Annotated in this window: 208 protein-coding genes and 3 riboswitches (1 of these 211 only partly in view); of the genes, 75 read left to right on the top strand and 133 right to left on the bottom strand. The window is 58.9% G+C overall.

Features of this window, described 5'->3' with window-relative positions; translation table 11 throughout:
• Positions 1-47 precede the first annotated feature (47 nt).
• Entirely contained in the window at positions 48-2,264 is a 2,217-nt protein-coding gene (locus tag EXN68_RS18830; protein WP_142842306.1) for a primosomal protein N', read from the bottom strand.
• Positions 2,265-2,385: 121 nt separating this feature from the next.
• Between EXN68_RS18830 and EXN68_RS18825 the strand changes: the two genes are divergently transcribed.
• Both EXN68_RS18825 and EXN68_RS18820 read left to right on the top strand, forming a co-directional pair.
• Entirely contained in the window at positions 2,386-3,333 is a 948-nt protein-coding gene (locus EXN68_RS18825) for a tyrosine recombinase XerC (protein ID WP_142842305.1), read from the top strand.
• An 80-nt stretch (positions 3,334-3,413) separates the two neighbouring features.
• Positions 3,414-4,511: a TraB/GumN family protein gene (locus tag EXN68_RS18820; RefSeq protein WP_142842304.1), complete on the top strand. Its 1,098-nt coding sequence runs from the start codon at positions 3,414-3,416 to the stop codon at positions 4,509-4,511.
• Here the strand turns inward: EXN68_RS18820 and EXN68_RS18815 are convergent.
• From EXN68_RS18815 to sdhC, 17 genes are all read right to left on the bottom strand, one after another.
• Entirely contained in the window at positions 4,495-4,983 is a 489-nt protein-coding gene (locus tag EXN68_RS18815; RefSeq protein ID WP_142842303.1) for a DUF2867 domain-containing protein, read from the bottom strand. The two genes, EXN68_RS18820 and EXN68_RS18815, sit on opposite strands and share 17 nt — an antisense overlap.
• A 112-nt stretch (positions 4,984-5,095) precedes the next feature.
• Positions 5,096-5,596 carry a cytochrome b gene (locus EXN68_RS18810; protein ID WP_142842302.1) on the bottom strand — a complete coding sequence of 167 codons (501 nt, stop codon included), beginning with the start codon at positions 5,594-5,596 and terminating at the stop codon, positions 5,096-5,098.
• Positions 5,597-5,723: 127 nt separating this feature from the next.
• The gene (gene lpdA, locus EXN68_RS18805) at positions 5,724-7,130 is read right to left on the bottom strand and encodes a dihydrolipoyl dehydrogenase (RefSeq protein ID WP_142842301.1); all 1,407 of its coding nucleotides are present in this window, start codon (positions 7,128-7,130) and stop codon (positions 5,724-5,726) included.
• 67 nt (positions 7,131-7,197) lie between these two features.
• Positions 7,198-7,842, bottom strand: coding sequence for a LysE family translocator (locus tag EXN68_RS18800; RefSeq protein WP_161991389.1), 645 nt, complete (start codon positions 7,840-7,842; stop codon positions 7,198-7,200).
• A gap of 13 nt (positions 7,843-7,855) precedes the next feature.
• A complete protein-coding gene (locus tag EXN68_RS18795) occupies positions 7,856-8,269 on the bottom strand; it encodes an MAPEG family protein (protein ID WP_142842300.1) in 414 nt (137 codons plus the stop codon).
• Between the two features lie 69 nt (positions 8,270-8,338).
• Positions 8,339-9,568: a 2-oxoglutarate dehydrogenase complex dihydrolipoyllysine-residue succinyltransferase gene (gene odhB / locus EXN68_RS18790; RefSeq protein WP_142842299.1), complete on the bottom strand. Its 1,230-nt coding sequence runs from the start codon at positions 9,566-9,568 to the stop codon at positions 8,339-8,341.
• Between the two features lie 53 nt (positions 9,569-9,621).
• Entirely contained in the window at positions 9,622-12,618 is a 2,997-nt protein-coding gene (locus EXN68_RS18785; protein WP_142842298.1) for a 2-oxoglutarate dehydrogenase E1 component, read from the bottom strand.
• A gap of 177 nt (positions 12,619-12,795) precedes the next feature.
• Positions 12,796-13,698, bottom strand: a complete 903-nt coding sequence (sucD, locus tag EXN68_RS18780) for a succinate--CoA ligase subunit alpha (RefSeq protein ID WP_046799538.1) — start codon at positions 13,696-13,698, stop codon at positions 12,796-12,798.
• A gap of 17 nt (positions 13,699-13,715) precedes the next feature.
• Complete coding sequence (gene sucC, locus EXN68_RS18775; RefSeq protein ID WP_142842297.1) at positions 13,716-14,909, bottom strand: ADP-forming succinate--CoA ligase subunit beta; 1,194 nt, start codon at positions 14,907-14,909, stop codon at positions 13,716-13,718.
• Between the two features lie 32 nt (positions 14,910-14,941).
• Positions 14,942-15,904, bottom strand: a complete 963-nt coding sequence (gene mdh / locus EXN68_RS18770; RefSeq protein WP_003504984.1) for a malate dehydrogenase — start codon at positions 15,902-15,904, stop codon at positions 14,942-14,944.
• Between the two features lie 178 nt (positions 15,905-16,082).
• A complete protein-coding gene (gene zapE / locus EXN68_RS18765) occupies positions 16,083-17,246 on the bottom strand; it encodes a cell division protein ZapE (RefSeq protein ID WP_142842296.1) in 1,164 nt (387 codons plus the stop codon).
• A gap of 92 nt (positions 17,247-17,338) precedes the next feature.
• Positions 17,339-17,881: a protease inhibitor Inh/omp19 family protein gene (locus EXN68_RS18760; protein ID WP_142842295.1), complete on the bottom strand. Its 543-nt coding sequence runs from the start codon at positions 17,879-17,881 to the stop codon at positions 17,339-17,341.
• A 205-nt stretch (positions 17,882-18,086) separates the two neighbouring features.
• Positions 18,087-18,866, bottom strand: a complete 780-nt coding sequence (locus EXN68_RS18755; protein ID WP_052818754.1) for a succinate dehydrogenase iron-sulfur subunit — start codon at positions 18,864-18,866, stop codon at positions 18,087-18,089.
• Between the two features lie 9 nt (positions 18,867-18,875).
• Complete coding sequence (locus EXN68_RS18750; protein ID WP_065114272.1) at positions 18,876-19,211, bottom strand: succinate dehydrogenase; 336 nt, start codon at positions 19,209-19,211, stop codon at positions 18,876-18,878.
• A gap of 2 nt (positions 19,212-19,213) precedes the next feature.
• Positions 19,214-21,055, bottom strand: a complete 1,842-nt coding sequence (gene sdhA, locus EXN68_RS18745) for a succinate dehydrogenase flavoprotein subunit (protein ID WP_142842294.1) — start codon at positions 21,053-21,055, stop codon at positions 19,214-19,216.
• A 6-nt stretch (positions 21,056-21,061) separates the two neighbouring features.
• The gene (gene sdhD / locus EXN68_RS18740; protein WP_142842293.1) at positions 21,062-21,442 is read right to left on the bottom strand and encodes a succinate dehydrogenase, hydrophobic membrane anchor protein; all 381 of its coding nucleotides are present in this window, start codon (positions 21,440-21,442) and stop codon (positions 21,062-21,064) included.
• 13 nt (positions 21,443-21,455) lie between these two features.
• Positions 21,456-21,848 carry a succinate dehydrogenase, cytochrome b556 subunit gene (gene sdhC, locus EXN68_RS18735; protein WP_142842292.1) on the bottom strand — a complete coding sequence of 131 codons (393 nt, stop codon included), beginning with the start codon at positions 21,846-21,848 and terminating at the stop codon, positions 21,456-21,458.
• 305 nt (positions 21,849-22,153) lie between these two features.
• On the opposite strand from sdhC, the gene EXN68_RS18730 reads away from it, so the two are divergent.
• Entirely contained in the window at positions 22,154-22,522 is a 369-nt protein-coding gene (locus EXN68_RS18730; RefSeq protein WP_142842291.1) for a hypothetical protein, read from the top strand.
• Positions 22,523-22,531: 9 nt separating this feature from the next.
• On the opposite strand, the gene EXN68_RS18725 is transcribed toward EXN68_RS18730, so the two are convergent.
• The 5 genes from EXN68_RS18725 to tsaD are packed head-to-tail and all read right to left on the bottom strand — an operon-like array spanning position 22,532 to position 26,034.
• On the bottom strand, positions 22,532-23,176 hold the full coding sequence (locus tag EXN68_RS18725; protein ID WP_142842290.1) for a class I SAM-dependent methyltransferase: 645 nt from the start codon (positions 23,174-23,176) through the stop codon (positions 22,532-22,534).
• A 7-nt stretch (positions 23,177-23,183) separates the two neighbouring features.
• On the bottom strand, positions 23,184-23,627 hold the full coding sequence (locus tag EXN68_RS18720) for an EVE domain-containing protein (protein WP_003504993.1): 444 nt from the start codon (positions 23,625-23,627) through the stop codon (positions 23,184-23,186).
• A gap of 6 nt (positions 23,628-23,633) precedes the next feature.
• Positions 23,634-23,927, bottom strand: coding sequence for a YciI-like protein (locus EXN68_RS18715; protein ID WP_142842289.1), 294 nt, complete (start codon positions 23,925-23,927; stop codon positions 23,634-23,636).
• A 26-nt stretch (positions 23,928-23,953) separates the two neighbouring features.
• Positions 23,954-24,937 (bottom strand): NAD(P)H-dependent glycerol-3-phosphate dehydrogenase, encoded by a 984-nt coding sequence (locus EXN68_RS18710; protein WP_142842288.1) that lies wholly within the window; start codon positions 24,935-24,937, stop codon positions 23,954-23,956.
• Positions 24,937-26,034, bottom strand: coding sequence for a tRNA (adenosine(37)-N6)-threonylcarbamoyltransferase complex transferase subunit TsaD (gene tsaD, locus EXN68_RS18705; protein WP_142842287.1), 1,098 nt, complete (start codon positions 26,032-26,034; stop codon positions 24,937-24,939). Before tsaD ends, EXN68_RS18710 begins: the two co-directional genes overlap by 1 nt.
• A gap of 73 nt (positions 26,035-26,107) precedes the next feature.
• On the opposite strand from tsaD, the gene hemC reads away from it, so the two are divergent.
• The 6 genes from hemC (at position 26,108) to EXN68_RS18675 (ending at position 32,074) form a co-directional block, all read left to right on the top strand.
• A complete protein-coding gene (hemC, locus tag EXN68_RS18700) occupies positions 26,108-27,037 on the top strand; it encodes a hydroxymethylbilane synthase (protein WP_142842286.1) in 930 nt (309 codons plus the stop codon).
• A 4-nt stretch (positions 27,038-27,041) separates the two neighbouring features.
• A complete protein-coding gene (locus tag EXN68_RS18695) occupies positions 27,042-27,782 on the top strand; it encodes a uroporphyrinogen-III synthase (RefSeq protein ID WP_142842285.1) in 741 nt (246 codons plus the stop codon).
• 73 nt (positions 27,783-27,855) lie between these two features.
• Positions 27,856-29,223, top strand: a complete 1,368-nt coding sequence (locus EXN68_RS18690) for a COG4223 family protein (RefSeq protein WP_142842284.1) — start codon at positions 27,856-27,858, stop codon at positions 29,221-29,223.
• A 4-nt stretch (positions 29,224-29,227) separates the two neighbouring features.
• On the top strand, positions 29,228-30,850 hold the full coding sequence (locus EXN68_RS18685; RefSeq protein ID WP_142842283.1) for a heme biosynthesis protein HemY: 1,623 nt from the start codon (positions 29,228-29,230) through the stop codon (positions 30,848-30,850).
• 14 nt (positions 30,851-30,864) lie between these two features.
• Positions 30,865-31,353 carry a tellurite resistance TerB family protein gene (locus EXN68_RS18680; RefSeq protein WP_142842282.1) on the top strand — a complete coding sequence of 163 codons (489 nt, stop codon included), beginning with the start codon at positions 30,865-30,867 and terminating at the stop codon, positions 31,351-31,353.
• A complete protein-coding gene (locus tag EXN68_RS18675) occupies positions 31,343-32,074 on the top strand; it encodes a glutamine amidotransferase (protein ID WP_142842281.1) in 732 nt (243 codons plus the stop codon). The genes EXN68_RS18680 and EXN68_RS18675 overlap by 11 nt, the downstream gene beginning before the upstream one ends.
• Before the next feature lie 12 nt (positions 32,075-32,086).
• On the opposite strand, the gene EXN68_RS18670 is transcribed toward EXN68_RS18675, so the two are convergent.
• Positions 32,087-33,319, bottom strand: coding sequence for an MFS transporter (locus tag EXN68_RS18670; protein WP_142842280.1), 1,233 nt, complete (start codon positions 33,317-33,319; stop codon positions 32,087-32,089).
• Positions 33,320-33,456: 137 nt separating this feature from the next.
• Between EXN68_RS18670 and EXN68_RS27455 the strand changes: the two genes are divergently transcribed.
• On the top strand, positions 33,457-33,747 hold the full coding sequence (locus EXN68_RS27455) for a YggT family protein (RefSeq protein WP_003492418.1): 291 nt from the start codon (positions 33,457-33,459) through the stop codon (positions 33,745-33,747).
• On the top strand, positions 33,744-34,055 hold the full coding sequence (locus tag EXN68_RS27450; RefSeq protein ID WP_161991388.1) for a DUF167 domain-containing protein: 312 nt from the start codon (positions 33,744-33,746) through the stop codon (positions 34,053-34,055). Before EXN68_RS27455 ends, EXN68_RS27450 begins: the two co-directional genes overlap by 4 nt.
• A gap of 6 nt (positions 34,056-34,061) precedes the next feature.
• On the opposite strand, the gene ppa is transcribed toward EXN68_RS27450, so the two are convergent.
• The 4 genes from ppa to EXN68_RS18640 all read right to left on the bottom strand — a co-directional run bounded on the left by ppa (position 34,062) and on the right by EXN68_RS18640 (position 39,520).
• A complete protein-coding gene (ppa, locus tag EXN68_RS18660) occupies positions 34,062-34,595 on the bottom strand; it encodes an inorganic diphosphatase (RefSeq protein WP_003492422.1) in 534 nt (177 codons plus the stop codon).
• A 169-nt stretch (positions 34,596-34,764) separates the two neighbouring features.
• Complete coding sequence (locus EXN68_RS18650; RefSeq protein WP_006310825.1) at positions 34,765-35,271, bottom strand: GNAT family N-acetyltransferase; 507 nt, start codon at positions 35,269-35,271, stop codon at positions 34,765-34,767.
• Between the two features lie 217 nt (positions 35,272-35,488).
• Positions 35,489-37,309: a translational GTPase TypA gene (gene typA / locus EXN68_RS18645; protein WP_046799559.1), complete on the bottom strand. Its 1,821-nt coding sequence runs from the start codon at positions 37,307-37,309 to the stop codon at positions 35,489-35,491.
• Between the two features lie 150 nt (positions 37,310-37,459).
• Positions 37,460-39,520 carry a M3 family metallopeptidase gene (locus EXN68_RS18640; RefSeq protein WP_142842277.1) on the bottom strand — a complete coding sequence of 687 codons (2,061 nt, stop codon included), beginning with the start codon at positions 39,518-39,520 and terminating at the stop codon, positions 37,460-37,462.
• A gap of 244 nt (positions 39,521-39,764) precedes the next feature.
• Here EXN68_RS18640 and EXN68_RS18635 point away from each other — a divergent pair, with 244 nt between their 5' ends.
• From EXN68_RS18635 to EXN68_RS18625, 3 genes are all read left to right on the top strand, one after another.
• The gene (locus EXN68_RS18635; protein WP_237681431.1) at positions 39,765-40,121 is read left to right on the top strand and encodes a hypothetical protein; all 357 of its coding nucleotides are present in this window, start codon (positions 39,765-39,767) and stop codon (positions 40,119-40,121) included.
• Between the two features lie 133 nt (positions 40,122-40,254).
• Entirely contained in the window at positions 40,255-40,713 is a 459-nt protein-coding gene (locus tag EXN68_RS18630) for a MarR family winged helix-turn-helix transcriptional regulator (protein WP_142842275.1), read from the top strand.
• A gap of 5 nt (positions 40,714-40,718) precedes the next feature.
• On the top strand, positions 40,719-41,915 hold the full coding sequence (locus EXN68_RS18625) for a multidrug effflux MFS transporter (protein ID WP_193559536.1): 1,197 nt from the start codon (positions 40,719-40,721) through the stop codon (positions 41,913-41,915).
• A gap of 54 nt (positions 41,916-41,969) precedes the next feature.
• Here the strand turns inward: EXN68_RS18625 and EXN68_RS18620 are convergent, their stop codons facing one another.
• Entirely contained in the window at positions 41,970-43,193 is a 1,224-nt protein-coding gene (locus tag EXN68_RS18620; protein WP_142842273.1) for an argininosuccinate synthase, read from the bottom strand.
• Positions 43,194-43,506: 313 nt separating this feature from the next.
• Between EXN68_RS18620 and EXN68_RS18615 the strand changes: the two genes are divergently transcribed.
• Together EXN68_RS18615 and EXN68_RS18610 are read left to right on the top strand one after the other, a co-directional pair.
• A complete protein-coding gene (locus EXN68_RS18615; protein ID WP_142842272.1) occupies positions 43,507-44,361 on the top strand; it encodes an SDR family NAD(P)-dependent oxidoreductase in 855 nt (284 codons plus the stop codon).
• A 134-nt stretch (positions 44,362-44,495) separates the two neighbouring features.
• Entirely contained in the window at positions 44,496-45,143 is a 648-nt protein-coding gene (locus EXN68_RS18610) for a LysE family translocator (RefSeq protein ID WP_142842271.1), read from the top strand.
• Between the two features lie 40 nt (positions 45,144-45,183).
• Here EXN68_RS18610 and EXN68_RS18605 read toward each other — a convergent pair whose 3' ends face one another.
• The 7 genes from EXN68_RS18605 to EXN68_RS18575 all read right to left on the bottom strand — a co-directional run bounded on the left by EXN68_RS18605 (position 45,184) and on the right by EXN68_RS18575 (position 51,001).
• The gene (locus tag EXN68_RS18605) at positions 45,184-45,978 is read right to left on the bottom strand and encodes an ABC transporter ATP-binding protein (RefSeq protein ID WP_142842270.1); all 795 of its coding nucleotides are present in this window, start codon (positions 45,976-45,978) and stop codon (positions 45,184-45,186) included.
• On the bottom strand, positions 45,975-46,856 hold the full coding sequence (locus tag EXN68_RS18600; protein WP_080827112.1) for an ABC transporter permease: 882 nt from the start codon (positions 46,854-46,856) through the stop codon (positions 45,975-45,977). Before EXN68_RS18600 ends, EXN68_RS18605 begins: the two co-directional genes overlap by 4 nt.
• A 106-nt stretch (positions 46,857-46,962) precedes the next feature.
• On the bottom strand, positions 46,963-47,916 hold the full coding sequence (locus tag EXN68_RS18595; RefSeq protein ID WP_142842269.1) for an ABC transporter substrate-binding protein: 954 nt from the start codon (positions 47,914-47,916) through the stop codon (positions 46,963-46,965).
• 108 nt (positions 47,917-48,024) lie between these two features.
• Positions 48,025-49,197 carry a dual-specificity RNA methyltransferase RlmN gene (gene rlmN, locus EXN68_RS18590; RefSeq protein ID WP_077998729.1) on the bottom strand — a complete coding sequence of 391 codons (1,173 nt, stop codon included), beginning with the start codon at positions 49,195-49,197 and terminating at the stop codon, positions 48,025-48,027.
• Between the two features lie 266 nt (positions 49,198-49,463).
• Positions 49,464-49,967 (bottom strand): invasion associated locus B family protein, encoded by a 504-nt coding sequence (locus tag EXN68_RS18585; protein WP_003523183.1) that lies wholly within the window; start codon positions 49,965-49,967, stop codon positions 49,464-49,466.
• 296 nt (positions 49,968-50,263) lie between these two features.
• Complete coding sequence (locus EXN68_RS18580; protein ID WP_142842268.1) at positions 50,264-50,644, bottom strand: YkvA family protein; 381 nt, start codon at positions 50,642-50,644, stop codon at positions 50,264-50,266.
• Between the two features lie 51 nt (positions 50,645-50,695).
• Positions 50,696-51,001 carry a 4a-hydroxytetrahydrobiopterin dehydratase gene (locus EXN68_RS18575; protein ID WP_046799568.1) on the bottom strand — a complete coding sequence of 102 codons (306 nt, stop codon included), beginning with the start codon at positions 50,999-51,001 and terminating at the stop codon, positions 50,696-50,698.
• A gap of 59 nt (positions 51,002-51,060) precedes the next feature.
• Between EXN68_RS18575 and EXN68_RS18570 the strand changes: the two genes are divergently transcribed.
• Positions 51,061-51,540: a low molecular weight protein-tyrosine-phosphatase gene (locus tag EXN68_RS18570; RefSeq protein WP_142842267.1), complete on the top strand. Its 480-nt coding sequence runs from the start codon at positions 51,061-51,063 to the stop codon at positions 51,538-51,540.
• Here the strand turns inward: EXN68_RS18570 and thpR are convergent.
• Positions 51,474-52,067, bottom strand: a complete 594-nt coding sequence (gene thpR, locus EXN68_RS18565; RefSeq protein WP_142842266.1) for an RNA 2',3'-cyclic phosphodiesterase — start codon at positions 52,065-52,067, stop codon at positions 51,474-51,476. The genes EXN68_RS18570 and thpR overlap by 67 nt on opposite strands.
• Positions 52,068-52,135: 68 nt before the next feature.
• Entirely contained in the window at positions 52,136-52,786 is a 651-nt protein-coding gene (locus tag EXN68_RS18560; RefSeq protein WP_142842265.1) for an arylesterase, read from the bottom strand.
• 103 nt (positions 52,787-52,889) lie between these two features.
• Between EXN68_RS18560 and EXN68_RS18555 the strand changes: the two genes are divergently transcribed.
• The 3 genes from EXN68_RS18555 to EXN68_RS18545 all read left to right on the top strand — a co-directional run bounded on the left by EXN68_RS18555 (position 52,890) and on the right by EXN68_RS18545 (position 57,114).
• A complete protein-coding gene (locus EXN68_RS18555; protein WP_142842264.1) occupies positions 52,890-53,600 on the top strand; it encodes an ABC transporter ATP-binding protein in 711 nt (236 codons plus the stop codon).
• Positions 53,597-56,158, top strand: coding sequence for an ABC transporter permease (locus EXN68_RS18550; RefSeq protein WP_142842263.1), 2,562 nt, complete (start codon positions 53,597-53,599; stop codon positions 56,156-56,158). The genes EXN68_RS18555 and EXN68_RS18550 overlap by 4 nt, the downstream gene beginning before the upstream one ends.
• 218 nt (positions 56,159-56,376) lie before the next feature.
• The gene (locus tag EXN68_RS18545) at positions 56,377-57,114 is read left to right on the top strand and encodes a Bax inhibitor-1/YccA family protein (RefSeq protein ID WP_046799573.1); all 738 of its coding nucleotides are present in this window, start codon (positions 56,377-56,379) and stop codon (positions 57,112-57,114) included.
• 128 nt (positions 57,115-57,242) lie between these two features.
• On the opposite strand, the gene EXN68_RS18540 is transcribed toward EXN68_RS18545, so the two are convergent.
• The 3 genes from EXN68_RS18540 to acnA form a co-directional block, all read right to left on the bottom strand.
• Entirely contained in the window at positions 57,243-57,635 is a 393-nt protein-coding gene (locus EXN68_RS18540) for a DUF2794 domain-containing protein (protein WP_142842262.1), read from the bottom strand.
• Positions 57,636-58,035: 400 nt separating this feature from the next.
• A complete protein-coding gene (locus tag EXN68_RS18535) occupies positions 58,036-58,776 on the bottom strand; it encodes a DUF1223 domain-containing protein (RefSeq protein WP_046799575.1) in 741 nt (246 codons plus the stop codon).
• Between the two features lie 196 nt (positions 58,777-58,972).
• A complete protein-coding gene (acnA, locus tag EXN68_RS18530; RefSeq protein ID WP_142842261.1) occupies positions 58,973-61,666 on the bottom strand; it encodes an aconitate hydratase AcnA in 2,694 nt (897 codons plus the stop codon).
• Between the two features lie 270 nt (positions 61,667-61,936).
• On the opposite strand from acnA, the gene ccmA reads away from it, so the two are divergent.
• The 5 genes from ccmA (at position 61,937) to EXN68_RS18500 (ending at position 65,053) form a co-directional block, all read left to right on the top strand.
• The gene (gene ccmA, locus EXN68_RS18525) at positions 61,937-62,578 is read left to right on the top strand and encodes a heme ABC exporter ATP-binding protein CcmA (RefSeq protein WP_142842260.1); all 642 of its coding nucleotides are present in this window, start codon (positions 61,937-61,939) and stop codon (positions 62,576-62,578) included.
• A gap of 202 nt (positions 62,579-62,780) precedes the next feature.
• Positions 62,781-63,440, top strand: a complete 660-nt coding sequence (gene ccmB, locus EXN68_RS18515) for a heme exporter protein CcmB (RefSeq protein ID WP_142842258.1) — start codon at positions 62,781-62,783, stop codon at positions 63,438-63,440.
• A 74-nt stretch (positions 63,441-63,514) separates the two neighbouring features.
• Positions 63,515-64,276, top strand: a complete 762-nt coding sequence (locus tag EXN68_RS18510) for a heme ABC transporter permease (RefSeq protein ID WP_142842257.1) — start codon at positions 63,515-63,517, stop codon at positions 64,274-64,276.
• A gap of 4 nt (positions 64,277-64,280) precedes the next feature.
• Positions 64,281-64,454, top strand: a complete 174-nt coding sequence (gene ccmD, locus EXN68_RS18505; protein WP_142842256.1) for a heme exporter protein CcmD — start codon at positions 64,281-64,283, stop codon at positions 64,452-64,454.
• Complete coding sequence (locus EXN68_RS18500) at positions 64,451-65,053, top strand: DsbE family thiol:disulfide interchange protein (protein ID WP_142842255.1); 603 nt, start codon at positions 64,451-64,453, stop codon at positions 65,051-65,053. Before ccmD ends, EXN68_RS18500 begins: the two co-directional genes overlap by 4 nt.
• A 17-nt stretch (positions 65,054-65,070) precedes the next feature.
• Here EXN68_RS18500 and EXN68_RS18495 read toward each other — a convergent pair whose 3' ends face one another.
• The 7 genes from EXN68_RS18495 to EXN68_RS18465 form a co-directional block, all read right to left on the bottom strand.
• On the bottom strand, positions 65,071-66,252 hold the full coding sequence (locus tag EXN68_RS18495) for a GGDEF domain-containing protein (RefSeq protein ID WP_161991387.1): 1,182 nt from the start codon (positions 66,250-66,252) through the stop codon (positions 65,071-65,073).
• 92 nt (positions 66,253-66,344) lie between these two features.
• The gene (locus tag EXN68_RS18490; RefSeq protein ID WP_142842254.1) at positions 66,345-66,941 is read right to left on the bottom strand and encodes a DUF2585 domain-containing protein; all 597 of its coding nucleotides are present in this window, start codon (positions 66,939-66,941) and stop codon (positions 66,345-66,347) included.
• The gene (locus EXN68_RS18485; RefSeq protein ID WP_046799584.1) at positions 66,938-67,588 is read right to left on the bottom strand and encodes a septation protein A; all 651 of its coding nucleotides are present in this window, start codon (positions 67,586-67,588) and stop codon (positions 66,938-66,940) included. The genes EXN68_RS18490 and EXN68_RS18485 overlap by 4 nt, the downstream gene beginning before the upstream one ends.
• A 2-nt stretch (positions 67,589-67,590) precedes the next feature.
• A complete protein-coding gene (gene ftsY, locus EXN68_RS18480; RefSeq protein ID WP_142842253.1) occupies positions 67,591-69,024 on the bottom strand; it encodes a signal recognition particle-docking protein FtsY in 1,434 nt (477 codons plus the stop codon).
• 31 nt (positions 69,025-69,055) lie between these two features.
• On the bottom strand, positions 69,056-70,330 hold the full coding sequence (gene mtaB, locus EXN68_RS18475; RefSeq protein ID WP_142842252.1) for a tRNA (N(6)-L-threonylcarbamoyladenosine(37)-C(2))-methylthiotransferase MtaB: 1,275 nt from the start codon (positions 70,328-70,330) through the stop codon (positions 69,056-69,058).
• The gene (gene dapF / locus EXN68_RS18470) at positions 70,327-71,229 is read right to left on the bottom strand and encodes a diaminopimelate epimerase (protein WP_142842251.1); all 903 of its coding nucleotides are present in this window, start codon (positions 71,227-71,229) and stop codon (positions 70,327-70,329) included. The genes mtaB and dapF overlap by 4 nt, the downstream gene beginning before the upstream one ends.
• 121 nt (positions 71,230-71,350) lie before the next feature.
• Positions 71,351-72,424 (bottom strand): MBL fold metallo-hydrolase, encoded by a 1,074-nt coding sequence (locus tag EXN68_RS18465; RefSeq protein ID WP_142842250.1) that lies wholly within the window; start codon positions 72,422-72,424, stop codon positions 71,351-71,353.
• A gap of 327 nt (positions 72,425-72,751) precedes the next feature.
• On the opposite strand from EXN68_RS18465, the gene ffh reads away from it, so the two are divergent.
• The 5 genes from ffh (at position 72,752) to trmD (ending at position 76,453) form a co-directional block, all read left to right on the top strand.
• The gene (gene ffh, locus EXN68_RS18455; protein WP_142842249.1) at positions 72,752-74,323 is read left to right on the top strand and encodes a signal recognition particle protein; all 1,572 of its coding nucleotides are present in this window, start codon (positions 72,752-72,754) and stop codon (positions 74,321-74,323) included.
• A gap of 11 nt (positions 74,324-74,334) precedes the next feature.
• Positions 74,335-74,652, top strand: coding sequence for a chorismate mutase (locus EXN68_RS18450; protein WP_142842248.1), 318 nt, complete (start codon positions 74,335-74,337; stop codon positions 74,650-74,652).
• 33 nt (positions 74,653-74,685) lie between these two features.
• Positions 74,686-75,063: a 30S ribosomal protein S16 gene (gene rpsP, locus EXN68_RS18445; protein ID WP_035221728.1), complete on the top strand. Its 378-nt coding sequence runs from the start codon at positions 74,686-74,688 to the stop codon at positions 75,061-75,063.
• A gap of 120 nt (positions 75,064-75,183) precedes the next feature.
• On the top strand, positions 75,184-75,750 hold the full coding sequence (gene rimM, locus EXN68_RS18440; protein ID WP_142842247.1) for a ribosome maturation factor RimM: 567 nt from the start codon (positions 75,184-75,186) through the stop codon (positions 75,748-75,750).
• Positions 75,751-75,754: 4 nt separating this feature from the next.
• Entirely contained in the window at positions 75,755-76,453 is a 699-nt protein-coding gene (gene trmD, locus EXN68_RS18435) for a tRNA (guanosine(37)-N1)-methyltransferase TrmD (RefSeq protein ID WP_142842246.1), read from the top strand.
• On the opposite strand, the gene EXN68_RS18430 is transcribed toward trmD, so the two are convergent.
• Positions 76,435-77,181: a sulfite exporter TauE/SafE family protein gene (locus tag EXN68_RS18430; protein ID WP_142842245.1), complete on the bottom strand. Its 747-nt coding sequence runs from the start codon at positions 77,179-77,181 to the stop codon at positions 76,435-76,437. The genes trmD and EXN68_RS18430 overlap by 19 nt on opposite strands.
• Before the next feature lie 267 nt (positions 77,182-77,448).
• Between EXN68_RS18430 and rplS the strand changes: the two genes are divergently transcribed.
• Positions 77,449-77,988, top strand: coding sequence for a 50S ribosomal protein L19 (gene rplS / locus EXN68_RS18425; RefSeq protein WP_046799594.1), 540 nt, complete (start codon positions 77,449-77,451; stop codon positions 77,986-77,988).
• A gap of 604 nt (positions 77,989-78,592) precedes the next feature.
• Complete coding sequence (locus EXN68_RS18420) at positions 78,593-79,540, top strand: calcium-binding protein (RefSeq protein ID WP_142842244.1); 948 nt, start codon at positions 78,593-78,595, stop codon at positions 79,538-79,540.
• A 255-nt stretch (positions 79,541-79,795) separates the two neighbouring features.
• Here the strand turns inward: EXN68_RS18420 and EXN68_RS18415 are convergent, their stop codons facing one another.
• Positions 79,796-81,073, bottom strand: a complete 1,278-nt coding sequence (locus EXN68_RS18415) for an MFS transporter (protein WP_142842243.1) — start codon at positions 81,071-81,073, stop codon at positions 79,796-79,798.
• A gap of 415 nt (positions 81,074-81,488) precedes the next feature.
• Between EXN68_RS18415 and leuC the strand changes: the two genes are divergently transcribed.
• Positions 81,489-82,898: a 3-isopropylmalate dehydratase large subunit gene (gene leuC, locus EXN68_RS18405; protein WP_142842242.1), complete on the top strand. Its 1,410-nt coding sequence runs from the start codon at positions 81,489-81,491 to the stop codon at positions 82,896-82,898.
• A 57-nt stretch (positions 82,899-82,955) separates the two neighbouring features.
• Here leuC and EXN68_RS18400 read toward each other — a convergent pair whose 3' ends face one another.
• Positions 82,956-83,465 (bottom strand): DinB family protein, encoded by a 510-nt coding sequence (locus tag EXN68_RS18400; RefSeq protein ID WP_142842241.1) that lies wholly within the window; start codon positions 83,463-83,465, stop codon positions 82,956-82,958.
• 97 nt (positions 83,466-83,562) lie between these two features.
• On the opposite strand from EXN68_RS18400, the gene EXN68_RS18395 reads away from it, so the two are divergent.
• Positions 83,563-84,159 (top strand): TetR/AcrR family transcriptional regulator, encoded by a 597-nt coding sequence (locus tag EXN68_RS18395; RefSeq protein WP_142842240.1) that lies wholly within the window; start codon positions 83,563-83,565, stop codon positions 84,157-84,159.
• Positions 84,160-84,163: 4 nt separating this feature from the next.
• On the opposite strand, the gene EXN68_RS18390 is transcribed toward EXN68_RS18395, so the two are convergent.
• The 7 genes from EXN68_RS18390 to EXN68_RS18355 form a co-directional block, all read right to left on the bottom strand.
• Positions 84,164-85,678: a M48 family metalloprotease gene (locus EXN68_RS18390; protein WP_193559535.1), complete on the bottom strand. Its 1,515-nt coding sequence runs from the start codon at positions 85,676-85,678 to the stop codon at positions 84,164-84,166.
• Between the two features lie 253 nt (positions 85,679-85,931).
• Complete coding sequence (locus EXN68_RS18380; RefSeq protein WP_142842236.1) at positions 85,932-86,648, bottom strand: thiamine ABC transporter ATP-binding protein; 717 nt, start codon at positions 86,646-86,648, stop codon at positions 85,932-85,934.
• A complete protein-coding gene (gene thiP, locus EXN68_RS18375) occupies positions 86,645-88,285 on the bottom strand; it encodes a thiamine/thiamine pyrophosphate ABC transporter permease ThiP (protein ID WP_142842234.1) in 1,641 nt (546 codons plus the stop codon). Before thiP ends, EXN68_RS18380 begins: the two co-directional genes overlap by 4 nt.
• A 19-nt stretch (positions 88,286-88,304) precedes the next feature.
• Entirely contained in the window at positions 88,305-89,318 is a 1,014-nt protein-coding gene (thiB, locus tag EXN68_RS18370) for a thiamine ABC transporter substrate binding subunit (RefSeq protein WP_142842232.1), read from the bottom strand.
• 37 nt (positions 89,319-89,355) lie between these two features.
• Positions 89,356-89,466, bottom strand: a riboswitch (TPP riboswitch).
• A gap of 45 nt (positions 89,467-89,511) precedes the next feature.
• The gene (locus tag EXN68_RS18365) at positions 89,512-89,904 is read right to left on the bottom strand and encodes a VOC family protein (protein WP_142842230.1); all 393 of its coding nucleotides are present in this window, start codon (positions 89,902-89,904) and stop codon (positions 89,512-89,514) included.
• A 91-nt stretch (positions 89,905-89,995) separates the two neighbouring features.
• A complete protein-coding gene (locus tag EXN68_RS18360) occupies positions 89,996-91,822 on the bottom strand; it encodes an ABC-F family ATP-binding cassette domain-containing protein (protein ID WP_142842228.1) in 1,827 nt (608 codons plus the stop codon).
• A 4-nt stretch (positions 91,823-91,826) separates the two neighbouring features.
• Positions 91,827-92,480 carry a thiamine diphosphokinase gene (locus EXN68_RS18355; RefSeq protein WP_142842226.1) on the bottom strand — a complete coding sequence of 218 codons (654 nt, stop codon included), beginning with the start codon at positions 92,478-92,480 and terminating at the stop codon, positions 91,827-91,829.
• 89 nt (positions 92,481-92,569) lie between these two features.
• Positions 92,570-92,646, top strand: a riboswitch (SAM riboswitch).
• 82 nt (positions 92,647-92,728) lie between these two features.
• Here EXN68_RS18355 and metA point away from each other — a divergent pair.
• The gene (gene metA, locus EXN68_RS18350; protein WP_142842224.1) at positions 92,729-93,655 is read left to right on the top strand and encodes a homoserine O-acetyltransferase MetA; all 927 of its coding nucleotides are present in this window, start codon (positions 92,729-92,731) and stop codon (positions 93,653-93,655) included.
• Between the two features lie 74 nt (positions 93,656-93,729).
• Complete coding sequence (locus EXN68_RS18345; protein ID WP_142842222.1) at positions 93,730-94,749, top strand: aldose epimerase family protein; 1,020 nt, start codon at positions 93,730-93,732, stop codon at positions 94,747-94,749.
• Between the two features lie 14 nt (positions 94,750-94,763).
• On the opposite strand, the gene mtgA is transcribed toward EXN68_RS18345, so the two are convergent.
• Positions 94,764-95,411 (bottom strand): monofunctional biosynthetic peptidoglycan transglycosylase, encoded by a 648-nt coding sequence (gene mtgA, locus EXN68_RS18340; RefSeq protein WP_237681433.1) that lies wholly within the window; start codon positions 95,409-95,411, stop codon positions 94,764-94,766.
• Positions 95,412-95,645: 234 nt separating this feature from the next.
• Between mtgA and EXN68_RS18335 the strand changes: the two genes are divergently transcribed.
• A complete protein-coding gene (locus tag EXN68_RS18335) occupies positions 95,646-96,560 on the top strand; it encodes a polyprenyl synthetase family protein (protein WP_142842218.1) in 915 nt (304 codons plus the stop codon).
• A 31-nt stretch (positions 96,561-96,591) separates the two neighbouring features.
• Here the strand turns inward: EXN68_RS18335 and EXN68_RS18330 are convergent, their stop codons facing one another.
• The 6 genes from EXN68_RS18330 to EXN68_RS18305 form a co-directional block, all read right to left on the bottom strand.
• On the bottom strand, positions 96,592-97,254 hold the full coding sequence (locus tag EXN68_RS18330; protein ID WP_065114337.1) for a YiaD family glycine zipper/OmpA-like lipoprotein: 663 nt from the start codon (positions 97,252-97,254) through the stop codon (positions 96,592-96,594).
• A gap of 66 nt (positions 97,255-97,320) precedes the next feature.
• Positions 97,321-98,571 carry a flavodoxin-dependent (E)-4-hydroxy-3-methylbut-2-enyl-diphosphate synthase gene (ispG, locus tag EXN68_RS18325; protein WP_142842216.1) on the bottom strand — a complete coding sequence of 417 codons (1,251 nt, stop codon included), beginning with the start codon at positions 98,569-98,571 and terminating at the stop codon, positions 97,321-97,323.
• Positions 98,572-98,691: 120 nt separating this feature from the next.
• Complete coding sequence (locus EXN68_RS18320; RefSeq protein ID WP_142842214.1) at positions 98,692-99,882, bottom strand: MFS transporter; 1,191 nt, start codon at positions 99,880-99,882, stop codon at positions 98,692-98,694.
• A gap of 12 nt (positions 99,883-99,894) precedes the next feature.
• Positions 99,895-100,695: a DeoR/GlpR family DNA-binding transcription regulator gene (locus EXN68_RS18315; RefSeq protein ID WP_142842212.1), complete on the bottom strand. Its 801-nt coding sequence runs from the start codon at positions 100,693-100,695 to the stop codon at positions 99,895-99,897.
• Between the two features lie 126 nt (positions 100,696-100,821).
• A complete protein-coding gene (pyc, locus tag EXN68_RS18310) occupies positions 100,822-104,283 on the bottom strand; it encodes a pyruvate carboxylase (protein ID WP_142842210.1) in 3,462 nt (1,153 codons plus the stop codon).
• Between the two features lie 106 nt (positions 104,284-104,389).
• Complete coding sequence (locus EXN68_RS18305; RefSeq protein ID WP_142842209.1) at positions 104,390-105,127, bottom strand: helix-turn-helix transcriptional regulator; 738 nt, start codon at positions 105,125-105,127, stop codon at positions 104,390-104,392.
• A gap of 338 nt (positions 105,128-105,465) precedes the next feature.
• Here EXN68_RS18305 and EXN68_RS18300 point away from each other — a divergent pair, with 338 nt between their 5' ends.
• Entirely contained in the window at positions 105,466-107,229 is a 1,764-nt protein-coding gene (locus tag EXN68_RS18300) for a glucan ABC transporter ATP-binding protein/ permease (protein ID WP_142842208.1), read from the top strand.
• 80 nt (positions 107,230-107,309) lie between these two features.
• Here EXN68_RS18300 and EXN68_RS18295 read toward each other — a convergent pair whose 3' ends face one another.
• A complete protein-coding gene (locus tag EXN68_RS18295; protein ID WP_142842207.1) occupies positions 107,310-107,555 on the bottom strand; it encodes a hypothetical protein in 246 nt (81 codons plus the stop codon).
• A gap of 369 nt (positions 107,556-107,924) precedes the next feature.
• The gene (locus EXN68_RS18290; RefSeq protein ID WP_142842206.1) at positions 107,925-116,420 is read right to left on the bottom strand and encodes a glycoside hydrolase family 94 protein; all 8,496 of its coding nucleotides are present in this window, start codon (positions 116,418-116,420) and stop codon (positions 107,925-107,927) included.
• 575 nt (positions 116,421-116,995) lie between these two features.
• Between EXN68_RS18290 and EXN68_RS18285 the strand changes: the two genes are divergently transcribed.
• Positions 116,996-118,174 carry a M20 aminoacylase family protein gene (locus EXN68_RS18285; RefSeq protein ID WP_161991386.1) on the top strand — a complete coding sequence of 393 codons (1,179 nt, stop codon included), beginning with the start codon at positions 116,996-116,998 and terminating at the stop codon, positions 118,172-118,174.
• Positions 118,175-118,250: 76 nt separating this feature from the next.
• On the opposite strand, the gene EXN68_RS27685 is transcribed toward EXN68_RS18285, so the two are convergent.
• A complete protein-coding gene (locus EXN68_RS27685) occupies positions 118,251-118,394 on the bottom strand; it encodes a hypothetical protein (protein ID WP_142842205.1) in 144 nt (47 codons plus the stop codon).
• A 228-nt stretch (positions 118,395-118,622) separates the two neighbouring features.
• Between EXN68_RS27685 and EXN68_RS18275 the strand changes: the two genes are divergently transcribed.
• A complete protein-coding gene (locus tag EXN68_RS18275) occupies positions 118,623-119,726 on the top strand; it encodes an NAD(P)/FAD-dependent oxidoreductase (RefSeq protein WP_142842204.1) in 1,104 nt (367 codons plus the stop codon).
• 15 nt (positions 119,727-119,741) lie between these two features.
• Here EXN68_RS18275 and EXN68_RS18270 read toward each other — a convergent pair whose 3' ends face one another.
• The 4 genes from EXN68_RS18270 to denD form a co-directional block, all read right to left on the bottom strand.
• Complete coding sequence (locus EXN68_RS18270; RefSeq protein ID WP_142842203.1) at positions 119,742-120,716, bottom strand: threonine ammonia-lyase; 975 nt, start codon at positions 120,714-120,716, stop codon at positions 119,742-119,744.
• A gap of 123 nt (positions 120,717-120,839) precedes the next feature.
• Positions 120,840-122,624 (bottom strand): IlvD/Edd family dehydratase, encoded by a 1,785-nt coding sequence (locus tag EXN68_RS18265; RefSeq protein WP_142842202.1) that lies wholly within the window; start codon positions 122,622-122,624, stop codon positions 120,840-120,842.
• A gap of 9 nt (positions 122,625-122,633) precedes the next feature.
• The gene (locus EXN68_RS18260) at positions 122,634-123,536 is read right to left on the bottom strand and encodes an NAD(P)-dependent oxidoreductase (protein WP_142842201.1); all 903 of its coding nucleotides are present in this window, start codon (positions 123,534-123,536) and stop codon (positions 122,634-122,636) included.
• Positions 123,533-124,519: a D-erythronate dehydrogenase gene (denD, locus tag EXN68_RS18255; protein ID WP_142842200.1), complete on the bottom strand. Its 987-nt coding sequence runs from the start codon at positions 124,517-124,519 to the stop codon at positions 123,533-123,535. The genes EXN68_RS18260 and denD overlap by 4 nt, the downstream gene beginning before the upstream one ends.
• A 217-nt stretch (positions 124,520-124,736) precedes the next feature.
• Between denD and EXN68_RS18250 the strand changes: the two genes are divergently transcribed.
• The 6 genes from EXN68_RS18250 to EXN68_RS18225 all read left to right on the top strand — a co-directional run bounded on the left by EXN68_RS18250 (position 124,737) and on the right by EXN68_RS18225 (position 131,353).
• A complete protein-coding gene (locus EXN68_RS18250) occupies positions 124,737-126,182 on the top strand; it encodes an FAD-binding oxidoreductase (RefSeq protein WP_142842199.1) in 1,446 nt (481 codons plus the stop codon).
• 117 nt (positions 126,183-126,299) lie between these two features.
• Positions 126,300-127,016 (top strand): FadR/GntR family transcriptional regulator, encoded by a 717-nt coding sequence (locus tag EXN68_RS18245; protein WP_142842197.1) that lies wholly within the window; start codon positions 126,300-126,302, stop codon positions 127,014-127,016.
• Between the two features lie 209 nt (positions 127,017-127,225).
• Entirely contained in the window at positions 127,226-128,386 is a 1,161-nt protein-coding gene (locus tag EXN68_RS18240) for a fumarylacetoacetate hydrolase family protein (protein WP_142842196.1), read from the top strand.
• 116 nt (positions 128,387-128,502) lie between these two features.
• Positions 128,503-129,033, top strand: coding sequence for a TRAP transporter small permease (locus tag EXN68_RS18235; protein ID WP_142842195.1), 531 nt, complete (start codon positions 128,503-128,505; stop codon positions 129,031-129,033).
• Between the two features lie 4 nt (positions 129,034-129,037).
• Positions 129,038-130,315, top strand: coding sequence for a TRAP transporter large permease (locus tag EXN68_RS18230; protein WP_142842194.1), 1,278 nt, complete (start codon positions 129,038-129,040; stop codon positions 130,313-130,315).
• Positions 130,316-130,345: 30 nt separating this feature from the next.
• The gene (locus EXN68_RS18225) at positions 130,346-131,353 is read left to right on the top strand and encodes a TRAP transporter substrate-binding protein (protein WP_046799626.1); all 1,008 of its coding nucleotides are present in this window, start codon (positions 130,346-130,348) and stop codon (positions 131,351-131,353) included.
• A 96-nt stretch (positions 131,354-131,449) separates the two neighbouring features.
• Here EXN68_RS18225 and acs read toward each other — a convergent pair whose 3' ends face one another.
• A complete protein-coding gene (acs, locus tag EXN68_RS18220) occupies positions 131,450-133,405 on the bottom strand; it encodes an acetate--CoA ligase (protein WP_142842193.1) in 1,956 nt (651 codons plus the stop codon).
• 235 nt (positions 133,406-133,640) lie between these two features.
• Here acs and EXN68_RS18215 point away from each other — a divergent pair, with 235 nt between their 5' ends.
• A complete protein-coding gene (locus EXN68_RS18215) occupies positions 133,641-134,342 on the top strand; it encodes a DUF1013 domain-containing protein (protein WP_046799628.1) in 702 nt (233 codons plus the stop codon).
• A 61-nt stretch (positions 134,343-134,403) separates the two neighbouring features.
• Here the strand turns inward: EXN68_RS18215 and EXN68_RS18210 are convergent, their stop codons facing one another.
• Positions 134,404-135,063, bottom strand: a complete 660-nt coding sequence (locus EXN68_RS18210) for a YggS family pyridoxal phosphate-dependent enzyme (RefSeq protein ID WP_161991385.1) — start codon at positions 135,061-135,063, stop codon at positions 134,404-134,406.
• Positions 135,064-135,254: 191 nt separating this feature from the next.
• Here EXN68_RS18210 and leuS point away from each other — a divergent pair, with 191 nt between their 5' ends.
• Genes leuS through holA form a run of 3 tightly spaced genes read left to right on the top strand, consistent with a single transcriptional unit; the run spans position 135,255 to position 139,472 of the window.
• Entirely contained in the window at positions 135,255-137,885 is a 2,631-nt protein-coding gene (leuS, locus tag EXN68_RS18205) for a leucine--tRNA ligase (RefSeq protein ID WP_142842191.1), read from the top strand.
• Complete coding sequence (locus tag EXN68_RS18200) at positions 137,878-138,423, top strand: LPS assembly lipoprotein LptE (protein ID WP_161991384.1); 546 nt, start codon at positions 137,878-137,880, stop codon at positions 138,421-138,423. Before leuS ends, EXN68_RS18200 begins: the two co-directional genes overlap by 8 nt.
• 11 nt (positions 138,424-138,434) lie before the next feature.
• The gene (holA, locus tag EXN68_RS18195; RefSeq protein ID WP_142842190.1) at positions 138,435-139,472 is read left to right on the top strand and encodes a DNA polymerase III subunit delta; all 1,038 of its coding nucleotides are present in this window, start codon (positions 138,435-138,437) and stop codon (positions 139,470-139,472) included.
• 87 nt (positions 139,473-139,559) lie between these two features.
• Here the strand turns inward: holA and fdxA are convergent, their stop codons facing one another.
• The 4 genes from fdxA to EXN68_RS18170 form a co-directional block, all read right to left on the bottom strand.
• Positions 139,560-139,898 (bottom strand): ferredoxin FdxA, encoded by a 339-nt coding sequence (gene fdxA / locus EXN68_RS18190; protein WP_142842189.1) that lies wholly within the window; start codon positions 139,896-139,898, stop codon positions 139,560-139,562.
• Between the two features lie 158 nt (positions 139,899-140,056).
• The gene (locus EXN68_RS18185) at positions 140,057-140,473 is read right to left on the bottom strand and encodes an RNA-binding S4 domain-containing protein (RefSeq protein WP_142842188.1); all 417 of its coding nucleotides are present in this window, start codon (positions 140,471-140,473) and stop codon (positions 140,057-140,059) included.
• Between the two features lie 4 nt (positions 140,474-140,477).
• Positions 140,478-143,573 (bottom strand): helicase-related protein, encoded by a 3,096-nt coding sequence (locus EXN68_RS18180; RefSeq protein WP_142842187.1) that lies wholly within the window; start codon positions 143,571-143,573, stop codon positions 140,478-140,480.
• A 457-nt stretch (positions 143,574-144,030) separates the two neighbouring features.
• Positions 144,031-145,275, bottom strand: coding sequence for a ubiquinone biosynthesis hydroxylase (locus EXN68_RS18170; protein ID WP_142842379.1), 1,245 nt, complete (start codon positions 145,273-145,275; stop codon positions 144,031-144,033).
• 56 nt (positions 145,276-145,331) lie between these two features.
• On the opposite strand from EXN68_RS18170, the gene tesB reads away from it, so the two are divergent.
• The 6 genes from tesB to EXN68_RS18140 all read left to right on the top strand — a co-directional run bounded on the left by tesB (position 145,332) and on the right by EXN68_RS18140 (position 152,859).
• Complete coding sequence (gene tesB, locus EXN68_RS18165; protein WP_142842186.1) at positions 145,332-146,216, top strand: acyl-CoA thioesterase II; 885 nt, start codon at positions 145,332-145,334, stop codon at positions 146,214-146,216.
• Positions 146,217-146,429: 213 nt separating this feature from the next.
• Entirely contained in the window at positions 146,430-146,780 is a 351-nt protein-coding gene (locus EXN68_RS18160; RefSeq protein ID WP_019565993.1) for a P-II family nitrogen regulator, read from the top strand.
• 29 nt (positions 146,781-146,809) lie between these two features.
• Entirely contained in the window at positions 146,810-148,156 is a 1,347-nt protein-coding gene (locus EXN68_RS18155; RefSeq protein ID WP_142842185.1) for an ammonium transporter, read from the top strand.
• Positions 148,157-148,373: 217 nt separating this feature from the next.
• Positions 148,374-151,049: a DNA translocase FtsK gene (locus EXN68_RS18150; protein WP_161991383.1), complete on the top strand. Its 2,676-nt coding sequence runs from the start codon at positions 148,374-148,376 to the stop codon at positions 151,047-151,049.
• A gap of 118 nt (positions 151,050-151,167) precedes the next feature.
• Entirely contained in the window at positions 151,168-151,893 is a 726-nt protein-coding gene (locus EXN68_RS18145) for an outer membrane lipoprotein carrier protein LolA (protein WP_161991382.1), read from the top strand.
• Positions 151,894-152,055: 162 nt separating this feature from the next.
• Positions 152,056-152,859: an exodeoxyribonuclease III gene (locus tag EXN68_RS18140; RefSeq protein ID WP_052818693.1), complete on the top strand. Its 804-nt coding sequence runs from the start codon at positions 152,056-152,058 to the stop codon at positions 152,857-152,859.
• A 21-nt stretch (positions 152,860-152,880) separates the two neighbouring features.
• Here EXN68_RS18140 and EXN68_RS18135 read toward each other — a convergent pair whose 3' ends face one another.
• Together EXN68_RS18135 and EXN68_RS18130 are read right to left on the bottom strand one after the other, a co-directional pair.
• Entirely contained in the window at positions 152,881-153,336 is a 456-nt protein-coding gene (locus EXN68_RS18135; RefSeq protein WP_046799641.1) for a cyclic nucleotide-binding domain-containing protein, read from the bottom strand.
• 153 nt (positions 153,337-153,489) lie between these two features.
• A complete protein-coding gene (locus EXN68_RS18130) occupies positions 153,490-154,173 on the bottom strand; it encodes a response regulator transcription factor (RefSeq protein ID WP_003492637.1) in 684 nt (227 codons plus the stop codon).
• A 242-nt stretch (positions 154,174-154,415) separates the two neighbouring features.
• Between EXN68_RS18130 and EXN68_RS18125 the strand changes: the two genes are divergently transcribed.
• Complete coding sequence (locus tag EXN68_RS18125) at positions 154,416-154,964, top strand: L,D-transpeptidase family protein (protein WP_193559534.1); 549 nt, start codon at positions 154,416-154,418, stop codon at positions 154,962-154,964.
• Positions 154,965-155,035: 71 nt separating this feature from the next.
• Here EXN68_RS18125 and EXN68_RS18120 read toward each other — a convergent pair whose 3' ends face one another.
• Complete coding sequence (locus EXN68_RS18120) at positions 155,036-155,605, bottom strand: CarD family transcriptional regulator (protein ID WP_004444078.1); 570 nt, start codon at positions 155,603-155,605, stop codon at positions 155,036-155,038.
• 541 nt (positions 155,606-156,146) lie between these two features.
• Here EXN68_RS18120 and EXN68_RS18115 point away from each other — a divergent pair.
• Together EXN68_RS18115 and EXN68_RS18110 are read left to right on the top strand one after the other, a co-directional pair.
• Positions 156,147-160,907, top strand: coding sequence for an NAD-glutamate dehydrogenase (locus tag EXN68_RS18115; RefSeq protein WP_142842182.1), 4,761 nt, complete (start codon positions 156,147-156,149; stop codon positions 160,905-160,907).
• Positions 160,908-161,014: 107 nt separating this feature from the next.
• Positions 161,015-162,391, top strand: coding sequence for an MFS transporter (locus EXN68_RS18110; protein ID WP_142842181.1), 1,377 nt, complete (start codon positions 161,015-161,017; stop codon positions 162,389-162,391).
• 61 nt (positions 162,392-162,452) lie between these two features.
• Here EXN68_RS18110 and phaR read toward each other — a convergent pair whose 3' ends face one another.
• On the bottom strand, positions 162,453-163,028 hold the full coding sequence (gene phaR / locus EXN68_RS18105) for a polyhydroxyalkanoate synthesis repressor PhaR (RefSeq protein ID WP_003520279.1): 576 nt from the start codon (positions 163,026-163,028) through the stop codon (positions 162,453-162,455).
• 242 nt (positions 163,029-163,270) lie between these two features.
• Between phaR and EXN68_RS18100 the strand changes: the two genes are divergently transcribed.
• The 4 genes from EXN68_RS18100 to bfr all read left to right on the top strand — a co-directional run bounded on the left by EXN68_RS18100 (position 163,271) and on the right by bfr (position 166,334).
• Positions 163,271-164,452, top strand: coding sequence for an acetyl-CoA C-acetyltransferase (locus tag EXN68_RS18100; RefSeq protein ID WP_142842180.1), 1,182 nt, complete (start codon positions 163,271-163,273; stop codon positions 164,450-164,452).
• A gap of 127 nt (positions 164,453-164,579) precedes the next feature.
• Positions 164,580-165,305 (top strand): acetoacetyl-CoA reductase, encoded by a 726-nt coding sequence (phbB, locus tag EXN68_RS18095; protein ID WP_142842179.1) that lies wholly within the window; start codon positions 164,580-164,582, stop codon positions 165,303-165,305.
• A 266-nt stretch (positions 165,306-165,571) separates the two neighbouring features.
• Positions 165,572-165,883: a (2Fe-2S)-binding protein gene (locus EXN68_RS18090; RefSeq protein WP_080600126.1), complete on the top strand. Its 312-nt coding sequence runs from the start codon at positions 165,572-165,574 to the stop codon at positions 165,881-165,883.
• Positions 165,849-166,334: a bacterioferritin gene (gene bfr, locus EXN68_RS18085; protein WP_046799648.1), complete on the top strand. Its 486-nt coding sequence runs from the start codon at positions 165,849-165,851 to the stop codon at positions 166,332-166,334. Before EXN68_RS18090 ends, bfr begins: the two co-directional genes overlap by 35 nt.
• A gap of 48 nt (positions 166,335-166,382) precedes the next feature.
• Here bfr and EXN68_RS18080 read toward each other — a convergent pair whose 3' ends face one another.
• From EXN68_RS18080 to rplU, 14 genes are all read right to left on the bottom strand, one after another.
• Positions 166,383-166,895 carry an RNA pyrophosphohydrolase gene (locus EXN68_RS18080; RefSeq protein WP_142842178.1) on the bottom strand — a complete coding sequence of 171 codons (513 nt, stop codon included), beginning with the start codon at positions 166,893-166,895 and terminating at the stop codon, positions 166,383-166,385.
• Positions 166,896-166,951: 56 nt separating this feature from the next.
• The gene (locus EXN68_RS18075) at positions 166,952-168,151 is read right to left on the bottom strand and encodes a divergent polysaccharide deacetylase family protein (protein WP_142842177.1); all 1,200 of its coding nucleotides are present in this window, start codon (positions 168,149-168,151) and stop codon (positions 166,952-166,954) included.
• A gap of 167 nt (positions 168,152-168,318) precedes the next feature.
• Positions 168,319-169,647, bottom strand: coding sequence for a S41 family peptidase (locus tag EXN68_RS18070; RefSeq protein ID WP_142842176.1), 1,329 nt, complete (start codon positions 169,645-169,647; stop codon positions 168,319-168,321).
• Positions 169,637-171,034, bottom strand: a complete 1,398-nt coding sequence (locus tag EXN68_RS18065) for a murein hydrolase activator EnvC family protein (RefSeq protein WP_142842175.1) — start codon at positions 171,032-171,034, stop codon at positions 169,637-169,639. Before EXN68_RS18065 ends, EXN68_RS18070 begins: the two co-directional genes overlap by 11 nt.
• Before the next feature lie 159 nt (positions 171,035-171,193).
• Positions 171,194-171,676 carry a 23S rRNA (pseudouridine(1915)-N(3))-methyltransferase RlmH gene (gene rlmH, locus EXN68_RS18060; RefSeq protein ID WP_142842174.1) on the bottom strand — a complete coding sequence of 161 codons (483 nt, stop codon included), beginning with the start codon at positions 171,674-171,676 and terminating at the stop codon, positions 171,194-171,196.
• A 157-nt stretch (positions 171,677-171,833) separates the two neighbouring features.
• The gene (gene rsfS / locus EXN68_RS18055; protein WP_237681429.1) at positions 171,834-172,307 is read right to left on the bottom strand and encodes a ribosome silencing factor; all 474 of its coding nucleotides are present in this window, start codon (positions 172,305-172,307) and stop codon (positions 171,834-171,836) included.
• A gap of 66 nt (positions 172,308-172,373) precedes the next feature.
• Positions 172,374-172,997 (bottom strand): nicotinate-nucleotide adenylyltransferase, encoded by a 624-nt coding sequence (locus EXN68_RS18050; RefSeq protein WP_161991381.1) that lies wholly within the window; start codon positions 172,995-172,997, stop codon positions 172,374-172,376.
• A 3-nt stretch (positions 172,998-173,000) separates the two neighbouring features.
• Positions 173,001-174,287 (bottom strand): glutamate-5-semialdehyde dehydrogenase, encoded by a 1,287-nt coding sequence (locus EXN68_RS18045; RefSeq protein ID WP_161991380.1) that lies wholly within the window; start codon positions 174,285-174,287, stop codon positions 173,001-173,003.
• On the bottom strand, positions 174,280-175,449 hold the full coding sequence (gene proB / locus EXN68_RS18040) for a glutamate 5-kinase (RefSeq protein WP_142842173.1): 1,170 nt from the start codon (positions 175,447-175,449) through the stop codon (positions 174,280-174,282). Before proB ends, EXN68_RS18045 begins: the two co-directional genes overlap by 8 nt.
• Positions 175,446-176,513, bottom strand: a complete 1,068-nt coding sequence (gene obgE / locus EXN68_RS18035; RefSeq protein ID WP_006310970.1) for a GTPase ObgE — start codon at positions 176,511-176,513, stop codon at positions 175,446-175,448. The genes proB and obgE overlap by 4 nt, the downstream gene beginning before the upstream one ends.
• A 168-nt stretch (positions 176,514-176,681) precedes the next feature.
• Entirely contained in the window at positions 176,682-177,272 is a 591-nt protein-coding gene (locus EXN68_RS18030; protein WP_142842172.1) for a GNAT family N-acetyltransferase, read from the bottom strand.
• Positions 177,269-177,901 (bottom strand): GNAT family N-acetyltransferase, encoded by a 633-nt coding sequence (locus EXN68_RS18025; protein ID WP_003505256.1) that lies wholly within the window; start codon positions 177,899-177,901, stop codon positions 177,269-177,271. Before EXN68_RS18025 ends, EXN68_RS18030 begins: the two co-directional genes overlap by 4 nt.
• 131 nt (positions 177,902-178,032) lie before the next feature.
• The gene (rpmA, locus tag EXN68_RS18020) at positions 178,033-178,302 is read right to left on the bottom strand and encodes a 50S ribosomal protein L27 (protein ID WP_003492686.1); all 270 of its coding nucleotides are present in this window, start codon (positions 178,300-178,302) and stop codon (positions 178,033-178,035) included.
• Positions 178,303-178,342: 40 nt separating this feature from the next.
• Entirely contained in the window at positions 178,343-178,657 is a 315-nt protein-coding gene (gene rplU, locus EXN68_RS18015; protein ID WP_003492690.1) for a 50S ribosomal protein L21, read from the bottom strand.
• A gap of 330 nt (positions 178,658-178,987) precedes the next feature.
• Here rplU and EXN68_RS18010 point away from each other — a divergent pair, with 330 nt between their 5' ends.
• Positions 178,988-179,428, top strand: a complete 441-nt coding sequence (locus EXN68_RS18010; protein ID WP_046799659.1) for a metallopeptidase family protein — start codon at positions 178,988-178,990, stop codon at positions 179,426-179,428.
• Positions 179,429-179,444: 16 nt separating this feature from the next.
• On the opposite strand, the gene EXN68_RS18005 is transcribed toward EXN68_RS18010, so the two are convergent.
• Both EXN68_RS18005 and EXN68_RS18000 read right to left on the bottom strand, forming a co-directional pair.
• On the bottom strand, positions 179,445-179,651 hold the full coding sequence (locus EXN68_RS18005) for a DUF1737 domain-containing protein (RefSeq protein WP_003492695.1): 207 nt from the start codon (positions 179,649-179,651) through the stop codon (positions 179,445-179,447).
• Positions 179,648-180,559 (bottom strand): HpcH/HpaI aldolase/citrate lyase family protein, encoded by a 912-nt coding sequence (locus tag EXN68_RS18000; protein WP_161991379.1) that lies wholly within the window; start codon positions 180,557-180,559, stop codon positions 179,648-179,650. Before EXN68_RS18000 ends, EXN68_RS18005 begins: the two co-directional genes overlap by 4 nt.
• 109 nt (positions 180,560-180,668) lie before the next feature.
• Here EXN68_RS18000 and EXN68_RS17995 point away from each other — a divergent pair, with 109 nt between their 5' ends.
• The 3 genes from EXN68_RS17995 (at position 180,669) to leuB (ending at position 183,002) form a co-directional block, all read left to right on the top strand.
• Positions 180,669-180,899, top strand: a complete 231-nt coding sequence (locus tag EXN68_RS17995) for a hypothetical protein (protein WP_046799661.1) — start codon at positions 180,669-180,671, stop codon at positions 180,897-180,899.
• A 163-nt stretch (positions 180,900-181,062) separates the two neighbouring features.
• Entirely contained in the window at positions 181,063-181,668 is a 606-nt protein-coding gene (gene leuD / locus EXN68_RS17990; protein ID WP_142842171.1) for a 3-isopropylmalate dehydratase small subunit, read from the top strand.
• 221 nt (positions 181,669-181,889) lie between these two features.
• Complete coding sequence (gene leuB, locus EXN68_RS17985; RefSeq protein ID WP_142842170.1) at positions 181,890-183,002, top strand: 3-isopropylmalate dehydrogenase; 1,113 nt, start codon at positions 181,890-181,892, stop codon at positions 183,000-183,002.
• On the opposite strand, the gene EXN68_RS17980 is transcribed toward leuB, so the two are convergent.
• The 3 genes from EXN68_RS17980 to cobA form a co-directional block, all read right to left on the bottom strand.
• Positions 182,983-184,233, bottom strand: coding sequence for a cytochrome-c peroxidase (locus tag EXN68_RS17980; protein WP_142842169.1), 1,251 nt, complete (start codon positions 184,231-184,233; stop codon positions 182,983-182,985). The two genes, leuB and EXN68_RS17980, sit on opposite strands and share 20 nt — an antisense overlap.
• A 228-nt stretch (positions 184,234-184,461) precedes the next feature.
• Positions 184,462-185,778, bottom strand: coding sequence for a cobyrinic acid a,c-diamide synthase CobB (locus tag EXN68_RS17975; protein WP_142842168.1), 1,317 nt, complete (start codon positions 185,776-185,778; stop codon positions 184,462-184,464).
• A complete protein-coding gene (cobA, locus tag EXN68_RS17970; protein ID WP_142842167.1) occupies positions 185,775-186,563 on the bottom strand; it encodes a uroporphyrinogen-III C-methyltransferase in 789 nt (262 codons plus the stop codon). Before cobA ends, EXN68_RS17975 begins: the two co-directional genes overlap by 4 nt.
• A 58-nt stretch (positions 186,564-186,621) precedes the next feature.
• On the opposite strand from cobA, the gene EXN68_RS17965 reads away from it, so the two are divergent.
• Positions 186,622-187,752: a cobalt-precorrin-5B (C(1))-methyltransferase gene (locus EXN68_RS17965; RefSeq protein ID WP_161991378.1), complete on the top strand. Its 1,131-nt coding sequence runs from the start codon at positions 186,622-186,624 to the stop codon at positions 187,750-187,752.
• Here the strand turns inward: EXN68_RS17965 and cobM are convergent.
• The 3 genes from cobM to cbiE are packed head-to-tail and all read right to left on the bottom strand — an operon-like array spanning position 187,707 to position 190,167.
• The gene (gene cobM, locus EXN68_RS17960) at positions 187,707-188,480 is read right to left on the bottom strand and encodes a precorrin-4 C(11)-methyltransferase (protein ID WP_142842166.1); all 774 of its coding nucleotides are present in this window, start codon (positions 188,478-188,480) and stop codon (positions 187,707-187,709) included. The genes EXN68_RS17965 and cobM overlap by 46 nt on opposite strands.
• Positions 188,477-188,896 carry a cobalamin biosynthesis protein gene (locus tag EXN68_RS17955; protein WP_161991396.1) on the bottom strand — a complete coding sequence of 140 codons (420 nt, stop codon included), beginning with the start codon at positions 188,894-188,896 and terminating at the stop codon, positions 188,477-188,479. The genes cobM and EXN68_RS17955 overlap by 4 nt, the downstream gene beginning before the upstream one ends.
• Positions 188,890-190,167: a precorrin-6y C5,15-methyltransferase (decarboxylating) subunit CbiE gene (cbiE, locus tag EXN68_RS17950; protein ID WP_142842164.1), complete on the bottom strand. Its 1,278-nt coding sequence runs from the start codon at positions 190,165-190,167 to the stop codon at positions 188,890-188,892. The genes EXN68_RS17955 and cbiE overlap by 7 nt, the downstream gene beginning before the upstream one ends.
• On the opposite strand from cbiE, the gene EXN68_RS17945 reads away from it, so the two are divergent.
• Positions 190,166-190,948, top strand: coding sequence for a cobalt-precorrin-6A reductase (locus tag EXN68_RS17945; protein WP_142842163.1), 783 nt, complete (start codon positions 190,166-190,168; stop codon positions 190,946-190,948). The two genes, cbiE and EXN68_RS17945, sit on opposite strands and share 2 nt — an antisense overlap.
• Here the strand turns inward: EXN68_RS17945 and EXN68_RS17940 are convergent.
• Genes EXN68_RS17940 through EXN68_RS17910 form a run of 7 tightly spaced genes read right to left on the bottom strand, consistent with a single transcriptional unit; the run spans position 190,915 to position 199,265 of the window.
• Positions 190,915-191,676, bottom strand: a complete 762-nt coding sequence (locus tag EXN68_RS17940; RefSeq protein WP_142842162.1) for a precorrin-3B C(17)-methyltransferase — start codon at positions 191,674-191,676, stop codon at positions 190,915-190,917. The genes EXN68_RS17945 and EXN68_RS17940 overlap by 34 nt on opposite strands.
• The gene (locus EXN68_RS17935) at positions 191,673-192,440 is read right to left on the bottom strand and encodes a precorrin-2 C(20)-methyltransferase (RefSeq protein WP_142842161.1); all 768 of its coding nucleotides are present in this window, start codon (positions 192,438-192,440) and stop codon (positions 191,673-191,675) included. Before EXN68_RS17935 ends, EXN68_RS17940 begins: the two co-directional genes overlap by 4 nt.
• On the bottom strand, positions 192,437-193,069 hold the full coding sequence (locus tag EXN68_RS17930; protein ID WP_142842160.1) for a precorrin-8X methylmutase: 633 nt from the start codon (positions 193,067-193,069) through the stop codon (positions 192,437-192,439). The genes EXN68_RS17935 and EXN68_RS17930 overlap by 4 nt, the downstream gene beginning before the upstream one ends.
• On the bottom strand, positions 193,066-194,424 hold the full coding sequence (cobG, locus tag EXN68_RS17925) for a precorrin-3B synthase (protein WP_142842372.1): 1,359 nt from the start codon (positions 194,422-194,424) through the stop codon (positions 193,066-193,068). The genes EXN68_RS17930 and cobG overlap by 4 nt, the downstream gene beginning before the upstream one ends.
• Positions 194,424-197,774 carry a cobaltochelatase subunit CobN gene (gene cobN / locus EXN68_RS17920; RefSeq protein WP_142842159.1) on the bottom strand — a complete coding sequence of 1,117 codons (3,351 nt, stop codon included), beginning with the start codon at positions 197,772-197,774 and terminating at the stop codon, positions 194,424-194,426. The genes cobG and cobN overlap by 1 nt, the downstream gene beginning before the upstream one ends.
• 31 nt (positions 197,775-197,805) lie before the next feature.
• On the bottom strand, positions 197,806-198,843 hold the full coding sequence (cobW, locus tag EXN68_RS17915) for a cobalamin biosynthesis protein CobW (protein ID WP_065114404.1): 1,038 nt from the start codon (positions 198,841-198,843) through the stop codon (positions 197,806-197,808).
• Positions 198,840-199,265: a DUF1636 family protein gene (locus EXN68_RS17910; RefSeq protein ID WP_142842158.1), complete on the bottom strand. Its 426-nt coding sequence runs from the start codon at positions 199,263-199,265 to the stop codon at positions 198,840-198,842. The genes cobW and EXN68_RS17910 overlap by 4 nt, the downstream gene beginning before the upstream one ends.
• Positions 199,266-199,384: 119 nt before the next feature.
• Positions 199,385-199,603: riboswitch (cobalamin riboswitch) on the bottom strand.
• Between the two features lie 132 nt (positions 199,604-199,735).
• On the opposite strand from EXN68_RS17910, the gene cobO reads away from it, so the two are divergent.
• Both cobO and EXN68_RS17900 read left to right on the top strand, forming a co-directional pair.
• On the top strand, positions 199,736-200,353 hold the full coding sequence (cobO, locus tag EXN68_RS17905) for a cob(I)yrinic acid a,c-diamide adenosyltransferase (protein ID WP_142842371.1): 618 nt from the start codon (positions 199,736-199,738) through the stop codon (positions 200,351-200,353).
• Position 200,354: 1 nt separating this feature from the next.
• Entirely contained in the window at positions 200,355-201,812 is a 1,458-nt protein-coding gene (locus EXN68_RS17900) for a cobyric acid synthase (protein WP_142842157.1), read from the top strand.
• Here EXN68_RS17900 and cbiB read toward each other — a convergent pair.
• Entirely contained in the window at positions 201,799-202,764 is a 966-nt protein-coding gene (cbiB, locus tag EXN68_RS17895; protein ID WP_142842156.1) for an adenosylcobinamide-phosphate synthase CbiB, read from the bottom strand. The genes EXN68_RS17900 and cbiB overlap by 14 nt on opposite strands.
• Here cbiB and cobD point away from each other — a divergent pair.
• On the top strand, positions 202,763-203,809 hold the full coding sequence (gene cobD / locus EXN68_RS17890) for a threonine-phosphate decarboxylase CobD (protein ID WP_142842155.1): 1,047 nt from the start codon (positions 202,763-202,765) through the stop codon (positions 203,807-203,809). The genes cbiB and cobD overlap by 2 nt on opposite strands.
• Here the strand turns inward: cobD and EXN68_RS17885 are convergent.
• The 9 genes from EXN68_RS17885 to EXN68_RS17845 all read right to left on the bottom strand — a co-directional run bounded on the left by EXN68_RS17885 (position 203,791) and on the right by EXN68_RS17845 (position 213,106).
• A complete protein-coding gene (locus EXN68_RS17885) occupies positions 203,791-205,068 on the bottom strand; it encodes an L-fuconate dehydratase (RefSeq protein WP_142842154.1) in 1,278 nt (425 codons plus the stop codon). The genes cobD and EXN68_RS17885 overlap by 19 nt on opposite strands.
• A gap of 36 nt (positions 205,069-205,104) precedes the next feature.
• A complete protein-coding gene (locus EXN68_RS17880) occupies positions 205,105-205,434 on the bottom strand; it encodes an L-rhamnose mutarotase (protein WP_142842153.1) in 330 nt (109 codons plus the stop codon).
• An 11-nt stretch (positions 205,435-205,445) separates the two neighbouring features.
• Positions 205,446-206,579, bottom strand: coding sequence for a mannitol dehydrogenase family protein (locus tag EXN68_RS17875; RefSeq protein WP_142842152.1), 1,134 nt, complete (start codon positions 206,577-206,579; stop codon positions 205,446-205,448).
• The gene (locus EXN68_RS17870) at positions 206,576-207,586 is read right to left on the bottom strand and encodes a zinc-binding alcohol dehydrogenase family protein (protein WP_142842151.1); all 1,011 of its coding nucleotides are present in this window, start codon (positions 207,584-207,586) and stop codon (positions 206,576-206,578) included. Before EXN68_RS17870 ends, EXN68_RS17875 begins: the two co-directional genes overlap by 4 nt.
• A 3-nt stretch (positions 207,587-207,589) precedes the next feature.
• Positions 207,590-208,411, bottom strand: coding sequence for an amidohydrolase family protein (locus EXN68_RS17865; protein ID WP_142842150.1), 822 nt, complete (start codon positions 208,409-208,411; stop codon positions 207,590-207,592).
• Between the two features lie 5 nt (positions 208,412-208,416).
• Positions 208,417-209,430, bottom strand: a complete 1,014-nt coding sequence (locus tag EXN68_RS17860; RefSeq protein ID WP_142842149.1) for an aldo/keto reductase — start codon at positions 209,428-209,430, stop codon at positions 208,417-208,419.
• A gap of 64 nt (positions 209,431-209,494) precedes the next feature.
• On the bottom strand, positions 209,495-210,436 hold the full coding sequence (locus EXN68_RS17855) for an ABC transporter substrate-binding protein (RefSeq protein ID WP_046799686.1): 942 nt from the start codon (positions 210,434-210,436) through the stop codon (positions 209,495-209,497).
• A gap of 76 nt (positions 210,437-210,512) precedes the next feature.
• Complete coding sequence (locus tag EXN68_RS17850; protein ID WP_142842148.1) at positions 210,513-211,535, bottom strand: ABC transporter permease; 1,023 nt, start codon at positions 211,533-211,535, stop codon at positions 210,513-210,515.
• Positions 211,536-211,543: 8 nt separating this feature from the next.
• Positions 211,544-213,106, bottom strand: a complete 1,563-nt coding sequence (locus EXN68_RS17845) for a sugar ABC transporter ATP-binding protein (RefSeq protein ID WP_142842147.1) — start codon at positions 213,104-213,106, stop codon at positions 211,544-211,546.
• Positions 213,107-213,362: 256 nt separating this feature from the next.
• On the opposite strand from EXN68_RS17845, the gene EXN68_RS17840 reads away from it, so the two are divergent.
• Positions 213,363-214,055, top strand: a complete 693-nt coding sequence (locus tag EXN68_RS17840) for a FadR/GntR family transcriptional regulator (RefSeq protein ID WP_142842146.1) — start codon at positions 213,363-213,365, stop codon at positions 214,053-214,055.
• Between the two features lie 42 nt (positions 214,056-214,097).
• Entirely contained in the window at positions 214,098-215,630 is a 1,533-nt protein-coding gene (locus EXN68_RS17835; protein ID WP_142842145.1) for a UxaA family hydrolase, read from the top strand.
• A gap of 87 nt (positions 215,631-215,717) precedes the next feature.
• Here the strand turns inward: EXN68_RS17835 and purH are convergent, their stop codons facing one another.
• From purH to htpX, 4 genes are all read right to left on the bottom strand, one after another.
• Entirely contained in the window at positions 215,718-217,334 is a 1,617-nt protein-coding gene (gene purH / locus EXN68_RS17830; RefSeq protein WP_142842144.1) for a bifunctional phosphoribosylaminoimidazolecarboxamide formyltransferase/IMP cyclohydrolase, read from the bottom strand.
• A 167-nt stretch (positions 217,335-217,501) separates the two neighbouring features.
• Complete coding sequence (locus tag EXN68_RS17825) at positions 217,502-219,169, bottom strand: heparinase II/III family protein (RefSeq protein ID WP_161991395.1); 1,668 nt, start codon at positions 219,167-219,169, stop codon at positions 217,502-217,504.
• A 124-nt stretch (positions 219,170-219,293) separates the two neighbouring features.
• On the bottom strand, positions 219,294-220,694 hold the full coding sequence (locus EXN68_RS17820) for an RsmB/NOP family class I SAM-dependent RNA methyltransferase (protein ID WP_142842143.1): 1,401 nt from the start codon (positions 220,692-220,694) through the stop codon (positions 219,294-219,296).
• Complete coding sequence (gene htpX / locus EXN68_RS17815) at positions 220,691-221,650, bottom strand: zinc metalloprotease HtpX (protein ID WP_142842142.1); 960 nt, start codon at positions 221,648-221,650, stop codon at positions 220,691-220,693. The genes EXN68_RS17820 and htpX overlap by 4 nt, the downstream gene beginning before the upstream one ends.
• Before the next feature lie 119 nt (positions 221,651-221,769).
• Between htpX and EXN68_RS17810 the strand changes: the two genes are divergently transcribed.
• Positions 221,770-221,970, top strand: a complete 201-nt coding sequence (locus EXN68_RS17810; RefSeq protein ID WP_142842141.1) for a DUF1674 domain-containing protein — start codon at positions 221,770-221,772, stop codon at positions 221,968-221,970.
• Between the two features lie 62 nt (positions 221,971-222,032).
• On the opposite strand, the gene EXN68_RS17805 is transcribed toward EXN68_RS17810, so the two are convergent.
• From EXN68_RS17805 to hemE, 8 genes are all read right to left on the bottom strand, one after another.
• Positions 222,033-222,914: a ParB/RepB/Spo0J family partition protein gene (locus EXN68_RS17805; RefSeq protein ID WP_142842140.1), complete on the bottom strand. Its 882-nt coding sequence runs from the start codon at positions 222,912-222,914 to the stop codon at positions 222,033-222,035.
• 30 nt (positions 222,915-222,944) lie between these two features.
• Positions 222,945-223,739, bottom strand: coding sequence for a ParA family protein (locus EXN68_RS17800; RefSeq protein ID WP_142842139.1), 795 nt, complete (start codon positions 223,737-223,739; stop codon positions 222,945-222,947).
• 19 nt (positions 223,740-223,758) lie between these two features.
• A complete protein-coding gene (rsmG, locus tag EXN68_RS17795) occupies positions 223,759-224,376 on the bottom strand; it encodes a 16S rRNA (guanine(527)-N(7))-methyltransferase RsmG (RefSeq protein WP_142842138.1) in 618 nt (205 codons plus the stop codon).
• An 11-nt stretch (positions 224,377-224,387) separates the two neighbouring features.
• Complete coding sequence (gene mnmG / locus EXN68_RS17790) at positions 224,388-226,271, bottom strand: tRNA uridine-5-carboxymethylaminomethyl(34) synthesis enzyme MnmG (RefSeq protein WP_142842137.1); 1,884 nt, start codon at positions 226,269-226,271, stop codon at positions 224,388-224,390.
• 62 nt (positions 226,272-226,333) lie between these two features.
• Positions 226,334-227,662, bottom strand: coding sequence for a tRNA uridine-5-carboxymethylaminomethyl(34) synthesis GTPase MnmE (mnmE, locus tag EXN68_RS17785; RefSeq protein WP_142842136.1), 1,329 nt, complete (start codon positions 227,660-227,662; stop codon positions 226,334-226,336).
• Positions 227,663-227,750: 88 nt separating this feature from the next.
• Entirely contained in the window at positions 227,751-229,016 is a 1,266-nt protein-coding gene (rho, locus tag EXN68_RS17780) for a transcription termination factor Rho (RefSeq protein WP_004444236.1), read from the bottom strand.
• A 186-nt stretch (positions 229,017-229,202) separates the two neighbouring features.
• Positions 229,203-229,748 carry a protoporphyrinogen oxidase HemJ gene (hemJ, locus tag EXN68_RS17775; RefSeq protein WP_161991377.1) on the bottom strand — a complete coding sequence of 182 codons (546 nt, stop codon included), beginning with the start codon at positions 229,746-229,748 and terminating at the stop codon, positions 229,203-229,205.
• A protein-coding gene (hemE, locus tag EXN68_RS17770; RefSeq protein ID WP_142842135.1) for a uroporphyrinogen decarboxylase crosses the window boundary here: on the bottom strand, positions 229,745-230,074 show its end. The gene runs 705 nt beyond the window's last position; only the last 330 of its 1,035 coding nucleotides appear in the window; its start codon lies beyond the right edge, outside the window; its stop codon occupies positions 229,745-229,747. The genes hemJ and hemE overlap by 4 nt, the downstream gene beginning before the upstream one ends.

Below are 230,074 nucleotides of genomic sequence, written 5' to 3'. Positions count from 1 at the left end.
GTTATGACACGGTCATGACAGCGGGAAAACGCCTTGATTGGCAAAGTTCAAAGGAAACTTTGCGGATCGATATCAAGCTGCACATGCACGCTGCCCCGTTCCTTGGGGCCATTGGCCAGCAGTGTTCGAAGAAAGGACTGCATGTCGGAATTGCGTCGCCCGTGCACCAGCAGACGGAAACGATGGCGGCCACGGATCAGCGCCAGCGGCGCTTCCGCCGGGCCAAGCAGCATGATGCCAGTAACCTGCGGGGCAGCCGCCCTCAAACCCCGCGCATGGGTTTCGGCCTCTCCGCGCGTATCGGCGGAAACGATGATCGAGGCAAGACGTCCAAAGGGCGGCAGAACGGCCTTTTCCCGCTCAACGATCTCTCTTTCATAAAAGGCGGAGGCATCACCCGAAACGATTGCCTGCATGACGGGATGCTGTGGCTGGTAGGTCTGCAGCAGGCCATGGCTCTTCAACCCTGTGCGCCCGGCGCGCCCCGTCACCTGCGAGAGCAGCTGGAACGTTCGCTCCGCCGCGCGTGGGTCACCATTGGCAAGGCCGAGATCGGCATCAACGATGCCGACTAGCGTCATCAGCGGAAAATTATGCCCCTTGGCGACGAGCTGCGTGCCGATGACGATGTCCGCCTCACCCTTGACGATCGCCTCCAGCTCCAGCCGCAGGCGCTTGACGCCCATGAGATCGGAGGAGAGCACGATGGTGCGGGCCTCGGGGAAATGTTTCTCCACCTCTTCGGCAATGCGCTCTACGCCCGGCCCGCAAGCAACGAGATGATCGAAGGTACCGCACTCCGGGCAATGGTCCGGCGTCGGCTCATTGTGGCCGCACTGGTGGCACTGCAATTGATTGCGGAAACGGTGCTCCACCAGCCAGCTGGAACATTGCGGGCACTGGAAACGGTGGCCGCAGACCCGGCAAAGCGTCAGCGGCGCATAACCGCGGCGATTGAGGAACAGCAGCGCCTGCTCGCCCTTCTCTATGGTCTTGCCGATGCCACGCAGCAGGACGGGTGAGAGAAACCCTCCCCGCTCCGGCGGATGGCGGCGCATATCAACGAGATGCAGGTCTGGCATCGCCGCATCGCCGAAGCGCGTGTGCAGGTGGATGGTATTGTAACGCCCCGAACTGCCATTGACCTGGCTTTCCACCGACGGCGTTGCCGACACCAGCACGACAGGAAATTCTGCGATCCGCGCCCTGACGACGGCCATGTCACGGGCATTATAAAAGACGCGGTCTTCCTGCTTGTAGGCGGGGTCGTGCTCTTCATCGACAATGATGAGACCGAGATTGTCGAAGGGCAGGAAAAGCGCCGAGCGCGCGCCGGCCACCACCTTCACCTCGCCCGTCACCGCCTGCCGCCAGACCTTCTCGCGCATGCGCGGCGACAGGTCCGAATGCCATTCCGCCGGTTTCGCGCCGAAACGATCCTGAAAACGCTCAAGAAAGGCCGCCGTCAGGGCGATTTCAGGCAGCAGGATGAGAACCTGCTTGCCCTGACGGAGCGTCTCGGCCACCGCCTCGAAATACACCTCGGTTTTGCCCGAACCGGTCACGCCATCGATCAGCGAAACATGAAAGCCGCCCTTGCGCACATCTTCAAGGATTTCCGAAGCGGCCTGTTTCTGCGGGCCTTCCAGCCGCGGCTCGACATAATCGGGATCAGGCTCGGCCACGACAGGCGGCGCCGGCAGAAAAACCGTCTCGAACACTCCCTGCTTGACGAGACCGTCGATGACGCTGGTGGAAACGCCGGCGGCATGGGCGAGCCCGCTCTTCGTCCAGCCATGCCCTTCCGCCGCCAGTTCCATGACCCGTTCGCGGGCGGGGGTCAGGCGTTCTGGCCGGCCTTCGGTCAGCCGAAGCCCCTCGATCATCGGTTCTGGATCGAAAGCGGCAGGCGCTCTGAGCGCCATACGCGCCACGAGACCGGGCGGAGAAAGCGTATAGGCGGCAACCCAGTCAACGAAACGGCGCATCTCCGCCTTCAGTGGCGGGCATTCGAAACTCTTGGTAATGGGCCGCAGCTTCTTGGGGTCAACGCCCTTGTCGCCGGCATCGTCCCACACCACGCCGAAGACCTGCCGGGGCCCGAGCGGCACCTGAACGACGGAACCGGTCTCAACCACCATATCTTCAGGCACGGCATAACTATAAGGCCCGGGCGCCGGCATGGGCACAAGAACGGGCACCGTGCGCACAGGCGCCGGCGGGTCAAACAGAGCTCCAAACAGATTGGACGAATCTTTTGCCATGATGTGGCGACCATGCCCCGGCGAAATGAAAAAGGAAACCGCCCGCATGTAGTGGGCGGGCTTTGCAAAGTCCACCTCTTAACCAAATGCTGACCATAAGAGCATAGCGTTGGGACACGGAATGGAGCGCTGCGTGACTGAAATCCTGACATTTGCCGAACCCGATCTGTTGAATGAACGCCAGTCCTGGCTTGCCGCACTTGCCGGTGAACGCCGTCTTTCCGACAATACCGTGGAGGCCTATGAGCGCGACACCCGCCAGTTCCTGACGTTCCTTACCGGTTACATCGGCAAACCCGCCGCCATTGGCGATATAGCCGATCTGCGCCCGGTCGATCTTCGCGCCTTTCTGGCCAACCGGCGAAAGGAAGGTGCCGGCGCGCGTTCACTCGGTCGGCATCTGGCGGGGCTGCGCTCCCTTCTTCACCACCTGCAAAAAAAAGGCCTCGTCAATGCGGCCGGCGCCACCGCCATGCGCGCACCAAAACAGCCGAAATCGCTGCCGAAGCCGCTGACCGATCGACAGGCCCTGAAGATCACCACGGCCGAGGCACAGTTGAACGAGGAACCGTGGATCGCCGCCCGCAATGCGGCAGTCCTGTCGCTGCTTTATGGCTGCGGCCTCCGTATTTCCGAGGCGCTCGGCCTGACGCCGGCCGATTTTCCGCCGGGCGCCCGCAGCTTGCGCATCACCGGCAAGGGCAACAAGACGCGCATCGTGCCGCTGCTGGCAGTGGTGACGGAAGCGGTCGATGCCTACAGGAAGCTCTGCCCCTATGCTCTGGCGGCGAATGAACCGATGTTCCTTGGCGCACGCGGGGGGAAACTCCAGCCCGCCATCATCCAGCGGGAAATGCAGAAGCTGCGCGGCGCTTTCGGCCTGCCGGAAAACGCCACGCCACATGCGCTGCGCCATTCTTTCGCCACGCATCTTCTGGCCGGCGGCGGCGATCTGCGTACAATTCAGGAACTGCTCGGCCATGCCAGCCTTTCCACCACCCAGGTCTATACCGGTGTCGACACCGCAAGACTGCTGGAAATCTACGACAATGCCCACCCGCGCGCATGAGGCAGGAAATGGTTAACCATAAAGATTAACCAGACATCCAAACCGCCGTTCTATAAGCAAGCAAGAACCGGATTGGACCCATGCACAGCCTGATAAAGCCACAAAACTTCACCGCCACCCTGATGGGTAAAACCGGCGACGCCCTGCTCTGGCTGCTGGCGGCCCTGCATGTAACTGCCATCGCCATCCTGCTCATGACGTTGCTTTCGCTGGGTGAGGCGGAAGCCGCAGAGCAACAGATCACCTGCACCGGCAGTGATATTCTCGTGGACATGCGCAAGACCGATCCGCAGGCCTTCGCAAAGATCGAACAGGAAGCGGCCGCCATCCCCAATGGCAAAGGCAATTTCTGGCGCATTGAAAAGGCCGGAACTGAGCCGTCCTATCTCCTCGGTACGATGCATGTCACCGACCCACGCGTTCTGGAAATGCCTGTCGCCGCCAGCCCCGCCTTCGAAAAAGCCGCAACTGTCATCGTGGAATCGGACGAAATCGTCGACGACAAGAAGGTCGCGACCTCGCTTCTGAGCAAACCCGAACTCACCATGTTTCTGGATGGCAAATCGATCACCGATATTTTGTCACCCGAAAATGTTGCACGTTTGGAAAAGGGTCTGAAGGAGCGTGGCATTCCGCTGAATGCCGTATCGCGCATGAAGCCATGGATGCTCTCAAGCTTCGTCGCCCTTCCGGCCTGCGAGTTCGCCCGCAAGGCAACCGGCCTTTCCTTTCTCGACAAGAAACTGGCCGAAGATGCGCTCGCAGACGGAAAACGTCTCGTCGGGCTGGAAACGATGGTCGAACAGTTGACGGCCATGTCAGAACTGCCGATGGAATTTCATCTTCAGGCTTTGATCGAAACGCTGGAACTCGGCGATCGCATGGATGACGTGATGAAGACCATGACCGATCTCTACGTCGCCGGTGATATCGGCATGACCATGCCCATGCTGAAAAGCCTGGATCCCAAGAAGGCAGTGGCAGAAAGCGAACAGGGTTACGCTGCCTTCGAGCAACGCATCATCACCGATCGCAATCACGTCATGGCGGATCGGGCGACCCCCGAGCTTGCCAAGGGCAATGTCTTCATGGCCGTCGGCGCGCTACACCTGCCGGGTGAGGAAGGCGTGATCGAATTGCTGCGCGCAAAGGGCTTTACGCTCACGCGGGTCGACTGACGGTCTCATCCCCAATCTTGACGGGCCGAACATTGGTGCAAAACGGGCGCATCGTCGCTGGCACGATGCGCCGATGAAACGGCCCCACCACGAGAATGTAAAGCCGCCCAAAGACATTCTTGCGCCTGACGATGGTGGTGACATTCACCAACTTGCGGTTAGGGCCCCCTTCGAGATCGACAACGATCCGGAAATCGAGATGGTGATCATCGAAGCCGAGAACTGTCCGCTGCGGCGTGGATGACAGGACCGGAAAACCGCCCGCCGAGGTGCCTGCCGCCAGCTCGACCGTTTTCAAGCCGAAAAGCAAGACGATGCGGTTTCGAAGCGCCATCAGGCTGCTGATCCATGCCGGGGGATGATCGAGAAGAAGCCTGCTCACATCCAGTGACGACGCTTCCGGCATCACCATCTCGCCTTCAAAACAATCCCGCCAGTCAGCGCCCGGCAATATGTCTTCGCTATATTGCATTCCTGAACCCCCAGCCGCACGATGCGCCGGAGTTCACCATCTGCTTTTTCAGCCGGACAGAAAACGCGACAAACCGCCGCTTGGTGTTTTCGGCAAAACTACGAAGCCTGTCCTAGCCGTGCGTCATTCGTTTCAGAACATTGGTGCGCCAGTAGAACTGGTGAACCAGAACAGCTGCAACGTGACCGACGATCAACACCCACATCAGCGCCTTGAAGGGGCCGGAATGTAACTGCCCCGCCGGCTGAGCACCGAAGTAATAGGCGGCTATACCGGAAAGCGGCAGCACAAAGAAAAGGGCGTAAAAGGTGAAATGCGCCACTTTGGCAGCGATCTGGAATGGCCGGGGCTCCTCGGCGGGATGCGGTGGCACACCCTGAAAGAAGCGCAGACAGAGACGCAGAACCGCAAGCAGCAGGACTGCAAAACCGACATAGGCGTGAATATTGGCCGAAGAGATTTGATCCGGCGTCAATGTCTCACCCTGCCGCATCAGCCGATAGGCATGAGCCATGGCGTCGGGAAACAGCAGGTTGAAGAAGATCAGAAGCGCCATCACCCAGTGAAGGACGCGCTGCGGAACGGAGAAAGAAACTTGACCGGAATACGCCATTTTATTGCCTTTTATCAAAAGGTTAGACAGGCTATGGCGCAAGTATGAAAAACCCCGGCCTGCATGGCAAGCCGGGGTTCAGCAGATGACTGAAATTTAATATTTGAGCGTCAGGCTCAAACACCAATCACATGTGGATCGGCTTGAAGAACGTCGCAAGCGCTGCTTCCTTCACGGCTTCCGACATTGTCGGATGCGCATGGCAGGTGCGGCCAAGATCTTCCGAAGAACCGCCGAATTCCATCAGCACGGTGATCTCGTGGATCATTTCGCCAGCACCGAAGCCGACGATGTGGCCGCCGAGAACCCGGTCGGTTTCCTTGTCGGCAAGAATCTTCACGAAACCATCCGTCACCTGCATGGCGCGGGCGCGGCCATTGGCGGTGAAGGGGAACTTGCCGACCTTGTAAGCGACGCCAGCGGCCTTCAGTTCTTCCTCGGTCTTGCCGACGGACGCGATTTCCGGCTGGGTATAGACGACTGCCGGAATGACGTCGTAGTTCACATGGCCGCGCTGGCCGGCGAGGATTTCCGCAAGCGCAACGCCCTCGTCTTCCGCCTTGTGCGCCAGCATCGGGCCCTTCACCACGTCGCCGATCGCGTAGATGCCATCGACATTGGTCTTGTAGTGGCCGTCGATTTCGACGCGACCGCGGCTATCGAGCACAACACCGGCTTCCGCAAGGCCGAGGCCTTCGGTGTAGGGCTTGCGACCGGTCGAGATCAGCACAACATTCGCTTCGAGCGTTTCGGCAGCACCACCCTTGACCGGCTCGAACACCACCTTTGCGCCGGTGGCGGTCTTTTCAACGGCCGTTACCTTGGCACCGAGCTTGAAATCAAGGCCCTGCTTGGCCAGCAGACGCTGCGACTGCTTGGAAACTTCGCCATCCATGCCACCGAGAATATTGTCGAGATATTCGACGACGGTCACCTTCGCGCCAAGACGCGACCAGACCGAACCAAGCTCGAGGCCGATGACGCCGCCGCCGACAACAATCAGCTTTTCCGGAACCTTGGAAAGAGCGATCGCACCGGTTGAGGAGACGATGACGCTTTCATCGATATCAACCTGAACACCCGGAATGCCGGCAACATCAGAACCGGTGGCGATGACGATGTTCTTGGCTTCGATTTCCTGGCTCTCGCCCTTGTCGTTGGTTACGGAAACCTTGCCGGCGGAAACCACCTTGCCAGTACCCTGGAAGGCATCGATCTTGTTCTTCTTGAACAGGAAGGCGACGCCATCGACATTGGCCTTCACCACGCCATCCTTGTGGCCCATCATCTTTTCAAGGTTCAGCTTCGGTGCGGCGACTTCGATACCGAGCGAATCGACGCCATGGGCAACATGGGCAAAGGTTTCGGACGCGTGCAGCAGCGCCTTCGACGGAATGCAGCCGACATTGAGGCAGGTGCCGCCATAGGTCGCACGCTTCTCGATGACAGCGACCTTCAGGCCCAGTTGTGCCGCCTTGACCGCGCAAACATAACCGCCGGGGCCCGTGCCGATTACAACTACATCATATGCCATGTTCGTTTTCCTGATTGATGTCGGGCAAGATACCGGATCATTGCCCTGCTTGCGTTTGACCTGAAATTCAGGCCGCTTTTTCCGTTGCGAGTTTTATACCGAGTGCAATGAAGACCACGCCGCTGGTGCGGTCGATCCATTGGCTGGCGCGCTGAAATGCGGCGCGCATGCGTGGCGTCGTCATGAACAGGCTGACGCCGACGAACCACAGGATAAGGCAGCTCGCCATGACGAGACCATATCCGAATTTGATGGCGACCGGCGTATGGGCATGAACCACCGTCGAAAAGATCGACAGGAAGAAAAACACCGGCTTGGGATTGAGCGCATTGGCGGCAAAACCAAGCGTGAATGCCTTCAGTGCCGTCTGGCTGTTTTTGACCTGAACATCACCCTCGCCTTCAGCCGACGGTAATTCCGTCTTGCCGGCGCGCAGCGCCTTGACGCCGATATAGATCAGATAGGCGACGCCAAGCCATTTGACGATGTTGAAGAGATAAATCGACTGGGAGATGATGAGGCCAAGTCCGAGGATCGTATAGGTGACGTGGAACATCAGCGACGTTCCCACACCGAAGCTGGTGACGATGGCTTGCCTGCGCCCATGCACCATGGCCTGGCGCATGACCATCGCAAGATCAGCGCCTGGGGACACGATCGCGAAAGCGAAGATCGCCATCAGGGATGCAAGTTCGATCAAATACTGATGCATCTGAAACAAGCCTCTAGAACATCAAAACGAAAAGCATCAGGGCGAGGCCGAGCATGGAGCCGAGCCAGACCAATGAGCGGATATAAGGCACGCCGGCCAGATAAAGCGGTATGTAAATCACCCGGCAGATCAGCCATATCCAGGCGCCGGTCAGTGCCAGTCCGGACGGATCGCCGGCCATGATGACGCCGAAGGCAAGTGCTATGAAAGCGGGATAAGTTTCCCGGAAATTTTCAGACGCGCGGGCTGCACGGCCGGTAAGCCTGCCTTCCGGTTTCTTCTCCGCATCCCGCGGGCCGGCATTCCAGTCCAGCCCAAGTTCCCGCGTCGCCGTCATGGCTTGCAGCATGATGTGCACAGCAAGCAACAGGACGCTGAGACCGATCAGCGGTAAAAAGGGGGAAGCGGCAAGAAATGTCGGCTGCACTTTCGCTCTCCTGATGCGATTTCAGCGGGACCTCAGTTGAAATCCCGCTGAAAGGAAAAGCAAGACCGATTAGAGATCGAGAACCAGACGTTCCGGATCTTCCAGGCTTTCCTTGACGCGAACGAGGAAGGTCACGGCTTCCTTGCCGTCAACGATACGGTGATCGTAGGAGAGTGCCAGATACATCATCGGGCGGATGACGACCTGACCGCCGATGGCGACCGGACGCTCCTGGATCTTGTGCATGCCGAGAATACCCGACTGCGGCGCATTGAGGATCGGCGAAGACATCAGCGAACCGTAGACACCACCATTGGTGATGGTGAAGGTGCCGCCCTGCATGTCGGCCATGCCGAGCGAACCGTCACGCGCTGCCTTGGCGAGGCGGCCGAGTTCCTTTTCGACGCCGGCGATGGAGAGCTGGTCGGCATCACGGATGACAGGAACAACGAGACCCTTGTCGGTGCCGACAGCCATGCCGACGTGACAATAGTTCTTGTAGATGATGTCCGTGCCGTCGATTTCAGCGTTGACAGCAGGCAGTTCCTTCAGCGCGTGGGTCACGGCCTTGGTGAAGAAGCCCATGAAGCCGAGCTTGACGCCGTGCTTCTTCTCGAACACGTCCTTGTAACGGTTGCGCAGGTCCATAACCGCGCTCATGTCCACCTCGTTATAGGTGGTGAGCATGGCGGCGGTGTTCTGTGCGTCCTTCAGGCGACGGGCGATCGTCTGGCGCAGGCGGGTCATCTTCACGCGCTCTTCGCGAACCTGATCCTGCTCGGCGGAAACCGGACGGGGAGCTGCAGCAACCGGAGCCGGAGCGGCGGCAGGTGCCGAAACGCCCTTGGCGACAGCGGCTAGAACATCACCCTTCAGAACCTGACCGCGCTTGCCCGAACCGTCGACCTGATCGGCAGACAGGTTGTTTTCAGCAAGCAGCTTGCCGGCGGCAGGTGCCGGCGGCATGCCGCTGGCGGCGGGCACAGCAGCGGTTGCTGCGGGTGCCGGTGCGGCAGCGGCGGCAGGCTTTGCAGCCGGTGCGGCGGTCGCAGCGCCGGCAGCACCTTCGGCGATCTGGCCGAGAAGCGCGTCAAGACCAACGGTCTCGCCGTTCTGTGCAACGATTTCGGTCAGCACGCCGGAAGCGGGCGCCGGGACTTCGACGGTAACCTTGTCGGTTTCCAGTTCAACGAGAGGTTCGTCGGCCTTGACGGTATCGCCGACCTTCTTGAACCAGGTGCCGACGGTCGCTTCGCTGACGGATTCGCCGAGGGTTGGTACGCGGATTTCAGTGGCCATGATCTAGTTCCGTTATTCAGGTGTCTTTTTTGCGGGGCGATGCGGGAGAGTTCTCACTCTCCCAGCGCGTCTTCCAGGAACGCAGCAAGCTGCGCCAGGTGCTTGGACATCAGGCCGGTCGCCGGAGAGGCGGCAGCCGGACGGCCCGTGTAACGGACCTTCTGGTACTTGGCGTCGATATGCGCCAGAACCCATTCCAGGTAAGGATCGATGAACGACCACGAACCCATGTTCTTCGGCTCTTCCTGGCACCAGACCATTTCCGCGTGGCGGAAACGGGAAAGCTCGTTGATGAGCGCCTTTGCCGGGAACGGATAAAGCTGTTCGACGCGCAGCAGGTAGATGTCGTCGATACCGCGCTTTTCACGCTCTTCGAGAAGATCGTAATAGACCTTGCCCGTGCACATGACGACACGGCGGATCTTCGAATCCTTCTGCAGCTTGATCGGACCATCCTTGATGACTTCAGCATCATCCCACAGGAGACGGTGGAAGGAGGACTCGCCGGCCAGCTCCGCCAGCGAAGAAGTGGCGCGCTTGTGACGCAGCAGCGACTTCGGCGTCATCAGGATCAGCGGCTTGCGGAAGTCACGCTTCATCTGGCGGCGCAGGATGTGGAAGTAGTTGGCAGGCGTCGTCACATTGGCGACCTGCATGTTGTCTTCCGCACACATCTGCAGCCAGCGCTCCAGACGGGCAGACGAATGTTCCGGACCCTGACCTTCATAACCATGCGGCAGAAGGCAGACGAGACCGGACATGCGCAGCCACTTGCGTTCACCCGACGAGATGAACTGGTCGAACACCACCTGCGCGCCGTTGGCGAAGTCACCAAACTGGGCTTCCCACAGTGTCAGCGCATTCGGGCGGGCAAGCGAGTAGCCATATTCGAAGCCGAGAACGGCTTCTTCCGACAGCATCGAGTTGATGACTTCGTAACGGGCCTGCGTCGGGGCGAGATTGGCGAGCGGGATGTAACGCTCTTCGGTCTCCTGATCGTAAAGAACCGAGTGGCGCTGCGAGAAGGTGCCACGTTCGCAATCCTGGCCGGAAAGACGGATTTTGTGGCCGTCAACGACAAGCGAACCGAAAGCCAGAGCTTCCGCCATCGCCCAGTCGATGCCTTCGCCCGTCTCGATCATCTGCGAGCGGTTTTCCATGAAACGCTGGATCGTGCGATGCGCGGTGAAACCTTCAGGAATGGTCGACAGCTTCTTGCCGATTTCCTTCAGCTGCTTCATCGGCACGCCGGTCTTGCCACGACGCTGCTCATCGGCATTGTCGGCAGCGCGCAGGCCCGACCACTGACCATCCAGCCAGTCGGCCTTGTTCGGCTTGTAGGACTGACCTGCCTCGAACTCCTGCTCGAGATGGGCGCGCCAGTCAGCCTTGACCTTCTCGAAATCACCTTCGGTGATCAGGCCTTCCGCGATCAGGCGGTCGGCATAGATGCGGGCGACGGTCTTGTGGCCACGGATGACCTTGTACATCTTCGGCTGCGTGAACGCCGGCTCATCGCCTTCGTTATGACCGAAGCGGCGGTAACAGAACATGTCGATGACGACAGGCTTGTGGAACTTCATGCGGTATTCGGTCGCAACCTTCGCCGCATAGACAACCGCTTCCGGATCGTCACCGTTGACGTGGAAGATCGGTGCTTCAATCATCTTGGCGACGTCGGACGGGTAAGGCGACGAGCGCGAGAAGGCCGGGTTCGTCGTGAAACCGATCTGGTTGTTGATGATGAAATGCATGGTGCCGGCAACGCGGTGACCGCGCAGGCCGGACAGGCCGAGAATTTCAGCAACAACGCCCTGACCCGCAAAAGCGGCATCACCGTGCAGCAGCAGCGGCAGCACCTTGGCGCGTTCGGAAAGCGGAATGATGTCGCCGTCCCACTGCTTGGCCAGCTGGTCCTGCTTGGCGCGCGCCTTGCCCATGACGACAGGGTTGACGATTTCAAGGTGCGACGGGTTGGCCGTCAGCGACAGGTGAACCTTGTTGCCGTCGAATTCGCGGTCGGAGGAGGCACCCAGATGGTACTTCACGTCGCCCGAACCCTCGACATCGTCAGGCTTGAACGAACCGCCCTTGAATTCGTGGAACACGGCGCGGTGCGGCTTGCCCATGACGTTGGTCAGGACGTTCAGGCGGCCACGGTGGGCCATGCCGAGAACGACTTCTTCCAGGCCTTCCTGGCCGCCGCGCTTGATGATCTGTTCGAGCGCCGGGATCAGCGATTCACCGCCATCAAGGCCAAAACGCTTGGTGCCCTTGAAACGCACGTCGAGGAACTGCTCGTAACCTTCGGCCTCGACCAGCTTGGACAGAATGGCCTTCTTGCCCTCAGGCGTGAAGTCCACACCCTTGTCCGGGCCTTCGATGCGTTCCTGAATCCAGCCCTTTTCTTCCGGGTTGGACATGTGCATGAATTCGACGCCGAGCGTCGAGCAATAGGTGCGCTCGAGAATCTCGACCATCTCGCGCACGCTCGCATATTCGAGGCCGAGCACGTTATCGATGAAAATCTTGCGGTCGTAATCGCTTTCCTCGAAGCCGTAGGACTTCGGCGAAAGCTCATTGTAATCTTCGACGGCGCTGGCGATGCCGAGCGGATCGAGCTTGGCATGCAGGTGGCCGCGCATGCGGTAGGCGCGGATCATCATGATGGCGCGAACGCTGTCACGGGTCGCCTGCAGCACTTCCGCTTCGCTGACGGGCTTGCCGGTCGCGGCGCTCTTCGTCTCGGCCTTCGCCTGAACCTTTTTCTCGATGGCCTTCTCGACCGTGGCCCAGTTTCCGTCGAGTGCGGATACCAGTTCGCCATTTGCCGGGATCGGCCAGTTGGCGCGCTTCCAGGAGGCGCCTTGTGCGGCCTTCTTCACGTCTTCCGGATTATCGGACAACGCCTTGAAGAAGCTCTGCCACTCCGGCGACACGGAAGAGGGATCCTCTTCGTACCGGGCATAGAGCTGCTCGATATAGGCTGCATTCGCGCCGTCCAGAAACGACGTGATCTGAAACTGCTCGTTCGCTTCTTGCCTTGCCATTGTGTTCCTGCGGACTTGTCCGTCCGCCTCCTCGATGCCGTTAGGGCCGTTTCACCGGCCTGCCGCTTTGATTATTGCTGTCTGCCGCCGGGGCGGTATGCCGTCTGTCTATCGTCTTTGCGGCATCGGGCAGCGCAGCGATAAAGCCGCGCCGCCCGTTACCGGTCTCATGTGGTCTCAGCCCTTGAGGACTTCAACCAGCGTCTTGCCGAGGCGCGCCGGGGAAGGCGATACCTTGATGCCGGCTGCTTCCATGGCAGCGATCTTGGACTCTGCATCGCCCTTGCCGCCGGAAACGACAGCGCCGGCGTGGCCCATGGTGCGGCCCTTCGGAGCCGTACGGCCCGCGATGAAGCCGGCCATCGGCTTCTTGCGGCCCTTCTTGGCTTCGTCGATCAGGAACTGCGCCGCATCTTCTTCAGCCGAGCCGCCGATTTCGCCGATCATGATGATCGACTGCGTGGCTTCGTCGGCGAGGAACATTTCCAGGATGTCGATGAACTCGGTGCCCTTGACCGGGTCGCCGCCGATGCCGACAGCCGTCGTCTGGCCGAGGCCTTCATTGGATGTCTGGAAAACGGCTTCATAGGTGAGCGTGCCGGAGCGCGAAACGATACCGACCGAACCCTTGCGGAAGATGGAGCCCGGCATGATGCCGATCTTGCATTCTTCCGGCGTCATGATGCCGGGGCAGTTCGGGCCGAGCAGGCGCGACTTCGAACGGTCGAGTCGGGCCTTGACGCGCACCATGTCCATCACCGGAATACCTTCGGTGATGCAGGTGATGAACGGGATTTCCGCTTCGATGGCTTCGATGATGGCGTCAGCGGCACCTGCCGGCGGAACGTAGATCACGGATGCGTCTGCACCGGTCTTTTCCTTGGCTTCAGCAACCGTTGCGAAGATCGGCAGGCTTTCGCCCTTGGAGCCGGTCCAGGTTTCGCCACCCTTCTTCGGGTGAATACCGCCGACCATCTGCGTGCCGTAATAGGCAAGCGCCTGTTCGGTGTGGAAGGTACCGGTCTTGCCGGTCAGACCCTGAACAAGGATCTTCGTGTCTTTATTAACGAGAATAGACATTATTTCCGGTCCCTCAATTAGCCGTTGATCGCCGCGACGATCTTCTTGGCTGCGTCGTCCAGATCGTCAGCAGCCGTAATCGCAAGGCCAGATTCGTTCAGGAGCTTCTTGCCAAGTTCGACGTTGGTGCCTTCGAGGCGAACAACGAGCGGAACTTGCAAACCGACTTCCTTCACCGCGGCAATCACGCCTTCGGCGATGACGTCGCACTTCATGATGCCGCCGAAGATGTTGACGAGGATACCCTCGACCTTCGGGTCAGCCGTAATGATCTTGAAGGCTGCCGCAACCTTCTCCTTGCCGGCGCCACCGCCGACGTCGCAGAAGTTAGCCGGCTCTTTGCCGTAAAGCTTGATGATGTCCATCGTCGCCATGGCAAGACCTGCACCATTGACCATGCAGCCGATGTTGCCGTCGAGCGCCACGTATGCGAGGTCCCACTTGGAGGCTTCGATTTCCTTGGCGTCTTCTTCGGTCTCGTCGCGCAGCGCCTTGACATCGTCATGGCGGAACAGCGCGTTGCCGTCGAAGGACATCTTGGCGTCGAGAACGCGCAGATGGCCATTTTCCATGACGATCAGCGGGTTAACCTCGAGGAGAGCCATGTCCTTCTCGTTGAAGGCCTTGTAGAGGATCGGGAACAGCGACTTTGCGTCTTCGGCTGCAGCACCCTCAAGCTCGAGAGCCTTGGAGATCGCCGCAACGTCAGCGTCGCTCACACCCTTTTCCGGGTTGATGGCGATGGTATGGATCTTTTCCGGCGTGTCGTGGGCGACAGCTTCGATGTCCATGCCGCCTTCGGTGGAAACCACGAAGGCAACCTGACCGACGGAGCGGTCAACCAGCAGCGAGCAGTAGAGTTCGCGTGCAATGTCGGCGCCGTCTTCGATGTAGAGGCGGTTGACCTGCTTGCCGGCGTCACCCGTCTGGGCCGTCACCAGCGTGTTGCCGAGCATGTCCTTGGAATGGGAGACGACTTCCTCGATCGACTTCGCCAGACGAACGCCGCCCTTGGCGTCGGGGCCGAGTTCCTTGAACTTGCCCTTGCCGCGGCCGCCAGCATGGATCTGGCTCTTGACGACGTAAAGCGGGCCAGGAAGCTGCTTTGCGGCAGCTTCGGCTTCTTCGACCTTGAGAATGGCGACGCCTTCAGCAACCGGCGCACCGTAGCCCTTCAGAAGAGCCTTGGCCTGATATTCGTGAATATTCATGGAATAATCCCTGTTTGGAGCCGCTTGGAATATTACTTCAGCGACGGAGCGATGTTGACGCAGGCTTCGCAAAGACCAGCGACAGCGCCGACGGACTTCTGGAAGGCGGCTTCTTCTTCCTTGTTCAGTTCGATCTCGATGATGCGCTCGATACCGCCGGCACCGATGATGGTGGGCACGCCGACATACATGTCGTCAACGCCATACTGGCCCGAGAGGTGGGCAGCGGCGGGCAGAACGCGCTTCTTGTCCTTGAGGTAGGATTCAGCCATTTCGATCGCCGAAGCGGCCGGCGCATAATAGGCCGAACCGGTCTTCAGCAGGCCGACGATTTCAGCACCACCGTCGCGGGTGCGCTGGATGATCTGCTCAAGGCGCTCGGCGGTCAGCCAACCCATCTTGACGAGATCGGTCAGGGGAATGCCGCCAACGGTGGAATAACGTGCGAGCGGCACCATGGTGTCGCCGTGACCGCCAAGAACGAAGGCAGTGACGTCCTGAACCGAAACGTTGAATTCTTCAGCCAGGAACAGGCGGAAACGCGCGCTGTCGAGAACGCCGGCCATGCCGACGACCTTGTTCTTCGGCAGGCCGGAGAACTTCTGCAGCGCCCACACCATGGCGTCGAGCGGGTTGGTGATGCAGATCACAAAAGCGTTCGGGGCATATTTCTTGATGCCGGCGCCGACCTGTTCCATGACCTTGAGGTTGATGCCGAGAAGATCGTCGCGGCTCATGCCGGGCTTGCGGGCAACGCCAGCGGTGACGATGCAAACGTCTGCGCCTTCGATGGCGGCATAATCGGAAGCGCCGGTGAGCTTCGCATTGAAACCTTCAACCGGGCCGGACTGGGCAATATCCAGACCCTTGCCCTGCGGAATGCCGTCGGCGATGTCGAAGAGGACGATATCGCCCAGTTCCTTCAGGCTGGCGAGGTGTGCCAGCGTGCCGCCGATCATGCCAGAACCAATAAGTGCAATTTTTTTGCGAGCCATCGAATGCTTCCTCTTGAGCTTCAATTCAATTTCACCGCGCCAAACCGGCAGCCAAATTGTCGCACTTCGATTAGCCCCATTGGCCAAAATTGGCAACAGATTCTTTTGTGATGAATATTTTCAATCGTTTAGATCATTATTTTCTTACGTAAACGTAAGAAAATGCGTCACGAAAGTGTCAAACTTTCTGCCGTTTTTCGTGGTGCAGCGCGAGATAATCGGCACTGCGCATCTCAAACAACCGCGAGGCCGTGCGATCGAACTCAAAACCTTCCGTCCCCTTGCGCTTGCCGAGCAGGTCCTCCGGCATAGCCGCGGCGGAGGCAAAAAGCCTGACACTGTGGTCATAAAGCGCATCGATAAGGATGATGAAACGTTTGGTCTCGTTCCGCTTATCCACGTTGAGCAGCGGGATATGATCGATGAAGACCGTATCGAACCGGTTGGCGATGGCGAGAAAATCGGACGCCCCGAGCGGCTTTTCGCAAAGGTCGGAAAACGAAAAACGGGCGACCCGGCCGCTGGCTCGCGGCACCAGAATGGAACGGCCCTTCATTGGTATTTCCGTCGGCGCAACGAGATGGCCGGCAGTCATGTGCCGCCAGGCCATATCCATTGCCTGATCCGCCGTACCATCAAGCGGCGTGACATAGACCGGCAGGCTTTCCAGCTTTTCCATCCGGTAATCGGTCGGGCTGTCCAGCGTCACCACATCCACATATGTCTTCAGCAGATCAACGAAAGGCAGGAACAGGCCGCGATTAAGGCCGTCCTTATAAAGATTGTCGGGCACGACGTTGGAGGTCGTCACCAATGTGCAGCCATTGGCAAACAGCTCGCTGAACAGCCGGGCAAGGATCATCGCATCGGCAATATCCGTGACGGTAAACTCGTCAAAGCACAGGAGTTCGGCTTCCGCCAGCAGCTGGGCGGCAACGGGCGGAATGGGATCAGCCTGTTTGGTTTCGCCATTTTTCAGCTTCTGCCGGTGCGCGTGCACACGATTATGCACGTCGGCCATAAATTCATGAAAGTGGCAGCGGCGCTTGGAGGAAACCGGCGCCATTTCATAAAACATGTCCATCAGCATCGTCTTGCCGCGGCCGACGCTGCCATAGACATATAATCCCTTGACGGGGGCGGCAGGCCCGGCCTTGCGCGCGAACATCCAGCCGAGCGCACTTTTTTTCTTGGCCGGCTTGCGCGCCTTCAGATCAGCAAGAATACGATCGAGATGCGTCGCCACGCCAAGCTGGGCGGCATCGGCCTGCAAAGTGCCAGCTGCCGTCAATGCGTTGAGCTGCTCAACGACACTATGATTGTAATCAGGCAATGGCTTCATGGAAAAGCGCCCCGGTCGCGGAAGCAGCACAGCACCCGCGACGAATGGAATGGCTCAAAACGAGGAAAGCAATCCGGATGCACCGGAAATGCTCATCGGCTGAGGCTGAGCGGCTGGCCGCTATTGGTCGTTCCGTCAAAGCGCGCATCGGCGCTCTTGTAGACGCGGCCGATCGTATCACCTGCACGGTTCTTGAAGAGAACCATCTTGCCGGACACTTCCCAGGACCCCATCGCCGTCAGCTCGCCGGAGCAGCCACGGGTGCCGCCGCGCGAACCGCTGCCGAGATTGGTGAGCGTCAGGAACATGTCGCAATTGGCGCCGCCATTGGAAACGCGCCAGTTGCCGACCATGGATTCCTTGGTGACGTCGAGCGCCGTCGTCGGCGGAGCCGCAGAAGCCACATCGGTGCCGCCAGGCGTTGCCGAAGCGGGTGCCGACGGGAACTGGCTGCCCGAAGCGCCACCGGGCGGCGGCAGGGCGCCGGACTGAACGGAGGGAACCGGCTGCGCCTGCAGCGGCGGCGTATAACCGGGATTATTGCTGCCGTTGTTGTTGTAATCGTAGGAGGTACGTTGGCAACCGGCAAGGCTCATCACAACCGCAAGGCCCGTCACCACATATCTGAATTGCATATCAAGCTCCCGATTCTCTCGCTTCCGGAAAGACCATGATCGAACAAGAAGGCTGAATTATTACTAAAGCCTTACCTTGCGCAAGCGATGGCCGGGATAATTACCATTTCGGTCAATTTTTACCGAAATTTCCCAAGCCCGGTTGTAAAAAGAGCCGCGGTGGATACCGCGGCCCGGATAAATTGCCGTCGCCAGCGAATCGCCTTTAGACGCGGCGTTCGACCATCATCTTCTTGATTTCCGCGATCGCCTTGGCCGGGTTCAAGCCCTTCGGGCAGGCCTGCGCGCAGTTCATGATGGTGTGGCAGCGATAAAGGCGGAAAGGATCCTCGAGATTGTCGAGACGCTCACCGGTTGCCTCATCGCGGCTGTCGATCAGCCAGCGATAGGCCTGCAGCAGAACGGCGGGACCGAGATAACGATCGCCATTCCACCAGTAGCTGGGACAGGAGGTCGAGCAGCAGGCGCACAGAATGCACTCATAAAGACCATCCAGCTTCAGGCGGTCTTCATGGCTCTGCTTCCATTCCTTGGCTGGCGTCGGCGAAACCGTCTTCAGCCAGGGCTCGATGGAACGATGCTGGGCGTAGAAGTTCGACAGGTCAGGAACGAGGTCCTTCACGACGGGCATATGCGGCAGCGGATAAACCTTCACCGTGCCATTGATCTCTTCCATGCCCTTGGTGCAGGCAAGCGTATTGGTGCCGTCGATATTCATGGCGCAGGAGCCGCAAATGCCTTCGCGGCAGGAGCGGCGCAGCGTCAGCGTCGGGTCGATGTTGTTCTTGATGTAGAGAAGCGCATCGAGAACCATCGGTCCGCAATCGTCGACATCGATATAATAGGTATCGATGCGCGGGTTCTGGCCGTCATCCGGGTTCCAGCGATAGATGCGGTATTCGCGCACATTCTTGGCACCATCAGGCTTCGGCCAGACCTTACCTTCGTTGATCTGGGAATTCTTGGGGAGAGCGAGTTCAACCATGATAAAATCCTAGTATGCCGACAGGAATTCGGACTTCACATAACCCTTGCAACCACCGAACAGCGCGTCGCTGGCTCGCACATAAGCGACCGAGCCTTCGCGCTTTATGACCTCGGCTTTAGTGCCAGGTCTGGCGACGCATTCCAAATTCTGCGCCGTAACCGGATTACCAACCGAGATACGGGCATTCATCGCTGCTTTGGCGGTTTTCCATACGCCGACGTCGTTGAAAACCGCAGCAGTATTCCCACCGGGAGCACGCAACTTGTAGCGCTCAGCAGCTACCGCAGGTGCGGCAGTCGCTAGAACACCAATCAAAAAAACAAGACCGATGCGCTTTCCCATGATCAATATACTCGCGCCTTCGGCTCGATCTTTTTGGGATCGATGCCGTCGGCGATCAGGTCGGTGTGAACCGGGCGATAGTCGAGTTTGACGTCGCCTTCGGGACTGACCCAGGCAAGCGTGTGCTTGCGCCAGTTCACATCGTCGCGACCGGCGAACGGACCATCGACGAAATCCTCACGGGCGTGCGAGCCGCGGCTTTCCTTGCGCGCTTCCGCGCCATAGACCGTGGTGATCGCGTTGGCCATCAGATTGTGCAGCTCAAGCGTTTCGACCAGATCGGAGTTCCAGACCATCGAACGGTCGGTAACCTTGACGTCAGGCAGTTCCTTCCAGATGGCGGAAAGACGCTGGCAACCGCTTTCCAACGATTCCTGCGTGCGGAACACCGCCGCATCGTCCTGCATGGCGCGCTGCATCTTGTCACGCAGCACCGCCGTCGGCGTCGAGCCATTGGCGAAACGCAGGCTGTCGAAGCGTTCCATGATCTTGTCGCAGGCCGCGATGTCGAGCGCCGGAACCGGCGCATCACGGTCGATGACCTGGGCAGCGCGGATGGCGGCGGCACGGCCGAAGACCACAAGGTCGATCAGCGAGTTGGAGCCGAGGCGGTTGGCACCGTGAACCGAGGCGCAACCGGCTTCGCCGACAGCCATCAGGCCGGGCGCGATACGTTCCGGATTGTTGGCATCGGCATTCAGCACCTCACCCCAATAGTTGGTCGGAATGCCGCCCATATTGTAGTGAACCGTCGGCAGGACCGGGATCGGCTCGCGCGTCACGTCGACGCCGGCGAAAATCTTGGCGCTTTCGGAAATGCCCGGAAGACGCTCATGCAGGATCGCCGGATCGAGGTGATCGAGATGCAGGAAGATGTGGTCCTTGTTCTTGCCGACGCCGCGGCCTTCACGGATTTCCATCGTCATGCAGCGCGACACCACGTCACGCGAGGCGAGGTCCTTTGCCGAAGGCGCATAACGCTCCATGAAGCGCTCGCCTTCGGAGTTGACGAGATAACCGCCTTCGCCGCGTGCGCCTTCGGTAATCAGGCAGCCTGCGCCATAAATGCCAGTCGGGTGGAACTGTACGAATTCCATGTCCTGAAGCGGCAGGCCGGCACGGGCAATCATGCCGCCGCCGTCGCCGGTGCAGGTGTGGGCCGAGGTTGCGGAGAAATAGGCGCGGCCGTAACCGCCGGTCGCCAGCACCACCATCTTGGCGGAGAAGCGATGGATCGTGCCGTCATCAAGGTTCCACGCCACGACGCCGGTGCAACGACCGTCTTCCGACATGATGAGATCGAGCGCGAAATATTCGATGAAGAATTCCGCATTGTTGCGCAGTGACTGGCCATAAAGCGTATGCAGAATGGCGTGGCCGGTACGGTCGGCAGCGGCACAGGTGCGCTGCACCGGCGGGCCTTCACCGTAATTCTGCATGTGGCCGCCGAACGGGCGCTGGTAGATCTTGCCCTCGGCATTGCGCGAGAACGGCACGCCGTAATGCTCCAGCTCATAGACCGCCTTCGGCGCTTCCATGGCGAGATATTGCATCGCATCAACGTCGCCCAGCCAGTCGGAGCCCTTTACGGTATCGTAAAGGTGCCACTGCCAACAGTCAGGCGTCATGTTGGTGAGTGATGCCGCGATGCCGCCCTGCGCCGCAACCGTGTGGGAGCGCGTCGGGAAGACCTTGGTGATGCAGGCCGTGCGGAAACCCTGTTCCGCCATGCCGAGCGTTGCGCGCAGACCCGCGCCGCCGGCGCCTACCACGATCACGTCATAGGAGTGATCGACATAGGTGTAAGCCTTGCCATTCTGGGAAGGTGAACTGATCGATGCCATGGCGGATTATCCTGCGAATGCGATTTTCAGAATGGCGAAGATTGAGAGGCCGCCAATGAGAACCGCGAAAAACGTATTGAGCATCAGAAGAACGAGCTTCGAAACCTCGGCGTGGACGTAGTCTTCAATGATGACCTGCATGCCAAGCTTCATGTGAATGAGGCCGGAAACCAGCACCAGACCCATGATAACAGCAACAAGCGGGTTGGACAGCGCCGCGACGACTTCCGGATAGGGCGCGCCGGCATATTTGATGAGGAAGACCACGAAGAAGATCAGCAGCGGAACGTTGGCGACTGCCGTCAGGCGCTGGCGCCAGAAATGGTCGGTGCCTTCCTTGGCGGAGCCGAGGCCGCGAACCTTTCCGAGAGGTGTACGCATATCCATGACAGGCTTCTCCTTAGCGCACGATCAGGGCAATGACCCAGATGAGCGCGGTCAGACAGATCGACGCTACAAAGGTTGCCTTGGCGAGTTTCGTGTTGAAGTTCTTCTCAAAGCCGTGGCCGAGATCCCACATGAAGTGGCGAAGGCCACCCAGCAGGTGATGAACCAGAGCCCAGGTGTAGCCGATCAGGATGAGTTTGCCGATGATCGTACCCATCGCCCAGCTGACCCAGTCGTAATAGGCCGGACCGGAAGCAAGCGCGATAAGCCACCAGGCGACCAGCAGGGTTCCGAAATAAAGGGCGGAACCCGTGATGCGGTGCACGATGGACGCGACCATCGTCGGAATCGGCTTGTAAATTTGAAGATGCGGCGACAAAGGCCGGTTATTTGTCAAATTCGCCATCAGAACCTCGCGGCGTTTTCCCGTGCGCCCATCAAACCGGACGCCCCCAAGCAATTGCACATGACGAAAGAATGTGCATTGCACCAACCGCGACGTTTAATCACATGGGGGCGTCACGACAAGCATATTTCAAGAGCGATTCGAATTTAATCGATTGGTTCACGAATTTTTTTTGGATTTTTTTGCCTCAAAATAAAAAATCGAGCATTTCCAAGATTTACACCCTCGAAATATTTACCTTTACGTAATTCATAAATCGTGTAATTTACCTTTTATTAACCAGGAAAATCCGGAGAATGAGGCTCATGTTACAGCGCCGAATCGCCGCTCTGACCATGATGGTCGCAGGCGTCATTTTCACCGTAATGCCACCCGCAGCGGCAGAGGATTTCCGTGGCCGCCAAGATTATCGGCATCAACAATCACAGGCAAGTTTCTCTACGGACGGGCTGCCCTCCACCCTTCCCGGTGGTACCTATGTAGGGGCGATATCGGGGCTTCGCATACGCGGCAACGGCAATTATTTCGCGGTCGGCGGCCGGCTTGCGCGAAACGGTGCAGGTGTAACAACAGCCGCGCCGTTTGCGCCCAAGGCGAAGATAATAAATGTCCGCGCCGAAACCGCCAGCGATGCCTGCGCCTACGAGCATGGCGTCTGCATCATCCGGCCCTGAAGCAAACAATCAGACGAAACGCCAAACGGTGGTCTTCTTGACTTCGCTGTCTTCCAGAGCCCGCGTCACCGGAACCTGATAGGTCGCCTCGGCGAAAAGCCGCTGTTTGGGCAGATAGGCCCGCCCCGGATCGCCCACAAGCACGCTGATGCCCTTCGACGTCAATTCCAGAAACCATGGCAAGAGAAGGTCGGCGAAGGCGCGGTCGTAAAACACGTCTCCCGCCAGCAGAACATCCGCCTCTACCGGTTTGCCAACCAGATCAACGCCACTAAATCCTATATCCACGCCATTGAGCGCCGCGTTCAACCGAATGGCGGTTTCCGTCCACGGGTCGATATCGGCTGCGAGGACCTTGGCTGCGCCGGCCTTTGCCGCAGCGATGGCGACTAGCCCGGAGCCGCTGGCGAAATCCAGCACGCGCTTGCCAGAAACGCTTTCAGGATGATCGAGAACATAACGGGCAAGCCCCTGCCCGCCGGCCCAGGCAAAGGCCCAGAAGGGTGGCGGCAGACCGATCTCCTCCAGCTCCTCCTCCGTCTTCAGCCACAGCTCATGGGCTTCAGTGGCAAGATAAAGACGCAGTTCCGGCACATGCGGTGGATGCATGATGGCAGCATTGTCGAGAATGAAGCGTTCGGGATCGGTCTTCACCGAAGGATCAGTCCGGTGATTTCGGCGGATTGGCGAGGTTGCCCATGCGGCAGACCTCGAGATATTCCTCTTCCGTCACCGGCTGCACGGAAAGCCGCATGGAGGTGACGAGCGACATCTTCTCCAATTTGGGGTTGGCCTTCACATCCTTCAGCGAAACCGGCTGCGGCATATCGCAGACAGCGCGAATATCAACGCAGTCCCACTTCAGATCGCCTTCGGCGGTCGAGTCCGGATGCGACAGCGCGCAGACTTCGACGATACCGACGACATCCAGCCCCTCATTGGAATGATAGAAGAAACCCTTGTCGCCGATCTTCATGGCGCGCATGTTGTTGCGCGCCTGATAATTGCGCACGCCGGTCCATTCTTCGCCCGCCTCGCCCTTGGCCTTCTGCATCTCCCAGGACCATTTGAACGGCTCGGACTTGTAAAGCCAGTAATTCGCCATGCCCGCTCAAGCTCCCGGATTGTTGAAGACCCAGTTATAGGGCTTCACGTCAACGCTTTCGAACAGGCCGGCCTTGGCATAGGGATCGGCATCGGCGAGCGCCCTGGCCGCATCGATATCGGCCGCTTCCACGATGACGAGGCTGCCGTTCGGCTTGCCTTCGGCATCCAGAAACGGGCCGGCGATCTTCAGCGTGCCCTCGGCATTCAGCTTGTTCAGATGCTCCAGATGGGCCGGGCGTGTTTCCATGCGCACGTTCAGGTGTCCGGGCTTGTCCTTGCAGATAAAGGCAAACAGCATTTTCGTCTCCTCAGGGTCGGCCACACTCATTCAGTGGTGATTGGCCGTGTCATCAATTGTTGCATGGCGCTCGCCACATCCAGATTGCCATCGATGATGGCAGCCACCGCTTCGGTAACCGGCATGTCGACGGCATGACTTTCTCCGAGCCGGGCGGCAACGGCAGCCGCAAAAGCACCCTCCACCAACCCGCCGGACATATCCTTGCCCTCACCCCGGCCAAGCGCGATGCCGAAACGCAGGTTGCGCGACTGGTGGCTGGTGGCGGTCAGCACCAGATCCCCAAGTCCGGAAAGGCCGCGTACCGTATCGGCCTTGCCGCCCATGGCGACGATGAGACGCGACATCTCGGCAAGGCCGCGCGAAATCAACGCCGCCCGGGCGGAGTCGCCAAGACCCGCGCCTTCGACGATACCGGCGGCAATGGCGAGAACATTCTTCAACGCCCCGCCGAGCTGCACGCCAATACGGTCGGTGGAGGCATAAAGCCGGAAGGTCCTGCCGGAAATCGTGGTCGCCAGCCGTTCGGCAACCGCTGCGTCTTCCGCCGCAATCGCCATGGCGGTGGGCAGACCGCGCGCGATATCTGCCGCAAATCCCGGACCGGAAAGGACCGCAATGGGATGATGCGGCAGTTCCGCTTCCAGAAGTTCCGTTAGCAGGCGACCGGAGCTGCGGTCGATACCCTTGGCGCAGGTGACGATGATAGAGTCGTTAGCCAGATAAGGACCATAATGACGCGCCGCATCCGCATGAGCCTGCGAGGGCATGGCGAAGAGCACGATATTGGCGCCAGCCAGCACATCCGGCTCGACCGAAAATTCAAGCGCGTCCGGCAGCTCGACACCCGGCAGAGCCGCCTCGTGAACACGATCAGCCTTCAGATCGGCCATCAGCGATGCATCACGGCCGAGCAAGGTGACGTCATGCCGGTTTTCCAGCGCAATGACGACGGCAAGCGCGGTTCCGAAGGCGCCAGCGCCGATGACGACGATTTTTTCCCGCTGCATCAGGCCTTGGCTCCCCTTTTGCCGAAACCGATCAACGTCTCCGCATTGCCATCAAGTGGCCAGCGCGAGCGCGGCGGTATCTCCAGCGGATCGGCTTGCCTGCCATCCGCCATGCGCTCCAGTCCCGCCCAGGCGATCATTGCCGCATTGTCGGTGCAAAGCCGGTGTGGCGGCGCAACGAAACGGAAGCCATGCGTATCGCAAAGCGCCTGCAGTGTCTGGCGGATTTCCTGATTGGCCGCAACGCCGCCGGCCACGACCAGCGCCGGTTTGGTTTCCAGCTGCGGAAACTCCTGGCTGAAACGGGCAAGGCCGCGGCCGATGCGATCCTTGAGGGTGCGCGATACCGCCTTCTGGAACGAGGCGCAGATATCGGCAATATCCTGCTCCGAAAGCGGCGCGATGGCGGTCGCCGCCTGCCGCACCGCCGTCTTCAGGCCGGAGAAGGAAAAATCCAAACGGGTTTCGCCGACCATCGGGCGCGGCAGCGGAAACCGGTTCGGGTCACCCTTCGCCGCCGCCTTCTCGACCGCCGGGCCACCGGGATAGGGCAGGCCTAAAAGTTTCGCCGTCTTGTCGAACGCTTCACCTAAAGCGTCATCGATGGTGGTGCCCCAGCGCTCATAATCGCCGACTCCACGCACCAGCACCAGCTGGGTATGCCCACCTGAAACCAGCAGCATCAGATAGGGGAAAGACAGGCCATCGGTCAGCCGCGCCGTCAGCGCATGGCCCTCCAGATGGTTGATGGCGTAGAGCGGCTTATCCGCAGCCATCGCAATCGCCTTGCCCGTCATCAGCCCTACCAGCAGGCCGCCGATAAGGCCGGGGCCGGATGTGGCGGCAATGGCGTCGATATCGGCAAGCGTCACACCCGCCTGCTCCAGCGCTTCTTCCACCAGCGTGTCCAGCGCCTCGACATGGGCGCGCGCGGCAATTTCCGGCACCACGCCGCCATAGGCGCTGTGTTCCTCAAGCTGCGACAAAACGACGTCGGAGACGATCTCGCCACGCCCGTCCGCATGCCGAACCACAATGGATGCAGCGGTTTCGTCACAGCTTGTCTCTATGCCGAGGATACGAAGAAAGGGGGTCATCAAATCTGTTCGTTCATTGCGATCATGCGCTGAGTTGGTCTAAGACAACTCCGGTAACAATGGATAGACGCGGATGCAAACAAAACCTTTCCGAATCGGCACGCGCGGCAGCCCTCTGGCGCTCGCACAGGCTTATGAGACCCGCAGCCGGCTGATGTCGGCGCATGGCCTGCCGGAAGACATGTTCGAAATCGTCGTGCTATCCACCAAGGGTGATCGGATAACCGATCGCGCTCTGTCGGAGATCGGTGGCAAGGGCCTGTTCACGGAGGAACTGGAAAATCAGCTTCTGTCCGGCGAACTCGATATTGCCGTGCATTCCTCCAAGGATATGCCGACTATTTTGCCTGAGGGCCTCTATCTTTCCGCCTTCCTGCCGCGTGAAGACATGCGCGACGCCTTTATTGGCCGCACCGCGCCGAAGCTGCTGGAGTTGCCGCAGGGCGCCGTTGTCGGCTCCGCCTCTCTGCGCCGTCAGGCGCTGATCCGCCGCCTGCGGCCGGATCTGAGCGTCATCGTTTTTCGCGGCCTGGTCGATACCCGCCTGCGCAAGCTCGAAGAAGGCCAGGCGGATGCAACGCTCCTCGCCTTTGCCGGCCTGAAGCGGCTCGGCAAGGAGAATGTCCCGACGGAAATTCTCGACCCGAAGGAATTCCCCCCTGCTCCGGCGCAAGGCGCGATCTGTGTGGAAAGCCGCATCGGCGATACCCGCATGGACGAGCTGCTTGCCCCCATAAATGACAGGCCGACCTTTGACGCCGTGACCTGTGAGCGCGCCTTTCTGGCCGCACTTGACGGCTCCTGTCGCACGCCGATCGCCGGTTATGCGACCTGCGACGGCGAAGATTTGCATTTTTCCGGCCTGATCCTTACCCCCGATGGCCAGACGAGCCACGGCATTGAAATCTCCGGTAACCGCAGCGATTCGGCAAAACTCGGCCGACAGGCCGGCGAAGAGGTGCGCGCCAAGGCGGGCAGCAATTTCTTCGAAGGCTGGAGCTGAGCCGATGCGGATCGTCGTCACCCGGCCGCAGCGTTCGGGCGAAAGGACGGCCGCAAAGCTTGAAGCGCTCGGCCACGAGCCGGTGCTTGTTCCGCTGTTTCATCCCGTTCATCATGGTGAACGCGCCATCTCGGCGCTCTCCGGCTCGCTGGCGGCCATCGCGGTAACCAGCGCAGAGGCGGTGCGGGCGCTGGACACATTCGGAGAGCAACTGGCCCCGCATCTGTCGAAACCGCTTTTTGCCGTTGGCGGAGCAACCGCTCAGGTGGCGGAAAAAGCTGGCTTCGGGCAGATATTCACCGCGGCAGGAGATGCCCTCGGTCTGACCGCGCTGGTGACGGAGCACCGCGCTCTTTTTTCCGAAGGGCAACCCCTGCTCTATCTCGCCGGCAGGCCACGTGGCTCCGTCTTCGAGGAAGGTCTTGCCGCAGCGGGCATTCCCTTCAGAACGGTCGATTGTTACGAGATGCTGCCCTCGGACATCTCCGAAAACATGCTTGAAACGGCCCTTCTCCACACCACTGCCGATATGGTCCTGCTCTATTCGTCCGAAGCGGCACGGGCTTTTTTCAGCCATGCGTCGGCGGAAAAATATGTGGGTGCGCTGGCGGCGGTCCAGTTCATCTGCATCAGCCGCAATGTGCTTTCTCTGGTTCCGGAAATTTTCCGCTCAAAGGCCATTGCCGCCGAAGAGCCGAGCGAGGCGGCGATGTTCGAACTTCTGTGCCATTACTCTGGAACCTAATTGGCGTTCGCCCCTTTCCTTTGCCGCCGTCACTGACTAGGTTTAGAATACTGCAGGCAGAAATGAGGTTGTCATGGTATCGGGAAAGCCGCCACGCCACTCCAAGTCCAAAGCCGAACCGGTCACAATCGACCTGGACGCAAAAGACGTGAAAGCAATTTCCGCCGAAGGGGACGCTGCCAGGATGGACGAAAAGCCCGATGACAAAACGCCGGCATCGCCAGTAGAACCGGGTGCTCCGGAAACGAAGCCTGAATCAGCCGCAACAGGCAATCCCGCACCCATCTGGGACCAGCCGAAGAAAACCGCCATCGAGCCCGAGCCCAATGTTGGCAAAGCGGGCTCCGCAGCTGCCGAACCGAAGGCTGAGAGCTCCGAGGACAAGCAGAAAGAGCCGGTCTCGCAGGCTGCTGTTCCGCCCAAAGCCGACTTAAAACCGACGGCGGATGCAGCCGGAACGAGCGCCGCCGCAACCGCGGCTGCGGCTTCGAAACCGGCCAAGCCCTCCACCCCACAGCAGGCGGAGCGCAAACAGGCAGCAACCTCCGGCCTTATTGCGGCGGGTATCGTCGGCGGCCTCATAGCACTCGCCGCCGCCGGCAGCATGCAATATGCCGGCATCCTGCCCTCCTCCAATTCCGGAAGAGCCGGAAGCGATGAGATCACTGCACTGAAAACCGATATCACCGGCCTGCGGCAGCAACTTGCCAATGCCCCGGCAGCGGACACTTCAGCACTGGAGCAGCGCATCGCAGCGCTCGAAGGCGCAAAAAGTGAGGCCCCGCAGGTGGATGGTCTTGCGGAAAAAGTGACCGCGCTGGAAGCCGCGTTGCAGTCGGAACGATCCGCACAGGCCTCGGCGACAGCCGAACTGACGCGCCGCCTTACTGACGCGGAAACCAAGATCAATGAACCGCGCGACGATATCGAAGTCGCCCGCGCCATCGCCTCGGCCGCCCTGAAGGCCGCGATCGATCGCGGCGGTCCGTTCCTCACGGAGCTCGACACGCTCTCCAAGGTCACGCCTGATGATCCGGCCATTGCATCGCTGCAATCCTTTGCCGCAACCGGCGTGCCGTCACGCTCGGAACTGATGCAGAAATTCCCTGACGTCGCCAATGCGATGCTGTCAGCCATCAACCAGCCCGACCCCAATCAGGGCATCATGGAACGCCTGACGGAAAGCGCCTTTTCGCTGGTAAAGGTGCGCCCGGTCGGAAATATCGAGGGTGAAACACCCGACGCCATGATCGCGCGCATGGAAAACAAGCTGCGCAACGGTGATCTGCAGGGCGCAGCACTTGAATGGAACGGGCTTCCCGAGGCAGCCAGAACGGCATCTGCCGATTATAAAAAATCTCTGGATGCTCGCATCGAGGTCGAAAATCTGGTGGGCGGCACGTTGAACCGCGCCATCACCAGCACCGGCAGGCAGGGGTAAGGGCATGACCAGAATTCTGACTTTCGCCCTTATCGTCCTGGCGCTCGGTTTCGGCTTTTCCTGGCTGGCAGACCGGCCGGGCGTGCTTTCCATCGTCTGGCAGGGCCAGCTGATCGAAATGAGCCTGATGGTCGCCGCCTCGATCATCGCTGCGCTCGTTGCGGCCGTCATGCTGGTCTGGTGGGTCGTCAACGCCGTCTGGACCTCGCCCAATGCTGCCCGCCGTTATTTCCGTGCCCGCAAGCGTGACCGCGGTTATCAGGCGCTCTCCACCGGCCTCATCGCCGCTGGTGCAGGAAACGCCATTCTCGCCCGCAAGATGACGGCCCGCACACAAGGATTGCTCAACGCCGATCAGGAGCCGTTGATCCACCTGCTCGATGCGCAGGCCGATCTCATCGAAGGCAAATATGACGAAGCGCGCCGCAAGTTCGAAGCCATGGCCCGCGATCCCGAAACCCGCGAGCTTGGCCTTCGCGGCCTTTATATAGAGGCCCGCCGTCAGGGTGCGTATGAGGCCGCCCAGCAATATGCCGAGGATGCGGCGGAAAAAGCCCCCTACCTGCCCTGGGCAGCACAGGCGACGCTGGAAAATCGTTGTCGCAATGGACAATGGGATGACGCGATCCGTCTGCTCGATCAGCAGAAGGCAGCCAGCGTCATCGAACGGGGTGAGGCGGAGCGGCTGAAAGCCGTGCTTCTCACCGCCAAGGCCGGCGAAAAGCTGGAAAGCGATCCGATAGGTGCCCGCGAGGATGCCAAACATGCCCTCAAGCTCGCAAAGAGCCTCGTTCCGGCAGCGCTGATCGCAGCAAGATCCTATCTGCGCGAAGACAATCTGCGCAAGGCCGCCACGGTTCTGGAGCCAGTGTGGAAAACCGATCCGCACCCGCAGATCGCCGAACTTTATGTCCGCGCCCGGAGCGGTGATACCGCCATTGACCGGCTGAAACGTGCCGAGCGGCTCGAAAGCCTGAAGCCCAACAATATCGAATCCCTGTTCGCCGTGGCGCAGGCAGCACTCGACGCCAAGGAATTTGCGAAGGCCCGGGCCAAGGCAGAGGCCGCAGCCCGGATCGAGCCGCGCGAAAGCATCTTCCTGCTGATGGCCGATATTGAAGAGGCCGAAACCGGCGATCAGGGCCGGGTGCGCTACTGGATGGCGCAGGCGCTGCGCGCGCCGCGTGACCCTGCCTGGGTGGCGGATGGTGTCGTTTCGGAAAAATGGCTGCCGATTTCGCCAGTGACGGGCCGTCTCGATGCCTTCGAATGGAAAGCACCGTTTGGCCAGCTCGAAGGCCCTGTCGAAGACCTGACAATCGAAAATGCGATTGCCGCAGCGCCAGCAAGGGCGGAACCGGAACCGGTTGCGAAAACAATCGTCGTCGAAGCTGCTCCCGAGCCTCGTGCCGAGCCGAAACCCGTTCCCGCCGCACCGATAGAGGTGGCGCCCGCCGTATCGGTTCCGAAGGAGAAAAAGCCCGCCACCATCGAAGCGCCGGCTGAAACCAATGCAGCGGATGAGAAGGCGGAAGCCGTACCCTTCTTCGGCGGCGCGCCGGATGACCCCGGCGTCAAGAAACCCGGTGTGGAAGCCGAACCCAAGACCCGGCTCAAACTCTTCTGACCAACAGGATATCGATGCTCAACCGGATTCAGTCGTTTATTCAGAACCTCGTCGGTCCGCATGCGGATGATTTCAGCCCCGATGATTTGAGGGTGGCAGTCGCCGCGCTCTGTTTTCAGGTCATGGAAGCGGATGGCACCGTCTCGAAAAGCGAGCGTGACCGCCTGCGTGAAATCCTGCAGGATTATTACCATCTCGATGCCGGCAAGTTGGACGCTCTTCTCGCCGCCGGTCAGGAGGCCGGCAAGGAGGCAGTCGATTATTACCGCTTCACCACCGACATCCGCCGCCATCTCGACGAAGATCAGCGCGTGGAGCTTATTGGCATATTATGGGATATTGTTTACGCTGACGGCGAACGAAGCGAAATGGAAGACCATGTGATCTGGCGAGTCGCCGATCTGCTCGGTGTGTCCGTTCGCGACAGGGTTCTGCAACGTCAGCAGGCCGCCACGCGGTCCGGGCCGGCTGAAGAAAGCGAAAACCAAGACGATGCTGTTTGACCCTTCCAGGCAACAGGGAAAACAACCTTCGCTGCTCATTGTCCTGCATCAGGAACGTTCCACCCCCGGCCGCGTTGGCCAGATGCTGGTGGAAAAAGGCTATCGGCTGGATATAAGGCGACCCGCTCTCGGCGACGACCTGCCGCAAACGCTGGAAAAACATGCCGGGGCCATCATCTTTGGCGGCCCGATGAGCGCCAATGACCCCCATGATTACGTCAAAGCCGAAATTGACTGGCTGAAGGTGCCGCTGAAGGAAAACAAGCCGTTTCTCGGCATCTGTCTTGGTGCACAGATGTTGTCCAAACATCTGGGCGGCAAGGTTGAGGCCGACAGGGAAGGCAAGGTGGAAATCGGCTGGTATCCGCTTCACGCCACCGAACACGGACGGCTTTTGATGCCGCATTGGCCGAAGATGGTTTATCATTTCCACAAGGAAGGGTTCGAGCTGCCGCGCGGAGCCGAACTTCTGGCATCGGGCGAAACCTATCCCAATCAGGCTTATCGATATGGTAAAAATGCCTGGGGGCTACAGTTTCATGCCGAACTCACCCGCGCCATGATGCACAGCTGGGTGGTGCGCGGCGCGCAACGTTTCGGCATGCCGAATGCGCAGGTCGGCAGCCAGCACCTCGAAGGCCGCATGTTGTTCGACACACCACTCCGCTCGTGGCTCAGCAATTTCCTCGATCTGGTTTTTGAGGGCAAGGCGCAGCGCTGAAGCCCGTCGCCGTCAGCGCGGCGCGTCCAGATTGTCGATCTTGCGCAGCTTGGAGAAACCGAGCGCCCAGATGACCGCCACAGCAAGCGTACCGGCTCCGCCGATGACGACGGCAGGCACCGCTCCAACAACATGCGCCATGGTGCCGGCCCGGAATTCACCCAGCTCGTTCGATGCACCCACAAACACCATGTTCACCGCATTCACGCGCCCGCGCACCTCATCCGGCGTCCAGAGCGCGATCAGAGTTTCCCGCACATAGACCGACACCATGTCCGATGCGCCCATGACCACCAGTGCGGCAATCGACACCCACGCGGTTTCGGAAAGACCGAATACGACAGTGGAAATGCCGAAGAGGCCAACACCGATAAACATCAGCAGGCCGGCATGATGGCGGATGGGCCTGAAGGCCAGAATGACGGCAACGGTAATTGCACCAATGCCCGGGGCGGCGCGTAAAAGCCCGAGACCCCATGGCCCGAGCGTCAGAACTTCCTTGGCGAAAATCGGCATCAGCGCGACGGCGCCGCCCAGCAAGACCGCGAAGAGGTCGAGCGAAATGGCACCGAGGACGATCTTTTCCTGCGAAATGAATTTGAACCCGGCCAGCATCGTTTCGAGGCTGATGGCTTTCGCGGGACCGCGCTGTTCCGGCTTACGGATTGTCACCGCCAACATTGCCGACACGATGAAGAGCACGAATGCCACGATATAGGCAACGGAAGCGCCGAGACCATAAAGCAGGCCACCCGCAACCGGGCCAAGAATGGATGCCATCTGCCAGGAAGAAGAATTCCACGCAATGGCGTTCGGTAAATCCTCGACAGGGACAAGATTGGGCGCCAGTGATTGAACTGCTGGCCCCATGAATGCCCGCTCTATGCCAAACACCACGAGAATGGCGAAGACCGGCCAGGGAGAAAAACTGTGCGTCAGCGTCAGGCCAAGCAGCGCCGCAGCGCAGCCAGCCGCAATCACCAGGCAAATGGCCATGATGCGCCGGCGATTGTGCCTATCGGCGACTGTTCCGGTAACGAGGATCAGAAGCAGCGATGGCAGAAACTGAAAAAGCCCGATCAGACCAAGATAAAAGGCATTGCCGGTCACCTCATACATCTGCCAGCCGACTGAGACACTGACAATCTGGATGGCGAAGGCTGAAAAAAAGCGGGCGCTGAAGAAGCGACGATAGGAACTATGCCGGAATGCACCGAAACGGTTTTCGGCAGAAGGCAGGGACATCGGCTGGGTGCTCTCGAGAGAATATGAGACGTTTGCAATAGAGCGATATCACAAGAATCGCCAGCCCTATTGGCGCAACACTTGCCGGTTCACCGGCGAATGTCTAAATGTCTTGCAACCAAGATACGGAGATATTGATGCTTGCCCTGTTTCAGACCATCGATCTGGCTTTGAACCTCTACACGTGGGTGCTGATTGCCAGTGCCATTTTTTCCTGGCTGTATGCCTTCAACGTCATCAATTCCCGCAACCAGTTTGTGAATGCCATCGGCAGCTTCCTGGTCAATGTCACGGAACCGGCCCTGCGCCCCATCCGCCGCATTCTGCCCAATCTCGGCGGCATCGACATTTCGCCGATCATCCTGCTGCTGATCATCTTCTTCATCCGCTCCTTCATGTGGAACACGCTTTATCCGATGACCGTTTGAGCGGCTTCTGGCAGAAACACGGTGATCATGTCCGCCTGTCCGTTCGCCTGACGCCGAGCGGCGGGAGGGATGCAATTGACGGCGTGGAGCAGGATACGGACGGACGTGCCTATCTGAAAGCCCGCGTCAGCGCCGTGCCGGAAGGCGGCAAAGCGAACAAGGCACTGATTGTTTTGCTGGCGAAAAAACTCAGACTGCCCAAGTCTTCCATCACCTTCATTTCAGGCGAAACAGCGCGCAAAAAAATCCTCCGGATCGACACCGACCCGGAGGATTTCGAAGAACGCTTTAACAAGCTGGCCGACTAAAGCCTATCAGCCCTGCGCCTTGTAGCGCTCGATGGCTTCGACGATCAGCTTCTTGGCGACGTCGACATCCTGCCAACCGCCCATCTTCACCCACTTGCCGGGCTCCAGATCCTTGTAGTGTTCGAAGAAGTGCTCGATCTGCTTCAGCGTGATTTCCGGCAGGTCGGTGTAGTTATGAACCTTGTCGTAACGGCGCGTCAGCTTCGGAGCCGGAACAGCGAGGATTTTCTCGTCCTTGCCACCGTCATCTTCCATGATCATCACGCCGATGGGGCGGACGTTGATAACACAGCCGGGAACCAGCGGACGGGTGTTGCAGATGAGAACGTCGATCGGGTCGCCATCGTCGGACAGCGTGTGCGGCACGAAGCCATAGTTACCCGGATAGGTCATCGGCGTGTAAAGGAAGCGATCGACGATCAGCGCACCGGCGTCCTTGTCCATCTCGTACTTGATCGGATGGCCACCGACCGGCACCTCAACGATAACATTCACGTCATCCGGCGGGTTCTTGCCTATGGAAATTGCATCGATACGCATTCGCTTCCCTCAATTCATCGGGTTGGATTTGGTTTTCGATACTGGGAAAGTCGCCGCATTGCAACATGGCTTTGAGCGGATAAGGCAGAATGCCGTATTTGAGGTTATCGCGATTACGCATGGCGACGCGAAAAGACCGCGCCGGCAGGTAATCCATCCGCAGCTTTTGTCAGTTCCAGACGAAACCAACCTTGCGTAACGACTTGCCGCCGAAATCTTCCATGCCTTCGGCAATGTCCCGGCCGCCATGCGAGCGGAAGAACCGATTGGCGACGTCGCTGTCTTCGAGGCACCAGACGACGATGCCATTGCAGCCGAGCGATGTCAGCAGCCTGCGGGCCTCCGTAAACAGCAGCGAGCCGAGCCCGATGCCCTGATATTCCGGCCGCAGATAAAGTTCGTAAATCTCGCCGTCATGCGGCAAGCCGCGCGCGCGGCTGAGGCCCAGCGTCGCATATCCGGCGACCACACCGGCCACTTCCACCACCAGCATTGTGGCAGAGCCTCTGGTCGCCTTCTTCCACCAGATTTCACCGCGGCGCTCCAGCATCTGCGTCAACGGTCGATGCGGGATAAGCCCCGCATAGGCCTGTTGCCACGACAGACGGTGCGCTTCGGAGATAGCGCGCGCATCATGCGGCTCGGCACGGCGAACATCGATGGATAACGTTTTCATAACGCGATTCTGGCCCCGGCCACGGAAACTTGCCAGCCATAAAGGTTAACACCGGCAAGCTTACCCACAGCCTATTCATGTGGACGACCAGCAAAAATTAACGCATCCTTAACCTTTGACACAAGCACCTTTCGACTCATGCACACATAAAAACGAACGCATAAAAAAAACCCGGCTTGAAGCCGGGTTTTTTCAAATTCGTAATAACAAGCCGCAATCAGACAGCGAGCTTGGCCTTTTCGAAACGCTTGCGATCGTTGGCGTCGAGGAACATCTTGCGCAGACGGATGGACTTCGGCGTCACTTCCATCAGCTCGTCTTCCTGGATCCAGGAAAGAGCGCGATCAAGCGTCATGCGGATCGGCGGCGTCAGCTTGACGGCTTCATCCTTGCCGGCAGCGCGGATGTTGGTCAGCTGCTTGCCCTTCAGCACGTTCACTTCGAGATCGTTATCGCGGGTGTGAATGCCGATGATCATGCCCGCATAGACCTTTTCACCCGGCTCGATGATCATCGGGCCGCGATCTTCAAGGTTGAACATTGCGTAAGCGACGGCTTCGCCCGAACCATTCGACAGCAGAACGCCGTTGACGCGACCGGCGATCTGGCCCTTGAAGGGCTGATAATCGTGGAACAGGCGGTTCATGATTGCCGTGCCGCGCGTGTCGGTCAGCAGTTCCGACTGGTAGCCGATCAAGCCACGGGTCGGGGCGTAGAACTTCAGACGAACGCGATTGCCGCCGGAAGGACGCAGCTCGGCCATTTCAGCCTTGCGCTCGGACATCTTCTGAACGACGACGCCGGAATGCTCTTCGTCAACGTCGATCACGACTTCTTCGATCGGCTCCAGCAGGGTACCGTTCTCATCCTTGTGCATCACGACGCGCGGACGCGAAACGGCAAGTTCGAAGCCTTCACGACGCATGGTTTCGATCAGCACGGCCAGCTGCAATTCGCCACGGCCGGACACGAAGAACGAATCCTTGCCTTCGGCTTCTTCGATCTTCAGCGCAACGTTGCCTTCGGCTTCCTTGAACAGACGGTCGCGGATGACGCGGCTGGTAACCTTGTCACCTTCGGTACCGGCAAGCGGGCTGTCGTTAACGATGAAGGACATGGTAACGGTCGGCGGGTCGATCGGCTGCGCGGTCATCGCCTCGGTGACGGAGGGATCACAGAAGGTGTCGGCGACAGTGCCCTTGGAAAGGCCGGCGATCGCAACGATGTCGCCCGCATGAGCCTCATCGATCGCGGTGCGCTCGATACCACGGAATGCGAGAATCTTGGAAATACGGCCGGTTTCGATCGTCTTGCCATCCTGGCCCAGAACCTTCACGGCCTGGTTCGGCTTGATCGAACCGGAGGCGATGCGGCCGGTGATGATACGGCCAAGGAAGGGGTTGGCTTCAAGGATCGTGCCGATAAGACGGAACGGACCTTCTTCGACCTTGGGCTCCGGAACGTGCTCGAGAACCAGATCGAGCAGCGGTGCGAGACCCTGATCCTTCGGGCCTTCCGGGTTGACGTTCATCCAGCCATCACGACCGGAACCGTAAAGGATCGGGAAATCGAGCTGCTCGTCGGTGGCGTCGAGGTTCGCGAAAAGGTCGAACACTTCGTTGATGACTTCTTCGTGGCGGCCATCCGGACGGTCGATCTTGTTGATCGCGACAATCGGGCGAAGACCAACCTTCAGCGCCTTGCTAACCACGAACTTGGTCTGCGGCATCGGGCCTTCGGAGCTGTCGACCAGAACGATCGCGCCATCCACCATCGACAGGATACGCTCGACTTCGCCGCCGAAGTCGGCGTGGCCGGGGGTGTCGACGATGTTGATGCGAACACCCTTCCACTCCACCGAGGTCGCCTTGGCGAGAATGGTGATGCCACGTTCCTTTTCGAGATCGTTGCTGTCCATCACACGCTCGGCGACGCGCTGGTTGTCGCGGAACGAGCCGGACTGCTTCAGAAGCTCGTCCACGAGCGTCGTTTTTCCATGGTCAACGTGCGCGATGATCGCGATGTTGCGAAGTGCCATTGTTCAAAATCTCTGAGGTTGGGCGCTATATTGATGAGAAACGCCAATTTAGTTTGGCGCGCTCATAACCTTTTTTTTGCAAATGCGAAAGGGGGGCCTGTGTCATAAGCCCCCTGCGCTCAGGTTCTAGCTGAGAATTATGACAGTCTCTTATACAAGGCCGCGCTTCAAAAGCATCGCATCCGGGCTCGGCATCTTGCCGCGAAAGGCAAGATAGGCCTCCTCCGGATCCACCGAACCGCCGACGGAATAGATATTCTCCTTCAGCCGGCGCGCCATCTGACCATCAAAGGGATTGCCGGTTTCCTCAAAAGCGGAAAACGCATCGGCATCCAGCACTTCCGACCACATGTAGGAATAATAACCGGCGGAATAACCATCGCCCGAGAACACATGCTGGAAATGCGGCGTCGCATGCCGCATGACGATGGATTTCGGCATGTTGAGCGAGGAAAGCACCTCACCCTGCACGGCCATTGGATCACCGACGTTGTCGCGGGTGTGGAAAGCCATGTCTACGATGGCCGAAGACGTGAATTCCACCGTGCTGAAACCGGCATTGAAGGTCTGCGCGGCCAGAACCTTGTCCAGCAGCGCCTTTGGCATCGGCGCACCGGTTTCATAATGCAGCGCGTATTTTTCCAGAATTTCCGGCACCGTCAGCCAATGTTCGTAAAGCTGCGACGGCAATTCCACGAAATCGCGTGAGACACCCGTTCCAGACACGGAAGGGTAAGTGACATCAGACAACATGCCATGCAGCGCGTGGCCAAATTCGTGAAACAGCGTGCGCGCATCATCAAGCGACAGCAGTGCCGGTTTTCCTTCGGCCGGTTTCGCGAAATTGCAGACATTATAGATGATCGGTATTTCGCCGACGGTGCCGCTCTTCAAGGGCAGCTTGTGCTGTGACTGGAACGAACTCATCCACGCGCCGGAACGCTTGGAAGGACGGGCGAAATAATCGCCGAGGAACATGGCCTTCAGATCACCCTGCTCGTCGCGGATTTCGAAAATCCGCACATCCGGATGATAGGCGGCGATGCCTTTCACTTCCGTGACCCGAATGGAAAAGAGACGATTGGCCACATCGAAGCAGGCCTCGATGATCTTTTCCAGTTGCAGATAGGGTTTCAACTCAGTCTCGGAGAAGCTGAATTTCCGCGTCCGCAGCTTTTCGGCATAATGCCGCCAGTCCCAGGGTAAAACTTCGTGGTTCCTGCCTTCCTCGGCAATGATGGCGGCAAGCTCGGCTTCTTCCTCACCGGCGCGAAGAACCGCCTTTTCCCAGACCTGACCGAGAAGGCCGTTCACGGCATCGGGCGTTTTTGCCATTGTATCATCGAGCTTATAAGCGGCGAAATTCGCGTAACCGAGAAGCTTTGCCTTTTCCTCACGCAGTTCGAGTGTGCGGCGGACAATGTCGCGATTGTCGGTCTCGCCGTCGTTTTCACCCCGCGCCACCCAGGCCTTGAAGGCCTGTTCGCGCAAATCTCGGCGCTCGGAAAAAGTCAGAAAGGGCTCAATGATCGAGCGGGAAAGAGTAACGGCGAATTTCCCGTCTTCGCCATGCTCGCGGGCAGCGCCCGCCATCGCATCGCGCAGAAAACCGGGAATGCCGGCAAGTTCCTCTTCCGTGGAAAGCAGCAGCTTCCAGCTCTTTTCATCCGCCAGCACATTCTGCCCGAAGCTGGCGCCAAGACCGGCAAGCTCCTCGTTGATTGCCGCCAGCCGTTCCTGCCGGTCCTTGTGCAACTTGGCACCGGAGCGCACGAAACCTTTCCAGTGGCGCTCGAGAACGCGTTTTTCCTCACCCGTCAGCCCGAGTGACTCGCGCTTTTCCCACAATGTGTCGATACGCGTGAACAGGGCCTCATTCATGCCGATCTTCGAATAGTGCCGCGACATTTTCGGTGCGATTTCCCGCTCCAGTGCCTGAATGGCGCTATTGGTATGTGCCCCCGCCTTGTTCCAGAACAGGGCTGAAATGCGCGAAAGCTCGTCGCCTGCGATTTCGAGCGCGGTCACGGTGTTTTCAAAGCTTGGCGCCTGCGCATTGCCGGCAATCGCATCGATTTCCTGTTCGTGCGACAGAAGGGCAGCTTCGAAGGCCGGAGCGAAATCCTCATCCTTGACCGCATCGAATTTCGGCAGACCGTTGTGACCGTTCCAGGTAACGAGTGCGGGATAAAGCGCGGTCTTGGATGGCATTTCATCTTCCTTGTACAATTCCGGTTTAAACCCATATGGGCACGCCTCCACCGCCAATTCAATATCAGGAATTTGGTGTGGAATACGCCAATGTCTCCACGGCGAAGTATTGACCGGAGCCGCGGCGACATGATCTGGTTTATTGAAATAATATCCCATGATGGAGATATGTATTATGGAGATTTATTCTTTAAGGTCCTCTAATAATTTCCTTTTCAGGGACAATTCCAGAAATGCCAGATCCGTGGGCAATACCGATTTCAGCAAGGCGGCCAAATCCGATGCAGGTGCCGGCTTCGAGGAGACGGTGAAGCGCATTGATTTCACCCGCCTCAGCCCGCGCGAATTGCGCGAAATCGCTCAGGAATATTATGATGCGGGGAAAATCGGCCACGATGCCTGGCTTGAGCTTTCCTCTGAACTGCCGGTGCAGACACTGAACGCCAATGGCGAGGTAATCGACCTATCCAACGTGACCGATGATACGGATTTCGACTTCCTGTCGTATTTTTCCGACCGGGCCGAAATCGCCAGCTCCATCGGCACGACGGATGAGGCGCAAAAAATGCAGGACATCCTGTCTTTCTTTGCTTTGGTGTAACGATCTTCGACTATCTTGCCGAGCATATAGCAACCGAACAGACACATACTTTACTCGATTTTCGACAATATGATTTGTGTACCATTGATTATCGCCCGGAATTTAGTAAGGCTGACTTACCAAAAGGCGAAACATGGGCACGAAACGCGAAAAAGATTCATTGGCATTTTTGCTGAACAGCGGCGCACGTCTGCTGAACAGTGCATTTGAGCGCCGCATTTCCGAGGCTGGGCTTGGCCTGACCCCCGGCGAGGCGAGAGCATTGCTGACGGTTGCCGTGGTTGATGGCAGCAAACAATCTGACATCGCCGCCCGCCTGGGCATTGAGCCCATGACGATCTGCGCCTATCTCGACAAGCTGCAATCCCTTGACCTTATCGAGCGCCAGCAGGACCCGCAGGACAGACGTTCCAAGCGCATCGTGTTGACGAAAACCTCCGCCGACATGCTTGAAGCCGTGCGGCAGGAAATCGACCAGCTGGTCCGTCACGCCACCCAGGGCCTGAACGAGGAGGAAGTGGCACTTTTCCGCAGCTTCCTGCAGACACTTCGCAACAATCTGCAGCCGGAACAGCCGAGCCAGAACGGCTGATCGCAATGTCGCCAGAAACGATCATGTCCAGAAAGCGCACGGCAATACTCGGTGCGTTACTGACGGCGCTGGCGCCCATTTCCATGGCGATTTACACACCCGCCATGCCAGAGCTGACATGGGTTTTTGCCACCACCGAACCCGCCGTCAAACTCAGCCTGTCGCTTTATTTTGCCGGTTTCGCCGTCGCCCAGTTGATCGCCGGACCGGCATCTGACGCTTTTGGACGGCGAAAGGCCAGTCTGGTCTTTCTTTCAATCTTTCTCGGCGGCGGGCTGCTTGCGGTTTTTGCCCCGACAATTGAAGTCCTGCTCTTCGCACGACTGGTACAGGGCATCGGCGCCTCCGTCGGGATGACAGTGGCGCGCGCCGTGGTGCGCGACCAATTCACTGGCGCTGATGCCTCCAGCATCATGAATCTCATCGGCATCATGCTGGCTGTCGGCCCGGCCATGGGACCGACGATTGGCGGGTTATCGCTAGCAGCCTTCGGCTGGCAGTCGGTGTTTTTCCTCATGGCCGGTCTCGGGGCCATCGCCATCTTTTCGGTCGTGGTGTTTCTACGCGAAACGACAGTCCCGGACAAAAACCTGATCCGCCCCCGCCGTCTCCTGTCTGCCTATGGCACATTGCTGACCCAGCCACGTTTTCTATTTGCCGCACTCGTGCTCGGCGGTTCCATAGGCGCTCTTTATGCGCAGGCCACGATGCTGACCTTCATTCTCATCAATGAAGTCGGCATGACCCCTACCGCCTTCGGCGTCGGCATGCTGATGCAGACCGGCGCTTATTTCTTTGGCTCCATCGCCCTGCGTTATATCGCGCCGCGACTGGGTGACCGCCGCTCCGTCATCCTCGGCCTCTGTTTTTCGGGAACGGGCGGCCTTCTCATTTTACTGTCGGTCTTCCTGATACCGCCATCCTTCCTCTCGATCATGGGGCCCGTGGCAGTCGCGACAATCGGCATTGCGTTGCTGACCCCCTCGATGGTGACGGCGGCCCTTGCCCCCTTCCCGCATATTGCCGGTTCAGCCTCGGCGATGATGGGCTTCATTCAGATGGGGTCGGGATTTGTGGGCGGTGCTGCGGCCTCACTCATAGGCTCCCCGCTGACCGGCTTTGGCATTATCATCCCGATAATGGAATTCACGGCAATCGCCAGCTACATCGGCTTTCGTATCGTCTCCAAAAGGCAGTCATGAAAAAACCCGCCGGCGTCACCGCCAGCGGGTTCCTTTATTGTCACGTCAGCAAGATTACTTGCTGAGATTACGCTTGGCGAGTGTGCGAAGACGCAGCGCATTAAGCTTGATGAAGCCAGCGGCATCCTTCTGGTCGTAAGCACCGTGGTCGTCCTCGAAGGTCACCAGCGCGTCGGAATAGAGCGACTTTTCGCTCTCACGGCCGGTTACCATGACATTGCCCTTGTAGAGCTTCAGCGTCACTTCGCCTTCCACATGTTCCTGGCTCTTGTCGATGAGGGCCTGAAGCATTTCGCGCTCCGGCGAGAACCAGAAGCCGTAATAGATGAGTTCAGCGTAACGCGGCATCAGATCGTCCTTGAGATGCGCTGCACCCCGGTCGAGCGTGATGGATTCGATGGCGCGATGTGCGGCAAGCAGGATCGTGCCGCCGGGCGTTTCATAAACGCCGCGCGACTTCATGCCGACGAAACGGTTCTCGACTAGATCAAGACGGCCGATGCCGTTTTCCCGACCATAATTATTGAGCGTGGCGAGAAGCGTCGCGGGCGACATTTCAACACCATTGATGGAGCAGGCGTCACCCTTGCGGAAGCCGACCTTGATGACGGTTGCCTTGTCGGGGGCCGCTTCCGGGGAAATGGTGCGCATGTGCACATATTCCGGCGCTTCCCGTGCCGGGTCTTCCAGAACCTTGCCCTCGGAAGAGGAGTGCAGCAGGTTGGCGTCAACCGAGAAAGGTGCTTCGCCCTTCTTGTCCTTGGCGACCGGAATCTGGTTCTGTTCGGCGAATTCCAGAAGGTCGGTACGGCTCTTGAACGCCCAGTCACGCCAGGGCGCGATGATCTTGATGTCAGGGTTCAGCGCATAGGCCGAAAGCTCGAAGCGGACCTGGTCGTTGCCCTTGCCGGTGGCGCCATGGGCAATGGCGTCGGCGCCGGTCTTCCTGGCGATCTCGATCAGGTGCTTGGAAATCAGCGGACGGGCAATCGAGGTGCCGAGCAGGTAGACGCCTTCATAAACGGCGTTGGCGCGGAACATCGGGAACACGAAGTCACGCACGAATTCTTCGCGGACGTCCTCAATGAAGATTTCCTTGATGCCCAGCATCTCGGCCTTCTTGCGCGCCGGCTCAAGCTCTTCGCCCTGGCCGAGATCGGCAGTGAAGGTCACGACTTCAGCGCCGAGTTCCGTCTGAAGCCATTTCAGGATGATCGAGGTGTCGAGACCGCCGGAATAGGCGAGAACGACTTTCTTAACGTCTTTCGGAAGTGCCATAATGATGTCCATCTGCATGATGACGGCATCCGCGTACCGCCATTTCCTTGGGATTTCGGCACTTTTACAGTGCAACCCGAAATGTGTGAAGCGCTTTTCCGTGAGATAAGCGACAAAACAATTGATGGAGACGTCTGGCGACGGGTGATGACCGGCCGCGCCGATGGGAACGAAGCGATTGTCACATGCATTTAGAAAATTCGCGCTTTATCATGAAGCGGCGCGATCGACTTGAAGACCGTGAATGAAGCCTCAGGTTCAGGCAACGTTGCAAACCGCTGGAAACAGCAGAAACGACGCGAAGGAGAAACCTATGACGACCATCCACCCTGCATTCAAGGAAGATAATGTCGCTGTCATAACAGGTGCGGCATCCGGCATCGGACTTGCCGCCGCCCGTAAATTTGCGAGTTTCGGCATGAGTGTCGTGCTCGCCGATCTCGACGGTGAAAAGCTCGCCGCAGCGCATGCGGATATTCTGACCGTCGCCAGGGACGGCGAAGCGCAGATCGTCGCCATCCCGACCGACGTATCGAAACTCGATGAACTGGAGGCGCTGGAACGCGCGGTAATCCAGCGTTTCGGACGCGTCCATGTTCTCATGAACAATGCCGGCATCCAGCCCGGCAGCGCCATTTTCGGACCACAGGCCAATTGGGAAAAAGTCATCAATGTCAATCTGATGGGCGTTGTGAACGGCAGCCGCGTCTTCGGCCAGGGCATGGTTGCCCATGGCGAGGCGGCGCTCATCATCAATACCGGCTCTAAACAGGGCATCACCACGCCGCCCGGCGATCCCGCCTACAACGTCTCCAAGTCAGGCGTCAAAACCTTCACGGAGGCACTTCAGCACGAATTGCGCAATATTCCTGACGGCGCGGTTTCTGCCCATCTGCTAATTCCCGGTTTCGTCTTCACCGGCCTGACCGCCAATGGCAGGACGGAAAAGCCGCAGGGCGCATGGACTGGCGAGCAGACCGTCGATTTCATGATCGAGAGCATCAGCCGGGGCGATTTCTACATTCTCTGCCCGGACGGCGAAGTAGACCGCCCGACGGATGAAAAGCGCATTCTCTGGGCGGCCCAGGACATCGTCCAGAACCGCCCACCGCTGTCGCGCTGGCACACGGAATATTCCGCAGCCTTCACCAGCTTCCTCAAGAACTGAATAATCAGCCGCCGCACTTTGAACGGTGTGGCGGCTCCCCACAGTCACATTGGGCGCCGCGGCTCAAAAATATTGGCAGAAACCCGAAATCGCGTTAAGCAACGGCATCATTTGCCGCTTTCATGGGTGCCGCGATGGATTTCGTTCCAAGCCTGCCAACACTTATCGCATTCACCATTGCCATTCTGCTTCTGGCGGTGACGCCCGGGCCAGACATGACGCTCTGGATCAGCCGCTCGCTGCGCGAGGGCCGGGCAGCGGGTTTCATGACGCTGGTCGGAACCAATATCGGCATCACCGTGCACACGATGCTGGTCGCCTTCGGTGTCGCCGCCCTCATCGTCGCCTCGCCGACAGCCTTCCTGATCCTGAAAACCGGCGGGGCCGCCTATCTGGTCTGGCTCGCCATTCAGGCGATCCGTAAAGGCTCGGATTTCGTGATGGTGAAGACCAATGGAGAAAAGCCGCAGTCCTCGCTCAGATCGGCCTTGCTGAACGGCATATGGGTCAATCTGCTGAACCCCAAGGTCATCATCTTCTTCATGACCTTCCTGCCGCAATTCGTAAGCGCCTCCGACCCACACGTCACCGGCAAGCTGATATTCCTCGGCATCTGGTCCATCATCGTGGCACTGCCGATCGGTATCGGCATCGTTGTCGCCGCCGATGTCCTGTCCGCCTGGCTGCAACGCAACCGGAAGGTTCTGCGCGGACTGGATTACACGATCGCCGGCGTCTTTTCGCTTTTCGCCGTCAAGATTTTCTTCACCCAGACGCGCTGAGCGCAAATAAAAAGGCGCCGGAAGGCGCCTTTAAGAATGATCAGCCGATCAAAAGCTCGTCGTCATCCAGCTTCTGGCCGCGTATCTTGCGGAACATGTCGATCAGATCTTCGACTTCAAGATCCTTGCGGCTGTCACCGGACACGTCGAGTACGATTTCACCGGCATGCAGCATGATCGTGCGGGTGCCGTAATCCAGCGCCTGGCGCATGGAATGCGTGACCATCAGCGTCGTCAGCTTGCGCTCCGATACCACCTTGCGGGTCAATTCCATCACGAATTCCGCCATGCCGGGATCGAGCGCTGCCGTATGTTCGTCAAGCAGCAGCACATCCGAGCCGGAAAGCGTCGCCATGACAAGCGACACTGCCTGTCGTTGTCCGCCGGACAACAGGTCCATGCGATCCTTCAGTCGGTTTTCGAGACCGAGATTGAGCGAGGCGATACGTTCTCTAAAGAAATCCCGCCTGCCCCGTCCAAGCGCCGACAACAAACCGCGACGCTCTCCGCGCGACGCCGCCAGCGCCAGATTTTCTTCAATGGTGAGCGCGCCGCAGCTGCCTGCGAGTGGATCCTGAAATACGCGTGCCACCCGACCGGCCCGGCTGGCAGTCGGCTTGCGGGTAACGTCGGCACCACCAATCACCACTTTGCCCGCCGTCGGCAGAACGTCGCCGGCCAAGACACCGAGAAGCGTGGATTTGCCGGCGCCATTGGAACCAATGACGGTAACGAAGGAACCGTCTTCGATGGTGAGATCGATCTTCGCCAGCGCCTGCTTTTGCAGCGGCGTGCCACGTCCAAAGACGACCTGGATGTCGGAAAGGGAAATCACGATGTTGCTCCCCCACGGCGCAGTCGGGGCAGGATCAATGCAATGGCCACCAATACCGCCGTTACGAAATTGAGATCGGATGCCTTGAGGCCCAGCACATCGCTCGACAAGGCAAGCTGGATGGCGAGACGATAGGCAATCGAGCCAAAAACACAGCCGATGAGCGCTATCAGAATGCCGCGCGCACCGAATAGCGTCTCGCCGATGATGACGGCGGCAAGTCCGACGACGATGGTGCCAACACCCGAGGTCACATCGGCAAAGCCATTGGTCTGCGCGAACAATGCGCCACCGAGCGCGACCAGCGCATTCGAAAGCGCCATGCCGAGATAGATCTGGTTGCCGGTCTTCACGCCCTGCGCCCGCGCCATCCGCGCATTGGCCCCCGTCGCCCGCATGGCAAGGCCCGCATCGCTTTCAAGAAAACGCCAGACGAGAATGACCGCGATCAGCACCAGTGCGCCAACGAAAAGCGGCCGCACCAGATATTCGGAAAGGCCCAAGCCGTAAAACGGCGATATCATCGTATCCTGATTGAGCAGCGCCACATTCGGCTTTCCCATCACCCGCAGATTGACGGAAAACAGCGCGATCATCGTCAGGATCGAAGCAAGCAGGTTGAGGATTTTGAAACGCACGTTGAGCGTTGCGGTGACCATGCCCGCAGCGGCACCGGCAACCATCGCAACCGCCGTCGCGACCCAGGCATTCAGACCGGCGATGATCAGCACGGCAGCAACAGCAGCGCCGAGCGGAAACGAACCGTCCACGGTCAGGTCAGGAAAATCAAGCACCCGGAAAGCGAGATAGACGCCGATCGCCACGAAAGCGAAGACCAGTCCCAGCTCCACGGCACCCCAGAAGGCGATTTGGCTCACGGTAATGTCCTTGTTATTGCCGCCATCAGGCGGATACGGGCACCGTCTCGTGCCACGTAAAACGGGCGGCGAAATACCGCCGCCCGCAATTCAGTCTGGTTTCGGTTCAGTCGATGACCTTGGTGGCGCGCTTCGTCACGCTTTCGGGGAAGGTGACGCCAACTTTTTCGGCAACCTTCTTGTTGATGACGAGATCGGTGCCGACAGCCACGGTTGCCGGAATTTCACCGGGCTTTTCACCCTTGAGGATGCGGACAACAACGGCGCCTGTCTGTTTGCCAACGTCGAAATAGTTGAAGCCGAGGGCCGCAACCGCACCGCGCGCGACGGAATCCGTATCAGCGGCGTAAAGCGGGATCTTGGCTTCGCTCGCAACACCGGCTGCCGCCTCGAAAGCGGAAACGATCGTGTTGTCGGTCGGAACATAGATCACGTCGGCCTTGCCGACCAGAGCGCGGGTTGCGCCCTGAACTTCAGCCGACTTGGTGGCGACGGATTCGACAACCTTCAGGCCGGCCTTTTCGGCCTCGGCCTTCAGCAGGGCGAGCGTCGAGGCGGAATTGGCTTCGGCGGAGTTGTAGATGAAGCCGATAGACTTGGCGTTCGGCGAGATTTCCTTGATGAGCGCCAGATGCTCGCCAACCGGCAGCATGTCGGAAAGGCCGGTCACATTGCCGCCGGGCTTTTCCATGCTCTTGATGAGCTGTGCGCCAACCGGATCGGAGACGGCCGTGAAGACAACCGGAATGTCACGCGTGGCCGCAACAACGGCCTGCGCCGACGGCGTGGAAATCGGCACGATGACGTTGGGCGCGTCGCCGACGAACTGGCGGGCGATCTGCGCTGCGGTGCCGGGATTGCCCTGCGCGGACTCGTAAAGGAACTTGAGGTTCTCGCCTTCCTTGTAACCTGCTTCGGCAAGGGCCGCCTTGACGCCATCACGGGCAGCGTCAAGTGCCGGATGTTCGACGATGGCGGTGACGGCAACGGTGACGTTTTCAGCCTTGGCCGGCAGAACGATGGCGCTCGCAGCAGCGAGAGCCAGAATGAATGCGCGCATGGATATCCTCCTGTTGGTTCCCTGTTTTCGTCTTTCTAGGAACAAGACAGACCGAAATCAATCGGAGAACCGCCGGAAAACCAGCTTTATGGCGCAAATGCGGCTGATTCAGTCATCCGCGCCGTGATTGGCGATCATCATCGCCTCGAAAGCCAGCCTTTCGGTCTTGCGCATGCGTTCCGATTCCGACTTCAACTGGCCGCAGGCGGCGAGAATATCACGGCCGCGCGGGGTGCGGATCGGCGAGGCATAACCTGCCTGATTGATGAAATCGGCGAATTTTTCGATCTGCGCCCATTCGGAGCACTGGTAGTTCGTGCCCGGCCACGGATTGAACGGAATGAGGTTGATCTTGGCCGGAACGCCCTTCAGCAGCTGCACCAGCATCTTGGCATCTTCCAGGCTGTCGTTCACATCCTTCAGCATCACATATTCGAAGGTGATGCGGCGGGCATTGGAAAGACCCGGATAGTTGCGGCAGGCCTCGATCAGTTCCTTCAGCGGATATTTCTTGTTGATCGGCACCAGCATGTCACGCAGATCGTCGCGCACCGCATGCAGCGAAATCGCCAGCATCACGCCAATCTCGTCACCGGTACGGAAGATTTCCGGCACGACGCCTGAGGTGGAGAGCGTTACGCGGCGCTTGGAGAGCGACAGGCCGTCACCATCGGTGGCGATCAGAAGCGCAGTCTTCACGTGCTCGAAATTATAGAGCGGCTCGCCCATGCCCATCATCACGATGTTGGACACCTTGCGGCCTTCGCTCGGCACATAAGCGCCAACCGGTGTCGAACCATCCGGAAAATCGCCGAGCCGGTCACGCGCCAGCAGCAGCTGGGCAAGAATTTCCTCGGCCGTCAGGTTGCGCACCAGACGCTGCGTGCCGGTGTGACAGAAGGAACAGGTCAGCGAGCAGCCAACCTGGCTAGAAATGCACAACGTGCCGCGCCCTTCTTCCGGAATATAGACCGTTTCAATCTCAACGGGACGGCCGGCACCGCGCGGCGGAAAGCGCATCAGCCATTTGCGGGTGCCGTCATTGGAGATCTGCTCCTCGACGATTTCCGGACGGGCGATGGTGAAGGCCGCCTTCAGCTTCTCGCGAAGCTCCTTGGCGACATTGGTCATGTTGTCGAAATCCGAGACGCCGCGCACATAAAGCCAGTTCCACAACTGGCTGACGCGCATCTTCACCTGCTTCTGCGGCACGCCGATCTCGGCCAGCGCCTCGCCCATTTCCTCACGCGTCAGGCCGATCAGCGACGGCTTGCCGGACATGAGATCGCTATTGGCGATCAGCGGGGTTTTGACTGCCAGGCCGGCAGGGGCTTGCATTACGGACATCACGCTATCCCATCATTCCATGCATCGCACGACCGGCCTGTCGGATAGGCGGAAAATCGTCTGCATGTCGAGAAAATCAAAGGCGGAGCACTTTTCGCGCATCCGCCTGTCAATGTTGCCGCGCCTTTAGCATCAAACAAGCAAAAACGCAAATGGCCGGTCGATGACCGGCCATTATCAAACGCGATAAAGCTTCAGGATTACTTGCAGCTCTCGATCTGCTTGAGAGCAGCCGAAATACCCGAGAGCGAATAGGAATAGGACGTCGCGGTGCCACGGCCGGACACCGCCTTGACCGTCATCGACTTGCCGCCCTTCATGGCAGCCACGAGAGCGGGCTCTTCGGCAGCGTTTTCAACCCAGGCAGCCTTGTCCTTGGTGAACATGACGAAGTTCTTGTTGTCGATCGTCACATTGACCTTGGAACCCTGCTTCAGCGGATAACCCACCATGGCCTGCGGCTCATAGGAAATGTTCTGGCCGGGACGCTGCGACACGATGAAGAAGATATCGCCGTGATCGACGCTTGCCGGTTCCTTGGCGGTCGGAATGGAAAGAACGTAGCAGACGGTGCTGTTGCCCGATTTGTACGAATAGGCACCCCAAGCATTGAACTGCTGGATGCGCGTGGGCGACTGTGCAGATGCTACGCCGACGCTGGTCAGCAAAATGGCCGCTGCGGTTGCTACACTTCTTACAAACATAGAATTTCCTGCCGGGTTATTGTCTTCCATTAGCCCGAAGCAGCGGCGGGCTCCATTTTCTGGATCGGCCACGTTCAGGTGCGGATCGTCTTTTCTCATTGTGGTCGGGAAGCGGTTACCAAACCGTCAACAACACGCATAAAATGCCTAAAACGTCTTGCGGTGTTACAGATTGGCGACTCCCCGCACCCTGGAGGAAGGGCGCGGAACGACCTTCCTTCATGTGTATGACACACAAATTCAGGCAAGAATTTGTCGCCCGCCAGGCTGCACCGAGCGGGCACATCACAGAGGCGTTACCCGGCTTCCTGCTGTCTCTTCAGCATGGCATCCGCCGCATCGTAATGCTCCATCTTGATATGGGCGCGGATCATGGCGAGCGCGGCGGTGATGACCGCGATATCATCGGTAAAACCGACAACCGCCAGCATATCCGGCACGGCATCGATGGGCATGATGAAATAGGCGAGCGCAGCGAGAATAATGCCCTTGGCGCGCAACGGCGTGTCGCGATCAATCGCGCAATAATAGGCCGCCGCCGCGTCACGCGCGAACGGCACCTTGGTCATCACCCGCTTCAGCTTGGGCCAGAATTTGGCGCGCACGACATTTTCGCGCTCCTGCTGCCTGTCGGTTTCACCCGGCAGAAGAATTTCACCGATTTTCACATCATCCATGATCGACGGTCCTCCGGTCACGGCTATTATATGGGAGTTAACGTCCGCCGTTCAATTCCCCCGGCCTGCCGCTGCCTTCTGCATGGCCTCGGCCAGAAGAAAATCCCGCTCGGTTACACCCTGTGAATCATGGGTTGTGAGGCAGACTTTCACGCGTGAGTAGACATTGGACCATTCCGGGTGATGATTGAGCCTTTCCGCCGCAAGAGCCGATTCAGCCATGAAACCGAAGGCCTCCGCAAAACTGGAAAACTTGAAGGACCGGACGATCGCCGCCCCGTCCTCTCGCAGGGCCCAGCCTTCGAGCTTGGACAATGCCTGCCGGATGGCTTCCGGTTCAACTCTGGGATATTTCATCAATCTTGCCTCCGCTTGATACCCATTAACGCCTCAACGACCGGATCGACGCATATTCCATGAAACATATAGCTGTTCTTTTTGTCTGCATGGGCAATATCTGCCGCTCACCACTTGCCGAAGGCGTTTTGGCAAACCTAGCCGATAGAGACGGTGTATCCCGCCAACTCACGATCGAATCCGCCGGCACCGGCGGCTGGCATGCCGGCAATGCCCCGGATCGCAGATCCATAGCGATAGCCCGCAAGCATGGCATCGATATTTCAGGGCAGCGCGCGCGACAGGTCAGTCAGGCCGATTTCGAAAAATTCGATCTCATTCTTGCCATGGATACGAGCAATCTGGCGAAACTGCTTCAAAAGGCGCCGGAAAACCGCAGGCACAAAATCCACCTGTTTCTGGACTATGCTTCGGGACGCCACGAGAGCGTCCCGGATCCCTATTTCGGTGGTGAAGACGGATTTCTGACCGTCTACAACATGCTTTTGGCGGGATGCAGCTCGTTGCTCGAAAAGATGGAGCTGGACCGCGCTTCGTGAAGCGGAAACGCCTCTTCCACGACATAGGGTCCGCCGCCCACCGATTCCTTCGACGACATCAGCACGAAACGGCCGACCGTGAAGGGCGAGGTGCGGAAGTTGCCGCGTCCGGAAAGATACTGCACCACATCGTCCACGCGACAGGAGCGCAACCGCGCCAGTGTGACATGCGGCATGAACTTGCGCGGATCGGGTGGGAGACCGATCCTTTGGCAGATCCGCTCGATTTCCGCCTGAAGCGCATGCATTTCCGGCGAGGGAGAAACCCCGGCCCAGATGGAATGCGGTTTCTTGGAACCGAAGGAACCCATGCCGGTGAGGTTGAGCTGGAACTCCGGTCTTTCGATCCGATCCAGCCTGTCGACAACCTCATCGGCGGTTCGCCCGTCGATATCACCGATAAAACGCAGGGTTATGTGATAATTCTCCACATCGATCCACCGGGCTCCCGGCAGACCACCGCGCAACAATGAGAGGCTCATAGCCGCATTGCGCGGAATTTCGAGGGCGGTAAACAGTCTCGGCATGGCGAGCTCCCCGAATCTCTTGGCAGAACAAGCATAGCGAATCACGCAATGCAGACGGGCGCAAGTGCTTATTTTTTTTGCGCACCGATTGTCTTGATGAAGCTTTCAACAGCCGGCAAAGATTTCTCCACCATCATTGCCACACCTTTCGTATTGGGGTGCATCTTGTCATCCAGCTTCAGCGCATCATCCGTCACCACACCTTCCAGAAAGAAGGGATAAAGCGGCAGGTTGTATTTTTCCGCAAGCTTTGGAAAGATCGGATTGAAACGCGTGGCGTAGTCGTCACCCATGTTCGGCGGCGCCATAATACCGACCAGCAGCACCGCTATATTGCGTTTCTGAAAACCGGAAATGATGGCATCGAGGTTCTTTTCTGTCTGTTCCGGGGCAATACCACGCAGTGCATCATTGGCGCCAAGTTCCAGAATGACCCCGTCCGTACCATCTGGCACGGACCATTCCGCCCGCGACAAACCGCCAGAGGAGGTATCACCGGACACGCCGGCATTGGCGACGACGGCATTGATGCCCTTCGCCTTTAATGCAGCTTCAAGCTGTGCGGTATAGCTGTCGGCGGGCGGCAGCTGATACCCGGCCATGAGGCTGTCACCGAGGCCGACCAGTTGCAATGTCCGTTCCTGGGCCGAGGCCGCAGAGGCAGAAAAGGCGGCTGCGAAAATGACAATGAAGTGAAACAGGGCAGCTTTAAATCTCATCACGGCTTTCCTAACTTGGCCTAACTTGGTTCCCTTTGTCTGAAATACCGACCGCATCGACACCGCCAGACCATTTTCATCACCCTATATAGGAACGAGAATTGTGACGAAAAGCATCATAGAGCTGAAGAACGCCGACCTCACGCTCGGCAACGCCGCCGCCTCCGTCCACGTTCTCAAGGCCATCGATCTTTCGATCGGTGAAGGTGAAGCGGTCGGCATCGTCGGCCCTTCCGGCTCGGGGAAATCAACGCTGCTGATGGTGCTTGCCGGTCTTGAGCGGCTGGACAGCGGTGAAATCGTCATTGCGGATACACAACTGCACAGACTCGGCGAAGATGCGCTGGCGGATTTTCGCGGCAAGAATATCGGCATCGTTTTCCAGTCCTTCCACCTCATCGCCAATATGACGGCGTTGGAAAACGTCGCCGTTCCGCTGGAACTGGCCAATACCCCCAATCCCTTCGAAATCGCCAAACGCGAACTCGTCGCCGTCGGTCTCGGTGAACGCCTCAACCACTATCCCGGCCAGCTCTCAGGCGGCGAGCAACAGCGTGTGGCCATCGCCCGCGCGCTTGCCCCCTCACCGGCCGTGCTGATCGCCGATGAACCAACTGGCAATCTCGATACAGATACCGGCAAGCAGATCGCCGATCTTCTTTTTGCCAAACAGGCCGAACGCGGCATGACCATGGTCCTCGTTACCCATGATCCGTCGCTCGCCGCCCGCTGCTCGCGACAGATCAAGGTGCGCTCCGGTGAGATTGAGGGCGACAGCGCCCGCCCCCAGATGGCGCGGGCGGTATCGGCATGATCGGATCCCTTCTTCCGTCTTTCGCCAATATCAGAAATGCCGCAAGACTCGCACGGCGCGAAATTCGCGGCGGGTTGAGCGGCTTTTACATTTTCCTCGCCTGTATCGCGCTGGGAACCGGCGCCATCGCCGCCGTTAATTCCGTGTCACGTGCGGTCACCAGCGCCATTGCCACCGAAGGCCAGTCGATTCTCGCCGGCGACGTGCGTTTCGAACTGCGCAACAGGGAGGCAACACAGGAGGAACGGGCCTATCTGGATGGCCTTGGCACGGTTGCTGTTTCCACCGGGCTTCGCTCCATGGCCCGCCTTGCCGATGGTTCCGAACAGACGCTGACGGAAGTGAAGGCCATCGACGGCACCTATCCGCTCTATGGAACCTTCGTGGCTGATCCCAACCGGCCGCTGGATGAACTTCTGGCCGGCAATGGCGATACCTATGGCGCGATTGCCGCACCGCTGCTGCTGGAACGGCTCGGCATCAAGATCGGTGACGAAGTCCTGCTTGGTAACGTAAAGCTGAAACTGACCAGCACGGTGGTCGATGAGCCGGATGCGCTCTCCGACGGTTTCGGTTTCGCGCCGAGGCTGATGATCAGCCGCGACGCCCTCTTCGCCTCCGGTCTCGTTCAGACCGGCAGCCTCGTCGAGCATGCCTACAAGATCAAGCTGAACGATCCTGCAGCGCGGGCAACGATGACCGATGCGGCTAACAAGGCCTTTCCCAATGCCGGCTGGTCCATTCGCACCAGTGATCGCGCAGCGCCGTCACTCACCGAAAACGTCAACCGCTTCTCGCAGTTCCTGACATTGGTGGGTCTCACCGCCCTCATCGTCGGTGGCGTTGGTGTCGCCAACGCTGTTCGCGCCTTCCTCGATTCCAAACGCACCACGATCGCCTCGCTGAAATGCCTGGGCGCGCCGGCCTCCGTGGTCACCATGACCTATCTCTTCCAGATCGCCTTCATTGCCGCCGTCGGTATCGTCATCGGTCTTGTTGTTGGCGCCATCGCACCTTTGATTGCCATGCGGTTTCTGGAAGGTGTGCTGCCCGTGCCGGAAGAACTTGCCTTCTATCCCGGTGCGCTTGGTCTGGCCGCTTTGTTTGGCCTCCTGACGACGTTTGCTTTCGCTATCGTGCCGCTCGGCCAGGCGCGTGAAGTTCCGGCAACGGCACTTTTCCGCGAACAGGGTTTCGAGGAAGGCAGCTGGCCGTCCTGGCCCTATCTGGCCGCCACGGGCCTGTTGCTCGCAGCGCTGGCCGCCCTTGCCGTCTTCTCGGCGGAAGACCGTTTCATTGCCTCGGTTTTCCTCGCCGCCATCGCCTTTGCCTTCGTGGTGCTGCGGCTGGTGGCATCCGGCGTCAAGGCCATCGCCAAACGCAGCCCGCGCGTTCATTCCGCCGCCCTTCGTCTGGCGATCGGTAATATTCACCGGCCGGGAGCGCTCACGCCTTCGGTCGTTCTTTCACTTGGCCTTGGCCTGACCCTGCTCGTGACCCTGACGCTGATCGACGGCAATCTGCGCCGCGAACTGACCGACAGCCTGCCGGAACGCGCACCGAATTTCTTTTTCGTGGATATTCAGGGCAGCGAGGTGCAAGGCTTCCGTGATCTGCTGAAACGGGAAGCACCACAAGGCACGCTGACCGAGGTGCCGATGCTGCGCGGCCGCATTCTGGCGCTCAACGGCGAAGATGTGACGAAGATGGAAGTGCCGCCATCCGGTCGCTGGTTGCTGCGTGGTGATCGCGGCATAACCTATTCCGAAAACATGCCGGAAAACGCGAAGCTCACGGAAGGTGCATGGTGGGGGCCGGACTATAGCGGTGAACCGCTGGTGTCCTTCGCGGCAAAAGAGGCTCAGGAACTCGGCCTCAAGATCGGCGACACGGTAACCGTCAACGTCCTCGGCCGCAGTATCACGGCAAAGATCGCCAATCTGCGTAATGTCGAATGGGAATCCCTGTCGATCAATTTCGTCATGGTCTTTTCACCGAATACATTCCGCGGCGCACCGCACGCCTGGCTGGCGACACTTGCCGATCCTTCCGCTTCCGCAAACGACGAAGGCCGGATATTGCGTTCCGTTACCAATACCTACCCGACGATCACAAGCGTGCGCGTGAAGGACGCTCTCGATGTCGTCAACCGGCTGGTCGGCCAGCTCGCCACCGCCATCCGCGCTGCAGCAGCCGTCGCACTCATCGCCTCTGTTCTGGTTCTCGCCGGCGCACTTGCCGCCGGAAACCGTGCCCGTACCCACGATGCGGTGATCCTGAAAACGCTGGGCGGCACGCGAAACCTGCTGATCCGCGCGTTCTCCTACGAATATATGATGCTCGGTCTCGCCACCGCCGTCTTCGCGCTTTTCGCCGGTGGAGTCTCCGCATGGTTCGTGATCGCCCGCATCATGAAGTTGCCCTCCAGTTTCCTGCCGGATGTGGCGATAGGGACCCTCATTGTCGCCCTCGTCATGACGGTTGGCATCGGCCTCATTGGCACCTGGCGCATTCTCGGCCAGAAGGCGGCGCCGGTTCTGCGGCAGGCAGGAGAATGATCATCGGTTGTGCCCCGCTTAACTTTAGCGATTAATTCTTTGTAATGATCGCCAAAACGTGAGCGCTTTTCGCGCATATGGTGTCTTTTCGACTGCAAAAGGCCTTGTATCGGACACGTTCTGCCATCATATTCTTGGACAGGCTTGCTGAAGCTCCGCAGCGGCGCCCGGGAGGTATCCCGACACCGTAGCAATTACGGAGCTCAAAAGAGGAAACAATGGCTGACTTCAATAACTACCAGAACCGCATGGCGCAGACCCGTGCACAGACTGGTGCGATGATCGATGAAGGTCTCCGCGCCTATATGCTGAAGGTTTACAACCTGATGGCGCTGGCTCTGGTCATCACCGGCGTTGCGGCTTTCGCAACCTACTCATTCGCTGCGTCCAACCCTGCCTTCCAGCAGCTGCTTTATGCATCTCCGCTGCGCTGGGTCATCATGCTCGCACCGCTGGCACTGGTTTTCTTCCTTAGCTTCCGTATTCAGAACATGAGCGTTTCCGCCGCGCAGACGACCTTCTGGGTCTATGCCGCGCTGATGGGCGTGTCGCTGTCGTCGATCTTCATCGTCTTCACCGGCCAGAGCATCGTTCAGACGTTCTTCGTGACCGCTGCTTCGTTCGGCGCGCTCTCGCTTTACGGTTACACGACGAAAAAGAACCTTTCGGGCCTCGGTTCGTTCCTGATCATGGGTCTGTTCGGCCTGATCATCGCGTCCATCGTCAACATCTTCCTTGCATCCTCCGCGCTGCAGTTCGCGATCTCCGCGATCGGCGTGCTGATCTTCGCAGGCCTGACCGCCTACGACACGCAGAAGATCAAGGAAATGTACTTTGATGGTGATGACGTTGCCGTTGCTGGCCGCAAGGCTATCATGGGCGCGCTGACGCTCTACCTCGACTTCATCAACCTCTTCACCTTCCTGCTGCAGTTCATGGGTAACCGCGACGACTAAGGTTGAGAGTTCAACAGACGACAGACGAAAGGCGGCCCTTCGGCCGCCTTTTTATTTTTCAGCTTTCGTAACTGATAATCGCTCTTCCACCGGTCGCATCCACCAAGCGGGCTATCTCTTCCAGAAGCTCATTCGATCAGTTTCAGAACCTTGTCGAAAACCCTCAGAACCTGCGGCAGCTCATGGCCACGCTTGAGAATGCGGCCATCGGTATTGACCACACAATAAGCGCCCTGCTTCGCCGCCAGCTTGGGGTTCTTCTCAATCCGGTAGAGCGGCATTTCGCCTGAGCGTTTAAAGACGGAAAACACCGCCTTCTCCTTCAGGTGGTCAATGGCATAATCGCGCCATTCCCCCTCTCCCACCATGCGGCCATAGATGCGCAGAATCGCATCCAGCTCACGCCGATGAAAGGTGACCGGCAAAGGGTCCTTGTCTTTTCTGTATTCGCGGAGATCGACAACGGTGGAATTATCGCGTGAAGCGGTCTGCACCTGCTGCACATCCGGTTGATCGGTCATCCAATACCTCCGATTCCACCCAAGTCGTCTCATCAATGTGAGCCTGTGAAAGCGAAATTGCAAGCCTTGCGAGACGCTTGTGCACCGGCGCAGAAGTCGCTGGATGGGCCTCAACATCTTTCAGCCGGCTATAGAACCGGAAGAAGGTAACCCTGAAAAATTGCCGCCCAACGACGCCAAAGACACTGCCTGCAACAAAAGCAGGGGTAAAAAATGGTAACCATTTAGGCAGCCATTTTCGCATGGCCTGCCGTATTTCGGTCAAACCATGGCCCGAATTGGGTGGAATAGTCCTATTGTCAATTGATGCCTAGGCACCAAGATGACCCGGTCCGGTGCATTGACCCTTTACCCCCAGCCCCCAATGCCCGGACCGGATCTTCAATCGCCCAACAGGCGATCAGGGGGTTTCATTTCCAAGCAGGATACTTGCGCCGACGATTGCCGCGGGATCACCGCTGGCATTGGCCGTCTGCAGGAGCACGGCGCAGCCGCCCTTTTTCACCTTTGCCACGACGCTCGCCGGAAGCTTCACCGTCATCGGCGAACCATCCCACATGCCGACCGTCTGTACGTCATAGACACTGTGCCAGTAGGACATTTTTTTCCCCTGGTTCTCACCTTTCTGCACATCCACCGTCTGTTCACGGGTGAAATAGGCAACCACGACATCGGCCTTGCCATTACCGGCACCAATATCAATCTCCACCTCATCGCCGGCAAATTTTGACGAGACCGGCACGTTCAGCCCCTGGCCTTCGCGCTTGAAAGCATCGAGCCTGTCATAGATACCGCGCACATCCGCGCCCTTGACATGGTCACGGCCGTTAAGAATGGCCTGTGGCGTATAAACACCGTTACGGCCGAGCGCCCGCATGTAACCATATTGGCGTTCGGTATTTTCCTTGGATGCCAGAGAATCGGTCCAGCCAAGGTAATTCCAGTAGTCGACATGGTAGGAAAGACCGACGACGTCGCCCTTCTGGATCATCTTGCGCAGCGCTTCATCCGCCGGCGGGCAGGAGGCGCAGCCCTGCGATGTGAACAATTCGACAACGCCCTTCACGGCCTCCTGCGCCTGCGCGGAGGTGACGAGGAACGTGCCGAGAAGACATATCGACAGGGGGAATTTCAATGGCATTACGAAAACCTTTGTCCGGCAGGATATCCAGACGAATTGATGCGATCAATCCTGCCCGGATGCAAACCGGAAAATAACGTCTATTGCCCTTCAATAGAAAGTCACGAAGGGGTGAGCGGCAATCACAAAAAAACAGATCAAGAAATGGAAGAGACGCCGGAGTTTTTTCCGGCGTCTCTTGTTCGTCTAAGCTTTATCAGCCAGCCAGATCGCGAAGAACGGTCTGCAGAATGCCACCATTGTTCATGTAAATCACTTCGTCCAGCGTATCGATGCGGCACAGAAGCGGAACTTCCTTCACCGAACCGTCGCTGTAGGTGATCTTGGCGATCTTCTTTTCACGCGGCTTGATCTCGCCTTCGAGACCGTCGATCTCGATGACTTCGTCACCCTTGAGATCGAGGCTTGCCCAGGTCGTGCCTTCCTCGAAGACAAAGGGAACAACGCCCATGCCGACGAGGTTCGAGCGGTGAATGCGCTCGAAGGACTGCGCGATCACGGCCTTGACGCCGAGCAGATTGGTGCCCTTTGCCGCCCAGTCGCGGGAAGAGCCGTTACCATATTCGACACCGGCGAAGATGACGAGCGGAATGCCCTCCGCCTTGTATTTCATGGCAGCGTCATAGATCGACAGCTCTTCCTTGGACGGATAGTGGATGGTGTATCCACCTTCCTTGCCGTTCGGGCCAAGCATGTGGTTGCGGATACGGATATTGGCAAAAGTGCCGCGCATCATCACTTCATGGTTGCCACGACGCGTGCCGTACTGGTTGAAATCGGCAACGGCGACGCCGTTTTCCGTCAGATAAGCACCGGCCGGCGAAGCGGCCTTGATCGAACCGGCCGGGGAAATATGGTCGGTGGTGATCTTGTCGCCGAAGAGGCCGAGGACGCGCGCGCCCTTGATGTTCTTCAAACCCGTGCCCTTCTTGCCCATGCCGACGAAATAAGGCGGGTTCTGGACATAGGTCGACTTGTCGTCCCAGGCATAGGTCTGGCCCGGCGGCACCTGAACGGCCTGCCAGTTCGCATCACCCTTGAACACGTCGGCGTATTTCGTTTCATAGAGTTCGCGGGTGACGTATTTCAGGATGAATTCCTGGATTTCCTTGGACGTCGGCCAGATATCCTTGAGATAGACAGGGTTACCGTCCTGATCGTCACCAATCGGCTCCTTGGTCAGGTCCTTCTGGACCGTGCCGGCAAGGGCATAGGCCACGACGAGCGGCGGCGAAGCGAGGTAGTTCGCCTGAACGTCAGGGGAAATACGACCTTCGAAGTTACGGTTGCCCGACAGAACACCCGCGGTGATCAGGCCCTTGTCGTTGATCGTCTTGGAGATCGCAGGTGGCAGCGGGCCCGAATTGCCGATGCAGGTGGTGCAGCCAAAACCGACGAGGTTGAAGCCGATCGCGTCGAGGTCCTTCTGCAGGCCAGCCTTTTCAAGATATTCGGCAACGACCTGAGATCCTGGTGCAAGCGAGGTCTTGACCCATGGCTTGGACTTCAGCCCCTTGGCCACCGCATTGCGGGCGAGAAGCCCGGCAGCGATAAGAACCGAGGGGTTGGAGGTGTTGGTGCAGGAGGTGATGGCGGCAATCGCCACATCGCCATGGCCGAGATCGAAGTCCTCGCCTTCAACCACATAACGGTTCGAAAGCTGGCCGGGCTTTTTATAGTCGTTTTCGAGAGCCGTTGCGAAATTCGGCGCAATGGTTTCGAGCGGCAGGCGGCCTTCCGGACGCTTCGGGCCGGCCATGGAGGGCACGACATCGCCGAGATCGAGTTCAAGCGTGTCGGTGAAGACGAGGTCGGAACCATCGCCGGTGCGCCACATGTCCTGCGCCTTGGAATAGGCTTCGACAAGCGCGATGCGGTCCTTGGCACGGCCGGACATGGTCAGGTAATTGATGGTTTCGCCATCGACCGGGAAGAAGCCACAGGTCGCACCATATTCCGGACCCATATTGCCGATTGTCGCGCGGTCGGCGAGCGTCATCGAATCGAGGCCGGGGCCGAAGAATTCAACGAACTTGGAGACGACGCCCTTCTTGCGCAGCATCTGCACGACGGTCAGCACGAGGTCGGTCGCGGTCACGCCTTCCTTCACCTTGCCGGTCAGCTTGAAGCCGATGACCTCGGGCAGCAGCATGGAAACCGGCTGTCCGAGCATGGCGGCTTCAGCCTCGATACCGCCGACGCCCCAGCCGAGAACGCCGAGACCATTGATCATGGTTGTGTGGCTGTCGGTGCCGACGCAGGTATCCGGATAAGCAATCGTCTCGCCGTCCTCTTCCTTGGTCCAGACGGTCTGGCCGAGATATTCAAGATTGACCTGGTGACAGATGCCGGTGCCGGGCGGAACCACGCGGAAATTCTTGAAGGCCTGCTGGCCCCATTTCAGGAAGCGGTAACGCTCGCCATTGCGCTCATATTCAAGTTCAACGTTGCGGGCGAAGGCATTCGGCGTGCCGAATTCATCGACGATGACCGAGTGGTCGATGACGAGATCGACGGGAACCAGCGGATTGATTTTCTCCGGATCGCCACCGAGCGACACCATGGCATCGCGCATGGCGGCAAGATCGACCACGGCGGGAACGCCTGTAAAGTCCTGCATGAGAACGCGGGCGGGACGATAGGCGATTTCCGTTTCGGTCAGGCCCTTATTATTAAGCCATTCGGCAACGGCCAGAATATGCTCCCTGGTGACGGACTGGCCGTCCTCGAAACGAAGCAGGTTCTCCAGGAGAACCTTCATGGAATAAGGCAGCTTGGAAACGCCCTTGAGACCGTTTGCCTCAGCCTTGGGAAGGCTGAAATAAACATAGTCCTTACCGTCAACGGTAAGGACGGAACGACATTGGAAACTGTCGAGAGATTTGGCCACGGTTTAAAACCCCGCATAATCTGATTAGCCAACACGCGCGTGCGGACCCCTGTGCTCGCAAGCACATCAGGATGCGGGTACGACCATTTCCGCTGTCCGCACGTGAAAGTTACTCCTCGTAACATTCAGGTCCGGCGCAAGATGATGTTCACGCCGGCCGCTGGCGTGGTTGACACTCATATAGATAATTTCGGAGAAACGTGCCAGACCATTCAACGAAGCTAATCGATTTTTTTATCGAGACGACGAAATCTGAAACGGAACCGCAGCATGGATTTGACGGCGGAAAATCTTGGCGTGCGACGCGGCGAAGATTTCATATTCATGAATATTTCCTTCAAGTTAAGTGACGGTGAGGCACTGGTGCTGACCGGCCGGAACGGCTCGGGAAAATCCACTCTCCTGCGCACCGTGGCCGGCCTGCTACGCCCCGAACAGGGGTGGATAAAGATAGCCGGCAAAGGAATAGGAGAGGACATGCGCCCCTCGGAAGCCTGCCATTATCTCGGCCATCGCAACGCCATGAAAATGGAGCTGACCGTTTCGGAAAATCTGATTTTCTGGAAAGACTTTCTTGGTGATTTTTCAGGCGGTGCGGGCATCGCAATCGATGAGGCGGCTGAGATCGTCGGTCTTGCCGGCATCACTCATCTGCCCTTCGGTTATCTCTCCGCCGGCCAACAACGGCGTTTCGCCATGGCGAAACTTCTGATCGCATGGCGACCGGTGTGGATTCTCGATGAGCCAACGGCGGCGCTTGATAAGGCTGCGGACGGGATGTTTACCGGTCTCGTGAAAAACCACCTTGAGAAAGGCGGCATTGTTCTGGCGGCGACCCATCAGCCGTTGGGACTGGAGAATGCGCGGGAGTTGCAAATGACTGGGTTTGCGGGTGTGGAGGCTTGGGCATGATGGGTTTGTGCGTGGGGGGGACCCCCCTCTGCCCTGCCGGGCATCTCCCCCTCAAGGGGGGAGATCGGCCTGTGGCTAGGCCTCGACAATCTCGACGCTCGAGAATGGAGTGGTGGAAGGGCATCTTGCCGATCTCCCCCCTTGAGGGGGAGATGCCCGGCAGGGCAGAGGGGGGTAAACCACACCCGCAGAGGCCTACCCGATGACCGCCCTCCTCCTCCGCGACATCAAACTCTCCATCCGTGCCGGCGGCGGCGCCTTGATCGGCGTGCTGTTCTTCATGACTGTGGTTGCCGTCATCCCCTTCGGTGTCGGCCCCGATCTCAATCTTCTCGCCCGCATCGGTCCCGCCATCGTCTGGATCGGCGCTCTTCTGTCCGCCCTTCTCGGCCTGGACCGGCTGTTTCAGGCGGAGCGGGATGACGGGTCGCTGGACCTCATTCTCATGCAGGAAAACCCGCTGGTGCTGACGGTCCTGATCAAATGCCTGGCGCATTGGGTTGGAACCGGCCTGCCGCTGGTGTTGGCCTCGCCGCTGCTCGGTCTGTTCATGAACATGGACGAGGTTGCGATCGGCGCTGTGATGCTCACACTTCTTGTCGGCTCACCGGCCATCACCTTCATCGGCGCGGTAGGGGCCGCCGTCGCGGTCGCCCTGCCCCGCGGCGGGCTTCTGGTCTCCATCCTCGTTCTGCCGCTTGCCATTCCGGTGCTGATTTTCGGAGTCAGCGCTTCTTATGCGGCGGTGCAGGATCCGGCGCCATTCATGCCGCCGTTCCTCATTCTCTGCGCGATCACGTTATTTTCAGCCGTGACCGGCCCTTTCTTTGCCGCTTTGGCCCTGCGCAATGTTATGGATTGATGATGCCTTGATTGCCGATCCCTGATTGACAGGGATCAATTGCGGGACGGCCATTCTCGGGTTACACAAACGACATGAACGAGCAGACCTTCATCATCACCAAATTCAGTGACCTCGCCAACCCCACGCGGTTTCTGGCGCTGGCGGCACGTATTCTGCCCTGGCTCGCGGCACTTACGGCGCTGGTGCTGGCCGCTGGTCTTTATCTCTCCTTCACCACCGAAGGCGATTACCAGCAGGGTTACACCGTGCGCATCATGTATGTGCACGTGCCATCCGCCTGGCTTGCGATGATGTGTTATTCGGTCATGGCGGTTTCAGCCATCGGCACGCTCGTCTGGCGTCACCCACTGGCGGATGTCAGCCACAAGGCCGCCGCCCCCATCGGCGCCGCATTCACGCTGATTGCCCTCATTACCGGCTCGCTCTGGGGCAAACCCATGTGGGGAACCTGGTGGGTGTGGGATGCGCGACTGACCTCCGTATTCGTGCTTTTCCTGATGTATCTCGGCCTCATCGCACTCAACCGCGCAATGGACGATCCCTCCAGAGCCGCACGCGTCAGCGCCGTGCTGATCCTCGTCGGTTTCGTGAATATTCCGATCATCAAGTTTTCGGTCGAATGGTGGAACACGCTGCACCAGCCGGCAAGCGTCATCCGCATGGGTGGTTCCGCCATCGACGCTGAATTTCTCTGGCCGCTTCTGACCATGGCGATCGGCTTCACACTGCTGTTCTTCACGCTGCACATCGCCGCCATGCGCAACGAAATCTGGCGTCGGCGCGTGGCCGCACAGCGGCGGCTTGCCGCCCGCATGGCGAACCGAGAGGGCTGAGGCGATGACACACGCTTTTTATATCGGCATGTCTTACGCAGCGACGGGGCTTGTCGTTCTCTGTCTCATCGCCTGGGTCGTTTTGGACGGTCAGGCGCGCAAACGGGAACTGAAGCAGCTGGGGGCATCCGGCGTGCGCCGCAGGGCAAGAGCCGGTTCCGCAGGTGACGCGCAATGACGCAGGCCAGCCAGGATCAGGATACCAAAAAGACGACCGGCCGCGCACGTTATGGGCTGGCGCTGCTGCCTCTGTTGCTCTTCGGTGGTTTTGCCCTCGTCGCAGGCAAGATGCTTTATGATCAGGACGTGAACGGGCTGGATATCAGCGCCATTCCTTCCGCGCTCATCGGCACCAAGGCGCCTTCCCTGTCGCTGCCGCCGCTGGAAGGCTCGAACCTGCCGGCGCTCACCGATGCCGCCATCAAGGGCAAGCTGACACTGGTCAACGTCTTTGCCTCCTGGTGCATTCCCTGCCGGCAGGAGCATCCGCTATTACAGGAACTGGCGAAGGACAGCCGCATCACCGTCGTCGGCATCAATTACAAGGATAAGCAGGACAATGCGCTCCGCTTCCTTGGCGAACTTGGCAATCCCTTTGCCGCGATAGGCGTCGATCCGAACGGCAAGGCCGCGATCGACTGGGGTGTCTACGGTATCCCTGAAAGTTACCTTGTCGGCGCCGACGGCACGATCCTTTATAAAAAGGTTGGTCCCTTCGATGCCCGCAGCGTCGAGCGCGACCTGTTGCCGGCCATCTCGGCCGCAGCCGGCAAATAGCCCCCGAACAGGAAAGCTCAATTCTTCGAAATAACCCTGAGCGACGGGCCTTCAGCCGGCAAACGTATGTCTTCCAGCACGACCTGATCGCGACCGCCGCGCTTTGCCGCATAAAGGCTGTCATCGGCCCGCTTGATGGCATCATGGATAGAATGATCTCCCCTTGCGACGGCCGAGACGCCGAAGCTTGCGGTGATCTGGGTGGCCACACCCCGGTTACGCCAATCGAGGGATGAGAGGCTCGAGCGTATGACATTGGCAAGCTGACCGGCAGCGGCGGCAGTGTGGTCGGGCAGGAAAACCACGAATTCCTCGCCGCCGAAACGCGCCACCAGCGCGCTTTCAGGTGCGTTCCGCCTGAGAAGATCGGAAAGACCGATAAGCACGATATCTCCGGCAGCATGGCCGTAAACATCGTTGATGCGCTTGAAATGGTCTATATCGCAGGCAATGACCGCACCTTCAGGCGTGTCGTTGCGAAAATCGGGAACACGCCGGTCAAATCCGCGCCGGTTCAGCACATCCGTCAACGGGTCGTGTTCAGCGGCATCCAGGTGCCGGTCGACGGTGACGGAAATCTGGCTTGCGAGCACGGAAAGCGCGAGCAGGAAGCCGAATATGCTCGCAGCAAGCTGCATGTAGAAGGCATAATCCGACTCGAAAAATTCGCTGAGCTCGATCATCGAGCCGTTCGGCGTCATCACCAGCAGCATGCCGATACGCACCAGCGTTTCCAACACAACCAGTAACGCAATCGCCACCATCAGCCGATCCGCAAGGGTCACCGGCCGCTTCCGCACAAGCCAGACCGGAAAAGCAAGCAGCAGGGCGCAAACGAGATCGCCGATGACGAGCTCGCGCTTCAGATCGGGCGTGATGAAAACGTGAAATGAAACCAATACAACGGCAGCAAGCACGAGCGACAGCCGTGCCATCGTATGAAGCGGCCGCCCGAAATGGGTAAGCAGCGCATGGCCGTAGAGAAAAAACGCGGAGAAGAACAGCAGGTTCGAGATAATCGCCTGCAATTCGAAGGGCAGGCCACCGAGCATCAGAGGAGCGGCAAAACCAAAAGCCGCTGCAAGATAACCGATACCCCAATAGCGCGCCGAAGCATGCCCGATCCTTTGCAGGAACAGGAACACGACGCCGAATGTCAGCATGATGAAGGGGAGAAGATAGGCGAAATTATCTTGCAATGTGTTATGCCGGACCGAGAGACAAGCCTTTAAGCAGTGCACACTAGCGCACTGCCCTTAAGAAAACTTGCATATATCGCCGGCAGGCTCGTTCACATTTGCGGGAGCGCGTTCTGCCATTCCTTGATCGCATCGAGCGGCCAGACCAGCATGACCACATTCAGCGTCAGATTATCGCGGATCAGCCAGCCCGTGAAGATTTCGAAGAAAATGGCGATTATTACCGTCAGCCACACCGGCACGCGGGCGGCAAAAATGAAACCCAGCGCCATGAAAACCGTGTCCATGGCCGAGTTCAGAATGCTGTCGCCGGTATAACCCAGCGCCATGGTCGCCGTGCGATAACGATCGATGATGATGGGCGAGTTTTCGAGAAGCTCCCACGCCGCCTCGATCAGGACCGCGAAAGAAAGCCGCATGGAAAACGGTTTGTTGCGGAACAGCAGCCAGGCGAACCAATAAAACAGAAAGCCATGGATGATATGCGAGGGCGTATACCAGTCGGCCAGATGCTGGGAATTGCCCGGCGTGTTCACACCCGGCTCGAACAGCTTGACATAACCGCATTCGCAGATGGGAATACGGCCCATGGCGTAGAGAATGACGATCTGCAACAGAAGCAGCCCGGCGGCCACGCCGAACCATCTAAGCGAACGCGAACGGGACGCCGACATCTCCGCAATTGTCATTTTTCGTCCTTGCCGAGAGGTTCGACAGAATGGCGCATGACGAGCGGCATTTGCGCCATGGTGAAGATGATGGTGATCGGCATCGTGCCCCACACCTTGAAGGCAACCCAGGTGTCGGTGGTGAACATGCGCCAGACGACCTCGTTCAACACCGCCAGAAACAGGAAAAACACGCCCCAGCGTAGCGTCAGCTTACGCCAGCCCTCATCCGTCAGCTTGAAAGCCGAATTGAAGACATAACCCAGCAGCGATTGCCCGAAGAACAGACCGCCCAGCAGGATGACACCGAACAGCGTGTTGACGATGGTCGGCTTCATCTTGATGAAGGTATCGTTCTGCAGCCACAGCGTCAGCGCGCCGAACACGAAAACCACGATGCCTGATATCAGCGGCATGATCGGCAGTTTACGCGTCAAAATCCACGACACGGTCAAAGCGGCGGCGGTAGCGATCATGAACAGGCCGGTGGCGATGAAGATCGGTCCGCCGAACTCCGTCAAAACCGGAAAAGTCGAGGCCAGCCATTCGCCGCGGGAATTGGCGAAGAAGAACACCATGAGCGGCCCAAGTTCGAGCACGAATTTCAGCAGCGGGCTGATTTCCGCTACCATCTTTTCGCTTTCCTTGGAATTGCTTTCAATATCCATACTCAAACTCCCGCAATGGCCTTGGCGAAATCTTCCGCCTCGAAGGGCTCCAGATCATCAACACCTTCACCCACGCCGATGAAATAAACCGGCAGCTTGTGTTTGGCAGCGATGGCGACGAGGATACCGCCCCGCGCCGTGCCATCCAATTTTGTCATAATCAGGCCCGAAACACCCGCAACATTGCGGAATATCTCCACCTGGTTCAGGGCGTTCTGCCCGGTCGTCGCATCCAGCGTCTGAAGCACGGTGTGCGGCGCATCCGGATCGAGCTTGCCGAGCACCCGCACGATCTTTTCCAGTTCCGCCATCAGTTCCGTCTTGTTCTGCAGACGGCCGGCCGTATCGATGATGAGCACATCGCTCTTTTCCGCCCGCGCCTGCTCATAGGCATCGTAAGCGAGACCCGAGGCATCTGCCCCGAGCTTCGTGCCGATAAATTGCGAGCCGGTGCGATCCGCCCAGATCTTCAGCTGCTCTATCGCCGCTGCGCGGAATGTGTCGCCAGCTGCGAGCATCACCTTAAGGCCGGAGCCCGATAGTTTGGCGGCAAGCTTGCCGATGGTCGTCGTCTTGCCGGTGCCGTTCACGCCGACGACGAGAATGACATGCGGCTTGTGCGAAAGATCGAGTTCCAGAGGTTTGGCGACCGGCTTCAGGACCTTGGTGATCTCACCGGCCATGATGCGCGCCACGTCCTCACCGCTCACATCCTTGCCATAACGTTCGGAAGACAAAGCGCCGGTGATGCGCATGGCGGTCTCGACACCCAGATCCGACTGGATGAGAAGGTCTTCCAGCTCGTCGAGCGTATCTTCGTCCAGCTTGCGCTTGGTAAAAAGCGCCGAAATCTGTGTGGTCAGCTGTGACGAGGTGCGGGCAAGCCCGGCCCGCAGGCGCTGAAACCAGCTGAGCTTCGGCTCAGGCGCGGCGACAACCGGCTCCTGGCGCTCGCTTGCCGATGAAAAGCCCTTCGGCAACGCCTGCGGCACGACAGGGGGTTCAACGGCATCGACCGACTCCGCCTCATCCAGCAGCGCATCCATCGCGTCAGCATCAAGCACGGCGTCGACAGCTTCCGGCAAAGGCTCTGCCTGCTCTTCGGCGGCGGCTTCCGCCTGCAACAACGACAACGGCACCAGCCCCATATCGCCTGAAAGCTCGGCCCCGGGCAGAAGCGGCGCGTCCTCTTCATCTTCTTCTTCCGAAGGCGCGGCATCCGCCTCGTCTGGAACAGGCCCGCCAGCCGTTTCCATCTCCAGTTCGGAAACCGGGTCCTCGTCGACAGGTGTGTGCGCTTCGGCCTCGCTCAGCGCCGCTTCGAAAGAGGCATTTTCATTGCCGTGTTCAAGCGCAGCATCCTCTTGCGGCCGCTCATTCGTTTCGGCCTTGTCCTTGCCGAACGAAAAGACTTTTTTGATGAAGCCGAGGGCCATGGTCGTTCCCGTGTCTTTCTCTTGAGCCGCCTCAGGCAGCGTTCGCCGCCAGAAGCTTCATGTTCAGATGTTTGCCGTTGTGGCCGGTAATCGCAACCTGCGCAAGAGTGCGCGGGGCAAGATCAGGCGCCGCCACCAGCGTGAAATTATCGGTATGGGCAAAACCGGTGTTTTCCACCAGGATCGTTTGCACCGAACCGACCATATCCTGCAACTGCGCCACCTTAAGCGCTTCACCGCGTTCGCGAAGCCTTGCCGCCCGGTCTTTCACCAGCGCCCTGTCGAGCTGCGGCATACGGGCCGCCGGCGTGCCGGCACGCGGGCTGTAGGGAAAGACATGCAGGCTGGAAATGCCGCATTCTTCCGCAAGCGTGGCAGCATTTTCGAACATCTCTTCCGTCTCGGTCGGGAAACCGGCAATCATATCCGCGCCGAAGGCGATATCCGGCCGGAGCGACCGCACGTCACGACAGAAGCGGATGGCATCGGTCCGTGAATGACGGCGTTTCATGCGTTTCAGGATCATGTCATCGCCATGCTGGAGGGACAGGTGCAGATGCGGCATGAAACGCGGCTCATCGGCAATCAGATCCATCAGATGATGGTCGGCCTCGATACTGTCGATGGAGGAAAGGCGCAGGCGCAGAATATCCGGCACCTGCTTCAGCAAAGTCTTGGCGAGGTAACCGAGGGAGGGTTCGCCCGGCAGATCAGCCCCATAGCTGGTCGCATCCACTCCGGTCAGCACGATCTCGCAATAACCGCTTTCCGTCAGTCTGCGCGCCTGATCCACCACTGCACCCATAGGCACGGAGCGGGAATTACCGCGCCCATAGGGAATGATGCAGAAGGTGCAGCGATGATCGCAGCCATTCTGCACCTGAATGAAGGCGCGCACATGCCCGTCAATGTGCTTGACCATCTGCGGCGCGGTCGCCTTGATGCTCATGATGTCGTTGACGCGCAGCTTTTCTTCCGCCGAGACGCCAAAATCGGGCAGCGCACGATAGGAAGTGCTTTTCAGCTTTTCCTCATTGCCCAGCACCGCATCCACCTCGGGCATTTCGGCAAAGGTCTGTTTTTCCGTCTGCGCAGCGCAACCGGTAACGATGATGCGCGCATGCGGATTGTCGCGCCGCGCCCGGCGGATGGCCTGGCGCGCCTGACGCACCGCCTCGCCCGTCACCGCGCAGGTATTGACCAGTACGGCATTGTTCAGCCCGGCCTTTTCGGCCTCCGCCCGCATCACTTCCGATTCATAGGTGTTGAGACGGCAGCCGAAGGTTATGACCTCGACGCCGCTCATACGGCCCCCTGCTCGGCCGCCGCATCCCGTGACCAGACACCCGTGACAGGATCGACGGAACCCGACCATTCCCATTCGGCCGGGCCGGTCATGATGACATGGTTGTCCTCACGCCAGTCGATTGTCAGCGGCACGCGGATGGGACTTGAAGCCACATCAATGGTGACCCTCTTGGCCGTGCGGCCCGTGCGTGCGGCGGAAACGGCGACAGCGCAGGCGGCGGAACCGCAGGCGAGCGTCAGCCCGGCGCCACGCTCCCAGGTGCGGGTGCGCAGTGCACTATCGGACATCACCTGTGCGAGCGTGATATTGGCCTTTTCCGGAAACATCGGATGGTTTTCGAGCAGCGGCCCGAACCGCTCAAGATCGAAATCCATCGGATCGCGGTCCACCCAGAAAATTGCATGCGGGTTGCCCATCGACATGACGGCAGGCGAGTGCAGGATCGGGGCATCGATCGGCCCGATCTGCAATTCGATACGGCTGGTATCGTGGAATTCTTCCGCCAGCGGAATATCGCTCCAGCGGAAACGCGGCAGGCCCATATCGACTGATATCATGCCGTCTTCATGCTCGACGGCATTCAAAATGCCGGCCACCGTCTGGAAGGTGAAGCTGGTCTTGCCGGTTTCGGAAGACAGTGCCTGCACCACGCAGCGCGTACCGTTGCCGCAGGCCTGCGCCTTCGTGCCATCGCAATTGAGAATGTCGATAAAGGCATCCGTGCCACTGACACGCGGATCGTGAATGGCCATGATCTGGTCAAACTGGGTCGCGGGATCGGCATTGAGCGCGATGGCTGCTGCAGGCGTGACCATATCCTTGCGGCCGCGCATGTCGACAACGAGGATCTTGTTGCCAAGCCCGTTCATCTTCGCAAATTCGACCGTATCCGCCATCGCCTTGAACCTGAAAACCATCTGAAATTGGATTGCATACGGGATTTGTCCCGCGCTTTCGCCCTATATGGCGGAAAGACCGGCAAATTACCAGACTGTTGCGGCGCAAACCGGGCAGCGCTCAGGCGGAGGGTACGTCGAAAACCTCACCGGGGCGCATGGGCCGAAAACGGCTTTCTTCCACACCCTGTTCCACAAGCGCCGTTTTCAGCGCCGCAAGTGGCGCATCGACAGCCTCATCGGTGAGCTGCACCGTACCCCAATGATGGCCGCAGACATGCGCGGCACCACAAAGCTTCATGCCCTCAACGGCTTCCGCCGGGTTCTGGTGCTGGCCTTTCATGAACCAGCGCGGCTCATAAGCACCGAAAGGCAGGTTGGCGAGGCGAAATTCGCCATGTTTCTTGCGCGCAGCGTGATAGTTGAGGCCTTCGTGAAAGCCGGTATCACCGATGTGGTAGATTTTCCCACCCGGCCCTTCGATGACGAAGGCGGCCCACAATGCCATGCTGCGGTCGTTGAGGCCGCGGGCAGACCAATGATGGCACGGTTCGAAATGAATTTTAACCGACGAGCCGACCTCCAGCACATCGCCCCAGTCGCCCACCTTGATACGCGCCGCCTCCACGCCGGTGCGGATGATGGCATCATTGCCGAGCGGCGTGATGAAGAGCGGCTTGTGCGCCACATGCAGCCGCTTCAGCGTTTCCATATCCAGATGGTCGTAATGATTATGCGTCAGCAGCACCAGATCGATGGGCGGCAGATCCTCGAAACGGATGCCGGGCGGATTGACCCGTTTGGGACCGGCGAAGCTGAGCGGGCTGGTACGTTGCGACCACACAGGATCGACGAGAATATTCAGACCTGCCGTCTGGATCAGAAAGGAGGCATGGCCGACGAAGGTGACACGAATGTCCTTGCCCTCGACCCGGCTTTCGGGCTTCGCGAAAGGAAAAGGGCTCGGATAGTTTTCCGGCCATGTGGCGCGCTCGCCGTTGAAACGCCATTTCAACAGGCCCATGAAATTGCCAGGCGGCGAACCACCGGGATTAAAGAAGCGTACCCCGTCGAAATGATCGGAGATCGGGCCACTATAATAGGCGCTGGCATTCGAACGGCGGGCAAACAGCGCACCACCCGCCACAGCGAGCAATCCAAGGGTTGAAAAACGAAAGAAGTTTCGACGGTTCATGCTAAAGGTATAGGGAGCGGAATGGTGCCGTTCAAGCCGCACCAATCGCGGTTTGCAGCCGATCACACAAAGATGAAATGCAAGGCCCGATCGCTGAAAACCGGCACCGCCTTGACTTTTCCAGCACTTTCCTGTTTATCCCCGCCAATCAGCTGGCAGTTGCACGACTCCAAGCCGCCGACCGGGACCCGCAGAGGTATAAAGAGATCCCGGAGGTCAACACCCGACAGCGCGATGCGCCCTCGGGTGCTTTTTGGCTTTGCGTCTTGTTTTTGCCAGCGAAAGCACCAACGTTTCGGAAACCCCGGAACGAAGAAGGAAGAAACGATGTTTGAAAACCTCCAGGACCGCCTTGGTTCCATTCTGAATGGACTGACCGGCCGTGGCGCGCTGACGGAAGCCGATGTTGCCGCCGCCCTGCGCGAGGTTCGCCGTGCGCTGCTGGAAGCGGACGTGGCGCTGGAAGTCGTGCGCTCCTTCACCGACAAGGTGCGTGAAAAGGCGGTTGGTGCCGCCGTCCTGAAATCCATCAAGCCCGGCCAGATGGTCGTCAAGATCGTACATGACGAACTTGTCGAAATGCTCGGCACAGAAGGCGTCTCGATCGACCTGCATGCGGCCGCCCCCGTCGTCATCATGATGGTCGGTCTGCAGGGTTCCGGTAAAACCACCACGACGGGCAAGATCGCCAAGCGCCTGACCGACCGCGAGAAGAAGAAGGTGCTGATGGCATCTCTCGACACGCGTCGTCCGGCCGCACAGGAACAGCTTCGCCAGCTCGGCGTCCAGACCGGCGTCGACACGCTGCCGATCATCGCCGGCCAGTCGCCAACCGATATCGCCGCGCGCGCCGTGCAGGCTGCCAAGCTCGGCGGCCATGACGTCGTCATTCTCGATACCGCCGGCCGTACCCATATCGACGAACCCTTGATGCTGGAAATGGCCGACATCAAGAAGAAGTCCAACCCGCATGAAATCCTGCTGGTGGCGGATTCGCTGACCGGTCAGGACGCCGTCAATCTGGCGCGCAATTTCGATGAGCGCGTCGGCATCACCGGCCTCGTACTCACCCGTATGGATGGCGACGGTCGCGGCGGTGCGGCTCTCTCCATGCGCGCCGTCACCGGCAAGCCAATCAAGCTGATCGGTATCGGCGAGCGCATGAACGAACTCGACGAGTTCCATCCGCGCCGTATCGCCGACCGTATTCTCGGCATGGGCGACATCGTTTCGCTGGTCGAAAAGGCCGCCGAAAACATCGATGCGGAAAAAGCCCGCGCCATGGCCGAGAAGATGGCCAAGGGCAAGTTCGACCTCAACGATCTCGCCGACCAGCTTGGCCAGATGAAGAAGATGGGCGGCATGGGCGGCATCATGGGGCTGATGCCCGGCATGGCCGGCATGAAGGACAAGATGGCTTCGGCCGGCATGAACGACAAGATGTTCGACCGCCAGATCGCCATCATCTCCTCCATGACCAGGGCCGAGCGGGCCAATCCCGATATTCTGAAACACAGCCGCAAGAAGCGCATCGCCGCCGGTTCCGGCACGGATGCCGCTGAAATCAACAAGCTCCTGAAAATGCATCGCGGCATGGCCGACATGATGAAGGCCATGGGCGGCAAGGGCAAAGGCGGCATCATGAAGCAGATGATGGGCGGCCTTGCCGGCAAGATGGGGCTCGGTGGCATGATGGGCGGCGGTATGCCCGATCTGTCGAATATCGATCCGAAGCAGCTCGAAGCGCTTCAGAAGCAGGCTGAAGCCGCCGGTCTCGGCAAGCCGGGTGCAATGCCGGGTCTTGGTGGCATGCCAGGTGGATTGCCGGGTCTTGGTGGCGCAAAGCTGCCGGGTCTTGGCGGCATGCCGGGCCTGCCCGGCTTCCCGAAAAAGAAGTGAGGGGGACGCCAGTGAACACTACAGACGTGAAAGCCCAGCTTTCCGAATATCGCCAGTCGATCGACAATATCGACGCCGCACTGGTTCACATTCTTGCCGAACGTTTCCGCTGTACCAAGGCGGTGGGCGTGCTGAAGGCAAAGTACAATTTGCCGCCGGCAGACCCGGCGCGCGAGGAATACCAGATCGAACGCCTTCGCCATCTGGCCAAGGACGCCAATCTGGACCCGGATTTCGCCGAGAAGTTCTTGAACTTCATCATCAAGGAAGTCATCCGGCATCATGAAGCAATCGCCGCCGAACATGGCGGTAACGAAAAGACCGCCTGAACGGCGGACAAGCCATCCTAAGGAGTATATCACATGGCACTTAAAATTCGTCTCGCACGCGGTGGTTCCAAGAAGCGCCCGTATTACCAGATCGTCGTTGCAGACGCCCGTTCGCCCCGCGACGGCCGTTTCCTCGAGAAGGTCGGCTCCTGGAACCCGATGCTCGGCAAGGACAACCCGCAGCGCGTTGAGCTGAAGGCTGACCTCATCAAGGAATGGATCGCCAAGGGCGCACAGCCGACCGACCGCGTTCTGCGCTTCCTCGCCGAAGCCGGTCTTGCCGAGCGCGCCGCTCGCAGCAACCCGGAAAAAGCAAAGCCGGGCAAGCGCGCCCTGGAGCGCGTTGCTGAAAAGAAGCAGAAGGCTGAAGATGCAGCCGCTGCTGCTGCAGAAGCCTCTGCTGCAGAATAATCTGCACGGTAACTTTTGAAAAACGGGTGGCGTGGTTTTCCATGCCGCCCGTTTTTTGTTTATTTTGGCGTCAACAAACCTTAAAGCTGACGCAACCAACACCAGAAGACGGACGGCCCGATGGCAAAGCTGGAAAACCCGGTACTCATGGCAAAGATCGGCGGCGCGCAGGGCCTGCGCGGCGAAGTCCGTGTCAGCACCTATACGGCCGACCCGATGGCGCTCGGCGATTACGGTAATCTTGTCACCGCCGATGGCCGCCTCTTTGAAATTCTGGAAGTGCGCGAGGGCAAGAATGTCGTCGTCGTCCGCTTCAGGGGCATCAACGACCGCAATGCGGCAGAAAGCCTGAACGGGCTGGAACTATTCATCGACCGCGACAATCTGCCGGACGACGAGCTTGATGATGACGAGTTTTATTATGCCGATCTCGAAGGGCTGGAAGCCGTTGACGCGGAAGGCAAAAGTTATGGCGCCGTCAGCGCCGTTTACGATTTCGGCGCGGGCGATCTGCTCGAACTGAAAGGCGCCGGCCGCCGGCCTGCCCTCATTCCCTTTTCCGAGTCGGCCGTACTTGAGATCGATCTCGAAGCCGGACGCATTCTCATAGATCCGATGGCCGCCGGCCTGATCGACAATCCCGACGACAAGGACGAAACCGGCGTACCGCCTTTCGGCAAGAAATAAAGCCATGACCTTTAAGGCTACCGTGCTGACGCTCTACCCGGAAATGTTTCCGGGGCATCTGGGTTATTCGCTGGCCGGCAAGGCGCTGGAGCGCGAACAATGGTCGCTCGAGGCCGTGCAAATCCGCGAATTTGCCACCGACAGGCACAGAAGCGTCGACGACACGCCGGCAGGCGGCGGTGCCGGCATGGTGCTGAAACCCGATATTCTGGCCGCAGCCATCGACCATGTTTCGGATGGCGACACGCGGCCACGCCTGCTGATGAGCCCGCGTGGCAAGCCGCTGTCGCAGAACCGCGTGCGCGAACTGGCGGCGGGTGAGGGTGCGATCATCGTCTGCGGCCGTTTCGAAGGCGTCGACCAGCGGGTAATCGACGCGCGTGGGCTGGAGGAGGTGTCGATCGGCGATTACATTCTCTCCGGCGGCGAACCGGCGGCGCTGACGCTGCTGGACGCCATCGTCCGCATACTTCCTGGTGTCATGGGCAACGATCTCTCCGGCGTGCATGAAAGCTTCGAGGGCGGGCTACTGGAACATCCGCATTATACCCGCCCGCAAGTCTGGGAAGGCCGCGACATTCCCGCCGTCCTCACATCAGGCAATCACGCCGTCATCGACAAGTGGCGGCACGAACAGGCGCTGGCGCTGACCAGGGAAAGACGGCCAGACCTTCTCGAAAAAGCTCAGGCCGAGACGAAATAATAGGCCGTCAAAATCAGCCCGACTGCAATTACCAGCCAGCGGATGATCCATTGCGGCACCCGCCTTGCGGTGTGCACGCCCACATAGCCGCCAAGTGCCGCCGCCGGAAACATGATGAGTGCCGCCCACCAGGACACGACGCCGCCGCTGACGAAAATCGTGATTGCAATGACGGCGATCACCACCGACAGCAGGTTCTTCAGCGCGTTCAGGTGATGATAGCTGCCGCCAGAGGTTATTCCGAGGATGGCGAGCATCATGATGCCCATGCCGGCACCGAAGAAACCACCATAAATCGATGCAAGCCCCTGAAAGGCGAGGCTAGGCAGATTTCCGGGCGAGCGTTCCGCACTCGTCTTGGGTCGCAGCCACGGGCCGGCAGCGAAAACGGCGGTGGCCGCCAGAAGCAGCCATGGCACCAGCTGGCGGAAGGAGGGGTTGTCGAGCGATAACAGCAGCAGCGACCCGGCCAGCCCGCCAACGACGGACACGGCCGACAGCAGGATCGCCTCACGCCAGTGCGCACGAATTTCCGGCGCATAGGCGATCACGGAGGTAATGTAGCCCGGAAATTGCACGATTGCCGACGTTGCATTGGCAACGATGGGCGGCAGGCCGGCAAGTGTCATCGCCCCGAAGGTCAGGAAAGTGCCGCCACCGGCGATCGCATTTACGACACCAGACAGAAAGCCGGTCGCAAACAGCATGAGAACGATGAAAACTGACATGGCCCCTCCCAAGGTTCTCATGCCATATCCGGCAAGACGCCCCTTCGCAACTGCTGCAACGCGACGCATAATTGATAAAATATTGTCATGAAAGGGATGACAAACGGCGCATGCTAGTATATGTGCGCGCTTGGAATTGGGGTTTGCCCCTTTAACCGCAAGCAAAGAATGGCGAACCCGCTCCTGCCGCAAGGCATGGTCTGAAGGCATTGACCGACAGACGACCGTTGAGCGCTCTGGCTGTTTCAGAAGAAATCAGAGGTTAATATGACCAATATCATTCAGCAGCTGGAAGCCGAACAGGCTGCCAAGATCGAAGCAAAGCGCACCCTGCCGGACTTTTCGCCGGGCGATACGCTGCGCGTCAACGTTCGCGTAACGGAAGGTAACCGTACCCGCGTTCAGGCTTACGAAGGCGTTTGCATCGCCCGTTCTGGCGGTGGCCTTTCCGAAAGCTTCACCGTTCGCAAGATCTCCTACGGCGAAGGCGTCGAGCGCGTATTCCCGATCTACTCCCCGCTGGTCGAAGGCGTTGAAATCGTTCGCCGCGGTAAGGTTCGCCGCGCGAAGCTCTACTACCTGCGCGATCGTCGCGGCAAGGCTGCCCGTATCGTTGAAAACACCGGTACGCGCGCTCGCAAGCTGAACGAATCCGAGCGTCAGGCAGCTGCCGAAGAAAAGGCACGTCTGGAAGCCGAAAAGGTAGCAGCAGCACAGGCTCTCGCCGCCGAAAAGGCAGCAGCCGAAGCCGCAGAAGCCAAGGCAGCGGAAGAAGCAGCAAAGGCTGCAGAAGCCACAGCGGAATAAGATTTCCATTTCAATGGATTTACGGGAAAGGCGGTCTTCGGGCCGCCTTTTTTGTTGCTTGTATTTAAGTAAACTGGATCACAACCGAGCGCTTACAGGCGTTATCGGCGGCAGCGTCCCATCCGTCAGGAGCAATCAAGCACAAGCAACGATGACATTGATCTGCACGGCGCAAATTTCGCTTCTTCGATGGTGATCCCCTGAAAGAGCATGGATTGATTATCGTAGAAGGAGGAGCCGATACCTTCGTCCTTCAATGAGTATGGCATGGGAACTAGCTTGGGCTACCAACTTTAGCTTTGCCTTTGAGAATGACGCAGGTAGCACTGAAGTTGGTTAGCAAGACAATCGACGACGTATCATGATCATCAATAAATAATTTTTTGTTATATATAGAATATTTATTATTAATTTTATTAATAAATTACTAAAATTTGTTGATATCAAAATATATTTGCAATTTACAAAAACAAATGAATACTTACTCAAATTTACATCGTATAAAATGAGTTACACCAATAGAACTAGTAAAAAAAATACAATATAAATGTAAATTTATAAAAAATAAATTCCAAATTTTATAAAACTCAAAAAGGATACTGAAATGGTATTAACAGTAAATTTCGGTAACGGTGGCGCGGCTTCGGTATCGTCGCTTACCAAGTTGATCGATCAGGAAGTCTACCAACTGCTTACGGTATCAACCACTCAGGAAAAGAACGGCGTCTCGCTTGAAACTGGCCCCTTAGGTACAATCTCCGTTGCTGGAACCGGCAGCAAGGTCGATGTTGGATACGATGCAAACGCAAATGGCTTCACCTTCGACGTGACCTCCGAATGGAATTCCGTAAAGAATGCTCTCATAAAGTCCGAGAGGCCTGAGAACCTTAAACTCAAGGATTTTGTACATGTGGACGTTCAGCTCGGCGGTACTGGCTCTTCCAACCTCGAAGTTCTTAACACCAAGCGCGGCAACATCTTGACAGGTGCTGGTAACGACACTGTCGCCGTCTCTCTCCTTTCGAATGAAAACACTTGGGTGAATGCCTTTAATATCGATACGGGCGCAGGCAACGACACGATCAATGTGAAAAGGGGCGCTGCGTTCAACGATGCTTCCGCCGCAAGCCCGGGTGGTATTGTTGCTGGTACCTACGTTGCGAATGGTGGAGTCGGTGTTACGAATGGTCGCTTCACCTCCGTCAAGATCGATGCAGGCGCCGGTAACGACGAAATAGATCTAAGTAGTGTGAATCTCGCTTCGTCGATGATAATTGGAGGTAAAGGCATGGATCGTATGACGGCAAGCAGTGGCGCAGATACCTTTGTTTTTAATAAGGGCGACATAGGGACTTGGCTCGCTACCGATACCATCTTTGGCTTCGACGCATCCGTGGACAAGCTGAAACTCGTCGGCACAACTATCGATGACTGGGCGGTGACAAGTTACGGTGTCAACACTCTTATCGTCAACATTACGCTTGAGCGCGGAGACGAGTCGATTATTCTTTCCGGCGTTCGGCTTGAAAACAATGACTGGTTCTCAGCATAGTTATCCGAAGCGCTGGCAATATTTTGAATGATGATGGTGGCTCGGCACACGTCCGAGCCACGATTTCTTGTTATTCAAAACACTTCAAATAAGTGCATCCAACAGTTACAGCTGTAACGCGCAAAGGCGGTGATATAAATTCCATGCGGCAATTTAGGTGCAAACGGGCTGTACTCTGAGTAAAACCACCTGATCCAAAAACTCCCTACGTAAACCCACGCCGGTAGAGCCGGCTGTCGTATTGATCAAAGGAAATCAGGCCGCCCTGGCCTGATCACCCATTTTACGCGCGGCGATGATGACCAGCACACCCGCAAGCGCCAGGCAGAAGGCAAGGAAGAACATCGGCGCAATCGTGCTGCCGGTCTGATCCTTGATCCACGGCACCACATTCTGAGCCACGAACCCACCGAGATTGCCCACCGAGTTGATGGCGGCAATGCCTGCGGCGGCACCAGCTCCCTTGAGGAAGCGGCCGGGCAGGCTCCAGAACACCGGCTGGCCGGCGAAGATGCCCGCAGCGGCGATGCAGAGGAAGCTGAACTGCAGGACCGGATCGCTGAGCAGCGCCGACATCAGCAGGCAGAACGCGCCGACAAAAGCCGGGCCGACAATGTAGGGCGTCTTGTTCTTCGCCTTGTCGGCAGCGTTAGGCACAACGAAGAGGGCAATAGCCACGATCACCCACGGGATGATGTTGATGAAACCATTGGCGGTGTTGGAAACGCCGAAGCTCTTCACGATCGTCGGCAGCCAGTAGCTGAGACCATAGGCGGCCAGCGGAAAACCAACATAGCAAAGCGCCATGAACAGCACGCGCGGATTGATGAGCGCCTTGAAGCCATCCTCCGCATGTTCTTCCATGCCCTTGTTTTCTTCAGCCAGCCGGTTCTTCAGCCAGTCCTTTTCATCCTGCGTCAGGAACTTCGCCTTTTCCGGCGTATCATCCAGATAAAAGAAGGTGGCGATACCGGCGATGACGGCAGGAATACCGGTTGCCAGGAACACCCATTCCCAACCGGCATAACCGAGGAAACCATCCAGATCGAGCAGCATGCCGCCAAGCGGCGCGCCGATCGCATTGGCAAGCGCGCTGAAAATCATGAACAGGCCGATCATTCGACCGCGATAATCACGCGGGAACCACAGCGTCATCAGGAACAGCACGCCGGGGAAGAAACCAGCTTCGCAGAGCCCCAGCAGGAAGCGCAGAATGTAGAACATCGTGGCGTTCTGCGTATAGGCAAGCGCGATGGTGACCGCACCCCAGGAAACCAGAATGCGGGCGAACCATTTACTGGCGCCGAAACGGTTGAGGAACAGATTGCTCGGCACTTCGAAGATGAAATAACCGATGAAGAACAGCGAGGCACCAAGGCCATAGGCATATTCGCTGAGGCTCAGCGCATCGACCATCTGCAGCTTGGCATAGCTGACATTCTGGCGGTCGATATAGGCGATGAGGTAGAGAAGGCCAAGAAACGGCATCAGCCGCCAGGTGATCTTCGAGATGAGGGCTTTTTCGGATACCATATGCTTTCCTCCCTTCGATTTCTCGTCGAATGCAAATGATAAGGGAACCCATCTATATGTGCAGCGCAAAATACGCAAGTTGCACCGCATCATAACCACTGGAACACGTTATGAGACCGGCATTTACTGTAGACGCAGCGCATATGAAGGATACCGAACGGCCCCCTGACGGCCAGTGAGCATTCATATTGCCGTAAAACTGCCGATCTGCTATTAAAGTTGCCATGGGATCTAAATTCGGATGTCTCGCTCAGAATGTTTATGTGCTGCAGGACCACAAGCGTCTGCCGGCACGGTTCTTTGCGCGCGTTTCCGGGGCGCTCACCAGCCGACTTAGGCTCGCCTGACAGCAGCACCTGCTGTCCATCGCCTTACTGAACCCTGATTATCCTTTTCCATGACAAGGCATAGAGCCATGAGCGCACCCCGCACTTTGTATGATAAAATCTGGGACGACCACGTCGTCAATCGTGATCCGGACGGAACCTGTCTTCTCTATATCGACCGTCACCTGGTTCATGAGGTGACGAGCCCGCAGGCCTTCGAAGGTCTGCGCATCGCTGGCCGCCCGGTGCATTCGCCGGCGCGCACGCTTGCGGTGGTCGACCATAACGTTCCCACCACCGCCGACCGGCTGGAAGGCATCAAGAACGAGGAAAGCCGCATTCAGGTGGAAGCGCTTGCGCAGAACGCCAAGGATTTCGGTGTTGAATATTATTCCGAGCGCGACAAGCGGCAGGGCATCGTCCATATCGTCGGCCCCGAACAGGGTTTCACCCTGCCGGGCATGACGATCGTCTGCGGCGATAGCCACACCTCCACTCATGGCGCTTTTGGCGCGCTGGCGCATGGTATCGGCACATCGGAAGTGGAGCATGTTCTGGCCACCCAGACACTGATCCAGAAAAAGGCCAAGAACATGCTGGTGCGTGTTGATGGCAAGGTTCCGGAGGGCGTGACCGCCAAGGATATCATCCTCGCGATCATCGGTGAGATCGGCACGGCCGGCGGCACCGGTCACGTGATCGAATTTGCCGGCGAGGCGATCCGGTCGCTTTCCATGGAAGGCCGCATGACGGTCTGCAACATGACCATCGAGGGCGGTGCCCGCGCCGGCCTGGTCGCACCTGACGAAACCACTTTCGAATACATCAAGGACAAGCCGCGCGCGCCGAAGGGCGAAACGCTGGAACAGGCCATCGCCTATTGGAAGACGCTGAAATCCGACGAAGGCGCCCATTATGACAAGGTCGTGGTGCTGGACGCAGCCAATCTGCCGCCCATCGTCTCCTGGGGCTCATCACCGGAAGACGTGACTTCGGTCGAAGGCGTCGTTCCCAATCCTGATGATATCGAGGAAGAGAACAAGCGCACCTCCAAGTGGCGCGCGCTGGAATATATGGGCCTGCAACCCGGCACCCGAATTACCGATATCGCCGTTGACCGCGTCTTCATCGGCTCCTGCACCAATGGCCGCATTGAGGATTTGCGTGCAGCGGCGAAAATCGTCGATGGCCGCAAGGTGGCCCCCACCGTCTCGGCCATGATCGTGCCCGGCTCGGGTCTGGTCAAGGAACAGGCGGAACAGGAAGGCCTGGACAAGATTTTCCTCGACGCCGGTTTCGAATGGCGCGAACCGGGCTGCTCCATGTGCCTTGCCATGAATGACGACCGCCTGAAGCCCGGCGAACGCTGCGCCTCCACCTCGAACCGCAATTTCGAGGGCCGTCAGGGTTACAAGAGCCGCACCCATCTCGTTTCCCCGGCCATGGCGGCGGCAGCGGCAATTGCCGGCCACTTTGTCGACGTGCGCGAATGGCAATAAGAGCCTGAAGCCAGCCATTAGAAAAGCCACCCGCTCCAAACCGGGGCGGGTGGCTTTTTATTGCGCGCCCTGCAAACGCCGTTGTGGCTGCGTACCGTGCACGAACACGGCAAATGTATCCCAGGGCGGCGTAATTGAGAGTTGGGTCAGGATGCGCGCAACCTCGCCTCGGTGAATGCCGGCATGCAGGACCACGTGTGAGATCATTTCGGCACGGGACATGTAACCTTTGTCACCATCAGTGAAGGTGAAGGCGACAAATTCGCCAAGCGATGCGGGCGATGTTTTCTCGATATAGTCGAGATACCAGCCGTCCAGAGCTGCGACATCCCTTGCAAGATCATTCAATTCCGGCGTTGCCTCTGTATTGTCAGAGACAAAGCCATGCGCCGTTCCGGTGAGGTGACCCGCAAAAATTCTCGCGACAACATAATAGTGATTGATCAACCGAATTGCCGTGTGCCGCTGGGAGGCATTTTGCTCGGGATCGAGTTGTTGCAGCTTCTCGAACAAATCACTGTTCGCCCATGCGTGATAGCCGAGCAAACTCCTGAGCAGGTCCATCATGACAATATCCTTTACATCCTGAAAATGTGAGCACTATGTTTATATTTTCGCCATGGAGGATGCCTTGTCTACTCGCATTGCAAAACGAAAGACCGCGATGCGCAAAGAGCCGCGCCAGGAGCGCTCAAAAGCCACCGTTGATGCCGTTGTCCACGCGGCTGCTCGCATTTTAAGCGATCATGGCTGGGCGGGTTTCACCACAAACAGGGTGGCGGAAACCGCCGGTGTCAGCATCGGCTCGCTATATCAATATTTCCCGGACAAGGTTTCGATTGTCGAAGCGGTGCGCCATCGCCACCTTGAAGATTGCCTCGCGGTCATGAAGAGCGTCACTAAGCAAAGGCAATCGCTCCTCCAATTCGTAGAAGAACTGGTGGCCGGCATGGTCGCTGTGCACAGCCTCCATCCCGGACTTCATAAAGTCCTGCTGGATGACGCACCCAGCCACGCGGAAATGAATGATCCCAACAGCGCTTTTGAAAAGGAATATCTCGGTCTTTATTCGGCAGCGATAACGGCCCACCTACCAGCCGGATCAGCGATGGACAGCCGGACTGCCGCTCTGATCGTGTCCGACGCCATTGACGGCATCATTCACAACGCCGCCAGGCGCGGGGAATTGCAGTCACCCAGGATCAGGCGGGAAATGACCTCACTCGTTCACGCCTACCTATGTGAGGTAACGGCGAGCTGAGATCTTATTCCGAAATGATCTTCACGCGCTGGCCGGGTTGAAGCGTGGCGGTGGCGCTCATCGCGTTGATCATGCGGAACATATCGAGCTTGCGCTCGGTTCCCATCATTCGCGCAGCGATCGTCGCCACGGTTTCGCCGGACTTCACCGTCACCACGCGCACGCGCAACGGCTTCAGCGATGCGATTTCCTGCGGGGTCATCTTGCGGAAGCTCGTGCGCAGCACATTGGCGATGGAATCAAGCTGCGCATTGCCCTTCGGCACCGCCGTCAGGAACCGGAATATCTGCTGGCCGACACGAATGACGGTCACGTCGAAATCCCATTTATCCGCACTTGCCCGGGCTGTCGCGGCCTCCAGACCATTGATCTGCGTTTCCTTGACGGTTTCCGGCAAGAGACCGGCAACCCAGCCGCTGGTCAGGTAATTGGCAAGGGTGGTCTGTTTCGGATCGGCCACGCCGTCGAAACGGATCGCCATATCGCCGGGTCCTGTGGCCAGAACGGCTTCCACCTTGTTGTCGATGACGAAACCTTCCGGCACGTCAAAACGGATGCCAAGCGTTCCGTGGAGGAACGTCTGACCCCGGACATACCCTTCCTGCGGGCTGTCGCCGTAAAGCAGACCGTCTATGCCATCCAGGAACCAGTCACGTCCACGATCCCCAACCTGACCTTCCTGGCCGAAGGCACGGGCATGGCGGCGCGCAAGCTCAATGCGCTGCGGCGTGTTGGGGTGGCTGGAAAGGAAGTCGAGGCTCTGGTCGTTTTCGGGATCAGCCGAGGAAAACCGTGCATAGGCCGCCATGGAATCCAGAAAACGCGGCGATGCGAATGGGTCGTAACCGGCCTCGCCCAACATGCGCACACCGATGACATCCGCCTGCAATTCCTGTTGGCGCGAGAAGGCAGCGAGCCGAAGCTTGCCGCGTGCAAGCGCCTGCTTGCCGGCCAGATCGCTCGACAGAACCTCCGCGACCACACGGCTGGCGATCACCTCCGCCTCTTCCCGGCGCTGACGCTCGATGCCGTGATTGGCGGTGACATGGCCCATCTCATGCGAAAGCACGGCGGCCACTTCCGAGGCGTCATTGGCGAGCGCCAGAAGCCCGCGCGTCACGTAAAGATATCCGCCCGGCAAAGCAAAGGCGTTGATGGCAGGCGAGTTCAAGATGGTGATGCGATAGGACTGCTGCGGATTCTCCGAAACAGCCGTCAGCGCGCCGGCGATGCGGGCAACAAGCCGTTCGGTCTTGGCGTCACGATATTCGCCGCCATAACTCGCCACGATGCGCGGATGTTCGCGTGCACCCATCTGCGCACGGGGATCGTTCTTCTGCACCTCTTCCACGGTCTGCGGATTGTCCGATGGGCGCAATGTGGACTGGTAGGCAGGGCTGAACAGGGACTGGCACGACGACAGGAATACGGCAGACGCCGTCAGCACGGACCAGGCAGCAGCCATCCTGCCCGAACGGCGAAGGCCTGAACGGGAGAAGAACCTCCACTGTGCAGTCATGCTATTTCTCATTCTCTATGCCTGCCCCTAACGTTCCTGATCATCCGTTAATTGCAGACCAGAATAACAGATTCGCCCCAACGAGCCATGAATGCCGATACGGTAAAAACGATCCATCAAGTCCGGAATATTCCTGAAGAACGCAATAATTCCCGTCTTTTCTCGGGCAACAACTTGAAACTGGCAAGTGCAAATTAGCGCCATTGAAGTCATCTAAAGCGATTGCCAGCGGCACGCGTCGAAAATAAGGCGATCAGCCGTTCAGAAAACTGTCCACCGCCTTCACATTTTGTGTGGCAAAGAAATCTGCGGTCGGGCCGGTGTAGACAACGCGGCCGCGATCAAGAAAAACCACCCGCTGCGCCAGCTTTTTTATGTCGTCCGGATGGTGTGAGACAATAATCACCGTATTTTTTGTTTCGGCATGCAAGTCGAGAAGCAGGGAGGTCATGCCTGCGCGCAGTCCCGGATCGAGCGCGGCGAAAGGCTCATCCAGCAGCATGACCGGTTTTTTCCTCACCAGCGCACGTGCCAGAGCCGCCCTTTGTCTTTCGCCGCCGGAAAGCGTGCCGGGCAGGCGCCTGTCAAAACCCGCAAGACCAACGCGCGCCAGCGCCATCTCGATGTTACTCCGGTCTTGTGCCTGCAATTTCAGCCCCGGACTGACGCCGAGCGCGACATTGGTGAAAATATCGAGATGGGCGAAAAGATTATTATCCTGAAAGATCGATGAAACAGGCCTTTCGGAAGGATCGAGCGCCGTCATGTCCCGCCCACCGATCAGCACACGACCGAAATCAGGCGCTTCGAAACCAGCGACCAGATTGAGAAGCGTCGACTTGCCCGAACCGGATGCGCCGACAACGGCGGTCACCAGGCCTTGTGGAAAGTTGCAATCCAGATCGAAATCCTGCGTTCCAAGCAGCAGCCTGACCCTGTCCAGTCGAACTGCGAAATCATCACCGGTCATATGGTTGCCTTTGCTGATTGCGCCCCTGGTGATTGTGACTGTCGTGAAACGCCGCCTGCGGCAAGCAACAGGCAGACGACACCAAGGATAAACGCGTATCCGGCAGCGTCATTGGTGCGGTAGCTGCCCATATTGCTATAAACGAGCCATGGCAAGGTGACGAAACTTTCCGACCCGAACAGGGCAACCGCCCCGAGATCGCCGAGGGACAGGGCCATGGCAAAGGAAAACGCCATCGCCAGGGGCCGCCACAGAACCGGCAGATCGGCAAATCGCAGCCGCGTCAGCCCCTGTAGCCCAAGACTGGCGGAAAGCCGGCCGGTGCGTAGAAAATGGCTGTTAAAGGCCGGCTCCAGCACCCGCATGGCAAGCGGCAGCGCCATCAGCATATTGATGATCGCCACGAGAACCGGCGCATAAAAGCTGACATCACCGAGGGGCCGCAACAACAGAAACCAGCCGCTTCCGAGCACAACGGGCGGCACCAGCAGTACAAGCGAAGACCCCGCACCGAGTGTGGCGGACAGAAAGCGCAACGGCCGAACCGCCCGCCGCCGTGAAACAACGGCCTGACGCGCACTGATGATCGCAAAACAGCAGAGCACGACGAGAGTTGCGGAGAGCACGGCAATGGCAAGGCTGGTGGCGGCCGCTCGCAAAAAGATCGGTGCTGACAGAAGGCGCGGCAGGTCGGCACTCAAGCCTGAGACGGCTACGGCCACAAGCGGCAGTCCAATCAGCAGAACCGCAAGAATGATCGCCGCCCCGTCCCAGAGACGTGCACCAGCCCCTTTGCCATCGAAGCGGCGAAGGGGCCGCCCAAGCGAGGCGATTTCCGCTTCCGGCGATGGCAGAAAGGCAAGAAGGCCAAGCAGGATTGCGGTAAGGACAATCTGTAAAACTGAAAGCGCGATCGCCCGCTGCGGATCGAAATCGAACCGCAGCGCCTGATAGATCGCCACCTCCAGTGTCGTGGCTGCCGGGCCACCACCAAGCAGCAGCACCAGCGTGAAGCTGGTGGCGCACAGCATGAAGACAAGTCCGGCAATACCGGGAACAAGCCGCGAAATCGCCGGCCATTCGATGAAGCGGAAAGTTGAAACCGGCCCCATGCCCAGGCTTGCCGCCATGCGCCAATATTCACCCGGAATGCGCTCCAGTCCGGCAAGCATCAGCCGCACGCAGAGCGGCAGATTGAAGAACACGTGTGCGATAAGAATTCCGGAAAGGCCGTAAATGCTGAAGGGTTGCTCCGCGCCGGCAAAAACGAGAGCCGTATTCAAGACACCCTGCCTGCCCCAGATGGCGATAATGCCGAATGCGCCGACAATGACCGGCAGCCCCATCGGCACCGCCATCAGCCTGATAATCCATATCCTTCCCCAAAAATCCCGCCGTCGGGCGAGCGCCAGCGCCACCGGCAGGCCGAGAACGATGGACAGGAAGGTGGAGAGCATTGCCTGATAAAGCGTGAAGCGCAGGATACGCAGCGTATAGGTATCCATGATGCCCGCAGCCGATGCGCCGGCATCGAAAGACAGGAGGGCCGCAACGGCGAGCGCTATGAACAGGAAAACGGCGGCAAAGGCCGCCGTTCCGAAAACAATGGATCGCCGGTAATCGCGACGCAGCATCATGGGTGGGCGTGCCTTTTCCTCAATTCATGCTCATGGCCGCAAGCCATTCGTCGATCCAGGCCTTGCGGTTCTTCGCCACCTCTTCCGGATCCATCAGAAAGGTCTTGGCAGGCACGACGAGTTTGGAAAACGCCTCGGGCAAAGGTTTCGATGTCGCCGCAACCGGCATCATCCAGTTGTTTTCGGGAATGGCATCCTGAAAACCTGATGTGAGCGTGAAAGCCAGAAACTGCTTTGCCAACTCCTTGTGCGGTGCGTTTTTGAGAAGGCCAGCCACTTCGATCTGGATGTAATGCCCCTCCGAAAAGGAGGCAGCCTGATAGCGATCCGTCTTTTCGGCGACCATGTGATAGGCGGGCGAAGTGGTGTAGGAAAGCACCATCGGCACCTCACCCTTGGTGAAGAGACCGTAGGATTCCGACCAGCCCGGTGTGACGGTCAGGATGCGTTTCCTGAGCTTCGCCCAGGCCTCGGGAGCCTTGTCTCCATATACCGATTTCACCCACAGAAGTAGCCCAAGCCCCGGCGTGGAGGTACGCGGATCCTGAATGGCGATCTTCTGCGAAGGATCGCCGTCCACCAGTTCTTTCAGGCTCGCCGGCGGGTTTTTTACCGTCTGCGTGTCATAGATGACCGCGAAATGCCCATAATCGTAGGGGACGAAGACATCGTCCTCATAACCACCCGGCACCTTGGCCGCCGACGTATCGATGCCGCTGACATCGAAAAGGCCGGTCTGTTTCGCTTCCGCGACGAGGTTGGTGTCGAGACCGACAACGACATCCGCCTTGGATCCCGTCCCTTCCAGTTTCAGGCGGTTGAGCAGCGCCACACCATCCGCCACGCCGATAAAATTGACCGTGCAACCACAAACCTTCTCGAAGGCTTCCTTGACCTTTGGACCGGGTCCCCATTCGGAAACGAAGCTCTCATAGGTGTAGACAGTCAGCTCCTGCCTGTCCTGTGCGACGGCAAGGCCGGGCAGAAACAGGGAGGCGGCAATGATGGAATTCAGGAAAAGACGACGGCGCACGGGTATCTCCTCAAAACAAAAAGGGAAATAGCCGCCTGCCTTGAAGCCGTCTAATCCCTCCGCCGGTATGAACCGGATCAGGTTCTTCGGGTTGGCAAGCCTCTCAGCCTTTTGCACGCAAGCACAAAAGACACCCCGTTAGATCAAGATGATGGTGTAGTCCCGCCGTCTGCGATTGGCAAGATGGCTGTCGTCAGCCCTGCGCCGTCATATGCACCAGTTCCCAGACGTGACCATCAGGATCCTCAAAACTGCCGGCATACATGAAGCCGTGATCCTGAACGGGTTTCCAGCCGCTGCCACCGGAGGCAAGTGCGGTTGCAATCATCCGGTCGATTTCCTCGCGGCTTCCGGCGGACAGGCAGGTCAGCACTTCGGTGCTACTCTTCGCATCGGCAATATCGCCATTGATGAAATCGCGAAAACGCTCTTCCTGGAGCAGCATCACGAAGATGTTCTCCTCCACGATCATGCAGAGCGTTCGATCGTCAGAATATTCTGGATTGAAGCTGAAACCCAGCGCCGTGAAGAAGTTTCTGGATGTCTCGATATTCTTGACGGGTAGATTGACGAAGATCATGCGCATTTTCTGAACTCCTCCGAACCCGCACAGGAAACGGCAATTCCGCCTCCCTGTCAAAGGCGGATACAGCTCAATCGGCAAAAGACGAGCGCCTTCAGCCTTCCAGTTCCTCGCGCAGCATCTCCAGCTCCAGCCATTCTTCTTCCATGGTCTCGAGCTTTTCACGCAGCTTGGTCATTTCCTGCGCCAGCGTATTGAATGTGGCAGGATCCTTGGTGAATAGCGCGGGATCAGCCATGCGCTGCTCACGTTTTGCGATTTCGCCCTGCGCTTTTTCCATCTCCTTCGGCAGATTTTCGAGTGCGAATTTCTGCTTGAAAGAAAGCTTTCCCTTGGCCTTTGCAGGCTCCTGCGAAGCGGAAGCCGAAGATGCGGCCTTCGTTTTTTCCTGTTTCTCCGCCTTGCGTTTTTCCTCCGCCGCGCCCTTGCGCTGCGCCATCATATCCGAATAACCGCCGGCATATTCGATCCAGCGTCCATCCGGCTGATCCGGATTGGCGGGTGCGATGGTGGAGGTGACGGTACGGTCAAGAAAATCACGGTCGTGGCTGACGAGGATGACGGTGCCGGAAAAACCCACAACGATTTCCTGCAACAGATCGAGCGTTTCGATATCGAGATCGTTGGTCGGCTCGTCGAGGATCAAAAGGTTGGTCGGCCGCGCCAGAATGCGCGCCAGAATAAGACGGGCGCGCTCGCCGCCAGAGAGGTTGCGGATCGGCGTGCGGGCCTGTTCCGGCTGGAACAGGAAATCCTTCATGTAGCCCGTAACGTGCTTCACTTCGCCATTGACCAGCAGATTGTCGCCGCGCCCATCAGTCAGGTAATGCGCGAGCGTATCGTTGGGATTGAGATCCTCACGCTTCTGGTCAAGCGTTGCGATTTCCAGATTGGTGCCGAGCTTCACCGTTCCGCTATCGGGCTCAAGCTGGCCGGTCAGCATTTTCAAAAGTGTGGTTTTGCCGGCACCATTCGGCCCGACGAAACCGATACAATCGCCACGATGCACCCTGAGCGAAAACGGCGCGACGATCACGCGCTCATCGTAAGCCTTGGTGATGGCCTCGGCCTCGATGACCAGCTTGCCGGATTCGCGCACGTCCGAAGCCGTCGCCTGCACGGAGCCCTGCGGTCCCTTGTGGCCGCGATATTCGGCGCGCATGGCCTGAAGTTCGCCGACACGGCGCATGTTGCGCTTGCGCCGCGCGGTCACGCCGTACCGCATCCAGTGTTCTTCGCGTTCGATGGCCTTGCCGAGCTTGTGCTGCTCCAGCTCTTCCTCTTCCAGCACCTTGTCACGCCATTCCTCGAAATGGGCAAAGCCGCGATTGAGGCGGCGGGACTGGCCACGATCGAGCCACACGGTCGAGGTCGAGACTTTTTCGAGAAAACGCCGGTCGTGCGAAATCAGCACCAGCGCGCTGCGCGTCTGCTGTAATTCGCTTTCAAGCCATTCAATGGTGGGCAGGTCCAGATGGTTGGTCGGCTCGTCCAGCATCAGAATATCAGGCTCCGGCGCCATGACGCGGGCAAGCGCCACACGCCGCGCTTCGCCGCCGGAAAGGCTTGCTGGATTTTCCTGTCCCGTCAGACCGAGATGTTCGAGCAGGTACGTCACCCGATAAGGGTCGTCACCCGGCCCAAGCCCCGCTTCGGCATAGGCCTGAACGGTATCGTAACCGGCAAAATCCGGTGCCTGCTCCAGATAACGGATGGTAGCGGAAGGATGGCGGAAAACCTCGCCCGACTGTGCCTCGACCAGCCCGGCAGCGATCTTCATCAGGGTCGATTTACCCGAGCCGTTGCGCCCGACAAGGCAGATGCGGTCGCCCGGCTCCACCTGGAAATTGGCGCCGTCGAGCAGCGGGGTCACGCCGAAAGTCAGCTTGATATCGTCGAGTTTCAAAATTGGGGGTGCCAAGGCGTCAGGCTCCGGTCAGATCATAGGGGCGGGCGAGGACGATGGCTTTGCCGCTTTTCAGCGAGAAATGCACAGGGCCGCCATTCGCGACATTGGAAATAGTGCGGGAAGAGCCGAAAGCAAGCGCGAAATCGTCAAGCGGATAACGCACATTGCCGATATCAAGCCCTTGAAGGGCGGTAAATCCGGCCACGGAAAACAGCGAACCGGCCGGCAGATCAACATCAAGCGAACCGGGAAGCAGTGGCTGCGCCTCCTCGTCGCCTGACGTCAGTGTCACGTCGAGACCCCGTTCGGCAAGCGCCACCGCATAAAGAAGATGTTGCAGCGCATGGTCGCTTCTCTCGCCTCCAAGCGCCCCCACCAGCAGCAGCGAACGCGCCCCACGGGAGAGTGCTTCCGAGACCGCGATCTCGCCATCGGTCACGGCCTTTGCGGCCGGGTAAGGCTGCCGCTCCACATCGGGCCAGGAGCCCAGCAGATCTTCACTGGCGGAATCGAAATCGCCAACCCAAAGCTCCGGTCTGAGGCCGAGCGGGCCGGCATGGCGCATGCCGCCATCGGCCGCGATCACGCGGCTATCGGCAACCGCCAGCTTCAGGCGGTCGGTAACCGTGACATCGCCGCCAAGCAGAATGGTGAAGCGCTCTTTATCCATGCCCTGCCTTATCGCACCTCAGCCAAAAAGGGAAAGCCGAAACCCGATGAAATCAGCCTATATTGATTTTCGCCGGCTTCGGGATTATGAAACGCTTCAGTGGTGATTTGCCGACCGGCTTGCAGCCACTTTAAAGAAGTCGCTAAAGGGTCGAGGAAAAGGGCAATTTCCTGGGACCGGCTGCGATTTCGCTGCCGGTTTTTTTGTTTTCGCAACGTTCTTTACGTCACCCGAAAAGAGAGTTCGACATGCCGATCAAGATTCCCGATACGCTTCCCGCCTTTGAGACCCTCGTTCATGAGGGCGTGCGGGTCATGACCGAAACGGCGGCCATCCGGCAGGATATCCGCCCGCTCCAGATCGGGCTTCTCAACCTCATGCCGAACAAGATCAAGACGGAAGTGCAGATGGCCCGCCTCGTCGGCGCCTCGCCGTTGCAGGTGGAGTTTTCGCTGATCCGTATCGGCGGCCATCGCGCCAAGAACACGCCGGAAGAACATCTTCTGTCCTTCTATGAAACGTGGGAGGAAGTGCGCCACCGCAAGTTTGACGGTTTCATCATCACCGGCGCGCCCATCGAGATGCTGGACTACGAGGATGTGACCTACTGGGCCGAGATGCAGAAGATTTTCGACTGGACGCAAACCAATGTCCATTCGACGCTGAATGTCTGCTGGGGTGCGATGGCTGCCATCTACCATTTCCACGGCGTGCCGAAATACGAACTGAAAGAAAAGGCGTTCGGTGTTTATCGTCACCGCAATCTCTGCCCGTCATCGATCTATCTGAGCGGCTTTTCGGACGATTTCCAGGTTCCGGTCTCACGCTGGACGGAGGTACGCCGCGCCGACATCGAAAAACACCCCGAACTTGAAATCCTGATGGAGTCAGAGGAAATGGGCGTGTGTCTGGTGCATGAGAAGGCCGGCAACAGGCTCTATATGTTCAATCATGTCGAATATGATTCAACCTCGCTTTCGGATGAATATTTCCGCGACGCAAATGCCGGTGTGCCCATCAAGCTGCCGCATGATTATTTTCCGCACAATGACCCGGAGCTTGCCCCGCTGAACCGTTGGCGCAGCCACGCCCATCTGTTTTTCGGCAACTGGATCAACGAGATATATCAGACGACGCCCTACGATCTCGAATCCATCGGCAAACTCGCCGCGTAAATTGCCGATTGCGAATTGCCGGGAAATGACGCAACGTCCGCCCGGCAATTCGGGGCAATCGGGAGAATGATGCAATGAGCGACGGGGCAGCACGCGAGAATTTCGGTTTCACGGCGACCGGTGAAAAGGTCGAGCGTGTCACCATCTCGAAGGGCGGACTGACGGCCAAAGTCATCACCTGGGGCGCGGTCATTCAGGATCTGCGCCTCGATGGTCATCAGCCGCCGCTCGTTCTCGGCTTCGATAAATTCGAGGACTATAAATATTCCTCCTATTTCGGCGCCACCCCCGGCCGTAATGCCAACCGCATCGGCGACGGTAAATTCTCGATCGACGGGCAAGAATACCAGCTGGAGCTGAACGAAAAGGGCGTAACCCATCTGCATGGCGGCAGCGACGGTATGGGCAAACGCAACTGGATGCTGATGGAGCATGGCGAAAACCATGCCGTTCTGCAGATCATCGATCCCGACGGTCGCGCCGGTTATCCCGGCAACTGCACGGTCACCGCCACCTATACGATCCTCGACGGCGGCGTGCTTTCGGTGGTCTACGAAACGGTGACCGACAAGCCGACCATCGCCAATGTCTGCCAGCACTCCTATTTCAACCTCGACGGTGCGGATACCGCACTTGGGCATGAGATCAGCATCGCCGCTGATTTTTTCCTGCCGACCAACGACAAACAGATACCAACCGGCGAAATCCGCTCTGTTGAAGGCACCGTCTTCGACCTGCGCCAACCGACACCGATGCGGCGCAAGGAGGATGGTGAGCAGGTCCTCTACGATCACAATTTCTGCCTCTCGCCCGAGCGCCGCGCAAAGCGCAAGATTGCCCGCGCCTATTCGCCGGCCTCGGATATCGCCCTTGAGGTTCACACCACCGAACCCGGTGTGCAGTTCTATTCGGCCTTCAAGCTGAACGTTCCGGTTCCCGGCCTCGATGGCCGCCACTATGGTCCCTTTGCCGGTTTTTGCCTCGAAACGCAGATCTGGCCTGATGCCGTCAATCACCCTGATTTTCCGCACGCGATCCTGCGGCCGGGCGAAACCCTGCGTCAGGAAACAGATTATATTTTCACGAAGGGCTGAGCGGGCGGGCTGGATCAGTCCAGTACGCAGCCGACATAAGCGCCCGAGGCCCGGGCGCGCCGCTCGATAACACCAGCCAGCCTTTGCAGACCACGCCCGGGCTTGCTGGCGACCCGGTCAATGGGATTGGGCAGGGAAACGGCGAGCAGCGCCGCCTGACGGGAACTGAGCTTTGCCGCCGGCACCTTGAAATGATGCTGCGCGGCAGCCTCGATGCCATAAATACCTGGTCCCCATTCGGCGACGTTGAGATAAATCTCCATCATCCGCTTTTTGGACCAGACAAAATCGGCCGCGATCGCCAGCGGCAGTTCCAGTCCCTTGCGCAGAAACGAGCGGCCGTTCCATAAAAACAGGTTCTTGGCTGTCTGCATTGGAATGGTGCTGGCGCCGCGGGTGGAGGCGCCATCGAGTGCATTGCTGACCACGGATTGCATCTGGTTCCAGTCCACGCCACCATGGAAACAGAATTGCCCGTCTTCGGACATCATCACGGATTGCACAAGACGGGGCGAAATATCCTCGAGCGGAACCCAGCGCCGGTCATAGCCCTGCAGTGTTACCAGATCGGCAAGCATCAGCGTCGAAACGGGCCGCATGAACGGCAGCGCATAGACGGGAATCAGCAGATAGGGCAGGATCAGCAAAGCCAGCAAGGTCATGATGATGCGCTTTGCCAACGTGCGAAAATCCACCTTCGGACTGCCCCGGTCTTCCGCCAGCACGGCGTAATCTGCGTCGCTTTCAGGCGTACTGCTCAATATCCGTCCCAGCCCCGCGCCAATCGAAGCCTTTCATAGTCCATTGCCGTCTTCAAGGCGAGTCTGGTCAAACAGTTACGCCCGGGAATCACGAAAAGGTTGCCTGGCCCCGCGCGGCATGTCAAAGAGCGCGACATGGACGCTCAGATGACGAATTTCGAAACGAGGCTGCGCGAAAACGCGGCAAAAACCGAAGCCCTGCTTGGCCGCCTGCTTTCCGGTGAAGCACGCGCAGACGAGATCACGCGTCCGCAAAACCTGCTCGACGCCATGCGCCATGGTGTGCTGAACGGCGGCAAACGCCTGCGGCCCTTTCTCGTTATCGAAAGCGCCGCCCTTCTGGGCGGAGATGCCGAAGCTGCCCATTATGTCGGCGCGGCACTGGAATGCCTGCATTGTTATTCGCTTGTGCATGACGATCTGCCGGCCATGGACGACGATGACCTGCGCCGCGGCCAGCCGACGGTGCATCGCAAATTCGATGAGGCGACCGCCATTCTCGCCGGTGACAGCCTGCTGACGCTCGCCTTCGATATTATCGCCTCGGATGAAAACCCGCTTGCGGCCGAGCGTAAGGCCGCACTCGTGCTTTCACTTGCCCGCTCAGCCGGCATCGGCGGCATGGCCGGCGGACAGGCGTTTGATCTTGCTGCGGAAAAAAAGGCGCCGGATGAAGCCGGCATCATTACATTGCAGGCTATGAAAACCGGCGCTTTGCTGCGTTTCGCCTGTGAGGCTGGCGCGATCATTTCCGGAAGCGATGTTTCCGAACGGCAAAGGCTACGCCTCTTCGGCGAAAAAATCGGCCTCGCCTTCCAGCTCGCCGACGATCTTCTCGATCTCACTGCCGATGCCGCCACCATGGGCAAGGCAACCGGCAAGGATGCCGCACGCGGCAAGGGAACATTGGTCGCCTTGCGCGGTGAAGACTGGGCGCGCGCCAAGCTGCAGGAACAGGTAACGGAAGCCAGTAACCTCCTGGCCCCTTATGGCGAAAAGGCTGCAATTCTCATCGCGGCCGCAAGGTTCATTGCCGAACGGAAAAGCTGAGCCGGTTTCCCCGCTCAGCCTCTATACCCAATCAGCCCTTAAGAGGCGAAATCAGCACTTCAACGCGACGGTTCTGAGCGCGACCGTCAGGCGTTGCATTCGATGCGATCGGCTGCGAAGCACCGAAACCAAGCGTCGAAATGCGGCGCTGATCGACGCCGCGCGCGCCGAGGTAATTGGCAACCGATGCGGCGCGACGCTCCGAAAGGCCCTGATTGTAACCGGGGCTGCCGGTGGAATCGGTGTGACCATTGATGTCGATCAGCGTGCGGTTGAACTTGTTCAGCACGATGCCAACAGAATCAAGCGTCTGATAGAACGGCGGAATGACCTGATCCTGATCCGTCGCAAAGGTGATGTTCGACGGCATGTTGAGGACGATGCTGTCGCCACGGCGGGAAACCGAAACGCCCGTACCCTGAAGCTGGGCGCGAAGCTCGGCTTCCTGGCCATCCATGTAATTGCCGATGGCGCCACCGGCGAGCGCACCGATGCCCGCACCGATAAGCGCGGCATTACGACGACCGGTCGGCGAACCGCCGACAGCCAGACCGCCGAGCGCGCCGACCACGGCGCCGATGCCGGCACCACCCGCGGTGTTCGACATCTTCTGTTCACCCGTATAGGGATCGGTGGTGGTGCAGGCGGAAAGATAGGTCCCGCAAAGGGCGACGATCGCGATTTTTTTGATCATGTGTTTTGATGCTCCGAGAGGTTCAGGAGGTACGACAGTGGAATTCCGGCTTTTTCACGGTACTCTTTACTCCGCCGCGTCTTTCCGGCCAAAACGCTTTTCGATGTAATCGGCCACAAGCGCTTCGAAATCACCGGCAATGTTGGGACCACGCAAAGTGAGCGCCTTTTCCCCGTCGATGAAGACCGGCGCTGCCGGGCTTTCGCCGGTTCCGGGCAGGGAAATGCCGATATCGGCATGTTTGCTTTCACCGGGGCCATTGACGATGCAGCCCATGACGGCGACGTTCAATGCCTCGACACCGGGATATTTTTCACGCCAGACCGGCATGTTCTTGCGAATATCGTTCTGGATATTCTGCGCCAGCTCCTGAAAGACGGTGGACGTGGTGCGCCCGCAGCCGGGACATGCCGCAACCACCGGAATGAATTGCCTGAAACCCATGACCTGCAGCAATTCCTGCGCCACCTGCACCTCACGGGTGCGGTCGCCATTCGGTTCGGGCGTCAGGGAGACGCGGATCGTGTCACCGATGCCGTGCTGCAGAACGTAACCCATGGCGGCAGACGAGGCGACGATGCCCTTGGAACCCATGCCGGCTTCCGTCAGGCCCAGATGCAGGGCGTGGTTGGAGCGCTCCGACAACATCGAATAAACGGCAATCAGGTCCTGCACCTGGCTGACCTTGGCCGAAAGGATGATGCGGTTGCGCGGCAGGCCGATCTCTTCGGCAAGCTCGGCGGAAATCAGCGCCGACTGGACGATGGCCTCACGCGTGACCTGACGGGCGGAGAGCGGAAACCCCTCTTCTTTGTTACGGTCCATCAGCGTGGTCAGCAATTCCTGATCCAGCGATCCCCAGTTCACGCCGATGCGCACGGGCTTGTCATAACGGATCGCCATTTCGACGATTTCGCCGAACTGCTTGTCCTTCTTGTCCTTGAAACCGACATTGCCGGGATTGATGCGGTATTTCGCCAGCGCTTCGGCACAGGCCGGATGATCGGCCAGAAGCTTGTGGCCGATATAATGGAAATCGCCGATCAGCGGCACATCCATACCGAGACGCAGCAGCCGCTCCCGGATTTTCGGCACGGCGGCTGCGCTCTCGTCGCGGTCAACGGTAATACGCACCATTTCCGAACCGGCCTGGAAAAGCGCCGCCACCTGTTGCACGGTGGCGTCGATGTCAGCCGTATCGGTATTGGTCATCGACTGCACGACGACGGGCGCACCGCCACCAACGATGACGCCGCCCACGTCGACAGCGACGGATGCGCGGCGGGGCTTTGGATCGTAATCGGCATGTGACGTCATGGCGGTCTCTGGAGCTTGCGGCAAGGTCTGGCAATTGAGGTGAAACAAGGGGGCCGGCTTGTCAACACCCAACGCATAAGAGCTTCTACTTTACCGCAATCATGGCAAAATTCGAGACGCCTATTCTTTGCCTGCTCCATCCGCATGCCGGGCAAGCCGCGAAAGCAGCAAAACCACCACATGCAGCAACGGCAATGCAAGGAAGACACTGGCGAGACCCGTATGTTCGGCAATGAAACCGATGGCGGACGGCGCCACCAGAATGCCGGAATAACCCATGGTGGTGACGACGGAGAGCCCGATTCCCGGTGCCAACCCCGGCATGTTGCCCGCCGCGGAAAAGGCGATGGGCACCATGTTGGAAATGCCGATACCGGCAATGGCAAAGCCGATAATTACGAAAGTGGAGCTTCCCGCAAGGCCGGCAATCAAGAGACCGGTGATCGACATGACCGAGCAGAACCGCAGGGTGTTGACCGCACCGAACCGGTCACGCACCAGATCGCCGGCAAAACGCATGGCCGCCATGGTCATGGAGAAGGCCGCGAAAGCGAAACCGGACTGCGAGACGGAAGCCCCCAGTTCATTGCGCAGATAAAGCGCACCCCAATCGAGGATCGCACCCTCCGGCACCATGGAAAACAGCGCCATCAGGCCGATGATCCACGGCAGCGGCGTCAGCGGCAGACCGCCTTTCGGGCGTTCCTCCTCGGCATGCGGACGATCCGCGAGCACCCGCGGCCAGGCAATGACCAGCAACACAAGCGCGATGACCGTCAACGCAATGGCATGGCCCTGCACACCGATTGCCGTGATGAGATAACCGCCAAGACCGGCACCGATCAGGCCGCCCAGGCTCCAGAAGGCATGGCACGACGACATGATCGCCCGGCGCATATCCCGCTCTACCGCCACCGCATTGGCGTTCATGGCAACATCCATCGCCCCCGTCAGCCCGCCGAACAGGAAAACCGCGATTACCCCTGCCCAGATCGTGCCAGCCCAGGAGATGAAAAGCAGTGTCGGCAGGAAGATCGCCGCAGTGACCAGACTGACCGTGCGCGAACCGAAACGGGCGATCTGGGAACCGGCAATCGGCATGAAAACCAGCGAGCCGACGCCGAAAACCAGAATGATCAGGCCAAGCGCGCTTTCGCTGAGCGACAGCCGCGCCGCAAATTCCGGGATCTTGGGCGCCCATGAGCCCATCATGAAGCCGTTCATCAAGAACAGCAGGGAAACACCCAGCCTGTGCCGTGTCAGATAGGACGAGCGCGCAGCCGTCGGCGAAAATGTCGTGGGGCCATTCATCGGTAATATCCTTCAGACTTGACCGTGGGAAAATTGAACGGCGTCTTCGTCGCCGCAATGAACATCTACACCTTTTGCCAACAGTGCCTCGACCAATGCGCGGTCGGCATCCTGTTCCAGCACGAGGCAAAGCGGTGGGGAAAAATCATGCACGTGAAAAGCTGCCTTATGGCCGAGCTTTTCCGTCGTTATTGCGGCGACGATCCGCTGGCTGGCGCTGCAGGCAAGCCGCTTGAACACCGCATCCTCGAAAACATCCGCAGACAGACCCGTCTCCGCCGCGACACCGCAAACACCGAGAATACAGAGATCAGGCCGCATCAGTTCGAGCTGCCTGAGCGCCATGGCATCGATTGCGGCGCCGACGGCCGGATCGACCTTGCCGCCGATCAGCACAAGATCGATATCGGCCCGCCCCGTCAGTTCGGCGGCTATGGTGGGTGTATTGGTCACTACCGTCAACTTGAGACCGGCGGGAATGGCCCTTGCGACAGCGAGGTTCGTGGAGCCGGCATCGATGAAGACGACCATGCCCGGCTCGAGAAGCGGAATGACGGCACGCGCCAGCAGGGCCTTGCGATCGGCATCCTCAGTAATGCGCGTCTTCAACGGCACCGTCATGCTATCAGAAAGCAGCGCTCCGCCATAAACCCTCAGGCATTCCCCGCGCGCCGCCATCTCGCGCAGGTCGCGGCGCACGGTGTCTTCGGAAACACCGAAATTCTGGGCAAGATCCTGCGCAAGCACGCGGCCGCTCTGCCGCAACTGCGCTAGGATGAGCGCCTGCCGCTCACTGACAAAATGATCGCTCATCGAGACTCATGCATAAACAGGAATAAACGTGCATGAACAGGCATATTCGAGTTTTTGTAGCAGCGCAATAAAAAACGCCCGCCGAAAGGCGGGCGTCTGCACTCTTATTGCCGATGTAACACGCCTTTATTCGGCGTAGGAGATCAACAGATCCTTCGCGTCGATCTGGTCGCCAGGCTTGACGAGAACCTCAGCGACCTTGCCGTCACGCTCGGCGTGAAGCGCGGTTTCCATCTTCATGGCCTCGATGGACAGAAGCACGTCGCCGGCCTTGATCTCCTGACCCTGATTGACGAAGACGCGACTGATCACACCCGGCATCGGCGCGCCGATATGCGCCGCATTGCCAAGTTCGGCCTTGCGGCGCACGGCGGCACCGGAGGCGCCGTGGGCGCGATCCGGAACCTTGATGCGGCGTGGCTGACCGTTGATCTCGAAGAACACCGTCACCATACCCTTTTCATCCGTACCGGACGAAGCCTGGTTGACGATGACCAGCGTCTTGCCGCGTTCGATATCGGCAAACAGCTCCTCGCCATCCTCCATGCCGTAGAAATATGCATGGGTGGGCAGCACGGAAACCGGGCCATAGGTCTCGGCGGTGAGCGCGAAGTCGGTGAACACCTTCGGATACATCAGATAGGACGCAAACTCGAAGTCGTCGACCTTGCGCTCCAGCTTGGTTTCTATGACCTTGCGCTCTTCATCGAGATCGGCATCCGCCAGCAGCGAACCCGGACGAACCGTATAGGGTGCTTCGCCCTTCAGCGCTTTTTTCTGCAGGGCTTCCGGCCAGCCGCCCGGCGACTGTCCGAGATCGCCCTTCAACATCGAAACCACTGAATCCGGGAAGGACACTTCGCGATCAGGGTTTTCGACATCGGCAACCGTCAGATCCTGGCTGACCATCATCAGTGCCATGTCACCAACAACCTTGGAAGACGGTGTTACCTTGACGATATCGCCGAACATCCTGTTGGCGTCGGCGTAAGCCTGCGCCACCTCGTGCCAGCGGCTATCGAGACCCAGCGAACGGGCCTGTTCTTTGAGGTTGGTGAACTGGCCACCCGGCATCTCATGCAGATAGACTTCCGAGGCCGGCCCCTTCAGATCGCTTTCGAAAGCCGCATACTGGTTGCGCACGGCCTCCCAATAGAAGGAAATGCGGCGGATCCATTCGGTATCGAGACCCGTATCACGCTCCGACCCCGCCAGCGCCTCCACGATCGAGCCAAGGCATGGCTGCGACGTATTGCCGGAGAAAGCATCCATTGCAGCATCGACGGCGTCGACGCCGGCATCCACTGCCGCAAGAACGGTCGCGGCGGAAATGCCCGACGTATCATGGGTGTGGAAGTGGATCGGCAGACCGGTCGCCTCGCGCAGCGCCTTGAACAGAACCTTGGCGGCAGCCGGCTTTAACAGGCCCGCCATGTCCTTGACGGCGATGATATGCGCGCCTGCCTTTTCAAGCTCCGCGGCAAGGCCGGTATAATATTTGAGATCGTATTTCGGACGCGCCGAGTTCAACAGATCGCCGGTATAGCAGATGGTCGCCTCGCAGAGCTTGTTCTCCTCGGCAATCGCATCCATCGAGACCCGCATATTCTCCACCCAGTTCAGGCAGTCGAAGACGCGGAAAAGATCGACGCCACCCTTTGCGGCCTGACGGACGAAATATTTAACGACATTATCGGGGTAATTCTTGTACCCGACGCCGTTTGCGCCACGCAGAAGCATCTGCAGCAGCAGGTTCGGCGCGCCTTCGCGGATGAGCGCCAGACGCTCCCAAGGGTCTTCGGTCAGGAAGCGCATGGAGACGTCAAATGTCGCACCACCCCAGCATTCCAGCGACAGAAGCTGCGGCAGCGCCTTGCCGTAAACGCTGGCAACGCGGGCGATATCATGTGTGCGAACGCGGGTGGCCAGAAGCGACTGGTGTCCGTCACGCATGGTCGTATCGGTGACCAGCACGCGCTTTTCGTTGCGCATCCAGTCCGCAAAGCCCTTTGGACCGAGCTTGTCCAGCAGTTGCTTGGTACCATCAGGCGTCGGCGCATCGATGTAAGGCACGATGGGCTTTGCCGCCTTGTCGGACGGTCTGGCGCGTCCCTTGGTTTCCGGGTGACCATTGACGGTCACGTCGGCAAGATAGGTCAAAAGCTTGGTGGCGCGGTCCTGACGCTTGACCTGCGCAAACAGCTCCGGCGTCGAATCGATGAAACGCGTCGTGTAGGTATTGTTGCGGAAACTGTCGTGACCAATGATGGCTTCAAGGAAGGTGAGGTTGGTTGCAACGCCACGGATACGGAATTCGCGCAGCGCACGGTCCATGCGGCTGATTGCTTCATCCGGCTGCGGCGCCCACGCGGTGACCTTCACCAGCAGCGGATCGTAATAACGGGTGATGACAGCGCCCGTATAGGACGTGCCGCCATCCAGACGAATACCGAAGCCCGAAGCCGAGCGGTAGGCGGTGATACGGCCGTAATCCGGAATGAAGTTGTGTTCCGGGTCTTCCGTCGTGATGCGGCACTGCAGCGCATGGCCGTTGAGGCGGATATCCTCCTGGCGCGGAACGCCGGATTCCGCCGTACCGATCGCAGCCCCTTCGAGAATATGGATCTGCGCCTTGACGATATCGATACCGGTCACGACTTCGGTGACGGTATGCTCCACCTGAATGCGCGGATTGACCTCGATGAAGTAGAATTTGCCGGTATCGGCATCCATCAGATATTCGACCGTGCCGGCACCAATATAATTGGTCGCAGCGGCGATCTTCAGCGAATAGGCCGCCAGTTCCTGACGCTGGGCTTCAGACAAATATGGTGCAGGTGCACGCTCCACGACCTTTTGATTGCGCCGCTGGATCGAACAATCACGCTCGAACAGATGCACGACATTACCGTGGGTATCGCCAAGCACCTGGCTCTCCACGTGGCGCGCACGCTCCACGAGCTTTTCGAGATAGACCTCGTCCTTGCCGAAAGCGGCTTTCGCCTCACGCTTGGCTTCCGTTACCTCACGGGCCAGATCTTCCTTTTTGCGAATGGCGCGCATGCCGCGGCCGCCGCCGCCCCAGGAGGCCTTGAGCATGACCGGATAGCCGATTGCCTCAGCCATGCGCTCCACTTCCGCAATATCGTCCGGCAGCGGGTCGGTGGCGGGAACCACGGGGACATCAACGGAAATCGCCAGATTGCGGGCGGCGACCTTGTTGCCGAGCTGGCGCATCGTATCCGCCGTCGGTCCGATGAAGGTAATGCCGGCCTCGTTGCAGGCCTCCACGAATTCAGGACTTTCGGACAGAAGGCCATAACCGGGATGGATAGCATCCGCTCCGGAGAGCTTGGCCACGCGGATGACCTCCTCGATCGACAGATAACTCTCGATCGGCCCCATATCCTTGGCGAGATGCGGACCCCTGCCGACCTGATAGGACTCGTCCGCCTTGAAGCGGTGCAAAGACAGCTTGTCTTCTTCCGCCCAAATCGCAACGGTTTTTATCCCAAGCTCGTTGGCTGCCCGGAAAACGCGGATCGCTATTTCGGATCGGTTGGCAACAAGTATTTTCGATATCTTCAAGACGGTCTCCCCACACGCCAAAACAAAATTTCTGCTGCACTGCGGAATTAAGCAGCAAAACCCGGTCTTGGAAAGGGCAATTCCGGCGAGAACTGTCCTGTTTGCGCTAGCTCAGCAAACCATGGCGAAAAGCAAGTGCTACGGTATGCTGCCGGTTCTTGGCGCTGAAACGGCGCTGGATTCCGTTGATGTACCAATCGACAGTATGGTTGGAGATGGATAGCTGGCGTCCAATCTCCGTCGAGGTCATGCCATCTGCCATCAGCGTCAGCACTTCCATTTCACGCCTCGTCAACTCCAGAGCGGAAACATCCGGGGCATTGTTGAGACCATGGGCCTGACCGGAAAGATCAAGCAGGCGCCAGAACACCGCGCGTGTCGCCGCATCAAGCAGTTCTACCTGCAGCGACGGCAATTGCCGGTCCTGGCCGCCAATGAAGACCGCGCCGATAAACCCCGCGCGGCCATGCACGGGAAAGGCGTAACCACCCTGCAGACCATAACGGCCGGCATCGTGAAAAAAGACGCTCGCCCTTTTTCGGTGCATCGCACGCGGCAATCCTTCCAGCGCTTCTTTCCATTGAAACGGCTTGTGCACCATGCCGATCACCTTGCGAACAGGATCGACAAGATTATATTTTTTGGCCCGGTAGACCTCGAGCCAGCCGTCGGGCAGATGTTGTGCGAGAATCTGGCCGGTAGAGGCGATCTCACCGGTCAGACGCCTGCTGACAAGGAAATATTCGAAACCATATTCGCGTATGAGCGTGGCAAAATCGGCACGAACGCGATCAGCGTTTCCCGCCTGGTAACACGCAGAGATGAAATGAAGAATATCGTGCATAAAGACACAGGGTCCGGAGCTTGATTTGAAAGGGATGACACGAAGGACATGGTCCCGCGATGACGTCATGTTACTCGGGCGCCGGTCATTTCAGATTGAACATATCGTCGTTAGCAATCCTTGAAACGAAGATGCGAAATCTTGTGACGGCGTCCCTGGAAACATCGGGTTCGGTTTTTTTCGGTTCGCACGCGCGGTCAATTTGTTAAGCCGCCATTCAGACAGAAAGAGCGATAATTACACAAATTTCGCCGTCTCATGCAACATTGCTAAAGTAGCATGGCGTTGAGGCCGAACAATTAACCGCACGAAAAAGACGCTCGGACTGGATTGAAAATTTGACCTTGTTTCAGGTTTACACACGCGCTCTGCGCTATCTGACCGTTCATAAATGGCGGGTGACGGTGGTCGTCATCGCCAACGTCATTCTTGCAGCGATCACCATTGCCGAACCGGTGCTGTTCGGCCGTATCATCGACGCCATTTCTTCCGGCACCAATGTTACGCCCATCCTCATTCTGTGGGCGGGCTTCGGCGTCTTCAACACCGTCGCTTACGTCGCGGTCGCCCGCGAGGCTGACCGGCTGGCGCATGGCCGGCGTGCAACATTGCTGACGGAAGCATTCGGTCGCATCATTTCGATGCCGCTCTCCTGGCACCATCTGCGCGGCACGTCCAACGCCCTGCACACCCTGCTGCGCGCCAGCGAGACGCTGTTCGGCCTATGGCTGGAATTCATGCGCACGCATCTGGCCACCTTCGTGGCGCTGGTGCTGCTCATCCCGACAGCCATGGCCATGGACTTGCGCCTCAGCTTCGTGCTGATCGGCCTCGGCATCGTTTACTGGTTCATCGGCAAGTGGGTGATGGGCCGCACCAAGGACGGGCAGGCTTCGGTCGAAGAGCATTATCACAGCGTTTTTGCCCATGTCAGCGATTCCATCAGCAACGTGTCGGTGCTGCACAGCTACAACCGCATCGAAGCTGAAACGAAGGCGCTGAAATCCTTCACCGAAAAACTGCTGAGCGCCCAATATCCCGTTCTCGACTGGTGGGCTTTCGCCAGCGCGCTTAACCGCACCGCCTCCACCGTTTCGATGATGATCATTCTCGTCATCGGTACCGTGCTGGTGAAGAACGGCGAACTGCGCGTCGGTGACGTTATCGCCTTCATCGGTTTTGCCAATCTCCTGATCGGCCGCCTGGACCAGATGCGCCAGTTCGTGACGCAGATTTTCGAAGCCCGCGCCAAGCTTGAAGATTTCTTCGTGCTGGAGGATTCCGTCAAGGAACGTGAAGAACCGGGCGACGCCCGCGAATTGTCGAACGTCTCCGGCACCGTGGAATTCCGCAACATCAATTTCGGTTTTGCCAACACCAAGCAGGGCGTTCATGACGTCTCGTTTACGGCCAAGGCCGGTGAAACCATCGCCATTGTCGGACCAACCGGCGCCGGAAAGACCACGCTCATCAACCTGTTGCAGCGCGTCTATGACCCGGATTCCGGCCAGATCCTGATCGACGGAACCGATATTTCGACGGTGACGAAGAACTCGCTCCGCAACTCCATCGCCACCGTGTTCCAGGATGCCGGCCTGCTCAACCGTTCCATCCGCGAAAACATTCGCCTCGGCCGCGAATCGGCAACCGATGCCGAAGTGGTGGAAGCAGCGGCAGCGGCAGCGGCGACGGATTTCATCGACAGCCGTATTACCGGCTATCTGACGCAGGTCGGCGAGCGCGGCAACCGCCTGTCCGGCGGTGAACGCCAGCGCATCGCCATTGCCCGCGCCATCCTGAAGAATGCGCCCATTCTGGTTCTCGACGAGGCGACCAGCGCGCTGGACGTCGAAACGGAAGCCCGCGTGAAGGCCGCCGTGGATGCGCTAAGAAAGAACCGCACCACCTTCATCATCGCCCACCGCCTTTCCACGGTTCGCGACGCCGATCTCGTGCTTTTCCTTGATCAGGGCCGGGTCATCGAAAAGGGTACTTTCGATGAGCTGAGCCAACGCGGCGGACGCTTCACCTCGCTGCTGCGCACCAGCGGGCTGCTGACGGAAGATGAAGGCCAGCCCCGGCCAAAAGCCATAGCGTCCTGAGGCGCTGGCGAACGGAATACGGAAAGGGCGGACAACATTTTGTCCGCCCTTTTTCTTTGCCTGCTTCGCTTACAGGTGACCTATCGGAGAATGTCAGCCAAAGAACTTGCCAGCCAAAAATCTATCTGTCCGAATGGAAGGGCATTTCCCAGAAAGGCAACGAGGCCCGCCGTGGCATTGATTAAGAAAACGCCGAGAAACATACCGAGCGTCACTCCGACGCTTGTTTTCGAAGGGTAGCGCGCCAGCCAACACGACAATGCCAAGGACAGGACCACCAAGAATGCCAGCAGCGCGGTTTGTGTGAACGAGATGTTGAACTGCAAAATAGCTTTCCTTTCGACCTAACGAAATTATCGCGACACACGCGAAGAGCACTTCAAATCACTACGGGTGCTGAAACCGGCCATCCATGACAGCTTGCTGCCATTCGCAAATAGAATGCCTGCAAGGACTGCCTCTGCCCGAAAGCCGTGAACGTCACCCGAGCCTGACAATTCCGTCAGGTCCAACGAGGATTTCGTAGATGAACACCTCTCGGCGCCGCTGACTTTCAGCCGGCAACTGTGAAAGCAGTAGAGCTTCACGACCATGACACCGCCAACGCGCTAAACCGGATGCAAAAGTGGCCATAAAAATTCAGGCCCCTGCGTCACCGCAGGAGCCTGATCTTAAGCAAAACAGAGCTGATTGCCTCAGTCGAACGGTATCACCCGGTCGCCCGCCGCCAGATCCTTGCCGTCAACAGACACTGAAACCTCCGCCGTATCAGCCTTGCGGCTGACGGCGATGTTTCTCGCCTTGCCATCCAACGTGATCTTGATCGAGAAACCGCTCCAGTCATCCGGCAGCGACGGCGATATATGAAGTTTGCCGTTGGTGCGGGTGATGCCGAGAATACCTTCGATCGCTGCACGGTAGAGCCAGCCGGCCGAACCCGTGTACCAGCTCCAGCCGCCCCGGCCTGCATAGGCGCCTTCACCATAAACATCCGCAGTCACCACATAGGGCTCGACCCGATAGGTTTCCGATGAGGCCGCATCGAGTGCATGATTGACCGGATTGAGCAGCTTGAAGCAGTTCCACGCCTCCTGGGCTCGGCCCTGTTTGGCAAGCGCCAGAACAACCCAGGTCGCCGCATGGGTATATTGTCCGCCGTTTTCGCGCACACCCGGCGGATATCCCTTGATGTAGCCCGGATCATGCGGCGCACGCGAGAAGGGCGGTGTGAACAGCCGGATGATGCCGGTCTGTTCGTCGACCAGATGCTCCATGACCGCATCCATTGCCTGCCGCGACCGACCTTCCTCGCCCTCACCGGAGAGAACGCTCCAGCTCTGGCCGAGGGAATCGATCCGGCATTCCTCGCTTTCGGCGGAACCGAGCGGCGTGCCATCATCGAAGTAACCACGACGATAATAGCTGCCGTCCCATCCGGCGGTTTCGAGAACATTACGCAGCTTTTCACGATGCGCCGCCCACTTGCCAACACGGTCGGTATCACCACGCTTTTCGGCGATCTCGATGAAATCACGCAAAGCCCCGGAGAGGAACCAGCCGAGCCAGACGCTGGTGCCCTTGCCGCCGACGCCGACGCGGTTCATGCCGTCGTTCCAGTCACCGCCGAGGATCAGCGGCAGACCGTTTTCACCGGTGCGGTGAATAGCGAGATCAAGTGCAAGCGCCGCATGTTCGTAAAGCGTGACGGACCGCTCGCTCGTCTCCGGCTGGAAGAAAGCATCGTGCTGGCCGGGCATCAATGCCGGGCCTTTCAGGAAGGGAATGCTCTCATCAAGGATGGCGGCATCGCCCGTGGCCGAGACATACTGGTTGATCGCATAAGCAAGCCAGACGACGTCGTCCGAGATGGTCGTGCGGACACCGGCGCCCGTCAGCGGCAGCCACCAGTGCTGTACGTCGCCTTCCGGGAACTGGCGGCCAGCCGCGCGCACGATCTGCTTGCGGGCGAGATCAGGCTGATAGAGCAGGAAGGCCAGCGTATCCTGCAACTGGTCGCGGAAGCCGAAGGCGCCGCTCGACTGGTAAAAGGCCGTGCGTGCCAGAATTCGGCAGGCCAGCGCCTGATAGGGCAGCCAGTTATTGACCATATGGTTGAAGCCGGCATCGGGCGTGGAAACCTGCAGCTGACCGGTAAAGCCGGTCCAGAAAGCCTTGCTCTCTTCCAGCACCGACTGGAAGTCGGCCTGGCGTGCATCTTTCACCAGCGCTTCGGCCTCCTCCGCATTGTCGGCATCGCCGAGAATGAAGGTCATGTGCCGTTCTTCGCCGGGCTTCAGGTGGATTTCCTGCATCAGCGCGGCGCAGGGGTCACCATCAACCTCGGTACTGCCGCTGAGTGCGGCACCGGATACGATGCCCTGCGGCGCCTGTGCCGAGCCGAAGCGGCCGATGAATTCCCGGCGGCTGGTGGTAAACCCGCTCGCCTCGGTGTCGAGCGTCAGGAAGGACGTACGGGCGCTATAGTCGATGCTGTAGGGGTTCGACGCGAAGATCGCGTTGCTGGCAGCATCGTGCCTGCTCAGAATGAACGGCGCGGACTTCTGGCCGTTATTGCCGAGCACCCATTCCACATAGGCATAGACCTTCAGGCGGCGGCTTTTGGTACCCTTGTTACGAACGATGACCTGCGAGAACTTGACCGGTTTTTCGCGATCAACGGTCTGTGTCAGCTCGACTTCGAGCGTATCCGCTACACCGGTCAGCACGGAATATCCGAGGCCATGACGGGTTTCAAACATGGCTTCGGGATCACGCGACAGCGCGGCACACGGCGTATAGAGCTTTCCTGTCTCCACATCGGCGACATAGAAAGCCTCACCCGGCCGGTTGATGACCGGATCGTTGCTCCATGGCGTCAGCTGATAGTCGCGCGAATTGCGGCTCCAGCTGAAACCGGCACCTTCGGCCGAAATGTGGAAACCGAAACTCTCGTTCGAGACAACGTTAATCCACGGATGCGGCGTCGACTGCCCGCCATTAAGGCGCACGACATATTCCTGGCCGCCCTTGGCGAAGCCGCCAAAACCGTTCCAGAAATCGAGATCGCCCGCATCCTCGACCGGCTCCGCGATTGGGAAGGTCGGCACAGGCAAACGGGCCTGCGCCGCGTCACTCGTACCATCTGGACCGCGATGGGCGGCAAACAGCGATACAGCACGGTTGATCTGGTCGACAATCTTGCCGTTGCGCACATGAAGAACAACGCGGGAGGCGGCGAGAAGCGCGCTCCAGGTCTCTTCATCCATCAGGTCGCGACGCACGGAGAAGACGTGCGGGCGACCGCCATCCGCAGGATTGATGCGGCGCTGCGCCTCGGAAATGTGGTCCAGCGCATGCTGCATGTCCTGCGCATAGGACGCGGCCCGCTCATTAACGATGACCAGATCAAAGATCACGCCACGCGAACGCAGATATTCATGGGCGCTCAGCGCCTCACGGGCGATATCCATGTCCATGTCGTCGTTGATACGCAGGCTGAAGATCGGGAAATCACCCGAAATGGCAAGCGGCCACAAGGCGCGCTGCGAGGCGAGACCCGTTTTCAGCGTTTCCGAATCCGCACGCAGATGCATGTCCGGATAGGTCAGATAACGGCCGAGATGCTGGAAGGCGGCCGCCTGCTGCGAGGTAACGCCCACATGGCGCATCTGCACCTGCGTACGCGTCCAGGCATGCACCAGTTCATGCGCGAAGGCGTCCGGATGACGATAACGGTCGATTGCCTTATCGACTTCCTCGCGGCTCGGCGCGGCAATCGTCCAGAAGATCACGCTCACCTTCTTGCCCGCCGGCACGCGCACCGTGCGGCGCAGCGACAGGATAGGATCGAGTGTGAAACCATCCGTGCTGGAAAGCGTCGCTCCGGTATCAAAAGCAGCGGCTTCGCGCAGCGACCGACCGCGACCAATGAACTTGGCGCGATCCGTCTCGAATTCCGTCGGGCGTGACGGGCCGGCATTGTCGGCGGCCAGATGCGCGATCACGGTACCCGGCTCGTTCGGGCTGCGACGGTTGCGCCAGGCACGGATGACATCGCCACGCCGGCCGATTTCCGTCTGCACGAACATGCGCGAGAAAAGCGGATGGGCATTGTCATCATCTTCAGACGCGATGACCGGCTCCATATAGGAGGTCACTTCAATATAGCGATCCTCGGAACCGACATTCAGCAGCGTGATACGGCGGCCTTCGGCGTCGTGCTCAGTCGCGACGATGCACTCGACAACGCTCTGCAGATCACCTGTTGTCTTGTGGAATTCAGCCTTGTCGTCGGTGAAGATCGTTTTGGTCTTTTCGCCTTCGATGACGCGCGGCTCGGCCGTCGCACTCCACCATTGTCCATTGGTGGTGTCGCGCAGGAAGATGAAGGTGCCCCAGCGATCTTCTGTCGGATCCGCCTTCCAGCGGGAAATCGCCTGGCCGTTCCACTTCGAATAACCTGCACCCGTGGAGGTGAGCATCGTCGAATAATGGCCGTTCGAGAGGAACACCACTTCGCGGTCGCGCACCGCCGGATCGGCGATGGAGCGCACTTCTGCACGCAACAGGTCTGCCTGTTCCTTGCCGGGTGTTTCCGGCTCGTATTTGGCGCTCATGACCGGAACTTCGCGCGGTGCCTTTTCCTGCAGCAGCAGTTCGGCCGCCTCGATCACCGGATCGGAGTGGAACAGTTCGCGCAGCACGCCGTCAAAGGCGACGTTGGCGACAGCCGCAATCGACATGCCATGGTGGTGGGCGTAATAGTTATAGACCACCGCGCAGACCTTGCCGTCAGGCACACGTGTCGGCGTGAAATCCACCGCATCGTGGAAGCCGTACTGGCCAAGCGCCCCAAGCTTGCGCAGCTTGTCGAGGTTCTCAAGCGCGCCATCAGGATCGTATTGGCTGGCGAGGATCGACGCGTAGGGCGCGATCACCGCATTCTGGCCAAGGCCACGCTTGAGGCCAAGGGTCGGCACACCGAAGTTGGTGTACTGGTAATTCATGTTGTGGTCGCGGGCGTTGAAAGCCGCTTCGGAAATGCCCCATGGCGTGCCGAGACGACGGCCATGATTCATCTGTTCCTTGACGATCAGATTGTTGGTCTGGTTGAGAATGCCACCCTGACGCTCCTGCATGACAAGCGGCGGCATCAGATATTCGAACATCGAACCCGACCAGGAGACCAAGGCACCCTGCGCACCGATCGGCACGACCTGACGGCCGAGACGATACCAGTGCTCGGTCGGCAGATCGCCCTTGGCAATGGCAAACAGGCTGGTCAGACGGCATTCGGAAGCCAGAAGGTCGTAGCAGGCCTCATCCAGCTCCTTGCTTTCGACGCGATAGCCAATCGACAGAAGACGGCGATCCTTGCGGTAGAGGAACGTGAAGTCCATCGAGAAGGCAAGGTTGCGGCTGCGGTCGCGTAGCGAGGCAAGGCGCTGGCGCAGCGGCTCCATATTGGTGAGATCGATGGCGCTGTCGGAAATATGCGACTCGCAGCATTCCACCAGCAATTGCGCCCAGCGCGTCACTTCCGCGCTCTGCGCCGACTTCACCTCGTGGTCGACATTGGTAGCAAGTTTCTGGATGTCGCGTGCGAGCACTGCCAGATTGATGACGCGGATCGACGCAAATTCATGCTCGCGCTTGACGGAGGCAAGCGCGTTCGAGAAGCCGATGATACGCTCTTCAAGACGGCGATGCAGCGGGCGCAGGTTCTTGCGGTTGTCGGGCAGCGCCTTCAGCGTTTCGCGCAGGATACCGGCAACGTCGCCGATACCGTCGAGATTGCCCTGAAGATGGGCGGAAGGGGCTTCCGCCCAATCGCGGCAGGCGGACGAAACCGCAATCAGGTGACCGGCGAGATTGCCGCTGTCCACGGCCGAAACATAACGAGGTCCAAGCGTCTGCAAGGTGTCAGTGTGATACCAGTTGTAGAGATGGCCGCGATGTTTCTCCATCTTCTCGACGGTCTGGATCGTATTCTCGATCCGCTCCAGCGTATCGGCAAAGCTGATCCAGCCGAACTGGCGTGCCGAAATGATGGACAGCAGATAGACGCCGATATTGGTGGGCGAAGTACGCGAGGCGACGATCGGCTCCGGCGTTTCCTGGAAATTGTCCGGCGGCAGGTGGTTTTCCTGCGGCGTCACAAAGGCCTCGTAATAACGCCAGGTGCGGCGCGCAATCTTGCGAAGCTCGAAGGACACGTGTTCCGAAACGAACAGCCGGTCTTCGGTTTCAGCCGACTGGCTGACATACCAGGCAACGGCGGGAGACAGAACCCAGAGCAGCGTGAAGGGAATACCGATGAGGAAGGCATTGTCGCCCGGCAGCGCCGCAAACAGCAGGCCGAGCATCGCCACGACAGGCGCATGCCACATCTGGCGGTAATAATCGATGATGCTGCCCTGGGCGCTCGACTGCATGCTGGCGGCCGTGCGCCATTCCAGCATCAGCTTGTGGCTGACGAGCAGACGGTAAAGCGAACGGACAATCGCATCCGTCATCATGCAGGCGGCATCGGCAATGAAGACGATACGCAGCGCAACCTGCGCATTGGTGGCGCGGATTTCCGACCAGATGGTGTGGAAATGCGCCTGCGGCACGATATCGGTGGAACGCGGCACAAGGCCGGAGAGCAGCGAAAGCGTCGGCGCAACGAAGAGCGAGAAGATCAGCAGGATCTGCCAGATCAGCGCGCCGAGCGGATCCATGAAATACCAGCCGAGAATCGAGGCGAAGAACCACGCGATCGGTGTGAGCGAGCGGCGCAGGTTGTCGACCATCTTCCAGCGGCCGATGGCGGTCACGCCACGGGCACGGTCAAGGATGAAGGGAAGCAGCTGCCAGTCGCCACGCGCCCAGCGATGCTGGCGCGACACTTCCACCTCGTATCGGGTCGGGAAATCCTCGACCAGTTCCACATCGGTCACCAGCGCACAGCGCGCAAAGGAGCCCTCGAGCAGATCGTGGCTGAGGATGGAATTCTCTTCGATACGGCCCTTCAGCGCCGCCTCGAAGGCATCCACATCGTAGAGGCCCTTGCCGGTGAAGGTGCCTTCCGAGGTCAGGTCCTGATAGACGTCGGAAACGGTGAAGACGTAAGGATCGATACCGCGATTGATCGAAAAGACGCGCTGGAAGACGGAAGCATCCTTGCCTGTCGTCAGCGAGGGCGTAACGCGCGGCTGCAGCAGCCCGTAACCTTCGACAACACGGCCGGAAACAGGATCGATCACCGGACGGTTGATCGGGTGATGCATCTTGCCAACGAGCTTGGTCACCGCATCGCGCATCAGGCGCGTATCGGCATCCAGCGTCATGACGTATTTGACATCGGCCGGCACGATGTTTGCACCGCCGAGGAATGTCGTATCCTTGTCGCCGCGCAGCAGCATGTTCAGCTCATGCAGCTTGCCGCGCTTGCGCTCCCAGCCCATCCAGCAGCCTTCGGCCGGATTATAGATACGGCGGCGATGCAGCAGGTAAAAACGTGTCTTGCCGTCAAAGGCATAACGGCTGTTCAGCGCCGCAAGCTCGCGCTTGGCATAATCGAGGATCTCAAGATCCTCATCGGATTGCTCATATTGCGCATCGCGCCAGTCGCTGACGAGCGAGAAATAAATCTCGCCATGCGGATTGGCGAGATAATGCACCTCGATATTGCGCATCATTTCGTCAACGCTGTCGCGGCTGGTCAGCATGCAGGGCACGGCAACCAGCGTGCGGGCATCCTGTGGAATGCCGTTCTTGAACTCGTATCCGACCAGCCGGAACGGCTTCACGAAGAAGGTGACGAGCGTGTTGAAGAGACCCGTCGCCCCTTCCGAGGCCGGCAATGCGAACATCAGCAGGAAGGCGGTGACGACGTACCAGGGCATGCCCGCTTCCGCGAGGAACCAGCCGACCGCCAGCATGGCAATCGCGGTGATCAGAAGCACCGGCGCGGCGATTGCCAGCCAGTTGAACTTGCGCATCGAGCGGACGATATGCTGCGACACCAGCGGCCGGTACCCCAAAGCCTTTTCAAGCTCGAACCGGCGCTGGCCGACAAGCACGGAGCCGACATTGACGCGATGATTTTCATCCGCACCGGCAGGCATATCGGAGCGTGCCATTTCGACGGCGGCGCGCGCAACCTCAACTTCGGTCTTGGGAGAACGGCGAGCCAGAAGCTCGATCGTGTTGCGATAGGTGTTGCGGGAACCGAAATCGAGAACTTCGTAATCGGTCTCCTCACGCAGAACCTTGTCGATATGGCTGACTTCCTCGAACCACACCGACCATTCGGTATCGTCGATTTCGCGCAGGCTCTTGACGATATTGCCCATCGTCACATTGCCAGAGGCCAGACGATTATGTTCCGACATCATGACGTTTTCGGCGTCAGTGCCGGCGGCATGCAGCCGCTCTTCAAGCCAAGCAACCGCCAAACCGGAGGTCTGCGAGCCATTGCGGAGACGATAGAGGAACTGTGTTGCGAAAGTCGGATCGTCAACCAGCGAATCGACCTGTTTCAGAAGCGCGGCCGAAGCTTCGGCATCATTCAGGCGGATGATCTCGTCAACGACCTCGTTCGCCTTCTGGCGCATACGGCGCGAGCGCTCGACACGAATGGAGATACGGCGCAGATTTTCGATCAGGACAAAACGGATGATGGAAGGCAGCGCCCACAATTCGCCGATCTGCAGCGTCTTCGAGGTCTGGTAGCCATCCACCAGCGCCGTCATGTTTTCGCGCGAAACCGTGCTGTGAGTATGGGCGACATAAAGCCAGCCGAGCGCCATGACCCGCGGGATCGTAACCCCACCCACCGTCATCGTCGGCAGCTGGCGATAGAATTTGCGCGGAAAATCGCGGCGCACTTCCTGGATAGCTTCTTCGATGACGTAGTGATTGTCGAGCAGCCATTCCGCCGCTGGCGTGATCGTCGCGCCATTTTCCGCATCGACAGCCGTCGTGCGGTAGACCCTGAGGATTTCCTTCTCGTTCTCGCGGTGACGCTCGAAGAAATCGAATTCCATGAAGCCGGGAAGACTATCGGCACCATCGCGGGAAAGCGCGGCACCCGCATCGTGCAATTCCTCGATCGTCATATAGGACGCGCGGATCGAATCATTGTGATCAATCTGCTTCGTCTCGGAATCACGGGCGGCGGCGGTCGGGGTGATATGAAATGACATCGGGCTCGTATTCTGAACTTAAGGGATACTTGTTCGACTTGACCGGCATTTCGTCCGTGGCGGGAGCACGCACGAAAATCGGGCCACGCTATATTTATGACTTATCCTGAACCTTCGGTGAACCGGGCCGGGCGTCGGGCGGATCGTATCATCCGATGGAGGATATCCGTAGGCGCCACATCGAGTGGCATGATTTTTCCGAAAAATCTGCAAGGCGGAAGATCAGTGCGAACAGGGGATTTCCGGCGACAGGAAAATCTTGTCCCACGGCCCGGCAAAGCCGTTCCAACCGGATTTCGCACACTCCCCAACGGCGAAAATTGTTCGCGCAACGCCCGATAGTCCCCCGTTGACAACCTGAAAGGCAACACGAAGCCAAGAAGGCCCGCGCCACATCCGAAAGGAGCTAATGCCCCAGGACGTCAATAGTTCCATGCCACCTGTCGCGACACGATGCAAGCGCTGAATTTCAGGGCATTTCGGGCACCGGAACGCCTCTTACGCGCAGAGGCATATGCTGCTATGTCCTTGCTAAAAGGCGCCGGAAAAAAGCGGCGTAAACCGGGACTTCGAAAATGACCAGACAGACCGCCACCGTCACCTCTCTTGCCAATCACATGCCGGATGTGGTGGCGATCCGCCACCACCTGCACCGCCATCCCGAAATCGGCCTTTCCGAATTCAAGACGTCGGATTTCATTGCCGAAAAGCTGGTGGAAATGGGCTATGAGGTAACGCGGGGGCTTGCCGGCACCGGCATCGTCGCAACGCTTCGCAATGGCGACAGCGCACGCACGCTCGGCATTCGCGCCGATATTGATGCCCTGCCGATCCACGAGGAGACCGGGGCGGAATATGCCAGCGCCAATCAGGGTGTGATGCATGCCTGCGGCCATGACGGCCACACCGCCATGCTCCTGGGTGCAGCAAAGATCATTGCTGAACGCCGGAATTTCGATGGAACGCTGCATCTTATCTTCCAGCCGGCGGAAGAGAATTTCGGCGGCGCGCGCATCATGATCGAGGACGGCCTGTTTGACCGCTTCCCCTGCGATGCGGTTTTTGCCCTGCATAACGATCCGGGCGTACCCTTCGGGCAATTCGTGCTGCGCGACGGACCGGTCCTTGCCGCCGTCGATGAGTGCAAGATCACCGTCAACGGTTATGGCGGCCACGGCGCCGAACCGCAGGATGCGGCAGACCCCATCGTTGCCGGTGCAAGCATCATCATGGCGCTACAGACCGTGGTGTCCCGCAATATCCATCCGCAACTGTCGGCCGTCGTTACAGTGGGTGCATTCCATGCTGGTGTCGCCAGCAACGTCATTCCCGAAACGGCAGAGATGCTGCTCACCATCCGCTCCTTCGATGCGGGCGTGCGCGACGAGCTGGAAAAGCGCATCCGGGCGATAGCCGAAGGCCAGGCGGCAAGCTACGGCATGAGCGTGACGCTCGATTACGAACGCGGTTATAACGCAACGGTCAACCACAAGGCGGAGACGGACTATGTCGCCGACCTCGCCCGCCGCTTTGCCGGCGCTGAAAAGGTGGTCGAGATGCCGCGCCCGTCGATGGGCGCGGAAGACTTTGCCTATATGCTGGAGAAACGGCCCGGCTGCTATTTCTTCCTCGGCACGGCGCGAACCGACAACGACCCGCCGCTGCACCACCCGAAATTCGACTTCAACGACGACATCCTGCCGATCGGAACTGCCTTCTGGGTCGATCTGGCCGAGGATTATCTAAAGGCGTGAATGCGCATGAAAAAGGCCGGTCGGAGGAGCGACCGGCCTTTTGTTATCAAGTGCCCTGATGGAAAAGACGGGAGGATCAGGGAACGAGACCGAATATGACGGCGGCGACAAACGCCACGCAGACACCGACAAGAGCCGCATGAACCGAATCTCTCCAGCTGCGCGGCGACTGGGGCTGCGCGACAAAGTCTTTCACTTTTCCTGCCTTGGAATAAGACATTGTGCACTCCCTTCCCTGTCTGGCCCGTCGAACGGGCAGTGGTTAATCTCACCCAAAGAATAGCTTCATCCCCTACCGTTCCAGTAGAGATAAAATTCCATAAGAAGCGCCAATTGGGAAAAATAGGGGTCGCCACTTGCCTCCCAACAAGCATCAATCTACCCATCGCGGAATATTAACGCGGCGCGGCGGCGTTCGTTCAAATCGACTATCTGCGGACAGGGAGACATGATGGATATCGACGCCATCATCATCGGGGCAGGAGTAATCGGGCTGGCGACGGCCCGTGAACTGTCGATGCGCGGCCTCTCTGTCATCATCCTCGAGAGCGAAAGGGAATTCGGCTCCGCGACCTCTTCCCGCAACAGCGAGGTCATTCACGCCGGGCTGTATTATCCGGCCGGAAGCCTCAAGGCCCGGCTCTGCGTGGAGGGCAAGGCGCGGCTCTATGACTTCTGTCAGAGCCACGGTGTTTCGCATCGCCGCTGCGGCAAACTCATCGCGGCGGCAGATGACGCTGAAACCGCCCTGCTGGCGGGGCTCAAGGACAAGGGTGAGGCCAACGGCTGCGAAGACCTGGAGCTGATCGATGAAAGGCAGGCGCTTTCGCTTGAGCCCGCTCTCGCCTGCAGGGCAGCCCTGCTTTCACCTTCAACCGGCATCATCGACAGCCACGGCTATATGCTGGCGTTGCTCGGTGAAGCGGAAGACCATGGCGCCGCCCTTGCCTTCAACGCACCATTCGAAAGGGCGCAGGCAATCAGCGGAGGGTTCCGGGTTCATGTCGGCGGCAAAGAGCCGATGAGCCTGACATGCCGCCTGCTCATCAATTCCGCCGGCCTCGTCGCGCCGATGGTGGCAAAAAAGATCGAGGGCCTGCCGGCGCAAGCGATCCCTCAGGCGCGTTTTGCCAAGGGCAGTTATTTTTCGCTGACAGGCAAGTCGCCGTTTTCACGGCTCATCTACCCCGCACCGCATACCCACGGCCTTGGCGTGCACCTCACGCTCGATCTCGCCGGTCAGGCTCGGTTCGGCCCTGACGTGGAATGGGTCGAAACCATCGATTACGCCGTCAATCCCCGCCGCATGGAGGGTTTCGGCGATGCCATACGGCGTTACTGGCCGGGCCTTTCGGAGAATGCCTTGGTACCCGCCTATTCCGGCATCCGGCCAAAGATTTCCGGACCCGACGAACCCGCCATGGATTTTCGCATCGACGGGCCGGAGACCCACGGACTTGCCGGCCTCGTCAATCTTTTTGGCATAGAAAGCCCCGGCCTGACCGCCTCACTGGCGATTGCCGCAGACATTGCGGAACGGCTCAGGGACTAATCTCAGCGAGCCGTCTCAGCCAAAACGCGACAGCGCGTCCGCCATGATCCCGGGATCGACATTGCCGCCGGACGCAACCGCAATCACCGTTTCACTCCCCAGTTCACCACCATGGAAAAGCGCTGCGGCAAGAGCCACCGCCCCGCCGGGTTCAACAACGATCTTCAACCGGTTGAAGGCAAGGACCGCGGCCCGCAGCGCTTCCTCATCCGTCACGGCAATGCCTTTTCCGCAGAGCCCGGCCATGATCGGGAAGGTGATGTTGCCGGGTTGCGGCGTGACGATCGCGTCGCAGATCGAACCCGAGGTCTTGGCGTTGCGCTCTATCTTACCCGCGGCAAGGGAGCGCGCCACGTCGTCGAACCGCTCCGGTTCTGAAGTCCTGACCTTGTAATTCGGTGCTTTCGCGGCAAGTGCGAGCGAGATACCCGAGGTGAGACCGCCGCCGCCGCAGGGCACCAGAACCTCGGCCGCACCGATCCCCAGCTCCGCGCCCTGTTCAGCAATCTCCAGCCCCACCGTGCCCTGCCCGGCGATGACCAGGGGTTCGTCGTAAGGCCTGATCAGCGTCAGCCCACGCTCGCGCGACAGCCGGTCGCCGATGGCGTCTCGATCCTCGTTGGCCCGGTCATAAAGCACCACCTCCGCACCATAGGCGCGGGTATTGTCGATTTTGATCTTCGGCGCGTCGGAGGGCATGATGATGACGGCGGGAACACCATGCAGGCGGGCGGCAAGCGCCACACCCTGCGCGTGGTTACCCGAAGAAAAAGCGAGCACGCCCTTAGCACGCACCTCGGCAGGCAGGCCGGAGACAGCTGACCAGCCGCCGCGAAACTTGAAGGAACCCGTCCTTTGCAGGCACTCGGCCTTTACGAAGAGCTTTCGCCCGGCAATCTCATCCAGAAACGGCGATGACAGCAGCGGTGTCCGCACCGCCTGGCTGCCGATACGCTGACGCGCCGCCTCGATCATGGAAATATCTGTCATGCCCTGCTCCTGTGATGCGGATTTGCAGGTACATTAGGAGGTCGCAATCAATTGTGAAACCGCCCGGAAAAGAAAAATCCCCGGTCGTGGCCGGGGATTTTCATCATCTCTTATCAGTGCCAATCAGTGATTGTGCCGGGGCATCTTCTCGGCAATCCTTCGGAAATCCGCAGCCCCATCCAGAACAGCGCCATCCGAAAGCTGCGTAACCGATTGACGGTAGATGCGCTGCCAGGGCGTCGCATCCGCCGGCACCGCCGGAATGCCGTCAGCCTTGCGCGCTTCAAGCTCTGCCTCCGGCACCAGCGCGTTGCATGCACCTTCATTAAAGTCGATGCGGATCACGTCGCCGGTGCGAAGCCAGGCGAGCCCGCCACCGGCTGCACTTTCGGGCGAGGCATTGAGGATCGACGGGCTATCCGCCGTCCCCGATTGCCGGCCGTCGCCGATTGTCGGCAGGCTGGTGATGCCTTTTTTCAACAGCGCGTCCGGCGGCTGCATGTTGACGACCTCAGCCGACCCCGGCCAGCCGAGCGGACCGGCTCCGCGAATGACGAGGATGGTGCGCTCGTCGATACCAAGGGACGGATCGTTGATACGGGCGTGATAGTCTTCCGAACCATCGAAAACCACACATTTTCCCTCGAAAATCCCCTCGCGGCCCGGCTCGCTCAGATAGCGCTGCCGGAATTCCGCCGAGATCACGCTTGTCTTCATGATGGCGAAATCGAAGAGATTGCCTTTGAGAACGAGGAAACCGGCACGTTCTTTCAGCGGCTTGTCATAGGGCAGGATCACGTCGCGGTCGGTCGATTCCCGACCTTCCAGATTTTCCGCCATGGTCTTGCCGGTAACCGTCGGACAGTTTCCGTCAAGCTTGCCAGCCTGCAGAAGCTCCCACATGATGGCGGGCGTGCCGCCGGCGCGGTGATATTTCTCTCCCAGCCATTTGCCGGCCGGCTGGACATTGGCGATGAGCGGAATGTCGTAGCCGTGGACTTGCCAGTCCTCCTCGCGCAGCTCGACGCCCGCATGTTTCGCCATCGCCGCCAGATGCGGCTGAGCATTGGTCGAGCCACCAATTGCCGAGTTGACGCGGATCGCGTTCAGGAACGCTTCACGCGTCATGATGTCGGAAGGCTTGATATTCTCGACGACCAGTTCAACCGCGCGGCGGCCGGTGCGATAGGCCATCTGGCCGCGCTCGCGATAAGCGGCCGGAATCGCACCGCAACCGGTGAGCGACATGCCGAGCGCTTCCGCCATGGCATTCATGGTGGACGCCGTGCCCATGGTGTTGCAATGGCCGACCGACGGGGCTGATTCCAGCGCTGCTTGCAGGAATTCCTCGCGGGTGATTTCGCCCGCACCATATTTGCGGCGCATACGCCAGATGACGGTGCCAGAACCAACCAGATCACCGTCATGATAACCGTCGAGCATCGGCCCACCGGAAAGAACAATAGCCGGAATATCCACCGTGCTTGCCGCCATCAGCGCCGAAGGCGTGGTCTTATCGCAGCCCGTCGTCAGAACGACGCCATCGAGCGGATAACCATAAAGCACTTCGACGAGACTGAGATAGGCAAGATTGCGGTCAAGCGCCGCCGTCGGGCGCTTGCAGTTTTCAAACATCGGATGGGTCGGAAACTCGATGGGAATACCGCCCGCATCACGGATACCATCGCGCACCCGTTTGACCAGCTCCACATGGACGCGGTTGCAGGGCGTCAGATCACTGCCGCTCTGGGCAATACCGATGACCGGTTTGCCGGAACGCAGCTCTTCCGGCGTCACACCGTAATTCATGAAGCGTTCCAGATAGAGCGCAGTCATATCGAGATGGTCAGGATTGTCGAACCAGTCCTGGGATCGCAGGCGGCGCATGGGTGCCTTGTCGTCGCTCATCAGATCGCCTTAGCCCTGTTCCCGGTTGTTGAGTTTTTCGAGGTAAATCAGGATGCCGCTATGGTCGATATCGGCTCCGCCATCACCGACGAAGTCGTCGAATTCCCGCGTCACCTGCTGGGTCAGCGGCAATGTGAGCGACATATCCTTCGCCATTGCCAGCACGCCGTTCAGATCTTTGAGCTGGAACTTGGATGGGCCGCCCGGCACGAAATTACGCTTCACCATGCGCTCGCCATGCAGCTCCAGAATCCGGCTTTCGGCAAAACCACCGCGGATGGCATTGCGGAAACCTTCCCGAGATGCGCCACCCGCTTCCACCAGCATCATCGCCTCGGCAACAGCGCCGATGGTGATGGCGACGATCTGCTGGTTGGCGAGTTTGCAGAGCTGGCCAGCACCTGAGGGACCGACATAGGTCAGCCGGCCCATCGGCGCAAAGACATCCGCAAGACCGGCGACCAGAGCCTCGTCACCGCCAGCCATGATGGCAAGCGTGCCGGCCGTCGCACCCGGAACACCACCGGAAACCGGCGCATCGACGTGATGAATGCCAAGTGCCTCAAGCCGCGAGGAGTGCTCGCGGGCGATCGGCGGCGCAATCGAGCTGCTATCGATCACGATAGCACCCTTTTCGAGCGCTTCGGCGACCCCATTCTCGAACAGCACCTCACCCACGGCCTTGCCATCGCTCAACATGGTGATGACGATGTCGGCGCCTTTGGCGGCCTCAGCGGGCGATGCCGCAACAACCGCACCATCGGCAACGAGAGCCTGCGCCTTATCAACACTGCGGTTCCAGACCGAAACCGAAAAGCCCGCACCCAACAGACGCCGGGCCATCGGCCCACCCATCAGGCCCGTGCCGATAAAGGCAACCGACCGCTTTTTCTCCTCCCGACCGACACTCATTTCAATGAACCTCCCAGTTCGTCTTCGATATGCACCTGAATGATCTCTTCGAAGGAGCTTTCAGCCGTGAAGCCCAGCTCGCGGGCGCGCTTGGCCTCAAAGCCGGGTGCCCAGCCCTCGCACATGCGCATGATCATCTCGTTCGGCTCGCGGCGGATCAGGGCGACGGCCTTTTCGCCAGCCATCTTGCGCAGCGCCTCAATCTGTTCGCCAACAGTGGCGCTGAGGCCGGGCATCGACAGGTTGCGGCGCGGACCGACCTTTTCGACGTCAATCGTCGCACCATGAAGAAGGAAACCGACGGCGGAACGCGGCGAGGCGTGCCAGTGGCGAATGCTTTCCGGCACCGGCAGAACCGCTTCCTGGCCGACCAGCGGCTCACGCAGGATATTGGAGAAGAAGCCGGAGGCGGCCGCATTCGGCTTGCCGGGGCGGATACAAATGGTGGGCAGGCGGATGCCGATACCGTCGAAGAAACCGCGACGGCTGTAATCGGACAGCAGCAGCTCGCAGATCGCTTTCTGTGTGCCATAGCTTGTCAGCGGCGTGGTGTGGAATTCATCCGGGATCGGATAGGGAAGCGGCGCACCAAACACGGCAATCGACGAAGTGAAGACCACGCGCGGCTTGTAACCATCCTTGCCGTTGGCAATGCGGATGGCATCGAAGAGATAACGGGTGCCGTCGAGATTGATACGGTAGCCCTTGTCAAAATCGAGTTCGGCTTCGCCGGACACGATGGCGGCGAGATGGAAGATGGCATCCGGACGGGCATCTACCAGCTTTTCAGCTTCACCCGGAGCGGAGAGATCAGCTGCGCGCGCATCGACAGCACCGGAAAAACCGGCGGGCGCTTCTGGCTGGAAAACGTCGATAAGCGTGAATTTCTCGATCGGCTTGCCACCCAGCGATCCATCTTTCACGAGACGCTGCGTCAGCTTGCGGCCAACCATGCCTGCGGCGCCGATGATTGCGATATGCATGTCTTCCTCCTCTGTGTCCCGGTCATTCTCCCGAGACCGAAAAAACATCATCGGCCGATGGACCGATAAATTAGCTTGTAAGGTTGTCTGATAACCTTATATGATCCGATTGAAAATAGTATTTTTTCACAAACTAACAAAAGCAGGGGCGCCGGCAAAAGCAAGGCCACAAACCCTTGCCTTCATATTTTAGGGCGGATTGGACGGAGAGGGTGGAATGACGATCGTGAGTGAACACGATATCGAGGAATTGCGGTTCTCGCTGAAGAACAGGCTTGGCGAAGCCCTGCTGCTGACATCGCAGGAAGACATGCTGCGCTATTGCCGCGACTGGCACGGGGATGTCACCAGTTCGGCCGTGGCTGTCATCCGCCCTCGTTCTACACAGGAAGTGTCCGACACGGTGCGCGCCTGCGCCGAACTCGGCCTCGCCATCATCCCCCAGGGCGGCAACACAGGGCTGGTACTCGGCGGCATTCCCGATGCCCCGAAACATCAGGTCGTGCTGAGCCTCGAGCGCATGAACGCTATCCGCACCATAGACAGCGACGATTTTTCGGCCGTCGTGGAAGCCGGCTGCATTCTCTCGGAATTCAAGGATGCGGTTGAGGATAAGGGCATGTTTTTCCCGCTGTCGCTCGGCGCGCAAGGCAGCTGCCGCATCGGCGGCAACGTCTCCACCAATGCTGGCGGCATTAATGTCCTGCGTTACGGCATGACCCGCGAGCTGGTTCTGGGTCTCGAAGTCGTCCTGCCGGATGGCACCATCTGGAACGGCCTGTCGACGCTGCGCAAGGACAATCGCGGTATCGATCTGAAGCAGCTTTTCATCGGCGCGGAAGGAACGCTCGGCATCATCACCGCCGTTGCCGTCAAGCTTTACCCCAATCCTGAACATGTCGAGACGGCGCTGCTCGGCCTCAATTCGCTTGACGATGCCATCAAGCTTTACCGCCGCGCCCGCCGCGAATGCTGCGACCTGATGTCCGCCTTCGAATTCATGCCGCCGGTGGCCTTCACACTGGCGATCGAGGCAATCCCCGACCTCAAGATGCCGATCGCCGGCGATTACCCGGCCTATGTACTGATGGAAATTTCCGGCTCCGGTCTGGTGGATACCGCCGATCTGATGGGCCGCTTCCTTGAGGGCGTCATGGAAGACGGTCTGGTACTGGACGGCGTCATCGCCTCCTCGCGGGCGCAGGCGCAGTCGTTGTGGCTGTTCCGTGAGGGCATGAACGAGGGTCAGGCGCTGCGCGGCAGCCATATGCGTACCGACATTTCGGTGCCGCTTTCGAAACTTTCGGCTTTCGTGGCCGAGGCGGAAGCCGAACTTGCGGAAAAACTGCCGGAATGCCTTGCTGTTTCCTATGGCCATGTCGGCGACGGCAACGTCCATCTCAACGTCCTGCCGCCCAATGGTGCGACACCGGAGGAGCGTGAGGCGTTCATCTACAAGTCCAAGACACTCGTTAACGAGGTCCTCGACCGTTACGTCGGCAGCATCAGCGCCGAACACGGCATCGGCCGCCTGAAACGCTCCGATTTCGAAAGCCGGCTATCGGATGTGCAGCGCCGGATGATCATGAGTTTGAAAAATGCCTTCGACCCCGATTTGCGGATGAATCCCGGTTGCCAGATAAGCCTGCAACCGGATAGCTAATCGAAGAATGGCGAGGGCGGCTGAATTCGCCGCCCTTTAAAACCCGCTGACGGCGAAGGAGGAAGTCGCCTGCAGCGGGTAAAATGAACCAATCGTTTCTGCGGAACGGGAGCAATCATGACGCTGGAGTTCAATCAGATACATCGCAACGACCATCTGCCCGGCCGGATCGCCGCAGAGATCGCACGCGAGATCAATGATTCGAAGCTCGGGCCGGGAGACAGGCTGCCGACGGAACATGTTCTGGCGAAAACCTTCGGCGTCAGCCGCTCGGTCATTCGCGAAGCGATCGCGCAGTTGCGCAATGAAGGTTTCGTCGAAACCCGCCAGGGCGTGGGTGCATTCGTCACCGATCCCCGGCAGAGGCTGTCCATCCGCATTGAGCGCTCCCGTCTCAACGACCCGGAGAACTTCCGCGATCTCTTCCAGCTTCGCATGCCGCTCGAAATCGAGGCGGCAGGGCTCGCAGCATTGCACCGCAGCCCGCAGCAGCTGGCGCGGCTGGCGGCGGCGCTGGAAAAGATGAAGACCGCTGACGACTGGTCGACGGAAGGCGTTGCCGCCGATCTCGATTTTCACCGCATTCTGGCGGAGGCAACCCAGAACGAATATTTCCTGATGTTCCTCGGCTTCATCGCGGAACGCATCAGCTCGGCCATCAACATCGCCTTCTCCCGCGCGGTTTTTGGTGAGATTCTCGAGGTGACCATCGCCGAACATGTGGCAATCTATGAAGCCGTCGAGAAGGCCGATGCAACTGCCGCCAAAAACGCCATGCGCAAGCACCTGATCGGTGCCGCAAGCCGGGTCAATCTCGAACTGGATATCTTCTGAAGAGAAGAATAAATGCGTGAACCGTAAAGCTATAGGACAGGTTTCCAGGCTTTGCGGATATCCAGCAACAAAAGACGATAATTTTGTCGGCGAGACCGCTAGACTCGTTGGAAAAGTCATACTAAGAAGAATAAGATTAGGTTGTCAGACATCCAGACAATAAGACCGCAGGAGGCGGCCTGTCGGAAGGCTGAAAGGGGAGGACATATATGACCGGCGCAAGGTCCATCGACGCTACCGCAATTTTGCCTGAGGATTATGAAAACGCTTTGCTCGTCGGCCGCGTCTGGTCGAAAAGCGAAGGCGGCCCCTGCCCCGTCCTGCTCAAGGGCGGCGTGCTTTATGACCTCACCTCCATCTCCCCTACCATGTCGGAACTTCTGGAAAAGACGGATCTGGTGGCGCGGCTTGCCGACACCGGTACGTTCGTGGCGCTCGGTGCGTTCGAAGCTTTTCTGGACGGCTCCGCCGGCGAACTTCTTGCGCCCAACGACATTCAGGCCGTCAAGGCCGCCGGCGTTACCTTCGCCGACAGCATGCTGGAACGCGTGATCGAAGAGCAGGCCAAGGGCGACCCGCTTCGCGCCCAGGAAATCCGCGGACGGCTGGCGCCGGTTCTCGGCGACAATCTGCGAGGACTTGAGGCCGGCTCCGAAAAGGCCGCCGAGGTCAAGAAACTGCTCCAGGAAATGGGCCTCTGGTCGCAATATCTGGAAGTGGGTATCGGCCCGGATGCGGAAATATTCTCCAAGGCGCAGGCCATGGCCTCGGTCGGCTGCGGCGCACTGATCGGCGTTCACCCGAAATCGCAATGGAACAACCCGGAGCCGGAAGTGGTGCTCGCCATCGCCTCCGACGGCCGCATTGTCGGCGCAACACTCGGCAACGACGTCAACCTGCGTGATTTCGAAGGCCGCTCCGCCCTGCTCCTCAGCAAGGCGAAGGACAACAATGCTTCCTGCGCGATCGGGCCTTTCATCCGCCTGTTCGACGGCAACTTCACAATTGAAGACGTGAAGCAGTCGCAGATCTCGCTTCTGGTCGAAGGCGAAGACGGTTTCACCATGACGGGCGTCAGCGCGATGCAGGCAATCAGCCGCACGCCGGAAAACCTCGCGTCCCAGCTCTTGAACCGCAACCATCAATATCCAGATGGCGCCGTCTTTTTCCTTGGCACGATGTTCGCGCCGGTCAAGGACCGCCATGGCCCGGGTCTCGGCTTCACCCACGCCAAGGGCGACCGTGTCGAAATCTCCACGCCCAAGCTCGGCAAGTTGATCAACTGGGTCACGACGACTGATGAATGCCCTGAATGGACATTCGGCACCGTGGCCCTGATGCGCAACCTGGCGAAACGTGGGTTGCTCTAAGCAATTCAGCAAAACCGCATCGCGGTTTTGCGTCGGGAATTGCGAAAACCAATAGGTGGCGCATTGACGGCGATCCTTCGCCGAAAATGCTCCAGATGTTTCTTCGGGAGGGGAAAATGCCAAAGACCATCAATCTCTTTTACCGGATTCTCGAAATCATTCTCGTCCTGCTGCTCGCCGGCATGTCGATCATGGTCTTCGTCAACGTCGTCATGCGTTACACGATGAATTCCGGCATCAACGTCTCGGAAGAACTGTCGCGTTATTTCTTCGTCTGGCTGACCTTCATCGGCGCCGTGCTGACATTTCGCGAGAACAGTCACATGGGCATCGAAACGCTCGTGATGTTCCTCTCCCGCCGTGCCCGCATCGTCTGCATGATTGCGTCGAACATCATCATTCTGGCCTGTTCCGCCATCTTCTTCTGGGGAACCTGGAAGCAGTCCGGCATCAATGCCAGCATGCATGCGCCGGTTACCAAGCTGTCGATGATCTGGGTCTATGGCATCGGCATGTTCACCGGCGGCCTGATGTTCATCATCGCACTGGAACGCCTGTACCGTCTTTTGACGGGCCGCGTCACAGAAGACGAAATCGCCCAGTTTGCGGGCGAGAACCTGACGATCGAACAGCTTTCGGAGCGCTGATACCATGACCCTTCTCGTTTTTATCGGCTCTCTTCTGGGAGCCATGGCGATTGGCGTTCCCGTCGCTTTCTCGCTGATGTTCTGCGGCGTCGTGCTCATGTGGTACATGGGCATGTTCAACACCGCGATCATCGCCCAGAACATGATTTCGGGCGCCGACACCTTCACGCTGCTCGCCATTCCCTTCTTCATTCTGGCTGGCGAACTGATGAATTCCGGCGGCCTGTCGCGCCGCATCATTGATTTCGCTATTGCCTGCGTCGGCCATATCAGGGGCGGCCTCGGCATCGTTGCCATCGTCGCAGCCATCATCATGGCCAGCATCTCCGGTTCGGCAGCAGCTGATACCGCAGCTCTTGCCGCAATCCTCATCCCAATGATGGCCAAGGCCGGGTACAATATTCCGCGCTCCGGTGGTCTCATCGCCGCAGGCGGCATCATCGCCCCGGTCATTCCGCCGTCCATGGCCTTCATCGTTTTCGGTGTCGCCGCCAACGTCTCGATCACCCAGCTGTTCCTTGCAGGTATCGTTCCCGGCATTCTGATGGGCATTTCGCTGATCGTCGCCTGGCTGATCGTGGTGCGCAAGGACAACATCAAGCCGCTGCCGAAAACCACCGCCAAGGAACGCCTCATCGCCACCGCACGTGCCGGCTGGGCGCTGGGCATGCCCGTCATCATTCTGGGCGGCATCAAGGCCGGCATCATGACGCCGACGGAAGCCGCCGTCGTGGCCGCCGCCTACGCGCTTTTCGTCGGCATGGTGATCTACCGCGAACTGAAGCCGGCGGATCTCTTCCATGTGCTTCTGCGCGCCGCCAAGAGCACCTCGATCATCATGTTCCTCGTCTGCGCAGCGCTCGTCTCGGCATGGCTCATCACGGCAGCGAACATTCCGAACGAAGTCGCAAGCTATATCGAGCCGCTGATCGATCGTCCGATGCTGCTGATGGTCGTCATCATGGTACTGGTCTTCATCGTCGGCACCGCGCTCGACCTGACGCCGACCATCCTGATCCTCACGCCTGTTCTGATGCCCATCATCAAGCAGGCGGGCATCGACCCGGTCTATTTCGGCGTTCTCTTCATCATCAACAACGCCATCGGCCTGATTACCCCTCCGGTCGGCGTGGTTCTCAACGTCGTCAGCGGCGTCGGCCGCATCCCGCTCGGCAAGGTCACGATCGGCGTCTGGCCGTTCCTCGTTGCCGAAACCATCGTCCTGGCGCTGCTGGTGATTTTCCCCGACATCGTCATGGTTCCGTTGCAGTACCTTCGTTAATTTCTCGAACACAATCCAAGGGAGGATATTATGAGAAAGCTTCTTCTGACCACCACGGCCATCGCTTTCGCCGTAGGCGCCGCTGCGCCGGCAATGGCCGAATTCAATAGCCGTAACATCCGTGTTTCGAACGGCATCAACCAGGATCACCCGGTCGGCAACGGCATCAAGGCAATGCAGGCCTGCCTCGACGACAAGTCGGGCGGCAAGCTGAAGCTGACGGCATTCTGGGGCGGCGCTCTCGGCGGTGACCTTCAGGCAACACAGGCCCTGCGCTCCGGCGTTCAGGAAGCCGTCGTGACGTCCTCGTCGCCGCTCGTCGGTCTCATCCCGTCGCTCGGCGTCTTCGACCTGCCGTTCCTCTTTGCGAACGACAAGGAAGCTGACGCGGTCATGGACGGCGCTTTTGGCGACATGATGAACAAGAAGCTGGAAGAACAGGGCCTCGTAAACCTGGCCTACTGGGAAAACGGCTTCCGCAACCTGTCGAACTCCAAGCATGCCGTGAACAAGTGGGAAGATTTCTCGGGCCTCAAGGTCCGCGTGATGCAGAACAACATCTTCCTCGACACCTTCCAGAACCTCGGCGCCAACGCGACGCCGATGGCTTTCGGCGAAGTCTTCTCGGCGCTTGAAACCAACGCGATCGACGCGCAGGAAAACCCCTATGTGACGATCGACACCTCCAAGTTCTATGAGGTGCAGAAGTACATCACCGAGACGAACCACGCTTACACGCCGTTCCTCTTCCTCTTCTCCAAGCCGATTTTCGACAGCTACACGCCCGAAGAGCAGACGGCCCTGCGTGAATGCGCAGTCGTCGGCCGCGACGAAGAGCGTAAGGTCATCCGCGAACTGAACCAGAAGTCGCTGGAAAAGATCAAGGCTGCCGGTCTCGAGGTCAACTCGCTGTCTCCGGAAGAGCAGGCGCGTATCCGCGAGAAGTCGATGGTCGTTTACGAAAAGCACAAGGCTGAAATCGGTGCGGACGTTGTTGACGCCGTTCTGGCCGACCTGAAGAAAATCCGCGGCCAGTAATCCTGTCTGTACTGAATAAGAAACACCCGGAAGTTCGCTTCCGGGTGTTTTCGTTTGCGGAAAGAAAAAGGCCGCCGAAGCAGCCTTTCCAGAAAATCAGGACGCCGTGCGGTTCTGACGGTTGGCGATGAGGTCTTCCACCACTGCCGGATCGGCAAGCGTCGACGTATCCCCCAGCGCACCAAAATCATCCTCGGCGATCTTGCGCAGAATACGACGCATGATCTTGCCGGAGCGGGTCTTGGGCAGGCCCGGTGCGAACTGGATCTTGTCCGGCGTTGCAACCGGCCCGATCTCGTTGCGCACATGCTTCACCAGCTCTTCGCGCAGCGCATAATCGCCATTCTGCCCCGCCATCAGCGTGACATAGCAATAAATGCCCTGTCCCTTGATGGGGTGCGGATAACCGACCACGGCCGCTTCCGAAACGAGGTGATGCGACACCAGCGCGGATTCGACTTCGGCCGTGCCGAGACGGTGACCGGAGACGTTCAGCACGTCATCGACGCGACCAGTGATCCAGTAATAACCGTCCTCGTCACGCCGGCAGCCATCGCCAGTGAAATACTTACCCTTGTAGGTCGAGAAGTACGTATCGACAAAGCGCTGGTGATCGCCATAAACCGACCGTGACTGGCCCGGCCAGCTGTCGGTGATGCAGAGATTGCCGTCGGCCGGCCCTTCCAGCACATTGCCTTCAGCATCGACAAGCTGCGGCTGCACGCCGAAGAATGGCCGCGTCGCCGAACCCGGTTTCAGATCGGTCGCACCCGGCAACGGCGATATCAGAATGCCACCCGTTTCCGTCTGCCACCAGGTGTCGACGATCGGGCTCTTGTCCTCGCCGACCACATGGTAATACCACTCCCACGCTTCCGGATTGATCGGCTCACCGACCGTTCCAAGCAGCCGCAGGCTTTCTCGCGACGAACGCGTGACGAACTGGTCGCCCGCCCCCATCAGCGACCGGAGCGCCGTCGGTGCGGTATAGAAGATATTGACCTTGTGCTTGTCGATGACTTCCCAGAAACGACCCTGATCCGGGAAGTTGGGAACGCCTTCGAACATCAGCGTCGTCGCACAATTCGCAAGCGGCCCGTAGACGATGTAGGAATGGCCGGTAACCCAGCCGACATCCGCCGTACACCAGAAGACCTCGCCATCCTTGTAGTCGAACACATATTCATGCGTCATCGACGTATAGACGAGGTAACCACCCGTCGTGTGCAGAACGCCCTTCGGCTTGCCGGTGGAACCCGATGTGTAGAGGATGAACAGTGGATCTTCCGCCCGCATCTTCGCCGGCGGGCAATCCGGTTTCACCGTGGCGATTTCCTGATGGTACCAGATATCGCGGCCCGGCGCCCATCCGGTCTTGCCGCCGGTGCGGCGCACGACAAGAACCTTGTTGACGATGACATATTGCTTGGCGGCAATATCGATCGCCTTGTCGGTGTTTTCCTTGAGCGGGATCGGCTTGCCGCCGCGCACGCCTTCATCGCAGGTGATGACGAAGGTTGATTCGCAGTCGACGATACGGCCGGCCAGCGCTTCCGGCGAGAAGCCGCCAAAAACGACGGAATGCACGGCACCGATGCGGGCGCAGGCGAGCATGGCATAGGCCGCCTCGGGGATCATCGGCATGTAGATGGTGACGCGGTCACCCTTCTTGACGCCGTGCTTCTTCAGCACATTGGCCAGACGGCAGACATAATCATAGAGCTGGTTATAGGTGATCTTCTTGTCGATATAGGGATTGTCGCCTTCCCAGATGATCGCCGTGCGCTCGCCATGCGTCTTCAGATGCCTGTCGATACAGTTGTAGGAGACGTTCGTCAGGCCATCCTCGAACCACTTGATCGGCACACGTCCCTTGAAGGAGGTGTTCTTGACCTTGGTATAGGGCTTGAACCAGTCGATCCGCCGGCCGTGCTTGTCCCAGAATTTTTCCGGATCCTCGACGCTCTCCTGATACCATTTCTGGTACCGCTCATTGTCGATGAGCGTGCGGGCTTTCGCCGATTTGAGCACCGGGTAGATTTTGGCAGACATAAACTCCTCCTGAAACCAAGTATGTCCTGTTATGAGCGCGCCTTGAGACTCCCACCTCAGGCATGTGTTGAATTCATAGCAGTTCAAATGCACACGGCAATTAGACAAAGGTCATTTGTTTCACAAAGAATTGCAATTCTGATGCAATGCCGCTATAGAGCCGTCATATTCCGGAAATTCAGTGGTTGATACCACGCCCGCGACACCGGCGCGGACGGACAGAAGGACTGTATCTATGGCTCAACAATTGCTCATGCCAAAGGCAACTGCTGTATGGCTGGTTGACAACACCGCGCTGTCGTTCGACCAGATAGCCACGTTCTGCAAATTGCATCCGCTGGAAGTCAAGGCGATTGCCGACGGTGAAGCCGCACAGGGCATCAAGGGTCTCGATCCGATCGCGACGGGACAGCTTTCCCGCGACGAGATCGCCCGCGCCGAAGGCAACCCCAACCACAAGCTCAAGCTTTCCGAGCCGAAGGTGCGCGTGCCGGAATCCAAGCGCCGTGGCCCGCGTTATACGCCGGTTTCCAAGCGCCAGGACCGTCCGAACGCCATTCTCTGGCTGGTTCGCAACCATCCGGAACTGAAGGACGCACAGATTTCGCGTCTCGTCGGCACCACCAAGTCCACCATCGAGCAGATTCGCGACCGCACCCATTGGAACTCGGCCAACCTGACGCCGATGGATCCGGTAACGCTCGGCCTCTGCAGCCAGATCGATCTTGACCTTGAAGTCGAACGCGCTTCGCGCGGCCGTCCGCTGCCAACAGCCGAAGAGCTTGGCAACACACTGCAGCCGGCAACGGCGACGGAAGGTCTGGATTACAACTTCCAGCGTGAGGAAGAAGAGCAGATCGACGCCGACGCCGTGTTCAAGAAGCTCTCCTCGCTGAAGTCTGCACCGAAGGACGAAGACGAGGACGATCAATACTGATCGAAGTCTTTCCGACATTTGAAACCCGGCCGCAGCGCCGGGTTTTTTATTTTTAAGGATTTTACCGGCTGCCGAAGATCGCCGAGCCCACCCGAACGCTGGTGGCGCCGAACTCGACGGCGGTTTCAAAATCGCCGGACATGCCCATGGAAAGCTTCTCAAGGCCGCATTGCCCGGCAAGCTTGGCCAGAAGCGCAAAATGCGGCCCGGGATTTTCTTCTGCCGGCGGAATGCACATCAATCCCTCGACCGACAATTTCAACTCGTCGCGGCAAAAAGCAACGAAAGCAACGGTTTCACGCGGATCGATGCCGGTCTTCTGCGGCTCGAGGCCGGTGTTGACCTGCACATAAAATCGCAGGCTGCGGTCCTGTCTGGCACATTCTTCGGCAAGCGCGCGGGCGATCTTTTCCCGGTCGATACTCTGCACGACGTCAAACAGCGCCACCGCATCTGCCGCCTTGTTGGATTGCAGCGGGCCGATCAGATGCAGCTCGATATCAGATGTCTTCTCCTTGAGGGCAGGCCACTTGCCCTGTGCTTCCTGCACGCGGTTTTCGCCAAACGCGCGCTGGCCGGCATCGATGATGGGCTGGATCGCTTCTGCGTCGAATGTCTTCGAGACAGCAACCAGGGCAACATCCGTCGCCTTGCGGCCGGATTTTTCCGCAACATCCGCAATGCGCTGCCTGACATCTTCAAGACGTGCTTCGATTTCCATCACAAGACCTTTTTAAACCGTTCGAACCGCTAACTAGACGCCGATTACCTTGATGCCAAGCACCTTTAGCACCATTTGAGGCACGCTGACCAAGATTGAACGCCCGAATGCCCCGCCAAACTTGACGCCCCGGTCGTTTCATGGTGAAGGTCAGCGCAAATTTTTCCCCTCGATACCCGGAATTTTAGACAATGGCCATCGAACGTTACAATCCTCGCGACGCCGAGCCGCGCTGGCAGCAAAAATGGAACGAAGACAAGGTTTTCGTCACCGATAACAGCGACCCGCGCGAGAAATATTACGTTCTGGAGATGTTTCCCTATCCCTCGGGACGCATCCATATGGGCCATGTCCGCAACTACGCGATGGGTGATGTGGTTGCGCGTTACAAGCGCGCGCGCGGCTTCAACGTTCTGCACCCGATGGGCTGGGATGCCTTCGGCATGCCTGCGGAAAACGCAGCCATGCAGAACAAGGTCCACCCCAAGGACTGGACCTACCAGAACATCGCCACCATGCGCGGCCAGCTGAAATCCATGGGCCTGTCACTGGACTGGACCCGTGAATTCGCAACCTGCGATGTGGAATATTACCATCGTCAGCAGGCGCTGTTTGTCGATTTCATGGAAAAGGGCCTGGTTTACCGCAAGCAGTCCAAGGTCAACTGGGACCCGGTCGACCACACGGTTCTGGCCAATGAGCAGGTGATCGACGGCCGCGGCTGGCGCTCCGGCGCGCTGGTCGAACAGCGCGAACTGACGCAATGGTTCTTCCGCATCACCGATTTCAGCCAGGACCTGCTGGACGAACTGGATGAACTGGACCAGTGGCCGGAAAAAGTGCGCCTGATGCAGAAGAACTGGATCGGCCGTTCCGAAGGCCTGTCGCTGCGCTGGCAGACCGTCACTGAGACGGCGCCGGAAGGTTTTTCCGACATCACCGTTTATACAACGCGTCCCGACACCCTGTTCGGCGCCTCCTTCCTGGCGATCGCCGCCGACCATCCGCTGGCAAAGGAACTGTCGGCGAACAACCCTGATATTGCCGCGTTCTGCGACGAATGCCGCCGCCATGGCACCTCTCTGGCAGCGCTTGAAACCGCTGAAAAGAAGGGCATCGATACCGGCGTCAAGGTCGTTCACCCGCTGGATCCCAGCTGGGAACTGCCCGTCTATGTCGCCAATTTCGTCTTGATGGATTACGGCACCGGCGCAATCTTCGGCTGCCCCTCGGGTGACCAGCGCGATCTGGACTTCGCCCGCAAATACGGCCTGCCGGTCGTGGCCGTCGTCGCACCCGAAGGTCCCGACTCCGAAAGCTTTACCGTTGAAGACACCGCCTTCACCGATGATGGCGTGATGATCAATTCCGGCTTCCTGAACGGCATGAAGACGGCCGACGCCTTCGAAGCCGTCGTGCAGAAGCTGTCCGCCGAGATGCTGGGGAATGCACCGCAGGCCGAACGCAAGGTCAATTTCCGCCTGCGCGACTGGGGCATTTCCCGCCAGCGTTACTGGGGTTGCCCGATCCCGGTCATTCACTGCGAAGTCTGCGGCGTGGTTCCGGTTCCGAAAAAGGACCTGCCGGTCAAGCTGCCCGACGATGTGACTTTCGACGTGCCCGGCAACCCGCTGGATCGCCACCCCACATGGCGTCACGTTTCCTGCCCGCAATGCGGCCATGACGCGCGGCGCGAAACCGACACGATGGACACCTTCGTCGACTCCAGCTGGTATTACACCCGCTTTACAGCGCCGTGGGAAGACCAGCCGACCGACCCGAAAGTTGCCAATCACTGGCTGCCGGTCGATCAATATATTGGCGGCATCGAGCATGCCATCCTGCACCTGCTCTATTCGCGCTTCTTCACCCGCGCCATGCGCGAGACCGGCCATGTCGGCGTCAAGGAGCCCTTCAAGGGCCTGTTCACGCAGGGCATGGTGGTTCACGAGACCTATAGCCACGGCGAAGGCATGAGCCGCGAATGGATAGCCCCCGCGGACCTGCGCATCGAAGAGGCGGACGGCGCACGCCGGGCATTCCTCCTGTCTTCCGGCGCGGAAGTGAAGATCGGCTCCATCGAGAAGATGTCGAAGTCCAAGAAGAACGTGGTCGACCCGGACGATATCATCGCATCCTATGGGGCGGATACCGCACGTTTCTTCGTTCTGTCGGACTCTCCGCCGGATCGCGACGTCATCTGGTCCGAAGCCGGGGTGGAGGGTGCAAACCGCTTCGTCCAGCGCGTCTGGCGCATCATCGGCGAAGTTGCCGGGGAGCTGAAGAACGTCAAGCCGAAGCCGGCAACCGAGGGCGAAGGATTGGCAGCCTCCAAGGCCGCCCACAAGACGCTGAAGGCCGTTCAGGATGATCTGGACAAGCTCGCCTTCAACAAGGCGATCGCCCGCATCTACGAGCTCGTCAATGCCCTGGCTGGACCGCTTGCGGACGTCGCAGCAGGCGGCAAGTCTGACGACGCCAAGGCAGCGGCGCGTGACGCCGTTGAAATCCTCATTCGTATCATCGCCCCCATGACACCGCATCTGGCGGAAGAATGCTGGTCGGCGCTGGGCAATGAGGGTCTCGTGGCCCAGACGCCATGGCCGGTCTTCGTCGCCTCGCTGGTCGAGGAAAACGACGTGGTCATGCCGGTTCAGGTCAACGGCAAGAAGCGCGGTGAATTGACAATCGCGCGCGATGCGGATCAAGATGCGGTCCGTGCGGCTGCCCTTGCTCTGGATGCCGTCAAATCTATTCTTGCCGGTGGCGAGCCCAAGAAAGTCATCGTGGTTCCGCAGAGGATTGTGAACATTGTTGTCTGACGTTTTTTCGAGATGGAGCCGCGTCGCGGCAGCAATTTCCGTCGTGATGATGGCCGGTCTTCTGGCGGGCTGCCAGGTGCGCCCGCTTTATGGCGAGGCCTCCGGAACCAAGGAGCGGCTGGCAGCCGTCAGTGTCTCCGAGGTTGGTGGCAGGGTTGGACAGGAAGTCCGCAACCAGCTGATCTTCCTGATGGCCGGCGGCGCGGGTGAACCGGCCACGGCGCAGTATAATGTCAAGATTTCCGTAAGCTCGAGCGCCACCTCCACGGAGGTCGAGAATTACGACCTGACGACCCGCACCAACAACAACTATGACGGCCCTTATCCCGGCCGCGTGGTGATGAGCGGTCAATATGTCCTGACGCGTATTTCCGATGGCCAGATCCTGCGCTCCGCACGCCGCAACGTGACGGCGCAGGTGGACCTGCCGCAGCAGGAATTCGCCAAGATCAGGGCGACCCGCGACGCCGAAAACCGGGCGGCCCGGGAACTGGCTGAAATCATCCGCACCGATATCGCCGCCACCCTCGGCCGCTGAGAAGCGCGGCCGTGGCGGAGATAAAATCGCATGAGTTTGAGCGCTTCGCCGAAAATCCGGCGGAGCGCTTTCGCGTTTTCGTGCTCTATGGTCCGGATCGCGGCCTTGTGTCGGAGCGGGCAAGCCTCATCGCCAAAAAGACCGGCATCGATCCCGATGACGCCTTCGCGTCACTGAAGTTGACCGCATCCGATCTGCAGGGCGATCCCGGTCGCCTTCTCGATGAGGTGAACGCCATCGGCCTTTTCGGTGGTGAGAAACTCGTTTGGGTAAAGGGTGCGGCGGCGGAAAAAGCACTGGTGGACGCTCTCCAGATTTTGGCCGAGACACCGCCTGAGGCAAGCTTCCTGATCATAGAGGCTGGCGATATCAAGAAGGGCACGGGGCTGCGCAAGATCGCGGAGCCCGCGCGCTCAATCGCCGCGATCCCGTGTTATGCGGACGATGCGCGATCGTTGAACGCATTGATCGATCAGGAGCTTTCCAGCGACAATCTGCGCATCGCGCCCGCCGCACGGCAAAGGCTGATCGAATCCCTGGGCGGTGATCGCATCGCATCGCGCAACGAAATTCGCAAGCTGGCACTTTATTGCCGTGGCGCGGAAGTGATTGAAGAAGAAGACGTGCTGGCGATCATCGGCGATGCCAGCACGGTTTCCACTGACGATGCCGTTGATGCCATCCTGAAAGGCGACAGGAACGCCTTTTTCTATGCCACCCAGAAGATCGTTGCATCGAAGACGCCGATCTTCCTCGTGCTTCAGGGGTGCCTTAAGCAATTCCAGCTGCTCGACCAGATGCGGGCGGAGATGGACGAGAAAAAGCAGCAGGCCGGGCAGGTGATGCAGACACTAGGACGCCACATCCATTTTCGCCGAAAGCCGATCATCGAAAGAGCGTTGCGGACATGGCAGCCAGCGGCGATCGCCCGCGAAATGAACCGTCTGCAGGCCGCCATACTGCAAAGCCGCCAGCGGCAAAGCCTGGAAGACAGCGTGGCTCTTTTGACGCTGCTGTCGACCACCCTGCAATCGGGCCGCGGCGGATGACCTGCTGAAGTGCAGCAAAAAGCCCTCGCGCCTGGGCTGCGAGGGCTTTAAAAATAACGGCGCAGAAGACGCCGTATCGTTGAAAAATCAGTCGCCCTGTCCAGGTTCGGCGGAGAAATAAAGCTCCAGCTTACCTGCTACGCCGTCCATTTCCTTGGCTTCCGGCATCGGGTCACGCTTGATGGTGATGTTCGGCCAGATCGCCGCATATTCGGCATTGAGCGTCAGCCATTTGTCGAGACCCGGCTCTGTATCGGGCTTGATCGCCTCGGCGGGACATTCCGGTTCGCACACACCGCAATCGATACATTCGTCAGGATTGATGGCGAGAAAATTTTCACCCTCGTAAAAGCAGTCCACGGGGCAGACTTCAACGCAATCGGTGTATTTGCAGCGGATGCAATTGTCGGTCACGACATATGTCATGATGAACTCCAGAATATGCAGACCGGGTCTTTGGGCTTCGGAACACAAGCCGACGCCCGGAATTCAGACAGGGCAATTTCGCAAAGGACGTAATGCCTTTGACTTCAGATAGCAAGGATAAACAATTCTGAAAAACGGGTCCGGCCGGGAGGTTTATTCTAATCTTTGCTTCCGTCACTATCAGACAGAAACCTGTCGAGCGCCCGGCGCTCTTTTTTTGTCGGACGACCGCTGCCCGGTTCACGCATCGCCTGCTCCAGCGGACTAAACCGGTCGGATGGGTCGCGGGGCGGCGTCAGATCGTCATAGAGAAGTTTTGCTTCTTCGTAGGGTCCGCGCCGTGCCCCTCCGGACTTTACGACCAGCACCCTGTCCATGCGCTCGAAACCGATATCGAGCCTGTCACCCGCCTTTACCGTATGGCTGGGTTGGCGAATAGTGACACCGTTGACTTTGACGTGACCCGACTGGACGTAGCCCTGGGCAAGCGAACGGGATTTGGCCATGCGGGCAAAGAACAGCCACTTGTCCAGACGCTGACGCGCGCTCTCCAGTGGCTGTTCGTTGCTCCCCATGGGCTTACTTCTTCAGCTGCTCCTTGAGAGCAGCGAGCTTTGCGAAAGGCGAATCCGGATCGATCGGCTTCTCCTTGCGGGGTGGCTTGGCTTCGAACCGCTGCTGACCCTGCGGCTTTCCGCCGCGGTCGTTACGATCAGGCCTGTCCTTGCGCTCGCCACGATCCTGACGATCATTGCGATTGCCGCGATCAGGGCGTCCGCCATCACGCTTGCGCTCGCCCTCACCGCCGCGATTGGTAGCTTCGCGATTTGCCCCGTCACGATTTGCACCGTCACGATTGTCACGACGGCCTTCGCCACGACGCTCACCCTGCTCGCGAGCTCCCTGTTCACGACCATGACCGCGATTGCCGGGACGACGGTTGTCGCCGCGCTGGTTTTCATTGCGGCCACCAGGACGCCACAGAAGAACGGGCTTCGGCTCGGTTGCCTCAGCGCTTTCAGCGGGTACGGCTTCGCCAGCAGCAGCCTCCTCGCTGACAGCTTCCGCAACCGGCGCTTCTTCAGCGGCTTCGACTTCCGCAACAGCCACCGTCTCGGATGCCTGCTCTTCGGAAGCCGGCTCGTCCTGCTCGGTTTCAGCGCTTTCCTCGTCTGCCGTCACCTGATCGGCAATGGCCGGAGCAGCAGCCCCGGCCTGATTGGCGAGGAAGGCCTGCGCCTCTTCCGCCGTCACCTGATCGGCGCGGTAACCAAGACCCTTGAGGATCTCTTCCATGTCGTCAAGCGTTGCGCCGAGAATGGAAAGCATCGCGGTCGTCGTCGTGAAACGGCGGCCGTCATAAGCGCCTTCCGGACGCGGCTGCTGGCCGGGCTTCCACTGCAACAGCGGACGGATGAGATCGGCCAGGCGCTCGAGAATGTCGATACGAACGGCGCGCTTTCCAAGGAAACGGAAACCGGCAAGCTTGTAGAACATCCGCTCGAAAGCGGGATCGGTCACCACCGAGGTGCGGCCGGCGGCCAGAACCGGAATGAGATCGCCATAACCCGGCTTGCCGAGGCCGTCATTCTTCAGCGCCCAGAGCAGCGTGACAAGCTCGGCCGGAGCCGGCTTCAGCAGTGCAGGCAGGAAGACGTGATAGGCACCGAAACGCACGCCGTAGCGGCGCATGGAGGCACGTGCATCCTGATCCAGCGACTTCACGTCTTCGGTGACGTCACGGCGGAACAGAACGCCAAGATTTTCGACCAGCTGGAACGCCAGACCCTTCGCCAGACCCTGAAGGTCTTCGGCGCGCGAAATGTCATCCAGTGGCTTCAGCACGGTCGCAATCTGATGATTGACGAAACGTTCGACGCGCGCCAGCGCATGGTCACGGGCATTGCCGCTCAACTGTTCGTCGGCCAGCAGGATCACCCGCGGCTTCATGATGTTATCACCTGCCGAAAGGCGGGCCACCGGTTCGCCCAACCAGCGAACCAGACCATCGGAGCTCAAAGCGAGATCGCCGTTTCCACTGGCATGCAGACGCGCTGCACGCGCCTCGTATTCGAGAGCGAGCGCCTTCTGGGCCGCACCTTGCACGGCCTTCTGATCCGGCCCTTCCATTCCCGACACCGGCGTGAACCGGAATCCGGCCAATTGGCCGACGTGATGTCCTTCTACGAAGACATCACCATTTACACTGATTTCAGCTTCAAGCATCGCATTCTCTCTCAGGCGCCTCATGAGCACAGATGTCCTGCGATCAACAAAGCGTTTCGTCAACCTTTCATGTAGCGCATCGGACAATCGATCCTCGATTTCCCGCGTCTTTTCTTGCCAGTGTGTCGGATCGGCAAGCCATCCTGGGCGGTTCGATACATAAGTCCATGTTCTGATCTGCGCAATCCTCGCAGACAATGTATCGATCTCTCCATCCGTGCGGTCGGCGCGGCGCACCTGCTCAGCCATGAAATCTTCGTTCACCGCACCACGTTTCACGAGGTCGAAATAAAGCGTCGAGATCAGGTCGGCATGCTGGGCTGGCGCGATACGGCGATAGTCGGGAAGCGCGCAGGCCTCCCAGAGTTTTTCCACCCGCGCATCGCTCGTCGTCACGTCGATGATTTCGGGGTAACGCGACAGATATTCCAGCGCCTGCTGGTCGATGGCGGGTAAGGCTCGGGAAAGTCCCTGGATTGTCGGAGCGGCATCAAGGCTCAGGCGCAGATTGGCGATGGAGGAAAAATCGAAATTTTTCGTCCGCCATTGCAGCACTTTCACCGCATCGAATTGATGGGTTTCGATCCGCTCCACCAGCTCGTCGTCGAACGGATCGACGCGCCCCGTTACGCCGAAGGTGCCATCGCGGAGATGGCGGCCGGCGCGGCCGGCGATCTGGCCGATTTCGCCGGGATTGAGATTGCGGAACTGATAACCGTCGAATTTACGGTCCTGCGCAAAGGCGACATGATCGACATCGAGGTTGAGACCCATGCCGATGGCGTCGGTCGCCACCAGATATTCAACATCGCCGGACTGGTAGAGCCCGACCTGGGCGTTACGCGTACGCGGTGAGAGAGCGCCCATCACCACGGCCGCGCCGCCGCGCTGGCGGCGCACCAGCTCGGCGATGGCATAAACTTCTTCTGCCGAAAACGCGACGATTGCCGTGCGTTGCGGCAGGCGGGTAATCTTTTTCTGCCCTGCATAAAAGAGCTGCGACAGGCGTGGCCGCTCGACCACCGTAATTCCCGGCAGCAGCTTTTCAAGGATCGGGCGCATCGTGCCGGCACCCAGAAGCAGTGTTTCCTCCCGCCCGCGCAGATGCAGCACGCGGTCGGTGAAGATATGGCCGCGCTCCAGATCGCCGGCGAGCTGAACTTCGTCGATCGCGACAAAGGCGGCGGTCGTCTCGCGCGGCATGGCTTCCACGGTGCAGACGGAATATTTGGCTTTGGGAGGAGATATTTTTTCTTCGCCGGTAATCAGCGCCACGTTCGGCGCACCCACCTTCTCCACCAGGCGGGTATAAACCTCGCGCGCCAGAAGACGCAGCGGCAGGCCAATGACACCGCTGCCATGCGCGACCATCCGCTCGATCGCGTAGTGGGTCTTGCCGGTATTGGTGGGGCCGAGAACGGCCGTGACACCGCGGCCGCTCAGGATCATGGGGCGAAAATTCAACGTACTATCCGCGAATCGACTTCATCTGCTTGCCGTGCCCTGCGCCATCATGGACGTGGACACGCGCACCACACATGGCAACGCCCGTCGGCAAAGGCAATAGGCCTTGATTGCAAACTGATGCAAGATGCCTCATTCCCGCAATTTTCCATGCAGATTCAGCCGGTTAATCAAGAAAAAAGAATCCGGCGAAAACGGAATCAGGCGTGGCAAAGAACAGTCTGCGAACGAATCGAATACGAATCGCTGACTCACGGTGATTCAGCTTTTGTTCTCCGCAACATCTGGTTGGTGAAAGCACGGCCCATACAAGATTATGAATCCGGATAAGTCCTTGGCCGGATTCAGCTTTATGGCAAAACCTTCAGACAGAAAATACCGGAATCGACTGTCAAGCGGCAATCGCGGAAAAGCCGATCTGGAACCTGCGAAAGGTGCTGGATCAGAGCGTCTGGCCGCTAAGCAGGCGCGGCGCATTTGCATCCGTCGTGCCGGCTGCCTGACCGATGAAATAGGATTTCAGACCCGGCAAACGATCGACCACGCCAAGACCGAAATCGCGCATGATGCGGATGGGACCGACATCATTGGAGAAAAGCCGGTTAAGCACATCCGTCGTCACGCCCATTCGCAGCGTATCGAAACGCCGCCAGGACTGATAACGCTCCAGAACATTGAGAGAGCCTATATCGAGACCAAGACGATCGGCCTCAACCACGGTTTCGGCGAGAGCCGCGACGTCCTTGAAGCCGAGATTGAGACCCTGCCCCGAGATCGGGTGAATGCCATGCGCCGCATCGCCGGCAAGCGCAAAACGAGGGGCAACGAAGGAGCGCGCCAGCGTCAGGCCGAGGGGAAAGGCCCGGCGGGGCCCGACGGGGCGGATAGATCCGAGCTTATGGCCGAACCGGCGCTCGAGTTCCTCCTCAAACACCAGATCATCGGAGGCCACCAGCCTGTCGGCATCAGCCTTGCGTTCGGTCCAGACAAGCGACGACCGGTTTCCCTTGAGCGGCAGGATGGCGAAAGGTCCTGACGGCAGGAAATGCTCTTCCGCGCAGCCCTCATGTGGCCGCTCATGTTCGACAGTGGTGACGATACCGGCCTGGTCATAATCCCATTGCACGGTCTTGATGCCGGCCATATCTCTCAGCGCTGAGCGAACCCCGTCGCAGGCAATCAACAATCGTGCGTCGACAGATGAGCCGTCGGAAAGGCTGATTGCCGTCGATTGCGCACCCGCGGTAAAGCCGGAAACGCTGAGCCCGTGGCGGATTTCGATGCCGAGGCGGTCGCACAGGCCCCTCAGCGCCCCGACCATCGCAACATTCGGAACCATATGGGCAAACGGCCTGCCCTCTTCCACCGCTCCATCGAAGGTCAGAAACACCGGGCGAACCGGATCGGCAGTCTTCGAATCGGTGACGATCATCCTGTTGATGGGCTGCGCTTCAGGCTCGATTTCGCTCCATATGCCGAAGACGTCGAGCATGCGCGTGGCCGCCGCAATAATGGCGGAGGCGCGCACATCTTTCTTCCACACATCATCAGGAGCAGCCTCAATCACCTGCACATTGAGGTGCCCGGCCGCCTGCTTGATTGCGACAGCAACCGAAAGGCCGACATATCCGCCGCCTGCCACCACCACGTCCAGCATCGCGCTTCTCCTCAAATCTTGTGCACGCATCATAGCCGCACTATAGACCATGTGACATCTTCCTACAGCCGGAGCAGGTCGAAAAAATGTCGCATCCCTCGCAAACGTCAGACCCGATGGTCAATCTCATCGCCACGCTCGATCTCGAGAAGCTGGAAGAGAACCTGTTTCGCGGCGAAAGCCCGCAAATCGGCTGGCAGCGGGTTTTCGGCGGCCAGGTCATCGCTCAGGCCCTGATTGCGGCACAAAGAACGGTGGATGATAACCGCCAGGTGCATTCGCTGCACTCCTATTTCATGCGCCCCGGCGATCCGCTGGTGCCTATCGTCTACCAGGTGGAGCGTATCCGCGACGGCGCAAGCTTCTGCACCCGCCGCGTGGTCGCCATCCAGCATGGCAAGGCGATTTTTTCCATGTCGGCGTCGTTTCAGATCTTCGAGGACGGTTTTACCCATCAGATAAAAATGCCTGATGTGACGCCGCCCGAAAAACTGATGAGTGAAGAGCAGATGCAGGCAGCCTTTCTGGCCAAGGCGCCGGCTTCGATCCGGAACTACTGGAGCAACAAGCGGCCGATCGAGATACGACCGGTTTCACTGACCCATTATATCTCGAAGGAAAAACTGGAACCGCAGCAGGACATCTGGGTCCGCGCCGTTGGCGACGTGCCTGACAATCCGCGCCTGCAATCGGCCATTCTCGCCTATCTCTCGGACATGACCCTGCTAGACACCTCGCTTTATGCCCATGGCACGACGATCTTCGACCCATCCATTCAGGTGGCGAGCCTCGATCATGCCATGTGGTTCCATCGTCCCTGCCGGCTGGACGACTGGCTGCTCTATACGCAGGACAGCCCCAGCGCCTCAGGCGCCCGCGGCCTGACCCGTGGCAATATTTTCACCAGACAGGGTGAACTGGTCGCATCCGTGGCACAGGAAGGTCTGATCCGCAAAAGGGCAACTGATTAAATAATGTGCTTTTTTCAAAAACCGCACATTTAATAGACGAAAATTGCGCGTCTTCGTGCCCGTTTTTCAGACGCATGTCATATAAATTTTATATTTCAATAAGTTAGATGCCCCATCCAAAACTGGCACGCCCTTTGAATGTATGTCCGCAGTCGCTGTTACTGATCTGCCAGCGGCAAGGAGAGTCGGCTCCGTGCCGAGGACAAACAAAGGATGGGAAACCAGATGAAAATTGTGATGGCCATTATCAAGCCGTTCAAGCTGGATGAGGTGCGCGAAGCGCTCACCGGCGTCGGCATCCAGGGCCTGACCGTGACCGAAGTGAAGGGTTACGGACGCCAGAAGGGGCATACCGAGATTTATCGCGGCACGGAATATGCGGTGAGCTTCCTTCCCAAGCTGAAGATCGAGATCGCCGTCGCATCCGACGTCGTCGACAAGGCTGTCGAGGCGATCGCATCCGCGGCAAAGACCGGGCAGATCGGTGACGGCAAGATCTTCGTCTACTCTATCGAACAGGCCGTGCGCATCCGTACCGGCGAAACCAACACAGAAGCGCTTTGAAGCACGGCTGACAGGGGAGTTTTCTCGCTATGCAATTCAACAAGTTTTCAACACTCGGCAAGCTGGGCGCCGGTATGGCAGCCCTGATGGCCCCGGCCATCGCCTTTGCCCAGGATGCCGCGCCGGCAGCAGCAGCGGCACCCATTCCGGAAAAAGCCGACACAGCCTTCATGTATGTCGCGACGATCCTCGTGCTGTTCATGATCATTCCCGGTCTGGCGCTGTTTTACGGCGGCCTTGTCCGCACCAAGAACATGCTCTCCGTTCTCATGCAGTGCACGGTCGTTGCCGCAGTCATGATGCTCGTCTGGGTGATCTACGGTTACTCCTTCGCCTTCGGCGGCAGCACCGGTCCCTATTTCGGCGGCTTCGGCAAGCTGTTCCTGTCGGGCGTTTCGCTTGACAGCACCTCGGCAACCTTCTCTGAAGGCGTGGTGATCTACGAATATACCTTCATCGCCTTCCAGATGACCTTTGCGGCCATCACACCGGCGCTGATCGTTGGTGCGTTTGCTGAACGCGTCAAGTTCTCCGCCGTCATCCTCTTCACCATCCTGTGGGCCACCTTCGTCTACTTCCCGATTGCACACATGGTCTGGGACGCAAATGGCCTGATCTTCGGCATGGGCGCTCTCGACTTCGCCGGTGGCACGGTCGTTCACATCAATGCCGGTATTGCAGGTCTGATCGGCGCGATCATGGTCGGCAAGCGCACCGGCTTCGGCAAGGACATGATGGCACCCCACTCCATGACCCTGACGCTGGTCGGCGCAGCCATGCTGTGGTTCGGCTGGTTCGGCTTCAACGCCGGCTCCAACCTCGAAGCATCCGGCGGTGCGGTTCTCGCAACCATGAACACCTTCCTCGCAACGGCTGCCGCCATCGTTTCCTGGTCGCTGGTTGAAAGCTTCACCCGCGGCAAGGCCTCCATGCTGGGCGCCGCTTCGGGCATGATCGCCGGCCTCGTCGCCGTCACGCCTGCTGCCGGCTCTGTCGGCCCGATGGGTGCCATCGTTCTCGGCCTCATCGTCTCGCCGATCTGCTACTTCTTCGTCTCCGTGGTGAAGAACAAGTTCGGTTATGACGACACGGCCGACGTCTTCGGCGTGCACGGCATCGGCGGCATCATCGGCGCCCTCGGCACCGGCATCTTTACCTCGCCGCTGCTCGGCGGCACCGGCAAGGCGGACTTCTCCATTGCCTCGCAGGTCTGGACGCAGTTCGTCGCCGTCGCCATCACCATCGTCTGGTGCGCCATCGTCTCGGCGATCCTCTACAAGATCGTTGACGTGATCGTCGGCCTCAGAGTTCCGGTGGAAGCAGAACGCGAAGGTCTCGACCTCGCAACCCACGGCGAAGCCGCTTACCACTCCTGATATCTGGAAAAGGGGTTCTCCATCCCCTTTCCCAAAAGAAAGGCCCGTTTCGACGGGCCTTTTTCTTTGCCGCAAATCCGCCGAAGACGGCAAAAATCCGCATGGTTAACACGGCATTAACCAGCAAGCAGTTAGTTTTCCCTGTCAATCCGGGATCAGGTCAACTGCCGGATCTTGCCGAAACCACAAAAACGACGGGTTCAGGGACATGGGCAGAATGCAATCTCCGACATTCGATGGTCGCCACACGCGCTTCGTGCTGACGGCGTTTTTCGTGCGTCAGATCATGGCTCTGGCCGGTTTTGCCCTGCTTGCGACGATCGCGCTGGGCATTGCCGCTCTCGCCACATGGAATGTCGCCGATCCAAGCCTGTCCTATGCCACGGGGAACCAGCCCACCAATCTCCTGGGTTACGGCGGCGCCATCTTCGCCGATATCGTCATGCAGTTCCTCGGGCTTTCCGCAATCATTTCCCTTCTTCCGGTCATCGCCTGGGCAATCACCCTGATCGCCGGCCGCAAATTCAGCCGGCTACCCGCCCGCCTCGTCGCCTGGGTCGCAGGCACCATCGTCTGCGCCGCCTCGCTTGGCTGTTTTCCCGCCCCCGTCACCTGGCCGCTGCCAAACGGCATCGGCGGCGTCATCGGCGACATGATTCTCCGCTTTCCCGCCCTTTTCATCGGCGCTTACCCAACCGGCACCATTGCCACCGTGCTGGGCGTCATATTCGCAGCGCCCGCCGCCTGGCTGATGCTGTTTGCCGCAGGCGTTGTCGGCGGCCTGGAAGATGAACTCGAGCGGGAAGAACCGGCGCCGGTTGCGAGCAAGGCTCGCGCCGCGCGTGAGATTGAAGAGGATGACGAAGACGACGGTGAAGGCTTCTTCGCCAACATTCTCGCCTTCGGCGCGCTCACACATTACTGGTACACCACGCAGGCACGCTTACGCCGCCTGTTCGGCCTGAAGTCGAAGTCCCTGCACGATGAATTCGAACATCCCTACGATTTCAACGAATATGAATTCGGCACGCTGAACGAACCCTCACGCCTGAAGACCGCAATCAACCGCCTTGACCAGCGCTCCGAACCATCTTTCGAGGAACGTGCCGCATCACGCCGGCAGATGTCGCCTCCCTCCATCGCGCTCGATCACGATGGCGACATGGATGACGAAGCGTCTTTCGATGCGGATGGACGCCGTCTGCCGAGCGGCATCCTCTCGGGCGACGACAGTACCGACGAGGCCGATCAGAAATTCACGCCCAGACAGGCACCGGGACGCGGGCAGCCCAGAATAACCGCTGCCTCGGCACGGCCCAAACCCAGCGAACGCGTGGCAAGGGAAGCGCAGTCCTCGTTTATCGCCGCAGACGGCTTCCAGTTGCCCACCGTTCATCTTCTGGCGGAACCGAAGAACGTCGTGCGCGACAATATGCTGAGCGAAGAAGTACTTGAGCAGAATGCCCGCCTGCTGGAAGGGGTCCTTGAGGATTTCGGCGTCAAGGGCGAAATCATCCATGTCCGCCCCGGCCCTGTCGTCACGCTCTATGAACTGGAGCCGGCACCCGGCATCAAATCCTCGCGTGTCATCGGCCTTGCAGATGACATTGCCCGCTCCATGAGCGCGATTGCCGCCCGTGTCGCGGTTGTGCCCGGCCGCAACGCCATCGGCATCGAACTGCCGAACCAGACGCGCGAAACCGTGTTCCTGCGCGAACTGATTGGCAGCCGCGATTTCGAAAACAGCAAGGCCAAGCTCGCAATGGCGCTCGGCAAGACGATCGGTGGCGAGCCCGTCATCGCCGATCTCGCCAAGATGCCGCATCTTCTCGTCGCCGGCACCACCGGTTCGGGCAAGTCGGTCGCCATCAACACCATGATCCTGTCGCTGCTTTACCGCATGTCTCCAGAACAGTGCCGCCTGATCATGATCGACCCAAAAATGCTCGAACTCTCCATCTATGACGGCATTCCGCATCTGCTTTCCCCCGTTGTCACGGATCCCAAAAAGGCCGTCGTGGCCCTGAAATGGACGGTGCGCGAGATGGAGGAACGCTACAAGAAGATGTCGAAGATCGGCGTGCGCAATATCGACGGTTTTAACAGCCGCGTGCAGCAGGCACTCGACAAGGGCGAAATCCTCACCCGCACCGTGCAGACCGGCTTCGATCGCCAGACCGGCGAAGCGATGTACGAGACGGAAGAGTTCGATCTGAAGCCCCTGCCCTATATCGTCGTCATCATCGACGAAATGGCCGACCTGATGATGGTAGCGGGCAAAGACATCGAAGGCGCGGTGCAGCGCCTGGCGCAGATGGCGCGCGCCGCCGGCATCCATGTCATCATGGCCACCCAGCGTCCGTCCGTCGATGTCATCACCGGCACCATCAAGGCCAACTTCCCCACCCGTATCTCCTTCCAGGTGACCTCGAAGATCGATAGCCGCACCATTCTTGGAGAGCAGGGTGCCGAACAGCTGCTCGGCATGGGCGACATGCTCTACATGGCGGGCGGCGGGCGCATCCAGCGCGTGCACGGCCCCTTCGTTTCCGACAACGAGGTGGAGGAAATCGTCGCCTATCTGAAGACACAAGGCTCGCCGGAATATCTGGAGGCGATCACCGAGGAAGACGACGAGGATGGCGCTGGCAGCGGCCCGGCCGGCACTGGCAACTTCTCCGATTCCGAAGACCCCTATGACCAGGCTGTCGCCGTCGTGCTGAGGGACGGAAAAGCCTCCACCTCCTATGTGCAGCGACGTCTCGGCATCGGCTATAACCGCGCCGCCTCGCTGATCGAGCGCATGGAGCAGGAGGGCATCATCGGCCCCGCCAATCATGCCGGAAAACGCGAAATCCTCGTACCCACGGAAGCGGATATCATCGAGCGGTAATGGCATGCCCCCCCGAAAGGGCATAGCGGTTTCGGGATAACGACATGCACAAGGCAAAGGCCCGACGCCTCGCGCAACCAAGCGGCGCCAAGAAGCGTTATTACACGCTTCCAACGTCATGAAGCCGCCGCCTTTTATGCGGACAATCGCTGCGATGAAGGAGAACAGAATGAACGACCTCACCACCGGCGAAACGGCCACCGCAAGCGCACCTGAAAACGGGATGACGCGGCGTGGCGTGCTGACGGCATTTTCCATGGCCGCGGTCATGGCGGGCCTGTCGCCGCTTGACGCCTTTGCCCAGGCAGCCGGCAATGGCGCAACCGCGCAGAAAATCGCCAATCACTTCTCGTCGGTCAAAACCATGATGGGCGAATTTGTGCAGTTTGGCCCGCGCGGCGAACAGACCGGCGGCAAATTTTACATCGAACGGCCCGGCAAGCTTCGCTTCAATTATGAAGACCCCTCACCCATGCGGGTCATCGCCGATGGCAAGAATGTCGTCATCGGCAACATGAAGCTGAAGACATGGGATCTCTATCCGCTGTCCAAGACCCCTCTCAGCCTGCTTCTGTCCGACAAGATCGATCTCGGCAACCAGAAGGTCCGGGACGTGAAGGAAGAATCGGACCTGACCACCATCGTTTTGGGCGACAAGAGCATCTTCGGCGATTCGACCATCACCCTGATGTTCGACCCGAAAACCTTCGATCTCAGGCAATGGACGACGACCGATGCGCAGAACAAGGACACCACCGTCATGATCTTCAACGTGCAGACGGGTGTGAACCTCGATGAGCGCGTCTTCAACATCAACTATGAGGAAGTACGCAAGCGCGGCTGAGCACGCTCTATTTTTGAAAAACGGTTCGAAGGCGGCCTTCCGGTCGCCTTTTTCATTTTGCCGCTAAAATACATTCCCGTTTTCATCGCGATGTTATAAGCCTGCGCCCCGGAAACATGTCTCGAAACAACGGAGTTCGGGGCAGCAAACGCGGAGCACAGTATGTCGTTTTCGATAACCACTTGGAACATCAACTCTGTCCGGCTGAGAATGCCGATCGTTGAGCAGTTTCTGGTGCGTTACAAACCCGACATTCTTTGCCTGCAGGAAACGAAATGCCCGAATGGCGAGTTTCCGATGAAACCGCTGAAGGCACTGGGTTATGAGCACGTCATCATCCACGGCCAGAAGGGCTATCACGGTGTGGCGATTGCCTCGAAAATTCCGCTGACCGAAGATCACCGGCAGGACTATTGCGGTATTGGCGATGCGCGGCACATCTCGGCGATTTTTCAGGTCGGATCGCGCCGGGTGCGGCTGCACAATTTCTACGTTCCGGCCGGTGGCGACGAGCCAGATCGGTCGATCAATCCGAAGTTCGGCCACAAGCTCGATTTCATCGAGGAAATGAAGGCACTGCGCGCCGATGGCGTGCCTGGCACTTCCTCCATCCTTGTCGGCGATCTCAACATCGCACCGTTTGAAAATGACGTCTGGTCACACAAACAACTGCTGAAGATCGTCAGCCACACGCCTGTCGAAACCGACGGCATGCTCGATATCATGAAGCAGGGCAACTGGCTTGATCTGATGCGCCTGAACGTGCCGGAGACGGAAAAGATCTATACGTGGTGGAGCTACCGCGCCAAGGATTGGGAAGCGGCCAATCGTGGCCGGCGTCTCGACCATATCTGGTCGTCGCAGGATCTCGGCGCCTCGCTCGAAAAAATCGACATATTGCAGGAGGCGCGCGGCTGGAACCGGCCATCGGACCACGTTCCGGTTACGGCCCATTTCCGGTTCTGAAGCAGAGTTTTCCAGGCGGCCTCAAACGAAGCGGTTCTGTAAACGGGCCGCACCCGCCGCGAGCGCGGCGATATTGTCACGGATGCGTGCCGACACGATATCGGCAACCTCCGGAAACTCCTCCACCAGCCGGTGAAACAGGATACGCGTTATCCGGATGACTTCGGAATCCTCCGCCGCAACGGCAGTGAACTTCCGTTCACAGAGGGTAAAAAGGGCAAGTTCGGACAGAAGCGCTCCTTTGCCCGGTGTTGCCTGCAGTTCGGGTTTACCGTCCCGCCCCGCCGTAAAAAGCTCGAAATGGCCTGATGTCACCGCAAAGGCGCATTCCGCCGGTGAATGCTCCCGGAACAGCGTCTGGCCCGCCGATACCCTGCGGCGTTCCGCACCGAAGGCTATGAGCCGCAACTGATCGTCGCTGAACCCCGCAAACAACGGCACTTGCCCCAGCAGCATGATATCGTCCGTCAAGGCCATGTCGTTCGTTACTCCGGAAAACCGCCTGCATCACTATAGCGGTTTTCCAATATCAGCCTTCAAAATACAAGGTGTTAGAACGCCGCGTGCCTTTTCGGACGCGCGGCGTGAACCTTAAACTGCGACATATGGGGGACGTAGAGAGCGCACTGCTCAGGGTACGATCTTGTATCCGCCGTTCTCGGTGACCAGAATTTCAGCGTTGGAAGGGTCGCGTTCGATCTTCTGACGCAGACGATACACATGCGTTTCGAGCGTATGCGTCGTCACACCGGAATTATAACCCCAGACCTCTTCCAGCAGGACGTCGCGGGTAACAACGGCGCTGCCAGCACGGTAGAGATAACGGATGATCGCCGCTTCCTTTTCCGTCAACCGGATTTTCTTGCCGTCTTCGGTCGTCAAGAGCTTCTGGCTGGGCTTGAACTGATAGGGACCAACGGTGAAAACCGCATCCTCGCTCTGTTCATATTGACGCAGCTGCGCCCGAATGCGCGCCAGAAGCACGGCAAAGCGGAACGGCTTCGTCACGTAATCATTGGCGCCTGCTTCAAGCCCGAGAATCGTGTCGGAATCGGTGTCATGGCCGGTCAGCATGATGATCGGCGCTTTGAAGCCGCCCTTGCGCAACAGCTTCACGGCCTCTCGGCCGTCCATGTCCGGAAGGCCGACATCCATGATGAGGAGATCAACCTGGGCGGTCTTGGCGGTCTGCATCGCCTGCGCGGCATTTGCACCGCTCAGTAGTGAGAATTCCTCGTAGGGAGACAATTGCTCGGTCAGCGTCTCCCGAAGATCGTCGTCATCGTCCACCAGAAGGATAGTGCGAGCCGTCATTCGGATTCTCAGCCTTTCTTACTTTAGCGCCTCGGCTCAAAAAATCGGGCTCGATTTTAGGGAAGCACGATGCCTAGTTTAAAAGAGTTAGAGCGTTCGCTATGCATCGATAATGACGCGCGGCGCTCTAATTATCAGCCAATTCAGCGGTTTGCCGGTAAAAGGTCAACCCATTGCCATGATATAACGAAGTGCTATGACTTCACGTTAAATAACCTGCAAAGCAAAATCTCGTGAAAAACATGAGCAAACCCTCGCCAAGACAACGTAAACGCGCATCAACGCTCGTGGTTCGGCCGGCTCCGTCAAAAATCAGCCGTGCCATTGTCCAGCTCGGACACCTCACCTTTCCCGCCGCAATCGGGCGCAACGGCCGCACCGCGATGAAACGCGAGGGAGACGGCAAATCACCCATTTCCCTCACCCGCCTGCTGCACGGATTTTATCGCGGCGACCGTAATACCGGCATCACCACAACATTGCCGATGCAGCGGACGCGCGGGTCCATGCTGTGGTGCGACGAACCCCGTAACGCCAATTACAACAGGCTGGTCAAAGCGCCCTTTGCGCCAAGCCATGAGGAAATGATGCGCAAGGACGGTCTCTACGACGTTTGCTTGGTGCTTGACTGGAACATCACCTCGAGAAGCCGCAACCGAGGCTCGGCGATCTTCATGCATTTGATCCGCCCGGGATATGAGCCGACTGCTGGCTGCGTCGCCCTGCACGCCAGAGACATGCGGCGTATTCTGCCGCATATGCGCAAGGGGACGAAAATTCGCATCCTTTGAGATGCATCCTGCAATCGGACAACAAAAAACCCGCCATTCCGGCGGGTTTTTTTAGAAAGGAGAAGCCTGTATTAAGCGGCTTCGTCCTGAGAATCGTCCTCTTCAACAGCCTTGCCACGCTTGGGGCCTTTGGCAAGGTTGACTTCCACCAGGCGAACAGCCTCGGTTTCGGACATCTTGTTGACGGCGGCAATTTCGCGCGCCATGCGATCGAGAGCAGCTTCATAAAGCTGACGCTCGGAATAGGACTGCTCCGGCTGATTTTCGGCACGGTAAAGATCGCGCACCACTTCCGCGATTGCGATAAGATCGCCGGAATTGATTTTCGCATCATATTCCTGGGCGCGGCGCGACCACATGGTACGCTTCACGCGTGCCTTGCCCTGCACCACTTTCAGCGCCCGCTCGACAAAATCGCCTTCGGAAAGCTTACGCATGCCGATGCTGACAGCTTTGGCGACGGGAACTTTAAGACGCATCTTGTCTTTTTCGAAATCGATGACAAAAAGCTCAAGCTTCATGCCGGCAACTTCTTGTTCCTCGATTGCAGAAATGGTACCGACACCATGAGCGGGATACACAATCGCTTCACCGGTCTTGAAACCGTGATGTGCTGGAGATTTCTTCTGCTGGGTCGTCATTCGTTCTAAAAACTCCCTGTTACATACCCGGCAATGCCGGGGTTGGGTCGGTCAGGCCCTGATGAGACGGGGGAACCGTCAGGTGACTCCGCACTGGTCCAGCCGTGCGCGCAAAAAAACACCTTCCCGTCTTGCGGGGTTCGATAACGTAAACGCTCGATATGTCACGGAAACCGCGTGCAAAAGAGGTGTTGCTTTCGTGGTGTTTTTGGGCACACAAATGCCACGCTGTGGATCAGTGTCGTTGGTGTACCACAAAAATAGGCGCAAATCAATAATTTGCTTCGACCGTGGCCGCAACATCACATGGCGGCTCAATAACCGCCTAAAAATTAGCCGCTAAAATACTGTCAAATGCTTCGCGACAGACCCTCATGGCAAAAGAAGCAAAAAAATTTCACTTACCGACCAAAGAAATACGAAAGCCTCTTAAACTCTTCGTAATTCCACGCCAATATCCGATTCGACTGAAAAGGCAAAATCCGTAAATTGACGATGCTTTTTTACATTAAAGTGTGATTTTTGGAGGAATCCACGTCAAATGGGCTACAGAAATAATCCAAAACGCGAAAAACAGATCGAAAAAGCGCGCCAGCAGGCAGTTGCCGAAAATGTCCAATTTCTTGATCCAGGTATTCTTTATGGAAGGGCAAGTGCCGACGATATAGAATATTATTCCGCCGAGATGCTGGCGGCGAGCGCGGCTCACAGTTTCCAGGCGCTGTCGCATTGGTCCGGAGAGACGCCCCACATCAGCATTGCTCAGGTAGAAGGTGTTTCGCCGCGCGAGATTCCGGTAACGGTCCTGACCATTATCGGCCGCAACATGCCTTTCCTTTATGATTCTGTCATGGGCGAGGTCACCAGCACTTATCGCGGCCTTTACCTCGCAGTGCATCCCATACTCGTGCGCGATGACGAGGCGCAGGGGGGTTATCGCCTCGCGGAACCCGAGGATGATCCCGCTGACAATATCAGCCTCATACAGTTGCATATTGCGCCGCTGACACAGCAGGCCGCCGCAACGCTGGAAGAACGGCTGCGCTTTGTTCTCACACAGGTGCAATCCGCCTATCGTGACTGGCGGCCGATGCTGGCGAAGCTTGACGAGGCGCTGGACGAATTGTCCAAGCGCGGCTCTTCACGGCGCAAGACCGAGCGTACGGAAGCAGTCGAATTCCTCAACTGGCTTCGTAATGACAATTTCACCTTCCTCGGCATGCGGGATTACACCTATTCCGGCAAGGGGAAGCACGCCAAGATCGAACGCGGTGACGGCGTCGGCCTGGGCAGCCTCAGCGATCCGGATGTACGCGTGCTACGCCTCGGCAAAAATGCCGTGACGACGACGCCTGAGATCCTTGCCTTCCTTGATGGCCCGGATTTCCTCATCGTCACCAAGGCCAACGTAAAATCGATCGTGCACCGTCGTGCCTATATGGATTACATCGGCATCAAGCGCTTTGACGAGGACGGCAACGTCATCGGCGAATTGCGCATCGTTGGCCTTTTCACCGCGACTGCCTATACACGTTCGGTCAAGCAGATTCCGCTGCTGCGCGCCAAGGTCGCGGATGTCGAGCGGCATTTCGGCTTCGATCCGAACAGCCACTCCGGCCGCATCCTGCAGAACACGCTGGAAGCCTATCCCCGTGACGATCTCTTCCAGATCGAGACGGATCTTCTGATCCGCTTCATCGAGCAGATCATGGAACTGAGCGACCGGCCGCGTGTACGCGTGCTTGCCCGTATCGACCGGTTCGACCGGTTTGTTTCAGCGATCATCTTCGTGCCGCGTGAGGAGTACAATTCTTATGTCCGCGAGAAGATCGGCGATTATCTGAGCAAGGTCTATGACGGGCATATTTCCGCCTATTATCCCGCCTTCCCGGAAGGCGCCGTTGCCCGCGTTCACTTCATCGTCGGCCGCACGGAAGGCAAGACGCCGCGCATCGCTCAGGACAGGCTGGAAGACGCCGTCAGCGATATTGCAGCACGCTGGATAGACCACCTCGTCACCCTGTCCGAACCGGGTGCACCGGTGCTGGCGGTCGATCAGGCCTATCAGGAAGCCTTCACGCCTGAAGAAGCGATCGGCGACATGCCTGATATTCTGGCAGCTGCCAATGGCGAGCCGGTCCGCATTGAATTCTACCAGCAGGATGGCCAGTCCTCCGACACGCTGTCGCTGAAGATTTTCCACCGCGACGGCCACCTACCGCTTTCGCGCCGCGTGCCGCTGCTGGAAAATCTGGGCTTCAACGTCATCAGCGAACGTACCTTCGATATCGGGGTCGTTTCAGATGACGGAAAGCGCGACATCGTGCTGCACGACATGGAGCTATCCGTCGCGGCGGGCACGACACTCGACCTGCCGCATTACGGGCCGAAACTCGAGGAGGCCTTCCTTGCTGCCTTTTCGGCCAAGGTTGATAATGACAACTTCAATCGGCTGATCCTCGCCTGCGGCCTGTCCGTGCGCGAAGTCTCCGTTTTGCGCGCCTATGCACGCTATCTCCGTCAGACCGGCATTGTTTATTCGCAGGAGCATATCTCCGAAACGCTCTTCAAATATCCGGCCATTTCCCGCAATATTTTCGCGCTGTTCAAGGCTGGCTTCGACCCGTCTGTCGACGAAAAGAAGCGGCTGAAAAAACTCTCTGAAATACACAAAGCGATCGAAGCGGCACTGAGCAGCGTTCCCAATCTCGATGAAGACCGCACGCTGAGACGTTACGTCAACGCCATCGATGCGACGCTGCGCACCAACTACTTCCAGAAAAATGTCGACGGTACGCCAAGAGACCTCCTGGCGTTCAAGTTCGATCCCAAGCACCTGGACGGCCTGCCCGACCCACGGCCTTTCCGCGAAATCTTCGTCTACGGAACAGAGGTCGAAGGCGTGCATCTGCGCTTCGGCAAGGTTGCACGCGGCGGTCTGCGCTGGTCGGATCGCGGCCAGGATTACCGCACCGAAGTGCTCGGCCTCGTGAAGGCGCAGCAGGTCAAGAATGCGGTGATCGTGCCGGTTGGCGCCAAGGGCGGTTTCTTCCCGAAGAACCTTCCCGCCGGCGGCTCCCGCGATGAAGTCTTTAATGCCGGCCGCGAGGCCTACAAGACCTATATTCGCACCCTGCTCTCCATCACCGACAATATCGTCGATGACGCCATCATACCGCCTGCCGATACGCTGCGGCTGGACGGTGATGACCCCTATTTCGTCGTTGCTGCAGACAAGGGGACGGCGACATTCTCCGATACGGCAAACGGCCTTGCCCACGACGCCGGCTTCTGGCTGGACGATGCCTTCGCATCGGGCGGTTCCGCCGGTTATGACCACAAGAAAATGGGCATCACCGCACGCGGCGCATGGGAAACGGTAAAGCGCCATTTCCGTGAAATGGACACCGACATCCAGACCACGCCGTTCACCGTGGCCGGTGTGGGTGACATGTCCGGTGACGTCTTCGGCAATGGCATGCTGCTGTCGGAAAAGATCAGGCTCATCGCCGCCTTCGATCACCGCGACATCTTCATCGATCCGGACCCCGATACCGACAGGTCCTTTGCAGAGCGCAAGCGGCTTTTCGAACTGCCGCGCTCCAGCTGGCAGGATTATGACCGCTCGGCCCTATCCGCCGGTGCGATGATCATCTCGCGTTCCGAAAAATCCGTGACGCTGACGCCGGAAGCCGTGGCTGCCATCGGCATCGACAAATCCGTCGCCACGCCCTTCGAGATCATGACCGCCATTCTGAAGGCGCCGACCGATCTCCTCTGGTTCGGCGGCATCGGCACCTATATCAAGGCGGCGGTGGAAACCAATGCCGAGGTGGGTGACAGGGCGAACGACCCGATCCGTGTCAACGCCACCGAACTGCGCGCCAAGGTCATCGGCGAAGGCGCCAATCTGGGCATCACCCAGAAGGGCCGCATTGCCTATGCGCTTTCGGGCGGACGTTGCAACTCCGATGCCATCGACAACTCGGCCGGGGTGAACTCCTCCGACGTCGAGGTCAACATCAAGATCGCCCTCGCCTCCGCCGTCAATACCGGTCGCCTGACGATGCCGAAGCGCAATCAGCTTCTCGCCTCCATGACGCCGGAAGTGGCGCAGCTGGTGCTGCGCAATAACTACCTGCAATCGCTGGCGATCTCGCTGACGGAACGGCTGGGGCTCGCAAACCGCGAAGAGCTTGGCCGCCTGATGAGTGCGCTGGAGGCAACCGGACAGCTGAACCGCAAGGTGGAAACCCTGCCTGATAATGCCGAGTTCAGCGAAAGATATGCCTCTGGCAAGCCGCTGACCCGACCGGAAATCGGTGTGCTTCTGTCTTATGCCAAGCTGACGCTGTTCGACGCACTGGTGGCGAGCCCGCTGCCGGATGAGCCTTATCTCCAGCATCTGCTCGTCGACTATTTCCCGGCCAAGATGCAGAAGAACTATGCCGACGATATCAAGGCGCATCGCCTGCACCGCGAGATCGTTGCAACCGCGCTCGCCAACGCCGTGGTCAACCGCGGTGGACCGGGCTTCGTGCAGAAACTTGGCGATGCAAGCGGTCTTCTCGCAGCTGACGTCGTCAAGGCGGCCGTCATTGTCGAAGATGGTTTCGGCCTCAAACGTCTGTGGAGTGAGGTCGACGCGCTTGATGGCAAGATCGGTGGGCAAGTCCAGAACGGGCTTTATGCCACCATCGCCCGCATCTTCTCCGATGCAAGCAGGCTATACCTGCAGACCCGAAGCGCCGGCGCTGCAACAGGCGACATGGCGACCGAGATCGAGCGACTGAAAACCGCCATCAAGACGCTGTCGCCGGCAGCGGCGAAATATCGTCGCGAGCTTGGCGTCACGGAAATCGACGGCGTTCCGGCCGCCCTTCTGGAAGAGCTGGATACGCTTTCCCTGCTGGTCTATGTGCCCGAGATCATGCGTATCGCCGAAAGTGCGGGCACGACGCTTGCCCGCGCCGCCGAAAGCTATGCCACCGTTTCGTCGACCTTCCGTGTGGCACGCCTGCTGGATGCCAGCCAGCGCATCGCACCGGCCGATCATTACGAGAGCCTGGCTCTTCTGCGCAGCCAGGACCAGATCTCCTCCTCCCGACGCCGGATCGTCATCTCTGCGCTGACGGAATATGCAAAGGAGAAAGATCCGGTTCAGGCCTGGTATGCCGCCGACCGCGTGCGGGTGAACCGCATCGTCTCCGAGCTGGGCGCGCTCAGTGAAAGCGGCGATACCAACCTTGCCCGCCTGACAGTGGCGGCCGGGTTGCTTGGCGATATCGTTCAGGCACGCTGATCGGCACTCTTAAAAACGCCATCCGGTTATCGACCCGGATGGCGAAAAACCAAGCGGATGACCGGCATCCCGCACTCTATCCTCCCGATTATCCGATAGGACGATGAATGACTGTCCCCTCCCAAAACGCGGAAACAGTGGTTGCCAAACGCGGCATCTGGGGCTGGGTCATGTTCGACTGGGCGGCGCAGCCGTTTTTCACCGTCGTCACCACGTTCGTTTTCGGGCCTTATTTTGTCGCCCGTCTTACCGATGATCCGATTGCCGCGCAGGCGACATGGAGCAATATGGCGACGGTCTCCTCGATCATCATCGCCCTCTTCTCACCCATCCTCGGCTCCATCGCTGATCAATCCGGCGCGCGCAAACCGTGGATCGCCTTTTTTGCCGTCATCAAGATCGTCAGCCTGTTTTTCCTCTGGTTTGCAGCGCCGGGCTCAACGCTTATCCTGCCGATCATCTGCATGATCCTTGCCTCCATCGCGGCGGAATTTTCGATTGTCTTCAACGATTCCATGATGCCGCGACTGACCAACCCGCAAAATGTCGGCCGCATTTCCAATCTCGCCTGGGGACTGGGTTATCTCGGCGGCATGGTGGTGCTGATTGCGGTGGTGACGCTTCTGGCCGCAAGCCCACAGACCGGGCTGACCATCGCCGGCATCAAGCCGCTTTTCGGTCTCGACCCGGCAACCGGTGAGGACGCCAGAATAACCGGCCCGCTCGCCGCGCTCTGGTACCTCATCTTCATTCTGCCGATGTTTCTGTTGACCCCGGACGCCGAAAAAGGCCTGCCTTTCAAGGCAGCAATCCGTTCGGGGCTGGGGGAACTGAAGATCACGCTCCGCGAGCTGCGCTACCGCCCCGTGCTTTTGCGGTTCCTGATCGCGCGCATGCTTTATCAGGATGGCGTCAATGGTGTTCTCATACTGGGCGGAGCATTTGCCGCCGGCATGTTTGGCTGGGCGACGATGGAAATCGGCCTCTTCGGCATCCTCCTCAACGTCGTCGCCATCGCGGGCTGTTTTGCCGCCGGGCGGGTCGATCACAAACTCGGATCGCGCATCACCATCCTCATCAGCCTGGTGTTGCTGCTACTCGCCACGCTCGGCATCGTCTCCACGGAAAAGGGCTCGACCCTGTTTGGCTGGATACAATTATCGACGGCGGACGATGGCGGCATCTTCGCGACAGGCGCGGAAAAAGCCTATCTGCTCTATGGCGTTTTGATCGGCCTTGCCTTCGGCCCCGTCCAGGCATCGTCCCGCTCTTATCTCGCCCGCAATATCACTGTTGCAGAAGCGGGCCGTTATTTCGGCATCTATGCGCTTTCCGGACGCGCCACGAGTTTCATGGCGACGCTGTCATTTTCCATAGCAACCTACATAAGCGGTTCCGCCCATATCGGCATGGCCACGCTTATCTTGTTCCTGGGAGCTGGATTTCTGCTGTTGCTGCGCGTGCCGGAAAGAACGGCAGGCTGAAACTTCGACGCAGCAGCCGATGCGGTTGATCAAACCCGGCATCGGCCCGCACAGAACAGGATCAGAGCTGATCGAGTTTTTGCTGCAATGCGCGCAGCTGCGCCTTCAGCTCGTCGATTTCGGACGCGTTCGGCTTGCGGGTTTCCTTCGGCGCCTGCGGCATTGCGAAAGGCGTAAAACCCTGCATCGCCTGCCGGAACAGTTCCGTATTGCGGCGGATCTGCTCTTCCATCATTTGCAGCGGCGCCTGAAAATTGCGGGCAAGCGAGCCGTCGCCGAACGCCTTGGCCATATGCTCCTGCATCTGGCTCTGCTGGTCCGAGAATGTCTTCATCGAATGTTCGAGAAATGTCGGCACGACCATCTGCATCTGGTCGCCATAATAGGAGATCAACTGCCGCAGAAACGCCGTCGGCAGCAACGTATTGCCGGTTTTGGCCTCCTGTTCGACGATGATCTGCGTCAGAACCGCATGGGTGATGTCTTCGGACGACTTGGCGTCCTGAACCTTGAAGTCCTCACCGCGCTTGACCATCTGCGCGAGATCATCGAGCGTCACATAGGTGCTCGTGCCGGTATTATAGAGCCGCCGGTTGGCGTATTTTTTAATGATTGTTTCGCCGTCGTGTTTCGCCATGCCCGCCTCCTCGCGATGATGGTATTTTCTTTTTTTTGGTCTTTGTGCTCTTCCCGGCGCAAAGTGTATGCGCAAAACGAGCCCTCTGACAAATGTTTTGTGCATCGCAACAGTTTGTTTTTTGCGCAGCAATTTTTCGCAAGATTCCCGGGTGATTTAGCAACATCTTTTAAAGCAACTTTCGGCATTTGACTTGTATTGAAAGCTTTGCCAGTCTCCGCCCGCATGTGAGGAGAATAGAGATGACCCTGCCTTCAATCGTGATTGCCAGCGCCGCGCGCACCGCCGTCGGTTCCTTCAATGGCCACTTCGCCAACACACCCGCCCACGAGCTGGGGGCAACCGTCATCAACGCCGTGCTAGAGCGCGCGGGTGTTACGGCAAACGAAGTTGATGAAGTCATTCTCGGTCAGGTACTGACGGCAGGCGAAGGGCAGAACCCGGCGCGGCAGGCGGCCATGAAAGCCGGCATTCCGCAGGAGGCGACCGCCTTCGGTCTCAACCAGCTCTGCGGCTCCGGCCTGCGCGCCGTCGCCCTCGGCATGCAGCAGATCGTTACCGGCGACGCGGCCATCATCATTGCCGGCGGTCAGGAATCCATGTCCATGGCCCCCCATTGCGCACATTTGCGCGGCGGCGTGAAAATGGGTGATTTCAAGATGATCGACACCATGCTGAAAGACGGCCTGACCGATGCCTTCTATGGCTATCACATGGGCATCACTGCCGAGAACATCGCCCGCCAATGGCAACTTTCCCGCGATGAACAGGATCAATTTGCTGTCGCATCGCAAAACAAGGCTGAAGCCGCACAGAATGCCGGCCGTTTCGCCGATGAAATCGTCGCCTTCACGGTCAAAGGCCGCAAGGCTGATATCATCATCGATGCAGACGAACATATCCGCGCCGGCGCTTCGCTGGAAACCATGGCGAAGCTTCGCCCTGCCTTCGACAAGGAAGGCACGGTGACAGCAGGCAATGCCTCCGGCCTGAATGACGGAGCAGCCGCCACACTTTTGATGTCGGAACAGGAAGCGGCAAAACGCGGCATCAAGCCGCTGGCGCGTATCGCCTCCTGGGCAACGGCGGGCGTTGATCCACAGATCATGGGCACCGGCCCCATTCCCGCCTCCCGCAAGGCGCTGGCCAAGGCCGGCTGGTCGATCAATGATATCGGCCTTGTCGAAGCCAACGAAGCCTTTGCCGCCCAATCCTGTGCGGTCGTGCGCGAGTTGGGCCTCGATCCTGATATCGTCAACGTCAATGGTGGTGCAATCGCCATCGGCCATCCGATCGGCGCTTCCGGTGCGCGTGTCCTCAACACCCTCATTTACGAGATGCGCCGCCGCAACGTGTCCAAGGGCCTTGCGACACTCTGCATCGGTGGTGGCATGGGTGTTGCCATGTGCATTGAGGCGCTCTGAAACGGCTGTACGGCTTTCCAAAAATCAATTCCTGTTCGGCGAACAATAGGGTAGAAGCGGCCTCCCATTGGCCGTATTTCTGTGGCCGTTGAGCACGGCAAAAGCAGTTCAGGACATGGAGGCCGATATGAGCCGGGTTGCGTTGATTTCCGGCGGGACAAGCGGCATAGGTGCCGCGATTGCCCGCGCCTTGCAGGCGGCCGGCTACCGGGTCGCCGTCAATTACGCTTTCACGACCGACAGGGCGGAAGCCTTTCAGAAAGAAACCGGCATCCCTGCTTTTCAGTGGGACGTTCGCGACTATGACGCCTGCGTAGACGGCATTGCAAAGGTGGAAGAGACCTTCGGTCCCGTCGAGGTTCTCGTCAACAACGCCGGCATCACCCGCGATGCGATGTTTCACAAGATGTCGCCGCAGCAATGGCGCGAGGTGATCGACACCAACCTCACCGGCGTCTTCAACATGACGCACCCCGTCTGGCCGGGTATGCGCGATCGCGGTTTCGGCCGCATCGTCAATATTTCCTCGATCAACGGTCAGAAGGGTCAGGCGGGGCAAGCCAACTATTCCGCTTCCAAGGCGGGCGATATCGGCTTCACCAAGGCGCTCGCCCAGGAAGGCGCCAGCCGCAACATCACCGTCAACGCCATCTGCCCCGGCTATATCGGTACCGAGATGGTGAGAGCGATACCGGAAAAAGTGCTTGCCGAACGGATCGTCCCGCAAATTCCGGTCGGGCGGCTGGGCGAACCGGAAGAAATCGCCCGCTGCGTCCTGTTTCTGGCTTCCGACGAGGCCGGCTTCATCACTGGCTCCACCATGACGGCCAATGGCGGGCAATATTTCGCCTGAGATCGGCCACCCTTCACTTCGGCGACAGCCAAGTCAGTAAACTTTTCGTGATAATTACTTCCGTAATTTTGCCGCGCACAAAAACTTGAGCACGAAACACTGGAAAGCGCCATTCGCTAAACCAATGAAAATACGACAGTTTTTGTATAGTTTAGAATGACTCTAGAAATTCCACTCCGATTCAAAAGGAGGTTTTTCTTGACATTTGGTGTCCTGTTTTGGTTTAAGAACGAAAACAACGTGTTGCGTCATACAGGCAGTCCATCATGCTGGTTTGCAGCTGCAATTACATCACCGATCACGATATCCGGGACGTCATCAACGAACTCCTCGACGAGGACTGTTGGCAGCTGATCGTTCCCGCCAAAGTGTATCACGCCATGGAAAAACGTGGCCGCTGTTGTGGCTGTTTCCCGACCGTTGTCGATCTGATCATCAAGACCACCGAAGAATATCACGCCCGTCGCCACTCGACTGAGGCCGATGTTTTTGATTTTATGTCCCGCCTGAAGCGATTCCATGAAGAGAACAGGAGAGCGGACATTGAAAGGCGACAAAAAAGTCATCGAGCGGCTTAACGAGGCCCTTTTTCTCGAACTCGGTGCAGTGAACCAGTATTGGCTTCATTACCGGCTGCTGAACGACTGGGGCTACACAAAGCTCGCAAAGAAGGAGCGCGCTGAATCCATCGAAGAGATGCAGCACGCCGACAAGATCATCGATCGTATCATCTTCCTTGAAGGCCATCCCAACCTTCAGACGCTGGCCCCGCTGCGCATCGGCCAGAACGTCAAGGAAGTGCTGGAAGCCGACCTGGCGGGCGAATACGACGCACGCACCTCCTACAAGAAGTCGCGTGACATCTGTTCCGAGGCCGGAGACTACGTCTCCATGAAGCTGTTTGAAGCCCTGCTGATCGACGAAGAAGGCCATATCGACTTCCTCGAAACCCAGCTCGATCTGCTCGGCAAGATCGGTGTGGAAAAATATGGTCAGCTCAACGCCGATTCCGCCAACGAAGCGGAATAAGCTTTCGACACTGGACAAGGAAAAGGCGGCCCATGGCCGCCTTTTTATTTATTTGCCGGAGAGGTGCCGGAACTCTGCCACCACCTGCTCGTAGACCGCGCGCTTGAACGGCACGATCAATTCCGGAAGGCTCTCCATCGGCTTCCAGCCCCAGGCATCAAATTCGGCCGTGTGGCCCGTCGGCGGCGGGTCAATCTGGATTTCACTTTCATCGCCTTCGAAACGGAAAGCGAACCAGCGCTGCGCCTGCCCACGATATTTGCCCCTTAAACCGATACCGATCAGTTCGGGCGGCAGATCGTAGTTGATCCAGTCACTCGCTTCCGCAAGCAGAGTCACCGTCTTCATTCCGGTCTCTTCATAAAGTTCACGAATGGCGGCCGTCAAAGGCCGCTCGCCATCATCGATGCCGCCCTGCGGCATCTGCCACAATTGCGGTGAGCCGTCATATTCGGAATTGCCTTCACTGATGCGCCGGCCGGCCCAGACAAGGCCTTCGGCGTTGAGAACCATTATTCCCGCGCAGGGGCGGTAAGGCAAATCTTCTGCTTTGATTGTCATGGGAAACCCGCATTGCTGAGCGCCGCAAAAGCGCATGAAATGGCCGCGCAGAAGGTTTACTGCCCCGCCGGCTGCGAAACAAGCGCAGAAATGCCAACGATCTCGATACCCCGCCCGCCCGCTTCCCGCGACCATTTGGAGATGGCGGCAATGCTTTCGTCGAAAGCCGAAGCGACACCGATCGCCTGGCCGTTGCGGCGCGCAATTCGCTCAAGCTCATCCAGCTTGCGCAGGATGGCGCTTTCAGTCACTTCGCCATCGAGCAGAACATCGGCAAAACCCTGCGGGGCGGAGATCGCCTTGGCAATCCCGCCGCTCAACGACTGTGCCGATGAAGCATCATCCAGAAACAGCAGCCCGCGCTTGCCGATATCGCGCATCACCGGCTCCAGCGCCGCCTGTTCCGCGAGGAAGCGCCCGCCAAGATAGTTCATGATGCCAGTATAATTTGTGATTTTCGCCATGGAGCGATGCAGCCGGTCGATGTTGACCTTCGCAGGATCGCCGGCCAGCAGCGTGTCCGGCCCTGGGTTGGTGCCGGGATAACCGAAAGGCTCCAGCGGTATCTGCAGAAGGATTTCATGGCCCTCTCGGCGCCCTTCCTGCATCCAGCGCTGCAGGCTGTTGCCGCTTGCGGCAAAACCAAGCGTCACCTCCGGCGGGAGATCCCGGATCGCCTTTTGCGAACCCGTCTGGCTGAGGCCAAGGCCGCCGACGACAATTGCCACCCGGGTGCCACGGGCGCCCGACCAGGGCCGCGCATATTGCTCCATCGGCCGCAGGCCATCGGCGCCAACGACCGGCAGCGGTCCGAAAGCGGACTCTTCCAGCAACTCTTCATTGGGACGAGCGGCCATGCGCGGGTCCTGACCATAGGTCTGGCCACTCATCAGCACCGGCCCATTGCCATCGCGGGGTCTCGGAGAATAGACCGATACGACATTGCCGTCCGGCATGGTTTCCCTGTTGATATTGGCGCCAGAGCGACCGCTTTCCGGTTTCAGGCCGGCCGTCTCAGCAGAACCGGCCCCATCGGTAACCGCCGTTTCAGGCGCGCTGTGGGGCGGCTGTGGCTGAACATCCGGCCCGGGGCCTGTCTTCTGCAGGTTGCCTGGCGAGAGCGCGGTATAGACGGAGAGCCCGCCGATTGAGAAAACCGCAAGCACGGACAAAACCATAATGACGGAAAAGCGCCGGTTGATACCGACGCTTTTTTTCTGACGACCCAGAAGCGGTTTTCGCAGGTCCGAAGGCAATGAACGGTCCGTCCAAACGGTCAAAGCATGTCACGCAGAAAACTATGCGGCAGTTTGCGAGGATGACATGCGAAAAAACAGGGACTTAAAGCAAAGGCAGCGCATCTGGAAATCGCGACCCGCTCTAAGCAATCGAAAAAATGCGCCGGCTGGCCGGCGCATCTATCTTACTGCTTGTTGACCACAGCCTTGTCCGGGTTCGGCGGGAAAGACGGATCAGTCTTGCTGCCGCGCAACAGATCCAGCGCATAGTTGAGCTGAATATCATCCTTGGCTTCCGGCGGAACATAGGCGGAAGAGCCCGAACCTTCATCCGTTTCGCTCTGGCCCTTGATGTGACCGGAAAGACCGGATTCACCTTCGGTGGTCACCTTGCCCTGCAATTCCGGCGGCAACGGCTGTTCCACCTTGATATCGGGTTCGATGCCCGTGCCCTGGATGGATTTGCCCGACGGCGTGTAATAAAGCGCCGTGGTCAGACGCAGCGCACCGGCTTCGCCGAGCGGGATGATCGTCTGGACCGAACCCTTACCGAAGGAGCGCGTACCGACAACGGTAGCACGACGCAGATCCTGCAGGGCGCCGGCAACGATTTCCGAGGCCGAAGCCGAACCGCCGTTGACAAGTACGATCACCGGCTTGCCGTCGGTCAGATCGCCTGCCGTCGCATTGAAGCGGCGGGTCTCATCCGGATTGCGGCCGCGAGTCGAAACGACTTCGCCACGCTCAAGGAAAGCGTCGGAGACATTGATCGCCTGATCAAGCAGACCGCCCGGGTTGAGGCGCAGGTCAAGCACGTAACCCTTCAGCTTGTCGGCCGGCACATCCGCCTTGATCTTCTTGATCGCCTTTTCGAGATCGTCATAGGTCTTCTCGGTAAAGGAGATGACACGCAGATAACCGACATTGTCACCCTCGACGCGAGACTTGACCGCACGAACGGCAATGATGTCACGCACGACGGTGATTTCAAGCGGCTTGTCAGCGCCCTGGCGGATGACCGTCAGCTTGATCGGCGTCTTGACCGCACCGCGCATCTTTTCAACAGCCTGCTCCAGCTTGAGGCCGCGAACCGGTGTACCGTCAATTTCCGAAATGAAGTCGCCAGCAAGAATACCTGCACGGGAAGCCGGTGTATCATCCATCGGCGAGATGACCTTGACCAGTTCGTTTTCCATGGTCACTTCGATGCCGAGACCGCCGAACTCACCCTTGGTCTGGGTGCGCATGTCGGTGGCATCCTTGGCATTCATGAAGCTGGAATGCGGATCGAGCGAGCTGAGCATGCCGTTAATGGCATTTTCCACCAGCTTCTCGTCATCCGGCGGCGTCACATATTGTGCGCGCACGCGCTCGAACACGTCGCCGAATATCGACAACTCCTTGTAGGTCGAAGGCCCGGCCGCCTGTGCCGGCATGCTCGCCGAATAAATCACGCTCATCGCCGTGGCGCCCATAAGCCCACCGATAAGGAGAAGCGAAACCTTACGAATCATTGTGCGCCCTTCCGGTATTTTTTGCGGTCCACCAAGGTTGGGAATCAACCGGCACACCATCTTTCCTGAACTCAATGTAAAGCGTTGGCCTGTCGGTTTCCAGCGCCAATGCTGCTGCACTCGCTACTCTTTTTGCACCCATGGAGGCGATGGGCTCTCCGGAGAACACGAACATTCCCTGCCGTGTCCTCACATTGTCCATGCCCGTCATCACCACATGATATCCATCACCCGTGTTGAGGATGATCATCCGGCCGTAACTGCGAAAATCTCCGGCAAACACCACAAAGCCGTCTGCAGGCGCCGTCACGATGGCTTCGGGTCCGCTCGCAACGACAATTCCCTTGGAAAAATGGCCAGTACCGTCAGCATCACCAAAGCGCCTGAGCACCTCGCCCGCGACCGGAACCTCCAGTTTTCCCTTTAAACTCGCGAAGGGATATGCGGGCGCAATGCGGTTTTTATCAGGCATTCCAGCCGCAGCCGCAGCGCGCTCCTTTTCACGTTCGGCTTCCGAAAGACGTGCCACGCGCTGCTCTTCAGCCCGCGCTTTTTCCATGGCTTCCCGTACTGACGTAATCTCGCCTTCAAGCGAACTGACCAGACCTTCAAGACTGGTCGCTTTGCTTGCCAGTTCCTCGGATCGTTTGCGTTCCGCCTCAAGCTCTGCCGCCGTCTGGGTGTTCTTGCGGTCATTTTCGGCAATCAGCAGGTCGAGGCGTTTTTCCTCTTCCAGACTTGCCGTCATCATACCCGTAAGATCGTCCTTTTCGCGAGCGATTGCCTGCCTGAGATCAGTCAATTCTTTGAGAGCGGACACCAGCTTGTCGGTTTCACCACGAATGCCCGGAACGACGGCACCGAGAAGAATAGCACTACGCACGGAAGCAAGTGCATCCTCCGGCGAAACGAGAAGGGCAGGCGGCGGGTTTCTGCCCATGCGCTGCAATGCGGCCAGAACTTCCGCCAGCACGCCGCGCCTTTCACGTAACGACGCTTTGACACCGTCTTCGCGAACGGAAAGCTTGGCGAGGCGATCCTCACCGTCACTGATCTTGGTTTCCAGTGCCTTGCGCCGCGCCGCAGATGCGATCAGCTCTTCCCGGATACGGGCGCTGTCCTGATTGAGGGAAGCGATGCTTTCCTCAAGATTGCGGGTCTTGTCCTCCGAAAGGCCGATGCTGTCGACCAGTTCCTCCAGATCCTGGCGGTTCTGGTCACGGCGCTTCTCCAGTGTCTGCAACTCGTCCGGCGATGAATCGCCATTCTCGGCCGGAACCGCGCCCGCCTCGTCCCGCGAATAGGCTGGACCGGCCCCCATGACGAAAGCAGCAATAACCGCGCCCGCAAGGGCAGCGCGCTGTTTTCGTTGAGACCTTTTGTCCATTTGATCTTTCTTTGATGCCGAAGCAGAGGCGCTGATACTAGAGATTTTGCTGCGATCTTCCAAGGGGCCTGAAAGAGGGCAACGGCAAAGCCATCTGCGCCTTTTCGTCTCGCGGAGCTTCATGTTGAAATTGAGACGAGTTTTATACCCTAAACCCGCTCAAACCCGATGATACGGGTGACCGGAAAGGATTGTGACGGCGCGGTAAAGCTGTTCGGCGATCAGAATACGAACGATCTGGTGTGGCCATGTGAGCTTGCCGAGATTGAGAACGGCCGCCGCCCTGTCGTAAAGCGCGGGATCGAGACCGTCAGCCCCGCCAATGGCAATGATGAGGTCCCGCTTGCCGCTATCGCGCAGGTCGCCAAAAAACGTGGCAAATGCAGGACTATCCAGCGCCTTGCCGCGTTCGTCGAGCAGCACAAGCACTGCACCGTCGGCCAGGTGTTTTTCAAGCATCGCCGCTTCTTCACGCTTGCGCGTCTCCGCATTCGACGCCCGACTTTCCGCGACCTCGATCACCCGCGAAAACTCCAGCCCGATTGCCGGGCCGGTCTTCGCGAGGCGTTCGATATAACGGGTCGCAAGATCCTTTTCAGGGCCGGTTTTAAGCCGTCCCACCGCAAAAATCGAAATCCGCATCGCAAACCTGTGACTGTCGTGACAAACAGGGTCACGCTCTTAACAGCATAGAATGCGGATTCCTATGCGGCCGGTTCGATTTCCGGCCAGAGACATCGTGCCGAAGGCAGAGATGACCTTCGGCAGACACGATGCACTCGATCAAAGGCTCACCGCATCAATGCAGTGTTTCTTCCGACATTTCCGGCGTCGCCCACATTTTTTCAATGTTGTAGAAGGCGCGGATTTCCGGACGGAACACATGAACGATGACATCGCCGGCATCAATCAGTACCCAGTCTCCGATCTCCAGACCTTCGACGCGGGCGTTGCCGAACCCCTCATCCTTCATATCCTTGAGAAGATGCTCGCAAATCGCCGAAACGTGCCTATTCGATCGCCCGGAGACTACAACCATGTAGTCAGCAAGCGCCGATTTTCCGGCAATGTTGAGAGATACGATATCTTCAGCCTTGGAGTCCTCGAGGCTCGCGAGGACGGTTTCGAGGGCATGATCGGCGGCATCGTCGCCACTGTCCTGGCCCTTCGGGATAGCAACAAATGCTTTTCCCTTGCTGTGTACTGTTGTCAGAGGTTTTCCCTTTCCAAGAATGACAAAACAGATACTGGGCGACGCGATTCTCTGCGTCACTTTATAAAGGTGGCATCAAAGCATTAACTTTTCAAGATATGGAGCCTTCAACGACCGCCGCATACATCATTTGTGATTATTGCGCAGCGCCGTGGAACTGAGCGTCGAACGAGGACCATGGATGAAGACCCAGGCGGGAGCCCGCTTTTTCCATAAAACCCCCGCATCATCCTCGTCTATCCGCGCCTGGCTGAAGGCCTGAGCCATGGTGGAGGAGAGGTAAGACAGGGTGGAGCCGGGCCGGTCGATCACGGCAATAGGAAAAGTCTCGGCAATCGTGCGCCACTTCTGCCAGCGATGAAAGCTTTTCAGATTGTCGGCGCCCATGATCCAGATGAAGCGAACATGCGGATTTCTCGCCTTCACCTTGGCAAGCGTATTGGCCGTATAGCTGATGCCCAGCGATTTTTCGAATGCCGTCACCTTGATACGCGGATCGCTCACGAGTTTTTCGCAGGCGACGATACGGTTTTCAAGGGACGCCAGTTCGGAGCGGCTTTTCAGCGGATTACCCGGCGTGACCATCCACCAGAGCTGGTCGAGACCCAGCCGACGCAGTGCGATCTCGGCCACCAGCGCATGGCCGGCATGCGGCGGATTAAAAGAGCCGCCGAACAGCCCGACAACCATGCCGCGCTCCGCATGCGGCATGGTGAGATAACGTCGGTCCAGGCGCTTCTCAGTCGGCAAATATCAGGTCCGTGTCTGGCCGGTGCCATGCACACGGTATTTGAACGAAGTGAGCTGCTCGACGCCGACAGGGCCGCGCGCATGCATCTTTCCGGTGGCTATGCCGATTTCCGCACCCATGCCGAATTCGCCGCCATCGGCAAATTGCGTCGAGGCGTTGTGCAGCAGAATGGCCGAATCGAGTTCATTGAAGAAACGTTCGACCACGTGAGGGTCCTCGGCGATCACCGCCTCGGTATGGTTGGAGGAATAGGTGCCGATATGATCGATCGCACCCGAAATACCGTCCACCACGGCGACCGAAATGATCGCATCGAGATATTCGGTGCGCCAGTCCTCTTCCGTCGCGGCCTTCAGACCCTCGACCACATGACGGACCGCCTGCGAACCGCGCACTTCGCAACCGGCTGCGATCAAGTCATTGACGAGCGGCGCCAGATGCGTGGAAACAGCGGCGGCATCCACCAGCAGGGTTTCGGCCGCACCACAAATGCCGGTGCGGCGCATCTTGGCGTTGACGACGATACGCTTTGCCATAGCGAGATCGGCCGAGGCATCGACATAGATATGGCAAATGCCTTCCAGATGCGCAAAAACCGGCACCCGCGCTTCCGATTGCACCCGGGCAACCAGGCTTTTGCCACCGCGCGGCACAATCACATCGACCGTGCCGCTCAATCCACCCAAAAGCGCGCCGACGGCGGCGCGGTCCGTCACCGGCACCAGCTGGATGGAATGTTCGGGCAGACCGGCAATCTTCAAACCTTCCACAAGGCAGGCATGGATAGCACGCGATGAATGTTGCGAATCCGATCCGCCGCGCAGGATGACGGCATTACCGGCCTTGAGGCAGAGCGCGCCAGCATCCGCCGTCACATTGGGGCGGCTTTCGTAGATAACACCGATGACGCCGAGCGGCGTACGCACGCGCTCGATCTTCAGCCCATTAGGGCGATCCCAGGCGGCAATGACCTCGCCGACCGGATCGGCCAGCGCAGCAACCGAGCGAATGCCTTCGGCAATGCCGGCGATCCGCGCCTCGTTGAGGGTAAGCCTGTCGATAAAGGAAGCGGCAAGCCCGGCAGTGTCCGCAGCCGCCAGATCTTTCTTGTTGGCGGCAAGGATCACACCCCTCGACGCCTCTATGGCGGATGCCATGGCAAGAAGCGCGCGGTTCTTCTGATCCGTCCCTGCGATGGACAACGGTCGCGAAGCAGCTTTTGCCTGAGCGCCGATGGTCATCATCAACGCGTCAATATCATGGCTCTGCTTCACGGCCTGTTCAGGCATGGACCTCATCCTTTTTTGCATGTTTCACTTTGACGGCGGCACCCGTCATCACAAGATCGTCGCGATGGATCATCGCCGCACGGCCGACATAACCGAGGATCGCCTCGATCTCGTTGGACTTGTGGCCGATGATGAGACGCGCCTCTTCCGCATCATAACCCGCAAGACCGCGCGCGACCTCCCGGCCTTCAACACCGATAATGGCGATTGCATCGCCGCGACCGAAATTGCCCTTCACTACCCTTACGCCCGCGGGAAGCAGGCTCTTGCCGGCAAAAAGGGCTTTTTCCGCGCCGGCATCCACATGGATTTCGCCGGCCGGCTGCAATTGTCCGGCAATCCAGGTCTTGCGCGCCGTCACCGGCGTACCCGATGGCGCAAACCATGAGGAACGAGCGCCGTTTTCGATCGCCTTCAGCGGGTTGAGCGTCTTGCCAGAGGCGATGATCATTCCGCAGCCGGCAGCGGTCGCGATCTTGCCCGCATCGATCTTGGTGCGCATGCCGCCGCGCGAAAGCTCGGAAGCCGCACCACCTGCCATGGCCTCGATTTCGGGGGTGATGTCTGCAATCGTCTCGAGAAATTGCGCATCCGGATCGAGATGCGGCGGAGCAGTATAAAGTCCGTCAATGTCCGACAGCAGCACCAGCAGATCCGCACCCGTCATGGTCGCCACACGTGCGGCCAGACGGTCATTGTCGCCATAACGGATTTCGGTGGTCGCCACGGTATCATTCTCATTGATGATCGGGATGGCGCCGATCTTCAGCAACTGGTTGATGGTGGCGCGTGCATTGAGATAACGGCGGCGCTCTTCGGTATCGGAGAGCGTCAGCAAAATCTGACCCGCGACGATCTCATGCCGCGACAGGCTTTCCGACCATGCCCGCGCCAGTGCGATCTGGCCGACAGCCGCCGCTGCCTGGCTCTCTTCCAGCTTCAACGCACCGGAGGGCAAGCCGAGAACGGTGCGGCCAAGCGCGATGGCGCCTGAAGACACGACCTGAACATCCGCGCCGTTTTTCTTGAGCGCAGCAATGTCCTCGCAGATCGCGTCCAGCCAGTCTTTCTTGAGGCCGGTTTTACGGTCCACCAGAAGCGCCGACCCGATCTTGATGACGATCCGGTGGTGGCTCGCCAGCGGCTTGCGCGTCAGGCTCATAGGCGATCGTCCTCTTCCTCGACCTCGCTCTCATGCGGCATCGACCGGTCTGGAAGGGCGGTATCGCCGCCATTGCTTGCCGAAACGATGATATCGCGCAGGGCGCGCAGCGCTTCCGTCATGCCGATATGCGCGGCAGCCGACAGAAGAAGCGGCGGACGACCGCAGGCCTTTTCCAGTTCCTTGGCCTTTTTCTTCAGTTCTTTCTCATCAAGCACGTCGATCTGTGACAGCGCCACGATTTCGGGCTTGTCGGTCAACCCACCACCATAGGCATCCAGCTCGGCCTTCACGGTTTTATAGGCCTTGCCGACTTTTTCTTCCTGTGCGGAGACGAGGTGCAGAAGCACTCGGGTACGCTCCACGTGGCCGAGGAACCGGTCGCCGATGCCAACGCCCTCATGCGCACCTTCAATCAGGCCCGGAATATCGGCCAGTACGAATTCACGACCATCGATGGTCGCCACGCCAAGATTCGGATGAAGGGTGGTGAAGGGATAATTGGCGATCTTCGGACGCGCGCGCGTCACCGTCGCAAGAAATGTGGATTTACCCGCGTTTGGCAGACCGACGAGACCGGCATCGGCAATCAGCTTAAGCCGCAGCCAGATTGTCTTTTCTTCGCCAGCCAGACCCGGGTTGGCATGGGTGGGCGCCTGATTGGTGGACGACTTGAAGTAGGCATTGCCGAAACCGCCATTGCCGCCGGCGGCAAGACGAAAACGCTGACCTTCCTTGGTGAGGTCCATGATCAGCGTTTCGTTGTCTTCTTCGAAAATCTGGGTGCCAACCGGCACTTTCAGCACCACATCAGAACCCTTGGCGCCGGTGCGGGTCTTGCCCATGCCGTGCTGTCCGATCGAGGCCTTGAAATGCTGCTGGAAACGGAAATCGATCAGCGTGTTGAGACCATTGACCACCTCAACCCACACGTCACCGCCGCGTCCGCCGTCACCGCCATCAGGGCCACCGAATTCGATGAATTTTTCACGCCGGAAGGAAACGGCGCCAGCACCACCATCACCGGACTTGATATAGACTTTTGCTTCATCGAGAAATTTCATCGGACTGCCGTTCTATCGGTTTGCGGACGCAACAATCATGGCATTGCGTCAAACAAAAATATCGTCGTTTCGAATACAAGCGCTTCGTCACGAGGTCAAAGACTATCGTGCGGCAAGCCCCTGCGTGAGACAAGGCCGGTTTGGGGTAAACCGGCCTTGTTTTGATTGTCAGCGGTGCGGCCGGATGAAATCCTCTGCCGTGATCATCGTATCGATATGCGCCACCATCGCGGCCCGCGCCGTGGCGTAGATCTGATGGCAGCCGGTCACCCGGAAGCCGAGTTTTTCCTGCACACGCAGCGAAGCGGGATTATCCGCAAACACGCCGGAATGAAGGATCACCCCGGGCATGCGGCGGAAAAACCGCTCGACCACGGCAGCAACCGCCTCGGTCATGTAACCCTTGCCCCAGTAGAAGCGGTTCAGCCAGTAGCCGAGATGCCACTCGCCATGCCGCAACTCCACCGAGACGATGCCGATCAGGGTATCGTCACCACTGGTGATGGCGAAATCCCAGTCGGGCAGTGTACCGGAGGTACGCAGCACCAGCCATTCCAGCGCATCCTGCTTGTGGTAGGGCGCGGGAACGCGGGCCAGCATCTTCGTCACGGCGAAATCGCCAAGTGATTCCGCAATGCTGCCGGCATCGGAAAGTCGCTGCGGCCGCAACACCAGTCGCCGCGTCTCGATGACGGGGCAGGGGCCGGGCGGCGCCACGGTGGTGGCAGCCCGGCGACGGGTCAGTTCGAGCGCACTCATCCCATGTCCCCCCAGCTCTTCAGCGACACCCAGGTCTTGCGGTCCAGCCTGTACCATTCGACCGGCACCATGCCGCCAAGCGCCAGCGAGCCGACCATGCCGGACCCCTGGAACTGGAAACCGCACTTCTGGATGACGCGGCGCGACGCGATGTTAGTGACCCGGCAACGGGCATCGATCTGGTCGATTTCACGCGTGCGGAAGGCCATATCGATCAGCGCATGCGCCGCTTCCGTCATATAGCCGCGGTTCCAGTAGGGTTCGCCTAGCCAGTAACCGATCTCCAGCGTCTTTTCGTCTTCCTGGGGTTCGAGCGCGCAGCAGCCCAGAAACTCGCCATTGTCCATGCGGGTAATCGCATAGACGCACTTGCCAATCTCGCCAGCTTTGGAGCGTCGCACAAAATCCGCGGCGTCTTTGGCCGTGTAAGGGTGCGGCATACGCGACACCATGGTCGCGATATTGGCATTGTTGGCAAGATGGGCAAGGGCGTCGATGTCTTCTTCGTGAGGCTTGCGTAAAACCAGCCTCTGCGACAGTAAAACGGGGCAATCGCTCCTCGACCGATCGGGCCTCGGCCGCTCTTCGGGTGACCGTGATTGGTCGACCCTTAACAATTCAGCTTGCATGGTTCAGTCCCTCCATGAGGTTAAAGAAAAAGGGGAGTTGGGTGGTGCCCCATCTCCCCTGTTTTCTTGACTGGACCTGATACGTCTCAGCCGGGTCGATGGGACACCGGCTGCATATGACGCTTACCGGCTTATTCTGCGGCTTCCGCTTTCGGAGCCACGGATACGAACACGCGGCCATTGGCCTTCGTGCGGAAGTTTACATTGCCAGCGGTCAGCGCAAAAATCGTGTGGTCCTTGCCGATGCCGACGTTGGCGCCCGGATGCCACTGCGTGCCACGCTGGCGCAGAATAATGTTGCCTGGAATGACGGCTTCGCCGCCGAACTTCTTTACGCCAAGGCGCTTGGATTCAGAATCGCGACCGTTACGCGAGGAACCGCCAGCTTTTTTGTGTGCCATTGGAGTTCTCCTTTAAACCTTGTTTCCCGTGTCGCGCCGATCAGGCAGCAACGATGTCCGTGATGCGGACGACAGTGTGATGCTGACGATGGCCGCGCGAACGCTTGGAGTTCTGACGACGACGCTTCTTGAAGGCGATAACCTTCTTGCCGCGATTGTGCTCGACAACTTCAGCCTTGACGATGGCACCCTTGACGAAGGGAGCACCGAACTTGGCGTCGGCGCCTTCGCCAACAACGAGAACTTCGGTGAATTCTACAGTTGCGCCTGCCTCTGCTTCCAGCTTTTCGATGGTCAGCACGGCGTCGGCCGCTACGCGGTACTGCTTACCGCCGGTCTTGATGACTGCGAACATTTTTTATCCTTTCATGTTCGTTCCGGCTCTGCCCGCCAAAGCAAGCTCGCCGTCTTTTTATCAGTCGGAATTTGGTAGAAACCCGTCGGGACAAGAGGTCCCTTTGAATGTCTGCCGGTGAAGCCGCCTTTGAGGACGGAATAAACAGAAGGCGCACTACGCCATCAATTTGGGTGCCGATTACGCGAGACGCCGGTTTATGTCAAGATGACGACGGCTTGAAAAGTAACTGTAACGCCAAGAATTTCATGCTTTTTCGGCGGGTGAAGCAGTCAGGTCTCGAAATTTGCGCAGCAAGTGTTTATATGGGCCTACCAACAAGGAGCAGAAATGGCCCGCATAGACCAGACCGACGATTGGCGGGACCGCCATGCGCCGACAATTTCCGCCTTCGAGTCGCTTGCGATCGAGGCATATGGCCACCTGCCAGAAGAATTCCGCGCCTTGACGAAGGATCTCATCATCGAGATCGCGGATTTCCCGACCGATGAAGTCTTCGAGGACATGGCGCTCGAAACGCCCTTCGATCTCCTCGGACTATTCGAGGGTCGTGGCATCTCCGAACGTTTCACCATGGAAACGGGCGAGATGGTGAACCGCATCACGCTTTATCGCCGCCCCATTCTCGACTACTGGGCCGAGAACGAGGAAACGCTTGGTGATATCATCACCCATGTCCTCATCCATGAAATCGGCCATCATTTCGGCCTGTCGGATGACGACATGGAGCGGATAGAAGAAAGCGCCGACGAGGCCGCTGCGGAGCGATAGCCCGCCGCGGCGCGTCTTATTGCTCGCCGAGCTTCATGTCCGGATGATATTCCTTGCCCTCGACCACCTTGGTCACGGCCTGGCCGCAATGCATGACACCGCTTGCGGCGTTAAAGGCATAACTCGGCGAACCCGCAAGTTCCCATCCCTTGTTCAACGCTTCCGTGACCCGGTGACAGAATTTTGAGTCGTCGGGGCCGGTTATGAAACGATAGACCTTCACGTCTTTTCTGCCTTTCTTTGGGCGATGATATCGGCCATGGCGACCAGCCTCTCAGCCTCAACCATATGCAGCCGCTCGATCATCCGCCCGTTCATGTTGATGACGTTCAATTCCACAGATTCCGGTTTTGCGAAAGCGGCAATAATCTCGCGAGCTTCCGCAACCGTCGCCTCATCCGGGCCGAATTGCCGGTTGGCGGGTTCGATCTGGGCGGGATGGATCAGCATCTTGCCGTCAAAGCCCATCGCTCGCCCCTGTTCGCATTCAACCTGAAAAGCCGCGACATCGCGGAAATCATTGGAGACGCTGTCAATGATATCGAGGCCATAAGCCCGGGCGGCAAGCACCACCTGCATCATCCATGGCACAAGATAGGCGCGACCGGGCAAGGCCGGAACACGGGTTTCCTTGCGCAGATCGTTAAGACCGATGACGAAAGCGGCAAGCCGCGCATCCGGCGTATGGGCGGCATCGGCAATCGACGCAGCGTTAAGGACACCGAGCGGCGTTTCGATCATTGCCCAGATCTTCATGGCCTGCGGCGCATCCGCCTCCGCCAGGAGGTCGGCCACTTCATGAATATTAGCGGGCTGCTCCACCTTCGGCAGAAGAACCGCATCCGGCCGGCAGGAAAGAACGAACTCCAAATCCGCCCTCCCGTCCGGAGTGGAGAGCGGATTGATGCGGATAATTGCCTCGCGCCCGGTAAAGGGTGCGTCTGAAAACAGCTTTTGGAGATTTTCCCGCGCCTTGCCCTTCATGTCGGGCGCGACGGAATCCTCAAGATCGAGGATCACGCCGTCGCAATCGAGATCGCGGATTTTTTCGAGTGCCCTGACATTGATGGCCGGAACCGACAGCAACGAGCGACGCGGTCTCACAAGAATATTTTCGGAAAAACTGACCATGCCGCACTTGTGTCAAGCTTTTGTGACATCTGCAAGCTGACAATCCACTGAATCCTCTTGCAAGCCGGAAGAAGAAGGCCCACATTCGTCTGGAAAGAAAGGTTGAATCATGCAAGGCATCCGTTCATTTTTCATCGCCGCCTCCGGCATCGCAATTCTGGCCATGGCTGCTCTTTTCACGGCATCGCTCACGGTCGCTTTCATCGGCGTGCTCGCCGTTCTCAGCGCTGCCCGTATGCTTTCCGCGCGCCTCAAGCCGGCCCCCATTCCGGTCAAGCCCCGCCACCAGCGCGACATGCGCGTCTGGAACGATGGCAAAGGCACGATTATCGATCTCTGAGATCGTTTAATCGGGTCAAAATGCGAGGACGCTACGTCAGGCGTACCGAAGAACGCGGGTTTGCGCTTCTAAAGCGCTGAGTTTTGCAGTATTTCCCGAGAGAGAACATCCGGCAGGCATTGCCCGTGCCGGATCTGTTCAAGGGAAACACGGGAAGCGACAGATGGAAAAATTCACCAAGCTGACGGGCGTCGCCGCGCCCATGCCGGTGGTCAATATCGACACCGATATGATCATTCCGAAAGACTATCTGAAGACCATCAAACGCACCGGTCTTGGCAAGGGCCTTTTCGCCGAGTCGCGTTACCTTGAGGATGGCTCGCCCAATCCGGATTTCGTGCTGAACAAGCCCGCTTACCAGAACGCGCAGATTCTTGTCGCCGGCGACAATTTCGGTTGCGGCTCTTCGCGCGAGCATGCGCCATGGGCGCTTCTCGATTTCGGCATCCGCTGTGTGATCTCCACAAGCTTTGCCGATATCTTTTACAATAACTGTTTCAAGAACGGCATCCTGCCGGTTGTAGTTAGCGCCGAGAACCTCGAAAAGCTGCTTGATGACGCCTCGCGCGGATCAAATGCCGTTCTGTCCATCGATCTGGAACGCCAGGAAATCAGTGGTCCCGATGGCGGCACCATTACTTTCGAGATCGATGAATTCAAGCGCCACTGCATGCTGAACGGCCTCGATGACATCGGCCTGACCATGGAGCATTCCGGCGCCATCGACACTTTCGAAAAGGCGAACGCCTCGGTCCGCCCCTGGGCCTGACCGCATTTCCGCTCTTCAAAAAAGCCGATCCCGTACCAAACCGTACCGGATCGGCTTTTGCTTTGCTTGAAAAGCCCTTGAGGCGGAGATAAGAAACCCTCGATCCCGTCCAGCTGCTGTACGACTTGGCATGCATAGGACGGAACAAGTTTGACGCCGTGTTCGCCGCCACCGAAAACCCTTCATGATGTTTTCCGGCGCGCCGCCCAAGGAGGGTTCCCATGACAGTCCGTTCGCTTTTCCTGCTGCCCGGTGACGGTATCGGCCCCGAAGCCATGACTGAGGTCCGCAAGCTGATCGATTATATGAACAGCGCGCACAATGCCGGCTTCACCGTTTCAGAAGGCCTCGTCGGCGGTTCCGCTTACGACGCCCATGGCGTGGCGATTTCCGATGCGGACATGGAAAAGGCGCTTGCCGCCGATGCGATCCTGTTCGGCGCCGTCGGTGGCCCGAAGTGGGATGGCGTTCCCTACGAGCATCGCCCGGAAGCGGGTCTGCTGCGCCTGCGCAAGGACCTCGAACTTTTCGCCAATCTGCGCCCTGCCATCTGCTACCCGGCACTCGCCGCCGCCTCCTCGCTGAAGCCGGAACTGGTCGAAGGCTTGGATATCCTCATCGTTCGCGAACTGACCGGCGGCGTCTATTTCGGTGAACCGAAGCAGATCATCGATCTCGGCAACGGCCAGAAGCGCGGTATCGATACGCAGATCTACGACACTTTCGAGATCGAGCGCATCGCCAGCGTCGCTTTCGAGCTGGCCCGCACCCGCGATAACCGCGTCTGCTCGATGGAAAAGCGCAACGTCATGAAATCAGGCGTCTTGTGGAACCAGGTCGTCACCGAAACCCACGCCGCCAAATACAAGGACGTTCAGCTGGAGCATATGCTGGCCGATGCCGGCGGCATGCAGCTGGTGCGCAAGCCCAAGCAGTTCGACGTGATCGTGACCGACAACCTCTTCGGAGACATGCTCTCCGACGTTGCCGCCATGCTCACCGGCTCGCTCGGCATGTTGCCTTCCGCCTCGCTTGGCGCACCTGATGCCAAGACCGGCAAACGCAAGGCCATGTATGAGCCAGTGCACGGTTCTGCCCCTGACATCGCCGGCAAGAGCATCGCCAACCCCATCGCCATGATCGCCTCCTTCGCCATGTGCCTGCGCTACTCGTTCAACATGGTTGACGAAGCGACGAAGCTCGAAGCGGCAATCGCCAACGTGCTGGACAAGGGCATCCGCACCGCCGACATCATGGCCGATGGCTGCCGCCAGGTCGGCACCGGTGAAATGGGTGACGCGGTTCTCGCCGAATTCAAGGCGCTTTCGGCGTAACGCTGACAGGAACCGGTTGGGCAGGCGGCACCGCCATCTGCCCATCCTCCTTGGGCAGAAGATGCTCGTAGCGGCGGTCGGTCAACGTCTTCAGAAAAGCCACGATGGCATCCACCCGCTTGTCGTCCAGCGCCGGCGCGGATGTCAGTTCCGTCATGGCGATATTCTCAGGCACCTCAGGCGCATCCCAGGTCTTGCCGGTTTCCGGGTTGATCTGTCGGCTGGGCTTTTTGCTTTTATATTTCACGTAAAACAGCACCACCGTGCGCAAATCCCTGAACACGCCATTGTGCATATAAGGACCGGTGACGGCGACATTGCGCAGGGTCGGCACCTTGAACTTGCCGCGTTGTGCCGGATCGCCGGCCACTTCAGGATTTTGCGCCAAACCCAGATCGATCGCATCTGGTTTCGAGCCATTCACAGCCCTGACCGCCATATTGGCGGGAACGCCGATATTGAAATATTTGTGGTTGGTAAACAGGCCGTCTTCCAGCCCCTTGGCGCCGCGGATTTCATGGCAGGTATTGCAATTGGTAAATTGCGTCGAGGAAATCAGAACCCGGCCCAGCTCTTCCTGATCCGTCAGCTTTTCCTCGCCGCGCAGGAAGCGGTCATATTTGGAATCGAAAGTCGAGAATTCGTCCGAGCGCTCGAAACTCGCCAACGCCTTGGTCATCGCGGCATAGGCGGTTTCATCGCTCTGGAAGACATCATTGCCGAATTGCGTGCCGAAGGCTGCGACATAGTCAGGATTTTCCCTCAGCCGCTTTACGACAGAGGCTTTGTCCGGCATGCCCATTTCAAGCGGATTGAGCGGCGGACCGCCCGCCTGGTCTTCCAGCAGCGAGGCCCGGCCATCCCAGAACTGCCCGCCGACATACTCACCCGCCGCATTCTTGCCGAAAGGCGGCGTGAACCTCGCATAGGTCGCCGTCGGGGCATTGCGGTCGCCGAGCGAAATACCGTCGTCACCCAGAGAGACGTCTCGACCGACCTTCTCGCTCTCCCGTGCATCGGAAAACCCGGCGGCCTGCATATGGCAGGTGGAACAGGCCATGGTCCGGTTCATCGAAAGATTGGGATCGTCGAACAGCGCTGCGCCCAGCTTTTCCAGCGTCGCATAATCTTCGCCGCCGTGAGCGAACATGCTGCTAATCCCCCCACCGAAGGGAGCCAGCAGAATGGATGCAGCAAGAGCGGCAGAGAGAAAAAATCGGGGCTTTATCATCGGTAGGCACGCTCGGGACAAAATGCGCGATAGCAGGTTCGGGCCGGAAAATATGAAATAGCTTTCAATCCGACCAGACTTCACGGAACATGTATCGCAGGCGCTATTTCCGCTTCCTCATGTTCCCTGAGGCGATCTATAGCACTTTCCAGTGGCCAGAGCCTACAAACTTTCGCAGCTTGCTCCACTTTGCCGCACATCCCATGGAAAGGTTATGACGCAGGCCGATCAGCCGCTTCTGGCAATGGCGTGGAAAAAGGTGCCCGAAACGAGACCTCTTCTGCCACCCGATGGCCCGAGCGGACGACCCTGCCCGTCGGCGATCTTGGCAAAAGGCTCATCATGGCCGGGATCGATGACCCGCGCATAATGAAACTCATGGCCGCGCAGAACATCGCCTGCGGCGCCGAGCGGACCACTTGCCGCAATCGTTGCCTGGCGATAACCGAGATTCATCTTGCGCGTCGCAAAGCTGGTGGCATGTGACAGAAGCCCGGTCATGGCATGGGTCACCCCATCAGCATCTTCCAGCGCCTCGCCGAGCACCATGTAACCGCCGCACTCGCCATGAACAGGCCTTGTCGCGGCAAAACGGGCAATACATGCTTTGAAGCCGGTAGCATCGGCAAGTTTTCCGGCAAAAAGTTCGGGATATCCGCCCGGAAGCCAGCAGACATCGCAGCTCTCGTCAGGCCCCTCATCAGCCAGCGGCGAAAACGGCACGATCTCGGCCCCGGCCGCATGCCAATGCTTCCTGAGATGCGGATAAAGGAAGGTGAAAGCCGCATCCTCCGCCAGCGCGATGCGCTGGCCGGGCGGTGCAATCGCTGCGTCCACCGAACCGGAAGGAACATTCACCGGCGCGGCAAGTGAAAGCAAGGCGTCGAGATCGATGGATTTTTCCATCGCATCCGCCAGCCGTTCTATATGCGCATCGATTTCCGGGTGTTCGCTGGCCTGCACCAGCCCCAGATGCCGCTCAGGCAGGATGAGCGACGGATCGCGCAGGACACAGCCGGCAACGGGCAGGCCGATTTTTTCGATGGCTTCCGTGCACAGTGTCCGGTGTCTTTCACTGCCGGCCCGGTTCAGCACAACTGCCGCCATGGTGACATCAGGATCGTAATGGGCGAAACCATGGGCGACAGCAGCCGCCGTCTGCGACTGGCCCGACACATCCAACACCAGCAGCACGGGAATGCCGAATAGCCGCGCCAGATCCGCCGCCGAACCGGTGCGGTTTTCCGCCACTGGGATACCGTCGAACAGGCCCATGGCGCTTTCGATCAGAACGAGTTCCGCATCCTCGGTCTGCTGCGAAAACAGATACCGCAGCAAATCCGGCTGCATGGCCCAGCTATCCAGATTGAGACCAGGCGTGCCGGTGGCGAAGGTGTGGAAACCGGGGTCGATATAATCCGGCCCCGTCTTGATGCCCCGCACCTTGATGCCCCGCCGGGCAAATGCCCTGAGAAGACCGATGGTGACGCTGGTCTTGCCCGACCCCGAACGGGGTGCACCGATGATGATCGCCCGCGCCGTCATGATCCTGAAACTCCAAGCCGTTCCCGCATCGAAACGATCTCTCCGATGACGATAAGAGCCGGGGCTTCGAAGTTTTCCCGCTTTGCATCGTCAGCTATGCTTTCCAGCTTGCCGATGAATATTCGCTCCTGCTCAGTCGTCGCCGACATGATGACCGCAACCGGCGTGGCGCCTGAACGGCCGCCCTGCATCAGAAGTGCAGCAATCGAGCCTATATTCTTCAGCCCCATGTAAACAACGATGGGTTCCTGTGTTTTCGCCAGCGCCAGCCAGTCAAGATCTTCTTCGGTGCCCGCCGCATGGCCGGTGGCAAGGGTCACGGCGCGGCTGATGCCGCGCATGGTGGCCGGAATACGCGCAGCAGCAAGAGCCGCAAGCGAAGAGGTCATGCCTGGCAATATGCGGAATGGAATGCCGGCGCGGACAAGCGCCTCCGCCTCTTCGCCGCCACGCCCGAAGATGAAGGGATCGCCGCCCTTCAGCCGCAGCACCTTTTTGCCTCGGGCGGCGAAATCGATCAGCGACGCGGTAATGTCGTCCTGCATCGCCGAGGGCTTGCCGCCGCGCTTGCCGGCGAAAACGATTTCAGCCTGAGGTCCAAGAGCGACGACATCATCGCTGACCAGCGCATCACGTACAATGACGTCGGCTTGCGAAAGCGCCAGCGCCACTTCCAGCGTCAGATACCGCACATCGCCCGGCCCTGCGCCCGCGAGCCAGACATGACCGGCCTCAAAGACCGGACCTTTTGCGGCAATGCTGTTTAAAATCTGCGGTATCGACATTCTTTTTGGCTGCTTTTTAACGATGACGGAAAAAGCCGTCCCGGCTATAGGAATTCATATGGAAACGGATGGAAAGACCCTTCGCCGCGGCTGGACCACGGGCACCTGCGCGGCAGCCGCCACGAAGGCGGCCTGCGCCGCCCTTCTGACTGGCGAATTTCCTTACCCTGTCGAGGTCGAACTTCCAAGCGGCGCAAGGCCGGCATTTTCCCTCGCGACAGAGGAAAAAGGTGAAAACTTCGCCCGCGCTGGCGTCGTCAAGGATGCCGGAGACGATCCCGACGTCACCCATGGCGCCCTGATTGAAAGCACGGTCAGACGGGGAGAACCCGGAAGCGGCATCACCTTCAAGGCCGGCAAGGGCGTCGGCACCGTTACCCGGCCGGGCCTGCCGCTGCCGCCGGGAGAACCCGCCATCAATCCGGTGCCACGCAAGATGATCGAAGCCGCCATTCGCGAAGTGGCGGGAACGGATGCCGATTTCGAAATCGAAATTTCCGTTCGTGACGGAGAAAGACTGGCGGAAAAAACCCTGAATGGCAGGCTCGGCATTCTCGGCGGCATTTCCATTCTCGGCACCACCGGCGTCGTCATTCCCTTTTCCTGCTCGGCCTGGATTCACTCCATCTGGCGTGGCATCGATGTGGCGCGGGCAACCGGCTGCACCCACGTGCTCGGCGCGACCGGAAACACTTCCGAAAAGGCCGGGCAGGCGCTGTATGGCCTGCCTGAAACGGCGCTGATCGACATGGGCGATTTTATCGGCGGCATGCTGAAATATCTGCGCAGCCACCCGGTCGAGCGGGTGACGATTGCCGGCGGCGTCGCCAAGATGACCAAGCTCGCCCAGGGCATGCTCGACGTGCATTCCAAGAAAGGCCTTGCCGACCTTGAAGCACTGGCGGCTTTGGCCACGGAGGCGGGAGGGGATGACAATCTCGCCATTGCCATCCGTCAGGCCAATATGGTCGCGCACGCCTTTCAACTGGCCGAAGGCGCGGGGATAGACCTCGGGGCGATCGTTGCGGAAAAAGCCTGGGTAACCGCGGCGGCGGCGCTGAACACGCCCGCCATCGCGCTCGATATCGTGGTTTTCGATCGTCAGGGCGCGCTCAAGGGGCGCACCGCTTCCACACCGTCGCATCAGCCCGCCGCATCTTCTTTCGGAGAACGGAACCGGCGGACATAGTCGGTACTATAAAGCGCGCTCTCGCGAAAATCCGTCGAGGCAAGCCCGCGCCCGACAAAGATCAGCGCCGTGCGCTCCACCGGCTCGGCTGCAAGCCTGCCCTCAATATCGAACAGCGTGCCGCGAATGACCCGCTCATCCGGCCAGGAGGCGCGCACCACGATGGCAACGGGGCAATCGGACCCGTAAAGCGGCGTCAGCTCCTCCACCACCTTGCCGATGGCATGGATGGCGAGGTGGATGGCGAGTGTCGTGCCCGTTGCGCCGAAAGCCTTCAGCGTCTCACCGTCAGGCATCTTCGATGCACGGCCGGAAATGCGGGTCAGCACAAGGCTCTGCGCCACTTCCGGCACCGTCAGCTCCCGCTGCAGGGTGGCGGCGGCGGCAGCGAAGGAGGGCACGCCGGGCGTGACGGTATAATCGAGTCCCAGCCGTTCCAGCCGACGGATCTGCTCACCCATGGCGCTCCAGACGGAAAGATCACCGGAATGCAGCCGCGCCACATCCTTGCCTGCCTCTGCCGCGGCAACAAATTCCGCCTCGATTTCATCAAGCGAAAGTGCAGCCGTATCGACGATGCGGGCATCCGGCGGGCAATAATCGATCAAGGCCTTCGGAACCAGCGAACCGGCATAAAGACACACGGGGCAGGCAGCGATCAGATCGCGCCCACGCACCGTGATGAGATCTGCGGCACCCGGACCGGCGCCGATGAAATGAACCGTCATTCTTCTTCTCCGTATTCAATAGCGCAGTCGTTACCACGTGGCGCGTTGCCCGTCGTTGCGATAGCCACAGTTACATCACCGACGATGAGGCGGGGCGCAACCAGCCGTGCACCTGCTCCAGCTGCGGCAAGCGCCGAGGCTTCGCTGACGCTGGGCGTTCCGGCGTGATCGAGACTGGCCTGTGAAAATGTCATCGTCTCGGCGGCAACTGCCTCGAGCCGTTCCTGCGTTACGATTTCAAGCGACAGCGAGAGGGCTTTCGCCGCTTCCGCGAGGCCAGCTTCCCCGGCCTTGAGCCGAGCAGTCGCCAAAGAGTCAACCTTCACGCCAGAGGTCCGCTCGGCGGCGCGTATGGCCGTGATGATCGCGTCCGAAGGAATACCCTTGCGGCAGCCTATACCAGCCACGGTCACCATGGCTTGACCCAGCTCCATTGCGTCACCGGCATGGCCGGACGCCAGCCGGACATGGAACCGACAGCCGTTACGCGAGAAACCTCCAGCCGGATCATCGAACCACCAAACCGCGCATTCGCATCCAGCAAGACTGCTTCCATTTCCAGCGTCACCGCATTGGCGACCAGCCGACCGCCGGGTTTCAGCGCCTCCATGGCAGCCTCGAACACACCTGCTTCACTGCCGCCACCACCAACAAAAATGGCATCCGGCGTGGGCAAGCCTTCAAAAGCTGCCGGGGCCATACCGATCATGACTTCCAGCCCCGGAACACCAAAAGCATCAGCATTGCGGGCGATTCGTTCCGCCCTTTCCGGATGTTGCTCTATGGCGATGGCGCGCAGCGAAGGATGCGACAGCATCCATTCGATGCCGATCGAGCCGGAGCCCGCGCCAATGTCCCACAGCAATTCTCCACGCCGGGGCGCCAGCGAGGAGAGCGTCACCGCCCGGATTTCACGTTTGGTGATCTGCCCGTCATGTTCGAACAGGCTGTCATCGAGCCCTCGCGTGAACGGCAGGACACGCGCATCCTCATCCGCCACGACATCAATCGCCACCACATTCAGTGGGTCGATATCTTCAAAAGTAAAATCAGCCGCGCGGGCTTGCCGCCGCCTTTCACGCGTTCCGCCCAATGCCTCGAGCAGAATGAATTCCGACCGACCAAAACCGGACTCGGCCAGCAACCCCGCAATCAAAGCCGGGTCACGCTTATCCGAGGTCAGCGCGATGATCCGCGCGCCAGGCTGCAGATGCGGCCGCAAAAGATCGATGGAGCGCCCGTGCAGCGAAACGCATTCGGCCGATTGCAGAGCCCAGCCAAGCCGTGCCGCAGCCAGAGAAAAGGCGGAAGGTGAGGGATGGCAGACTGTCTCCCCGGAAGGAATCCGTCGAAGAAGCGTAACGCCGACACCGTAATAGAACGGATCGCCGGAGGCGAGCACACACACCCGGCGGCCACGCAATGCGAGAACACCGCTCATCTCCACATCGAACGGCACCGGCCACGGGCGCGCCTCGCCCTGAATGGCCGCAACCGCCAATTCCAGATGACGTTTGCCACCAAAAACCACCTCGGCCGCTTCGATCGCCCGGAGTGCATTTTTGCCGAGCCCATCAAGTCCGTCTTCGCCTATGCCGACGATGGAAAGCCACGGCTCTTTTTTCTTTTCTGCGGCAGCGCTCTTTTCAGTAGAAGAGCTGGCCGTTCCGGAATATTCAGACGTCATGACACGCTCCATACTCATCCTTGGCGGTACGGCGGATGCCCGCATTCTGGCCGGCAGGCTGGCAGAGGACTCCGGCTACCGAATTCTGCTGTCCATGGCGGGCCGCACGCTCTCGCCGGTCGAACAACCGGTACCAATGCGCAGCGGCGGTTTTGGCGGCGCGGCGAGGCTGGCGGATTTCATCCGCTCCGAGGGCTTCGATATTCTGGTTGATGCCACCCATCCCTATGCGGCGAGAATTTCCGTCAACGCGGTTGAAGCGGCAAGGCTGGCCGACATTCCTCTCGTCGCGCTTTCGCGCCCCGCCTGGCAGCAGCAGCCGGGTGACAGGTGGCAGAGCGTCGACACCGTCGAACAGGCCGTTAACGTGCTCGGAGATGAAAGCAGGCGTGTATTTCTGGCTCTCGGCCGCCAGGAGCTTCTTCCCTTCGAAGCCGCACCCCGGCACAATTATCTCATCCGCAGCGTCGACCCCGTGGAGCCGCCGCTGAACGTACCGGATGCGCGCTACATCACCGCGCGCGGCCCCTTTGCACTGGATGACGAAATCCGTATGCTGGAGGACAACTGCATCGAGACGGTGGTTTCCAAGAATTCCGGTGGCAGCGCCAGTTACGGCAAGATCGAAGCGGCGAGACGGCTTGGCCTGCCGGTCATCATGATCGAGCGGCCGCAACCTCTCGGTGACGCGCCCCTGAAGGGCGCGACGGTGCCGGACATAGCGTCTGCGCTCACCGCCATCCGCCATCAGCTCTCCCTTTTCGAAAACCGCGGCGAATAAACGATAGGTTCCTTGCCGGAACGCTCGATCAGACGAGTTTCCACCGAACCGACGATGATACACGTGGCCATATCAGCCATATCACTCGCTGCTTCCGACAGGGGCACGACCCGAATGCGCTCATCCGCCCGACCTGCGGCGCGACCGAAGATCACCGGCACCGATCCGGGCAGATGCACGCGCAAAAGATCAAAAGCGGTGCCGAGCTGGTGCGGCCGCGCCTTGCTAACGGGGTTGTAGAAAGCCATCACGAATCCGGCTTCCGCCGCCGCGATCAGCCGCTTTTCAATGATGCCCCACGGCTTGAGATTGTCAGACAGCGAAATGGCGCAGAAATCATGGCCCAGCGGCGCGCCGGCCTTTGCGGCAACCGCCAGCATGGCGGTCACACCCGGTACGACGGAAAAATCGATCTCGCGCCATTCGGACGGGCCATTCTCAATCGCCTCGCAAATGGCCGCCGCCATGGCGAAAACGCCGGGATCGCCGCCGGAAACCACGCAGACCTTGCCACCTTCGGCCGCAAGCCGCAGCGCCTGTTCGGCGCGGGAAATTTCCTCACGGTTATCGGAGGCATGGCGGCGCTGGTGGGGACCAAGCGACAGGCGGTCGAGATAAGGAATATAACCGAAGAAATCTTCAGAAACCTCGACGGCAGCCAGCGCTTCCGGCGTTACCTGCGCTGCACTGCCGGGGCCGAGGCCGACGACGACGAGCCTGCCGGTCATGGCTTTTCACCTGTCGAGGGTCTGGTTTTCCAGCCGGGAACCAGAACCAGCGAAAAATAGGGGGCGGGCGATGCGTCACGCTCGATAAGCGGCACCGCATGGCTGTTTGCCATGGTGCCGCGCTCCACATAAAGCGCCTCGCTGAGCTTGCCGGCCTTTTCCAGCGCCCGGCGGATTTTCGGCAGGTTGCGCCCGACTTTCATGATCACGGCTCCATCCGTGCCGGAAAGGCGTTCCGCGAGAATATCTTCCGCCAGCGTTCCGGGAAGCACGCTCAATATGTCGTCGCCCTGCACCAGCGGCAGCCCGGCCATGGACCAGCAGCCGGACATGGCGGTGATACCCGCAACAACCTCTGCATCATAGGACGGCGAAAGCCGCAGATGAAGGTGCATGTAGGAGCCGTAAAACAGCGGATCGCCTTCCGAAAGCACGGCCACATTGCGCCCGGCCTCGAGATGGGCGGCGATGTCTTTCGCCGACTGATCAAAGAATGCGGCGATCGCGCCGCGATAATCCTCGCCGTTCTTGTCGCTTTCGACGGTCACCGGATAGACCAGCGGCATTTCGAGCGTGCCGGGGCGGATAAAGGCTTCGACAATGCCGCGACCATTGCCGCTGCCGCCCTTTTTGCAGAAAAAGGCAAGCACATCGGCATTTTCAATCGCGCGCACCGCTTTCAGCGTCAGAAGCTCGGGATCGCCGGGCCCAGTACCGACACCGATCAGTTTACCCTTGGCATGTTCAAAAAGAGCCGCACTCACAGGCCTGCCCTCGCAACCGCATTGATGGCAGCGGCCGTCATGGCCGAACCGCCCATGCGCCCCTTGACGACGGCATAGGGAATGCCAAGCGCGCTTGCCTCCAGCGCATCCTTCGATTCCGCCGCGCCGACAAAGCCAACGGGCATGCCAATGATGGCGGCCGGACGCGGCGCACCCTTTTCCAGCATCTCGAGAAGATAAAACAGCGCCGTCGGCGCATTGCCGATGGCCACCAGAGCGCCCTCCAGATGATCCGCCCAGAGATCGAGTGCGGCGGCAGAACGCGTATTGCCGATCTTTTTCGCAAGCTCCGGTGTGCGTGGATCACGCAACGTGCAGATGACGGCATTGTTAGCCGGAAGCCGGGCGTGGGTCACACCATGGGCAACCATTTGCGCATCGCAGAGGATGGGTTTTCCCGCCAGCAACGCACCCCGCGCAGCGGCAACGAAGTCGGGCGAGAAACGGAAATGGCTGGCCGCTTCCACCTGCCCGCAGGCGTGGATCATGCGAATGGCGATATCCGCCTGCTCTTCGGTGAAGGCGGATAAATCCGCTTCTTCACGGATAATGGCGAAGGAGCGCTCATAGATCGCATTGCCATCGCGAATATAGTCATAGTCGGTCATCGGTCATCCTGTCGAAGCGCCGCACCAATCACTTGCCCGCCAAGACGGGCGAGCAGGGTGGCGGCGTTTTCACCGGGCTTATGTTCTTTTTCGTAAAGACGGGCAAGCCGCGAAAGCGCCGTCCTCTGCTGTGCGAAAGGTAAAATCCCGTCAGGCGGCTCGCCGGCGCGGCCGGAAAAGGAAAAGGCAAGACCATCGGCCGTGCCGCAAAAGGCCAGAAGCGACGGGGCAGGGTGCGCACAACCTTTGCCACAGCCGGAAATATGCAGCGTGAAAGAGCCGTCGAGCAACGAGGCACATTCCCGGGAGGCAAAAGCGGCCAGTTCATGGGTGGGAAGAAAAGCCGATGCACAGCCCGGCGCGCCGGGACAGACGGCAATGGAAGATCGCGCATCGCCGGCCTCGGTAACGAAACCACTTGTCCCTGCAGCCTCAAGCAGCGCATCGCAGGCGGATTTCGATCCAAAAAATAGCATGCTATGGTTTGGTGATGGCCGCAAGGCCTTGATGCCGAGCATATCTGCCTCCTGGCAGAGACGCGATAAATCAGAGCCTCGAACCTGTCCGAAGGCAGGCGCGGCACCGGCGGCAAAAAAACCCATGCCCGCCGCCATCAATCCCAGCGGCAAAGAAGGAGCCCGGACGGCCCCGCTCTTTATCACCCGATCCAGCAGTCGATCACCACAAACCGATTTGATGATCGAAGCGTCCAGATCGCGGCCGCGGGCGAGCGGCCCCTTGCCGGCGAGATAAAGGAGAAGCGACAGAACCACATCCGCGGCCGAGTCCGTCTCGACCAATCCCGCATTCAGCGCCTTGCTTTCCGGCCCGCCGACAAGCAATTGCCAGAAAGTCTGGCTGCCCAGCCGGATTGCTTTCAGGCGAATATCTGCGAGTAATTCCCCCATGGAGAGATATCCGCCGCCATCGATGAGGATGGAAATCTTGGCGGCGAGCTTTTCATGAAGAGCGAGCCGGTCGGCATCTTTCCGAATCTGGTCGGCAAGAAAACGTCCATCGGCGATTTCCGCATCATCCCGGCCGGCAAGAGGCGAAGTCTCGACCGCCAGCCCTTCGCGCAGCGGCAGGCCAAGCACCAGCACATCCTTTTCCAAGGCGCATGCGCTTTCCGGGGTCAGGCCACGGAACTGGAGACTGCCGCGTGCGGTGATGTCGAGCAGCCCATTCCCGTGCCGCTCGGCGAGATCACAAAGCACCACCATCGCACGGGGCGATATATCCGCCTCGAAAGCTACTCGCGACAGAAAACCATCGCCGGTCCGCATGGGTGCCGAGAGCGCCGGGCAAAGACCGCGGCGACCGAATGGCTGAACGGGATCGGCAGCAGCAGCCATCATGCGCCCACCCTTTCGGAACGGGGCATGATCAGCATTTCAAGCTCCGCATCCACCGCATTTCGCCGGCTGTGCCACAGGCCGCGACGGCGAGCGGACAGGAAACGTTCGGCCATCACCTGTGCTGCCTTCGGATTTTCCCGCAGGATGAAATCGCGCACCTCCTCGTTGCCGAAATAGGCGTCATAAAGCGCCTCGATCAGCGAGGAGGAAACCACATGGGTGGTTTCGGCAAAGCCAACGAGCCTGTCCACCGTTTCGGCAAATTCCGCCGCTCCGCGTGGGCCATGCCGCATCTGGCCGGCAATGAAGCGCGGGTTGACGGCGCGTGCGCGCACCACCCGCGTCAGCGCCTGCGTCATCGACCTTGCACGCGGGCGTGCCGGATCGGTCGTATCCAGCGCCACAATATCCGCCACACCACCCAACGCTGCCTTCGCAGCAGAAAAGCCGCCGATGAAGGCCACATCGGAAGAACCATCCAGAAGATCACGGCCGGGGTCGTCGCCGGTATGGACAAGGAGATCGGCCCGACGCACCAGCTCCACGAAACCGGCATCTTCAAAAATCTCCAGCCCGTCAGCACCGCCGAAAGCATGGCTTGCTGCATCGAGATAGGCCTGCCCCAGTTCCTCGCGTTCGTCCCATTTTCCGCTAGCGAGTTTTTCTTCGATACCCGCGCCATAGGTGCCAGGCGCGGAGCCGAAGATGCGCGCCGGAATATGCCCGAGCGCGGCCGCCTCTTCCGCCAGCGGATTGTCGCCCGGCGCTTCATCCCGCCGCGCCACGGCCTTGGCAGCCGCATCAAGCAGCGCGATCAGTGCCGGGAACATGTCGCGAAACAGGCCGGAAATGCGAAAGGTGACATCGACCCGCGGTCGCCCGAAGCTCGCCGGCGGCAGAACCTCGATGCCGGTAACGCGGCCGGTCGCCGGGTCATGGATCGGCCTTGCACCCATCAGATGCAGCGCCTGCGCCACATCCTCACCGCCATTGCGGAGACTCGCACTGCCCCAGAGATCAAAAACCAGATGTTTCGGCCAGTCGCCATGGCTTTGCAGATGATGGCGCAGCACCTCCTCACCCGCCATGCGGCCGAGCTCGAAGGCCGTGGGCGTCGGCATGGTGCGCGGATCGGCTGCATAGAGATTACGGCCGGTGGGCAGCACGTCGAGCCTTCCGCGCGCGGGTGCGCCGGAAGGGCCGGGGGGAATGTGACAACCGTCGAGCGCGGCAAGCAGCGCGGCTTTTTCCGCCTTCGCGCTTTCAAGCCTCAATGGATCGGCCTCGCCTTCCGGGTGCCGGCCGAAAATATGCTGGCCATCCTTGATGGCGAAATCCTTGAGGTCGCAGAGAAAGGCGTCGATGCGCGACAAAGCCGCATCGGCATCGTCCTTCGCACCCACGCCTGCTTCTGCCGCAAGCCCGGTTTCCAGCGCCTTTTCAACGATCAGTTTCGCCAGCCGATCGCGGCGGCGGCGATCCAGCCCATCAGCCTGCGCATATTCGTCAACCAGTTGTTCCAGCGCCGATTGTTCCGGCGAGAGCCCGGCATTGACCAGCACCGGCGGAACATGGCCGATGGTCACAGCCGCAATCCGCCGTTTTGCCACCGCCGCCTCGCCGGGATTGGAGACGATAAAGGGATAGACCACCGGCAGCGGACCGGTGACGATTTCCGGGAAGCAATCGCGCGAAAGCGCCACCGTCTTGCCCGGCAGCCATTCCAGCGTGCCATGCGCGCCGACATGCACGATGGCGTGTGCAGCCGCTACCCGCTGCATCCATGTGCCGAAGGCGACAAGCGCGTGACGCGGCGGCAGGGCAGGATCGTGGTAATCCACCCGCCGATCCTCATTGCGACCCCGATCCGGCGCAAGCGCCACGAACACATTGCCAAAGCGGGCAACGCGAAAGCGGAATGCGCCATCGACAAGCACATCATCACTTTCCGCAGTTCCCCATGTTGCATTCAGGGCAGTTGCGGCAGCGGCCGGCAGTGCGGTCAGGAAATCGCGATAGTCGGAAAGATCGACCGTCGCTTCCGGCTGTTCAACGCAGTCGAGCAGCGCCCGCGCCGTGTCTGGAATATCCGACACCGCATATCCTGCATCGGAAAGATCACGCAGCATTTCAAGCACGCTTTGCGGCACATCCAGACCGACGGCATAACCCGTGCGCCCCGGTGCCGCACCCGGATAATCCGGCATCAGAATGACGATACGACGATCCTGCGGCGGCGCCTGTTTCAATCGCAGAAACGCCCCGATGCGGTTCGCCACCTGTTCGATACGATCCGCTTCCGGCACATTCAGGAGGCTGGCACCGCCATCCGCCCGCGCCTGCTTGAACGAAATCGCACCGGCGAGAATCCGGCCATCCAGTTCCGGCAGAACCACGTGCATGGCAAGATCGGAGGGGTTGAGGCCACGCGCATTTTCCGCCCAGCCGTCACGCCAGGTGGTCGCCATCACCACCTGAAAAACAGGGACACCGAGGCGGTCGAACAGCGTCCGTCCGTCCTCATCCGTCTGGCTGGCAAAAGCGGTGGCAGCAATGATGGCGGCAGGCTGCAGGTCAGGCAACACGCTTTCGAGAAAACGGATCGCCTCCCCGTCCTTCAGACCGCTGACGAAAATCGGCAATGGCACAAAACCGCGCCCGGAAAGCGCATGGAAGAGCGCATCCACGGGTGCTGCATCAGCCGCCAGCAACATCGAGCGGTAAAAGAGAATGGGCAGTATGGCTGCATCGGCTGGAAAACCGGCAATGGCTTCCGCTTGACTGACGACACCCTGCCCCGGCCGGTAAAATCCGGTCTTCGGCAGAGGCTCGGCCTCAATATCCGGCCACGCGCCATCCTTTGCCAGAGCCGCAAGACCAGTTGCAAGGCTACCCATATTCGCCCTTCCCCCTTCACGGAAAAAGGAAAGGGCAGAGGCCAGTATCTGCCTGTCCACGGTCGAGGCCGCTTCGAGCTTTTCGTCCCTGTCGCTGCATTCGCCCGGCAAAAGCAGAAGCTTGATGCCGCGTCGGCGGGCCATAATCGCAAGCTGATCCACGCCATAGCGCCAGCGCTCCGCCCCGCCAAGAATCCGGATAAGGATAACACGGGCATGCTCCGCCGTCTTTTCGATCCACAGATCGACCGACATGGGGTGCCTAAGCTCGGAGAGGTTGGCGACGGAGAGCGACGGGAGCGCATCTCCAGCCTGCCGCCACGCCCTTTCCAGCCCGGCAAGATCGCTTGCCGAAAAAGACAGCATCACCACATCCGAACGGGGCTGGTTGAGATCAACCGGCTCGATCAGATCGTCCAGGGACGAGGATGTGGTGGCGAGAATATGCATCTAAGGCATTCCCAGTAAAAGTCCGTAGCGGTCAGGCTGCCAGCATCTGCTCGATCTTTTCGCGGTTGATGCCCTTTTCACCAATGATAACGAGCCGGCTGCGGCGTTCTTCACCCGCCGCCCATGGGCGATCATAATAGTGATTGACGCGGCTGCCGACAGCCTGCACCTGCAGGCGCATCGGCTTTGCGGAAACTTCGATGAAACCTTTGATGCGCAGGACATTTTCCGCAGCCGCCGTCTCGGCGATGCGGGCTGCCAGCGCCTCCGGGTCACTCACGGCCGGCAGGTCGATGACGAAGCTGTCGAAATCGTCGTGTTCATGGTCGAACGCGCCATCGTGATGGGTACGGCGGTTTTCGATATCCTCTTCCACCGCAAGGCCAAGGCCGATCAGCACGGCGGGATCAATGGCGCCATTCGACGCGACGACAATCTTCGCCGCCCTCGGCAGATGTTCGAGCACATGAGCCTTCGCCTTCTCGAGACCGGCATCATCGAGAAGATCAGCCTTGGTCAGCACGATGAGATCGGCGCAGGCGACCTGATCCTCGAAAACTTCCTCTACCGGATCATCGTGATCGAGCGCCTCGTCATTGGCCCGCTGGGCGGCAAGTGCTTCCATGTCGTGGGCAACCTGTCCCTCGGCAAGGGCTGCGCCATCCACCACGGCCACCACGGCATCCACTGTCACGCGGCTCTTGATCGCCGGCCACTGGAAGGCCTGCACCAGCGGCTTCGGCAGTGCGAGGCCGGACGTTTCGATGAGGATATGCTCCACCTTCGGCTGGCGGCTGAGGATTTGTTCGATAGCGGGCTGGAAATCATCCGCCACCGTGCAGCAGATGCAGCCATTGGCCAGTTCAACGATGTTTTCTTCCGGGCAGCTTTCAATGCCGCAGCCCTTGAGAATTTCGCCATCGATGCCGATATCGCCGAATTCATTGACGATGATGGCAAGCCGCTTGCCATCCAGCTTTTCGAGAAGGCCGCGCAGCAGCGTGGTTTTTCCGGCCCCCAGAAAGCCGGTGACGATGGTGCAGGGAACGCGGTCCAGAAGGGTGCTCATGATCTCTCCTCGGTAAAATTGAATGGGGGAATGCGCGCCACCATGCCGCGCTTCAATGGTTCGGGGCGGCCGCGCCAGGGCATCAGGCCGTCTGCGGAGGCGGCCAGCATATGCGCGCCTGTCAGCAGGTCTTCCGCGTCATTGGGCGTCAGCCCGCCAAACACATAGGACCAGCCGTCGGCGCCACGAAGCACGGCGCTGAGGCTGCGCTTGCAATTGGCAAGGCAACTGACGGAGCGAACAACGACACCGGATGCTTCCGCCTTCGCGATGACGGCTTCGGCGAGACGCAAACCGGCGCGTGGTTCGGCATTGGGATCGGCTTCATCGCGACAGCTTCGGCAAACGAAGACCACCACACCGGAGGCCGTGTCAGCCTGCGTGTTTCCGCCTGCACATGAAGATGTCGCTGAAATATCCAAACCGTTTCGCTTCCCGCGCCTTTAAAAAAATCGTCGGGGTGCTGACATCGAAAACGGCATGCGCAGATGCGCAAACCCAATATTCGATCTGACCGACTGACCGGAGCACCCCGCCCGACAGACGTTTTTCTGAAACGGCAGGTCTCCTGGCTTGCGGCTTCAAAACACCCGGACACCGCCTTCCCGAACCCATCTTCAAGGGTCCAGTGGCTTTACGGTGCAGGCTTACCGCTTACAGTTGCGGGGGCAGCCACGGAATGACCCATTGTCCGGGTGGAACCGTGTTCCCTCTTAGCTTTTCCCGTTGCCGGGAAAAGACCGTCAGTCCGCTACCATTAGGCTGAACGAGGGGGAGGGTCAATGCCGTGGCCTGCCCCTCACGCATTGCCGGGTGCGGCAAATTGGGTATAGTCGCCGCTCCGAATGGCAGGGGCATCGGTCCCGCACCGCAGGATGAGAAGGAAAACGCGATGACGCGCGACATCAGCGATAACGAAGCCGAACGCCACCGGCAGAAAATGGTCAACCGCAAGACGGTTCAGGATGCCGAAGTTGCGGCAAAGACCATCGAAAAAGGTCTGCTGATGATCAATACCGGCCCGGGCAAAGGCAAGTCCACGGCGGCCTTCGGCCTTGCTTTGCGCATGCTCGGCACCGGGCGGCGGGTCGGCGTCGTGCAGTTCATCAAGGGCGCATGGTCGACGGGCGAACAACAGGCTCTGACGCTTTTCGGCGACAAGGTTGTCTGGCGCACCATGGGCGAGGGTTTCACGTGGGACACGCAGGATCTGAAACGCGATGTTGCCGCAGCCACAAAGGCCTGGGAAGAAGCCAAGGTCCTGATGGCCGACGAAACCATCGGCCTCCTGATCCTCGACGAACTGAACATCGCGCTACGTTACGACTACCTGCCGCTGGAAGAGGTCGTTGAAACCCTGTCCAGTCGCAGGCCCTATCTGCATGTCATCGTCACCGGCCGCAATGCCAAGCAACCGCTGATCGACGCTGCCGACATGGTGACGGATATGACCCTGGTGAAACACCACTTCAAGGCGGGCGTGAAGGCGCAGGCCGGGATAGAATTCTGACATGACCGCACGGGTGCTGATGTTTCAGGGAACCGGCTCGGACGTCGGCAAATCGCTGATGGTGGCCGGCCTTGCCCGGGCATTCACCCGGCGCGGCCTGTCGGTGATGCCGTTCAAACCGCAGAACATGTCTAACAACGCGGCGGTAACCGCCGATGGCGGCGAGATCGGCCGTGCCCAGGCGCTGCAGGCGCGGGCGGCGGGTGTACCACTCTCCGTTCACATGAACCCGGTACTCCTGAAACCCCAGAGCGAGACCGGCGCACAGGTGGTGGTGCAGGGCAAGATCTTCGGCAATGCCAAAGCTGCGGATTATCAGCACATGAAGGCCGGGCTGATGCCGCGTGTGCTGGAAAGCTTTGAGCACCTGAAACAACAGGCCGATCTGGTGCTGGTGGAGGGGGCGGGCAGCGCGTCTGAAATCAACCTGCGCGCCAATGATATCGCCAATATGGGTTTCGCCCGCGCAGCCGACGCTCCCGTCATCCTGATCGGTGATATCGACCGTGGCGGCGTCATCGCCAGCCTCGTCGGTACCAAAGCCGTACTCGAAAGCGATGACGCGGCAATGATAGCGGGCTTCATCGTCAACCGCTTTCGCGGCGATCCCACATTGTTTTCCGACGGCATGCGGATGATTGCCGAAAAAACCGGCTGGGCCTCCATCGGGCTCCTGCCGCATTTTTCCGATGCCACAAAACTACCAGCGGAAGATGCGCTCGGTCTTTCCGGCCCTGCCCAGCAGAAACCGGGCGCAAAAATCCGCATCGCGGTGCCAATCCTGCCGCATATCTCCAATTTCGACGATCTCGATCCCCTCGACATGGAACCGCATGTGGAACTGATCCGCATACGGCCGGGCGAGACAATTCCCCCCGATTGCCGGCTGGTGCTGCTTTGTGGTTCGAAATCCACCATCGCCGATCTTGCCGTGCTGAAAAGCGCGGGCCTCGATATCGATATCAAGGCCCATGCCCGGCGCGGCGGTTATGTTCTCGGCCTCTGCGGCGGATACCAGATGCTCGGCAGAACCGTTGCCGATCCTGACGGCATAGAAGGGCCGCCGGCAACGGTATCAGGGCTTGGCCTGCTGGATGTCGATACGGTTTTGACCGGCGACAAGCGGCTGGTTTCCGTGCGTGGCAGGAGTTTCGACGGAATTGATTTATCCGGCTATGAAATGCATGTTGGCGAAACGAAGAGTACTACGGATAGCCCACCGTTTTCGATGATCGAAGGACATGCCGATGGCGCCATTTCGCCTGACGGCCGCGTCTTCGGCACCTATATTCACGGTCTTTTCGCGGATGATCACCAGCGCAGCGCCTGGCTGAGTCGGCTTGGCGGGCAACGTTCGGAACTGAATTATGATGCGCAGGTGGAGGCCGTCCTCGACCGTCTTGCCACGCATATGGAGCAGCATCTCGATCTCGACAGGCTGCTTGCTATAGCGAGATGAGAATTGCCAGAAGCGCGAACAGGCCGATCAGCAACCCGTCGGCGATTCTCGCCAACCGAAGCGCCGTGCGAATATCGCCGGCAACCAGCGTCGCTCTTCCGCCTTCGCCCATGAAACGCGCCTCGATCATCTGCCCGCCATAGGAGCGCGGGCCGGCCAACGCAAAGCCAAGAGCACCGGCCAGCGCCGCCTCCGGCCAGCCGGCATTTGGAGAACGGTGGTGTCGCGCATCGCGACGGATTGCGGCGATTGCCCCTCGCGGAGAAGCGCCTTTTACGAAAAACGCGGCAATGACGAAAAGACCGCCGCTTAATCTTGAGGCGGGCAGATTGACCAGATCGTCCAGCCGGGCCGAGGCCCAACCAAAGGCTTCATGGCGCGGCGAACGATGGCCGATCATGCTGTCAGTCGTATTGATCGCCTTATAAGCCGCACCGCCCGGCAGGCCCAACAGGCCGAGCCACAGGGCGGGGGCGACGATGCCATCGGAAAAATTCTCGGCCAGACTTTCAATCGCCGCCCGGCAGATCGCCGCCTCATCCAGCTTTTGCGGATCACGACCGACTATCATCGATACCGCCTTGCGGCCACCTTCCACCCCTTCGCGCTCCAGAGCGGTGGCGACAGCTTCCACATGCTGCTCCAGACTTTTCTGAGCCGGAAGCGAAGCGCCGAGGATTGCAACAGCCAACAGGCCGAAAGGCAGGAGAAGCAGAAACGATTGCACAGACCATGCAAGAATGACAGTGAGACCGACAAAAACAGCCAGTGCCGCCACGCCTGCAGCCTTACGCTGCGAAAATGACGCGCTCTCCCGGTTCCATTTTTTGTCCAGCAGCGCGATAAGCGAACCGATCCAGGTGACGGGGTGGCCGATACGGTTGAACAACCAGTCCGGATAACCGGTCAGGCGTTCGATCACGAGCGACAGGAAAGCGAGAGCAAAGAACATGGGCGAAACAGTACCAGAAAAGGCTCAAGGAGCGATCCGTCACGGCGGCAATCTCGGCAAGGCGCGGCTGATGTTCCCTGAAGCGCCTGAACCTTGGATCGACCTTTCGACCGGGATCAATCCGCACTCCTATCCGCATTCGCCCGTTCCCGCCAGCGCATTTGCCCGCCTGCCGGAACCTGGTGCCGCCGAAGAGTTGAAGCAACTGGCAGCAGCCCATTTTGGCGCGCCGTCCGCCTCGCATATCACGCTTTCACCTGGCACCCAGATGCTGATGCCGTTGCTGGCTCAAATCGCGCTTTCCCGTGGGGCAAAAAGCGGGGCCGTGCTTTCTCCCGCTTATGCGGAACACGCCCGCACCGCGCGCATGGCCGGACTGACTGTGACCGAAGTTGAAAATCTTGGTGACCTGTCGGCTCACGATTACGCGGTGGTGGTCAATCCCAACAATCCCGATGGCCGCATCACGGATCGAGACGCTTTGCTGTCTTTGGCCGATTCGATGCGCGGTAAAGGCGGCCTGCTCGTCGTGGATGAAGCCTTTGTCGAAGCAGCAGGGGCGGAAAGCCTCGCAAATGCTGCGGATCACGATGCGCTGATTGTGCTGCGATCCTTCGGCAAATTTTATGGCATGGCAGGCGTGCGGCTCGGTTTCGCGATTGCGCATCCCACTACCACCGCCGCACTGGATGCGAGGCTCGGACCCTGGGCAGTTTCCGGCCCGGCACTGCATATTGCGACCGAAGCTTTGGCAGACGAGGAATGGCAATCATTCATGCGCCTCCAGCTCGCGAAAGAAGCCCGACGCATGAATGACCTACTGAAAAAAGCGGGGCTGGAAATCGCCGGCGGCACGTCCCTCTTCACGCTGGTCCGGGACAAGCACGCCGCAGCACTATACGAGCATCTTGGCCAGCGCGGCATTCTGGTCCGCGTCTTCGATGAAAGGCTGAGCGATATTCGTTTCGGCCTCCCCGGCAGCGAAGCGGAGTGGCAGCGCCTGGAAGCAGCGCTGCTCTCTTTCAATCATGCCTCGAAAGTGTAGGTCTCAATCGACTCAGGCTTCATTTCGATGGAGAAGCCCGGCAGTTTCGGCGGCATGTAAGCGGCGTTGTGGATATCGCAAGGCTCGATGAAATGCTCGTGCAGGTGATCCACATACTCGATGACGCGGCCTTCCTTGGTGCCTGAAACCACCAGATAGTCGATCATCGACAGGTGCTGCACATATTCGCAAAGGCCGACGCCACCGGCATGCGGCCAGACCGGCAGATTGTATTTGGCGGCAATCAGCAGCACCGCCAGCACTTCGTTGAGGCCACCCATACGGCAGCTGTCGATCTGCACCACGTCGATCGCGCCTTCGGCGATGAACTGCTTGAACATGATGCGGTTCTGGCACATTTCGCCCGTCGCCACCTTCACGGAACCGATGGCTGCGCGAATCTTGCGATGGCCGGCGACATCATCCGGGCTGGTCGGTTCTTCGATGAAGAAGGGCTTGGAAAAGGCGAGCTTATTCACCCACTCGATTGCCTGATCGACTTCCCACACCTGATTGGCATCGATCATCAGGTAACGGTCGGGGCCAATCACCTCACGGGCAATGGTGAGACGGCGAATGTCATCTTCCAGATCACGGCCAACCTTCATCTTCACATGGTTGAAACCGGCATCGATGGCTTCCTGGCAAAGACGGCGCAGCTTGGCGTCGTCATAACCGAGCCATCCGGCTGACGTCGTGTAGCAGGCATAACCCTCGTTCTTCAGCGTCTCAATACGCTCCTTCTTGCCGCTTTCGGCCTTTTTGAGGATCGCAAGCGCATCGTCACGGGTCAGCACATCGGTCAGATAACGATAATCGACGATATCGGCGATTTCTTCAGCGCTCATATCGGCAACAAGCTGCCACACCGGCTTGCCCGCCTTCTTCGCCAGCAGGTCCCAGACCGCATTGACGACGGCACCGGTGGCGAGATGCATCGCCCCCTTGTCCGGGCCGATCCAGCGCAGCTGGCTGTCGCTCGTCAGATGCCGCCAATATTTGCCGGGGTTCTCGGTGACGGTGGCGAGATCGGTGCCGACCACCAGATGCCGCATCGCTTCGATGGCCATGCAGCAAATGTCATTGCCGCGACCGATGGTGAAGGTCAGCCCGTGGCCCTTAAGGCCCGGCTCATCGGTATCGAGAATGACATAAGCCGCCGAATAATCCGGGTCGGGGTTCATCGCATCCGAACCGTCAAGGCTCTGGGAGGTCGGAAAACGCAGGTCGAAAACACGCAGATCTGTAATTTTGGTCATGGCCGGTTACTCGCGGTCAGTGTCAAAGGAAATCGTTCAATCGTGGTGAAAGGTTTCTTCCATCATCGCCCACCACTCGTCTTGCTTGCGGCTTTCGAGCGGTTGCTGGCAGGGAATGGTAAAAGACCACCATTCCTGGTTCTTGGGGCTTGCGGCTATCTTCGCCATATCGGCACTGAAATCCGTGCCGTGATATTCCCAATAACCGAACAGCAGATTTTCCGGTTCGCGCAGGAAGATCGTATAGTTGCGAATGTTGCTGTCGCTGATGAGCGCCAGAACTTCCGGCCAGACGGCAGCGTGCAGCCTTTTATATTCCGCGATCATCTCAGGTTTGACGCCTATGACCATGCCCATCCGCTGCATGAAAAACTCCGTTATTGCTTTATGGTGGCGAGTGCCGCACGCAGCCCGCGTTGCGGCAGGTTCAATCCCAGCCGTTCTGCAGCAGCGATGATCGGGATGAATCGGCGGCGCTTCTTTTCATCGTGATTACCGGCGATATCTGCCAGCCGATGCGCGAGAAAAGGATTGCGCAAACGTTCGCGCAGCACGCCGATATAAACCGCAGCCTCATCTCCCATGCCTTCGGCAGCAAAGACCGGCAGAACCTCATCCCGCCACAGCGTTTCCAGATCCGTAACGAGAGCGTCGTCGCCCATCGCCTGACGAACGGTCTCATCCTTCGCGCGGGCATCCTGCATCCAGCGCTCGGCCAGATAGGAGTGACCGAGATTGAGCAGAAAAAGCTTCAGCTTTTCGTAATGGTCGAGATTATCCGTCAGCACGATCGCAGGGTGCGTGCATGGCAGAACGAGCCCTTCCTGCCTCTCGATTGCCCAAAGCGCATAGGGTTCCGCCACCGCACCAACAGGATCGATCGGCTCGGAGACGATGCGATCGACCAGACTATTGGCGAAACGGCATTTCTCGTTGAGATAAAAGGCAAAACCCGCCGGCAGCTGCCACTCGTCTGCAAGCTGGCGAATGACTTGCTGCAGCCTTTCGCCATTGCGCGGCACAAGCTCGCAGGGGAAGATCGACAAAGGCGCTTCCGGATTGCGCTGAAAACGCTCCAGCAGCAACATGCAGAGCTTGGCAGGAAAGCTTTTCGGCACCACCGTGAAATCGGCCGCAAGGCCAGGCCCGTCAGCGGAATCCAGCTCATAACCGCGATCACCCGTATTGGACAAAATGACCTCGGCCACGCAGGCGAGACGCCGCACTTCGGCCCAGTCGGTTGCGGCGGTCAGCGCACGTACGACAGCCTTGCCCGGAATTTCCTCGTCCACTTCCTGCCCATCGCGGATACCACGAATGCGCACAGGGTAGGGGGCGTTGCTATTCAGTGCGGCAACACGCTTCAGGCTTTCCGCATTGCCGGTCGTCTGGACAATAGCGATATGTCCAAGAGCCTCGCCTTTATCCAGCGCCTGTGAAACGAACAGATCCGCATGCGCCAGAAGAAAGCGGCTTGTGCCAAATTGCAGAATGGGGGTGTCAGCTGTCATGCGACCTCCACCATGCCCTTGATGACTCCGGCTTTCGGATCGGTCAGACCGGCGAATTTGGAAGGCACGTCGGCAAGCGTCATACGGTGGGTAATCAGTGCTTCCGGCACCTTGCCTTCCCGCAGCGCCTGCAACACCCGCTCGAAATCCTCAGGCGTCGCATTGCGGCTGCCGAGCAGCGTCGTCTCGCGTTTGTGAAACTCCGGATCATTGAAGCTGATATCGCTGGCGACGATGGATACCAGCACATAGGAGCCGCCATGCCCGACGAAGGAAAACCCGCGCTCCATGGCTTTCGGATTGCCCGTCGCATCAAAAACCGCATCGAAGAAATCACCGCTGGTAATATCGGAAAGGCGGTCCTTATCACCCTCACCGAGCGTTACCGTATGGGCGACGCCGAGATGCTGCTTGCAGAAATCCAGCCGGTCGGTGCGCCCGTCGATCATGGTCACCTCGCCACCATCGAGAACCGCAAAAACCGCAACCGCCATGCCGATCGGGCCGGCGCCGACGATCAGGACCTTCTGCCCTTTCTCGACCGCGCCACGGTGCACGGCATGCGCGCCGATCGCCAGAAATTCGGTCATAGCTGCCTGATCGAGGCTCAGCCCCTCCGCCTTCAGCACGAATTGCTGCGGCACACTCAGATATTCGACCATGCCGCCATCGCGATGAACGCCGAGCACGCCAATGTTCCTGCAGCAATTGCTCTTGCCTTTCAGGCAGGCACTGCATTTTCCGCAGGAGATATAGGGAATGACGGTGACGACGTCGCCAACCGAAAGAGGACTGCCATCAGGCGCTTCTTCCACCGTGCCAGAAAGCTCGTGGCCCATGATGCGCGGGTAGGAAAGATAAGGCTGGTTGCCGGTGAAGATATGCAGATCAGTCCCGCAGACACCGATGCGGCGAATGCGCACCAGCACTTCACCTTCACCACGACGAGGCTTCGGCAGATCCTTGGCGGTAAGTTGACCGGGAGTGTCACAGAAAATCGCCAGCATGCATCACCTGTCAGAAAGGGAATAAAAACGGATGGCGTTGCCGCCAAAAACTGCCGCATGGTCCTCTGCCGGCACGATATCACGGCAGAAATCCAGCCAGGCCTGGTAATCACCGGCCAGTCGCAACACCGGCCAGTCGCTGCCGAAGATCACGCGGTTTGCGCCAAACAGTTCCAGAATGGTTTCGGCATAAGGTCGCACCGCTTCCGGCCGCTGCTCGCCACGCTCGGTCAGCAGACCGGACAGCTTGCAATGGACGTTGGCAAGAGCCGCCAAAGCCGCCATGTCGCTCCGCCAGCCGCTGTAATGGCCGGTGGCGATCAACGGTTTTGCGCCATGATCGATGACAACAGGCAATTGCGGATGGCGGCGGGCAAATGACAGGAGATGCGGCAGATTGGGCGGCAGAACCAGCGCATCGAATACCAGCCCATGCTTCACCAGCGCATCCACCGCGGCATCCAGCGCAGGATCATCGATCCAGGCCACATCCTCAATGCCCTGCAGCATGGGGCGCACGCCCTTGAAGGCCGGATGTTTTGCCCGGCGGGCAATTTCCGTCGCCGCATCGAGGGACTTCATGTCCACCCAGCCGACCACGCCCTTGATGAAATCGGTCTTTTCCGCCAGCTCCAGCATGAAATCCGTATCGGCGGCAGTCTCCATTGTCTGCACCAGCACCGTGCCCGAAACCCCGGCCGCAGCCAGCAAAGGCGAGAGATCGGCCGGAAGAAAATCCCGGTAGATGGCGGCAAGTGACGGCGGCGGCCATTGCCCGGCACGGTCCTTCATCAGCCAGAAATGCTGGTGGGCGTCGATGAGCATGGCCTTCAGGCCTTTCCGCCGGGCACGGGCGAACCTTCGGCAATCAGGCCGCGCCTGTGCAGCTCGGACCAGAACTCATCCGGGATAGGCTGTTCGAACCATTCAATATTGGAAGCAAGCTGCTGCGCGTTGCGCGCGCCTGACACGACCGTGACCGAAGCCGGATGGGCGAGCGGAAATTGCAGCGCGGCCGCCTGCAACGACACGCCCAGCTCCTCGCACACGCCCTGCAGCGCATCAACGCGCGTGAGGATATCGGCAGGCGCATCGGCGTAGTTGAACTTGCGGTTACCAGCCAGAATGCCCGAATTAAAGGCACCGGCGACAACGATGCCGACGCCGCCTTCAGCGCAGCGGTTCATGAAGGCAAGGCTCTGCTGTTCCAGGAGCGTATAACGGCCGGCAAGCATGGCAACGTCGATATCGAAGACATCCATGGCATCGCTGACGATCTGCCATTCGTTGACGCCGAGGCCGACAGCACCGGTCGAGCCCTCCTCACGCAGTTTGCCAAGCGCCCGGAAGCCGCCACCAGTGGTCAGCTGCTCCCAGTAATGCTGGTGCTTTTCGCCGTGGGTGAAGGAGCCGATATCATGCACATAAAGAATATCGGGCTTCAGAACACCGAGCCGCTGCTGGCTGGCTTCGAAGGAACGCAGGATACCGTCATAGGAATAATCATAGGTCGGGCGGAACGGCAGGGGCGCAATATAGGCGTCCTCTTCCGCGCCGACGGTTTCATCCGGAACCATCACCCGGCCGACCTTGGTGCTGAGCGTATAATCGTTCCGCTCATGCTCCGTTACCATGGTGCCGAGACGACGCTCTGACCGCGTATAACCGTAAAAGGGCGCGGTATCGAAATAACGCATTCCACTTTCCCATGCCGTGTCGAACGCACCTTTGGACTCCTCATAGGGCGTGACGCGGTAGAGATTGCCCATCTGGGCGCAGCCGAGGCCCATGACCGTGACGTCAACGGCGCGGCGCGGCAATTTGCGTGTATCGGAGACTTTCATCGCAGGGACTTTCCGGGTTTTATTTGAAAAGGCGCGCCGCCGTAGAGCGGCGCGCCGTCATGCATCAATAAAGAACGTTCTTGGCTTCCGGCTTGTCGACATTGTCCTTGGTGACAACAACGACGCCCGTGTCGACGAACTTCTCAACCTTTTCCTTGTTGATGAGCTTGGTGATGGTTTCCACGCCCTTCTCACCCATCTGGTAGGAACCCTGAACAACGATGCCGGCCAGCGTGCCATCCTTGACGAAGCCCTGAAGGTCCTGATTGCCGTCGAAGCCGATGCCAACCACCTTGCCGGCCTTGCCGGTCTGGGCGAGCGCGCGGCCAACGCCGATTGCCGTCGGCTCATTGGCGCCGAAGATACCCTTCAGATCGGAATTGGCGGCCAGAACGTCGGTGGTCTGGTTCAGCGCGGTCGCCATCTGCGACTGCGAATAGAAAGGACCGACGATCTTCAGGTTGGAATTCATCTGGATGTAATCCGTGAAACCGCCAACGCGGCCGATTTCCGAACCAGCACCGGCGACGTAAGACATGACGGCGATCTTGCCTTCCTTGCCCACCTTGTCGATCAGCGCCTGCGCTGCGAGTTCGCCGGCTTTCTTGTTGTCGGTCGCGAGGAACGACTGGTAATACTGCTCCGAGCCGCTGGCCAGCTGCGAGTCGATCAGAACGACGGGAATACGGGCTTCCCAGGCCTTCTTGACGGCCGGCACCAGCGCATCCGGATCGGAAGGGGCAAGAACAATGCCCGCGACCTTACGGTTGATGGCGTTTTCAACCATGTTGACCTGGTCGGCGATCGCAGATTCGGCAGCCGGACCCTGGAAGGTCATGGTGTTGCCGGCAGAGTTCTTCATCGCCGCATCGGCGCCCTTCTGCACGTTCTGCCAGAAAGTGGAATTGACGGTCTTGACGATGACGGCGATTTCGCCGGCCTGCACGGTGGAAACGCTCCACAGCGCGATTGCGGATGTCAGAAGGGCGGTCGCAAGTTTGTTCATTTCTTCCTCCGTGATGTCGGCATACCGGGCCTCCCCTTGCCGATCTTTTTTGCGGAAAGGGTCCGCAGGCCCTTGATCAGCGGCGGTTGCGCAACTGGTCGATCCAGACGGTGACCAGAATGACGAGGCCGATGATGATCTGTTGCGTGAAGGCGGAGACGCCGTTCATATTGAGACCGTTGCGCAGGATGCCGATGACGAAGGCGCCGATGGCCGTACCGGAAATGGTGCCCACACCGCCGATCAGGGACGTGCCGCCAATGACGGCGCTGGCAATCGCATCCAGCTCATACATCACGCCTTCATTCGGCTGGGCGGTGACGAGGCGTGACATCAGCACGCAGCCCGTCAGTCCAGCCAGTGTTCCGGACAGGATGTAGGTGAAGTTGGTAACGCGGGCGACATTCACGCCAGACAGCCGCGCCGCATCCGCGTTGGAACCGACGGCATAGATATGACGGCCGAGGATCGAGCGGTTGAGCATGAAGGAAACCGCAAGCGCAATCACCACCATCAGGATGACGGGGTAGGGGATGCCCGGAAACACCACATTCGGAAAGCCGTCATCACCGATGTTGACGATGCGGAAGAGCGCGCCATTGCCGAGTTCGCCGAAGGATTCGCCGAGACCCGATACGGCGCGAGCACCGGTGATCTGCAAAGCTACACCGCGGGCAATCAGCATCATGCCGAGTGTGGCGATGAAAGGCGGCAGCTTGAAGCGCGTCACAAGCAGGCCGTTGATGAAGCCGCAGAGAGACCCCGTCAGAATACCGAGAAACATGCCGACCGGCACCGGCATGCCAAGTTCTTTCACCGCAAGGGCGGCAACGACGCCGGCAAGCGCAAGCACCGAACCGACGGAAAGATCGATACCGCCGGTGATGATGACGCAGGTTGCACCGATACCGAGCAGCGCGATGGACGTAACCTGCAATGCGATCGTCATGCCATTATTGACGGTGAAGAAAGCGCTGCTGGTTGCGGAAAAAACCGCGACAAGCGCAACGAGGCTGCCAAGCGCCGCAAATTTCTGGATGATGTCCTTCTGGCGGTCGCTGAAAGCGAAGCTCTTCTTGGGTTCTGCAATATTGGCCATGTCGTTCCTCACTGCGCGGCCCGGCCGTAACCGGACGCATACCGCATGATTTCTTCCTGATTGGTCTTGGCGGTCTCAAGCACGCCCGTGATCCGGCCCTGGTGGAAAACGGCGATGCGATCCGTCAGCCCGAGAATTTCCGGCAGCTCCGAACTGATGAGAACAACACCGATGCCCTTCGCAGCCAGTTCGTCCATGATCTTGTAGATCGCGAATTTCGCGCCGACATCGATGCCGCGCGTCGGCTCATCGAAGAACAGCACACGCGACTGCCGGAACAGCCATTTGCCGATGATGATTTTCTGCTGATTGCCACCTGATAGCAGCCGCACCGTCTGCTGGATGGAAGGTGTGCGAATATTCAGGAGATCGACGTAACGTCTGGCGACATCGTCGTGTTTCTTGAAATCAATCAGCCCGAAACGGTTGGAAACTTCACCGATATTGGCAAGAGTGGTATTTGCGGCAACGGACATCTTGATGGCCAGACCATCGCTCTTTCTGTCTTCCGACAGATAGGCAATACCTTCCCTGATGGCGTCCTGCGGTGAGCGGATGGAAAGCTCGCGGCTCTCAAAGATGATTTTTCCGCTATCGAGGGCATCGGCTCCGAAGATTGCACGCGCCACCTCGGTGCGTCCGGCCCCCATCAGCCCGGCAAAGCCGAGAATTTCGCCACGCCGCAGCGAGAAAGAGACATCCTGAAACACGCCCGCGCGCGTCAGTCCCTCGGCAGAGAAAATAATGTCTTCCGTCGGCTTCGATGTGCGCTCCGGAAACTTGTCTTCCAGCGAGCGCCCGACCATGCGCGTGACGATATCGTCGACGGTGATCGACGCAAAATCGTCGGTAGAGATATAACGACCGTCGCGCAGGACCGTCACGCGATCAACGATCTCGGCCATTTCATCGAGACGATGAGAAATATAGACGATGCCGACACCGGATGCCTTGAGATCACGAATGACCTTGAACAGCAGCCGTGTTTCCTGCTCGGTCAGCGAGGAGGTCGGCTCGTCCATGATGAGCACTTCAGCATCAAGAGAAAGCGCCTTGGCTATCTCCACCATCTGACATTGGGCGACCGAGAGGCCACGCACGATCTGGTCAGGGTCAATATCGACTCCCAGCCTGTCGAGACAGCGTTTCGCATCGAGGCGCAGCTTTTTACGATCCACGAGAAAACCACGCCGCGGCTCGCGGGCGAGATAGATGTTTTCGGCGACGGAGAGGTGCGGAACGAGATTGAGTTCCTGATGGATAATAGCGATGCCCGCCGCTTCGGACTCCAGCGGCGATGCGTATTGCACCTTCACGCCCTTGTGCAGGATCGTGCCGTCGCTCGGCTGGTAGACGCCGCTGATGATTTTCATCAGTGTCGATTTTCCAGCGCCATTCTCGCCGCACACAGCGTGCACTTCGCCGCTGCGCAGATCGAAATGCACATTCGACAGCGCCTTGACGCCCGGAAATTCCTTGCTGATGTTTTCAAGACGCAGGAGGGCCGAACGCTCCGCGCCCGTCTCCTCAGGCGAAAAATCGCCCCGAATTGTCGATGCGCCCTGCGACATCTGGAAACCTCCCACCCGTGCTCCCCACTCCCCGGGGTGCATTGAACAGGCCAAATGGTTAGGCCGGTTTTTTAGAATGGTCAAGCCAATTAGGCCAAAATTTGAAACGGGGTTTTAATGGAGATGGAATCTCAACCTATAGAAAACAGATATAATGCTGTAAATTCTTATATTTAAGTAATTTCTTGCGTATTGATACTCTTGGCGTTACGGTAAGGCCAAATAGAGATTGAAGACAGGGCTCATCGAAAAACACATGAATGGTCAGGCCAAAATAGCGGAACCACGCCGGCTCTATCAGCAGATAGCGGACCAGATCCGTGAACTCATCGATCTCGGTGAATTTTTGCCTGGAACACGACTTCCGGCCGAACGGGAACTGGCGCAGAAACTCGGCGTATCGAGACCTTCGTTGCGAGAAGCGCTGATTGCGCTTGAAATCGACAACACTGTCGAAATTCGCATGGGTTCCGGTGTCTATGTCTCGACGGAGGCTCTCCAGACAACCCATTATACCAAATCGCTGGGCGACAGCCCCTCTGAGTTGATGCAAGCACGCGCTGCGCTGGAAGGCGCAACCATCGTGCTGGCGGCAAGCCGCATGACCGACGAGACGATCGCAAACCTTCGCCAGATCCTGAATACCATGCAGAAGGAAATCGAGGCGGGACGCAAACCCCTGGATCAGGATCGGCTGTTTCACGTCACCATTGCCGAACAATCCGGCAACAGCGTCCTCGCACGGCTGGTGGCAAGTCTTTTCGACGAAAGACACAGCCCCATTTCAGCCCAGCTGCGGGTCAAATTCGAGGATCGGGATACCTGGACCCATGCGCTTCAGGAGCACGAAGCCATTCTGGCAGCTCTGGAGCTCAAAGATCCGCTATTGGCGCAGGCCGCCATTCATACCCATCTGGAAGGCTCCAAACGGCGCTGGGTCGAAAGCTGAGTTAAAAACATAGCAGGCAATATACCGGGAGGAGGAAAACCCGTGAGTGAGAATTCCGAGGCAACCATTTTGCTGAACGCCAACGACAATGTTGCGGTGGCGCGCCGGTCCATTCCGGCCGGTGGTGCGACGGGCAGGGGCGATCTGACGGCTCGCGAACTGATCGGACGAGGGCATAAAGTGGCCCTGAAATACATTAAATCCGGGGACGAGGTGCTGAAATACGGCCAGGTGATCGGTATCGCCACGCAGGATATCGAACCGGGCCGGCACGTGCATTTGCACAATCTCGCGATGGTGCCTTCCGAACATGCACATCAGTTCAGTGTCGATATCGAAGAAAAGGGCATGGTGCCGGAAACCGAGCGCCGCACCTTCCTGGGTTATGATCGTGGTCTCGGCGGTGTGGGCACACGCAACTATATCGGCGTCATCGCATCGGTAAACTGTTCCGCCACGGTGTCGCGTTATATCGCCGACTACTTCAACAAGCAGGGCGGACTTGACGGTTTCGACAATGTCGACGGCGTCGTCGCACTGACCCACGGTGGCGGCTGCGCGCTGAATACCAAATCGGAAGGCTATCGCCTTCTGATCCGCACCATTCAGGGTTATGCCCGCCATCCCAATTTCGGCGGCATTCTGCTGATCGGCCTCGGCTGCGAAACAAACCAGATCGCCCCCATCCTCGAACATTACAAGATGGAAGAGGGCGAGCGACTGCGCACCATGACCATCCAGCAGCATGGCGGCACGCGCAAGACAATCGATGCGGCGATTGCCGAAATCAAGGCCATGCTGCCGATGGTCAATTCAGCCCGCCGCACCGAACAACCGCTTTCAAAGCTGAAAGTGGCGCTGGAATGCGGCGGTTCGGATGGCTACTCCGGTATCTCCGCCAACCCGGCCCTGGGGTATGCATCTGACCTCATCGTCCGCAATGGCGGCACGACGGTTCTTTCCGAAACACCTGAGATTTACGGCGCCGAGCACCTGCTGACAAAACGTGCCATCACCCCGGCGGTTGCAGAAAAGCTGTTGCAGCGTATCGACTGGTGGCGGGATTATACCGCCCGCAATGGCGACGAGCTGAACAACAACCCCTCCCATGGCAACAAGCTCGGTGGCTTGACCACCATTCTGGAGAAATCACTGGGTGCAGTCGCCAAGGGCGGCTCGATGCCGCTGAAGGCGGTCTATGAATTCGCCGAAACCGTCACGGAGCAGGGTTTCGTTTTCATGGATACGCCCGGCTACGATCCCGTTGCCGTCACCGGCCAGGTCGCCGGCGGCTGCAACGTCATCTGTTTCACCACCGGCCGAGGCTCGGTTTCGGGTTTCAAGCCATCGCCCTGCATCAAGATTGCCACCAATTCCGAAATGTATGAACACATGAAGGAAGACATGGATATCAACTGCGGTGAGATCGTTACCGGCGCGGAAACCATCGAAGAATCCGGCAAACGAATTTTCGAACATATTCTGGCCGTGGCTTCCGGCGACAAAACCGTCAGCGAAATTTACGACTACGGCGACAACGAATTCGTGCCGTGGCAGGTCGGCGCGGTGACCTAAACGAAAAATCGAAACTGTCCCACGTGAAACAAAAGGCCCGGAAAGCGATTTCCGGGCCTTAACTTTTGCTGACTATCGATCCGTAACTTAATGGCGGAAGTGGCGCATGCCGGTGAACACCATCGTCACATTATGCTCGTTTGCAGCGTCGATCACTTCCTGGTCACGCATGGAGCCGCCCGGCTGGATGACAGCTGTGGCGCCAGCGGCAATCGCAGCAAGCAAACCATCGGCGAAGGGGTAAAAGGCTTCCGAAGCAACGGCAGACCCGCGCGTCAGCGGCTCAGTAAGGCCAAGCGCCTTGGCCGCATCTTCCGCCTTCTGGGCGGCGATGCGGGCGGAATCCACCCGGCTCATCTGGCCTGCGCCGATGCCTGCGGTCTGCCCATCCTTGGCATAGATCACCGCGTTTGATTTCACATGCTTGGCGATCTTGAAGGCAAACTTCATGTCTTCAAGCTCCTGCGCCGTCGGCGCGCGCTTGGTGACAACCTTAAGGTCGAGATCTTCGACCATGCCATTGTCACGGCTTTGCACCAGCAGGCCGCCAGAAACAGTCTTTGCGGTGATGCCGGCTGCGCGTGGGTCCGGCAGACCGCCAGCAGTCAGCAGGCGCAGGTTCGGCTTGCGGGCAATGATGGACTTGGCTTCTTCGGTGACGTCAGGTGCAATGATGACCTCGGTGAAGAGCTTGACGATCTCTTCCGCCGTTTCCGCATCCAGCGTTTGGTTCAAGGCAATGACGCCGCCAAAGGCAGAGACGGAATCGCAGGCCAGTGCCCGCCTGTAAGCTTCGGCAAGCGTCGGACCGGTCGCAACGCCACAGGGGTTGGCATGCTTGATGATGGCGACTGCCGGCGCATTTTCAGGCAGGAATTCCGCTACCAGCTCGTAAGCCGCATCCGTATCGTTGATATTATTGTAGGAAAGCTGCTTGCCCTGAAGCAGCGTTGCGGTTGCGACGCCGGGACGCTTTTCGCCGGTCAGGTAAAAACCGGCGCTCTGATGCGGGTTTTCGCCATAACGCATCTTTTCCTTCAGCGTTCCGCCGATGGCACGGTAATCCGGCGTCTCGATGGAAAGCGCTTCAGCAAACCAGTTGGAAATCACGGCGTCATAGGCAGCCGTGCGGGCATAGGCCTTGGCGGCAAAGCGCTGGCGCAGCGCATAGGAAGTCTGGCCATCATCCGCCTGCAGGGCTTCGACAAGCGCGGGATAGTCGGACGGATCGGTAACGACGGTGACATAAGCATGGTTCTTGGCGGAAGCGCGGATCATCGCCGGGCCGCCAATATCGATGTTTTCCACCGTCGTCGGATAATCGCCGCCCTTGGCGCGAACTTCCTCGAAGGGATAAAGATTGATGACGGAAAGATCGATCGCCTCGATACCATGTTTCTTCATCGCCTCGACATGTTCCGCATCATCCCGGATCGCCAGAAGCCCACCATGCACATTCGGGTGAAGAGTTTTGACGCGGCCGTCCATGATCTCGGGAAAATCGGTCACCTCGGAAACATCCGTCACCGCCAGTCCCGCATCGGCAATGGCCTTCGCCGTTCCACCAGTCGAAAGCAGCCGGACGCCCAGCTTGGAGAGAACCGTCGCCAGCTCGATGATGTCAGTCTTGTCGGACACGGAAAGAAGCGCCGTGCGGATTTTGACTTTATCGGGGGCGGGGATTTTTTTGGACACGACGGCCATCGGGCATACTCCGTTTAACGGGGAGGACAGGCTGAAATGGAATTGATCCAGCAATTGCCGCCGCGTTAACACAGCTTACCGGATTAATAAACAGCACGGATGACGGAGGGTGAAATCTATCGGCAGTTTTCGTGCGAAATCGCCCGGATTGCGGGACGAGATACGGCTCAGGCCTTGCGTTCGATGATCCAGCGGATTTCCCGCGTATTGGCGAGATTGAAAGGCAACTCGATCTGTTGCGAAGGCCGCATGCCGGATGCATCGGCCATGAACACATCTTCCGTCACGAAAACCTCCAGCCCCGGCGCCGAAAACAGCCAGGTGGTTCCATCCGCCGCTTCCAGATAAACCGACTCCTCATCCCGCTGGTGCAACTGAATATGAGGATGAATATGGAAACGCGAAACCGCCGAGATCAGCTGTAACTGTGTCTTCGTCGTACTCTCGTCGGCTCTGAGCAGGTCACGGCCTTTGATTTTCGTTCCGGCGGCATTTAACTCGATTTCCCGCTCATGATAGCAGCCAAAGTTCTGCAGATAGCCATCATGCGACGCCCGCAGGACGTCGTTGCCGTTTCCATCAGTTCCACGCTCGCTATCCACCTGGCTGACGCCGGAAATCATGATCGGCCCAAGCAATCTCGAGCGCGACAGCCTGCAAGACGACGTGTCTGCAAGCGTGACGGTGGAATGGGCGGCCGTTGACCGGCTGGCTCGCTGATATTCCGGAGCTGCGTTTTTCGGAAAGCCCGAATTGACGATGAACCGGTTCTTGCCGCAGGACATTTCAAAAGACAGGCAACCCGAATGAGCACTACGGGAAAGCTCCGCCGAACCGGGATACCCCGTGTCGACGATGATGACGGTCTCATCTGTCGCAAGCCGATGGTAATTGACATCCGGCAACATTTTCGAAGGCCGACCGGCGGTTTCGTCATAACGCAGCACGGAGACAAGCTCATTGGCAAGTGTCACCGTCGCGCCGTTGAACAGAGCCAGATCACCACCCTGATGCCGGAAAAACCGGATGGCCGGAAACATCCGGTCTATCGCAGGCACCAGCCCGGAGGGCAGATCGTGACCGAGATTGATATAACTTTGCCGAAGCGGCAGAAGATCGAGCAGCAGATCCAGCATGACCCGTGGGTTACGGGACACATGCCCACCATCGGGCAAGATCTGGCGCTCCATTTCCTGAGCCAGCTTCATTCCATGCCGGGTGATGCGAGAAAGGCGTGTGGGCATGGCGATGGAGGCCATGGCAAGCGCAATCCTGATCCGCAGCCGCGTCTCGCCATCCGGCGCATGTTTGACGATCCTGTCCAGATAACGCACATGAAAGGCGAGACTTTTGAGGAAACGGCGATAAAAGCCGGCATCAGCCTCGAATAGAACGACGGGTGAATGGGACAGCCAGGCGATCAGCCGCTGGGCTGCGATCTCCGGAGACCAGCCTGTCCCGGTAACACGCCTGCCGTTCAGGGCAATCCATTCGGCAACGATGCGACGCGCCCGCTTGCAAGCCTCACTAGACCTGTCGGAACGGATATGCCGCAACCACCCGAAGGCGTGCAACCGCTCCTCAAAAACAAGTGAGGGATAATCCACCTGAAAAGGCGAGAGACCGCCGGTTTCCACGACGCGACCGGCAAGCGCAATCCGCCCACGAAGCAATTCCTCGGCAAAATAAGGATCGATAGCCCTCAAATCCGTCGGTGCCGCCACCAGACCATCTGGAACACGATTGGCAAACCGCGACACATGCAGACGCAAAGGTGTGAGGCCGACACACAGATGACGATACGCCATCCGTGAAAGAAGACCGGCCGCATTCATGCTGCCTGCAAAGGACCCTAACAAGCTGTGTTTCCCGCTTCACATGTTTTGTTTTTATCAGTGAACCGCGATGACCGGAACATTATCGATAAATATCAATGATTCGCGAAAGCTTCGCTTTTTTCTACTTCTTAAGCAAGACACTGCTAAAAAACCCGTCGACACCGCCGAACATATCCGGCGTCGTTCGCAGATCACCCTCGGAGCTGACAGCCAGTTCCATTCCGGGCCAGTCTTCCTTGCGAACGGCAATACGCTCCACATCTGGATTTTCCGCCAGAACCTGCGCAATCATCTCTTCGCCTTCCGAAGGATCAAGCGAGCAGTTGGAGAACACAACGATACCGCCAGAACCCACTAATGTCAGTGCATGCCGCAACATCTGGCCCTGAAGAGCCGCAAGTTTGGCAATGTCCGTTTCATCCTTGGTCCAGCAGACATCGGGATGTTTGCGCAGCGTGCCAGTTGATGAACAGGGTGCATCGAGAAGAACAGCGTCAAACAGTTGCTTCGGCTGGTACTTCAACATGTTCACCTCCACCGTTTCGGCATGGAGGCCAAGCCGGTCGAGATTTTCCCTGAGACGCCGCAGACGATTGCCGGACTGATCCAGCGCCGTCACTTTAGCACCCGCCAGCGCCAGCTGGGCCGTTTTACCGCCGGGGGCGGCACAAAGATCGGCAACACGTTTGCCGGAGATATCGCCCAGCAACCGCACCGGCATGCTGGCGGCAAGATCCTGCACCCACCAGGCGCCCTCGGCAAAACCTTCAAGCGAGGGAATCTGGCCTTCGAAATCTCCAAGGCGCACACTGCCATTCGGCAAAACGGTGCCGCCCAGCTTTTCCGCCCACAGGGTCGGATCGGTCTTGACTGTAAGATCAATGGAGGACGGCGTCAGCTGTGCTTCGGAAATCCGTTGCGCCACGTCATCGCCATAAGCGGAAACAAGCCGCGCATAGAACCAGTCCGGCAACACCGGCACGTCGGCAATGGCCTGCTCGATTTCCGTTTTCTCCCGGCCAAGCCGCCTGAGAACCGCATTGACCAGCTTCACGAAACGCTTGTTGCGGGGGTCGCGATGGGCCTGCTCCACCGCCAGATCGACGGCGGAATGATCGGGGACATCGAGATAAAGCATCTGCGCCGCGCCGACGACAAGTACATGGTGCAGCGATCGCGCACCCTGTGGCAGCGGCCCGTCAAGCAGCATCGACAATGCCGTCTCAAGGCGGGGAAGGTGGCGAAGCGCACTGTTGACGATGGCTCTCACCAGCGCCCTGTCCGCAATGGAAAGCGCCCGATAGACGGGATTGCCATTTTCGCTATCCAGCATGCCATCAAGCGAGGTCTTCTTTTCCAGAACGGCAGCGAGAATTCGGGTCGCGGCGATGCGCGCAGCAAGGCCTGGCTTATCCTCGAACGACGAAGGGCCGTCTTCGCGGCCCCTGCCTTGTCCCGGTCTCGCTTGTCCAGATCTCGTTTTTTTGGACCGGGCCGGCTTATTCTGAATATCGGATGTCAAGACCACGGTCCCTTGCGCTCGTTTTCGTTGCTTCGTCCCGTATTGGGAACGGAGCCTGATTTGCGCAGAGGTCTACCACCCGATGGCGACGGCGTCGATGCTCGCGGGGAAAACTCCTGTGCCATGGCATGCAGCGCTGCCACGCGGTTTTCCGTATTCGGATGCGTGGAGAAGAGATTGTCCATGCGCTCACCGGAAAGGGGATTGATGATGAACATGTGCGCTGTTGCCGGGTTGCGCTCAGCATCGTCATTGTGAATTTGCTGCGCCATACCGGAGATTTTCTGCAACGCCGAGGCAAGCCACAGCGGGTTCCCACAGATTTCCGCACCGCGGCGGTCGGCGGAATATTCCCGCGTACGGCTGATTGCCATCTGCACCAGCATCGCGGCGAGCGGCGCAACGATCATCGCAACCAGCACACCGATAAAGCCGAACGGATTATTGTTATTTTCGCGGTTGCCGCCAAAGAAGAAAGCGAAATTACCGAGCATGGAGATAGCACCCGCCAGCGTGGCCGTGATCGTCATGGTCAACGTGTCGCGGTTCTGCACATGCGCCAACTCATGCGCCATAACGCCGGCCACTTCTTCCGGGGTAAGACGCTCCAGCAGACCCGTGGAGGCCGCCACTGCGGCATTCTGCGGGTTCCGTCCTGTCGCAAAGGCGTTGGGCTGGGCGCTGTCGTAAATATAGACCTTCGGCATCGGCAGGTCGGCATTGTGCGAGAGATCGCGGATCATGTGGAAAAATTCGGGTGCATTGGCCTCGTCAATCTCCCGCGCGCGATAGGCGGAGAGGACCATTTTATCCGAATTCCAATAGGAGAAGAGGTTCATACCCGCAGCAATGAGAAGGGCAATCATCATGCCGCCCTTGCCGCCGATCAGAAAACCGACACCCATGAACAATGCCGTCATGAAGGCCAGAAGCATTGCCGTGCGCATCATGTTCATCCGTTAAAATCTCCTTGTCGTTCATCGGAAACCATTGTGGGGTTTCTAAACCCCACCTGATTATATAATCTGGTAAACGCCAAACATATTTCAATATCCCGTCATAGGGAGGATTTCTCATGCAAGATGCGGATAATGACAACGGCGCGGAAACGCCGAGACGGCTATCTCCGGCAGCTGAGCGTGCCCTGAAAGAAGCCGAAGAGAGACGCCGGCAACAGGCAGACCTTCAATTGCCGCCGGAAACGGGCGGCCGCGGCGGTGCCGAACCCGTTCGTTTCGGCGACTATGAGATAAAAGGCCGTGCAATCGACTTTTGAGCCGCGCCAAAACGAAAATACCCGCCTTAAGCGGGTATTTATCAACAAAAACAGATAGTTGACTATTTTTGTTCCAGAAGCCGGCAGATCGCTTCCAGCTGTTCAAGCGTCCGATATCCAATGCGGATTTGCCCCGAACCACCCTTGTGGCTGATCTTCACATCAAGCCCCAGGGCGTCCGACAGGCTGCGCTCCAACGCAACCGTATCAGAATCCTTCTCAGCCGTCGGCCGCTTTTCTGTCACGTCACCCTGTGACTTGATATCGTTCTGTGCCAGACGCTCAGCATCACGCACCGACAATCCCTTGGAGACGATCGTCCGCGCCAGATTTGCCGGATCAGACGTGGAAACAAGCGCCCGCGCGTGACCTGCGGATAAGGAACCGTCTGCAAGCATGTCCCGTACCGGATCGGGAAGTTTCAGAAGCCGAAGGCTGTTTGCAACATGGCTACGGCTCTTGCCAATAATCTCGCCGAGATCATTCTGGGTATAGCCGTGTTCGGCAATCAGCTGTTCATAACCCATCGCCTCTTCAAGCGGGTTCAGGTCTGAACGTTGAACGTTCTCAACAATGGCCAGCTCCAGTGCCGTGCGGTCGTCCACATCTCGAACGATGACAGGCACATCGGTAAAACCAGCCAGCTGCGCCGCACGCCAGCGTCTTTCACCGGCAATAATCTCGTAACGGTTGGCTGCAACCGTCCGTACGACCACAGGCTGCACAATTCCATGCTGGCGAATGGATGCGGCTAAATCCTGTAATTCATTCTCATCGAAATGACGTCTTGGGTTTCTCTGGCTGCGAGCGATGAATTCAATCGGAATGGTGCGGTCAGCATTGACGGTGCGCTGCGGCTCGCCCACCGGCATTGGCTGATCCATTTCGCCGATCAATGCAGCAAGACCGCGTCCGAGTCGACGCTTGGAAAGATCATCACTCATAAGATATTACTCCATACATTCCGGCGGACGTCAGGCGGCTTTGCGCAGCCGCTCTCTCTGGATCACTTCCGATGCCAACTGCAAATAAGCCTGGCTACCGGCGCATTTCAGATCATAAAGAATTGCCGGTTTACCATAGGACGGCGCTTCTGACACGCGAACATTACGCGGAATAAGCGTGTGGTAAACCTTTTCTCCCAAATGAGTACGCACATCCGTAACAACCTGTTGCGCAAGATTGTTCCGCGCATCAAACATCGTCAGAACAATACCCTGTATATCAAGCTGCGGATTAACCGAGCTGCGGATCTGGCTGACAGTATCCAGCAACTGGCTAAGACCCTCCAGAGCAAAGAACTCACACTGCAGCGGCACCAGCACAGAGTGGGCGGCCGTCATGGCGTTCATGGTCAGAAGATTGAAAGAGGGCGGGCAATCGACGAGAATATAGGAATAATCTCTTGCCTCTTGCGTTTCCATGGCCGCGCGCAACAGAAAGACCCGGTTGGAAACATTGGCAACCTGCATCTCGAAACCGAGCAAATCCATGGTCGACGGCACAATATCGAGATTTGGAACTGCCGTCGGAACGGCAACTTCGCCTATGGTGCGATCGCCCACCAGAAGATCATAAGAAGAAAGTTTACGTTCCTTGCGGTCAATCCCCAGCCCCGTGCTGGCATTTCCCTGCGGGTCCAGATCAACGATCAGTACGCGCTCACCAATAGCAGCCAGCGCCGTTGCCAGATTAATGGCGGTCGTTGTTTTTCCAACCCCACCTTTCTGGTTTGCGACTGCGATAATCCGGTTTTTTTCAAAAGTCATGCCGCACCTGGCCAGCTTGTCAGCGTCTCAAAGTGAGGTTGCTGATTTCAAGAACAACAGAATCTGCCTCAATGGCACTCTGATGTTTTACCAGATCAAACTGCCAGCGACCATGCGCTTTCTGCACTTCGGAATCATAATCCCGGCCTTTATTAAAATAGGCCTTGAGGTTTGGATTATTCTGCGCCCAGGGATGAATATAGTCGAAAAGCAGATCAAGCTCGGCCAGTGCTCGCGCGGAAACGGCATCGCAGGTTTTGACAATTTCAGGCGCTTTTTCGATCCTTATCGGATGAACGCTACCTCTCGCCCCGGTTTCCTTTAGGGCAATCCGCAAAAATGCAGCCTTTTTATTGTTGCTTTCGACCAGATCTACCCAACCATCGCCGAGTTCCGCGAGAAAGATAGCGGTTATAACGCCCGGGAAACCGCCGCCGCTGCCTAAGTCAGCCCATCGTTGTACCTTGGGAGAGAGCTGGAATATTTGGGCGCTGTCGGCCACATGCCTACTCCAAAGCTCTGTGAGAGTGGAGGGCGCGACCAGGTTGGTGGTTTTATTCCACTTCTTAAAAAGCTCGACAAAGTGTTCGAGCCTCTCATGTGTTTCACGTGAAACACTCTGGCCGTTTATCTTCATAATCCGACTCGCTATTGGTGCATGCGTAATTTTTCGCCTTGCCCAGCGGAACTTTTTCGCAGTAGGGCAAGCAGCAGCGATATAGCAGCCGGCGTCATACCGTCAACACGTGCAGCCTGCGCAATGTTCTCGGGGCGGACCTTTTCCAACTTTTGTTTCAGTTCATTGGAAAGACCTGAGAGACTTTGGAAATCGAAATCATCCGGGATTTTCCTGTCTTCATCCCGTTTGATATCAACAATATCCGCGCTCTGCCGCTGCATATAAACCGCATAACTTGCTTCAATTTCCAGAGTTTCCGCAACCTTGCCGCGAAGCGACTGCAGCTCCGGCCAATGCTGCGTAAGAACATCCAGTGTTATATCAGGGTAAGCGAGCAATTCATAAACGGAACGGCGCTGACCATCCTGATTGAGCTTCAATCCCTGTTTCGCCGCCTGGGAAGGGCTGATGGTCGCTGCCTTCATCAGCTCACGACCCGCTTCCAGATCAGCAATAAATGCCTCAAAGCGCTTTTCGCGCTTGGAACCGATAATCCCGGCTTTTTGGCCAATTGGCGTCAGCCGCAAATCGGCATTATCCACACGCAGGGAAAGCCGGTATTCGGCCCTCGATGTAAACATCCGGTAGGGTTCGCTTACGCCCTTCGAGGTCAGATCATCGACCATGACGCCGATATAGGATTCCGTTCGGCTGAAATAGAGCGGATCGGTATTGCTAGCATAAAGAGAAGCGTTCAGCCCCGCAACAAGACCCTGAGCGCCGGCTTCTTCATAACCAGTGGTGCCGTTGATCTGCCCCGCCAGGAACAGGCCAGGAATTTTGCGGCATTCAAGCGAGGGCTTGAGCTCCCGCGGATCGACATAGTCATATTCGATGGCGTAACCGGGCTGAAGAATAGTGACCTGTTCGAGCCCTGGTATCATACGAATAAACTGTTCCTGCACGGAAGCGGGAAGGGAGGTCGAGATACCATTCGGATAAATAGTGTGGTCGTCCAGACCCTCTGGTTCCAGAAATATCTGATGGCCATCCCGTTCCCCAAAACGGGTGATCTTATCTTCGATGGACGGGCAATAGCGTGGGCCAACTCCCTCGATCTGCCCGGAATACATCGCCGAAAGATGAATATTGTCCTGGATAATCTTATGACCGGCCGGCGTCGTGCGGGTTACGCCACACTCGATCTGCGGGTTGAGAATCTGATCCGTCATGAAGGAAAAAGGCACCGGATCTTCATCCGCCCCCTGTCGATCGACAGCATCCCAGTGAATGGTGCGACCATCGAGCCGGGCAGGCGTGCCGGTTTTCAATCGCCCCATAACCAAGCCAAGACGAGAAAGTGTCTCGGAGAGACCCACCGATGGCTTTTCCCCGACACGACCGGCAGGAATCTTTTCGGAACCGATATGAATCAGGCCACGCAAAAAAGTGCCACTGGTCAGAACAGCCGCCCCACACGGAATCCGGCTACCATTCGCCATAATAACGGCGGAGACACGGTCATCCGCCATCTCGATATCGAAGGCATCGCCCTCGATAATCGTCAGATTTTCAATCGCGTCGATTTCACGCTGCATCGCCTCGCGGTAAAGTCGTCTGTCAGCCTGCGTCCGCGGCCCGCGAACGGCCGGACCCTTTTTACGATTAAGCATACGGAACTGGATACCGGCAGCATCAGCGACCCTGCCCATCAAGCCGTCAAGCGCATCAATCTCACGAACCAGATGCCCCTTGCCGAGACCGCCAATCGCAGGGTTGCAGGACATCACGCCTATCGTCTCGCGCTTATGGGTGATGAGGGCGGTTTTTGCGCCATGTCGCGCCGCGGCGGCGGCAGCTTCACTGCCGGCGTGGCCACCGCCGATAATTATGACATCATATGATTGGTGCATGTCCCTGCGCCTTATCCTAAATCATCCACATAGCCACCGCGGGAGCCAATGTTTCACGTGAATCATTTTCCTATGCAGAATTCCGAGAAGATTACGCCTAGCAAATCTTCCACATCGACACGGCCGGTTATGCGCCCAAGCGATGTCGCCGCAAGCCGTAAATATTCTGACCTTATCGCAAGGTCCATGGCTTCGGACTCCAGCGCATCACTAACATAGTTCAGCGTCTCTTCAAGCCGTTTTTTGTGACGGGCGCGGGCTGGAACCAGCGTCTGGCCAGCACCAACCCTGTTCCTGATCTCCTGGTTGATCACCGCTCGCAATTCATCCAGCCCATGTCCCTCTTTGGCAGAGATAGAAAGGTCAAAGGCATTTTCTGCGGAATCTGTAGAGAGAGCCGACTTCGTGCGCAGATAGAGGTGACGAGTATTACCAAATGAAATGAAGGATTGTTTCGGGAGCGAATCATTGTCCTGAAGCAGCAAAATGAGATCCGCATTCTCAGCTGTTAATTTCGCTCGCCGCACGCCCTCCTTTTCGACGACATCCTCGGTCTCTCGAATGCCCGCCGTGTCGAATATCCGGACAAGGTAACCATCCAGATCAATATCAACACTCAGAACGTCCCGCGTCGTGCCCGCTATATCGGTGACGATCGCAACGTCACGACCGCTTAGAGCGTTAAGCAAGGTAGATTTACCGGCGTTCGGCTCACCCACCAATGCGATCTTAAACCCATCACGGATAATTTCGCCACCATTACCCTGGCGAAGATGATCGGCGATCTCCCCCCGCAACTGCGACATCGCCTCCCACACCTGAGTTGCGACCGAGTCCGGTACATCGTCTTCATCGGCGAAGTCCAGCTCCGCTTCAATCAAGGCGCGGGCACGCGTTAAGCGACCTGCCCAGCCATCGTAGAGCGCGGAAAGCTTTCCGGTGCTCTGTTCCACTGCAAGACGCCGCTGCATTTCGGTTTCCGCCTGTAGCAGGTCGGCCAGCCCTTCGACTTCGAGAAGGTCCATCTTGCCGTTTTCAAAAGCGCGGCGGGAAAATTCACCGGCATCCGCAGGACGAAACCCCTCCAGATTCTCCAGCTCGGCAAAAACTGAGGCGAGCACCGCGCGGCTACCATGGCTGTGTATCTCGACGCAGTTTTCACCCGTGAAGGAATTTGGCGCAGGAAAAGCGAGGATCAGTGTCTGATCAATGATTTCATCGTTTCGATCCCGAATCGAACTCAAAACAGCCCGCCTTGGTGACGGGATTTCTCGACCTGTCAGCGTCGTTATAGCCAGGAATGCTTGGGGACCACTGACCCTGATCACGGCAACGCCCGCCGGCAGAGCGCCGCTTGAAAGCGCATAGATCGTATCGGCGGAAGCTGGCATCACTCACCTCGGTTTAAAACAGTCAAGCCGCATCCGAACAAACGGACGCGGCTTCAAGGTTTTTAGATGAATCCGGCTAAACTCCGGATCAGGTATTCATCGATTCGAAGAAATCGGAATTGTTCTTGGTCTGCTTCAGCTTGTCGATCAGGAACTCGATGGCATCCATCGTTCCCATCGGCGCGAGAATACGACGCAGAACAAAGATCTTCTGCAGGTCCTGACGTGGCACCAGCAGGTCTTCCTTACGGGTACCGGATTTGAGAATATCCAGCGCCGGGAAGATACGCTTGTCGGCAACCTTGCGATCAAGCACGATTTCCGAGTTGCCGGTACCCTTGAACTCTTCGAAGATCACTTCATCCATACGGCTGCCCGTGTCGATGAGCGCCGTTGCGATGATCGTCAGCGAACCGCCTTCTTCGATGTTACGCGCAGCGCCGAAGAAGCGCTTTGGGCGCTGCAGGGCGTTGGCGTCCACACCGCCGGTCAGAACCTTGCCGGAAGAGGGAACAACAGTGTTATAGGCGCGGCCGAGACGGGTAATGGAGTCGAGCAGGATCACAACGTCACGGCCATGTTCGACAAGACGCTTCGCCTTTTCGATGACCATTTCAGCGACCTGGACGTGACGGACAGCCGGTTCGTCGAAGGTGGAGGAAACAACCTCGCCCTTAACCGAGCGCTGCATGTCGGTGACTTCTTCCGGGCGTTCGTCGATCAGGAGAACGATCAGATAACATTCCGGATGGTTCGCCGTGATGGAGTGCGCGATGTTCTGCAGCAGAACCGTTTTACCGGTACGCGGCGGCGCGACGATCAAACCACGCTGGCCCTTGCCGAGCGGTGCGACGAGATCGATCACGCGCGACGACAGATCCTTCGATGTCGGGACATCCAGTTCCATCTTGAAGCGCTCATTCGGGTAGAGCGGCGTAAGGTTGTCGAAGTGAACCTTGTGACGAATCTTTTCCGGATCGTCGAAATTGATCGTGTTCACCTTCAGAAGCGCGAAATAACGTTCGCCTTCCTTGGGACCACGGATCGGTCCCTCGACAGTGTCACCGGTCTTCAAAGAGAAGCGGCGGATTTGCGAGGGGGAAATATAAATATCGTCCGGACCGGGCAAGTAGTTTGCGTTTGCGGATCGCAGGAACCCGAAACCATCCTGCAGGACTTCAACGACACCTTCGCCGATGATTTCGATGTCCTGGCTCGCGAGAACCTTGAGGATTGCGAACATAAGCTCCTGCTTGCGCATGGTGCTCGCATTTTCAACTTCCAGGGATTCGGCAAAAGTCAGCAAGTCGGTAGGCGATTTGCTCTTAAGTTCCTGAAGCTTCATTTCAGCCATGAAGGGAAGACCGTCTAATAATGTAATGTCGGGGGAGGGCGTGTTCGCGAATCAGATGCTGTGGGAAATGCCGCAGATGACTGAGTAATTCACATGCCACGAAGATGAGTGGCCTGAAAATAGCGACTGAATACGGCCGCTGCAAGAGGAAAGCACGAATTCCGCGAAATTTATCGTGAAAGCCCTTTAACCAAACGGTTTCACAACCACAAGTATGACAATGAGGATCATCAGCACGGTTGGAACCTCGTTCATCAACCGCCAGTGACGGGCAGGTCGGGTGTTTTCATCCCTCGCGAAACGTCTGGCGCTGCGGGTGAAATAAACGTGAGTGGCTGTTAGAAGCACGACCAGCCCGATTTTCGCGTGTAACCAGCCGCCGGAAAAACCGTAAACCGACCATCCCAGATAGAGCCCCAATATCCAGCTTATCATCATTGCCGGGTTCATGATCACCTTGATCAAGCGCTGCTCCATCACCTTGAAGGTTTCGGATTGCTGCGAACCGGCGGGCGCGTCGGTATGATAGATGAAGAGCCGCGGCAGATAAAAAATCGCCGCCATCCAGGAAATGACCGCGATAATATGCAGCGCCTTGATCCAGAGATAGAGATCGGCTGGATCGGCGTAAAACAACAGCGCAACAAAAACCGCAAAGACACCGAGTGCGATACCAGCCCGCAGGGCTGCCCTGTTTCCGGAGCGGGCGGAGGTCTGTTTCTCCTCGCTCATACTGCGGCTCCGCCAGCACGCACCCGCTGCACCAGTCTTGCAACGTTTTCCGGGTCAGCCTGCGGCGTGATGCCATGGCCGAGATTGAAAATCAGTGGGCCCTGTCCGAGCGCCTGCAGCACCGCATCGATGCCATCCTGCAACGCCCTGCCGCCCGCCACCATCAGCATCGGGTCCAGATTGCCCTGTACAGGGCCTTCCTTCTGCAAGTCCCGGGCGAAGGTCAACGGCACAGACCAGTCGAGCCCGATGGCATCTGCGCCCGTTTTACGACGATAATCCTTGAGAAGATAACCGGCACCCTTGGCGAAAGCGATGATCTTTGC

Origin of the sequence: Martinezella rhizogenes (assembly GCF_007002745.1) — a bacterium.
Taxonomy (GTDB): domain Bacteria; phylum Pseudomonadota; class Alphaproteobacteria; order Rhizobiales; family Rhizobiaceae; genus Agrobacterium; species Agrobacterium cucumeris.
This window is presented reverse-complemented; position numbering and strand designations above follow the sequence as displayed.

Excerpts from the sequence above, each read along its gene's own strand:
- EXN68_RS18830 (WP_142842306.1), bottom strand. The coding sequence starts at position 2,264 with ATGGCAAAAGATTCGTCCAATCTGTTTGGAGCTCTGTTTGACCCGCCG.
- EXN68_RS18825 (WP_142842305.1), top strand. The coding sequence starts at position 2,386 with ATGGAGCGCTGCGTGACTGAAATCCTGACATTTGCCGAACCCGATCTG.
- EXN68_RS18820 (WP_142842304.1), top strand. The coding sequence starts at position 3,414 with ATGCACAGCCTGATAAAGCCACAAAACTTCACCGCCACCCTGATGGGT.
- EXN68_RS18815 (WP_142842303.1), bottom strand. The coding sequence starts at position 4,983 with ATGCAATATAGCGAAGACATATTGCCGGGCGCTGACTGGCGGGATTGT.
- EXN68_RS18810 (WP_142842302.1), bottom strand. The coding sequence starts at position 5,596 with ATGGCGTATTCCGGTCAAGTTTCTTTCTCCGTTCCGCAGCGCGTCCTT.
- lpdA (WP_142842301.1), bottom strand. The coding sequence starts at position 7,130 with ATGGCATATGATGTAGTTGTAATCGGCACGGGCCCCGGCGGTTATGTT.
- EXN68_RS18800 (WP_161991389.1), bottom strand. The coding sequence starts at position 7,842 with ATGCATCAGTATTTGATCGAACTTGCATCCCTGATGGCGATCTTCGCT.
- odhB (WP_142842299.1), bottom strand. The coding sequence starts at position 9,568 with ATGGCCACTGAAATCCGCGTACCAACCCTCGGCGAATCCGTCAGCGAA.
- EXN68_RS18785 (WP_142842298.1), bottom strand. The coding sequence starts at position 12,618 with ATGGCAAGGCAAGAAGCGAACGAGCAGTTTCAGATCACGTCGTTTCTG.
- sucD (WP_046799538.1), bottom strand. The coding sequence starts at position 13,698 with ATGTCTATTCTCGTTAATAAAGACACGAAGATCCTTGTTCAGGGTCTG.
- sucC (WP_142842297.1), bottom strand. The coding sequence starts at position 14,909 with ATGAATATTCACGAATATCAGGCCAAGGCTCTTCTGAAGGGCTACGGT.
- mdh (WP_003504984.1), bottom strand. The coding sequence starts at position 15,904 with ATGGCTCGCAAAAAAATTGCACTTATTGGTTCTGGCATGATCGGCGGC.
- zapE (WP_142842296.1), bottom strand. The coding sequence starts at position 17,246 with ATGAAGCCATTGCCTGATTACAATCATAGTGTCGTTGAGCAGCTCAAC.
- EXN68_RS18760 (WP_142842295.1), bottom strand. The coding sequence starts at position 17,881 with ATGCAATTCAGATATGTGGTGACGGGCCTTGCGGTTGTGATGAGCCTT.
- EXN68_RS18755 (WP_052818754.1), bottom strand. The coding sequence starts at position 18,866 with ATGGTTGAACTCGCTCTCCCCAAGAATTCCCAGATCAACGAAGGTAAG.
- EXN68_RS18750 (WP_065114272.1), bottom strand. The coding sequence starts at position 19,211 with ATGGGAAAGCGCATCGGTCTTGTTTTTTTGATTGGTGTTCTAGCGACT.
- sdhA (WP_142842294.1), bottom strand. The coding sequence starts at position 21,055 with ATGGCATCGATCAGTTCACCTTCCCAGAATGGCAAGGCTTACACCTAT.
- sdhD (WP_142842293.1), bottom strand. The coding sequence starts at position 21,442 with ATGGATATGCGTACACCTCTCGGAAAGGTTCGCGGCCTCGGCTCCGCC.
- sdhC (WP_142842292.1), bottom strand. The coding sequence starts at position 21,848 with ATGGCGAATTTGACAAATAACCGGCCTTTGTCGCCGCATCTTCAAATT.
- EXN68_RS18730 (WP_142842291.1), top strand. The coding sequence starts at position 22,154 with ATGTTACAGCGCCGAATCGCCGCTCTGACCATGATGGTCGCAGGCGTC.
- EXN68_RS18720 (WP_003504993.1), bottom strand. The coding sequence starts at position 23,627 with ATGGCGAATTACTGGCTTTACAAGTCCGAGCCGTTCAAATGGTCCTGG.
- EXN68_RS18715 (WP_142842289.1), bottom strand. The coding sequence starts at position 23,927 with ATGCTGTTTGCCTTTATCTGCAAGGACAAGCCCGGACACCTGAACGTG.
- EXN68_RS18710 (WP_142842288.1), bottom strand. The coding sequence starts at position 24,937 with ATGCAGCGGGAAAAAATCGTCGTCATCGGCGCTGGCGCCTTCGGAACC.
- tsaD (WP_142842287.1), bottom strand. The coding sequence starts at position 26,034 with ATGACCCCCTTTCTTCGTATCCTCGGCATAGAGACAAGCTGTGACGAA.
- hemC (WP_142842286.1), top strand. The coding sequence starts at position 26,108 with ATGCAAACAAAACCTTTCCGAATCGGCACGCGCGGCAGCCCTCTGGCG.
- EXN68_RS18695 (WP_142842285.1), top strand. The coding sequence starts at position 27,042 with ATGCGGATCGTCGTCACCCGGCCGCAGCGTTCGGGCGAAAGGACGGCC.
- EXN68_RS18690 (WP_142842284.1), top strand. The coding sequence starts at position 27,856 with ATGGTATCGGGAAAGCCGCCACGCCACTCCAAGTCCAAAGCCGAACCG.
- EXN68_RS18685 (WP_142842283.1), top strand. The coding sequence starts at position 29,228 with ATGACCAGAATTCTGACTTTCGCCCTTATCGTCCTGGCGCTCGGTTTC.
- EXN68_RS18680 (WP_142842282.1), top strand. The coding sequence starts at position 30,865 with ATGCTCAACCGGATTCAGTCGTTTATTCAGAACCTCGTCGGTCCGCAT.
- EXN68_RS18675 (WP_142842281.1), top strand. The coding sequence starts at position 31,343 with ATGCTGTTTGACCCTTCCAGGCAACAGGGAAAACAACCTTCGCTGCTC.
- EXN68_RS18670 (WP_142842280.1), bottom strand. The coding sequence starts at position 33,319 with ATGTCCCTGCCTTCTGCCGAAAACCGTTTCGGTGCATTCCGGCATAGT.
- EXN68_RS27455 (WP_003492418.1), top strand. The coding sequence starts at position 33,457 with ATGCTTGCCCTGTTTCAGACCATCGATCTGGCTTTGAACCTCTACACG.
- ppa (WP_003492422.1), bottom strand. The coding sequence starts at position 34,595 with ATGCGTATCGATGCAATTTCCATAGGCAAGAACCCGCCGGATGACGTG.
- EXN68_RS18650 (WP_006310825.1), bottom strand. The coding sequence starts at position 35,271 with ATGAAAACGTTATCCATCGATGTTCGCCGTGCCGAGCCGCATGATGCG.
- typA (WP_046799559.1), bottom strand. The coding sequence starts at position 37,309 with ATGGCACTTCGCAACATCGCGATCATCGCGCACGTTGACCATGGAAAA.
- EXN68_RS18640 (WP_142842277.1), bottom strand. The coding sequence starts at position 39,520 with ATGCCATCCAAGACCGCGCTTTATCCCGCACTCGTTACCTGGAACGGT.
- EXN68_RS18630 (WP_142842275.1), top strand. The coding sequence starts at position 40,255 with ATGGGCACGAAACGCGAAAAAGATTCATTGGCATTTTTGCTGAACAGC.
- EXN68_RS18625 (WP_193559536.1), top strand. The coding sequence starts at position 40,719 with ATGTCGCCAGAAACGATCATGTCCAGAAAGCGCACGGCAATACTCGGT.
- EXN68_RS18620 (WP_142842273.1), bottom strand. The coding sequence starts at position 43,193 with ATGGCACTTCCGAAAGACGTTAAGAAAGTCGTTCTCGCCTATTCCGGC.
- EXN68_RS18615 (WP_142842272.1), top strand. The coding sequence starts at position 43,507 with ATGACGACCATCCACCCTGCATTCAAGGAAGATAATGTCGCTGTCATA.
- EXN68_RS18610 (WP_142842271.1), top strand. The coding sequence starts at position 44,496 with ATGGATTTCGTTCCAAGCCTGCCAACACTTATCGCATTCACCATTGCC.
- EXN68_RS18595 (WP_142842269.1), bottom strand. The coding sequence starts at position 47,916 with ATGCGCGCATTCATTCTGGCTCTCGCTGCTGCGAGCGCCATCGTTCTG.
- rlmN (WP_077998729.1), bottom strand. The coding sequence starts at position 49,197 with ATGTCCGGCAAGCCGTCGCTGATCGGCCTGACGCGTGAGGAAATGGGC.
- EXN68_RS18585 (WP_003523183.1), bottom strand. The coding sequence starts at position 49,967 with ATGTTTGTAAGAAGTGTAGCAACCGCAGCGGCCATTTTGCTGACCAGC.
- EXN68_RS18580 (WP_142842268.1), bottom strand. The coding sequence starts at position 50,644 with ATGGATGATGTGAAAATCGGTGAAATTCTTCTGCCGGGTGAAACCGAC.
- EXN68_RS18575 (WP_046799568.1), bottom strand. The coding sequence starts at position 51,001 with ATGAAATATCCCAGAGTTGAACCGGAAGCCATCCGGCAGGCATTGTCC.
- EXN68_RS18570 (WP_142842267.1), top strand. The coding sequence starts at position 51,061 with ATGAAACATATAGCTGTTCTTTTTGTCTGCATGGGCAATATCTGCCGC.
- thpR (WP_142842266.1), bottom strand. The coding sequence starts at position 52,067 with ATGCCGAGACTGTTTACCGCCCTCGAAATTCCGCGCAATGCGGCTATG.
- EXN68_RS18560 (WP_142842265.1), bottom strand. The coding sequence starts at position 52,786 with ATGAGATTTAAAGCTGCCCTGTTTCACTTCATTGTCATTTTCGCAGCC.
- EXN68_RS18550 (WP_142842263.1), top strand. The coding sequence starts at position 53,597 with ATGATCGGATCCCTTCTTCCGTCTTTCGCCAATATCAGAAATGCCGCA.
- EXN68_RS18545 (WP_046799573.1), top strand. The coding sequence starts at position 56,377 with ATGGCTGACTTCAATAACTACCAGAACCGCATGGCGCAGACCCGTGCA.
- EXN68_RS18540 (WP_142842262.1), bottom strand. The coding sequence starts at position 57,635 with ATGACCGATCAACCGGATGTGCAGCAGGTGCAGACCGCTTCACGCGAT.
- EXN68_RS18535 (WP_046799575.1), bottom strand. The coding sequence starts at position 58,776 with ATGCCATTGAAATTCCCCCTGTCGATATGTCTTCTCGGCACGTTCCTC.
- ccmA (WP_142842260.1), top strand. The coding sequence starts at position 61,937 with ATGGATTTGACGGCGGAAAATCTTGGCGTGCGACGCGGCGAAGATTTC.
- ccmB (WP_142842258.1), top strand. The coding sequence starts at position 62,781 with ATGACCGCCCTCCTCCTCCGCGACATCAAACTCTCCATCCGTGCCGGC.
- EXN68_RS18510 (WP_142842257.1), top strand. The coding sequence starts at position 63,515 with ATGAACGAGCAGACCTTCATCATCACCAAATTCAGTGACCTCGCCAAC.
- ccmD (WP_142842256.1), top strand. The coding sequence starts at position 64,281 with ATGACACACGCTTTTTATATCGGCATGTCTTACGCAGCGACGGGGCTT.
- EXN68_RS18500 (WP_142842255.1), top strand. The coding sequence starts at position 64,451 with ATGACGCAGGCCAGCCAGGATCAGGATACCAAAAAGACGACCGGCCGC.
- EXN68_RS18490 (WP_142842254.1), bottom strand. The coding sequence starts at position 66,941 with ATGACAATTGCGGAGATGTCGGCGTCCCGTTCGCGTTCGCTTAGATGG.
- EXN68_RS18485 (WP_046799584.1), bottom strand. The coding sequence starts at position 67,588 with ATGGATATTGAAAGCAATTCCAAGGAAAGCGAAAAGATGGTAGCGGAA.
- ftsY (WP_142842253.1), bottom strand. The coding sequence starts at position 69,024 with ATGGCCCTCGGCTTCATCAAAAAAGTCTTTTCGTTCGGCAAGGACAAG.
- mtaB (WP_142842252.1), bottom strand. The coding sequence starts at position 70,330 with ATGAGCGGCGTCGAGGTCATAACCTTCGGCTGCCGTCTCAACACCTAT.
- dapF (WP_142842251.1), bottom strand. The coding sequence starts at position 71,229 with ATGGCGGATACGGTCGAATTTGCGAAGATGAACGGGCTTGGCAACAAG.
- EXN68_RS18465 (WP_142842250.1), bottom strand. The coding sequence starts at position 72,424 with ATGAACCGTCGAAACTTCTTTCGTTTTTCAACCCTTGGATTGCTCGCT.
- ffh (WP_142842249.1), top strand. The coding sequence starts at position 72,752 with ATGTTTGAAAACCTCCAGGACCGCCTTGGTTCCATTCTGAATGGACTG.
- rpsP (WP_035221728.1), top strand. The coding sequence starts at position 74,686 with ATGGCACTTAAAATTCGTCTCGCACGCGGTGGTTCCAAGAAGCGCCCG.
- rimM (WP_142842247.1), top strand. The coding sequence starts at position 75,184 with ATGGCAAAGCTGGAAAACCCGGTACTCATGGCAAAGATCGGCGGCGCG.
- trmD (WP_142842246.1), top strand. The coding sequence starts at position 75,755 with ATGACCTTTAAGGCTACCGTGCTGACGCTCTACCCGGAAATGTTTCCG.
- EXN68_RS18430 (WP_142842245.1), bottom strand. The coding sequence starts at position 77,181 with ATGTCAGTTTTCATCGTTCTCATGCTGTTTGCGACCGGCTTTCTGTCT.
- rplS (WP_046799594.1), top strand. The coding sequence starts at position 77,449 with ATGACCAATATCATTCAGCAGCTGGAAGCCGAACAGGCTGCCAAGATC.
- EXN68_RS18420 (WP_142842244.1), top strand. The coding sequence starts at position 78,593 with ATGGTATTAACAGTAAATTTCGGTAACGGTGGCGCGGCTTCGGTATCG.
- EXN68_RS18415 (WP_142842243.1), bottom strand. The coding sequence starts at position 81,073 with ATGGTATCCGAAAAAGCCCTCATCTCGAAGATCACCTGGCGGCTGATG.
- leuC (WP_142842242.1), top strand. The coding sequence starts at position 81,489 with ATGAGCGCACCCCGCACTTTGTATGATAAAATCTGGGACGACCACGTC.
- EXN68_RS18400 (WP_142842241.1), bottom strand. The coding sequence starts at position 83,465 with ATGATGGACCTGCTCAGGAGTTTGCTCGGCTATCACGCATGGGCGAAC.
- EXN68_RS18395 (WP_142842240.1), top strand. The coding sequence starts at position 83,563 with ATGCGCAAAGAGCCGCGCCAGGAGCGCTCAAAAGCCACCGTTGATGCC.
- EXN68_RS18390 (WP_193559535.1), bottom strand. The coding sequence starts at position 85,678 with ATGACTGCACAGTGGAGGTTCTTCTCCCGTTCAGGCCTTCGCCGTTCG.
- EXN68_RS18380 (WP_142842236.1), bottom strand. The coding sequence starts at position 86,648 with ATGACCGGTGATGATTTCGCAGTTCGACTGGACAGGGTCAGGCTGCTG.
- thiP (WP_142842234.1), bottom strand. The coding sequence starts at position 88,285 with ATGATGCTGCGTCGCGATTACCGGCGATCCATTGTTTTCGGAACGGCG.
- EXN68_RS18365 (WP_142842230.1), bottom strand. The coding sequence starts at position 89,904 with ATGCGCATGATCTTCGTCAATCTACCCGTCAAGAATATCGAGACATCC.
- EXN68_RS18355 (WP_142842226.1), bottom strand. The coding sequence starts at position 92,480 with ATGGATAAAGAGCGCTTCACCATTCTGCTTGGCGGCGATGTCACGGTT.
- metA (WP_142842224.1), top strand. The coding sequence starts at position 92,729 with ATGCCGATCAAGATTCCCGATACGCTTCCCGCCTTTGAGACCCTCGTT.
- EXN68_RS18345 (WP_142842222.1), top strand. The coding sequence starts at position 93,730 with ATGAGCGACGGGGCAGCACGCGAGAATTTCGGTTTCACGGCGACCGGT.
- mtgA (WP_237681433.1), bottom strand. The coding sequence starts at position 95,411 with ATGACCTTGCTGGCTTTGCTGATCCTGCCCTATCTGCTGATTCCCGTC.
- EXN68_RS18335 (WP_142842218.1), top strand. The coding sequence starts at position 95,646 with ATGGACGCTCAGATGACGAATTTCGAAACGAGGCTGCGCGAAAACGCG.
- EXN68_RS18330 (WP_065114337.1), bottom strand. The coding sequence starts at position 97,254 with ATGATCAAAAAAATCGCGATCGTCGCCCTTTGCGGGACCTATCTTTCC.
- ispG (WP_142842216.1), bottom strand. The coding sequence starts at position 98,571 with ATGACGTCACATGCCGATTACGATCCAAAGCCCCGCCGCGCATCCGTC.
- EXN68_RS18320 (WP_142842214.1), bottom strand. The coding sequence starts at position 99,882 with ATGAATGGCCCCACGACATTTTCGCCGACGGCTGCGCGCTCGTCCTAT.
- EXN68_RS18315 (WP_142842212.1), bottom strand. The coding sequence starts at position 100,695 with ATGAGCGATCATTTTGTCAGTGAGCGGCAGGCGCTCATCCTAGCGCAG.
- EXN68_RS18305 (WP_142842209.1), bottom strand. The coding sequence starts at position 105,127 with ATGCACGATATTCTTCATTTCATCTCTGCGTGTTACCAGGCGGGAAAC.
- EXN68_RS18290 (WP_142842206.1), bottom strand. The coding sequence starts at position 116,420 with ATGTCATTTCATATCACCCCGACCGCCGCCGCCCGTGATTCCGAGACG.
- EXN68_RS18285 (WP_161991386.1), top strand. The coding sequence starts at position 116,996 with ATGACCAGACAGACCGCCACCGTCACCTCTCTTGCCAATCACATGCCG.
- EXN68_RS27685 (WP_142842205.1), bottom strand. The coding sequence starts at position 118,394 with ATGTCTTATTCCAAGGCAGGAAAAGTGAAAGACTTTGTCGCGCAGCCC.
- EXN68_RS18275 (WP_142842204.1), top strand. The coding sequence starts at position 118,623 with ATGATGGATATCGACGCCATCATCATCGGGGCAGGAGTAATCGGGCTG.
- EXN68_RS18270 (WP_142842203.1), bottom strand. The coding sequence starts at position 120,716 with ATGACAGATATTTCCATGATCGAGGCGGCGCGTCAGCGTATCGGCAGC.
- EXN68_RS18265 (WP_142842202.1), bottom strand. The coding sequence starts at position 122,624 with ATGAGCGACGACAAGGCACCCATGCGCCGCCTGCGATCCCAGGACTGG.
- EXN68_RS18260 (WP_142842201.1), bottom strand. The coding sequence starts at position 123,536 with ATGAGTGTCGGTCGGGAGGAGAAAAAGCGGTCGGTTGCCTTTATCGGC.
- denD (WP_142842200.1), bottom strand. The coding sequence starts at position 124,519 with ATGCATATCGCAATCATCGGCGCCGCAGGCATGGTTGGCCGCAAGCTG.
- EXN68_RS18250 (WP_142842199.1), top strand. The coding sequence starts at position 124,737 with ATGACGATCGTGAGTGAACACGATATCGAGGAATTGCGGTTCTCGCTG.
- EXN68_RS18245 (WP_142842197.1), top strand. The coding sequence starts at position 126,300 with ATGACGCTGGAGTTCAATCAGATACATCGCAACGACCATCTGCCCGGC.
- EXN68_RS18240 (WP_142842196.1), top strand. The coding sequence starts at position 127,226 with ATGACCGGCGCAAGGTCCATCGACGCTACCGCAATTTTGCCTGAGGAT.
- EXN68_RS18235 (WP_142842195.1), top strand. The coding sequence starts at position 128,503 with ATGCCAAAGACCATCAATCTCTTTTACCGGATTCTCGAAATCATTCTC.
- EXN68_RS18230 (WP_142842194.1), top strand. The coding sequence starts at position 129,038 with ATGACCCTTCTCGTTTTTATCGGCTCTCTTCTGGGAGCCATGGCGATT.
- EXN68_RS18225 (WP_046799626.1), top strand. The coding sequence starts at position 130,346 with ATGAGAAAGCTTCTTCTGACCACCACGGCCATCGCTTTCGCCGTAGGC.
- acs (WP_142842193.1), bottom strand. The coding sequence starts at position 133,405 with ATGTCTGCCAAAATCTACCCGGTGCTCAAATCGGCGAAAGCCCGCACG.
- EXN68_RS18215 (WP_046799628.1), top strand. The coding sequence starts at position 133,641 with ATGGCTCAACAATTGCTCATGCCAAAGGCAACTGCTGTATGGCTGGTT.
- EXN68_RS18210 (WP_161991385.1), bottom strand. The coding sequence starts at position 135,063 with ATGGAAATCGAAGCACGTCTTGAAGATGTCAGGCAGCGCATTGCGGAT.
- leuS (WP_142842191.1), top strand. The coding sequence starts at position 135,255 with ATGGCCATCGAACGTTACAATCCTCGCGACGCCGAGCCGCGCTGGCAG.
- fdxA (WP_142842189.1), bottom strand. The coding sequence starts at position 139,898 with ATGACATATGTCGTGACCGACAATTGCATCCGCTGCAAATACACCGAT.
- EXN68_RS18185 (WP_142842188.1), bottom strand. The coding sequence starts at position 140,473 with ATGGGGAGCAACGAACAGCCACTGGAGAGCGCGCGTCAGCGTCTGGAC.
- EXN68_RS18180 (WP_142842187.1), bottom strand. The coding sequence starts at position 143,573 with ATGATCCTGAGCGGCCGCGGTGTCACGGCCGTTCTCGGCCCCACCAAT.
- EXN68_RS18170 (WP_142842379.1), bottom strand. The coding sequence starts at position 145,275 with ATGCGTGCACAAGATTTGAGGAGAAGCGCGATGCTGGACGTGGTGGTG.
- tesB (WP_142842186.1), top strand. The coding sequence starts at position 145,332 with ATGTCGCATCCCTCGCAAACGTCAGACCCGATGGTCAATCTCATCGCC.
- EXN68_RS18160 (WP_019565993.1), top strand. The coding sequence starts at position 146,430 with ATGGGAAACCAGATGAAAATTGTGATGGCCATTATCAAGCCGTTCAAG.
- EXN68_RS18155 (WP_142842185.1), top strand. The coding sequence starts at position 146,810 with ATGCAATTCAACAAGTTTTCAACACTCGGCAAGCTGGGCGCCGGTATG.
- EXN68_RS18150 (WP_161991383.1), top strand. The coding sequence starts at position 148,374 with ATGCAATCTCCGACATTCGATGGTCGCCACACGCGCTTCGTGCTGACG.
- EXN68_RS18145 (WP_161991382.1), top strand. The coding sequence starts at position 151,168 with ATGAAGCCGCCGCCTTTTATGCGGACAATCGCTGCGATGAAGGAGAAC.
- EXN68_RS18140 (WP_052818693.1), top strand. The coding sequence starts at position 152,056 with ATGTCGTTTTCGATAACCACTTGGAACATCAACTCTGTCCGGCTGAGA.
- EXN68_RS18135 (WP_046799641.1), bottom strand. The coding sequence starts at position 153,336 with ATGGCCTTGACGGACGATATCATGCTGCTGGGGCAAGTGCCGTTGTTT.
- EXN68_RS18130 (WP_003492637.1), bottom strand. The coding sequence starts at position 154,173 with ATGACGGCTCGCACTATCCTTCTGGTGGACGATGACGACGATCTTCGG.
- EXN68_RS18125 (WP_193559534.1), top strand. The coding sequence starts at position 154,416 with ATGAGCAAACCCTCGCCAAGACAACGTAAACGCGCATCAACGCTCGTG.
- EXN68_RS18120 (WP_004444078.1), bottom strand. The coding sequence starts at position 155,605 with ATGACGACCCAGCAGAAGAAATCTCCAGCACATCACGGTTTCAAGACC.
- EXN68_RS18115 (WP_142842182.1), top strand. The coding sequence starts at position 156,147 with ATGGGCTACAGAAATAATCCAAAACGCGAAAAACAGATCGAAAAAGCG.
- EXN68_RS18110 (WP_142842181.1), top strand. The coding sequence starts at position 161,015 with ATGACTGTCCCCTCCCAAAACGCGGAAACAGTGGTTGCCAAACGCGGC.
- phaR (WP_003520279.1), bottom strand. The coding sequence starts at position 163,028 with ATGGCGAAACACGACGGCGAAACAATCATTAAAAAATACGCCAACCGG.
- EXN68_RS18100 (WP_142842180.1), top strand. The coding sequence starts at position 163,271 with ATGACCCTGCCTTCAATCGTGATTGCCAGCGCCGCGCGCACCGCCGTC.
- phbB (WP_142842179.1), top strand. The coding sequence starts at position 164,580 with ATGAGCCGGGTTGCGTTGATTTCCGGCGGGACAAGCGGCATAGGTGCC.
- EXN68_RS18090 (WP_080600126.1), top strand. The coding sequence starts at position 165,572 with ATGCTGGTTTGCAGCTGCAATTACATCACCGATCACGATATCCGGGAC.
- EXN68_RS18080 (WP_142842178.1), bottom strand. The coding sequence starts at position 166,895 with ATGACAATCAAAGCAGAAGATTTGCCTTACCGCCCCTGCGCGGGAATA.
- EXN68_RS18070 (WP_142842176.1), bottom strand. The coding sequence starts at position 169,647 with ATGATTCGTAAGGTTTCGCTTCTCCTTATCGGTGGGCTTATGGGCGCC.
- EXN68_RS18065 (WP_142842175.1), bottom strand. The coding sequence starts at position 171,034 with ATGGACAAAAGGTCTCAACGAAAACAGCGCGCTGCCCTTGCGGGCGCG.
- rlmH (WP_142842174.1), bottom strand. The coding sequence starts at position 171,676 with ATGCGGATTTCGATTTTTGCGGTGGGACGGCTTAAAACCGGCCCTGAA.
- EXN68_RS18045 (WP_161991380.1), bottom strand. The coding sequence starts at position 174,287 with ATGCCTGAACAGGCCGTGAAGCAGAGCCATGATATTGACGCGTTGATG.
- proB (WP_142842173.1), bottom strand. The coding sequence starts at position 175,449 with ATGAGCCTGACGCGCAAGCCGCTGGCGAGCCACCACCGGATCGTCATC.
- obgE (WP_006310970.1), bottom strand. The coding sequence starts at position 176,513 with ATGAAATTTCTCGATGAAGCAAAAGTCTATATCAAGTCCGGTGATGGT.
- EXN68_RS18030 (WP_142842172.1), bottom strand. The coding sequence starts at position 177,272 with ATGAGTGCGCTCGAACTGACCCGTCGCCGGGCTGCCACCACCGTGGCG.
- EXN68_RS18025 (WP_003505256.1), bottom strand. The coding sequence starts at position 177,901 with ATGCAAGCTGAATTGTTAAGGGTCGACCAATCACGGTCACCCGAAGAG.
- rpmA (WP_003492686.1), bottom strand. The coding sequence starts at position 178,302 with ATGGCACACAAAAAAGCTGGCGGTTCCTCGCGTAACGGTCGCGATTCT.
- rplU (WP_003492690.1), bottom strand. The coding sequence starts at position 178,657 with ATGTTCGCAGTCATCAAGACCGGCGGTAAGCAGTACCGCGTAGCGGCC.
- EXN68_RS18010 (WP_046799659.1), top strand. The coding sequence starts at position 178,988 with ATGGCCCGCATAGACCAGACCGACGATTGGCGGGACCGCCATGCGCCG.
- EXN68_RS18000 (WP_161991379.1), bottom strand. The coding sequence starts at position 180,559 with ATGGTCAGTTTTTCCGAAAATATTCTTGTGAGACCGCGTCGCTCGTTG.
- EXN68_RS17995 (WP_046799661.1), top strand. The coding sequence starts at position 180,669 with ATGCAAGGCATCCGTTCATTTTTCATCGCCGCCTCCGGCATCGCAATT.
- leuD (WP_142842171.1), top strand. The coding sequence starts at position 181,063 with ATGGAAAAATTCACCAAGCTGACGGGCGTCGCCGCGCCCATGCCGGTG.
- leuB (WP_142842170.1), top strand. The coding sequence starts at position 181,890 with ATGACAGTCCGTTCGCTTTTCCTGCTGCCCGGTGACGGTATCGGCCCC.
- EXN68_RS17980 (WP_142842169.1), bottom strand. The coding sequence starts at position 184,233 with ATGATAAAGCCCCGATTTTTTCTCTCTGCCGCTCTTGCTGCATCCATT.
- EXN68_RS17975 (WP_142842168.1), bottom strand. The coding sequence starts at position 185,778 with ATGACGGCGCGGGCGATCATCATCGGTGCACCCCGTTCGGGGTCGGGC.
- cobA (WP_142842167.1), bottom strand. The coding sequence starts at position 186,563 with ATGTCGATACCGCAGATTTTAAACAGCATTGCCGCAAAAGGTCCGGTC.
- EXN68_RS17965 (WP_161991378.1), top strand. The coding sequence starts at position 186,622 with ATGGAAACGGATGGAAAGACCCTTCGCCGCGGCTGGACCACGGGCACC.
- cobM (WP_142842166.1), bottom strand. The coding sequence starts at position 188,480 with ATGACGGTTCATTTCATCGGCGCCGGTCCGGGTGCCGCAGATCTCATC.
- EXN68_RS17955 (WP_161991396.1), bottom strand. The coding sequence starts at position 188,896 with ATGGTGACCGTGGCTGGTATAGGCTGCCGCAAGGGTATTCCTTCGGAC.
- EXN68_RS17945 (WP_142842163.1), top strand. The coding sequence starts at position 190,166 with ATGACACGCTCCATACTCATCCTTGGCGGTACGGCGGATGCCCGCATT.
- cbiE (WP_142842164.1), bottom strand. The coding sequence starts at position 190,167 with ATGACGTCTGAATATTCCGGAACGGCCAGCTCTTCTACTGAAAAGAGC.
- EXN68_RS17940 (WP_142842162.1), bottom strand. The coding sequence starts at position 191,676 with ATGACCGGCAGGCTCGTCGTCGTCGGCCTCGGCCCCGGCAGTGCAGCG.
- EXN68_RS17930 (WP_142842160.1), bottom strand. The coding sequence starts at position 193,069 with ATGACCGACTATGACTATATTCGCGATGGCAATGCGATCTATGAGCGC.
- cobG (WP_142842372.1), bottom strand. The coding sequence starts at position 194,424 with ATGGCTGCTGCTGCCGATCCCGTTCAGCCATTCGGTCGCCGCGGTCTT.
- cobN (WP_142842159.1), bottom strand. The coding sequence starts at position 197,774 with ATGCATATTCTCGCCACCACATCCTCGTCCCTGGACGATCTGATCGAG.
- cobW (WP_065114404.1), bottom strand. The coding sequence starts at position 198,843 with ATGAGCACCCTTCTGGACCGCGTTCCCTGCACCATCGTCACCGGCTTT.
- cobO (WP_142842371.1), top strand. The coding sequence starts at position 199,736 with ATGACGCGCGACATCAGCGATAACGAAGCCGAACGCCACCGGCAGAAA.
- EXN68_RS17900 (WP_142842157.1), top strand. The coding sequence starts at position 200,355 with ATGACCGCACGGGTGCTGATGTTTCAGGGAACCGGCTCGGACGTCGGC.
- cobD (WP_142842155.1), top strand. The coding sequence starts at position 202,763 with ATGGGCGAAACAGTACCAGAAAAGGCTCAAGGAGCGATCCGTCACGGC.
- cbiB (WP_142842156.1), bottom strand. The coding sequence starts at position 202,764 with ATGTTCTTTGCTCTCGCTTTCCTGTCGCTCGTGATCGAACGCCTGACC.
- EXN68_RS17885 (WP_142842154.1), bottom strand. The coding sequence starts at position 205,068 with ATGACCAAAATTACAGATCTGCGTGTTTTCGACCTGCGTTTTCCGACC.
- EXN68_RS17880 (WP_142842153.1), bottom strand. The coding sequence starts at position 205,434 with ATGCAGCGGATGGGCATGGTCATAGGCGTCAAACCTGAGATGATCGCG.
- EXN68_RS17875 (WP_142842152.1), bottom strand. The coding sequence starts at position 206,579 with ATGACAGCTGACACCCCCATTCTGCAATTTGGCACAAGCCGCTTTCTT.
- EXN68_RS17870 (WP_142842151.1), bottom strand. The coding sequence starts at position 207,586 with ATGCTGGCGATTTTCTGTGACACTCCCGGTCAACTTACCGCCAAGGAT.
- EXN68_RS17865 (WP_142842150.1), bottom strand. The coding sequence starts at position 208,411 with ATGCTCATCGACGCCCACCAGCATTTCTGGCTGATGAAGGACCGTGCC.
- EXN68_RS17860 (WP_142842149.1), bottom strand. The coding sequence starts at position 209,430 with ATGAAAGTCTCCGATACACGCAAATTGCCGCGCCGCGCCGTTGACGTC.
- EXN68_RS17855 (WP_046799686.1), bottom strand. The coding sequence starts at position 210,436 with ATGAACAAACTTGCGACCGCCCTTCTGACATCCGCAATCGCGCTGTGG.
- EXN68_RS17850 (WP_142842148.1), bottom strand. The coding sequence starts at position 211,535 with ATGGCCAATATTGCAGAACCCAAGAAGAGCTTCGCTTTCAGCGACCGC.
- EXN68_RS17845 (WP_142842147.1), bottom strand. The coding sequence starts at position 213,106 with ATGTCGCAGGGCGCATCGACAATTCGGGGCGATTTTTCGCCTGAGGAG.
- EXN68_RS17840 (WP_142842146.1), top strand. The coding sequence starts at position 213,363 with ATGAATGGTCAGGCCAAAATAGCGGAACCACGCCGGCTCTATCAGCAG.
- purH (WP_142842144.1), bottom strand. The coding sequence starts at position 217,334 with ATGGCCGTCGTGTCCAAAAAAATCCCCGCCCCCGATAAAGTCAAAATC.
- EXN68_RS17825 (WP_161991395.1), bottom strand. The coding sequence starts at position 219,169 with ATGAATGCGGCCGGTCTTCTTTCACGGATGGCGTATCGTCATCTGTGT.
- htpX (WP_142842142.1), bottom strand. The coding sequence starts at position 221,650 with ATGAACATGATGCGCACGGCAATGCTTCTGGCCTTCATGACGGCATTG.
- EXN68_RS17810 (WP_142842141.1), top strand. The coding sequence starts at position 221,770 with ATGCAAGATGCGGATAATGACAACGGCGCGGAAACGCCGAGACGGCTA.
- EXN68_RS17805 (WP_142842140.1), bottom strand. The coding sequence starts at position 222,914 with ATGAGTGATGATCTTTCCAAGCGTCGACTCGGACGCGGTCTTGCTGCA.
- EXN68_RS17800 (WP_142842139.1), bottom strand. The coding sequence starts at position 223,739 with ATGACTTTTGAAAAAAACCGGATTATCGCAGTCGCAAACCAGAAAGGT.
- rsmG (WP_142842138.1), bottom strand. The coding sequence starts at position 224,376 with ATGAAGATAAACGGCCAGAGTGTTTCACGTGAAACACATGAGAGGCTC.
- mnmG (WP_142842137.1), bottom strand. The coding sequence starts at position 226,271 with ATGCACCAATCATATGATGTCATAATTATCGGCGGTGGCCACGCCGGC.
- mnmE (WP_142842136.1), bottom strand. The coding sequence starts at position 227,662 with ATGCCAGCTTCCGCCGATACGATCTATGCGCTTTCAAGCGGCGCTCTG.
- rho (WP_004444236.1), bottom strand. The coding sequence starts at position 229,016 with ATGGCTGAAATGAAGCTTCAGGAACTTAAGAGCAAATCGCCTACCGAC.
- hemJ (WP_161991377.1), bottom strand. The coding sequence starts at position 229,748 with ATGAGCGAGGAGAAACAGACCTCCGCCCGCTCCGGAAACAGGGCAGCC.